This window comes from Hymenobacter sp. HSC-4F20 (assembly GCF_019599275.1).
In the GTDB taxonomy this organism is placed as follows: domain Bacteria; phylum Bacteroidota; class Bacteroidia; order Cytophagales; family Hymenobacteraceae; genus Hymenobacter.
This window is the reverse complement of sequence record NZ_JAHZTD010000001.1, coordinates 515,164-745,849: the sequence shown is the minus strand read 5'-3', so window position 1 is coordinate 745,849 and position 230,686 is coordinate 515,164. Positions and strand designations below refer to the sequence as shown.

Sequence of the window (230,686 nt, the reverse complement as noted above, 5' to 3'; positions counted from 1 at the left end):
ACCAGGTGCTGTACGGCAAGTATGCCGGCACTGAAATCACCGTGGATGGCCAGGACTACCTCATCATGAAGGAGTCGGACATCTTTGCCGTACTGTAAGCTTCTCCCCTTTCTCTGATTTACAACATCCGAACCCAAGATGGCTAAGAACATCCAATTCGATACCGATGGCCGCGACAAGCTGAAGCGCGGCGTTGACAAACTGGCAAACGCAGTGAAGGTAACCCTGGGCCCTAAAGGCCGCAACGTGGTTATCGACAAGAAATTCGGCGCTCCGAGCATCACCAAAGACGGGGTGACGGTAGCCAAAGAAATTGAGCTGGCCGACCCAATTGAAAACATGGGCGCTCAGCTGGTAAAAGAAGTTGCTTCCAAAACCGCCGACCAGGCTGGTGATGGCACTACTACTGCTACCGTACTAGCTCAGGCTATCTATGCCGCTGGCTCGAAGAACGTAGCAGCTGGTGCTAACCCCATGGACCTGAAGCGTGGCATCGACAAGGCTGTTATTGCCGTTGTTGCTAACCTGAAAGCGCAGTCCAAGAAAATTGAAAACTCGTCGGAAATTGCCCAGGTAGGCGCTATTTCGGCCAACAACGACATGGAAATCGGCAAAATGATTGCCGACGCCATGGATAAAGTAGGCAAAGAAGGCGTTATCACGGTAGAAGAAGCGCGCGGCACGGAAACCGAAGTAAAAACGGTGGAAGGCATGCAGTTTGATCGTGGTTACCTCTCCCCTTACTTCGTGACCAACCCGGAGAAAATGGAGGCTGAGTTCGACAACCCTTACATCCTCATCTATGACAAGAAGGTGAGCACCATGAAGGAGTTGCTGCCCGTGCTGGAGCAGGTTGTTCAGACGGGTAAGCCCCTGGTTATCATCTCGGAAGATGTAGACGGCGAAGCACTGGCTACCCTGGTAGTAAACAAGCTGCGTGGCTCGCTGAAAATTGCGGCTGTGAAAGCTCCTGGCTTCGGCGACCGTCGGAAGGCGATGCTGGAAGACATTGCTGTGCTGACCGGTGGTACCGTAATTTCGGAAGAGCGCGGCTACAAGCTGGACAGCGCTACCCTGGAGTACCTGGGTCAGGCTGAGAAAGTTATCATCGACAAAGACAACACGACCATCGTGAATGGCCGGGGCGACAAAGATGGTATCACCAGCCGCGTAAACGAAATCAAAGCTCAGATCGGTACTACTACTTCTGACTACGACAAAGAGAAGCTGCAGGAGCGTCTGGCCAAGCTGTCGGGCGGTGTGGCTATCCTCTATATCGGTGCCAGCACGGAGGTAGAAATGAAGGAGAAGAAGGACCGCGTTGACGATGCTCTGCACGCTACCCGCGCTGCCGTAGAAGAAGGCGTAGTTCCGGGTGGTGGTGTAGCCCTGGTGCGCGCCCTGGACGCTCTGGAAGGCGTTGATACCCTGAACGGTGACGAGCGTACTGGTGTAAACATCATCCGCACGGCTATCGAAGCTCCTTTGCGCACCATCGTAGCTAACGCCGGTGGCGAAGGCTCGGTAGTAGTACAGAAAGTACGCGAAGGCCAGGGCGACTACGGCTACAACGCCCGCGAAGACCGCTACGAAAACCTGATGGCCGCTGGTATCCTCGACCCGACCAAAGTTACCCGCCTGGCGCTGGAAAATGCCGCTTCAATTGCCGGCCTGCTCCTGACTACCGAGTGCGTAATTTCGGACGAGCCGGAAGATGAGAAGTCTGGCGCTGGTGCCGTATCGCCCGGCATGGGCGGCATGGGCGGCATGATGTAATATCACGGATTCCGTTCTAACCACAAAAAAGCCCCGTTGGCAATGCCAACGGGGCTTTTTTGTGGTTAGAACGTGTAGAAATCAGCAGAGGCAAGTATTGTACAGTCATTACTCATTAGGTACCCTTATGACAGATCGTGCGCATACGTGGCTCGTGGTAGCTGTTAGTTTGGCATTGGTATATGCTGGCATGAGCATATTAACGTCTAAGTCAGTATGAAATACGAGACTCATCATAGCCCGTGCTTTTCGGTTATAACTGGCCGCAATTTGTGTGAAGAGTATAAACAGGCAAAATGGATAACCGCAGGAATCAGCCTATTGCTGCTTAGCAGTAGTGGGTTTAGTAACCAGCTCATCCTAAAAAATAATTGTGCTACCCCTCCTTCACAAAAGAGCCCCGCTGGCGTTGCCAACGGGGCTCTTTTGTGAGCAGAACGAAATCCGCAGATTCGGATAATCCGTCTTTCTCCGCGAGTTAGCCGCGGCCGTGCATCATGTGGAACAACTTCTTGGCAATGGCAATGAGGATCAGACCAGCTAGGATTACAAAACCGGCAATCAGGCCAAACACTTTCAATGCGCCTAGTTCCTCCACGTAGGAAGCAATGTACCCGCCAGCAATTTGAGCCACGAAAGGTGCCAGGAACCACACCCCCATGAGCATGGAGGTTAAGGTAGGCGGCGAAAGGCGGGATACCATGGACAGCCCTACCGGCGAGAGACATAGCTCCCCAATGGTATGGAAGAAGTAGGTAGCCAACAGCCATAGGATGCTAGCCTTAATGGTCTGGTCGGCTACGTCGCCGCCGCGCTCCAGCACGGCGCCCACCATGAACAGGAAGCCTATCCCGAGCAGTACCATGCCCAGGCCCATCTTTACGGGAATGCTCAAATCTTTGCCCTTGCGGCTTAAGTTTACCCAGAGGGCCGCAACGGGCGCACCCAGTAGCACAATAAAGCCAGCATTTACGGACTGAAACCAGGAAGTAGGAATCAGGAAGCCTGCTACTTCCCGGTTAATGTACTTATCAGTGTAGAGTGTGAGGGAAGAACCGGCTTGCTCAAAGCCAGCCCAGAAGAACACCACAAAAAGCGTGATAATGAAGATAACGGCCATACGGTCCGTCTCCTCCTTGGTAAGGGGGGCCTTGGCAATGGTTTTGTCTTCATTCTGGCCTTCCGGGTACATGCCTACCTCGCCCAGATACTTCTTGCCCAGCAGATTGAAGGCCAGCTGCCCCAGCAGCATACCAATACCGGCTGCCAGGAAACCATAGCGGAAGCCGTAGCTGGCTACCTGCTCCACTCCGTTGACCACCGTTTTCGTGGCAAACATATCTTCGGCCAAGTATCCGCACACGAGAGGAGCAATAAAGGCTCCCGTGTTAATACCCATATAGAAAATAGTGAAAGCTGCATCGCGCCGGGGGTCGCCCTGCTGGTATAGCTTCCCTACAATAGTCGAGATATTGGGCTTGAAGAAGCCGTTGCCGAGAATCAGGAGCAATAGGCCAATAACCGTTGGCCAGGGAAGCCCGAAGAAAAAGGGCACGGACGACAGTGCCGGCTGCATAAACAGGAAAAACTGCCCCACTGCCATGGTCAGACCGCCAATTAAAATGGCACGGCGCTGCCCGATGTATTTATCAGCCAGCCACCCCCCAATAATAGGGGTCAGATAGACGAAGCCGGTGAAGTAGCCGTAGATAAGCGAAGCACTGGCGGCCTCAATGCCGAGCCCGCCTTCAATAGCGGTTTTCGACAGATAGAGCATGAGCAGGCCCCGCATACCGTAGTAGCTAAACCGCTCCCACATTTCAGTAAAGAAAAGTAGATAGAGCCCGGGGGGATGGCCCTGTTTCGCAATCGGCTGCTCCTGAACAGCGGAGGTTGTTTGCATGAACGTGAAGGAAGTAATGTGGTACGTGAGAAACCCCCAGTCTGACCGCGGGGCTAGTTGGTAAAGCTACAAAAGTTTCTCAACCCTGCCGTGCTAACGTTCGTTAGGCGGGAATCACCCACTATCAAAGCTACGCCAATAGCGAATATTCGCTATTTTTTCGGTTTACACCGTGCCTAGCTCCGCTTTTTGTCTATTTTTGTTCGCTAATTCCCCCAATTTCCCACCCACCCAACCCCCCGTTTTCGGCCCTATGATGGACTCTGCCGCCAACGCCCGCCTCGCCCCCCTGGGCATTTCCCGCGCCGCCCAGGTACACCTGAACCTCACCCCCGCCGAGCTGGTAGAAGAAGCCCTGCGCCGGGGCGAAGGAACCCTCACCGACACCGGTGCCCTGATGGCTGACACCGGTGCGTTTACCGGCCGCTCCCCCAAAGACCGGTTTGTCGTGAAAGACGCTAATACCCAGGACAGCGTATGGTGGGGTGACATCAACATCCCCTTCGATGCCGACAAGTTCGACCAGCTCCACCAGAAGATGGTGCAGTATCTGGAGGACAAGGAAATCTACGTGCGCGACGCCTACGCCGGCGCTAACCCCCACTACGAGCTGAAGTTACGGGTAGTAAACGAGCTAGCCTGGCACAACTTGTTCTGCTACAATATGTTCCTGCGCCCACAGGAAGGAGCTGACACCAGTTGGACGCCTGATTTCAGCATCATTTGCGCCCCCGGCTTCGAGGCTGATCCGGCCGTGGATGGTACCCGCCAGAAGAATTTCGCCATCCTGAACTTCACCAAGAAGATGATTCTGATTGGGGGTACGGGCTACGCCGGCGAGATGAAGAAGGGCATCTTTGGGGTGCTGAATTACCTGCTGCCTCACGAGCGGGAAACCCTGAGCATGCACTGCTCGGCTAATGTGGGCAAAGACGGCGACACCGCCATTTTCTTTGGCCTCTCGGGCACGGGTAAGACTACCCTCTCCGCCGACCCCAACCGTGGCTTAATCGGCGACGATGAGCATGGCTGGACCCCGGATGCCGGCATTTTCAACTTCGAAGGCGGCTGCTACGCTAAAGTAATCGACCTTTCGGCGGAGAAGGAACCTGAAATCTGGAACGCCATCAAGTTTGGCTCTATTGTGGAAAATACCCGCTTCAAGCCGGGCACCCACACCGTAGACTACGCTAATAAGTCGGTAACGGAAAACACCCGCACGGCCTACCCCATCCACTACATCCCGAACGCCATTGAGCCCTCGGTAGCTGATGCGCCGAAGAATATTTTCTTTCTGACGGCCGATGCGTTCGGGGTGCTGCCGCCCATCAGCAAGCTCGATAAAAGCCACGCCATGTACCACTTCATGTCGGGCTACACGGCCAAGGTAGCCGGTACCGAAATGGGCGTTACCGAGCCGCAAACCACTTTCTCGGCCTGCTTCGGGGCCGTGTTCCTACCCCTGCATCCGACCAAATACGCCGAGATGCTAGGACAGAAAATGGACGAAAACCCGGACGTAAACGTATGGCTGGTGAATACTGGCTGGACGGGCGGCTCCTACGGGGTAGGCTCGCGCACGAAGCTGGCCTACACTCGCGCCATGATTACGGCCGCCCTCAACGGCGAGCTAGATGATGTGGCCTTCCATAAGCATCCCATCTTCGGCGTGGAAATTCCGTCCGTGGTGCCTGGCGTGCCCTCCGACATCCTCGATCCGCGCGACACCTGGGCCGATAAGGAAGACTATGACCGCACCGCCACGGATCTGGCCCACAAATTCGTGTCGAACTTCAAGAAATACGCCGATTATGCCAGCGAAGAAATTCTGGCCGGTGCCCCAAAAGCCGAGGTAACAGCCAGCGTATAACAGGCGTACTAAGAGCTTGAATTCCTGGAAGGCCTGGTTAGCGGAAGTTAGCCAGGCCTTTTGGGGTACTATGCTACCGTGTCAATCTGGTGACCCAGGCGCTGAAACCATTCTTGTAGCGGCGTATACATCAAGTAGTCTGCTTCCACATTCTGCCCATTCTCCGTTTGCATCACATTGCAGCTAAAGCAGATATTCAGTACGCTCAGCAGCTCATGCCCGGCATTGTAAAAGGCTAGCGCATCCCGAAACACAGGAGCGCACATCGGGTACAGCAGTTCAGTACAAGGCGCTTGCAGGAGGCGACCCAACTCCGCCACTTCTGGCGTATCACGCTGGAGCTTGGCAACGGGGGTAGTTGTAATATTATACGCCCGGTTATTATCGGTAGTTAATCGAGTTTGCAAATCCAGCTGATGTTCCAGGCGGTGTAATTGAGCGCGGAGCTCTGGTAGCTGGGCAGGGGGTGCGGTTAGAAGCAACCGGCGGCTGGTTTCTCTTTCTTTCCGCCTGGCATCCTGTAGCTGCTGCCATTTGGAGCCGCGCAGCAAGGAATATGTTATTATGTAGTCGAACGATAGTCCGCGCCAGTAGTCCTGAGTACTCATAGGCTTGTTGCGTTTAAGCGCTGGCTTTCTGCTGCTAAGCAAGTTTACGCGGAATAGTACCAGATTCCTTTACAAAGGCGCTACTTTTGCGGCGGACATACTCTCTCTTTTTTACCTTTTGTATGCGTAAGCGCCTTCTTCCGCTGCTCTTGTGCTTGTTGTCGCCGCTAACCCTCTGGGCCTGGGGCGTCGATGGCCACCGGGCCGTGGGCAAAATTGCCGAAAACCACCTCAGCCGCAAGGCTCGCCGTGAGGTAGAGCGTCTGCTGGGTTCCGAAACCCTCACCTTGGTGAGCACCTGGCCCGATGAAATCCGCTACTACCCGGAGTTCAAGGAAACTGCGCCGTGGCATTACGTGAACACCCCCTCGGGCCTGCCCCGCGACCAGTATATTCAGCAGATAAAGTCCCAAACCACCGCTAATGCCTACAGCGCCCTGGAAGCGCAGCTGCGCATACTCGGCGATGCTACTAAAACCAAGGAAGAGCGGGCCGCAGCCCTTAAGTTCGTGGTGCACATCGTGGGTGATATTCACCAGCCTATGCACACGGGCCACGCCGAAGACAAAGGGGGTAACGACATCAAGCTGAAGTACCGCGGCCGCGACACAAACCTGCACAGCCTCTGGGACAGTGGCCTGATTGATTACCAGGGCCTTACCTACACAGAAATGGCGCAGCAGTACGACCAGAAACTGCGTCAGCGCCAAATCCGGGTGCTGCAGGCAGCCGCGCCCGAGCAGTGGCTGTGGGAGTCGTACCAGGCTTCGGAGAACCTGTACAAGGAAACACCCCCTGACACCGACGTAGATTACAAGTACTACCCCGCCCACGCCGATCTGATGCGCCAACGCATTGTGGAGGCCGGCGTGCGCCTGGCCGGAATGCTGAACAAAGTCCTAGGCTAGTCAGCTACTAGAACGCATAGTAAAAAAGCCCTGCTATACTTTAGGTAGCAGGGCTTTTTTCGTGAAACAGACTACTTCCTCACTTCAGCAAACATCTTTGAAATCAGTGCGGATGCCCTTTTGAGGACTTGTTGCCTGAGGTCGGGGTTGGTGAGTTTTTAGGGGTAGTACTGATTAATTGTCGTGGAACGCAATACCACTGATTTCTTCGGTCTCTTTGCTGGTGCTGCCGTTGCGGCTCTTGCCACCCAACCAAGCCGCCAAGGCTACCCCTGCTCCTACCAGCAAAGCCGTTCGCAGCGCGGGGCTGCCGGTGGTTACGGTTTCGGTATAGTAGCTGGTTTCGCGGGTGTGTCCGGGGTAGTTACCACGCTCTTCCAGGGCGCCCATGGGCCGATCGAGGGCATTCTGCTGCAAGGGACGAGGCGCATAATCGGCTTTTTCCTGCTTAGAAAAGGACTTCTCCATAAACTTGTCGAGCAGAGCGGGCGTCCAGCGCTCCATGCCAATCATGGCTTTGCCGCCGCCGCCCACCACTACCGAACGCTCGGGAGTCGCGGCGCAGTGCAGAATGGCGCGAGCCACGGTTTCGGGAGCGTAGGCGGGAGGTGCATGTTTTGCCTCGCGCTCCATATAGTTTTTGGAGTGAACCGGGTACGGTGTATCAATGGCGGCGGGCTGAATCAGGGTAACCGAAATTGGGGCGCCGTCCATTTCCAGCTCCATGCGGAGGCCATCGGTAAAGCCTTTCACAGCATGCTTGCTGGCGCTGTAGATAGACTGGAGAATGGCAGTAATATCCGACAGGATACTACCTACGTTGATGATAGCGCCCCCTTTCTCTTTCAGGTGCTTCGCCGCTTCCAACGAGCCATTCACCAAGCCCCAGAAGTTTACTTCGAACAGCTGGCGCATATCCTCCATCGGGATTTCTTCGAGTTTGCCATAGATGGAAACCCCGGCGTTATTAATCCAAGTGTCGAAGCCACCATAGGTGTAAGACGCCTCATAAGCCAGACGCTGTACATCGGCAGGCTTACTGACGTCGGCTACTACATAGGTAGCATGGCCCCCAGCCTGGTTAATTTCGTCGGTGAGTTGGCGCAGGGCACTTTCGCTGCGAGCCGCCAGCACCAGCTTTGCGCCGGCTTTGGCTGCCATCCGGGCCGTTACGAGACCAATACCCGACGAGGCACCGGTGATGACAATCGTCTGATCCTTGAGTTTTTTGAGTTTTACAGCCATGAGGTGGTTCGGTTAGGTGCACGAGAGAGAGCACTGACACGGTAGCAGGTACTTGTTTCCTGCCGTCGAGGTTGCGGCCAGAGCCGCCATTTCCCCGAAACCAGACAGCAGCTCAGCGCTACCCAGGGCTTTGGCCGCAACCGCTAAAGGCGCCAGCCACTTCCTGCGCCTCTGCCCGATTCACCGTAGCTTTGCCCTATGCCGCACACCTTTTTCGCCCCCGACCTGACCCTGCCCACCTACACACTCCCCGAAGACGAAAGCAAGCACGCCGTGCGCGTACTGCGGTTAACCGCCGATGACGAGGTAGTGCTCGTTAACGGCCGGGGCGGTGTATATCAGGCCCAGGTACACACGCCAGATGCCAAGCGCTGCCAGCTGCGGGTAGTACGGGAAGAGCAAGTACCCCGCCGGTCTTACCAAGTGCACGTAGCCGTGGCACCCACCAAAAACCTCGACCGTATGGAGTGGCTGGTCGAAAAAGCCGTGGAAATAGGCGTTGATAGCCTGAGTTTTCTGCGTTGTGCCCGCTCCGAGCGGCGGGAGCTGAAGCTGGACCGCCTGGAAAAAATTGCTATCAGCGCCCTAAAGCAGTCGGGGCAGGCGTGGCTGCCGCAGCTGACTGAACTGACGGATTTTGCTCGTTTCCTACCTACCGTTTCTCCCGAAACCACCTTTATTGCGCACTTGGAAGAGGGCGAGCGGACGCCTCTCTCCCGCGTGGCCGCTGCTGGGCCGGACTGCTGCATTCTGATTGGGCCGGAAGGCGACTTCACACCCCAGGAAATTGAGGCAGCTTTTGCTCGCGGCATCCGGCCGGTAACGCTCGGGGCCTCCCGCCTTCGCACAGAAACGGCCGCACTGGCTGCCCTGCACACCGTTCATATCGTGCGGGAATTGATGTAGCCGAAACTTTGTAGTTTAGGTACCGGGCCCGAACCTGGCCGACCATTCCGATTTGACCTTTCTTCCTGCTTATGCGCCCATTTCTGTGGCTTTTCGTGCTACCCCTAGTGCTGCTTACAGCCGCCGCGCCGGTAGCGCCTAGCTTCCGCATTGCCAAGCTGCACTACGGCGGTGGCGGCGACTGGTACGCCAACAAAACCAGCCTGCCCAACCTCATCCGCTACTGCAACCAGACGCTTAAAACCAACATCGACCCGGAAGAAGCTACCGTGGAGCTAGACTCGCCGGAACTGCTAACCTACCCATTCATTCATATGACGGGCCACGGCAACGTGTCGTTTACCGATGCCGAAGCCCGCAACCTACGCCGCTATCTTACCGGGGGCGGCTTTCTGCATATTGATGATAACTACGGGCTCGATAAGTTTATCCGGCCGGAAATGAAGAAGGTGTTTCCCGAGCTGGACTTCGTGGAGTTGCCCTTCTCCCATCCCGTCTACCACCAGAAGTTTCAGTTCCCTAAGGGCTTGCCCAAAGTACATGAGCACGACGGCAAGCGCCCCCAGGGCTTCGGCCTGCTCTATAAGGGACGCCTGGTGTGCTTCTACACGTATGAGTGCGACTTAGGCAACGGCTGGGAAGACCTGGGCACCTACCCCGAAGATACGCCCGCCACTCACGAGGCTGCCCTGAAAATGGGAGCCAATCTTGTGACCTACGCCCTAACTCAGGACTAGGAAACAACATTGCAACGCAAGGCGGGCCTTCCATTAGCTGTATCGGCGCTAACGGAAGGTCCGCCTTGTGCTGCTTACTAGCTTCTAAAACTTGCGCTGCAGAATCTCGCCTAGTACGAAAGCCATGCGCACATCAGCGGGGTTACGCAGGCGCTCGGTAAGCGTAGGAGCGGCTTCCGGGCGGGCCTGTTCCCGCTGCCAATAATCACTCTGGGTTTGTTGCCCAGCCCGGGGTAGCGTAGCAGCCCGGCGGGCTTCGCGCCCAGGAACTTCTAGCGAACGGGCTTGCGGTGCCTGCTCCAGCGAGCGGGCCGGGCGGTCTATTTTTTCCAGGCTACGAGCTACGGGGCTTGCTTCGCGAGGCAGGGGCCGCCCCGCTGGCGTTACTTCGCCAGTGTCAGCGGGGGTAGGCTGCTGCGCTTCCCGATTCTGAGTTTTCATCTGACGCAGCATCTCCTCGAAGGAAGTTGCGGGCAAGCCGGGCGCTACCGGGCGAGGGCGCCCACTGGCATCGGGTCGGGAAAAGCGCCGCTCGCGCTGCTCCCGGGCCGTAGTTTCGCGCGCCTTCTGCACCATTCGCCAGATAAACACAACCAAGCCGATAAGAATCCAGCCCAGGGTTTGCAGCTTTTCCATGTAGCACGGGTGAAGTTGTGAAGTACCTCTAGTTACACCAATTTTTACTACTTCTCTCCTTCCCGAATGCCCTTTTGCGCTACCGGATGCCCTGGTCGGGGAACCGGCCCTGCTTAGTACGGTAGAATGCTTTGATTTCTTCCAGGTCCTTCTCGTAGTCGCCGGTGGGCCAGAATGCGGGGCCTACTCCAGCTTCTTTGTTTTTGTAGTCGAGGTAGCCCAGCAGGATAGGGACGCCCGCGCCCATAGCGGCATGATAAAAGCCCTTGCGCCACTTGGGCTGGTACTTGCGGGTACCTTCGGGAGTAATCAGAATTACGAGTTCCTCCCGTTCCTTGAACAGCTGGACCATGCCATCCACGAGGCTGTTGTTTTTGCTGCGGTCTACGGCCAGGCCACCCAGGCTGCGCACGAGCGCGCCCAGCACCGGAATGGTCGTCCACTCTTTTTTGATGGTCAGTTTCACGTCCACGTCCATCAGAAAGAAGGCGGCGCGGGCGTACATGAAGTCCCAGTTGCTGGTGTGCGGGGCCGCAATCATCATGCTTTGCTTGATGTTGGGCGGTACCTGCGGGCCCAGGCGCCAGCCGGTTATTTTAAACCAGAACTTGGAAAAAAGATACCAGAAAGTAGAGGTTTTGCGAGCCATGTGGGAAATAAGAGGGTAGCGAAAACGTGCGGGCTACCAGCATTCAAAGCTAGAGAAATGATGCGGAAGCGCCGCTTTTCTTACGTGTCATGCAGCAGGGCTTCCAGCTCTGGGGCCTTGCTCATGGTGTAGCGGTAGCCGATGTCGAACAGCTCGGGGGCGCGCTTATATTGGGTCATGCGGTAAGTACCCAGCTCCGGCGGCTCAATCAGGAAACGGCACTGCTGCTTGCTTACCACCGTGTTAGCCCCAACGGCGAGGTTCAGCGTCCGCTCGATCAGGCCGCGCAGGGTAGTAATGCGCGCCTCGCGGTGGGGCGGATTACAATGCACGCCCACTACCTGCAAACCGGGCTTACCCAGCAGGGCTTCTACGGGCAAGTTGTTGAGCAAGCCTCCATCCACCAAATGGCGCCCCTGGTACACAACCGGCCGATACAGCACCGGCACGGCCGAGGAAGCCAGCAAGGGCGGAATGAGTGGCCCCGTAGAAAAGTGCACCGAGGTGCCTTCGGCAATATCGGTAGCCACCAGCGTGAGGGGAAGACGGAGCTGCTCAAACGTACAATCGGGCCCCAGGTGCTGTTCCATCAGCTTCCCTACCCCATCGATCCGCAGCAAGCCGTAGCGGCTCAGCGAAATACGCGTGAGCTGGGCCAGGCTAACCTCCTGAAACAGACGCAGAATCTCGCGCGGCGGCACGCCGGAAGCATAAAAAGCGCCGGCAATGGCGCCGGAGGATACTCCTGCCAGGTGACCAATGGGCAGCTGCAGCTCATCGAGAGCCGCCAGCACGCCCAAGTGGGCAATTCCGCGCGCGCCGCCACCCGATAAGGCCAGTCCTAGCATACAGAATGCAACATGAGGTAGTGAAAAGGTAAGTAGGGCGCTCTAACGGGTTTTGGGCGCAGAACGTTAGCCACCTACCCCTACAATTCCGACATTTTTAGCGTATCGGCCACGCGCACACCCTTTTCCGTGTGTTGCAGGGTAATGCATTCGGTTTGGGCGTCGTGCTCCAGAATGAGCACCCAGTTTTCGTCGGCCGCCCGGCGTAGCACCCGTTCCTTCTCATCAAGCGTAACAAGGGGGCGCATATCGTAGCTCATCACGTAGGGCAGCGGTACGTGGCCGGCGCTGGGCACCAAATCGGCCATAAAGGCCACGATACGGCGTTTATAGTGCAGCACCGGTAGCATCATCTTCTCCGTATGGCCATCGGCGAAGATAATCTCCCGGAAGCAGGAAAGCTCGGCGGGCACAGCACCAGCCACCGAATCCACGAAGCGCAGGTGGCCGCTTTCCTGAATGGGCAGAATGTTCTCCTTTAGAAAGCTGGCTTTTTCCCGCGGATTCGGGGTTACGGCCCAGTCCCAATGGTTTTGGTTGCTCCAGTAGGTAGCGTTGGGGAAGGCCAGCTCGAGTTTGCCATCCGGGGTGCGCACCACCGAGCCCCCGCAGTGGTCGAAGTGCAGGTGGGTCAGGAATACGTCGGTAATATCAGCGGAAGTGAAGCCCAGCTGCCGCAGCGACTTTTCCAGGGTATCATCGCCGTGCAGATAAAAATGGCCCCGGAACTTCTCGTCCTGCTTGTCGCCGATACCGTTGTCCACCAGCACCAGCCGGCCGCCGTCCTCAATCAGCAGGCAGCGCATGGCCCAGGTACACATGTTGTTTTCATCGGCGGGGTTGAGCTTTTGCCACATGCTTTTGGGCACTACGCCGAACATGGCGCCGCCATCCAGCTTAAACAGGCCAGTATCCAGGGTGTGAAGAGTCATCAGGAAGAGAGGTTGGGTGAGGAATAAGGGGTAGGAACGGGGCGAAGAAATAAAAAAAGAACGTCATGCTAGGCTTAGCATGACGTTCGTACACTTTCGGCAGCGGGCACTTATTCTACTACCACGCCCATGTTGGAAAACTTATCGATGCGCTGGCTGATGCGCTCTTCCTGGGGCAGGGCCTCCAGCTCATCCAGGGTTTGGATGATGGTTTGCTTCAGGGTGCTAATCATGGTAGCCGTATCGGTGTGGGCACCGCCCAGGGGCTCCTTTACAATGCCATCCACCAGGCCGGCCTTGAGCATGTCGGTAGCCGTGAGCTTGAGAGCTTCAGCGGCTTGCTCTTTGTAATCCCAGCTGCGCCACAGAATGCTGGAGCACGACTCGGGCGAAATAACAGAGTACCAGGTATTTTCCAGCATCAGCACCCGGTCGCCGATGGCAATGCCCAGGGCCCCGCCCGAGGCGCCTTCCCCAATGATGATGCAGATAACGGGCACCTTCAGCAGAAACATTTCCTTGAGGTTGCGGGCAATGGCCTCGCCCTGTCCCCGCTCCTCGGCTTCCAGACCGGGGAAGGCGCCGGGCGTATCAATCAGGGTTACGATGGGCTTGTTGAACTTCTCGGCCAGCTTCATCAGGCGCAGGGCCTTGCGGTAGCCTTCGGGATTGGGCATGCCGAAATTACGGAACTGCCGCTGCTTGGTGTTGCGGCCCTTTTGCTGCCCAATAAACATGACCGAACGCCCATCCAGCTCGGCAAAGCCACCTACCATGGCCTTATCATCCGCTACCGTGCGGTCACCGTGCAGCTCAATGAATTTTTCCGTCATGCCCTCAATATAATCGAGGGTATAGGGCCGGTCGGGGTGGCGCGAGAGCTGTACCCGCTGCCAACGGGTCAGGTTTTGGTAGGTTTCTTTCTTGAGAACTTGAATTTTGGCTTCGAGGGCCGTTACCGCTTCCGATACATCTACTTGGCTGTCGAGGGCCAGTTGTTGCATTTCACGGAGCTTGCCTTCGAGAGCGGCAATTGGTTGTTCGAAATCGAGGAGCATTGCCACGGCAGGGTGCGCGTTAAGGAGGTTGCGAGGGGGAATGAGAAGAAAGCAAAGGTAAGTGACGAGGCGGACACGACGCACGACCGGCCCGCGCTGATTTTTTCAAAAATTTTTCTCCCTGAGCAACAGCTCGAAACAATTCCCGCCGCTTCTTTTTTTATCTTTTTTTGCCTGGGGTGTTGCGCAGTCCAATTGGGCCCTCTACTTTTGCACCACTTCAACGCCACTCGGGTAGCGAAGTAGAACAACCTGGTTCGGTAGTTCAGTCGGTTAGAATGCCGCCCTGTCACGGCGGAGGTCGCGGGTTCGAGTCCCGTCCGGACCGCAAAGGCCCTTCAGAGCACTCTGAAGGGCCTTTTGCTTTTTATGCCCTGGGGCCTTGCTCGGTCTGGCCTAGATCAATCACTGCTTATCCGTAGCTGGCCCACAATACCCTGAGTCCGCACTACCCTATTCACCACACCTTGCTGGCTGCGTTTTCGGGCTTCTATACGAGGTGCCCCTTGCCTTCTTGGTCTGTGGTAATCGGAACCTGGAGTTGCACAACTTCTAGCAGGGCTGGGGAGCAAAGATGCTGTCAGAGGCAATCCTATAGCAGGCATTCAGAACAACTACTACCTCGTATTTTTAACTTAGTACAGCTGAGCCTCGAAAAAAATTTAGCTAGCTATCCTGTTTAGTAACAGAACACTACCTCCTGAAAAAGGCCTTCCTACGCTACTACAGCAACTTTTTTGTTTGCACAGTCCATATTAGCCTTCTATATTTGCATCACAATAACGGAAAGCACACGGCTTTCTGCTTAGTGTAAAACGGTTCGGTAGTTCAGTCGGTTAGAATGCCGCCCTGTCACGGCGGAGGTCGCGGGTTCGAGTCCCGTCCGGACCGCAAAGGCCCTTCAGAGCACTCTGAAGGGCCTTTTGCTTTTTATGCCCTGGGTTCCCTACCCGCCCCGTGCAGTGCCCTACATAGTGGCCCTGCTCCACGACGAGCTCCCTAGGCCAAGCCAGTTCCATCCCGGTAACCACGTCCTCCTGGCCAGCTGCTGGGGCCGCTGGCCCCAAGGAAACGCACAGGTGGAGGTAGCTTATTTGGTTGATTGTGGTGCCGGATAAGCTGGAGCAGTGGCTACAGCTAACTCCCGGCTGTCTGCTGCTTGCTCCGGCTGGGTGGAGGAAGACTGCGCGGCATTCCATTCACAAGCACTACAAGCCCCGCTGACCGCTTCAACGCGCGAAAGAAGACCCTGCCCGCAACTCTTTCACTGGACCTGGCTGCCTTGCTGGTACTCTCGCGAAACCTGCGCTGGGAGGTAGAGGCGGATTGCGATAAGTACATCCGGGCTTAGTAAGCAGCTGGCTTACAGCGCATCGCAGCCCGCGGCCAGGAGGGCACCCGCTTGGTGCAGGAGTTTACCAGCCAAGAAGCTCCTCCGCTGGTACTAAGCCACGAAGGCCACGGCACCTCCTTCTTAATTACGCTGCCTAGACTGGCGGAGTAACCAGTAACAACGGCCAGTCTCGCTCGGGAGTCCCTGGAACTGCTATCCGCAGCTGGCGTCTGCTTGCTGGGCTGTGGCCAAGCGGTAAGCCAGGTCTTCAATGTCGGCGCGGCGGGCCAATACGCTGAGCCAGTCGGCGGGTACGTCTGCCAAGCCATAGCACAAACCAGCCAGGCCCCCTGTCACCGCCCCGGTTGTGTCCGTATCGTCGCCGAGGTTAACAGCGGCCAACACCGTTTCCGCGTAGCTTTCGTAACGAAGCAGGCACCAGAGAGCCGCTTCCAGCGTGTGGAGTACGTAGCCACTACTGCTTATTTCTGCCCGTTGATACGTGCTTAACGGCCGAATATCATACGCCCCGTAAGGGTTTTCCAGAATCCGATGGAACCGATTCCTTTCTGCTTCGGAAACGATGCCCGTGGCCGACAGAAAGGTATTAACGGTCTGCTGCATATGCGCATAGGCCTCGTGCTTAGCGCGGCCGGCGGCCAGCTCCCGCGCCGTTTCCAGGTAAATAAAGCACGCCAGCACGGAGCGAGCATGAGCGTGCGTAATGCTGGATACTTCCCGCACCCGCTTGAACCGCTCCTCCACCGGCAAGTGCTGCACGGCAAAGAGCAAGGGTAGGATGCGCATGAGCGAGCCATTGCCGTTGTCGTACTCGGTGGTACCACCGGCCGCCTGTGGCGACGTGCCTTCTCGGAGCCGTCGGATGGCCTCGGCAGTCGCCACGCCCACATCAAACACGTGGCCGTGGGGCGTCCAATAGGCCTGATCGTACCACCAGATAAACCGCTGAGCTATGTCCTCCAGGTTATAGCCCCGGCACAGGCTTTCGGCCAGACAAAAGGTTAGCGAGGCATCATCGGACCACGTACCGGCGGGCTGGTTATGCGTGCCGAAGGCGCGCATGTGCACTACGGGGTCAAGGCGACGAGCCGCACGGCTCTGAAACTCGACGGGCACGCCCAGGGCGTCGCCCACGGCCAAGCCCAGCAATGCCGCACTTTGGGGAGAAGTATGAGAAGGTAGCGCAGACATTCAGTAGAAAAGTAGACGCAAGCAGATAGAGGGAAACGGCCTGGTAAAGGTAGCGAAGCGAAGAACATCACTATATGGGCCCAGCAACACTCAGGCGGGGCGTGGAACCACCTTGGGAAAGGCTTCCTTCCCGAATCACACACCGCCGGAAGGCACTCCTAGCTTGCAGGTGGTGTGCAAAGCGGCCGCCTGGGCGTGGAGTAGTGAGCCCGCGAAGCTGTGGCCATGCTTTAATACCTAGACGCTAAAGAGATACATTTACGGCACCACGGCTGGTATGGGGCAAGCAGCCCCTTGGTACGCTGACAAGCGAGGGGGAAGAAGCTGCCTGCCAGCGTGTACAGGAGCAGACCAGTGGGCTACTAAGTAAAAATGGCCTCGCAGTGCGTGATACTAGAGGGGAAACGAGTTTTAGCCAGCGGCCTCCCACACGCCTCGGTTTAACTTGAGAGGGGCAAGCAGCTTACTAATAGCACATAGTATAGTAATAGTATAATTTATACTAGCCACACCTACCAACTCAGCTTATTCTATAATCGACGGCCTATTTTTTTTGCGTGCAGTCCGTACTCTGGCCGAATAGTTGCCTCGCGGTGCTGTACTTTTGCCTCCCCTTCTGCGGCTTACCCTCTTTATTTATGCCTAGACTTTTTCTCTTACTCTGGCTGATGCTGATGGCATTGGTTGATGTTAGCCCTGCGCTGGGCCAGGCGGGCCCGGCGGCCCGGGCCAAAATGCGCGGCAAAACCTATGTGCACCGCCCTAATTACCGCACCTACAAGGGACGGAGCCGTAAATCCCGGCGGAAGCGGACGGCCCGTTACCGGCAGCGGTGGTACCAGATCTGGCGTCGCCGGAAGAAAACCACGACGCCCGCGCCCAAGCAGCCTTCGCGCAACCAGACCATTGGGGGAAGCTAGGCGCAGCCTCCTTTAAATCAAGCACTAACCGCTTGCCTACGCAATTCTGCCCGGGCAAGCAGTTTTGTGCCGCTACGGGGTCACTAATGCGTAGGTGCCCCCGTAGCGGCACAATTTTTTTTCTAGCCTGGAGTTATTACGCTGAACCTAACCTGTTTGGTATATGACCCGAATCGTGCTTTTGTTGGTTGCGCTGTTGATGATTGGCGTTGCCGAACCCGTAGATGCCGCCCGCCCGACCCGCTACGCGCGGGCCAAAATGCGCGGCAAAACCTATACCCATCGTCCCTTCTATAAACGCTACAAAGGGCGCAAAGCCAGCAAAAAACGCTTCTCTCTGTTTAAGCAGAAAGCTCGTAGCCAATCTACCTACAAAATAGGTCGTCACTCTACCCGGTAAGACAAGAAACAACAAGCAGCCGGCCGCAGGGCGCGGAACACCAGTGTTCTGCGCCCTGCGGCCGGCTGCTTGTTGGAGGTGCTACCACGGCTGTTGCCTAATGCCGCGGTATTTACTGAGTATGCGGCGCGTACCACGCCCGGCGCGTTTGGGCCAGCAACTGCTCGGCCGTGGCAATATCCGGGGCCTGGGGCAGCGCCGAAGTAGCAAAGGCAGCCGCTACGCGCTCCACCAATGCCTCGGCTTCGGCTACCAGGTAGTCGTACTCAAACTCGCCGCGGCGGATGCTGAGCAAAAATTCCCGGTCGGGGCGGCGCACGTGCAGCTGGCCACTGGTGGCAATTTCCTCGGCCATGCGCAGCAGCCGGAACACGTGCAGCATGTTCTTCGCGTCGTAGTTTTTGCCGTGCTGCACGGTATTTTGGTAGCGCTCCGGGTTGCGCTTCTGCTCCCACTCCTGGTACTCGCGGTACGCGCGGCAGTAGGTGCTGTAGCCGTTGCGGTTAAAGCTGAGGTAGGCCACCGGCACCTCTGCCTTCGGCACGGCCGAGAGCTGCACCTCCTGCGAGGTTTCGGGGTCGCGCACGAGGCCGCGGTAGCCGTGGCGCTGGTCGGGCGTTTCGTCCACGAACAGGGCGTAGAGGTCGTTGAGGTGGTTGACGTTGGCCAGGCCGCACTGGCTGGCCGCGTAGCCGCGGCGCTCCAGCCAGGTGGTTACCGGCTGCGCCCCCGCCCCTACCGTCACGTAGCAAAAATCCAGCACCGACTTGCGTTGGGGCGGCTCGGGGTGGTTGATTTTCTTGTTCAGCCCCCGCGCCTTCCGGATTTGGGCCACGGCGTACTCGGCGAAGCTCTGGCGGCACAGCTTCGAGAGGAAATCCTCGGCCCGGAACGCCCCGAACAACGGATGGCGGTACACTACGCAGTCCTCGGGCGTGCCCAGCAGCTCCAGCACCGTGGGGTTATTCTTTACTAGCAGCTCCACGAAGCGGCGTAGCTCGTAAAATACCTCATCGTTGGTCTCGTTGGCCACCTGAGGTACGTAGGTCAGGCCGTAGAACTCGGCTTCGGGCAGAATAAACACGCCCTTGAGGTCGGTGTCGGAGTGGGGCAGGTGGGTGCCGTAGGCGCGGCTGCCGCTGATGGCCTCGAAAAGGATCAGGCCGCGCTGGCGCAGGTCAGGAATAGTAAGCATATTTCAATGAGAATAAGAGCCGCAGCCGAATGCAGGATAGCCGAGTACACCTAAAACCCACCCAGGAAGCCGACTTAGAACAGTTGTTCCGCTTTCAGCTAAACGAGGAGGCGGGCTACTTGGCGGCCTTCATGCCCGCCAACCATACCGACCCAGTGGCCTACCGGGAAAAATACACCCGCTTTCTGCACGACCCAACCATTCACATGCAGACCATTCTGGTTGAGGAAACCATTGTGGGCAGCATCGCCAAGTTTGTGCAGCAGGGCGACGCCGAAATTACCTATTGGCTTGATAGAAGCTTCTGGGGCCACGGCATTGCCACGGCCGCGGCAAAGAAATTTCTGATCATTGAAAGGGCCAGGCCCCTGTTCGGGCGGGTGGCATTCGACAACGTAGGCTCGCAGAAGGTACTGGAAAACTGTGGGTTTGTGAAAGTCGGTACCGACAAAGGGTTTGCCAACGCCCGCCAGGCGGAAGTAGAAGAATATATATACCGGCTGGCGTAGGAACAGCTCCGAAAATGGGCGGCGCGTTGGGGGTGGGGGCTGGTGCTCGCAGCGGTACGCAGCAGGTTCAGGCGGCCGGGGAAAGCCACGCCCGGAACAGCGCGTCCAGCTCCGGGGTAGGGTCGGAACGGCGAAGAATAGGCAGGGTGTCGCGGGCGGCTACGGCGGCTTCGTACTCAGCGTGCAGAAACTCCGCCAGCGCGGCCGGGCGCGGTACGGTGGTTTTCTCATCGGCGGTGGCTTTCCGGGCCAGCAGCTCGTCCACGATGCCGCTTAACTCCGGCGGCAGCAGCGCCCGCAGTTGCTGAAATGCCATGGGAGGCACCTCGGCGGGGCGCTGCTGAATCCAGCGGGCGGCCAGCGTGGAGCGCAGGGCGTAGAACAGCCGTTTCAGGCGCACGGACCCACTGGTCAGGTCTTCCGTAACGCCGCGCCGCATCAGGCCGACGTAGTGGTTGAGGCCCGCCCGCGCGTTCCAGCAGGCCGGTAACAGCGGCGCCAGCGCTTCCCGAAACCCGGCCGCCTCCCGGTACACCACCGGCGACTGCAGCCACTCCAGCAAGGCCGCGTTGGCGCCGCGCAGCAGCTGCAGGGTTTTACGCAGTTCCCAGCCGGCCAGGTCCAGCTCCTCATCCACGGGAAACGTGAGCGTATCGGGACCGTCGTCCAGGGTCAGGTACCACTCGGCGGGGTGGGCGTAGAGGAAGCGCACGTCGTAGTCGGAGTCGGGCGAGGGGAAGCCCCAGGCCCGGCTGCCCGACTCGCAGGCGTACAGAATGCGGATGCTGTGCTGAGTTTCAAGCTGAAAAAGAGCCGCTTGAATGCGGGTGTTGAGCATAGCGCGGACAGGAATACGTTGGATAACCGGCTGCAAGGTAGCACCACGGCCACGTTGGGGCAGCAGGAGCCACCGTGGCACCGCCGCTGAACAATAGCGGCCCGTGTATATTTGGCCGGCTCGCGGAGCGCACCGTGTTCCAGCTGCATCCTGTCTTTTGAATAAAACCCTGCTTTTACTGCTTCTGGCGCTGGGCGTCGGGTCCTGCTCCGCGCCTGCTGAAAAACCTGTGGAGCAACCCGCTGCGGCCCCGCCTGAGCCCGTGGTTGAAGCTCCTCCAGCCCCCGTTGTGAGCACCGATACACTGGCTACCCTCACTTGGGAGAGTGAAATTTGCCTGCACACGGGCCGCTACAACCCCAAACGCTATACGGCGGCCCAGCTGCTGGGCACCTGGGAAGTGCTGGAGCACAGCGCCAGCCTGAACTATCATGCCCTCACGTTTACCCCAGCCGATATTGACAAGCTGAGTCTGGACTCACTCGAGGCCGATTACACCAAGCTGCACGAGCACTATCAGCAGCTACAGGTAGTGCCGCAGCCAGTGTGGCAGCAGCTCAAAATGGCCCGGTTGCGCGAGCTGGAAAACGAATACAAGGCAAAAAGGCTCCTGATTCAGGCCTACACAACCCCGGAGCTGCTGCTTACGGCTCCCTACCCAGACGCCTGCACGCAGTATATCCGTGGCCTGGCCGCCCGCAACGACAGCCTCATCCGCCGCGACTGGGAACGGCTGATTCGGCAGGAAGCCAAGCAAAACGGCGAGCCGGGAAGCCTGCTGGCCCGCTTTCACGACCAACTCAACAGCCCCGACTGGTACCGCTACGCCCAGGTGGAGCTGCTGAACGCGGGGTGGTGGAACTGCGTCAACCGGGCCCTACCCCAGGCGGAACTCACTCCGCGTATGCACCAGCAGTACGAGCACCTGTTCAGCCAGGTACGGACGGAGTGCGAGGAGGCAGATTAGGGGGTAGTGAAAAAGCTATACGCTTGTTTTGGAGAGGGTACGCCGAAAGCGGCGCGGGGCTTCCGCCTAACAGACAGTTTTGTTTACGCCAAACACCGTTTACCCGCAACTTCTGCTACCTTTTCCGCCCGATTCAACTGTTTGTTTCTATGCATCTCCCCCGCCTGCTTCCCACCAGCCTGCTGCTGGGCCTGACAACCCTGGCCGCCTGCCAGTCGCAAACGGCCACCACTACCACTTCTGCTCCTGCTACCCCGGCCGAAGCTGCTGCCGCTACTCCTACCGAAGCCATCAGCGCGGCCACTGTTGGGAAGTACCTGCAGGCGGTGTCATCGGATGAAATGTTGGGGCGCAAGCCGTTTACCGTGGGCGAGGAGCGCAGCACCCAGTACCTGGCCGATGAGTTTAAGCGGCTGGGTTTGCAGCCCGGTCCCGAGGGCTCGTACTTTCAGCCGGTGCCCCTGGTAGAAATTACCGGCACGCCCGCGCCTACCCTGCAAATCAAGGGCAAAGGCCAGCCCCTGAGCTTCCAGTATAAAACCGACTTCGTGAGCTTCACCCAGCGCGAGCAGCCGCAAGTAAGCGTCAGCAACTCCCCGCTGGTATTTGCCGGCTACGGCGTAGTAGCCCCCGAGTACGGTTGGGACGACTACCGGGGCCTCGACGTGAAGGGCAAAACGGTGGTGGTGCTGGTGAATGACCCCGGCAACGCCGGCCAGGACACCACCCTGTTCAAGGGCAAGGCCATGACCTACTACGGCCGCTGGACCTATAAATACGAGGAAGCGGCCCGCCACGGCGCGGCCGGCGTGCTCATCGTGCACGATACCAAACCGGCGGCCTACCCCTGGTCGGTGGTGCTAAGCGGGGCCATCAGCCCCAAGCTGCGCGCCCAAACCGCTAACAAAGGCGCCGACAAGTGCGCCCTGGAAGGCTGGCTGACCCTGGACGCGGCCAAAAAGCTGTTCCAGGCCGCCGGCCAGAACTACGAGCAGCTCTACGCCGCCGCGAATACCAAAGGCTTCCGGCCCCGACCTTTGGGCGGACTTACCCTCTCGGGCAGCATCCAGAACAAGCTCCGCCGCCAGACCTCGCGCAACGTGCTAGCCGTGCTGCCCGGCACCACCCGCCCCGATGAATACATTATCTACTCCGCCCACTGGGACCATTTTGGGGTAGGCAAAGCCATTGCCGGCGACTCTATCTACAACGGGGCCGTAGACGACGGCACCGGCCTGGCCGCCCTGCTCAGCATTGCCGAGGCCTTCCAGAAAGCGCCGCAGAAGCCGGAGCGCAGCATTGTGTTTCTGGCCGTTACAGCCGAGGAACAGGGTCTGCTGGGCTCGGCCTACTACGCCCAGCACCCGCCCTACCCCTTAAACAAAACCGTAGCCGACCTGAACATGGACATGCTCTGGCCCTACGGCCAGATGAAGGACCTCACGGTTATCGGCTACGGGCAGTCCGAGCTGGAAGACTACGCCCGCGCCGCGGCCCGGGAGCAGGACCGCTACATCCTCCCCGATCAGCAGCCCGAAACCGGCATGTTCTACCGCTCCGACCACTTCAACTTCGCCCACGTGGGCGTGCCCTCGCTCTACGCCAGCGGCGGCTTCGAGAGCCGCAGCCGCGGCAAGGATTACATTGCCCAGCAGCGCCAGAACTACACCGCCAATATGTACCACAAGCCCGCCGACCAGTTCGACCCCAGCTGGGACCTCTCGGGCATTGCTCAGGATGCCCAGCTCTACTTCCGCGTGGGCCAGCGCCTGGCCGCCGAAACCACTTTCCCCCAGTGGCGCGCCGGCTCGGAGTTCAAGGGCGCGCGGGATAAGAGCATGGGCGGAAATTAAATAACTACTTCAAGCAGTAATTATGAGTTACGACCTAATGGTTTTTGATAAAGAGGCAGCCCCTCAAAGCAAGGCTGACTTTATGCAATGGTATGAGAAGCAGACAGAATGGACAGAGGACCACGATTATGAAGACCCGGCGCATACCACGGTAGCATTACGCAACTGGTTTATGGATATGATATCCGTTTTTCCTCCATTAAACGGCCCCTATGCAACAGAGGACGTAGATGACCCAAAGACGACAGATTACGGTATTGGAAATAAGGTAATCTATGCTGCTTTTTCCTTTTCTGAAGCTAAAATGGCTTATCACACTGCAAACTCATTTGCGGTAAAGCACAATGTAGGACTGTTTGATCCACAAGAGTAGCACCAGCCACGAGTGGTCAGAAAGTCTTTCCTAAACAACCTTTCCTACGCCATCCGCATCTGGCCTGCATGAAGAAATCAGGATTACTCGTGTTGCTACTGGCGGCTACCCAGGCGGCTCACTGCCAAACAACCGCCACCCCCCTCCCCGATTCCGTTCAAACCTTTCTCGATAAGAGCCTGACGCTGCTGGAAACCTACTCGCTGGAGCGGGGCTCGGTGAACTGGCCCCAGCTGCGGCAGGCGGTGTACCAGAAAGTTCAGGGGGCGCAGTCGGTGCGGGAGCTGCTGCCGGTGTACCCCTATGTGTTTGAGCAGCTGCAGGATGACCACGGCTGGCTGACCTACAAGGGCAAAACCTACAAATGGCGCAATCCGGCCCGCACGCCCTATGCCAACGCGGCTGTGAAGGAAGCCCTGGCCAAGAAGCCGGGCGTACTGGTGAAAATGCTGCCCGGCCGCATCGGCTACGTGCAGTTGCCGGGCATTAACGCCGGCGGTAGCCTGCAGGCCATGCGCGACGCGGCCAACGTAGTGCAGGATTCGCTCTGCCGCATCAACCCCGACAAAGCCAAAGCCTGGATCATCGACTTGCGCCTGAACGACGGCGGCGCCATGGCCCCCATGCTGGCTGGCATTGCTCCCATCATCGGCGACGGGTACCTGGGTGGCTTTGTAGACAAGGACGGCAAGCCCGACCAGCAGTGGTATCTCAAGCAGGGCAACTTCTACCTGGATACCATGCGGATAACTACCCTGCAAAACCGCTGCCCCGTCAGGCGCACCAACCAACCCGTGGCCGTGCTGCTGAGTGGCCTAACGGCCAGCTCCGGCGAAATCGTGGCCATCAGCCTGAAGGGGCGCCCCAATACCCGTTTCTTCGGCGAGCCAACGTACGGCGCTACTACCGCCAACGAGAGCTACCAGATCAGCGGCACGGCCTACCTCACCATTGCCGGCACCCAGGAAACCGACCGCAACAAAGTTGTGTACCGCCCCAACGTCGCGCCCGACGTACTCATCCCCGGCGGCGACAATTTCACGGACTTCCGTCAGGATGCCAAGGTGGCGGCCGCGCTGAAATGGCTCAAGGCTGCCCGGAAGCAGAAGTAATGGCTTTATGCTAACGCGCTACCAACTATAATGAGTGGCTGAAAGCCTCGCCTATCCTCCCTCACTAAACCGAGCTATGATCGAAGAAGAACCAGAAGAAGACTACCTCGACGAGGAGGAACTCGATGCATTGGAATTCAAGCTGCTGGTTGAGTGGCTGGAATCAGTACCCACAACGGAGTGGCACGTACTGGCCCATGAGTGGAGCTACGATAATGCAAAGGACGTGCTCCGCTGGCTACTTGACAATCCGCGCACGGAGCGGGCTACGGCCCTGATGATCTACTGGATGGCCGGTGCCCGATACTACAAACAGTACGCTACCGCCGAAGAAGCCAGCCAGCACGCTAGGTACGAGGGTCGCACATGGGAATTTATTCACGACCTCGAAGCCAACTACCTGGCTGGCTTCTACACGGCCGGCCCCGTAGGCTTCGACCCGAAGCACGACGGTTTCCCCGGCCACAATGGCCACGACTGGACACGTACTTACCAGGAGCTCCCCTTGAAAGCCCCACTACCAGCGGAAATGGAACAAGCCGTGCCCGGCACTCAGCCGCACAGCGACGTCACCTACATCGAAGGCATTCCGGAACACATCTGGGAGCAGTTGGAAAAATACTTCTAGCCCTCCATAGTGTCAGAGCCCTACCCCACTCAAAGCTCCGAATACTCCGTCGGGTGCAAAAACAGGATGTCGATGTGGGAGACGTTGTTCTGGTACTCGGGCAGGCTGGACAGTTTCTTCCACTCCTGGTCGTTGCCGAAGGCTTTCCAGTGCGCTTCCCGGGCCTGCATATTGGCGAAAGAGGTCATGTATAGCAGGTTCGGCATTTTCGCGCCGAAGAGCACTTCCCCGTAGAAAATGGCATTGAAGCCCAGCCGGGCGAACAGCTTGATTTCTCCGCCGGCATTAAACATCTGCACTTTGTTGCGGAATATCTTCTCGCTGGCTCCTTCGTAGCTCCGTAGCTCATACACCCGCTCGGCCTTGGGCGCGCCGAGCGCCGGGGCGGTTAGGCTCGCCATTTGCTCAAAGGGCTTGATAAACACCGTCTCCAGGCGGCTATACGCCGGGGCCGTGTGGGCCGCATTCACGTAGGCGCCCCCAGCAGACAGCAGTTTCGTGGTGGTTTCCTGGCTCACTTTCTCCCACTGCTTCCAGGACTTGTACGGAGTCAGGACATAGATTCTTCTGTCGGCGGCCGTATCGTTCCCAATGGGTTTAAACACGCCAATGGTAGTAATTCCGGCGGCGCGCAGTACGGGCATGTACTGGTGCTGCAGGAAACTGTCTATCAGGGCCTCCTGCCGGCTGGTTTTGAGGTGGTATACTTTAAGCTCCAGGTAGGCGGGCCGCGCCGGCAGAGCAGTAGCCGCTGCATTTTCTCTACCTAGCCCAACGCTTAAGAGAATTGTAAAAATCAGAAAGTGAAGCTGTTTCATACACGAAAGAAGTAAAAGGGACTGGATAATCAGGTGGTAGTGACCCCATGGTGAATAAAGGGCAAGCTTACCCTGCATCACGCCACAGCCAAGCTACCGAAACAGGTGGTAATGCACATCGAATCGGCCCTTACGAACCGGCAGTGGCTTGGCTCGCGGGTTGGTGGTGCGCAGTTGCCCTTCGAACGTGCCGGAAAGAACCTGCGCGTCGGCATCCAACCGGGTGATGGTCACGCGGGCGACGTTGGGCACTTGGCTGAACTGGGCAGTGGGGCCCGCCCATTGCTCACTGTTGCCTAAGGCACTGGCTTGACTATACACGCTGTCGGTGACTTCATCGTACAGCTCCAGGTTGTAATCATTTCGTGCATCAGTGGGTGAGTTAGCCTCGTACACGCCCGGGCCCGTCACGTGGTTAAGCCAGATGGATAGCCGCTGGCGCCTGGCCGGGCCTGCGCGCAGCTCCGTCATGATTCGAAACGAGTAGCTCGGGTTGGCGGGGTCACCATTTTCAAGCACGCACGAGACCCGAGCGGGGCAATAGTCGGCACACACTTTTCCATCGAAGCAGTGGCCGAAATTGCGCCATACTTTACCGGCTAGCTCAAAGCCCAGGGTACCCACGCCGCGTTGGGTGGCAGCAGGCAGCTCAAGTCGTGGGGCGGGCCCGGCGGTGTTATCAAGGCGCTGCTGCTCCTGCCAGCAGCGCTGCTGTCCTGCTTTCAGAGCGTCGGCACGGTAGTACTGGGCCGAATCGGGGCCGAAATAAACCGCATTCTTATCAACCATCGTCCAGCCCGCAGGATGCTCCTCTTCGGCGGGCGTTATCCAGTTCATCAGGGGCGTGAGAGGCCGAATTCTGACGGTACGGCTGCGCTCGGCGTCTACTCCCTGTAAACTCCAGTATTGACAGCGCTGAAGCGCCACGACGGCCCCGCTGCGGCGGGCGTAGATGTATTCGGTTTTCCAGGTAGCATTGCTGTCGTTGGTGCCGAAGAAAAAGTGATATTGGTACGACAAGGGAATGATGCCGAAGCCATACGGCCATAGGCACAACAGCAGGCACAGCGGCAAGGACAGCAGCACACTACCCCAAAGCACCCGGGGCAGCCACTTCAGCTCGGGTCGCCGCTGCGCCACAAAGGGCGAAAGCAGCCAGATGCCGCAGTGCAGCCCACTGCTCATACCGCGGTTGCTGAAGGCCAGCGGTGTGAGCCATTCCAGCAAACTCAGCAGCAGGCACAGCAGCCACGCCCGCGCCAGAACGCCGCTCAGGTTACGAGGGCGCAGCAATCGGCGAGGTAAAGAAAACTCCTCTGCCATGGGCTGCACAGGTTCCAGCATGATGCTACAACCGCGGGTCCACGGCCTCACTTTCCAGGGCCAGCACGCCAAATACGCACTGGTGCACTTCCCGCAGCGGGGCCCCGGCCACGAAGCGCTCCAGGCCTTCCACGCCGAGGGCAAACTCGCGCAGGGCCAGGTTACGCTTGCTTTTCACGGCCCGCTCGCGCAGGCGCTCCAGGTTGCCGGGTAGCAGGTAGTCAGGGCCGTAGATGATGCGCAGATACTCGCGGCCACGGCACTTGAGGGCCGGTTGCACCACGTGCTGGCGGCCCCCGGGAATGAAGTCGTAGGGCTTGACGACCATTCCTTCACCACCGGCTGCGGTGAGGTCGGTCCACCACTGAGTGGCGGCTTCCACGTCGGCGGGGTCCTGGAGGTTTACCACGCGGTAGGGGGTAGCCCGGAGCAGGGCCTCGTCGGTGAGGCAGATGCTGCGCAGGGTTTCCATGTGCCAGGCGTGGTCCTTGTTGAAGTACGTGTGGCCTTCGGTGGCGAGCAAGTGGAAAGGTGCCAGACGCAGGTCGGCGAGTGTTTCCACGGGCCAGCAGTAGCGGCGGTAGGCTTCGGCGTAGTGCTCGGCGGCGCTTTGGCGGGCCGTAGTACGGGCCAGCAGGGCCTCTACCCCATCCAGGCCCCGGGAAGTGGCCTGGCTCAGCACGGCTACGGCTTCGGGCAGGGCGGCAGTGGCCGCCGCCGCAACGGCCGCGTACTGGCTCTTGATCAGCTCCTGGGCCTTGGCCGACCAGGGCAGCAGTTCCGCATCCAGGCAGAGCCAGTCGGTCTGGAACCGCTCCCAGAACCCGGCGGTGGTCAGGGCCTCCTGCAGGCGGGTGAGAAAGGCCGCTTCCAAAGAGGCATCGGTGAAAAAGTTGCGGCCCGTGCGGGTGTAGCACTTGCCCGGCCCCTCGCCTACCACCCCGAAGCGGCGGCGCGCCGCATCCTCACTGCGGGCCAGCACTACCACCACGCGGCTGCCCATGTGCTTTTCCTCGCACACCACCCGCTCCTGGCCCTGGCGGCGGAAGTAGTCGAAGGCTTCGGCCGGGTGCTCCAGCAAATCCGGTAGGGCGCTGGTTTCCGAGGGGCTCATGGTGGGCGGCAGGTAGAGCAGCCACTTGGGGTTAAGAGCAAACCGACTCATTACCTCCAGCGCGGCCGCGGCGTTTTCCTCCCGAATGGTTACCGAAGGCAGCAGGCGCGTTTTGATGAGTTGCTTGCCGGTCACGTCGCGAATGTCCAATAGGTCGTCGTGCTGCTGCTGGGCGCTAAGCTGGGCCGCGTCCTGGGCTGCTTGGGCCGGGCGCAGGGGGCGCACCGGCTCGCAGTATACCTGGGCGGCGGGCACGGCTACCAGCTCCCGCTCGGGGTAGCGCAAAGCCGTGAGGCGGCCCCCGAATACGCAGCCCGTATCAAGGTCGATGGTGTTATTGAGCCATTCGGGCTCGGGCACGGGCGTATGGCCGTACACCACCATGGCCCGGCCGCGGTATTCCGAGGCCCAGTTGTAGCGCACGGGCAAGCCAAACTCGTCGATTTCACCGGTGGTTTCGCCAAACAGCGCGAAGGCGCGCACGGCGCCCGAGCCCCTACCCTGCATTTCCTCGCGCATGCCGGCGTGGGCCACCACCAGCCTGCCCCCATCGAGCACGTAGTGGCTCACCAGCCCATCCAGAAACTGCCGCACCTGGCTCTTGAACGTATCCGACTCGGTCGCCAGCTGGGCTACCGTTTCGGCAAAGCCGTGCTGCTCGTTCACCTGCTTGCCATTCAGGTAGCGCAGCAGCTTGATGTCGTGGTTGCCGGGCACGCACAGGGCCTGGCCGCCCTGCACCATGCTCATCACCAGCCGCAGCACCTGGGGCGAGGCCGGGCCGCGGTCCACCAGGTCGCCGAGGAACAGGGCCCGGCGGCCGGCGGGGGCCGTTACGCGCACGCCCAGGTCGCGGGCATCCTGCGCGGGCTCGGTTTGCAGGGTGTAGCCCAGCTTGGTGAGGAGCTGCACCAGCTCCTGGTAGCAGCCGTGCACGTCGCCGATAATGTCGAAGGGCCCGGGGTCCTGCTTGCGGTTGCTGTAGAGCGGGTCGCGCACGATGGTTTGCACCGCGTCAATTTTCTCGGGGCCGTGCAAGTGGTAGAGGTGGCGGAAGCCTTCCTGCTTTAGCGTTTTGAGGCTGCGGCGCAGCTGCTGGCGCTGTTGGGGCACCACGTGGCGGCCCAGATGCCGGCGCTCAGCGCGAGCTTGGTTGCGGTCCTCGGCTACGCGGTCGGGCACGTCGAGGATGATGGCGGTGGGTAGCACGTGGTAGTCGCGGGCCAGCTGCACGAGGGTTTTGCGGGCCTCGGGCTGCACGTTGGTGGCATCTACCACCGTCAGGAGGCCGCGCTTCAGGCGCAGGCCTACCAGGTAGTGCAGCAAGGCAAAGGCCTCGGGCGTGGCTGACTGGTCATTTTCATCATCGGCCACCAAGGCTCGGCACTGGTCCGACGACACAATTTCGGTGGCCTGAAACAAGCGGCGGGCGAACGTACTCTTCCCCGCCCCCGAAGTGCCAATGAGCAGCACCAGGGAAAGTTCGGGGAGCTTGAGGGAGGTAACAGGCATAAAGAGTGTAAAAGCTAAATGCGGCTATATTTGACGAAGCCTGAAGTGATATATCTGCCCGTATTTATCAATGGACGCCCGAATAAAGCAACTATTAACGGCATACGAACTCGGAACCATTACTGAAGACGCGCTGCTGGCAAGCTGGCCGCCGGACGTTTACCTTACCAAAGAATACGTTGAGGACGAAATCAGCTCGGCTATTGCCAAATTAGCCCCCAATGAATTAGACAGGTCCATAAGGCTACTGTGGATATTTGACGACCACGCACAGCTGTTGGACCTCTTACACCAACTTGTACTGGTTCCGCACCACTATCAGCACCAGTATATCGTCCGCTCCTTGCAACTGCTCGGCAATCCGCGTAGCGTACCCGTTCTGCGCACCGCCCTGGAAACCAATTTCGATTACCTGGCTTACACCGGCTCCAAGCGACGCGTCATTGCCAAGTGGTTCAGCTGGGCGCTGCACGATATTGGCACCCCCGAGGCCATCCAGACCATGCGGCAGTTTGCCGAAATCGGCAAAAAAGGTATCCGGAAGGAAATGCGCTACCGCCTTGGTAAGCTGGAAGGCTAAACGAGTTTCTTAAATTCCCATCACCCGAAATTCTACGCGGCGGTTAAGCTGGCGGGTGGCTTCCCGCTCGTTGGAGGCCCGGGGCTCGGTGCCACCCAGGCCCAGGCCGGTAATGCGGGCTTGCGCTACGCCGTGGCGCACGAGGTAGGACTTCACGGTGGCCACGCGCCGCTCGCTGAGTTGCACGTTTTTCGCCGGGTCGCCCACGTTGTCGGTGTGGCCGCGTAGCTCGATGGTGAGACTGGGCGTTTCCAGCAGCAGCTTGAGCAGCTTGCGCAAGGCCGGATACGAGGAGGACAAAAGCCGGGCACTGCCCTGCTCAAAGCGCACCTTCTCCAGCTGCAACGTGGTGCCCACGGCCAGGGGGTGGAGCAAAATATCCTGCCCATAGGGACCGGGCAAGGTGCTGTAGACACTATCCAGCGGCAGGTAGCCGGCCAGTTGCACGTGCGCCGCGACGGAATGGCCAGGCTCTACCAGAAACGAGAAGGCTCCCTCCGCCGTGAGCGGCACCGTTGTTTCGGCGGCGGCGGGTCCGAGGCGCAGCCGGGCCTGGGGCAAAGGCTGTAGCGTAGCCGCATCCAGCACCCGCCCGCGCCAGGTGCCAGTGGCAGGCAGAGGCGACGGAGCCGCCGCCGGCACGGGCTTCGTCTTCGAAGGCGCCGACCGGAATAGGTTGCAGCCGGCTAGGTCGGTGTAAATGCCCCGGCGCACCATCTCTGCCTTACCCCGACTCATATCTACCCGGTACAGGGCTTTCGGGCCGGCCATATACAGCCAGCGCCGGCCCTGCTCATCGGTTTGCAATAGCAGGTCGCTGTAGCCGCCCCGCTCAGGCAGCCCGGTGAAGGTCGTCAGGACCGGCGCGGGTTGCTGAGTCGTCAGGTTAACGCGCATCAGGGAGCCATCAGTACTGTAGACCTGGTAGAGCGTACGGGCGTCATCCAGGCAGAAATTGCCGTGAGAACCGGCCCCTGCAAAGCCGATAGTAGCATAAAAAGGAGCCTTGCGCAGGGGGTCGGTAGCCCAGAGCGTGGTAGTAGTACCGTCGGCCGGGTTGAGGGCTACCAGCTTGCCCGCGTCAGAGGTCATGAAGTACAAGTGGCCCCGTTCGTCGGTGGCGGCCGAAATCCAGACATTTTCGGAGCCTTGCGGGGGAAGCTGCCAGGTAGTGTAGCTCCCCTGCCCCGTGGCCGGGTTGTAGCGGTACACCCGCTCCGGGGCGTTGGTGGGGGCCTTGGTTACCGAATACAGGCAATTATCAAAGCCCTTGGCCAGGGCATAGGACTGGAACGGCAGTACCCGCCAGTGCACCTTGGGGCGGGCGGCGGGGTCACGCACCGAGAACTCGTGGATAGTCCGGCAGTCGTCCTCCCAGGTATCGTTCGTGAAGCGCAGGGCAGCAATGCCGTACATTTTATTATCGCACTGCGGGAGGACAGCCGGGCGGAGGGTGCTATCGGTAAACTGAAAGGATTCCAGCAGTTTTTCCCCTTCCGGTAGGTAGCGGGCATCCTGATTGACAGGGGCGCGGTATTCTACTTGGAACACCATACCCCGATACCAGAGGCGGCGGCCCACTACCCGGCTGCGTACTGCCGGCGCGGGTGCGGGAGCATACGTGTACGCGTAGCGCACCTCCTCGTAGTTACCCGGCCGGTGCTGCCACACCCGCACCACCTGTACCTGGGGCAGGCGCAGCAGGGCCCGCCACACCGAATCCGCCTGCTCTTGGGTAAGTAGGCTACCCAGGTTTTTTTCTTTATCTGATAAGGAGCGCTGCGTAAGCGTTACCTCCGCCCGCCCCGGGTGTTGACCAGCAACGAATGTAATTTCTGCGGGGGGCCGGCCGGGCAGCAGCTGCCAGCCGCTAGGGTAGGCCAAGTGGTACTGCGCTGCGGTATCAGGGTAGGGCCGTAGGGCCGCGGAGCCCTGGGCGCAGAGCGTCAGCCAGCAGAATGCCAGTGCCAGCGTCAGCAGAACCTTCATAAGCAAGATAGTAAGCAGAGGAAACGGACTTTAAAAGTAAAAAAGCCGGGGCTGCCAACCTCTATCCTAACCGTATTCTACTAGCTAAAACCTGGCATTATCCTACTGATCTTACCGTTCGAATACTGCCAGCTGCGAAGGAGCGCCATGTTCTGCTACTTCGGGTCCTAAAGGCTCAATGCGCACGCGGTACCCATTCCGTTCGGCTACGCCCGCAGCCCACTCGGCAAACTGGGCCTGCGTCCACTCGAAACGGTGGTCTTCGTGGCGAAACTCTCCGGCTGATAAGGCTTCGTAGCGCTGGTTATACTCCGCATTGGGGGTAGTAACCAGCACGGCGCCGGGCCGGGCCCGGGCAAACACGACCTGCTCGAAGGCGGCCAACCGGCTTTCGTCCAAGTGCTCAATTACTTCGACTACGGCGGCCGCATCGTAGCCGGCTAGGCGCGGGTCGTGGTAGAGCAAGGAGCCTTGGGTAAGGGTTAGGCGCTCGCGCTGGCGCGGGGGCATTTCAGCGATATTCAGGCGTTGTTGAGCCCGCTCCAGCTCCCGCCACGATACATCCAGGGCCAGAATGTGCTCTACCTGCGGGAGCTTCAGCAGCCGCCGCACCAGCTTCCCTTCCCCGCAGCCTAAGTCCAGTACCCGCTGGGCCCCCAGCCGACGAAGTTCCTCGGCCACGCGGTCCAGGCGCAGATCGTGCAGATTCTGTTTTTCTGCTGCCGGCACCACGCTGCCGCCAGAAGTCAAGATAGCCGCAGTTTCAGCAAGGGCAATTTCTTCCCGCGCATCTGCTGCTACGTCATCCGTAGCGGCCTGCTCTGCGGCCAACAACCGCTCCAGGGTAGGGTTTACATACTCAGCAAACCGCAGATAGCGGCGGGTAATAAACTCCCGCTCGGGGTGCTGGGGCAACCAGGCAGCGCCACGGCGCAGTAACTTCTCTGCTTCCGCTTGGGCAACCCAATAGTGCTTGTCGCCGCGGTCTAGCACCGGAATAAGCACGTAGAGGTGACTCAGCAGCTCCTGCAGGCGTACAGCGGGGTGTTGCAGACGCAACGTGAAGTAGCGGCTGTTGCCCCACTCGGGCACCGTAGGATCCAGCGGATGTGCTTCAACTTCCACCTCGTAGCCCAAAGGCTCGAAGAGGCGCCGCAGTTGCTCGGCACTGGCGGCCGGCATTACGGCTACAGTAGCGGCAAGGGGTAGCCGCTGCTCAGGCAAGTCAGGCCGTTCCTTGCACGTGCCGTTCAGGGCCGTGTTAAAGGCTTTGCCGAGCGCGACGCTGAAGAAAGATGATGCTACGTAGGGGCGGTCGTTTACGTACTGCTCTAGCGCAAAACCCTCGCCGGCGGGGCCACGGTGGCTGCGTACCAGAGCTACTGGATCTATGTCGAGCAGCAAGGCCACGGTGCAGCGCTCCGCCGTAGCCTCGGGGTAGAAGATATGAGCCTGCCCGGCGGCCACCGCTACGGTTTGCAAGCGAGCCGGGTTCTTATGTAGCAAGTAGCCCAGGTCGGTCGCGGGCTGGTGGGTAGTAGAAATGGTAAGGAGCATACCGAATAGTGGGTAGCACGGATAGAACACGGCTCGCTACCGCAGACGAGCCAGCGCAAGGTACCGGTTTGTCGGTTCCCGTTGGCCCCAGGCGGCCCTTCCCGGCCCGGTCTTTTCTGCCCCTGGCCCACACTGACTGCTTTAGCTTAGCACTTCCTCCTGCCTGCACGTAGGAAGGTTTTTTCAATACAGATGGTAAGCTTGGCAAGCTATATCGCGCACTTCGTCCCTACTAGCAGCCTCACCTAGATTTCATCGGAAGAGAAAAGCGCACAGGCAAATACAACCCCACACGAGTACTTTACATTTGGGTAATAAGTTGTTTTAACATTTGTTTTAAACCAAGAGCATCAAGCGTTTGTCACCCTAGGCAGGGTCTTGGGCTAATACTTCATACGTTCCGGCTGCCGCTGCTTTTTGGCTGGGAGCACACCGCCTCGCGTTGGCAATAACTACGCTGCTCAGCTTTTCTCCCTGCGCAAGCTTCCTCTGCCAGCCGGGGCCTCCCTTGCTTAAACCAGCACACCGGCTGCAGGCTTCCTCCCCCTAAGCCCGGCATCTACCGGCAGTGCCGCTACGCTGGCCGAAACAATTCGTGGGGGCCCCGCCTGATTATCTATCTTTGCCTTGTCGAAATCCGGCCTCTCACCTTATCTGCTTTGCTCTGCTTATATGAAGAAATTTTTCCTCCTCTCCGCTTTGCTGCTCACGACGCTGGCTGCCTCGGCCCAGTACATGCCCGGCAAGCCCCGCAAGAAATATGCTTTCCCTAAAAAGGACGAAGAAAGCCCTTACGTACTTAACGTTACCAAGAACACGGACGAGGATGCGGAAGTAGATGCCTGCGTTACGCGCGTAGCTTACCGCCCCTACGCGGAACTGCTCACCGAAATTACTGAACTGAAGCGGATGAATAACTGGGCCGATACTACCTACCAGCGCCGCTTTCAGCAGTTGCCTGCTGGAGGGCTGCTTACAGTAACTATGTACCGGCGCGGGGCTCAAAACGCCGACCCGGCCTACCTCAGCCTGGTCGCCAAAACCAAGGAGGGTAAAGAAGTCCTGAGCCTGCCGGAGCTGCCGGCGGGCCAAGGCCGGTTCTGGAACCGTGACTTGTACATGAGCAAGCGAACTGTGCCATTCACCAAAACCGACGTCCCTCAGGATGTCTTCCTGACTATCAACGACGCTAAAACCAAGCAGAACTTCGAGTATATTATTAAAGTTCAGTAGGTTCCAGCACTCTTGACCAAATGGTAAAGCGCCGACTCTTCAACCAGAACCGGGGCTTTACCATTTGGTTACTCAACAGCTAGCGTCCTTGGCGCAATTGCGCCCACTGCACGGCTACCACTGTTTTAGCGTCTTCAAAGGCAGCCTGCGCTAACTCCTCCGGGCGGTAGAAGACCGGCTCGATTTTTTCATTTTCCTCAGCTAGGCCGCCACCCCGCCCCGTCTGACGACTTACTTCGGCGTAGAAAATGGTAATGGCCTCCGCGCTGGTACCCGGCGAGGGTAGCACCCGGGCAATCTGCTCCAGGTAATCAACCTCGTACCCTAGTTCTTCGAGAATCTCCCGGCGAATAGCAGCCGGGGGCTCCTCGTCCCCGTCAACCATGCCGGCGGCCAGCTCTACCAGCTCTTTTTCGGGCCCTATCCGGTACTGACGGGCAAGGATGTAGTGCCGTTCCTGGGTGTTGTATACGAGGGCGGCCACGGCAGTACCGGGCTCAAACCGCTCCCGCGTGAGCAAGTCAGCGCCATCTGCCACCTGCAGGACACTGAGTTTGTAGTGCCCGTCGTAGGCAATTTTCCGATTGGTGATGCGCATAAGAAAAGGAAAAGACTAGAGTATGTGGGAGGAAAGTAAACGGTTTTGCCCAGACTGAGTGTTATACAAAAATTACGGTATTCTTCTGCGCGCTTTTTCTGCAGTTACTACTGGCCGTCGCCATTTTACAGCCGGTGCGCGCATCCGCATAAAAACCCGACCTTTGCGGGCTCAGTATGTCCCGTGCCATTTCCGCTGCCGCTGTGCAGCCGCTTTTTTCCCTTTGATGTCGTTCGACGAACTAAACCTGATTGACCCCATCCTGCGCGCATTGCGCGAGGAAGGCTACACTACCCCCACCCCCATTCAGCAACAGGCCATTCCGCAGGTGCTAGAGGGCCACGATTTACTAGGTATCGCCCAGACCGGCACCGGCAAAACGGCCGCGTTTACCGTACCCATCCTGCAAATCTTGCACCAGACGGCGCAGGTAGAGCGTCATGCCCCAGGCCGGATCCGCTGCCTCGTGCTTACTCCTACCCGGGAACTAGCTATTCAGATCGGGGAAAGCTTTGCCGCATATGGCCGGCACCTGCCCAAGCTCCGCTCCACAGTTATTTTCGGCGGTGTGGGGCAGCACCCCCAGGTGCAGGCCCTGAAGCGCGGCGTGGAAGTACTCATTGCCACACCCGGTCGCCTGATCGACTTGATGAACCAGGGTTTTATTGACCTGCGCACCCTGGATATTTTCGTGCTGGATGAGGCCGACCGGATGCTGGACATGGGCTTTATCCACGATATCAAGCGTATTCTGCCTAAGCTCCCCGCTCGCCGCCAAACCTTATTTTTCTCGGCTACGATGCCCGGTCAGATTCAGGAACTGGCCAACAGCATTCTGCGCCCGAATCCGGTGAAGGTGGCCGTCACACCGGTGTCGAGCACTGCCGAAACGGTAACGCAAGCGGTGTACATGGTGGACAAAGCGCACAAGCCCGCTCTGCTGGAACACGTGTTGCAGGACCCCACTATTCGACGCGTGCTGGTGTTCACCCGCACCAAGCACGGAGCCGACAAAGTTGTGCGAACCTTGGCCAAGGCAGAAATCCCGGCCGAGGCCATCCACGGTAACAAGTCGCAGAACCACCGGCAACGAGCCCTCAGCAACTTCAAGGCCGGCACTACCCGCGTATTGGTGGCAACCGACATTGCCGCCCGCGGCATCGACGTCGATGAACTCACGCACGTTATCAACTACGAAATTCCGAACGAGCCGGAAACCTATGTGCACCGCATTGGCCGCACCGGACGGGCCGGCGCGGATGGGATGGCTCTTTCGTTCTGTGAGGATGAAGAGCGCGCCTATCTCCAGGATATTCAAAAGCTGATTCGCCGTCAGATTCCTGTTGTGCAAGACCACCCGTACTTCTCCGCCGAGGTGGCGCCTGTGCCGCTTTCCGGCGGGCCGGCCATCAAACGGCCCAAAGGACCGGCCGGTCGTCCTCCGCGGCCCGGCCGGGACCCGCAGGTAACCAGTCAAGCCCGCGCTGAAGGCAACAGCCGCCCCCACAGCCGCGGTGACCGATCCGCTGGTCAGAATGTCCGTGGCAACCACGCCCCAGCCAGTCCCCGCGCTGAGGGGAGCGGCGGCGGGCGAAGTGGGCAGCGTCGTCGGTCCCGCGGTGCCAGCGGGGGTAACCGGTAACTTCCCGCGCCACTGGCCTGGTTCACTCCACGTGGGTTAGGCATACGTTGCAGCCACTCTTCTACTCTCGCCGCTAAAGGCGGAGAAAGCAGAAGAGTGGTTTTTTACGTCTTTAATAAGCAAACAAAATCCTGAGCAGAACATTTACTTAGCTGGATGCTTCGCTGTTCTTGCCCAGACGTACTTTTTGCTTGCTTGCTATGGCTCATGCCCCCTTCCACATCATTCAGGCCCTGCGCGAGACAGCGCAACGCCTCGCAGCCCAGGCTCCTTATCAATGGGGGCACATGGGCAGCTGTAACTGCGGCCACCTAGCCCAAACCGTTACCAAGCTAACCAAAGGCGAAATTCACGCCCGGGCCATGCAACGGTACGGCGATTGGGAGCGGCAACTACAGGATTATTGTCCGACCAGTGGGCTGCCTATTGACGCTACCATTGATGAGATGCTGACCCTGGGCTTCACTCGCTCCGAGCTGGCCCACCTGGAGCGGCTTTCCGCCCCGGCTGTTCTGGCCGCTATTCCATTTGAAAGGCGCAATAGTATGCGACATAATCAACGGGATGACGTGGTTCTCTACCTGCGCACATGGGCCGCACTGCTGGAACATAAGGTGCTGGCCGAGATTCAGCTACCTACCTTGCTACCGACTGAGGCTGCTACAACTTCCGCCGTATAATCTCCTGGTATTTTTGGCACGCAGAAAGCCCCGCTGACATAGTCGACGGGGCTTCTTCTCTTATATAGCGACTCAGTACTACCGGAGCAGTTGGCATCCGGGCTCCACGCTCTGTATCTACCAGCTAAGGCTAGTAGTTAACGTTGCTGCGTTGCGCTTCCCGGTACTGCTCTGTGCGGTGACTACGCTTATAGGCAGCATCCGCATTCGGATCTTTTTCCGCATCAGGAGCTTGCGAGCAGGACGAGAGGAACAACGAGGCGCAGGCGGCGAACAGGAAAGGCAGACGGAATTTTTTCATACCCCAAAGGTAAGCACCGCCCCGAAGATGGCCAAGCAGGTTGTCATCTACCTCACTGCCTATTCTGGCTGCGGGGGTTTTCTAAGAACAGAGGCACGTTGTGAAGAGTAGACTAGCCGGTGACAGGATATGCACGTTCAGTTTGTATATGCCGAGTGGGCTTCCTGTGTGTGGTAGCTAGCATAAGGATTACAAATGTATTTACAACTGTAAAATATGCCGCGACTAGCTTTCTGCTGTTTGTACTCCTAACGAACGAGTCTGGTTTATTACTGCTCTGTCTGGTTTTCGTGGGAAGCTGAAGCAACCTACCTCTTGGACTATCTGTGTGGCCTCCACTTCACTAAATGAATTAGCCTGCTGGCAGGGCACATAAATTGAACTTTGCAGATCATATCAAGAGGCAAGAAATTTAGCATATCAACCCGCTTTTTATAGTTTAATCGGCAGCCAAACGCCCACAGAAGAATATATGATTATCTCCATAACTTCTGCACCGTAAGCCAAAATCACATACCTAACTTAATCATTTATATGATTCATCGTAAACTACTGATAAACAACATCATTTATATAATGTAAAACGTTTATAAGCAACTTAATTAGCACAGACAACCATAGTGTTTAACTCGGTTGAGGCCCTGGACAAACACGACAGTTATCAAGCACCTTTACTACTGCTTTTTAGCGGGCCGCAGCATTTCACTTACCTATGCTGACAAATTGCATCTACTGGGCATACACAGTATGCTGCTCCTGGCACGGCTGCACCTTCAGCAAAGAAAACAATAAGCTGAGTCTATTCAGGCTGAAAGTCGGAGAAGGTGCCGTCTTGGTAGAAAATAACGATACGCCGAATACGCTTGCCAGCGGTAGCAAAGGCAGCAGCTTGGGCTTCAGGTGGCGATGCCAGTAAAGGGGCACTAACCGGTAGCGCTTCTGTCGCAGTGGCATGAGCCGGAGGCTCCGGAACAGTAGAAAGAGCTTGAGTGGCTTGCACTGGCTCCGAAGAGGCGGGGGAAGGCGCAGCTTTAGGTGCCTCCAGAGCTTTCGCTGCTTTGGGAGTAGAGTTGCCCTCACGGTGACCCCGCAGTGGCCGTACAGTGGCTGTTTCTGACGCTTGTAGAGGCGGTAAGTCTAGCATCTGTCCGCTTCCGCTTAGTAACCAAGACAACGACAGCTCCGGAAAGGCCCCGATAATTTTCTGCACTACCTCCAAGCTTGGCTTATTGCGTCCGCTCAGTATGTGGCTCACAATGGGCCGCGAAACCCCTATCGTGTCCGCAAACTGCGTAGGGCTAAGCTGCCGCGCAGCCAGTAGCTCCCGAATACGTTGCTCAATCATTCCAAACCTTTTGTATGGTTACAAATGTAGCAGCTTCCCACAGCTCCTCCTACGAGCGAGCCTATTGTTTACATACTTAAACAACGAATACCCATTTGCCACCTTTGTTTACATAAATAACCTATGCCTAGGCAGTGATTACATATGTTATTACATTAGTAAACTCTTGCTTGCCCCTTTTGCTTCTCTATTGCAGCTGAAGTACTACCAGAAAGTTTCTCGGCTTTGCCATAGCCATCGTAGTAGATCCTGGAAAGCGGATACAGCCTGTCTGTAAGAATAGCCCGTTGCAGTAGCCTGCCCTTCCGCTTCGGGGGTAGGCCTACTACCAGAGCTTATATTTTGTAGCTACAGGTACTGGTTGGTCCCGGCTACAAGCTTATGCTCAATAGCTCAACATTCTCGAACCTATAGTCACAAAAAGCCAGTAGGGCAGCTCTCCATTGGAGGCTGCCCTACTGGCTTTTTCTGCGACGTACACTGCCTATATTCCCGGCGGCCGGGGTAGGACTTGGGCAAGCCCGCTATACGTAGTAAGCAAAATAAATGCGTTGCGATTACAGCCCTACATACACTGTCCGCTGCCTACGGCCAGGGCTCTAATCGAAGTACTCTTTGGCCAGGGCCTTGTCGTGCCCGTAGATATCGTCGCGGAAATGAACCTTGCCGGCCTCGTCTACCCACGTAGTAAAGTAAACCAAGTATACTGGTAGCTTTTCAGGTAGGGTTACATATTTCTCCCGCCGCCCTGCAATCGTGTCCATGATGGCAGTCCGGTCCCAGCCGGGCTTATTACGAAGCAGATATTCGGCCAGCTTGATGGGCTCTGCTACCCGCACGCACCCGTGGCTGAAGCCACGCTTGGTTTGGCTGAACAGTTCGTCGTGAGGGGTATCGTGGAGGTAAATATCTTGAGAGTTGGGAAAGATAAACTTTACGTCGCCCAGGTCATTCTTGGGTCCCGGCCGCCGGCGTAAGGTATACTTCCACGTCTTCTCCGTTAGGTTGCTCCAGTTAATGCTGGAAGGATCAACGGGGGTAGCTTTAGCGCCCCACCCTTTCACAACTTCCATGTCCAGCCGGTCAAGGGTACCGTGAGGGTCGGCGGCCAGCTTATTGCGAAGCTCTTTATCAATGATGCTGTAGGGTACGTTCCAGTAAGGGGCTAGTACGACGAACTCCATTTTGTCGCTGAAGACCGGCGTTGCGTTCAGAGTCTTGCCCACAATTACGGGCATGGTGAAGGCTTCTTTGCCTTCTTCTACTACGTGCAGCGTGTACTCAGGAATGTTTACGAGCAGGTAGCTGGGTTCAAACTTTTTAGGAATCCAGCGCCAGCGCTCCATGTTCAGCATGATTTGGTCGATGCGCTGATTAACCGGAATATTGAGCAGACGCAGGGTCTCGCCAGCCACGACGCCATCGGCCTTGAGACCGTTCTGCTGCTGAAACTCTTTCACGGCGGCTACCAGCTCGGGAGTGTAGGCAGGGGCTGATGCAGTAGTTGCGGGAACTGCCGAACCTGGCTTATTAGCCACGGCCACGGCGGGCGTAGCCGTAGCGGCCGTAGCCGCATTCTGCCCCAGCAGCCGGGCGCTCAGAGCTGTCACGGCCGGCGACGAGGTGCCCGGCACTAAGCGCGTGCCAGCGGGGATAGTAGGCCACCCCCCGTTGCGCTGAATTTCCCGGTACTCAGCTAAGGCCTTTTTCAGCCGGTCATACTCGGGGTGAAGCGGCTCGAAATCATAATAGCCGTAGATGCTCTCCCGCTCTTTGAGGATAGTCATCAGGGCTTTGTGCAGCTTGATCTTATTCCGCTTGACCTTCCAGTCAATAGCCTTCACGGCGCGCGGGTCTACCGTACCCCGATAAAAGTCGGAGGCATAGTTAAAGTAGGTACCCGACAAAGCCACATCAATTTCCTTTTCCAGCGCATTGCGCTTGGTAGAGTCCGACTGTGCTGCTTCTAAGCTCGCAAAAAGCTTATTGAAATCCTTGGTTTTGTAGTCATTAGGATCCAGCCCTTCGTCAGCCGCCTTGTTAATAACGGCCAGCAGGGTTTTGGCCTGGGGCACCACCTCATGGTTACGGAACCACCCCAGCCGGAAGCCTCGCTCCCGGTAGAATTTCTTGGCCCACTCAATCTGGTCCTTAAATTTTGGTTCCGCCGACATGTACTTTACAATGTATACACTGTCGAGCGTGGGCTGGGCGCCGCCCGCCTTGGTCAGGCCGCCGGGTAGGGCCTCCTTGAGCTGCGCCTTCTGGTCCTGGCTGCACGACACGGTAGACGTGAGCAGCAGCAGGCCCAGCAGCCAGCAGCAAACGGTATAGAAAAAGGGACGATGCGTTTCGTTCATGCCAGTAGTCAGGAGAAAAAGTAACAAAGCTGAATCAGATTTCGCGCCAACTTTAGCGGAATTTTGATTCACGACGTTGTACTGAATTCCGCAGGGCTGAGTTGTCAGCGCCGGGTTTTCTCCTGCGGCGGCAAGTTAGCGCATTTACACCGACTCCCGGCTCGACCAGCGCAGACAAATCAGGGCTGTTTACCGCTCGGCCGGCGGCCGGGGCGGGCGGCGGCCGGGGCGGGCGGCGGCGGCCTCCTGTTTTGGCTACCTTTGCCTTATCCTTGTTACTGCTCCGGCAGCCCTTCACCCCTACCATGTCGCACCATCCTTCCCTCGCCCCTGCCTTCACCCCGGACCCACACAGCTACGCCCGTCCCGCGGAAGTCAGCGTGCACCACCTCGACCTCGACCTGATCGTCGATTTCTCTTCCAGTACCCTCGCGGGAACGGCTACCTGGCAGCTTACCCATCATGCTCCGGCCGCTGAGCTAGTGCTGGACACCCGCGGATTGGCAATTGACGCTGTGCTGCTGGGTGGCCCCGACGGCACCCCTACTACCTATGAGTTTGGGCCCGATGATACAGTGCTGGGCCAGCCCCTGCACATTGTCCTCTCTCCCGATGCGGCTGCCGTTACCATTCGCTACCGTACCGCGCCGGGCGCCGCCGCCTTGCAGTGGCTACCCCCCGCGCAAACCGCCGGCCGCCAGCAGCCTTTCCTCTTCACCCAGTCGCAGGCCATCCTGGCCCGCACTTGGCTCCCCTGCCAGGACTCCCCCGGCGTGCGCTTCACCTACGAAGCGCGGGTGCAGGTTCCCGCCCACCTGCTCCCGCTAATGAGCGCCGAGAACCCGCAGGAGCGCACCCCCGACGGCTCGTATACTTTCCGTATGAGCCAGCCCATTCCAGCCTACCTTATGGCCCTGGCCGTGGGTGACCTGGAGTTCCGCCCTCTTAGCGCCCGCACCGGCGTGTACGCCGAACCTGCTACCCTGCCCCAAGCAGCCGAGGAGTTTGCCGATCTGGAAGACATGGTCACAGCCGCTGAGGACTTGTACGGCCCCTACCGATGGGAGCGGTACGACTTGCTGGTGCTGCCGCCCTCCTTCCCGTTTGGCGGTATGGAAAACCCGCGGCTTACGTTTGTTACCCCCACCATTCTGGCCGGCGACCGGAGCCTGACCAGCCTGGTGGCCCACGAGCTGGCGCATTCCTGGAGTGGTAACCTGGTGACCAACGCCACCTGGAACGACTTCTGGCTGAATGAAGGCTTCACAGTATACTTCGAGCGCCGCATTATGGAGAAGCTCTATGGCCGGCCCTACGCTGATATGCTCCAGGTGCTAGGGCATACTGCCCTACTCCATACCGTCGAGGAACTCGGGCCCACCAGTCCTGACACCCACCTGCACCTTAACCTAGCCGGCCGGGACCCCGACGAGGGATTAAATGAAATTGCCTACGAAAAAGGTGACTACCTGTTGCTCACCCTGGAGCACCTGGTTGGCCGGCCGGCCCTAGACACCTTTATCAAAGATTACTTTGCCCGGCACAGCTTCCGCAGCATGGACACGCTTTCCTTCGTAGAGTATCTGCGGCAGGAGTTGCTGGCCAAGCACCCGGGCCTGGAAGAGCACCTGCAGCTAGCCGCCTGGATTAATGGCCCGGGCATTCCGGCAGTAGCTCCACCTGTGGTGGCGGCCCGCTTTCAGGCGGTAGAGGCGGCACTGGCGCAGTGGCAAGCCGGCACGCCCGCCGCAAACCTCACAACCACAGGCTGGACCAGCCACGAGTGGGTACACTTCCTGCACGGGCTACCGCCGGGCCTAACCGCCGCCCGACTGACGGAGCTGGACGAGGCATTTGCCTTTACTCATTCGGGGAATGCTGAAATACTGGCCGCTTGGTTTCCCTTAACTATTGCGGCCGGGTACGCGCCCGCTGAAGAGCCGCTCCGGGAGTTTCTGACGTGGGTGGGGCGGCGCAAGTTTCTCGTGCCCCTCTACCGGGCGCTGCTGGCTACCCCCTCTGGCGCCGACCGGGCCCGGGCTATTTACGCCGCCGCGCGCGGCAACTATCACGCCGTGGCCACCAGCACGTTTGACGCGCTACTGGGTAACCCCACCGAGTAGCTGGCGCACTTCGACCAGAACGCCGCCCGAGCTGGGCGGCCAAGCCCTTATTTCGGGCGCTAAATGAGCTGGGGCCGGAACGCCGCAGCTGCCGTGCTTTGTTACGGCTGGTGGCCCGACAGAGGTGGCCTGAACCTTGCTTGCACAAGCGGGTTCTTTCTTAGTTGTGTGATTAAGCTGATTTCCGCATTGAAAAACTCTAGACCGCTCGGGAAGCTAATTGCCATTGGAGGCAATGAAGACAAGGGTACTTACCCTAACCCGCGCACCAAAAAGAAATACTACCTCAACTTTTTCGAGTTGGGTATCCTCAAGCGGGTAGTACTGGAATCCGGCAAGGAAGACCCACGCATTGAGGTTATCACTACCGCCTCCATGATTCCGGAGGAAGTAGCCCGCATCTATGTCTCCTCATTCACTATGCTCAACTGCAACAACGTGAGCATAATGGATATTCGGGTGCCCGAGGATGCCCTCCGCCCCGAGTACGTTGAGCGGCTAAAGCAGGCCGACGTTGTGATGTTCTCGGGGGGCAACCAGTCGCGCCTGACGGATATTTTCGGGGGTACAGAATTTCTGGCCACCCTGCAGGAGCGCTACTACAACCAGCCTAACTTCATTATTGCGGGTACCTCGGCCGGCGCCATGGCCATGTCTAAAACCATGATCAAAGGCGGCAGTGTGCCGGACGCCCTCATGAAGGGAGCCGTGAAGATGGGAACGGGACTGGGCTTTATCGACAACGTAGTTATCGACTCACACTTCGTGAAGCGGGGGCGCTTCGGCCGCCTGATTGAGGCCGTGGCCCTGCACCCCAAGCTGATTGGCATTGGCCTGGGTGAGGACACGGGCGTGCTTATCACGGAAGGCAGCCAGATTGAAACCATTGGCTCCAACCTGGTTATCATCATGGATGGCCACAAGCTGGAGCACAACAATGCCCCCGCCGCCAGGAAGGGGGAGGCCATTTCTATTGAAAGCATGCTGCTGCATGTGCTGGTGAAAGGAAACCTCTACGACATCGACCAGCGCGAATTCTACCCCGACCTGAAGCTGCGCCAGCAAGCTGCCGAGTCGGTACGCCTGACCGCAGGCCAGGACGCAAATGAGCCGGCTCCCGCCCTCTAGCGGTGTTCCGCAACTCTGCATACACGAACGGCTTCCCTGGGGAAGCCGTTCGTGTTTTTGCTACCCCTGTATGCTGGGTAACCATAGCTTGTTTTTCTGCCCGGCAGGAAAAAACTCCTTTAACCGGCTGCCAATTCCTTTTACACTGCTTATCAACATTTTACCTTGCAAACGCAAGCGTATTTGTCCCGAGGCCTACTCCTTATATATATAGGCGCAGGAAGTATGTCTAGCATCTACTGGTAGATAGCCACGAACGGCGCCGCGTTGGCGCTGGTCTGGTAGGCACGGTACATGCCTTCCGAGTTGAAAGGCAGAGCTACGTTACCTGCCGCGTCCACGGCCACTAAGCCCCCTTCACCGCCGATAGGCGCGAGCTTGTCGTGCACGACTACACGGCACGCCTCGGCCAGGCTCAGGCCGCGGTACTCTATCAGGCAGCTGATGTCGTAGGCCACCACGGCGCGCAGAAAAAACTCGCCGTGCCCGGTGCAGCTAATGGCACAGGTGCGGTTGTCGGCGAAAGTGCCCGCCCCAATGATGGGCGAGTCGCCGATGCGGGAGTGCTGCTTGTTGGTCATGCCGCCGGTGCTGGTGGCGGCGGCCAGGTTGCCGTGTAAGTCAAGAGCCACGGCGCCCACGGTGCCCATTTTCTTTTTAGGGTCTTCGTTGGGAAAGGCGGATGGCTCGGCCAGGGGCGCGTCCGTAGTCAGGGCCTCGCTGTGGTCGAGGCGCATGCGGCCCTCGGCCAGCGCCTCCTGCAACTGCTCGTAGCGGTGCTGGGTGAAGAAGTATTCAGCGGGCTGCGTGGGCAGGCCGTGTTGTCGGGCCAGCTCATCGGCGCCGGGGTAGCCCAGTAACACGTGCTCCGTTTTCTCCATCACCAGGCGCGCCGCCCGGATAGGGTTCTGCACGGTACGCACCCCCGTAACGGCCCCGGCCGCCCGAGTGCGGCCATCCATGAGGGCGGCATCCATTTCGTGGTGGCCTTCGTGGGTAAACACGGCCCCGCGGCCGGCATTAAACAAGGGACAGTCCTCAAGGCTACGCACGGCCAGTTCCACCGCGTCGAGGGCCGAGCCACCCCGCTGCAGTACGGCGTAGCCGATAGCTAAGGCCTCGCCGAGGGCTTCGCGGTAGGCCTGCTCCTTTTCCGGGGTCATGGACTGGGGCGAAATAGTACCGGCCCCGCCATGCAGGGCCAAGGCGAAGGAAGTTGTCATAAAGCGAAAAAAATTAGCGGGTAAGCAAAAACGCAAGACAAAGGTAGGCAAGCATCTGAGCCTAACGGGCCAGGATTGACCCGAACGAACCGCGTTTTTTTTCGTAGGTTTGGTTTACTGTTTTCAACTCCCCAAACATATTCTTCTTATGGCTTACGAAGCTACCGGCCGCCTGCACGAGATTTTCGACGAACAGCAGGTGAGCGAGAAATTCCGCAAGCGCGAGTTCGTGCTGGAGGTCGTAGACGGCCAGTATCCCGAGCATATCAAGTTCCAGCTGGTACAGGATAAGACTGCCCTCATCGACTCCTACAAAGTGGGTGACGAGGTGAAAATCTCCTTTAACCTGCGGGGCCGCGGGTTCAACAAAAACGGCCAGATGCTGTACTTCACCAACCTCGAAGCCTGGCGCATCGAGTCCGGTGCTGGTGGAGGCGCTTCGGCTCCTCAGGGTGGTAGCAACTACCAGCAGTCGGCTCCCCGGGCCGCGGCTCCGGCCCAGAACCAGAACCCGAATCTGCGCGCTTCGGCCGCCCCTATTGCCTCGGACGACGACAACGACCTGCCCTTCTAACCCAGGTCATCACCCTGGCCTACGCAGTGTACGCAAAGCCGCTTCCTTTCCGGGGAGCGGCTTTTTGCTGCGCTATGGCCAGAATTTTGTGAGCTCCCGGCGCACTTAAGCGCTACCAACCGGTAGTAGTGGCATACCCCCCGGCGCTTTTTCCGTACGTCATTCCGGCAGCGCGTTCTTCGTTCACTCAACGGGCAGTGGCGCGCACTACCACCGGCTAACTGCCAGGCTCGATTTTTCTCTGTATGATTACTTCTCTCCCGCTTTCTGGAAAAACGGCCCTGGTCACGGGCGCTACCAGCGGCATCGGGCTGGTGACGGCCCGGGAGCTGGCCCGGCAGGGGGCCCGCGTTCTGCTGGTGGGCCGCGACGCCGACAAGGCAGCCCGAGCACTGGCTTCCGTTCAGCTGGCCGTGGGTCCGGAGGCTCCGGTGCACCTGAAATGCTACGACCTCTCGCTGCTGCGGAATGTACGGGCGCTGGCAGAAGAGTTGCAACGCGAGCTAAGCCAGCTGGATATTCTGATAAACAATGCGGGTATTATGCCGGGCCGGTTTACCCTCACCGAGGAGGGACACGAGCTAAGCTGGGCTACCAACCACCTGGCCCCCTACGCCCTGACCAACCTGCTCCTGCCCCTGCTGGATGCCGCGGGCCAGGCCCGGGTTGTTACAGTTTCCTCAATGGCACACTGGGTAGGCGAGATTGAGCCCGACCGAACCGTGCGCAACTCGCCCGATAAGTACAGCTGGCTCACGGCCTACGCTGACTCCAAGCTAGCCAACATTCTGTTCACGAGTGAGCTGGCCCACCGCCTCGATCTGACCGGCATTACGGCCAACTGCCTGCACCCGGGCATGGTGGATACCGGCTTGATCCGCCCCGACACCTCTCCCGTCATGAAGGCGTTGTGGTGGACAGCCAAGCCCTTGATGATTTCGCCCGAACGGGGCGCGCAAACCAGCCTCTACCTGGCTACGTCCCCGGAGGTAGCACGGGTAAGCGGGCGCTACTTTTCCAACAGCCGCCCGGCCCGTACTTCGGAGCGCGCCCAAAGCCGGACTGAGGCCAGCCGCCTCTGGCGCATCTCAGCCGAGGAAACGGGTATTGAATAAGCAGCAGCGAGTTCTGCAGCCACCTTTTTTTAGTTTCCGCGTTACGCTACTATACTAGCTCTCCCTTCGGGGCGGCACTGACCGGTACGACATGACTGACTTACGGGAACTGATTCGGCAAGGGGAGGGTGAGCGGCTGGAGTTCAAGAAGCGCACCACCCACCCTACCCGCATTGCCCGCACGCTGGCTTCTCTGGCCAACACCCACGGCGGCCGGGTGCTGGTGGGCGTAGATGACGACGGCCGCATTGTGGGGGTGCGCGACGCGGAAGAGGAAATCTACCAGCTGCGTGAAGCCGCTGAGCACTACATCGATCCGCCGCTGGAGCTGCGTTTCAAGGAGATTGAGGAGGATGACCGGGTGGTACTGGTGGTAACGGTGGCCGAAAGCTCCCGCAAACCCCACCGGGCGCAGGTAGCCGAGGGCGACTGGCGTGCCTACGTGCGCGTGCGCGACGAAAGCGTGCAAACCAGCCAGCTCACGGAAAAAGCGCTGGGGCAAGCCGACCAAAGCCCCCGGTTTGAACGCATCCCGCTGAACAGAGAAGAACTAGCCGTACTGGACTACCTGCAGAAAAATCCGCGCATCACGCTGGCCCAGTACATGAAGCTGCTCAACATCGGGCAGCGCCGGGCCTACCGCACCTTAATTAAATTAACCCTGCACGGCTACATCAAGCACCACGACAAGCAGAAAGAAGTGTATTATACCCTGTAGAAATAATGCGCTGGCCTATTTATTCTGGCACCTTTCCACCCACCACCGCATAGCTTTTAGTTTCTTTTTTCTTCCTCCGGTAAATCCTTTTCCGCAATTCTTTGCAACGTGTCAGCCAGTATTTCCTGACCATAAGTAGGCGCTAGCCGAAACGGAAACTGCGCAATATTCTCATCCCAGGCAGCCAAATATCTTTTGAGTAATGATAGGAGGCACGTATTTAGTATTGGGGTATTTCCTCTGGTATTTTGCCGGCCACTTCCTGAGCCAGGAATCTGGTTCTCGGGCGGCTTGCAGAGCAAAAATTTACAAAATCCGTTCCCCTATATGCGCATGGGGTACCGCTCGTAGAACACGAATAACTTGACGGGTTTTAAATTGCCTTGGCTAGCAGCAATACCGTCAGACGCCCGCCATATTTCATCCCGCACGTATTCCGTGCTAAGTAGGAAGTGCATAGTTAATTCCGCTTTGTTAGCAGGCGCTCTATTTATCTATAGATATAAAATAAATTAAAAAAACAGCCTGAGCAGTAAACTACTCAGGCTGTGTGGCACTACTCTTGCTGACGCGCTTTCAGAGCTTTTTTCTCTTCCTTGGCGGCCTTTTTTTCCTTGGTGGTTTTAGCCGGCTCTTTCTTTTTTTCTTTGCGGGGTTCCTGGGCTTTAGCCATGATGGTAGGGATTTTTAAGAGGAAGTATTTAACTACTCTAACGAGCCAAACTGAGTGGGTGTTGTAGCCGGCTGAAAGTACGTACTACTCCAGCAGCGGGAGGTAGCGCTCCGTGAGCAGGCGCAGATGGTGCGCTTCGTGGCCGGGCACCATGTAGGCCAGGGCCCGCACGCTCACGGGGAAAGTACTGGCCGTGCCGGTTCGCTCATAGTCCTCGGGGCGCAGTGAGCTGAAGAAGCTTAAGGTAGCGGCGCGCACCGCATCGTACTCGCGTAAAATGTCGGCTAGGCTTCGCTCGTCGGCGCCGGAGGCGGGCACGTAATCATTTTGCTCGAATCCGGGCAACGGCGTGGTGTCGCCACGGGCGATGCGCAGGGCGCGGTAGGCAAAAATGCGCTCCGTATCGAGCACGTGCACCAGGCTTTCCTTGATGCTCCACTTGCCGGGGGCGTAGCGCAGTCGGGCCTGCTCGTCGGTCAGCCCCTGGAGCAGTTGCTTCAGAACCGTGGGCTGTTCTTGTAGCTGCTGCAGAGGATTGTGGCCTTCCGGGATAAGGCGAATGTAGGTATCGTAGTAGGGCGCGTACTCGGCGGCGCCGGGGCGCGTGGTCAGGTGGTTCATAGCACTAGGCGGGGCAGGAGATGTAGCAGGTGCCGCAGCTTGCGAAGGTAACAGCTTGCGGCGTCCGGCCCGCCGCAACCGGCTGGACCATGACCCCGCCGGGCTTGTTGCGGGCAGTTCATTCGGCGGCGGCCCCAGGGCAGTACCAGCCGCGCCGAAGGCCCAGCGCAGGAAATCCGGTAGCAGCCGCGCCCAGGTCAGCTGGTTATGGCGGCCCCCTACTACCTCAGCGTAGCGCACCGCTGCTTCGGGCAATCCTTGCCGCGCGAGCAGGGCCATCAGGTCGAGGGTGTCTTCAATGGAGTCGATGATGCCGTTCTGGTTTCGGTCGTTGGTTTCGTCGAGGGTACCGGTTTGGAGCCAGAACTGGTGCTGGGGGTGGGGCTGAGTGGCCCGGACCAGGCCATGCATAATCCGGTCGGCATCGGTGTAGCCGTCGTCGAGGGCCCGGCGCCGCCACCAGAAGGAGGGAGAAAATGCCCCCGCCCGCCGGGCCACCCCAGGGTTGTGCCATACAAAATCAAACGCCGCGAGGCCGCCCAGCGAGCAGCCTGCCCACACCACCTGCTCGGGGTCGGCGCTGACGTGGTAGTGCTGTTGGACGTGAGGCAGCAATTCCTCGCGAATGAAGTAGGCGTAGTGTCCGGCCCGGCTGCCGCGGCCCATATAGTCGGGCTGGCTGGCGGTGCCATATTCCTGAATTCGCTCGTGGGCGTGCACGGCCACGAGCACGAACGGCCGCAGCTCACCGCGGCGGTATAGCTCGCGCAGGGTGGCCGGCAGGCGCAGCCGCCACAGGTCCTGGCCATCATTAAGGCAGAGCACCGGGTAGGGCGCGGAAGCCGCGGCGTCATAGCCAGGGGGCAGTACTACCTCCAGCCGTACGGGGCGCTGCAGGTGCAGGGAAGTCAATGAATCGTCGCGCCGGACGGTGGGAACCATGGGGCGCGTTACAGGGGAAGCAGAACGGGGCATCGTCCGGGGGCAAGAAAACACAACGAGCCGACAAGGTACTGCCTTTCGGCTTGGCCACGTGCGGCTCAGCTTACGTACAGAGTTTCATAAGTTTCAACTTATTCTCATCTTATTGCCATTATTCACCGCATACCCCTCTCTGTTTTGCAGGAAGCCTACCGCCCTTTTTACTCTCCCACCCTCGGCCACGACGTGGAAATGCTGGTCTTTGGCGAGGTGGGCTACCCCGTCATCATCTTCCCTACCTCCCGGGGCCGCTACTACGAAGCCAAAGACTTTAAGCTAGTGGAAGCCGCGCAGTGGTTTGTGGAAAACCAGAAAATCAAGCTTTACTGCGTGGATGGCGTGGACGCGCACACGTGGTACGCCAAGCACCTGCCCCCGGCCCAGCGGGTACAAAACCATATCCGCTACGACCACATGATCAGCCACGAGTTGGTGCCCCTGCTGCAGGGCGAGTGCCACGTGGAGAAAGTAGCAGTGGCCGGATGTAGCTTTGGCGGCTACCACGCCCTCAACTTCGCCTTCCGCCACCCCGAGCAGGTAGGCTATCTTTTCTCCATGGGCGCGGCCTTCGATATGCGCCAGTTCATGGACGGGCACTACGATGAGAATTTCTATTTCAACAACCCGCCCGATTATATGCCTGATGCCCAGAACGAGCACTTCTACCAGATGAACATTGTGCTGGGCACGGCCGAAGACGATTTCTGCAAGGGCTCCAACTTCCAGATGTCGGACATCCTGCACCGCAAAGGCATCCGGCATTGGCTCGACGTGCGCCCCGGCACCCACGACTGGCCCGTGTGGCGGGCCATGTTTCCGCACTACTTGTCGTTTGTCTAGCCCTTTCCATGCCCTGGGCTACCCCCTTCAACCGCCCTACCCCTTCCTACTCCCCCAACCTGTACTCTCCTTCCACTTAAACTTTCCCCGGCCGCCGCAGCCGGGGCCCTGCTTATGAAAAAGATTGGCATTCTCTTCGGTCAGGAAAACACCTTCCCCCAGGCCTTCGTGGACCGCGTTAACCAGAAAACGAGCGGCACCAGCATTGCCGCCGAGTTCGTGCGCATTGAGCAGGTAGAGCAGGCCGTGCCCACCGACTACGCCGTCATCATCGACCGGATTTCGCAGGACGTGCCCTTCTACCGGGCCTACCTCAAGAACGCCGCCCTCACCGGCACGGCCGTGATTAACAACCCTTTTTGGTGGTCGGCCGACGAGAAATTCTTCAACAACGCCCTGGCCGTGCAGTTAGGCGTGCCCGTGCCCCGCACCCTGCTGCTCCCCTCCAAGGAGCGCCCTCACGACACGAACCACAACTCGTTCCGCAACCTGGAGTGGACCAACTGGGAAGCGGCCTTCGAGCGAATCGGCTTTCCGGCCTTTATGAAGCCGCATTCGGGCGGGGGCTGGAAAAACGTATACAAGCTCGACAACGCCGAGGAGTTTTTCCGCGCCTACGATGAAACGGGCCAGCTGGTGATGCTGCTCCAGGAGGCGGTGGACTTCACCGACTACTTCCGCTGCTACTGCATCGGGGGCAAGGAAGTGCTTATTATGCCCTACGAGCCCCGCAACGAGCCCCACCTGCGCTACGCCACCGAGATGAAAACCACCGGTGCAGCCAGTAAAAAGCTGCTGGCCACCATGAAAGACTACGTGCTCAAGCTCAACCAGGGACTGGGCTACGACTTCAACACCGTGGAGTTTGCCGTGCGCGACGGGATTCCGCTGGCCATTGACTTTGGCAACCCCGCCCCCGACGCCGACGTGCATTCCGTGGGCCAGCAGAACTTCGAGTGGGTAGTGGAAGCCGCCGCCAACCTGGCCATCAGCCGGGCCAAAGCCCAGAAGCCCGGCGCCGACAACCTGACCTGGGGCACGTTCGTGCGCCAATCGGCGGCCAGTGGCGCGGCGCCCGCCCCGAAGAAAGCCGCCGCGCCTAAACAGACGGACGGGGCGGTGGTAGCGCCGAAGTCCAGGACGCAAAAAACGGCTGAATAGCTCCACTTTATTGGTGTACCTTCCTACGCGAAGGGCAAGAACCGGAGGGCATCAGCACCCCGCTACGCTCCGGTGCTTGCCCTTCCCCCGGCAGAACAATTTCCGTACGTTTATTTCCTCCCGACCATGCCCGAATTCACGATTGGAATAGAAGAGGAGTTTCAGACCATTGACCCGGAAACCCGGGACCTTCGCTCCCACATGTCGGAGATTGTGGAGGGTGGTAAGGTAGTGTTACAGGAGCAGGTGAAGGCGGAAATGCACCAGTCGGTGGTGGAAGTCGGCACCATTATCTGCCGCAACATCCAGGAAGCGCGCGACCAGGTAACCTACCTGCGCCGCATGGTCATTGACCTGGCTGCGAAGGCCGGGTTGCAAATTGCGGCGGCCGGCACTCACCCCTTTTCGCGCTGGCAGGACCAGCCCATTACCCCCGATGCGCGCTACGACAAGATTGTGGAAGAGCTGCAGGAGGCGGCCCGCTCCAACCTCGTGTTCGGCATGCACGTGCACATTGGGCTCGAAAACCGGGAGCTGGGCGTATACGTGATGAACACGCTGCGCTATTTTCTGCCTCACATCTTTGCTCTGAGTACCAACTCGCCCTTCTGGGAGGGGCGCGAAACCGGATATAAATCCTTCAGAACTAAAGTGTTCGAGCGGTTCCCGCGCACGGGCATTCCGGATTATTTCACCAGCGCCAGTGAGTACGACGAGTACATTGCCCTGCTGGTGAAAACCGGCTGCATTGATAACGGCAAGAAGATTTGGTGGGACCTGCGCCTGCACCCCTTCTTCGACACCATTGAGTACCGTATCTGCGACATGCCCCTGCGCGTGGACGAAACCGTGGCCCTGGCGGCCGTAATGCAGGCAGTGGTAGCCAAAATCTACAAGCTCAAGTCGCAGAACCTCAACTTCCGCCTCTACCGCCGGGCGCTCATCAACGAAAACAAGTGGCGCGCCGCCCGCTACGGCCTCGATGGCAAGCTCATCGACTTCGGTAAGGAAGCCGAGGTGCCCACCCGGGAGCTGATTGCCGAGCTGCTGGAATTCGTGGATGACGTGCTGGATGAGCTGGGCAGCCGCAAAGAAGTGGAATACATTCAGCAGATGATGGACATGGGCACCGGCGCCGACCGGCAGCTGCGCGTGTTCCGGGAAACCAACGACCTCCGGCAGGTAGTCGATTTCATCGTGAACGAAACTTCATACGGGCTGTTTTAGTATTTTTGCAGGTACGCTCCGGCCGTAGCGCCGGGGCGTATTTGTTTTTCGCCTGCTCTGCTGCTCAGCACCCGGTGCTAAGTGGGGCGGGTTTTGCTTGAATTATGCCCGCTCCCCGGGGGTGGTCTATTGCCATGAAGCCTTTGCAAATTGCCATTCTGGATATGTACGACAACTTCCCTAATGAGGGAATGCGCTGCATCCGCCAGCTCGTACACCAAGCCCAACAAGCCAGCCCGGTTCCCCTTACCTACCAGGTATTTAACGTGCGCGCCAACGGTGAGCTGCCGGGCCTCGACTACGACATCTATATTTCCAGCGGCGGCCCCGGCAGTCCGCTACCCAGCACCGAGCCCTGGGAGCAGCCCTACTTTGCGCTGATGGATGCGCTGCTGGCTTGGAACCGGACTCAGGAGCGCAAGAAGTACGTGTTTCTTATCTGCCACTCCTTTCAGCTCGTGAGCCGCCACCTGGGCATCGGCACCCTGAGCAAGCGCAAATCCACGTCGTTTGGTATTTTTCCGATGCACATGACCGACGCCGGTCAAACTGATCCGCTGCTGCGCACCCTGCCCGACCCATTTTATGCCGTAGACTCGCGGGATTATCAGCTGACCCAGCCAAATGCGGAGCGCCTCGCCGAGTTGGGCGTGGAGGTGCTGGTGCTGGAGAAGGACCGGCCCCACGTGCCCCTGGAGCGCGCCCTCATGGCCCTACGCTTCACGGAGGAAATATTCGGCACCCAATTTCACCCCGAGGCCGACCGGGAAGGCATGCTGCGCCACTTCCGTACCGAAGAAAAGCGCCAGCAGGTAATCGAGGCTCACGGCGAGGCCAAGTACCACGACATGGTGCGCCTGCTGGAAGACCCCGAGGCCATTGCCCGCACCGAAGCCGCCATCCTTCCCCGCTTCCTGGCGCAGGCCGTAGCAGCCCTGGCCCCCGCGGTGGCACCGCTGGCCCCCACCCGATAACCAACAGGCGGCCCCAACGGGGCCGCCTGTTTTCGTTAGGTGGCGTAGATTCCGTATCCTGCGCGCGTTATTGCTTTATCCGCCTTACTTGCCGCCTCCCGCTATGATTCCCGAACTCCGCGCCCCGTACAACCAAGCCTTCAGCCCCGCGCGTTACCAGGCCCTACTCGCTACCGTGGAGCAGCAGTTGCCCGGTCAGCTCGATTTCCGCTTGGCCGAGACGCCCATCTTCGTGCCGGCCGCCCTGCGCGAGAAGCTGGTGCAGGCGGGAGAAAGCATCATCGACGTGCTGACGGCGCCCGATTTCAAGGCCCGCACCGCGCAGGCTGTGCCCCCCGCCCTGCGCGTGCCCCACGAAAACGCGCACACCACGTTTCTGGCCATCGACTACGCCGTGTGCCGCACGGCAGCCGGCGAGCTGGAGCCCCAGCTAATTGAGCTGCAGGGCTTTCCCTCACTGTACGCCTTCCAGGACTACCTGCCGGGGCTGTACCGCTCCCAGTTTTCCATTCCCGATACGGTTTCCCACCTGTTCACCGTGCCCGACTCGGCTTCCTACCAGGCGTTCTTGCGCGAGGTCATTGTGGGCGACGAGGACCCGGAGCAGGTGATTCTGCTGGAGCTGTTCCCGGAAAAGCAGAAAACCCGCGTCGATTTTGAGCTGACCCGGCGCAACCTGGGCGTGGCGCCGGTGTGCCTGACCAGTGTGCGGAAAGACGGCCGCCACCTGTACTACGAGCGGGACGGCCGCCGCATTCCCATCAAGCGCATCTACAACCGCGTCATCTTCGATGAGCTAGCCCGCTACCCCGACCTGCGCCCCGAGTTTCGCTTTACCGATGACGTGGACGTAACCTGGGCCGGCCACCCCAACTGGTTTTTCCGCATCAGCAAATACACCCTCCCCCTGCTTCATTCTCCCTACATTCCGCCCAGCTACTACCTCGATCAGCTGACCCAGTACCCCACCGACCTGGAAAATTACGTGCTCAAGCCCCTGTATTCTTTCGCCGGCAGCGGGGTAAAGCTCGACGTGACGGCCGCCGAGCTGGACGCCATTCCGGACAAAGCCAACTACCTGCTCCAGCGTAAGGTACAGTACGAACCCGTGGTGCAGGCTCCCGACGGGCTGGTGAAGTGCGAAATCCGGATGCTCTACGCCTGGCGTGACGCCGACCCGCGCCCTACCCTGCTCACCAACCTCGGCCGCCTCAGCCGCGGCGCCATGATTGGCGTTGACTTCAACAAGAACAAGGATTGGGTGGGCGGCACGGTGTGCCTGATGGAATAGTGCCCGGCCGGATGCCATTTTCCTACCTGACATTGCGCGCTTAAAACAAGTGAGAAAAAGTAGAGCTATTGGCCTGGGGCTGGCCTTGCTGGTCGGCAGCTGGGTGCTGCTGCATCTGCTACTTACTACCCTCGATGGCCTGACCGACGACGTGCGCCCCGCCGACTGCCTGGTGGTACTGGGCAACACCGTGCAGCCCAACGGCCGCCTATCGGAGCGGCTGCGGGCTCGGCTGGACAAGGCCCGGGAGCTGTACGGCCAGGAAGTCAGCCCGCTGATTTTTGTGAGCGGGGGCCTGGGCCGGGAAGGCCATTACGAAGGCACGGCCATGCAGCGCTACCTGGTGGCGCACGGGGTGCCGCCGGCGGCCATTGTGGTGGATAACGCCGGCGACAACACCCTGGCTACGGCCCGTAACTTCGGGCGGCTGGCGCGGGCCCGGCACCTACGCTCGGCGGTGGTTGTGTCGCAGTTCTTTCACCTGAGCCGCACCAAACTCATGCTGCGCCAGCAGGCCGTGCCCACGGTGTACGGGGCGCACGCGGCCTATTACGAGGGGCGCGATGCCTACGCCCTGGCCCGGGAGTTTGCCGCCTACTACGCCTACCTGCTTAGTACAGGCTGAGCTATCGGCGGCAACACCGGCCCCACCGGCCGCGTAGAGCAGGCACACGCTTCATTTCCCAACCCCTATGGCTTCTCTCGTAGAAAAAGGTATTTCGATTTCCAAAAACGCCCTCTTCAGTGTCTTCTTGAACCGCGCCGGCAAGCTGCTGGGGCGCCCCTTCAAGGTAGTGATGGTGCTGAACGAGGTAGCCAACAAGCTCTCCAGCAAGGAAAGCAAAGACAGTAAATTCAAGCAGCTTTTCGACGTAGGGTACACCGTAGTGCGACTGGTGCGCAACTACGTGAGCGGCAACTACCGCCAGATTGAAACGGGCACCATCGTGTCGGCGCTGGGCGTGCTGCTCTACACCCTCTCCCCGGTGGATCTGGTGCCGGACTTTGTGCCGGTAGTAGGCTTTCTGGACGACCTGGCGCTGCTGAGCTGGTTTGTGGAGAAATTCCAGGGTGAAATCACTCGGTTCCGGGAGTGGGAGCAGACCCACGCTTCGGAAGAAACCGACGACATTCCGGCCGCTGCGGCCAAGCCGGTGTACGCCGCCTCGAACACCAACGCCGAAAACGCTCCGGCCGTAGCCGAAATGGGGCACTCCTAGGCTTAGCGGTAATTTCTTCGGTCCATTCCCGGCCCTACCTCAGCTTCAGTGTTGAGGTAGGGCTTTTTCGTGAGTAGCGTTTTTGTGCAGGCTGTTTGAGCAGTCTACCGCAACCATCGGCCCGGGCCGCGCCCGGCAGCACATTCGGGCGCGGCCCGGGCTTTCTACAAGAACTTCCCCATACCTTGTTCGATTCTGCAAGCAGCTGGTTTGCTACTTTTACGTCATCTTTTCCGCTGCCCACCCTTCAGCAGCACAATCTCAGTTTTTATGCGCGTACGTTCCCGGCTAGCCTTGCTGGCCCTCACGCTCCTTTCCTGTCTGCCCCAAGCCCGCGCCGACGAAGGCATGTGGCTGCCCCTGCTGCTCAAGCAGCTCAACGAGGCCGACATGCAGAAAAAAGGCCTTAAGCTCACCGCCGAGCAGATTTACTCCGTCAACCAGGGCAGCCTGAAGGATGCCGTGGTACAGTTTGGGGGCGGCTGCACCGGCGAAATTATTTCCGACCAGGGCCTGCTGCTCACCAACCACCACTGCGGCTACGGCCAGATTCAGAGCCACTCTTCCGTCGAGAAAGACTACCTCACCAAGGGCTACTGGGCCATGAGCCGGGACCAGGAGCTGCCCAACCCCGGCCTGACGGCTACCTTCATTGTGCGCATGGAAGATGTGACCAGCCAGGTGCTGGCCGGCGTGCCTACCACCGGCATTGTGGAGGCTGAGCGCGAGAAGCTGGTGCAGGTGAATAGCCAGCGCGTGGCCCAGGCCGCCGTGCAGGGCACGCACTACCAGGCCTTTGTGCGCCCGATGTTTAATGGCAACGAGTACTATATGTTCGTGACGGAGGTGTTCCAAGACATCCGCCTGGTAGGCGCTCCGCCGAGCAGCATCGGCAAGTTCGGCGGCGACACCGACAACTGGGCCTGGCCCCGCCACACCGGCGACTTCAGCATCTTCCGCATCTACGCCGGCCCCGACAACAAGCCCGCCCCCTACTCACCCGATAACAAGCCCTTCAAGCCCCGCCACCACCTACCCATTTCCCTGAGCGGCATCCAGCCCGGCGACTTTACGCTGGTGTTCGGCTTTCCCGGCCGCACGAATGAGTACCTGACCTCCTGGGGTGTAGACGAAACGTATTCCCTCTCGAACCCCGCCAAGATCAAGGTGCGCGACGCCAAGCTGAAGGTGCTCGATGCCGATATGAAGGCCTCCGACAAAGTGCGCATTCAGTACGCAGCCAAGTACGCCAGCATTGCCAACTACTGGAAAAAGTGGATTGGGGAAACCCGCGGCCTCAAAAAGCTGGACGCCGTGCGCGTGAAGCAGCAGCAGGAAGCGCAATTCCAGAAGTGGGCCGAACGTGGTGACGCTGCCCGCCGCGCGGCCTTTGCCGGGCTGCTGCCGGAGCTGCAAAAGAGCTACGCCACCGTCCGGGACTACACCCTGGCCCGCGATTACGTGACGGAAGCCGCCCTGGGCGTGGAGCTGGTCAGCTATGCCAACAGCCTGCTACCCCTGCTGGAGCTGGCCGACAAAAAAGCCTCTGCCGAAGAGCTGGCCGCTGCCGCCGAGAAAGCCAAAAAGGGCTCCGTGGGCTTCTTCCGCAACTACAGCGCCCCCACCGACCAGAAGGTGGCTACCGCTCTCCTACCCCTCTACGCCAACGGAACCCCGGCCGCGCTGCTGCCCGCCTATGTTAAGAACCTGCAGAAGCAGTACGCTACCGCGGGTTGGTCGGCCTACGCGGCCCAGCTCTACGGTAAGTCGCGCCTGACCACGCAGGAATCGGCTTACACGGTGCTGGATGAGGTAGCGAAAGGCAATGTCACGAGCCTACGCCAGGATCCGGCCGTGCAACTGGCCCAGGCCATTGTAACTACCTACCGCCAGCAGGTGCTGCCTACCTACACCGCCGCCACCGACAACATTGCTCTGCTCCAGCGCACCTACGTAGCCGGCCTGCGCCTGCAGCAGCCGGAGCGCAAGTTCTACCCCGATGCCAACTCTACCCTGCGCGTGGCCTACGGCCAGGTAGCCGGTTACCAGCCCGCCGACGGTACCCAGTACGATTTCTATACTACCCTCGATGGCATTATGGAGAAGGCTGACCCCACCAACCCGGAGTTTGAAGTGCCTGCCCGCCTCGCGGAGCTGTATAAAAACAAGGATTTCGGACCCTATGCCTACAAAGGCAGCGTACCGGTTGCTTTCATTGCCACCAACCACACAACCGGCGGCAATTCCGGCTCGCCCGTCATCAACGGCCGTGGGGAACTCATCGGCACTAACTTCGACCGGAACTGGGAAGGCACCATGTCCGATATCATGTTCGACCCCGACCGGGTGCGCAACATCACCCTCGATGTCCGCTACATGCTGTTCGTAGTCGATAAGTACGCCGGCGCTGGCCACTTAGTAAAGGAAATGACCTTAGTAGGTGGCCCGAGCGATGCTGCTACCCCGGAGAATGGCAAGAAGCTGGAGAAAATCAAAGTGAAGCGCAAGCCCGCCAAGGAGAAGGCCTAGGTTGTTTTCCACAACTCATAGAAGCTACGCCCGCCGGAATTCATAACTTCCGGCGGGCGTAGCTTTTTATTTGCTTTTCTACCGCATCATTCTATGAAATATCCTTTTTTGGCCGTAGCTCTGCTGGGCCTCTGCGGATGGCAGCAAGCCTCCGCGCAAACTCCTAAAGCCCAGGCAATAGAACAAGAAATTCTAAAAGAGGGACTAGCTTTATACGAGTCGGAGCGAGCTTCCTGGGTAGCAACTGACTTGCTACTGGCCCGCAAGCCAGATATGAGCCAGCTTGGTGGCTACTTTTCCTATGCCGATGGCGACTCTGTGCGAACCGTTTTTGTGAAAAGAAGTACGGCTCCTAATCTCCTCACAGTAGCGTACAGCTTTAGCTTTCACCGTTCGGCTATTGAACCAGCCGCCGCGCGCCAGCAAGGAACTCGTGCAGGCTCGGCGCGAGAGCAAAAGTTATATGCCTTGCGTGAAACTGTTGAACAAGAGTTAGTTTCAGGGGAGGTAGCGCGGGCACCCTATCAGTTTCCCGAAAACACTCGTCCTAATATTATCCTACTCGACCAAGGGCCTACCCCAAGGGCGTATGTGCTGGTAGGGCCGCAGGAAGCAGGTGTACTTCCCATCGGCAACGATTTTCTGCTGCGCTTCACGGCGGCCGGTAAGCTACAAAAGGTAGAGCGCCTGCATAACAGCTACTTAGCTATGCGCCTACCCGAAGGCTCTCAGACCGTTCGTGCTGGCATGCATAGCCACTTACCAGCTCACCCGTACATTACTCCTACGGATATTTGCTCTCTGCTTCTCTATAAAGATTCGTTTCCTGCCCCTCAGCACATTGTTATGGGTAAGGACTACGTTTCGGTCTTCGATATTGAGAAACAGCAGTTAAGCTTTTTGAACCATAAAGAATTTGATAAAGTATACCGCAACAATAAATAGCATATGGGCTTGATAAATATTATACAAAAACACATGATCATAAAACGCATCCACAACAATAATCTACATAGAAAAACAAATGCCTTTCACAGACATATTAGCACTATAATTAATAGTACAACAATAATATTACTCGCAAATGTATTTTGCTCTTGCAGCCAGAATGATGCTCATATAGAGAACAAACAACCAGCAGCATCTGAAGATAGTTATTTAACTAACATATCAAATGACACAATAACATATAATTCTTCGTTTGTCATTAAGATTTTTAAAAGAAACAAGGATATAGCTAGCTTTATTCGAAAGAACCAACCAGCTAAGGATATCTACTTTGACTACTCATTCGACAACAATATTAATGGAGAAGTGCTAAGTGACAGCAAGGATGTATTAACCATTGAGTGCACACCAACTGCTACCCTCACTGATAGCATAACGAAAGTAAAGGGCTACTACCGCATAGGAATTGACAATAGTGACATAAGACCTGGCGTTGACACCTTCATGATTATTATTGATGCCTTTTACTTGAAAAAGCAGTTGCCGCCTTTATCTAACAGGTGATGGTTCGGTATTTTCGTCTTTCTATGCGCCTACCCCTCTTCGTCACCCTGTTTCTCCCGGGCCTGACCGCCCTAGCCCAACCCTCCGCGCCAACGCCTCCCCCCGCCCTGCTGCTCCACCCGGCTGCCGTCTTTGATGGCGAAACCCTACACCCCGGCTGGGCAGTGCTAGTAGAAGGTGAAAAAATTAAAGCTGTAGGTCCGGCCGCCCAGCTTACAGCTCCAGCTGGCGCGCGTACCCTGGAGTTGCCAGGCCTGACGTTGTTGCCCGGCCTCATTGAAGGCCACTCCCACCTACTGCTCCACCCTTACAACGAAACCAGCTGGAACGACCAGGTGCTACAGGAGTCGGAAGCCCTGCGCGTGGCCCGCGCCACGGCTCACGCCCGCCGCACCCTGGAAGCCGGCTTTACCACCGTCCGCGACTTGGGCAGTGAAGGCGCCGGCTACGCCGATGTGGGCCTGAAGCAAGCCATTGACCGGGGGCTGATTCCGGGTCCGCGCATGGTGGTAGCCACCCGGGCCTTGGTTGCTACGGGTAGTTATGGCCCCAAGCTAGCTGCCGGCTTCGACGTGCCACAGGGCGCGCAGGAAGCCGACGGTGTGGATGGCATCATCCGGGCCGTGCGGGAACAGATTGGTAAGGGCGCTGATGTAATTAAGGTATATGCCGATTACCGCTGGGGAGCCAATGAGCCCAGCCGCCCCACCTTCACCCAGGACGAGCTAAACCTGATTGTGCAGACGGCCCGCAGCGCCGGGCGCCCGGTAGTAGCCCACGCCAGCACGCCCGAAGGCATGCGCCGCGCTACCCTGGCCGGCGTCCAAACCATTGAGCACGGCGACGCCGGCACTCCGGAAGTATTCAAGCTCATGAAGCAGCGCGGGGTAGCCCTCTGCCCCACCGTCGCCGCCGGCGACGCTACCTCCCAGTACCGCGGCTGGCGCAAAGGCCAAGACCCCGAGCCGGAACGCATCCAGCAGAAAAAGCAGTCGGTGAAAGCGGCCCTGCAAAGCGGCGTGGATTTGGCCTACGGTGGCGACGTCGGCGTATTCGCCCACGGCGACAACCTGCGCGAGGCTGAGTTACTGGTGCAGGAGTACGGCTTTACTACCCTTCAAGCTTTGCGTGGCTTCACCAGCACCAATGCCCGCATTTTCCAGCTCCCCGACCGGGGCCGCATCCAGCCCGGCCTGCTCGCCGACCTCATCGCCGTACCCGGCGACCCAACCAAAGACGTCAAAGCGCTCCGGCAGGTGCGGTTGGTAGTGAAAGGCGGGGTAGTGGTAAAAGAGTAGCGAAACCCGTAAAACGGTGTCATGGCGAGTAGGCAAGCGAGAAATCTACGTTTCCTCTGGAAGTCAACCAGATGCCTTGCTTCCACTCGCCACGACGCTGTTTATGACAGAAGCTTACCCCGGCCGCTCAATACCGCGCTCCTTCAGCTGCGCGGCGTATTTATCGTAAATCACCTGTAAGTCTTGGCCATGCTTGTCGGCATCGACGCCGATGCTGACGTTGCTGGTGTGGAAGCGGTGCAAATGGCTGATGTGTGGGCAAATAACGGGCTCGTGGCCGGCCAGCAGAAACCGCACGTACAGGTCCAGGTCTTCGGCCATTTCAATCTGCTCATCGTAGCCGCCTACCTCATCGAAGAGGGCGCGGCTGTAGCACACATTGCCCTGGATAAAGTGCTCAGCCCGAAATATGGCGCGCAGCATGTCAGTTGGTGAGTCGAACTTCCAGGCGTAATAGTCCTCATGGGGGAGGTAGCGCCGGTCCTGGTCCACGCGCAGGAAATCGGCCACCAGCCACGGCCGGCCGGGGTGCTGCTGAATCTGGGTGGCGTAGTGAAACAGCGTGCGTTGGAGCAGCACGTCATCGTCGTCGAGCGGCACAATCCAACCGTCGGTGGGCGCATCTTTCCGAATCAGCAGGTTGCGGGCCGGACCGGGCAGCAGCTTTTCAGCCTGGGCACGTACTCGCAGTGGGATGCCTTCCTGCGAGGCAGCTTCCCGCAGCCAGGCCGCGGTGTTGTCGGTGCTGGCGTTTTCGCAAATCAGGTGTTCAAAGGAGAAATCCAGGGGTGCCGATACGGTTGCGCGTACGCTGGCTACGGCCTCGGGCAAAAAGTCCTGGCGGTTGTGGGTCGGAGTGATTACAGAAAAATGCATGCTCTCTATTCCGGCTCAGCTCAAAAAAAGTTACACCACCTGTCTCAAGGCCAACTTTCGTTGCGCGGGAGGCGTTACGGTTTTGTCCGCTGCTTGCTTCATGGCCAAATTCGTAGTCACGCTCCGTCTGCCCGATTTTTTTGATGAGGATTTCATTGCCCTCATTCCGCGCCATCGTGCCTTTATCAATCAGCTCATCGAAGAAAACATTGTGGAGTCCTACGCCATCAGCGCCGACCGCACCCGCGGCTGGGTAACCATCAATGGCTTGAATGCCGCTACGGTGCGGGCCGTGGTTGAGCAATTTCCGCTGTACCGGTTTTTGCGCGAAATAGAAATCGACGAGCTGTTTGTATTCGATAGCACGGCCAGCCGCTTTCCCCGCATTAGTCTTAACTAAAAAGAGGGTGTGCCCGGAGACAGGGCCATTAAACGCTGGCGTCACCAGAAACACCCGGCGCTCGGTGTCGCGGCCCGTGCAACGCTTCAGCTTCTGCCCTTCCGGCTCGATTTCTGCTAGCCCACTCGTCCTATTTTTAAGTAGTTACCTTCTTCGCTTTCTGCATGATTCGGTATTTCCGATTACTCTCTTTTCTCCTATTTGCGGCAGGCAGTGTAGCCGCCGCTCCAGCCGACCCCAAACCGACTACCGAACAGCTCATTGCTCGCCTTACGGCAGCCATTGAAAATCTGAAAACGCTGCGCTGCAACGTGCGCGCTCAGGAGCGGATTGAGGGTAGCTACCAGCAGGCGCGTACCAGCATGAAAATGGCGTTTAAGCCCTATAAAGTGTACCTGCGCAATCAGAAGGGCATTGAGGTGCTGTACGTGACGGGCCAAAACGACGGCGACGCCTGGGTGTACCCCAACAGCTTCCCCTACGTCACCGTCAGCCTTGATCCGCTGGGCAGCTTAATGCGCAAAACCCAGCACCACAGCGTGCTCGATGCGGGCTACGGCACCATTGCCGAGCTACTGCGCGGCTCCAGCCAGCGCCTGGACCGTAGCTTCGAGAAAAGCTTCCGTTACGCTGGCGACACCACCGTGCAGGGCCGCCCGGCTTACATTTTACGCGCCGACTACCCCCAGTTCCGCTACGTACCCTACAAAACCACTAAGGCCGAAACCGTTACTTCCATTGCCAACCGGTTTGGGTGTGGCGAGTATCGGATTCTGGAGCGCAACGGCCTCACGCCCGGCGCTACCGTGCCTGCGGGCCGCACCCTGCAAGTGCCCAATGCGTACGGCCGCCGCGTCATTATTGCCGTGGATCAAAAGCTGACCCTACCCCTCTCCATTCAGGTAAACGACGACAAAGGGCTGTTCGAAAAGTTTGAGTTCAGCGACATTATCGCCAACCAACCCATTCCCGCCCAAGAGTTCACGAAGGAGTTTAAGGGATACAAACTCTAATTACGGAGTTACTTCGGAGCCGTGTTAGCTGGTTGTTATCGACACTTTACTGCGCCTGCTCGCCAGACAGCAGAAGCACGCACCGCAATAAAAAAGCCTCGTGAGAACGAGGCTTTTTTATTGCCGGCCAATATCTGGCAAGTCCGACTGGTCCGTGCTTATTCGTTGTAAAACAAGTTTTTAGCGGCGCATGGTTTTTTCAATGTGGTCCCACATATCCGGGGTTAGAAGTTCGAGCTTGTTGAACTCCCCGGCTCCGTTAAGCCACTCGCCCCCATCGAGGGTTACTACCTCGCCGTTCATGTAGGCCGAGAAGTCAGAAACCATGTAGGCGGCCAGGTTGGCCAGTTCCTGATGATTGCCTACCCGCTTGAGTGGCACGGAAGCCGCCGGGTCGAGCTTGGAAGCCAGGGGCTCGGGAAACAGGCGGCTCCAAGCGCCTTCCGTTGGGAAGGGGCCGGGCGCAATGGCGTTGGAGCGGATACCATACTTGGCCCATTCTACGGCCAGGGAACGGGTAAGCGCCAGCACCCCCGCTTTGGCCGTAGCCGAAGGCACCACGAAGGCCGAGCCCACTGAGGCATAGGTAGTCACGATGTTAAGAATAGTGCCGGGCTTCTTTTCGGCAATCCAGCGCTTGCCAAAGGCCAGGGTGCAATTGTAGGAACCCTTCAGCACGATGTCCACAATCACATCAAAAGCCTTGTGACTGAGGCGCTCCGTGGGGCTGATAAAGTTACCGGCGGCATTGTTGAGCAGCACATCTACCCCGCCAAACGTGTCGATGGTTTTCTGGAGCAGCGCTTCTACTTCATCGTACTTGCGGACGTCGCATTGCACGGCCAGCACGCCCTGGTTGCCCGTCTGCTGGCGCAGCTCCTCGGCGGTTTTTTCGAGCACTTCCAGCTTGCGGGAGCTGATGACTACGTTGGCGCCAAGCTGCAGGAAATAGGTGGTCATGGCGCGGCCGAGGCCCGTGCCGCCGCCCGTTACCACAATGGTTTTGCCCTGCAGGGCGTTGTCGCGCAGCATAGGTTGGGCGTAGGGGTGAGTTGAGGACATAGGGTGAGAAAATTGAAGTGGGAAGATTCTGTTCAGTGATTTTACTTACGGCCGGAATGTACTCAAACTGGTCAGGCGGGTAACGGTACCCTCGGCGACTACCCGGCTACCCTCGCAGTAGTAAAAGCTGGTGCCGGGCCAAAGTTTCGGCTGGTGAAAGGGCCGGGCGGCGGCAAGAAAGATAGGAATCCGTGCGTGTAGCCATGCATCAACGGGCAAAGGCAGCCCATCCCGTAGGGAGTTGCCGGTTCCAGGGTCGAAGAAATCGGGGTACAGCCACATGTAGCGGAGCATGGGTTGGTCATGCGCATAGCAAAAATCCCAGCGGATACCGTTATAAGGAGGCAGCTGCCGCCCACCCTCCTCGGGCCGCAGCAGCCGCACCCGGGCCTCAAAGTCGTCGGCGTAGTCAGAGTAGAGGCGGTACGGAGCGGCCATAGGTAGTATGCTTGCCTACTAGTTGAGGCGCAAGGTAACAGTTTGGCAATTCCTCCCGGCCTTCTTGCCCAGCTCAGATTTTTTGCCACCTTTACCCCCACATGACCGACGCTACTTCTTCCGTCCTTCGCCCTACGGTGGCCGTTCTGGGCTGCGGCTGGCTGGGGTTACCCCTGGCACAGGCTCTGGTCGGGGCTGGCTACCCGGTGCACGGCTCCACCACTACCCCCGGCCAGTTGCTCACTCTGCGCGACGCCGGTATCCGGCCGTTTCTGCTGCGCCTGGCCCCTAGCCTGACTCCTACCGACGCAGATACTCTGCAAGCCTTGCTGCATGGGGTTGATGTGCTGGTGCTGAACGTGCCGCCTACCCGTGCGGCGGGCTCCCCGCAGGCCTACCCCGCGCTGTTACGACCGGTAGCCGAGGCGACCGTGCTGTCCGGCGTCCGGCACGTGCTGCTGGTTAGCTCTACCGGCGTCTATGCCGACGAGCCTCGCCTCATGCAGGAGTCGGACGCGCTGGCGGCCTTTACGGCAGAGGCACCATTACTTCAGGCCGAGGCCTTGTTTCAGCCGCCGTTTCATACGGTAGTGCGCCTAGCCGGACTGATTGGCCCGGGCCGGTCCCCAGGCCGTTTTCTGGCCGGCCGCGCCGGTGTACCACACGGGGAAGCTCCTGTCAACCTGATTCACCTGCAAGACTGCATCAGCCTGCTCACCTGCATTATTGAGCGGAATCTGTGGGGCCACACGTTCAATGCCAGCGCGGCTACCCATCCTACCCGCCGCGCGTTTTACACGGCCGCGGCCACGCGCCTGGGGCTGCAGCCGCCTACCTTTCTGGAAGAAACTACAGGGGGCAAGCAAATTGATTCTTCGCTGATTCGGGAGCTAACCGGCTACCAGTTCCGCCATGAGGATGTAGTGGCCGCGCTGGAGTATTGCTGATACCGATAAGCTACTACGCTTTCTATCAAGGGTGCCCGAAAAAGGCTTTTCCCATAGTGTGAGCTACTAGAAAGCTTCTTCCTTGTCTGATTTTCGTCCCTTAATATAACATACGTTATACACCCCGGCTCGGAATAATGGTGGTTTCTCCTCCCTGCGCGGCTTGGTGCCAGCGTGGTACTTTGACGAGGCGCTTAGTGCTGCGCAGCAGCTGGCCGTAAAAGGAAAGAAGCGTTCCAGCAGTCATTCCCTTATCGCCATGACTCCCACATACAAAGTCCTGATTTGCCAACGCGCCACGGGGCAAGTAATGAATACTGACGCCAAAACGGTGTACTCGCATCCAGCAGATGTAGAGGCAGTAATACCCTATCACTACTTTGATTCCTTGGCGGAGGCCGAGCAGTTTGCTTTGCGGTTGCATCAGCAGGATCCAAGTCTCGAAGTAACGCTGTACGTGGGCGATGACTACCTGAAGATGATTCCGCCTAACGAGTGGAAGGGCCCAATTGTGAGGGATCCAATCGTGCAGCTCCCTAAAAGACTAGGGTTTTGGGGGGTATTCAAACGGTCCAAATAGCAATAGGCCAGTTAAATGCTGCTGCCTACCTTTGCAACGGCCACGCCTCTGCCCTTATGCGCCCAAGATGGACATTGTTACTGCTGCTTGCGCTGGTCAGATGCCGGCCCAAAGACGTAGAAAATGCCTGCCTTGTTGGCACTGTGACGGACCGGCGAACCCAACAGCCGGTAAAGGGGGCCGTGCTATATCTGGAAACGGCCTATTACCGGGGCGGAGACTATGACAGTTACAACGGGTACCGGCACGATACGCTAACCACGGATGCGCAGGGACGTTTTACGACCAGATTCCCGCTGCTGTGTTACCTGGCCATTGAAGTAAAGCAAGCTCGCCAGGACACACTTGTTTACGCCCAGGAAATCAACTCTAAGAGCATCCGCGTGGACATTCGTTTGTAATTTCAAAGGGTGATTTAAGTAGGGCATAGCCTTTACATGCCTACTCCACCGCTGCGGCTGTGCTGCTGTCCAGCCTGGCGGATGCTCTGCTGGGCTACTTGGCGCTGCGGGTTGAGCTCCTTGACCAACCCGTAGAAGCGCTTCACTTTCTGATGCTGAGCCGGGCTGCCCTCCACCCCGCGCTGCAGCCCGAGCGGGGCTACCTTGGCCGCAAAGCTGGTTTGCATGTCGCGCATCTTCTGTCGGTCGTCTAGCATCGCCCGGCAATTGAGCTTGCGGCCGAGTCGATGGGCACGACCGTGGCGTGGATGTGCGGGGTCTGCTCATGGAGGTGCAACATGGCGTTGACCACGTCCTCGGGCGGGTAGGTCATCAGGCTGGACTTGCTGGAGTCACCTGGCTCTTTGCGAATGCCTAAAAATTCGGAACAGAACGCCCGGCGTTGCTGCGCGCTTAGCAACCGACTGCCTCAGCCTCAATCCAGACCTGACTCTTCACTCTCAGTCACCTATACCGTACCTTTGCACCGTGAATGTAGCGAAGAATACAGTGGCGGTGTTGGGAGGTGGCGCAGCCGGCTTTTTTGGGGCCATTGCCTGCGCCGAAGCTAACCCCAGCCTGCGGGTTGTGCTGATTGAGAAAACCTCCAAGCTGCTGAGCAAAGTCCGGATTTCGGGGGGCGGGCGCTGCAACGTTACCCACGCGGCCGAAACGGCTGCTCAACTGGTGCAACACTACCCCCGCGGAGCCAAGCAACTGAAGGAGCCCTTTAAGCAGTTTGGCGCATTAGACACCGTGCGGTGGTTTGAGCAGCGCGGCGTGCGCCTGAAAACGGAACCCGATGGCCGCATGTTTCCCACCACGGATTCGTCGGAAACCATTGCCCGCTGCCTGCTGGATGCCGCCCGGCTTGCCGGAGTAGAGATTCTGCAGCAAACTACCGCCGAGCTTATTGAGCCAGTTGCTACCGGTGGTTTTCAGCTGACGCTAACGGGGGCTCATGCCCAACAGCTGCAGGTAGCGCGTTTGCTGGTGGCTACCGGTGGGGCCCCGAAAGCCGAGCAATACGAGTGGCTGCGGCGACTGGGCCATGCGGTGCAGGAGCCGGTACCCAGCCTGTTCACTTTCAACGTTCCGGAATCACCGCTGCGGGAGTTACCGGGCGTGAGCGTACCCCGGGCCCGCGTACGCGTCAGCGGGGAAAAACTGGAGTATGAAGGACCGGTCCTGGTAACGCACTGGGGCGTGAGTGGCCCAGCTGTGCTCAAGCTTTCGGCCTGGGGTGCCCGCCGTCTGCACGAGTTGCACTATCAAAGCACGGCCCTTATCAATTGGATTCCCGATTACACCGAAGACACTCTGCGCCAATACCTGCTGGAGTTCCGAGAGGTGCACGGCAAAAAGGGGGTAGTCGGCAACCCCCTGTTCGGGCTACCCCAACGGCTCTGGCGTACCCTCGCGGAGCAGGCGGGTATTGGGGCCGAAACACGCTGGAACGAATTGCCCGCCAAACTGCAGAACCGCCTTATTGAAGGATTGCTCCGCACGGCGCTAGCGGTACGGGGCAAAACTACTTACAAGGACGAATTTGTGACCTGCGGGGGCATCGTGCTGGGCGAAGTCAACATGCAAACGATGGAAAGCCGCAAGGTTCCAGGACTGCATTTCGCCGGGGAAGTGCTGGACATTGACGGCATTACCGGCGGCTTCAACTTCCAGGCTGCCTGGACTACGGGCTATCTGGCCGGGAAGGCCATGGCTGAGCTGGTAAAGTAACCTGGCCTCCTAAAGCGCAAAAATTATCCGCTGGCTCCTACCCTTCCACAGAGCAAGGAAAGGGAGAACCGGCCGAAAGCACTGCCCTGAAGCTGGTGGCCCCTGCTCCATTTTGTTCTGGTGCGGGCAGCTCAGGAGGTATACGCAGGTACTAGTTTCGCGCCGGTTGCAACTTCGGGCAAGGTTTGGCAGTAAAGGAAACCATAATTCTTCTTTCCTAAACACCAAATCTACTCTCCTCATGGAAGCCAACGAAACCCAAGCCCTGCTCAAAGAAATTGTTCAAACCCTGAAAGACGGCGAAAAAGGCTACTCCGAAGCCCTCACCGATGTAGAAGATCAGGATCTGAAAGAAGTATTCAAGAAATACGCCGTGCAGCGCGACGGTTATCTTACGGAAATTGAAGACCAGCTGCACCAGCTCAATATCAAGGTGGAAGAGGAAAGCTCTGTAACGGGTACTCTCCACCGGGTCTTTATCAATTTGAAGTCGGCTATTACCAGCAAGAGCCGGGAGAGCATCCTCAACGAATGTGAGCGGGGCGAAGACTACGCCGTGAAAGCCTACCAGACCGCACTTGCGGCGGAAGGTCTGCCCGGCCAGCTAAAGTCCATTCTCGAAAAACAGTTTCAAGGCATTCAGCAAGGCCACGACGAAATCAAGGCCCTGCGCAACGCTTCCAAATAAGCGCATTACTGCTGCCGACTGAGAAATAAGGGTGTATTAGGCCCTCTGTATTCAGTAGGCTGCAACCAAAAAAAGGCCCCTCAGATGAGGGGCCTTTTTTTACTTGTACACTGAGGTAGATAACGCCACATCAGCGTCGGTTTACTTCTCTATTCGTCGAAGCCGCCGTTGTCGCGCTTGCCTTTGTAGCCACCACCGTAGCTGCCGCCACCGCGGTTACCACCGTAGGAGCCACCCTCCCGACGGTCGCCGCCGAAGGAGCCACCGCCCCGGTTGCCGCCGTAGCTGCTACCGCCGCGGTTGCCACCGAAGCCGCCTTCCCGACGCTCGCCGTAGCTGCCACCACCGCGGTTACCGCCGTAGCTACCGCCGCCACGGTTACCGCCGAAGCCGCCTTCGCGACGCTCGCCGCCACCGAAGCCACCTGGGCCGCGACGCGGACGGTCGCCACCGAAACCGCCGCGGTTACCACCCTCTTGCTGGGCATCACCTTCTTGGCGGGGGGTAGCAATGTTGAAGGCTACCGGCCGGCCCTGAATGGTGCTACGACCCAGCTGGTTGATCACCTCTTCAACAAACTCATTCGGCACTTCCACGAAGCTAAACTTATCGTAGAGGGCAATATCACCTACTTTTCCGGCCGTGAGGCTGGTGTTTTCGGCAATCAGGTCCACGATGTCGCGGGGGTGCAGACGGTCCTTTTTGCCCATGGTGACGAACAGGCGCGTGAAGCCGGGGCGGGCAGCACCTTGGGTGCGGCTGGCGTCGAGGCTTTCCTGCGCGCGCTTGTCTTCTTTCATGGTCATTTTCAGCAGGGCGGCGGCTACGTCGAGGGACGTAATACCATCTTCCTGATCCTGATCAATCAGACGCTGTACGCGGGCAATGTACTTGTCGAGGTTGCCCTTCTCAATAACCTCCTTGATGGAGTTGAGCATCACGGTCGTTTTCACTTCCGATACATCCTCGAACGACGGTACGCGCTCCTGCTTAATCGTGGCTTTGGTGAAGCGCATGATGTCGCGGAGCTTGTAGATGTCGCGGCCACTCACGAAGGTGAAGGCTTTGCCCTGACGGCCCGCGCGGCCTGTACGGCCAATACGGTGCACGTAGTATTCTTCGTCGGCGGGCAAGTCGTAGTTTACTACGGCTTCCACGTTATCTACGTCGATACCGCGAGCAGCTACGTCGGTAGCAACCAGAATTTCCAGGGTGCCCTTACGGAACTTGTCCAGGGTGTTCTGGCGCTGCTGCTGGCCCATGTCGCCGTGCAGACCATCGGCGAAATAGCCCTTGGCTTGCAGGTCCGACACGATTTCGTCTACCATGCGCTTCGTGTTAGCGAATACGATGGTCGACTTCAGGTTGTACATATCGAGCAAACGGGTCAGCACGTCCTTTTTCTGGGGGCCGCGTACCTCGTAGTAGCTTTGCTCGATGTTCGTAACGGTCATCTCCTGATGGTTGACCTTCACGATTTGCGGATCCTTCTGGTACTTCTTGGTCAGCTCCATGATCGGCTTGCTCATGGTAGCGGAGAAGAAGACCGTCTGACGCTCCTCGGGCATCTTGGTCAGCACCGTCTCGATATCGTCGCGGAAGCCCATGTCGAGCATTTCGTCGGCCTCATCAAGAATGATCATGCGGCAGTTATCCAGCTTCAGGGTACCGCGCTCCAGGTGGTCCATTACGCGGCCAGGGGTACCAATGACAATCTGCACGCCGCGCTCCAGAGCACGGAACTGGCGGTCGTAGCTGGAGCCGCCGTAAATCGGCACTACCGAGAGGCCCCGCTTGTACTTGCCCAGTTTCTGGATTTCGCCGGAAACCTGCACGGCCAGCTCGCGGGTAGGGCACAGCACCAGGGCCTGCACCTCACGCGAGTCGGTGTTGATTTTTTCGATAGCGGGAATGGAGAAGGCGGCGGTTTTGCCGGTACCCGTCTGGGCCTGGCCAATAACGTCTTTGCCTTCAAGAAGAACCGGAATGGCAGCCGTTTGAATAGGCGAGGCCTCTTCGTAGCCAACTTCCGTAATAGCGCGCTGCATTTCCTCGGAGAGGGGCAGCTCTTCAAATTTTACTTTTTCCATGTCTGTGTTGATGGAGTGGAGACAATAGCTCTGAAAACAGCGGATTCAGCGACGCTCTTCTCTCCCACTCAACAACGACGACAAGTGACGGAAGCAACGGACGGAAGACAAAGCCGGCCCAACAGGTTAACAAGGCAGCTCACAAGCTGCGCGGAACGTGGCCGTTCTCAAATGCGGGTGCAAAGATACGTAGAAATAATCAATATTGTATCACCTCGCGTGTCTTATATAAAGAAAAGAGCAAAGGCCGCCTGCTGACGACTTAAAACGCCCCGGCGAAACGTGCTGCCCCTGGGATAGGCATACGATAGAAGAATAAGGAAAGCTGCCTACCCCCTACTTCGCTGTGGTAGGCCACAAAAAAAGCAGGCTCGTCAGGAGCCTGCTTTTCTAAGCTATCCGGGAAAGGACGCTGGACTAGGCCAGCTTCACTTTCACGGCGTTCGGGCCTTTGCGGCCTTGAGCAATTTCAAATTCCACTTTGTCTTTGTCGCGGATTTCGTCGATGCACTCGGTTACGTGCACGAATACGTCTTCGCCGGTTTCGTCAACTTTGATAAAGCCGAAACCTTTGGTTTCGTTGAAGAATTTTACAGTTCCTGTCTGCATGGTACTGGTGATGATGGATGTTTTTTTAGGAAAGCGCACTCAACTCTGCTTTCCCTCCCTTGCGGAAGTACTCAACAGGACGGTGAAACCGCGTTTTCTTAATCTGCTCAAATATACACGGATATTTTAGATGTAAAATACCTTATGCAAGCTGACCAGCAGAATTCACAAGAATTAACAAAAGACTATATTTACAAATAAATAGCTGAATAACAAGCGTTTATGCAACCATATATAGCATTTATCCCACTCTGAATTAAACAAAACCTTGTACTCAGTTTCTGACGTTTTCCTGCTGGCCTAGTAGCTTTGCCCCTATGGAAACACGCTCTGGGCCTGCTTATCGATTCTCTCGTCTTATCACTGTTCAGCCCGAGGATATCGACGAGCTGGACCACGCCAACAACGTGCAGTACGTGCGCTGGGTGCAGGATACGGCCGGAGCACACTGGCTGACGGCCTACCCCCCGGGCGAGCGGGAACAGTATATCTGGGTGGTGCGGGAGCACCGGGTGCAGTACCGCCACCCTGCCCTGCTGGGCCAGGAGCTGCGCTGCACCACCTGGATTGGCGAAGTGCGTGGGGCCCAATGCCAGCGCTTCGTGCGGATTGAGCGGGCTGCCGATAATAAGCTGCTCTGTGAGGCCGAAACGCAATGGGTGCTGCTGGACCCCGCCACCAAGCGCCCCGTGCGGATTGAGGCGGACGTGGTAGCGCGGCTGTGGGGGCCGGTGTAGGGCAAGTTGCATAGCTCGTCTCTACCTTAGCTGTCACCGTCTACTTCCCGCGCTATTAACCAGCCACCATTATGCGTACGTTCTCTTTACTCCTACTGGCAAGTCTTCTAGCCGGCTGCAACTATGCTAAATCAAACCAACAAGTGCTGGTTTCAGATGATTGCGGTATGGCTTGGAGTAAAATTCCCGCAGGCGCTGCCGTACCCAAAGGCACTATGAATCCGTGCTATATGAAGGTGGTAATTCCTAATTTCCCTATGCAGGGAGACAGTAAATTTATCACTAATCTGAAGGACAGGGTACGCGCATCAGTACATATCGACTACGACTACTCTATTACTGATCCGCTAGCTTTTATTCGGCAAGCTAAGTACTTGGGCAAAGCCAATGCTCACGCAGACAGTAACGAGGCGCTTAGTCCAACCGCTTTTGAAGGAGCTGAGAACATGGTGATTGATAAGCGAATTCGTGACGTGAGTAAAGCGTTGTTCCTTACGGAAGACATTGTGGAGTTAGACCAAGCGGAAATTGAAAACAGCTTACTGGTTCAATCGAATAAAGTGTTGGAGCCACTAGGAGTACATCTCAACTTTATCACGCTCACCTTCGATCTTGATGAGCAAACCCGGCAGGCTATCGATATTTCTACTGCCATGAAGATTTACGAAAGCCGTAACCTGACAGATGTAGGAAAGCAAGTAATGGTTGAACGAGCCGGTGCCACCAAAATAGTGGTCGAAAACCAAGTTCCAGTATTGCCTCCTACTAAAGAGGAAGAATAGACCTCTACCCCGCCTATCTCCCCCAATGCCCGCCACCTTCCGCATTTACTCCTCTTCCGCCGGCTCCGGCAAAACGTATCAGCTTACGAAGGAATACCTGAAGCTGGCCCTGGGCACCGACGACGCCTCGTACTTCAAGCGTATTCTGGCCATTACGTTTACCAACGACGCGGCGGGCGAGATGAAGGAGCGCATCATCGGGGCGCTGCGGCGGTTTGCCCAGCTGCCGGAAGGTGAAACCGACGCACTACTGACGGAAATTGCCGCGGAGCTGGCCGCCGAAGGACAACTGGCCTACCTGCCTATCCTGGAGGAACAACAACGGGTGTTGCGGGAGCGGGCGGCGCGCACGTTCCGGCTGGTGCTCTACCACTACGCCGATTTTGCCGTCAGTACCATCGACTCTTTCGTGCAGCGCATCGTGACGGCGTTTACCCGGGAGCTGGGGTTGCCGGCTACGTTTGAGGTGGAGCTAGATAGCGCCACTGTACTACAAAGTGCTGTGGCCTTACTGCTGGACCGCGTGAACCGGGACCCGAACGCCAAGCTACTCTCCCGCACCATTTCCGACTTTGCCCTTACTAAAGCCGAGGAGGGCCGCAGTTGGAATAACTTGCCCGAGGAATTGGTCGATTTTGGGCAGTTTCTGCTCAGCGAGCCGGTACACGAGGCCGTAGATCAGCTGCAGAAGCTCAGCATGCAGGACTACCGCCGCCTGCACGAGGCCCTGCGCCAGCGCAAAGCCGAAATTGAAGACGCTTTCCGGCAGGTAGCGCAGGTAGCGCAGGAGGCCGTGGACACCGCCGGCGTGACCGACTCAGACCTCTACCAGGGCCGCAGCGGCCTGCTGGGCTACCTCACCAAATGGGAGGAACGCCTGCAGCCCGATAAGGAGGCCAACTCCTACGTGCGCGCCACCGTGGAGCAAGACAAGTGGTACAGCGGCAAGGTGAAAACGGCCGCCGATAAAGCCCGCGTAGATGCCGTGAAACCTGCTTTGCTGGCTGCCTACGAGTTGGTGGAAAAGCTGCGTGCTACCCTGCTGCCCGATTATTTGCTGGTGACGGGCATGCTCCCCTATCTGTTTCAAGTAAGCCTGCTGAGTGAGCTAAGCAAATCCGTGGACCAGTTGAGCCGCGACCGGGGGGTAGTGTTGATTGCCGAGTTTAACCGCCGCATTGCCCAGATTGTGCTGCGCGAGCCGGTGCCTTTCCTCTACGAGCGCATGGGCGAGCGGTACCAGCACTTGCTGATTGATGAGTTTCAGGACACGTCGGTACTGCAGTGGAACAACTTGCTGCCGCTGGTGGAAAACGCCGTGGCCGGTGGCAACCTCAGCCTGGCCGTGGGCGACGCCAAGCAGGCCATTTACCGCTGGCGCGGCGGCGAGATGGAGCAGATTCTGCGCCTTCACCAGAACCAAACCGAGCACCTGTATAATAAGGCCGCCGACGAGGAGCTGCGCGAGCTGCTGGCCGACCGCTACATCACGCTGGATCAAACGCTGGAGTCAGCCCACCTCAACACGAATTTCCGTTCGGCCCCGGCCATCATCGACTTCAATAACCGCTTCTTCAGCCAGATTAGCGCCACGCACGCCTCGTTGCCCCTGGTGCAGGGGATTTATGATGCCGACTTTGTGCAGCGGGAGCCTGGCGGCATCCACGTTCAGGCGGCCGCTGGCCACGTAGAGCTACTGTTCACCGAGGATGACGCCCCGGCTTGCCGCTACGATGCCGCTCTTGGCACTTACACCCCGGAAGTGCTGCCGGGCTACGTAACCGGCCAGACGCTGGACTACAACGAAAGCACGCTGTATCTGACGCTGCAACTGGTGGAAAAGGCGCTGGCCGATGGCTTCCGGTTGCAGGACGTGGCCGTGCTCTGCCGCCGCCGCGACCAAAGCCGCCGGGTAGCGAAATTTCTGAAAGAGCGAGGCTATGATATTATTTCCGCCGACTCATTGTCGCTGGAGTTTGCGGAGGTAGTAAACCTGCTGGTGGCGTTGTTCCGGGTGCTCAACCAGCCGGCCGATACGCTGGCCCGGGCCGAAGCCTTGCTGCTGATTGACCGGGTAGTGCGCCACCAGGACCCTACCCCGGAGCGGGCCCGGCGCTGGTCGGAGCTGGCGAATGATGAGTCGGCAGGGCCTTTCTTCGACGAGCTGCGGGAACTGGGCTACGATGTGCAGGAACAGCAAACCGGAAATCTGGGCCTCTACGAGCTAACGGAGCGCCTCATCGGCCTATTTGGGCTGCTGCACCGGGCCGCAGAGCAGGAATACTTGTTCCGGTTTCTGGACCTGACCCTGGACTACAGCCTGCGCTACGGCAACAACCTCAACAACTTCCTGACCTACTGGGACCAGAAGAAAAGCGCCCTGAGCATCAACGCCCCCGCCGGCCGCGACGCCATTACCATTACCACCGTGCACAAAGCCAAAGGGCTGGCCTACGGGATGGTAATCGTGCCGTTTGCCGATTGGTCGCTCAGGCCCTACATGGGCACGCTGCTATGGGGCCGCCTCCCTGATGCGGCGACCAAGCCCCTACCCCAGATGCCCGGCGTAGCCGTGCTGCCCCAAACGCAGGCCCTGTTGCACACGCCCCTGGCCGCCCAGTACACCGAGGAGCTGGAAAAGACTTTTCTGGAGGGGCTGAACATGCTCTACGTGGCTTTCACCCGCCCCCGGCACCGCCTGTATGCCATCAGCCGCAAGCCCAGGCCTACCAAAGCCCCCAAGGACGTCGATACTACTACCCCCTCTGAGCCAGCCAAAACCGTAGCGGAGCTCCTGCACCGCTACCTAGTGAGCACCACGCAATGGGACGACGAGCAGATGGCCTATGTGCTGGCCGATGCCCGGGGGTATGTGCCCCCGCTGCGCCGGACCGAAGCTACCACCGACCACAACCTGCCCCTGCACAACCTGGCCAGTACGCCCTGGGAAGAGCGGTTGCGCCTAAAGCGCCACGCCAATACCGTCTTCGACTTCGATGACCAGCAGGCCCAGCGCGAGTGGAACCGTAAGCTGCACTACGCCCTGCGCCGGGTAAAGCGCGCCACGGAGGTAGACCGGGTAGCGGCCCAGTTGGTGGCCGAAGGGCTGGTAAGCACCCGCGAGCGGCCCGAACTGCTGCGCCGCCTGCACGAGGTCACCGAACACCCGCTTATGGCCCACTACTTCAGTGCCCAGGTGGAAGCCGAGGCGGAGCGCGAAATTCTGGTGGGCGGTACCCGCAAGCAGGACTACAAACCCGACCGCATCGTGTTTGAAACGACTACCGGAGCCGGCCGCCGCGTTACGCTCATCGACTTTAAAGTTCCTCCGCCCGAGCCGCACCACCGCCAGCCTCTGCAGCGCTACGCCCAGCTATTCCGGCAACTTGGCTTCGAGGAGGTGCGTTGCGTGCTCTACTACTTTGATACGCAGGAAGTTCTCCTATTCTAGCCCGTAACCGCCCTGCTTGCTGTAGCGGCGACTGGTGGCCGTTCGGTTGCCTGGGGTAGCACAGAAGAAATAAGCCCAGGTTGCCCGAGTGGACGATGCCCCGTCTATCTTTACCCGGTATTGACGGGGGCATACGCGGGTGTAGAGCCCGGGCAGCCCACCTAATTCGCTTAACTCCGTGATTATGGCTGCACCACGTAAGGCCGCGCTGGGCTTTATTTTCCTGACACTGCTGCTCGATGTCACGGGCATTGGCATTATTGTGCCCGTAGTGCCCGCCTTGATTCGCCACCTTACGGGGGGTAGCGTCAGTGAGGCGGCACGGGTGGGCGGCTGGCTGGTGTTTGCTTTTGCCGTGATGCAGTTTCTGTTTTCACCGGTGTTGGGCAACCTCTCCGACCGGTTTGGCCGGCGCCCCGTGCTGCTGCTTTCTCTGCTGGGCTTTGGGCTAGACTACCTTCTGGTGGCCTTTGCTCCAAACATTGGGTGGCTGTTTGCCGGCCGGCTAATTGCCGGCGTAATGGGGGCCAGCTTCACAACCGCTTCGGCCTATATTGCCGACATTTCGGCGCCGGAAGAGCGGGCTCAGAACTTTGGTATGGTGGGGGCGGCCTTCGGGCTGGGGTTCATTCTGGGGCCGCTGGTAGGCGGCGTACTGGGCAAGTACGGCCACCAGGTTCCGTTTCTGGCCGCTGCCGGCCTTACGCTGCTTAATGTGCTCTACGGGTATTTTGTGCTGCCCGAGTCGCTACCCCTGGATAAGCGCCGGACGTTTGAGTGGTCCCGGGCGAATCCTATCGGCTCCTTGAAATTGCTGCGGCGCTACCCCGTCATTACCGGGCTGGTGGCTTCTTTGCTGCTTACTTACGTAGCGGCCCACGCCACGCAGTCTACGTGGTCGTACTACGTGATTGAGAAATTCAAGTGGGATGAAGCCTGGGTAGGCTACTCTTTGGCCGCGCTGGGCTTGCTGGTAGCCGTGGTACAGGGCCTGCTGATCCGGCGCATCAACCCGCTGCTGGGTCCTAAACGCTCGGTGTTTCTGGGCATGTTGCTGTACGCGGTGGGCTTCGTGCTGTTTGCCTTTGCTTCCAAGGGCTGGATGATGTTCGCCTTCCTGGTGCCCTACTGCCTGGGAGGTATTGCGGGCCCGGCCCTGCAAGGCATTATTTCCGGCCAGGTCCCGCCTAACGAGCAGGGCGAACTGCAAGGAGCCCTCACCAGCCTGATGAGCGTAACCTCCATTGTAGGCCCGCCCCTCATGACCAACCTATTTTCGTACTACACAGGCCCCAAGGCCCCCATTTACTTCCCGGGCGCCCCCTTTGTGCTGGGGGCAGTGCTGATTCTGGTAAGCTTGCTGCTGCTTACCCGCTCCCTAGCTTCCTACGTAGTACCGGCCCCGCAAGAAGCCCCGACCGAACCCCTGGTTGGCGCGGGTCATTAAGAGAAGGCTACCTGCGGCCAATACGAAAGAGGCCCGCGCTACAGTAGCGCGGGCCTCTTTCGTATTGAACTAAGTATGCCGTTACCGGCGAGCCAGCAGGGTTTTCACGCCTTTTATAGCTTCGGGCAGCGCCAGGGCCAGAGAGGCAAATGAAGCCACTGTAGCTACCTGGCAGTAAAAGCACAATGCCTTGTTTTCCTGCCACTCCTCCTGGCCCAGCTTCACGGTAGTCAGTGAGTCGAACAGCGTTTTAACGCCCATAGCTACCGGCAGCAGAGGTTGCTTGCTGGCACGGTGTAGCCCACCGGCGCCGGCCAGGCTGGCCGTGAGGCCATACGTCACAATCATGGGCAGGGCGTCGGGCGTGTCCAGGCGCTTGTAGGCGTAGTCCGAGGCATCTACCTTATCAGAATCGAACGGGCCCACGGGTGGGTCGGGCAGGTGCTTGATGATGCCGGTTTGGTAGAGGCTCACGATTTGGCCCGCGGCCACGCCAAGCATCGAAAGGCCAATAATCCAGCGGCGGCGCTTGAGGTCGGCGCTCTGGCCGTGCCGAAGTTCAAGGCTGAGTTGGGTAGGATCCATTAGAAAAGAATAGCAGGTGGTTGATTTCTGCTAAGGGGTACGTGTTTCGGAGGGGGTAGGGTTAAGGAGGAGCTTTCCACCCCTACCCTTCTAGTGGCAGCCGGCGGTAGCGAATCCGCTCCGGCCGGCTTTTATCCACATAGAATTCATACTGGCTGCCAGCAGTAAGCACAAAGCGTACCTCCGAAAGCTTGCGGGGCGAGCGAAACCGACTCATCTGCCGGAACTTTACTTCTCGGGTAGCCGTCGGATTTTTCTTGTCTATCAGCTGCAGGCCTCGCTCCTCATCCAAGAGGTAGTAGGTGTCGGTGGTAGGCACATAGGCGCGAGGTACGGTGTAGCCCAGGCCCTCAGAAAATCCTTGGTAGCGAAATTGCGCCAGCTTCATTCCCTCAAAGTTGAGCACAAAAGCATTGGGCTGATTCTGCATACGCGGGGGCACTTTCCACTCCATGCTTTCGGCGTGGCCGGCGCTGTCATAGGTCACGGCATACTCCCCGTACTGGTAGATGGTCAGTAACGTGCTGTCGGAAAGAAACCGGGCCAGGGCTAAATCGGCGTGGGGCTTCTGCAGCGGAAGTGGCGGCCGGCCAACCCGCAGCAGCCTGTCACAGGTAAGAAAGGCGGCGCCTCCCGGGGCCGGCAGCGGGGCGCAGTCGGCGCGGCCTTCTCCGAACTGGTTACCAAAGGATAGCTCTCGTACCTGCCCTCTCAGATCCAGCATGTAAAACACATAGGTGCCCACATCACTATCCGGAATACCTAGTAGCTGCCAGAAAGCTAAGCCCCCCATGTTGGGGTAGTAGCCCAGAAACTGCGGGGGAGCCGGCAGACTTACCACTACCTCATCCGGGGGAGCTACTGCATAGAAATCGGGCTTGTGAAACTCTTTCCGCAGCACGGTGCGCCCAGCAGCATCCTGTAACTGAATCAGATAGCGCCCGGCCGGACCTTGTACCACTTCAGGCTCCGGAGCGCTGCTGTCGGCTGCATATGCCTCGCCTGTTCGCCCACTTACCTTCACGCGCAGCATGTGCGCCGAGTCGGCCGTGGCGCTCAGGCGCAGGCGGTACAGCTTCCCATCAATTTGGAAGGTAGTATCCGTGGCAGCCTTTTCGGGAAGTCCCTTACCCATCCAGTCTACCGTATCGGGCGCCCGCGGAGCAGGAAGTACCACAGCTGGTTGCATCGAATCGGGCACCGGGGGCGGGGTAGTACCCTGTTCGGTAGGCGTTGAGGGTTGGCAGGAGGCAGCAAGTGCCAGGCTTATAAACAAAAAGCGCCACCAGGAGTGAGGCATAAAGATTTTACTGAATGATAGAAGAAGATAAGAAGGCATCTTCGATGCCTGCTACTTGAAACTGCATGACCGCCCCATCAGCATCCTGGCCGTTAAACAGACCGTGTTCGGCGTAATCCGCAGATAAGTAGAAGCCACCTACCTCTTCTAGTTTATGCAAACTTAGGGTAGCAAATTCCAGATAGACCAACCACGAGGTTCCGGCCGATGACTGATTGATAGTAGGCTCAAATAGTTGGAGGAATATACCGTCAGGCCATTCCCGACACAACGCCCCCACCAGCTGCCCGTGCAAGCCAGGAATTTCAGGAGTTGTAATCAGCCGGCTGATTCCTGGTGAGTAGGGCCCCAAAGCATCGAGATACCACTCCGAAAAGGCCTCTCCTACTTCCTCTTCTAAGTCTACATCCACGCTGCTCAGGGTGAGCTGCTCCTTACTAAATAAATCCTGCGGAGCTGGCTTTGTTGCCGAAGGTGAGGTAGTTGTTTCTGACAGGCCCAGCACCTTTTTCACCCCCTCTAGCAGCCACACAAACCCTCCAACCATCACGCTTACCGCTCCCACCACGAGAAGCACCGGTATTCCAAGGGCTACTGCCAAGACTATGTGTAGCACACGCTCCACCCTACTCTCTGCAGTTGCCGCAGGCAGAGTAGCGGGTAGAATGCTCGTTTTCTGAACGCTGAATTTCACGTGTATAACTGCCCGAAGGCCCTAGTACTTACCCGACGAAGGTAGCAACTGGCCGCTGCAAGGAAACGCTTTCTGCTCTGGTCAGCGTTACCTTTACACTGTATGATTACCGCCCCTGCTTCCCCTACCCTCGCCCCGCTCACCAACCGGCCCGATACTACCCCCTTCCTCACGCGCATGGCCCGGGAACTGGTGGCGAAGTACGGCCCCTCGGGCGACTTGTCGGATTTGGTGGTGGTGGTGCCCACGCGGCGGGCGGTAGTGTATTTGCAAAACGAGCTGAGCTTGGCCGCCGAGGCCGGGCAGGCCGTGTGGAGCCCGCGCATTGCGGCCATGGAAGACTACATGGTGGAGCTGGCCGGCGTGCAGGTAGAGGAGCCCATTGCCCTGCAGCTGCTGCTGTTCGAGATTCTGCGCGACATCGACCCCAAGCTGGATTTCGACCAGTTTGTGGGCTGGTCGGGGCTGCTGCTTCAGGACTTTTCCAGCCTCGACCAGAACCTGGCCTCGCCCAAAAAGGTGTTTGAGTACCTAAGCCAGGCCAAGGCCCTGGAGCGCTGGGAGCTGGGCGCCGAGCCTTCGCCCCAGAGCACCACGGCGGCCTACTTCCGCTTCTGGGACGACCTGGAGAAGGTGTACCGCCGCCTGCGCCGCCGCATGGAGCAAACCCACCTGGCCTACCCCGGCCTGGCCTACCGCTTGGCCGTGAACCGGGTGCAGGACCGCCTGGAGAAGGACGAAGTGCTACCTCAGCACATCTTTATTGGGTTAGGCTTGCTGTCGAAGGCAGAGGAGAAGCTGATCCGGCTGCTGCGCAAGGCGCGGCGGGCGGAGGTATTCTTCGATGCCGATGCCTTTTACCTGGAACGTGGCTCGCCCAACCGCGCCGGCCAGCACCTGCGCGAGTATCAGGAGCTGTTCGATTTGCCGTGGGAAAACTTTGGCGGTCCGGCCGAGCTGCTGCGCGGGCTGCCGCGGGAGGTGCGTTTCGTGGGCGTGGCCAACGCCTCCATGCAGGGCAAAGTGGCCGGGCAGCTGCTGGCCGAGTCCCGAAGGTTGAACCCCAGCGCCAAGGTAGCGGTGGTACTGCCCGACGAAACCCTGCTGCTGCCCGTGCTCCACGGCCTACCCCTGGGTGCCGTGCCGGAGTACAACGTCACGATGGGCCTCAATTTTCAGAGCACGCCCCTGTTTAACCTGGTGGATTTGCTGTTTGAGGTGCACCTGACTGGGGTGCGGGAAGGCTCGCCGGAAACCGGCTACGGGGTCCCGCGCTACCATCACCTGGCCGTGAGCAAGCTGCTGCAGCACCCCTTTTTGCGCCGCTACCAGCACTGGCTCGATAAGCAGGAAGACACCCGCCACCACGGCCTGCTCGACCACGTCTGCCGGGCCATTGTGAAGCGCCACGCCGTGCTGCTGCCGGCCGAAGAGCTGGTAGAGCTGGGCCGCGGCCACGAGCTGCTGCGGGCCCTGTTTGCTACCTGGAACAACTGCGACGACATCATTGCCGCTTGCTATACGCTTATCAACCTGCTTAAGCAGGCCTACCAAGACCAGCATTCGGCCATTGAGGCGGAATACCTCTACCTCTTCTTCACCCTGGTAAAGCGGCTCGATTCGGTGTTTGATTGCCGGGAGCAGCGGCTGTCGGTGCGCTCGTTCCGGCGGTTTCTCTATGAGCAGATGAAGGCCACCCGCCTACCCTTCAGTGGGGAGCCAATTGCCGATGTGCAGGTGATGGGTCTGCTGGAAACCCGCGCCCTCGACTTCGACCACATTATCATTCTGAGCTGCAACGAGAACGTGCTGCCGGCCCCCAAGCGCCACAGCTCCCTGTTCCCCTACGACGTGCTGACCACGTTCCAGCTCCCCACCTACGCCGACCATGAATCGGCCACGGCCCACCAGTTCTGGCGCCTGCTGCAACGGGCGCGGCAAATTGATTTGCTGCACATTCTGCCCGGGGCCGAGGGCACCCGCACCGGGGAGCGAAGCCGCTTTCTGCTCCAGATTGAAAACGATTTGGCCGTGCAGAACCCAGGCCTCGTGCTGCGTGACCTCACCGTGACCTCGCCCGAACCGGAGCAAGCCCTACCCCCCACGCACGCCGGAGCCTCCGCCCTGGAAGCCTCCGATGAAACCACCGACCTGGTGCTGGAGAAAGACACCGGCATGCTGCTGGCCCTGCGCGAGGTGCTGACCAAGGGCCTCTCGCCCACCGCCCTGAACCAGTACCTGAACTGTTCTTTACAGTTCTATTTTCAGCGTGTTGCCCGGTTTAGAGAAAACGATGAGGTAGAAGAAGCCCTCGGCCCCGATGGCTTCGGCACAGTCGTGCACGAGGCGCTGGAGGAGCTGCTAGGCCCATTTCAGCTGAACAAGCAGCCCGTTACGGCCCCGGATATTCCGGGCCTGGTGAAACTGGCGCCTATTATGGTAGCCAAGGCCTTACGCCGAGAGGAAGAGGGCCGCCATGCCCGCGCCGATGAGGGGCTCAACCACGTGTTGGGGCAAGTGGCCAGCCAGCTCGTACGCCGCTACCTCGAAAGCCTGCTCGAACAACCCGATGCGCTGCCCTTGCTCATCCAAAGCCAGGAAGAAGCCCTGCAAACCACCGTGTACGTGCCCTTGCCCACTGGCGAAAAGTTACCCGTAAGCCTAGTAGGCTTTGCCGACCGCGTGGACCAGCTGCCCGACGGCCGCCTGCGGGTAGTCGACTACAAAACCGGCATGGTGGAGAAGTACAATCTGCAGCTGCTCAAGCGCGGCGAAGGCCCCGCCGATGCCGTGCAGCGCCTGCTCCAGGATGCTACTCCCGCCGCCGACAAAGTGCGTCAGCTCTGGCTCTACCGCTTTCTGCTGGCCCAGGGCGGCCGCCCCGCCGCCGACGCCGCCATCATTTCCCTGCGCAACCTCGGGGCCGGCCCCATGTCGGCCGACATGAGCTTCCTCACCGCCGACGGACAGGATTTCGTGCAGCACAGCGAGCGGCTCCTGAGCCAGCTCGTTAACCGCATCCTCGACCCTCAGGAGCCCATCCGCAAAACCGACGACCTGGATAAGTGCCAGTACTGCCCCTACAAAGGCATTTGCGCCCGGTAATTATAAACTGAATTGCTGGTATCGCCGATGCCACTCTCGCCAAAATGCTACGTACCCGGCAGCATCGTTTGGGTCCGTGGGCAGTAGCTTAGGCTCACTACTTTGATAGAAGGCGTATACCTTATCGGCAAATTGTAGCACGGCTTCCTGATATTCTACAGTAGATACCACTACACTTTCTTCCCCGGGCGGAGTTAGCTGCACACCTTCCGGGATATGCTCTACCGTCCAATCAACTCCGTTGGGGCAGCCAAATACCAGTACGTCGTCTGATTCAGCAACGGGCCACATAGTAAAGCCGCAACAGGGCAGCAGTTGGTCACCGACGGAAGCAGCGACCGTGTGATTTTGGGTAATTGTGCGCAGCAAAAACAGCGCAGCAGCACTCACCGTCCACTTGCCCTTTTTAGAGTCTGATAAAATAGTAGAACCTATGCGTACCAGTACGTTACCATGCGCGCAGAGGTCTTCTTTTTCATCTGTATTTTCTAACCAATCAATTGTAAGTAACTCCAATTCAAACTGTTTTTTCATAACTGACCTGCTTTATACACCGGTAAAAATACCTTTGCTTTTTCTCTTACCTATTTCCATCCCAGACTATGGACAAATTCATGCAGGCCGCCATCGACGAGGCGCTTCAGGGACGCAAAGAAGGCGGCATTCCCATTGGCTCGGTGCTGCGCCGGGGCGACGAGATTGTAAGCCGCGGCCGCAACAAGCGGGTGCAGGAAGATAACCCCATTAAGCACGGCGAAATGGATGCTCTGTTCAACGCCGGCCGCCAACGCTCCTACCGCGACACCGTGCTCTATACCACCCTGATGCCGTGCTACATGTGCGCCGGGACCATCGTGCAGTTCAAAATCCCGAAAGTGGTGGTAGGAGAAGATCAAACCTTCGGGGAGTCGCGGGCCTTTCTGGAGTCGCATGGCGTGGAAGTGGAAGTTCTGAACCTGCCGGAGTGTGTGCAGATGATGCAGGACTTTATCCAGGCCGAGCCCACGCTCTGGAACGAGGACATCATGGAGCTGTAAGCAGGCGACAGCATGAAGGCCACCAAAAAATGCCCGCACTGCGGCCATTGGACGGAGTGGAGCCAGCAGCCCACCGACCTGTGCCAGCACTGTGGGCAGGTGCTGGAGCCCTACCGCGTGGCCAGCGAGCAGGCCCGGCAGCGGCTGTCCGAACAGCCGGTTTCCTCGTTTATGCTTATTGAGATTAAGCCCGAGGATGGGCCGGTGATGCGCTTTTTCAAGTACATTATCCGGGGCGGACAGTTGGCTTTTGCGGCGCTCATGGCCTTCATGGTGTGGCTGGTAACGGCCCTGGCCGGATGAAACTGCCTGCGGAATTGCGCCACCCGCTGTTTGTGCTCGGGACGTGTTTGTATGTCTTTGCCTCCGTTAACCGCCACTGGCCCCTCTGGCCCCTCCCTACCTTCATCAACTCGCACCTGGCTGATCTGGTGGATTTGCCTCTGCAGCTCACGGTGCTGCTCTGGATCTTGCGGCGGTATTACTTTCGACAGCCTTCTTTTGTATTGCCGGTGTCCTGGATAGTAGCCAGCTGGGTGGTCATTGCCGTGTGGTTCGAGCTGATCATGCCGTTTTTCAACTCGCGCATGACGGCCGACCCCCTGGATGTAGTTGCCTACAGCATCGGAGGGGTAGTGTTCTGGCGCTGGATGAACCGGCCCGCCCTAGCCTAGGATAAGGCTCCTGGGCTAACCCCGCTTCCGCCTTCTTCCGTATAAACCCCTATTCTGGCCCCGCTGGCACCTGCTCGCGGGGCTTTGCTTTAACCTGAAGCTTTCACTAATTCTCCCCGTATGATTCAGGATCTGCACCGCGTACTGTCCACGTATTGGCAACAGTTTTTGTACGTGCTACCCAAGCTGCTGATTGCCATTGTGCTGCTGGTAACGGCCATTTTCATAGCCAACCGCGTCAGCACCTTACTGGGCGGACGGCTCCGCAGCCGCTCCCACGACCCGCTCCTACCCGATTTTCTGGCCCGGCTCAGCAAGTGGGCCATGGTGCTGCTGGGCCTGATGGTGGCGCTGAACGTGCTCGGTTTTTCCGGAATTGTGGGCAGCTTAGTAGGGGCCGCGGGCGTGTCGGCGTTTATCGTGGGCTTTGCCTTTAAAGACATTGCCGAGAACTTCCTGGCCGGCGTGATTCTGGCCTTCAACCGTCCATTCCACATCAACGATACCGTCCAGATTAAGGATCTGATAGGACACGTTGAGGCCCTGAATCTGCGCACCACCCTCATGCGCACCTTTGATGGCAAGCACATTTTCCTGCCCAACTCTCTGGTGCTCAAGGAGCCCCTCATCAATTACACCCGCGACGGCAACCTCCGTCAGGAGTTCCTCGTGACCGTGGAGCTAGGCTCCGACGCGACACCGGACCAGGCTAGCACCATCATTCTGAACTATTTGCGCACAATCCCGGATATTCAGCAAGCCCCTCGGGCTCCGTACATCAACCTGGAAAAGGCCAGTGGTACTACCGCCGATTTGCGGGTATACTTCTGGGCCGACTCCGAAGACTACCGCCGTGGCGTGCTTCAGCTGAAAAGCCGCATCATGCAGGAAGTAAAGCAGGAGTTGCTGGGTGCTGGCCTGGGCGTGCCGGCTCTGGGACAGTAAGGGCCCGTGGGATGGTGAAAGGGTGAGTCAGACGCGCTGGCAGGTTTATCCGGGCAAGCAAAACATCAAAGGCCCATTTTACCATCTCACAATTTCACCATCTTTGCCTATGCCCAAAAACACCATTCACCGGTTGTTGCGCCCCCTGCTGCTGTGGCGACTGCGTCACATCAGCGACCGGGTGTATCTTATCCTGGTAAGTATGGTGGTGGGGCTGCTGGCAGGCTTGGCGGCGGTGCTGCTCAAAACCCTGGTCCACGACTCGCAAGGCATGCTGAAGGCGTGGGTGCCCGGGCAGTATCAGGTATTTACCAGCTCCTTCTACCCCATCATCGGCATTGCCCTCACGGTACTGTTTACCCGGTACTTCCTCGACGGCAATCTGGGCCGCGGCATCGGCCCGATTATCTACAACATTGCCCGCCAAGGAAGTGTGGTGCCGCGCAGCAAAATGTACTCCCAGCTGGTTTCTTCCTTCCTGACCGTGACATTTGGCGGCTCGGCGGGCCTGGAAGCACCTATTTCTGTTACTGGCTCGGCCATTGGCTCCAATACGTCGCGCATTCTGCGCATCGGGCGGCGCGAGCGGCGCCTGCTGACAGGCTGCGGGGCGGCGGCGGGGGTAGCCGCCATCTTTAACTCGCCCATTGCGGGGGTACTGTTTGCGGTAGAGGTTATTCTTTCGGAGCTTTCTGCGGCGTATTTCGTGCCCTTGCTGATTTCCTCCGCTACAGCTACGGTAGTATCCAAGGCTCTATACGCGGGCCAGCCGTTCGTGCTGATTACTACCTCCTGGCCCGTAGATGCCGTGCCCCTGTACCTAATGCTGGCCGTATTTACCGCCTTGCTGTCGGTGTACATGATCCGGGTGTATTTCTGGGCCGATAAGTATTTTGAGCAGCTGCCGGGCACCTTTCGCAAGGTGCTGCTGGGCGGGCTGGCCCTGGGCGGCCTCGTATTTCTGTTTCCACCGCTCTACGGGGAGGGCTACAACATTGTGCAGCTCCTGCTGGGCGGGCACGCCGACCAACTGGTTAATGGGTCACTGTTCGATGTGTTTCAGGACCAAAGCGTGTGGCTGGTTTTGCTGGTAGCGGCGGGTAGTATGCTGCTGAAGGTGGTGGCCACAACCATTACCATTGGCTCGGGCGGCAACGGCGGCATGTTCGGCTCGTCGCTGTTTGCAGGGGCCTTATGCGGATTCGTTTTTGCTCGCCTCATCAACATGAGCGGGCTCTACCCTATTTCCGAGGTCCATTTCATTGTGCTGGGCATGGCCGGTACGCTGGCCGGCGTGGTGCACGCCCCCCTGACCGGCATCTTCCTGATTGCGGAAATTACCGGCGGCTACGCCCTGTTTGTACCTCTAATGGTCGTTACCTCGGGCTCCTACCTGATTACGCGCTACTTCGAGCCGTACTCGGTCTACACGCGCAAGCTGGTGCAAAAGGGCGTGTACGTCAACCAGGACCGGGACCGGGGCCTGCTGGCACAGCTGGACGTAGCCTCCCTGATTCAGACCGATTTCCTACCCGTGCACCCCGACGATACCCTGGGCGAGCTGGTGCAAGCCTTCCGCCACGCTACCCGCAACCTTTTTCCGGTGGTCGATTCGGAGGGGCACCTGCACGGAATAGTGAGCCTGGATACCGTGCGCGACGCCCTTTTCGACGATGAGCACTACAACACCACGCGCGTACGCGACCTGATGAGCGACCCGCCGGCCATTGTCCGCCCCGACGACACGCTACTGGACACGCTTCGCTGCATGGAACAGCTCGATGTCTGGGCCCTGCCCGTTCTTAGTCTCGATGACCGCTACCTTGGTTTCCTGCTCAAATCCACCATCTTGGCTAATTACCGCCGTCAGCTCATCAAGGAAAGCGAGCTGTAAAGGGTGACAGGTAAGGAGTGATAAAGTAAGAGAATGCTGCCCTTTCTCCTGCCGCATCACCTTCCTTAATATTCCCCTAAATCCGGCTCCTGCCGCGACAGAAGCAGCCCGATCATCATGAGCACCCCCGTGAGCAGAATTACCACGAAAAGGATGTTTTCACTGACTTCCCCGATCAGGTGCCTGGCCGGAATACTATAGAACAGCAACACCGTAATCAGGCCCTTCGGGGCGATAAACAGCTCCGGTATCAGGTCGGTACGGGCAATATAGCGGAGGTAGCAGTAGCGGATGCCCGTAAGAGCCGCCACGATAAGTACGCCTTGCAGCAGCAGCTGGGGGCTTAGCAAGCTGCCCAGCGTAATGCTGAAACCAAAAAGCAGGAAGAAAAACGTGCGAATCAGAAATGCCGACTCGGCCGTGATACTGCGCAACTGGTGCACTTCCTCACTGAGCCGCTCCGGCCGAAACCAGCGCCGCAGGCGGCCCTTCAGAAACTGCTCGGCATTGTTGACGGCCAGCCCAAACACGAGTACCAGCACCAGGGAAGACAAGTGCAGCTTCTTGGCAATGCTATAAAGCAGGATCAGGAAGGCCAGGATCAGGAAGAACTTCACATGCAGCCGAATCCGGTCGAGGAGGAAGGCCAGGGCGGCGGTACTCAGCACGGCCACTACCAGCACGGCTACTACGTCGCGCCCGAAGGTGAACACCGAGGTTCCCTGCGCAAAATTGTCCTGGAGGGCAAAGTTGAAGAACATGATGCCCAGAATATCGGAGAAGGTGCTCTCGTAGATGATAAACTCCTGCTTTTCGCCCCACAGCCCCGCCACGCTGGGAATGGCAATGGCCGAGCTGATGACGGCCAGCGGAATGGCATTCACAAGGCAGCTCTGGAAGTTCACGTGCAACCAAAGGTGGAGCAGAAAGGCAATAACCAGGGCCTGCACCACCAGCATCAGGGCCGCCGCCAGAAAGGAACGTCGGATTAATGGAGCTTTGTCGCGGCTGATTTTTAGGTCGAGCGCACCCTCCAATACAATCATAATTAGCCCGATGATGCCGAATATTTCCAGCACCACCTTCGGAATCTGCAAAGCGAAGTCGAAGTAGTCGGCGGCTTGGCGCAGCGCAATGCCCGTGAGCAGCAGCATAAGCACGGAGGGCACTTTCGTAGCCCGGGCGGCCAGATCGAAGAGGTAGGAAAGAATGACGGCCAGACTCAGCCCGATGAGGATGGAATACGAACCCATGCAGTAGAAATAAGCCCCACACTAGCTTCGCTATACGCGCGCTAGCCCATACCAGCCGAAAACTACCGGGTAAGGTTGGTATTGCTTCCAGTATCGGGCCGGCGCCACATCGGCCTCTGACCGGGGCGCTTTACCTTTGTGGCATGGAGAGTAGTTCTGACGCGCAAACGACGGGGGTGGCAGTAATAGGAGGCGGACCGGCCGGCTTACTGGCCGCCCAGCGCCTGGCCGAAGCCGGCTGCCGCGTCACGGTTTATGAGGCGCAGGCTACAGTGGGGCGCAAATTTCTGGTGGCGGGTCATGGAGGCTTCAACCTAACCAACAGCGAGCCGCCCGCCGCCTTTGCGGCGCGGTATGCTACCCGCCAGTCGGAGTTTGCGCGTTTTCTAGAACACTTTTCACCGGCTGACCTCCGCGCCTGGGCCCGGCAACTGGGCATCGACACGTTTGTGGGCACCAGCGGCCGGATTTTTCCGCTGGAGGAGCACAAACCGGCTCATGTGCTGCGCGCCTGGCTAGAGCACCTGCAGGCTTTGGGGGTAGAACTTAAAACCCGCCACCGCTGGCTGGGCTTCACCGAGGGCTCTGGCCTGCGCATAGCCGTGGAGGCCACCGGACAGGAAATGACCCTGCATCCTGCGGCCACTCTGCTCACCCTGGGCGGGGCTAGCTGGGCCAAAACCGGTTCGGATGGCCGCTGGACTACCCTCTTGCAGGACGCAGGCATTCAGACCGTGCCTTTTGCCCCGAGCAACTGTGGGGCTGAAGTAGCGTGGTCAGCGTTTTTTCGGGAGAAGGTAGGGCGCCAGCCGCTCAAAAACATTGCGCTGCGCTGCGGCGCGGCGGTAGTACGCGGCGAGCTGCTATTTACCGACTACGGCCTAGAGGGCACTCCCGTGTACGCCCTCACTCCCGCCGTGCGCGAGGCCCTGACGACGGGAGCCGCTACCCTCTGGCTTAACCTAAAGCCCGACCTTACGGAGGCCCAACTGATTCATAAGCTGGAAGGCCGCCGGCCAGGTAAGTCCTGGACCTCGTTTCTGAGTGAGGCCCTGCGCCTGAAGGCGCCGGTTCCTACCCTGCTGCGCGAAGTAGGACCACCTCAACTACCCGCCTCTGCCCCGGAGCTGGCCCGGTTGCTGACCCACCTACCCCTCCCGGTTACGGGCCTGCGCCCTCTCGATGAAGCTATTAGCACTGCTGGGGGCATTGCCTGGCCCGAAGTAAACGACGACCTGATGCTGCGCCGCCGGCCGGGCACTTTTGTGGCCGGCGAAATGCTGGACTGGGAAGCCCCTACGGGGGGGTACTTGCTGCAAGGGTGCTTTAGCACCGGGGCTTGGGCGGCCCAGGGCATGCTCCGCTGGCTTGGGCAAGTAAAACCCGAAGCAACCAACGCGTAGTACAAATAAGAGAAGCCTACGCTACAAAGGCCTACCCCCCAACACGCAACAAGCCCCACCTGATAGTGCTATCGGCTGGGACTTGTTGCGTGTTGGGGGTAGGCGGCAAGACAAGCGGCGCGCTTTACGGCGACGCTATAGCAGCAGCTGCCTACTCGCGGGGCACACGGTCGGCTTCTTCAGCCTCGGCCAAAATGGCTTTGGCTTCTGTCAGCAGACGCTGGCCATGGTCGAGCTGCTGCCGCAGGATAAGAGCAAACAAGATGAAATAGGAAACAATGGGCAGGAAAATACCCAGGGCAAACCACAGCCAAAAGGACCGGCCATAGCTGTAGGCACAGTACCCCGTGGTAATTGGTAGCAGCGACATGGCGAAGATGGCGCCGAGCAGTAGATCTACGAACATAACACGACGGGGCAAAGGCGTGAGACTTTCAGGAAGATACGCCGCTTTCCAGTAGTAGGCAAGCCCCATCCGTACTGCGGCAGCTTAGTAAACCAGTAACTGGCTTGAAGGTTGGCAAAAAATGCTGGGATTTGGCTGCCCCACCTATCCTTCGCCTGATTTATCCCGTACTTTCAGTTTTGCGCTTCTTTACGCCCACACGTCGCCCTCCCTATGTGGGAAAACCAAAGTCTGTTCCGCGTTTCGGCTCAATTATCGGCCGATGGTATTTTTCATCTTCTCGACCGAAGCCTCAAGCCGGAAGTGTTTCTGCTGGGGCTGGCCTCTGCCAGAGAAGCATCTGAGCCCGAGGCCATTGTGGTGGAGCCCTCCTCGCACCGGTACCAGCCTCACGATTTCCGCGCCATCAAAGCGCAAGCCGCTGCTCTGGAGCCCGATGGCCCCCGGGAGGTAGTATATCACCTTCACCCTCTCGACCACGACCGGTTTGAAAAGCACCGCTGGTACGAACTGCTGCGCCGGGCCGCTGAACATTCGCTTAATGATTTGGTGGGGCTGCGTGCCGAAGACCGGGTAAATTTCTGCTCGCTACCCGTAAGCGTGGGCGGCTACCTCGTGATTGTGGTATTGCAGCTATCTGCGGAAGTGTACACCAGCTACTACGCGCTGCCCGGGGCCGCAGGGCCAGCCCGGCCGGCCTCGCTGCTGGCCGCCACGGTGCAGGAGTTTCTGCAGGATGCCTCCCGGGCCCTGCGCGAGTCGGACACGGACGATGACCGGCCCGTGCTGGACCGCGACTACAACGAGGTGCTGCGGGCGGCCGGAAGGCGTTTTATGCTGCGCGCCGCCGCTGGCTCCCACGGCCTCTACGACGCCTGCAACGGCATTGCGGCCCTACGCCACGAGGGCGACGAGGGTGTGGGTACTATGCTGATTTCACGCCGCAACCACCCCGCCGTCGTGCCCATCATGACCTTGGAGTCGCCCATTCCTTTGCGCGACTACCGCCGCATCCGCAAGCTGCTGGAGCTGAGCGAGGACCGTAATGCCCTTATCACCGATGCCTCCGATGTATTTGGGCTGGGCTACTTGGTGGAACCCACTGATCCGCAGTACGAGCCCCTGTTTACGGTGCACTTCACCAAACACTACAGCTGGGAGCTAAGCCACGCCGACCACGTGATGATGAAGGTTGTCTCGAACACGCCGCGCCTGCCCCAGGGCACCGTAGACGAGCTGAACTTTGCCGCCGCCATCCGGCGGGTGTTTCCGGGCGTGGATGCTGCCGGCGTGGCCTACCTCTGGGAGCTGACCCTGAAGGCCACGGCTCAGGCCAACGGCACCATTCTGGTTATTTCAGAGGGGGCCGCCCAGGAAGCGGCCCGGCTTACCAGGCAGTGTTTCCGGGTTGCCCCACGCCTGATGACGCCTTCCGTTCTACGTCTGGTCACCAATATTGATGGGGCGGTGCTCATTGACCCGGCCGGCACCTGTTACGCCATCGGCGTCATTCTCGACGGCCTGGCTACGGAAAAGGGCGACTCCTCGCGCGGCTCCCGCTACAACTCCGCTTTGCGGTATGTGGAAAGCAGCCGCTATCCGGTGCTGGTGGTGGTGGTCAGCGAAGACGGGTGGATTGATCTGCTGCCGCCGATGCGCCGCTAGCACCCATGGGGCCACCGGGCGAACCGTAGCATAGCCATCAGCGCAACAGGTGCGCGGCGGCTCACAGCAGCCCCTGGGTTACGGCATACTTAATGAGGGCTGCCGTGTTGCGCACCTGCGTTTTCTCGATGATGTTCTGGCGGTGGGTTTCAATGGTGCGCTTGCTGGTGAACAGCTTTTCGGCTATTTCACTGGTAGTAAGCCCCTCCCCGATGAGCTTGAGCACCTCCGTTTCCCGCCGCGACAGGGCTGGCACTTTTTTATCCTCTTCACTGGGAGTGGGTTGGTCCCCCTCGCTGCTGAGCTTGTACAGCATATCTACTCCCAGCTCCGTGCACAGAAACTGCCGCCCGGCGGCCACGGAGCGAATGGCAAACAGGATTTCGGCCTTGCCCACGTTTTTCAGCACGTAACCCGAAGCTCCGGCCTGCAGCATCTTGTTTACATATTCCTGGTGATTGAGCATGGACAAAATCAGTACCCGCACTTGGGGGTACAGTCGCTGGAGCTGCTGGAGCGTGCCATAGCCATCTAACTCAGGCATATTAATATCCAGCAGCACCACATCTACGGCTACGTCAGGGAGCAGGGCCAGCAACTGGTGCCCGTTGCTGGCCTCGCCTACTACGGCCATATCTTCTTCTTCCTGCAGCAACGCCCGTATTCCATCTCGAATGATGGCGTGGTCGTCGGCCAGAGCAATACGAATCATTCTTTTGCTTCTAGGTAGTACATGCTCAGGCAACGCCCGGGTATCTCGTCCCACGGCGCTGCCTGAGTGAATGCAAGATAGCCAGGCCCGGGCACGCTGCTATCGTTCAGCTCGCCCTGCTTGCAGCTACCTACTTACTAATCAGGATAACTGAGAGTTATCCGTTTACCGTTTTCATCATTTGCTCGGGGTAGCGCTGGCCGGCAGCTACGTGCTGGGGGGCCAGTTGATTGATGCGGGCCAGGTCTTCGAGGGAAAGCAGAATGTCGGCGGCGCCCACGTTCTCTTCCAGATATGGTACGCGCTTCGTGCCGGGGATAGGAACAATGTCTTCACCCTGGGCCAGCACCCAAGCCAAGGCCAACTGCCCGGGCGTACATTCCTTTTCCGTCGCCATTTCCTTGATCCGCGCCACTAAGTCCAGGTTTTTCTGAAAATTCTCACCCTGGAAGCGGGGCGTAAATCGGCGGTAGTCATCCTCGGCCAGATCCTCAAAGCGCTGAATCTGCCCGGTTAGAAAGCCGCGGCCCAGGGGCGAATACGGCACGAAGCCCACGCCCAGCTCCCGGCAGGTCGGCAGAATGTCATCTTCCGGCTCACGGCTCCAGAGCGAATACTCGGTTTGCAATGCGGTAATAGGGTGCACCGCGTGGGCGCGCCGTAGCGTATCGGGAGCAGCCTCCGAGAGGCCCAGGTAGCGCACTTTGCCTTCCTTTACCAGCTCTGCCATAGCCCCCACGGTTTCCTCAATGGGCGTGCTCGGGTCGACGCGGTGCTGGTAGTAGAGGTCGATATGGTCGGTGCCCAGGCGCTTGAGGCTGGCCTCGCAGGCAGCCTTTACGTACTCGGGGCGGCCGTTGATGCCGCGCTTGGTGGGGTCGTGCGGGTCGCGCTGAATCCCAAATTTAGTGGCTACTACTGCCTCCTGCCGGCGGCCCTGCAAGGCTCGGCCCAGTAGCTCTTCGTTGAGGAAGGGACCGTACATATCGGCCGTGTCAAAGAACGTAACGCCCAGGTCCAGAGCCCGGTGAATCGTGCGCTGGCTTTCGGCGTCGTTGCGCTGACCATAGAAGTCGGACATGCCCATGCAGCCAAGGCCGAGAATGGAAACGGACAGATTGGAGGTGCCCAGTGTGCGGGTTTTCATGAGGGGAGACAAAACGAGGTGAATAAGACAACAAGCCGCGTATACGTCGCTAACCGGCTAGTATGCCCCGATGTTCAGGTAGTATTACGCCTTGTTCCTACCCGGCCCGTATCAAGCAAAAAACATCCCTTTCTTTCCCTATACCAGCTATGTCTACCCCTGCCTCCTTTGACCAAGATGACCGCCTGCGCTGGGTGGAGCGCATTTCTCACTTGCTCGACAGCCAATTTCGGGTGCCTGGCACTACCTGGCGCTTTGGCCTCGACCCTATCATGGGCTTGATTCCGGTAGTTGGGGGCCTGCCCTCGCTGGCCGTTTCCGGCGTTCTGATTCTGACCATGCTGCGCCACGGGGCCAGCGGCAACCTGGTAGTGCGCATGGTCGTGAACGTTCTGCTCGATACCATCATCGGAGCTATTCCGGTAATCGGCAACGTTTTCGACTTCGCCTATAAAGCCAACGACCGGAATGTGCGCCTGCTGCGCCGCCACTATGCCGAGGGCAAGTACCAGGGCAGCGGCAAGGGGCTGGCGGCCGGGGTAGTGCTGATATTGCTGATGCTGACCGGAGCCGTGTTGTGGGGCGCCTGGGTAGCCGGAGCGGCCCTCTACCACTACCTTCAACACGCCTTTTGAGCCTGGCAGGTCTGCGTCGCTCTGCGTATGGGGCCCGAGGCCCATTGCTGTTTACCGTCAGTTCACTACCCTTCGCCTGCCGTCAGCCGCCATTCAGATGGAACCCACCCCGCCAAGTTGCTACTCCAAGGCAGATGTGCGATTTTTAGGGATGCACTTTCTGTTCCTTTTGTGGCTAAGCCAAAACCCTTCGCTGGTTGATACGGAGGAAGGGAACCAACAAATTATAGCCGCCGCCCTGGCCCTTACCCACGATACCAGCCGGGTTCTGGCCCCTTATGAGCGGAGCCTGCTGAACATGGTAGCCCACCAGGAACTGACCCTGAGCCACCTGCTGGCCTATCTGCGCGAGCATGAGCAGGGATAACCAGCCACCTGCCTGGCTTAGCATAGGGTACCGCGCCTAGCGTCGCCGCGTAGGCTGCCCCGCCGTTGGGAGCAGGAGCGTAGCTGGGTGGGCTGGCCGGCGCAGGTTCGGGGGCTTGCGAGCCGGCTCCCGAATCTGGTTGTACCTTTGCGGCGTGAAAATGCTCCGATTTGCTCCTTTGCTGGTGCTGCTGTCGGCCTGTTTATCGTTGCAAAGTGATGAGCAGAAAGCCGAAGATGCCGAAAAGGCGGTGCTGGCCCGCCACGATGAGCTGATGGCCCAGATGGACCAGCTCTATGAATTACGCCAGCAACTCCAGAAAGCGCCGGTGCCGGATACCGCCACGGTGGGCCGCCAGGTGCGGGCGCTGCGGGCGGCTGAAGCCGGCATGCTATTTTGGATGCACCACTACCGCCGCCCCCACGATACGGTAGCCGTGGAACGCCGCCTGGCCTATTTCTCGTTGCAACAGCAACGCATGGATTCGGTGGGCCGCCTGTTTCACGCCAGCCAGGATTCGGCGCGGCGGCTGCTCACCCGAGCCTCCGCGGCCCGTTAATGCTGTTCTTTCTGCTTTCTTTCTTACCATGATGCGTTTGTCTGCCTTACGCCACGCTACACTGGCTGCCCTGCTCGGTGCAGGTAGCTTCCTGCCTTTCGCCTGCACTTCCGACGCAACGGACCAGCCGGACCGCCTGCCCGTACTCGGGGTCAAGCTGACGGCCCCGCGCACGCCGGCTGATACCCTCCCCGACCCCGTGCCCGCATTCCACCTCACCAACCAGGACGGACAGGTAGTTACCAACCAAACGTTTGCCGGCAAGGTCTACGTCACGGACTTCTTCTTCGCTACCTGCCCCAGCATCTGCCCGAAAATGCAAAGCGAGATGTTGCGCGTGTACAAGCACTTCGAGGACAACCCCAAGGTGCTGTTTCTGAGCCATACCATTGACCCGGCCCACGACTCCATTCCGGTGCTGCGGGATTACGCCGAGCGCCTGGGCATCCCGAATGCCTCGCGCTGGCATTTCGCCACCGCTCCCCAGGACACCATCTTTGCGTTGGCCAAAGCCTACATGTCCGGGGCCCAGGTAGACAAAAAGGCGGCGGGTGGATACTCCCACGACGGGGCTTTTGCCCTGATCGACTCGCAGCGCCGCGTGCGGGGGGTGTATGATGGCATGAACAAAGAGCAGGTCGACCAACTCATCCACGACCTACCTATTCTGCTACAGGAAGAAGCCGAAAACCAGCCGACGGCCGCTAAATGACCTGCCGCATGCCTCATCTGACGAGCAAGGGGGTGCTGGCCCTGGCCGGCGGGGGGCTCGCGCTGCTGAGCCTGGGAGGCTGCTTCACAGAGCGCCAGAACGAAGGAGCCAAGCTGTACGCGAATCATTGCGCCAGTTGCCACGGCGACCAGGGCCAGGGCCTGCAACGCCTGATTCCGCCCGTAGCGGCTACCGATTACGTAGCGCGCCACCGGGCCGAGCTGCCCTGCATTATTCGTAAGGGGATGAAGGGCCCGCTGACGGTGAACGGCGTGACGTACAACCAGGTAATGCCCGGTCACGAAGACCTGACCGACTCCCAGATTACCAACCTGCTTAACTTTCTGCAAACCAACTGGGGGAACTCCAACCAGCCTTACACCATTCGGGAGGCCTCCGAGCTGCTGGGCCGCTGCAACGGCTCCGACGGTCAGTAAGGCCGCTCCAGGTTTCGCCACGCTTTCGCCGGTGGCCTTCTGCTTGCCCACCGGCCCGCGGCGGGCGGCTCCGCAGTACGTGCGCCCGGCCCAAATTATTTTAGGCCGGGCCGCCACCCGGGCGCCGGCGGGGTGTGCATCTTCCCCTAAACCTGCTTAGCTTGCAGCTTCATCTGCATATTTTGTTATGGGTCTGTTTGACTTCCTGAAAAAGAAACCCGAGGACACCCCGGCGCCCGCCCCCGCTTCTTCTCCCGCCGCCCCCACGACGGAAAATTCCTCTGCGCCTACCCCCACTGAAGCGGCCAAACCCAGCGGCCCGCGCTATAAAGGCTCTAACTACCAGATGCCCGACGCCCCGGCGCCGGTACCCGTCCCCCAGATTCCTCCGGCTCCTCCCATTCCGCTGCCCGAGCCTTTCGGCCAGCAGGCTCCCCAGCTCCCCGACTTTCAGCCCCTCAACATTCTGGAGCAGCTGCTGATGCAGGCCGCCGTGGAGCCTCAGTTCCGCAGCCCCTTCTACCAAGCTCTGCTGGGCGAGGAGGTAGTAGTGGTAATGGCTGGCAAGGAAGACCAGGAGCCCGGGGAGATAACTCCCACTGAGGGCATGGAAATTCAGCTGCAAGCCCTGCACGACGGCAAAATTGCGGTTTTCACGGCTGTAGAGCGCATTTTCGATAACGGGGCCGTGCCCGAAGGCAGCGTGGCCTACATGCGCCTGCGCGGCCACGACTTCTTTACCATGGTCCAAGGGGCCGACTGCGCCCTGAACCCCTTCTCGGCTGTAGGCAAGCTGCTGGCCGCCGACGAGATTCAGGCCCTGCTCAGCGGGCAGCTCTTCGAGATGCCCGACCCCCAGGATATGCAGGTATCCTTGCACCAGCCCGAGCCCGAGCCCACGGAGTTGCTGGCGGGACTGCGCGAGTACAGCGCCACCCAGCCCCACATTCGCGCCGTGTACCTCACCGAGATGCGGATGCAGCATAACCCCCAGGAAGCCCGTCTGCTGCTGGCCTTCGACACGGAAGAGAAAGACCCGGCTTTCCTGCAAGAGCTAGGCCCCATCATTCAGGGCAAGATTGGCGAAGCACAGTTCGTGGACCTCATGCTGATTGATCCTACCTCAGAGGAGCCTCTGGTTCAGTACCTGCTCCAGACAACTCCGGTGTACCAGCGCGCATAGTCCGCCGGCCTACTTACTTCCAGCAGCCCCCGCGGTGCGTAGCCCTAGGCTACCCCGCGGGGGCTGCTGCATAGGTACGGGCGCAAAAGCCAGCGTAGCATAGTTACTCTGCAGAGCGAGGCGTGATGGTGCGGCGCAGAATTGGGCGCAGGGCGAAGTAAAGCAGCGGCGCTACCACCAGACAGGCGGCAGCCCACAGCGCCAGCCCGCCGAGCATGGCGTGCCAGAGCAGTTGCAGGGCCCCCACCCAGTCGTGCGCAAACAGGTACCGGAGCTTGTCCAGGGTGAGAGCAGGCCCTGTGCTTCCCCAGAGGCGGGCACCCTGGCTCATAAACGGAATAATGAGCAGCAGCTGCACCGGGCTCCAGAGGTGGGCGATGAGCAGGGCAGCGGCTACGTTCAGGCGCAGGCGCACGGCTGCAAACGTGGTGAGCAGGGTCGTGATGCCCAGCACCGGCACCAGTCCGAACGCGGTACCCAGAGCCACCGTGAGGGCCAGCTGATGGGGGGTCAGGCCCTGGCGCAACAGGCCCACCAGGGGCTGCACCACCCGGCGGCGAAACCACCCCGCCGGGGGCGGTCCGGGGGGTGGGCTGGGTGCAGACGTTTCGGAAACCTGGGGCATGGGCAGCTAGTAAGGGAAAAGGGCGGCGGGCTGGGGGATGCGCGGACGGAGCGTTACCTTCGCCGGTAGCTGGCCGCCGGCCATCCGCCCGCGACTACCTACGCACTTGTGATGACAAAAGTACACCCGCCCGGCCACGCCCGGCGCAACCCCTGGACGGATTTCCTGATTCTGCTGCGCCGGGCCGGCCGGGAGTTTGGGGCCAACGATCCGCTGCGGCTGGGCGCGGCCACCGCCTTCTTCACCACTTTCGCCCTGCCCCCCATCCTGATTATTCTGATTCAGGTGTTGGGCTCCCTCTACTCTACCTCCCGGGTTCGGGTGCTGCTGCTCACCAAGCTCTCCCACCTGCTGGGCTACTCGGCGGCGAGCCTGGTGGAGCAGATTTTGCAGAACGTGACCAACATCGAGCGGAGCCGGCTGGTGACGTGGCTGGGCTTCGGTTTTCTGCTCTTTATTGCCACTACCCTGTTCGGCGTCATCCAAAGCTCCCTGAACCAGCTCTGGCAGATTCGGCCCAGCCGCCACACTGGCCGGTTTCACAAGGTGCTCAAGGAGCGGGCCCGCTCCCTGGGGCTGCTGCTGGCCACGGGGCTGCTGTCCATGCTGGCCTTCCTCTTCGACGCGGCCCTGGCCTTTCTCTCCGACTACGTCCGGGACTTCGACGCTACGGTTGGCTACGTGCTGTTTCAGATCGGCAACCAGCTGGCCTCCCTTCTGATTCTGGCGGCCTGGTTTGCCGTCACGTTCCGCAACCTGAGCAGCGCGAAAGTACCCCGGCGGGCCGTGCTGCGCGGGGCCCTGCTGACGGCCGTGCTCATCGACCTGGGCGAAAACTTGCTGGGCTACCTGCTGGTGCCGCGCAACCTGGGGCCCATTTACGGCCCGGCCTCCAGCATCGTGCTAGTGCTGCTGTTCGTGTTTTACTCAGCCATGATTTTTTACTTCGGCGCCTGCTTCACGAAAGCCTACGCCCATTACGTGGGCATGGACATCCGGCCTAAGAAAGCCGCCGTGCGCTACCGGCTGGTTGATATCATTGAGCCGGAGCAACCCGGCTAGCCCTACCCCCCGGCTAGCCGGGGCTACTTTGCCAGTTACCAGGTATATTCCCGCGCCTGCTTTCCGTGCATCCTTTCTTTTTTTGTCATATGCCTACTACCTACCGGCGTCTGCGGCTCAGCGCATTTTTGCTGCTGCAAGGTACCCTGCCCAGCTTGGCCCAGCAGTTTACACCTGCCGTGCAGGAGTTTATCAAAGTCAGCAGCCCGTCCGTAGCCCTGACCGACGCCAAGGTGATAGACGGCACCGGCCGGCCGGCCCAGCTTCACCAGACGGTGCTGCTGCGGCAGGGCCGGATTGTGCAGGTAGGCCCCACGAAAAAGGTGAGGGTGCCGGCCGATGCCCAGGTGATACACTGCGCGGGTAAAACCCTTATTCCGGGGCTGGTGATGCTCCACGAGCACCTCTACTATACCATGCCCACCGGCGGCTTCTTTAATATTGCCCAGATGCCCTACTCCTTCCCGCGCCTGTACCTGGCCGGGGGGGCCACTACCATTCGCACGGCGGGTAGCATTGAGCCCCAAACCGATTTGGCCATTCAGCGCCTGATCCGGGAGGGCAAGCTCATTGGACCGGAAATGGACGTAACGGCCCCCTACATGGAAGAGCCTGCCCTGGATATTCCAGCCCTGAACACCATCAGAGGGCCTGAGGAAGCCGCTGCCGCTACCACGTTCTGGGCTAACAAAGGGTGTACTTCCTTTAAAATGTACATGCACGCCACCCGCGCCGACCTGGCCGCCGTGGTGCGGGAAGCTCACGCGCGGCACCTGAAGGTAACGGGGCATCTGTGTTCTATTACTTACCGCGAAGCTGCTGAGCTTGGCATCGACAACCTGGAACACGGTTTCATGGCCAGCTCCGACTTCGTGCCCGGCAAAGCCCCGGACGTGGCCGACTACCCTGCCAGCCGCCAGGCCCTGCTCCGCCTGCCGGTTAACAGCCCGCAGATGAGCAGCCTGATTACCTTTCTGGTCAGTAAGAAGGTAGCCCTTACGTCTACCTTGCCGGTGTTCGAGCCCTATACAGGCCGGGAGGTGGTGCTGGGTGGGGGCCTGAGCGCCCTGATTCCGCAGCTGCAGGAACGGGAAACGGTTACCTGGCAGCAGAACCAGCAGAAAGACACGGCCAGCGTGCGGCTGTTTAAGAAGGAAATGGCCTGGGAAAAACAGTTTTACGAGGCCGGGGGCCTGCTGGTAGCTGGCACCGACCCGACCGGCGCCGGCCGCACCATTGCCGGCTATGCCAACCGCCGGCAGCTGGAGTTGCTGGTGGAAGCGGGTTTCACGCCCGTGCAGGCCATTAAAATAAGCACTCTGAACGGGGCCGTGTACCTGGGCCGCGACCAGGAAATCGGAACGATTGAGGCTGGCAAGCAGGCCGATCTGGTGCTTATTGACGGGGACCCGGAGCGTAACATGCAGGAAGTGCGCCGCATGGAGCTGGTGTTCAAGCAAGGCATTGGGTTCGACTCCGGCAAGCTGTTCAACTCCCTACAGGGGAAGGTAGGACTGAACTGACGTATTCTACCCCGGCGGTACCAGCCTTGCCTTCCGCTACCGGCCGGGTCAGACAGGGGTAGGCGGCCGGCGGGCCAGCACCTGCGCCGTCACCCCTACCCCCACCGCCACGACGCCCGCTACGGCGCCCCCCGGTAAGCCTGGCAGGTAATGTCAAAAGAATGCAGATTAGAGCAGGCGTATTCTCAAACAGCTGGTACAAGGATTCGCGTTGGGGCGAGGGTAGCGGCGGGGTGGGCGCTGGCTTGGCAGCGGCCGGGGCCCGCTCCGCCCGGTGCAGCACGTACGATACTACCCCCGCCGAAGTCAGCACCGGCGTATTCAGAATATCCCTGTATTGCTCCTCGTAGCGCTGCAGTGGCAGGCGGTGAGGCCGGCCCGTATGCAGCACCTGCTGCAACGAAGCCAGTAGCATCTCCTTGCCCGTGGCGCCCGGAAAAGGATAGTCGGGAAAGGCCTCGAACAGGGGGCGCCCCTGCAAGGCCGGCAGGTGGTACCAGTGCTACGCAAATAGGCATCGGTAGCCGTCAGGATGGGGAAGGTGGGGCCAGGGGCCAGTACCAGGTACGCGTCCGGAATGCTTTCCAGCGTGCACAACACCTCAGCCGACAGAACGGGAGGAACAACCATACCCAACGGAATAGAACGGTGAAATGCCAGAATTGCCTCTTAGGTGCCTTGGGCAAAAGGGGTACGACCATATACCGGAAAACAGCTACAGCTCCTCAGTAAGAAGTACCAGCGCCGCCGTCTACTATTACGAAGTATGCGGCTGTATCTGGCAGCATTTCAGGGTCTTTTCGCGAGCTGAGTCGTAACTTTTCGTTGCTGACCGGGAATCTGCCCCGCGTAAGCTACCTCTTCATATAAGTCAATACTGGCGCCTACCCTCTCAAGCTACGGGGCGTTGTGTGCTACGAGTTCCCGGCCTAAGAGAGCCAAGCCGCGGGTACGCTGCTGGCCTGCCCAGCAAGGCTGGCGGCCAGGAACGCTGGCGGCTACCAAGCAGTACAGCCGGCACGAGGTAAAAATATTTGCCCGTCCCTTGTAACCTTCAGCAAAAGCCGAAGTTTCCACCGCCGAATTCGCTTCCACCTTCTTACCGACCTTAGGCTTGAACTCGCTTACTGACAATTCGCTCATGCTGCAGGTGAAGGCCGGCCAGATCGAGAAGATGGGCCTGCTGTTCGAGCGCTACCACCGGGCCCTGTTCGCGTTTTTCTACCACGCCAACGGACACTCGGCAGCCAGTGAGGACCTGGTGCAGAACGTGTTCTACCGGATGCTGAAGTACCGGCACACCTTCACGGGCGAAGGCGAGTTTCGGACCTGGATGTACCACTTGGCGCGCAACGTGCTAGCCGATGCCGCTAAGAAACATAAAGCCTCGCGCTACCACCAAGACGTGGCCGACTGGACCGAAAAAATTGCCGGGGCCTCTACCGCCGACGGTAGCCTGCAGCAGGCCCAGGACGTGGCCCTGCTTCACCGGGCGCTGGCCCGCCTCAGCCCCGACCAACGGGAGGTGCTGGTACTCAGTCGGTTCCAGGAGCTGAAATACGAGCAGATAGCGCAGCTGCTCGATACCACGGTGGGGGCCGTGAAGGTGCGCGCGCACCGGGCCCTGTGCCAACTCAAGGAGATTTATCTGAAACTGGAAAATGGAAGCAAAGTTCGTGAACTGTGAACAGGTGCAGGAGGGGCTGATGGACTGGCTGGCTGGTACCCTACCCTCTACTGAACACCAGACCCTGGAAGCCCACCTTCGCCAGTGCCCCGGTTGCCAGCAGGAGCTAACCGCCGTGCGGGCCCTCTGGACCAGCCTGGGCCAGCTGCCCACGCCGGAACCCAGCGAAGAGCTGCGCCCGCGCTTCTACACCATGCTGGCCGAGTTCCAAGCTACGGAGCAGCGCCGGCAACGCTGGTCTCTGGCCACCCTGCTAGCCCGGCTGCGGGCGTGGTGGCAACCGGCCTACGCACTCCGGCTGGCGTACAGCCTGGCCCTGCTCCTGGTTGGGCTGGCGGTGGGCCACGGGCTAAAGCAAAGCCCGGCGCTACCCGCGCCGGTAGCCGCTCTGCCACCGACTGCTACCGGCCAGCAAGCCCAGGTGCTGGAGCTGCTGGCCAATCCTTCGGCGGTACAACGGCTGCGGGCCGTGAGCTACGCCGAGGAAGTAGCGCCCACCAACGAACGGGTAGTGGCGGCCTTGCTCAGCACCCTCAACCAGGACCCGAACGTGAACGTGCGGCTGGCCTCCCTGGAAGTGCTGACCGGCCTCAGCCAGGACCCCGTGGTGCGCCAGGGGCTGGTCCGGTCCCTGCAGCGCCAGGATTCGCCCCTGGTACAGTCGGCGCTGGCCGACGTGATGGTGCAGCTGCAGGAGCGCCGCTCGGTGCGCCCCCTGCGCCAGCTGCTGCGGCAGGAAAACCTGAACCAACAGGTAAAAGACAAAATCGAGCAAAGCATTGAGTCGCTGTCGACCGACCGGGCTCCCCAACCTTCTACCTCTTCCACTGACCATGAAATTCACCCTGCTACTACGGCTGACCGTCCTATTGCTGTGGCTGCCTAGCTGCTCGCTGTACGCTCAGGACCGCCAGGCTACCGAAACAATTAACCGCGAGTTTGCCCTGCCCGCCAACGCCGGCCGCGGCACGCTGGCCCTCTACAACATCTTCGGCTCCGTGACGGTGCAAGGCTACCGTGGCAACACGGTGGTCGTGGAAATCACCAAAACCGTGACGGCTCCCACGGCCGAGCTGCTGGCTCAGGGCCAGAAAGAAGCCCAGCCCGGCTTCGAGCAACGCGCCGACAGCGTGCTGCTGTATGTGGCTGGCCCCCAGGACTCGCGCCCCAACCGCGGCAACTGGCACAGCCAGGAGCGGCGGCGCTACTCCTATCAGTTTGACTACACGGTGAAGGTACCGGCCGGCATGGGGGTGCGCGTCTCGACGGTAAACGGGGGTAAGGTGCTGGTAGAGGACGTGACGGGGCCCCTGCAGGCGCGCAACGTGAACGGGCCGGTTACCATCCTCAACGCCCACCAGGCAACGCTGGCGCACACCGTGAACGGCGACGTAACTGTGAGCTACGCCGCTGCCCCTACCCTGGCCTCATCCTACCATACCATCAACGGCAACATTGTAGTCAGCTACCCAGCCACCGTGTCGGCTGACCTCTACTTCAAACGCATGCAGGGGGAGATATACACCGATTTTCCCCAGGCCGAGGTGCTGCCGGCGCGCGTGACGCAGAACCAGCAGCGCGATGGCCAGAGTACCAAGTATAAACTCAGCAAAGAGACGGCCGTGCGGCTAGGCAAGGGCGGCACCGATTTCCGCTTTGAAACCCTCAACGGCAACGTCACCATCAAACAACAGCCTCGATGAACCAGCTCCTTTTTCGCACTCTCCTGACCCTCTTGGTCGTCCTGGCCGGGGCCCGGCCCCTGGCGGCCCAGCAAGCCAGCAAAGAACAACTCACCGTGGCGCTCAGTGCGCCCGGCAAGCCCGGGGTGCTGCACCTCAAACTGGTGGGCGGCTCCATTCGGGTGGAAGGTACCAGCGGCAAAGATGTGGTAGTTGACGTAGCCAACCGCGCCGGTCGCCGCGAAACCAGCCCCGACGAGCCGGCTCCCAGCGGGATGCGGCGCCTCTCCAGAGTGCAGGGCCTGGACGTGACGGCTCAGGAAAAAGACAACCACGTGTACCTGAAAACGCAGTCCTGGCAGAACCCCGTCGACTTTGTGATTCGGGTGCCGCGGCAGTTCTCACTGCAGCTGGCCACCGTCAACGACGGTAACATTGCGGTGCAGAACGTAGCGGGCGAGCTGGAGATTTCCAATGTCAATGGCTCCATCCGCCTCGAGGACGTAGCCGGCTCGGCAGTGCTCACCACCGTAAACGGCGACATTGTAACCACCTTCCGCGACATCACCAGCGGGGTGCCCATGGCCTTTTCCAGCGTTAACGGCAAGATTGACGTGAGCCTGCCGGCCAAAGCCAAGGCCTACCTGAAGCTGAAATCGGACCGGGGCGAGATTTACAGCGACTTCGACCTGAGCCTGGACAACAGCACGCCTAAGGTTATGCGCACGGCTAAGGACGGCACTTACCGCGTCAGCCAGGACAGCTTTACCAGCGGTAAAATCAACGGCGGCGGCCCCGAGTTCATGATGAAAACGCTCAACGGCAACATTTACATCCGCAAGGCGAAGTAAGGAATCCGCTCCTCAGGCGGAGGCTGGAGCCTCCCGGCTTCCGCGTCCGCCTGGGGAGCACCCCTTTCCCGAGAATGTTCTGGCTGTTTACCAGCCCCGCAGCCGCTGATTCTGCAACACCAGAAACTCGGGTAGGGTAAACTCCCCCATCACGTAGCGCTGCAGCAGCTGCATAGTAGCACTGGTAACCAAGGGGGTTCCTTCCTGACTAATACCAGAAATGTACTCGGCCTGGAGCAGGCGCTTGGCCCAGGCGTGCTGGTCCGGCAGTGGCATTGAGAAAGGCGGGGCCTTGAAATGCATACGCAAACTGGGATGGTCCTCAGCTACCTACGGCAGCAAGTAGGCAACCAGATTTGCCAGCCGGTGTTCTACAAGCAAATTTCCACTGTGTTACCCCCGAAAAGGGCAGCAGACACCCGCTGGAACAAGGCCCTCCGGGTGGTTAGCATTGCACAAGTGGCGTGGCTCCTTGGCGGACGCTTTCCGGCCCCTGGTAGCTAGTGGCCGGCAGGCAGCGCAACAGCAGATACAGGCCCGTGGCCGAAAGCTCCTGGACCAGGTGCACCGATAAGCCGCACCAGTAGATAATGAGCTGGGCGGCGCGGGCCAGCTGCTCCACCTGAAATATGGCCTGCTGCCCCACATACGAGACGTCCCGCAACTGCTGGCAGTCCACCCAGAGCGTATCGCTTCCTCTTGTAATGGCTTCCTCAAATATTCCGCGCAAGCAGCGGGCTTCGTCTACGGTAGTGCACACCCCCCGAATGCTCATGCCCTGATTAGCGGCTCCGCCGCCGACGTAAATGCGTAAGTCCTGCACCTGCACGTACACTATCTTTAATTAAACTATTCAAAGATGATACTGCAAAACTACAGGTATAGAATACGCCAATTCCCCGTAAAAACCCGGATTTAGTCTCCGGATTTTTACGGGGAATTCCTGAATCTGCCTTATCGGAGCAGTAATGAGGTAGGCTATTTGCCCATGGGCAAGTGCCCGTTTTTTAACCCGCGCGAAGCCACGCCTGGGCGGCGGGCATCTCGTCAAAATCAAAAAGCCGTACGCTAGGCTGCTCGGTGTGCAACAGCATCGCCTGCAGGCAGAGGCGGGCGGGCCAATCCATGGCATTGAGAATAGCTAGTTGCGTTACTCCTTCCTGGGCCAGCAGGGGGAGGAAACTCCGGCCCAGCCACTGCGCCAGCTCACCCCACCCGTCCAGAATCTCGCTGGCGTCGTCGAGAATCTTGCGACACTTGGTGTCGCGCACGGCTTGCAGCAGCGCGCCACAATAGTGCTCTACGGACTGCTGCGTGTGAGGACCACGCCATTCCAGATGCAGCCACTCATTCTCCTGGTCGTGGTAAAGCGTAAACGAAGGCGAATCTAATAGTACTGCCGGCATAGTTCAGGTATCATTTCTGGAATACAGCGGCCTACACCGGCCCCACCCCCGTATCGGATTCCGGGCAAGGAGCCGCCGAGCAGACTGTTACTGTCCAGCTTGTATTCTTTTCTGCAAAAATACCCTTTTTTAGTCGTAAATAAACTTTATAATAGTACTTTCTCTACATGGGACATTTCTACGCAACTGCTGTTGCTACCTAGTTCCCGCATGTAGCACACCCGCTCGTAGCCGGCAGCGGCAGTTGTGCGCCCGCTACAGCGACTTGGTAAAGCCAACCTTAATCTTAACCTGGAAGTCGCTGATGACTTTGAATATTTCCTTGAGCGTGACCTGCTCTACCTGGGTTAGCGTACTAGGGTCGAGGTAATTGGTGGGAGTGGTGCGGTCGTTGATGATCTGGCGGGCCTGCTTTTGCAGGCGCATGCCCATGAGGTAGTAGTACGCCTGCAGCAGCTCCTGGTACTCCTTTTCCTTGAACACGCCCTGTTCGCGCAGCCGGGCCAGCCGCTCACCGGTATTGGTCAGGAAAATCTGGTTCTTGAGGGCGTACACCCGCACCAGGTCCACAATGGGCGTCATGGTCCGCTTCAAGTCGAACACCTGCTGGCCCTCCTGCACGAAGGTGCGGATGTTGCGGAAGAAGGTGAGTGGGGGCTCGTACTGCAAGGCATTTTTGGCCATAAAGAACAGAAACCGTTCCAGGGGCTGCGACAACTCCTGGTGCAGAAATGCCTGCAGGTCCTGCATCAGGCTGACTTCGCCGTAGAGGTAGCGGCAGTCGAAAAAGGTGGCGAACTGCATGACTGTTTCGGCGTTCGACTCGCTCATCCACTGGTGGTAGTTGCGCTTCCAGTGCGAGAGGGAGTGGGTCCACTTCGAGTTCTTGGCCATAAAGCCGCCCGTGCAGAAGTGCAGCCCAATATGGTTGAGCTGGTCCGACACGGCCGTGGCAAAGCGCAGGAAGTACTCGCGCACCAGTTCACGCTGTTCGTTGGCCTTGTCTTCGTAAATAATGGCATTATCCTGGTCCGTGAGCAGGGTTTGCTCCTTGCGGCCTTCACTACCCAGCACCATGAACACGAACTTGGCCGGGGCGGGCCCGTGCTCGGCCAGCACGTTTTCAATTACCTTGAGGGCAATGGTATCGGCCACGGTACTGATTACCTGGTTGACGATGTCGGCCTTCACCCCGCGGCTGAGCAGTTGGTTGACGATGTCGGGCACCATTTCCCAGCGGCGCTTCAGCTCCGGCGTCCCCTGGGCCAGCTTCACGGCCTGTATAAACATGAAAGGCGACTGCGCTAAATCACTCAGCAGCTTGTTGCGACTCAGGAAGCCCACGTACTGGCCTTCCCGCTCCACCAGCAGGTAGCGGGTTTTGGTCTGGAACATGAGCAGAATGGCTTCGTACACGAAGGCTTCACTGGAGATAGACACCAGTGGCGTAGCCGTTACGGCTGCCACTGGCCCGCGGGCATCGAGGCAGCGGGCAATAACCGAGTCGCGCAGGGTAATGTCGGTGCAGTAGCCCTGGATGGCGCCCGTGGCCGCGTCCGTCACGAATAAGCAGCTCACTTTGGCGGCAGCCATGCGGCGGGCCGCCTCGAAGATGGGCTCCGTACCAGGGCAGGTTACCAGCTCGCGCACTTCCAGGGTGCTGATGCGGCGCGAAAACAGCTGGTCGGCCACCAGGAAGTTCTGCTCGGGTGGGTTTACCGGCTTCACAAAGTGGGCAAATTCCTCGTTGAGCATCCGTTCCCCATAACGGGCCGTGAAGTAGTGAAAAAACGGCTCGTAGGCCTGGCACAGAGCCCGGAAGTCGCGGCGGGGTAGCTGGAGTACCCGGGTACCCTTGTGCACCACAACGGTGCGCAGGGAGCGTTTCTTGTTAAGCAGAATGGACATCCCCCCGTAGCAGGTGCCGGGTCCGTACACCTCGGGCAGGCGCTTGTGCTGCTCACTGTCGTAGAAAAACGTTTCGTACTCGCCCTCCACAATGATGTCGAGGCTACGCACTTTGGACGTGTCCTGCCGGTAGAGCAGGGTTTCGCGCGGGTGATGCACTTCCTGGAGCAGGCTTACAACACCCTCCAGCACGTCGTCGGGCAGGAGATTGAACGGGGCAACGGTCCGGAGAAAAACGAGGCGGTTATCCATAGGCTAGCCAAAGTAGAAGAAACAGCAGACCGACCGCCGCCACCAGTAGCCCTACCCAGCGCAGCACCGCCGAAGGGGTGCGGGCGCTCGGCTCAACGAGGGGTGTTTGCCGGGTGAGCAGCTCGTCGGGAAGCAGGCCCCGGCGACGCAGCTCAAAAAAACAGCGCGCCGTGGCCGTGGCGTCAAGATAAGCATCGTGCAGACGTGGCATGGGTTCCTGGAACAGCAGTTCGTGCAACTCGTGCAGGCGCAGATGGCGGCCGTGCGGAGCACCCGGCAAAGGCGGATAGGTGGCCGTCATGGTGCAGAACTGGGGTAGCGCGGGCAGCGGGTTGGGTAAGCCAGCCCGGCCGAAGGCGGCACCAAGCACGTGAAAATCCAGCTGCAAAAAATGCCCGATAACCTGTGGCCGGTACGTTTCCAGGTCGTGCAGCAGGCGGCGCAGCACTGGCTCCGGCGCCCGCCCTTGCGCCCGCAGAAACTCCGGTGTGAGGCCGTGAATAGCTATGGCCGCGGCCGGCATGCGGCCGGCCGGAATCTGGAGGTAGTCCTGGTCGGCTTTGACAAGCTGGCCGTCCGCCGTGTATAGCACCCAGGCCAGTTGAGCCACGCAGGGCCATTCCTTTTCCTCGGCATAGGGCCGGTCCCACCGCCGGGGAAGGCCGGTAGTTTCCGTATCCACGAAAAGGTAGTACTCCTGCACCATGCGGCGAGCTAAGAAAAGAAACTACGACTCTCAGCAAGAGCCGCCATAGAAAAGCTGCTCCCGTGGGGCGGTTGCACCCGCGACGGAACAAGCACCGTTAGTACGTATTCAACGAAGAGGTGCTCCGTGGCCCGCTGCGGCGTGGGGCACCTCTAGCTAGAACCAGAGAACAGCCGTTGTGTTACGTCCCGCTCCCGGTTCAGACGCCCCTACCTAGTGCGCGGCAACTCCTACATACTTTGCGGCCGGGTTCCGGACAGCGCCGACGGAAGCCTCTTCAGCGCGGGCTGTGGAATTGCGCACCAGCAGCTCGGGCCGGAGGGCTACCTGCCGGGGCGCAAAGGGCCGGCCGTCGGCTTCGATTAACTCCAGCAGCAGACGCACGGCGGCCTGGCCCATTTCTTCGCAGCGCTGGTCGATGGTGGTAATAGGAGGCTGGGTGATGACGGTAAAGGTCTCGTTGCTGAAGCCGGAAATGGCCACGTCCTCGGGTACGCGCAAGCCCTGGCGGGCAGCCTCCTGCATGGCCCCCAGGGCCGAGTAGTCGCCGGCGGCAAATACTCCGTCGGGCGGGTTAGCCGTGGCTAGCAGTTGGCGCATGCCTTCGGCGCCCTGCTCCTGGGCCATGTCGGAGTAGATAATAAGGCTTTCGTCGGCGGGCAGGCCGGCTTCACGCAGAGCATCGAGGTAGCCCTGGCGGCGGTTTTTGTAGATATTCAGGTGCTGAGGACCGGCCAGGTGCGCAATGCGGCGGCAGCCCTGCTGCAGCAAGTGGCGGGTAGACACGTAGCCGCCCTCCTGGTCGTCGAGCACCACGGCATTCACGTTGTCGCCCTCCACAATCCGGTCGAAAAACACTAGGGGCAAGCCGCGGCTGCGCACCTTCTCGAAGTGGCGGAAATCATGCGTAGTCCGCGACAACGAAACCAGAATACCCGCTACCTGGGCGCTGAGCAGGATGTCAAGGTTGCGCCGCTCCTGAGCCACGTCCTCGTTCGACTGGCAGATGATGACATTGTAGCCGGCCTTGCTGGCCGCCGTTTCAATACCGTGGACCACCGAGGGAAAGAAGCGCCCTTCAATGTACGGCACCACAATACCCAGCAGCTGACTTTTGCCTTTGCGCAGGGCCGAGGCCAGGCGGTTAGGCTGGTAATTGTACTTCTTAGCCAGCTTAAGCACCTTTTGCTTCATAGCCGGCCCAATGCTATGATGGTCGCTCAGAGCCCGCGAAATCGTGGTCATGGACACGCCTAACTCCCGGGCCAGGTCGGCCATGGAAACAGGGCTGGTATTATTTACCTCCGGGGCTTGTTTTTTTCGAGGGGCCATACTATAAAGGCACTACACAATGCTTTGTGTAAAGATATAACTATTTATACTCTTCCGGGTAGCCTGCCAGCAATAACCGCGTAGCAGCATAGCTAGATGAATAGTTTCGGAGAAAGTAAATAGAACTCTCCAAGGGGAGTTTATGCGGTTGCAGGCCGAGTTTCAAAATAAATTACTCATGTGTTGAGTTTTTCTTATTACTTTACACAATCGATTGTGTCAGTTGATTGACTGCTCACTTACTTCCCATTGGTGCAGCTGGCTTCTTTACGCCAAGGCCGCTCTGCCGATGCCCCTGGTTGGTCAATAGCCTGCTCGCATCTTGCTCATTTCACCTCTTTCTATGCCCACTTCTTTTCCCACCCGATTTGCGCACGCAGCCACTGGCCTGGCGTTGTGTACCCTCGGCCTCACTCCTGGCCTGGCCCAAACGAAACCTACGGCAGCCAACACCCTCACGGTGCAGGTAAACAAGCCCGGCGCCCCCGTGTCACCGATTATGTATGGCCTGTTCTTCGAAGACATCAACTTTGCGGCCGACGGCGGCTTGTACCCCGAGCTGGTCAAGAACAAGTCGTTTGAAATTCAGGGCCAGCACTTTATTGGCTGGAACGCCATTCGTGGGGGCGCCGGCCTGCAAACCTACACGGTAGTCTCTGACAAGCCCATCAGCGCTACCAACAACCACTTCGCCCGCCTGACCGCGGCTCAGGCCAGCCCCGATGCCGGCTTCATTAACGAAGGCTTCCGGGGCATGGGCGTGAAAGAAGGGGGCGAATACACCTTCTCCGTGTACCTGCGGCGCGGCCCGGGTAGCGTGGGCGGCCTGAACGTAACGCTGGAAGAAGAAGGACGCCGGGGCGCGGGTCCCGAGGCCGCCGCTTCCGGGCGGGTACTGGCGCAAACCAAGATTACGGGCCTGACCGGCGAGTGGAAAAAGTATACGGCGGTGCTCAAATCAGCGGGTACGGCCAGCCACGCCCGCCTGAAGCTGACCCTGGACGGGGCCGGTACGCTGGATATCGACGTGGTGTCATTGTTCCCGAAGGACACGTACAAGAACCGCGAAAACGGCCTGCGCACCGACCTGGTGCAGCTGCTCAAAGACATGCAGCCCGGCTTCCTGCGTTTCCCTGGTGGTTGCATTGTGGAAGGCCGCACTTTATCGGAGCGCTACCAGTGGAAGGAAACCATTGGCGACGTAGCCGCCCGCGTGCCCCTGGTAAACCGCTGGAACATGGAGTTCAAGCACCGCTCTACTCCCGACTACTACCAGTCCTTCGGCCTGGGCTTCTACGAGTACTTCCAGCTTTCCGAGGACATTGGCGCCGAACCCGTTCCGATTCTGAACGTGGGCATGGCCTGCCAGTTCAACTCCTCCGAACTGGCCCCGGTTACCAGCAGCACCGCTACCGGTGGCCCCAGTGCTAACGAGCAGCACAACCACGCCGACGACCCGACGCTGGACACGTTCATTCAGGACGCTCTCGACCTGATTGAGTTTGCCAACGGCCCCGCCAGCTCCCCCTGGGGTGCCAAGCGCGTAGCCATGGGCCACCCGGCTCCGTTCAACCTGAAGTACATTGGCATCGGCAACGAGCAGTGGGGCCCGCAATACCTGGAGCGCTACGAGCCTTTCATGAAGGCGGTAAAGGCCAAATACCCGAAGATGAACATCGTGTCAAGTGCCGGCCCGAGCCCCGACGGAGAGCTGTTCGATAAAGCCAGCAAGCGCCTACGCGAGTTGAAGGCAGAGGTGATTGACGAACACTACTATGCCAAGCCCGAGTGGTTCCGCGAGAATGTGGGCCGCTATGACAACTACCCCACCACGGGCACCAAGATCTTCGCTGGCGAGTACGCTGCCCAAACCGTAGCCATCGGCAGCCCCGACAACAAGAACAGCTGGGACGCGGCCATTTCCGAGGCGGCCTTCATGACCGGCCTGGAGCGCAACGCCGACAAGGTGGTGATGGCTTCCTACGCCCCCCTGTTCGCCCACGTAGATGCCTGGCAGTGGACGCCCGACATGATCTGGTTCGACAACCTGAAGTCGTACGGCACACCCAACTACTACGTGCAGAAGCTGTACGCCGTGAATAAGGGCACTACCATGCTACCCGTGCAACGGGCCGGTAACGCCAAAAACGGCCAGGACAACCTGTTTAGCAGCGCTGTAGCCGACGACAAAACCGGCGAAATCATTGTGAAGCTGGTGAACTACTCGCCCGAGGCACGTCCGGTTACCATCAATCTGCAGGGCGTGAAAAAGCTGGGTAAAGCCGGCCGTGCTACCGTACTGGCCAGCTCGGACCTGAACGCCGTGAACACCCTGGACCAGCCCATGAACGTGGCACCTAAGGATGAGCCGTTCAAGGTTTCTTCCTCGAACGTAACCTACACGCTGGCCCCGAACTCGTTCACGGTGCTGCGCATTCCCGGCAAGCGCTAAGCAGTGGCTGACATGACACAGAAACGCGCCCTGTTGCCGGCTACCCGCTCGTTATTGACCGGATTGCTGCTGGCGGCGGCAGCCCCTACCCTGGCGCCCACTGCGGCGCTGGGGCAGGCGGCGCCCGAGCCCGTGGCCGGCAACCCCATCATCAAAGACAAGTACACCGCCGACCCCGCCGCCCTCGTCTACAAGGGCACCGTGTACCTTTACACCGGCCACGACGAGGCTCCCGCCCCGCGCGAGGGCTACGTGATGCACGACTGGCTGTGCTACTCCTCCCAGGACATGGTAAACTGGAAGGAGCATCCTTCGCCCCTGAACGTGAAAGCCTTTGCCTGGGCCAAAGACGACGCCTGGGCCTCGCAGGTGATTGAGCGCAACGGCAAGTTTTATTGGTACGCGGCCGTGGAGCACGGTTCCATCCCGGGCAAAAGCATCGGCGTGGCGGTATCAGACAGCCCCACCGGCCCGTTCAAGGATGCCCGCGGCTCGGCCCTGATTACCAACAACATGACCGACAGCCCCATCAGCTGGGACGACATCGACCCCACCGTGTTCGTGGATAAAAAGGGCCAGGCCTACCTCTACTGGGGCAATACGAACTGCTACTGGGCGAAACTCAAGCCCAACATGACGGAGCTCGACGGCCCCATCAACAAGGTGACCACCCTGCCCAAGTTCACGGAAGCACCCTGGATACACGAGCACAACGGCTGGTACTACCTCAGCTACGCCTACCAATTCCCCGAGAAGATTGCCTACGCCATGAGCCGCAGCATTGAGGGCCCCTGGGAGTTCAAGGGCATACTCAACGAAGTGGCTGGCAATTCTAACACCAACCATCAGTCCATCATCGACTTCAAGGGGCAGTCGTACTTCATTTACCACAACGGCAGCATTCCTACCGCCGGCGGCTCCTTCCGCCGCTCAGTCTGCATTGATCAGCTGTACTACAACAAGGATGGCACCCTGAAGCGGGTAGTGATGACCACGGAAGGCGTGAAAGCGGCCAAGTAGCGCCTACCCCCTGGTTTCCTCAGAACCGTCATGCTGAGTGGAGCCGGAGCAGCTTGCGCGGATGGTTGGGGTAGCGCCTCTGACATCAGCCCGCGAGCTGCTTCGGCTCCGCTCAGCTTGACTTTTTTAATGGTGCTCCAGCTTTCAGGATAACGCTTCGACAAGCGCCGCAGAACGTTTACTTTTTGGTATCACTTGCTGCGGTCGGTTTGCCCTTGTTCCTTGCCCCGCCTCCTACTTCCTACCCCCTGCCCATGCTGAAATCCGTACTTAGCTGTTGCCTGCTGCTCCTTGGCGGCGTGGCCTCTGTTATGGCTCAGCCTACCCCTCCCATTGTCGTTGAAACCCAGCATACGAGTCTGGTGCTGGCGGTGGGCCCTGACCAGAAGCTGTACCACACCTACCTTGGTGCCAGGCTCACGAATGCGGCCGACTACGCCGCCCTACCCCACCAACACGAAGCCTACGTACCCGCCGGCACCGACAACCTCTTCGAGCCCGCCATCCGTCTGACGCATACCGACGGGAACCCCTCGCTGAGCCTGGCTTTCGCTTCGGTGGAGACTATTCAGGTTAAGGGCAACGTAGATTCACCAGCTAATGATAATAAGGAAACTGTTATCCGGCTGCGCGACCCGCAGTATCCGGTGGACGTGGTGCTGCACTTCGCGGCCTACTACCAAGAGGATGTCATCAAGACCTGGACCGAAATCCGGCACCGGGAGCGGAAGCCGGTGGTGCTGACCAACTACGCCTCGGCTATGCTCCACTTCAATGCCCATCAGTACTGGCTCACCCAGTTTCATGGCGACTGGGCCAAGGAAGCTGGCCAGCAGGAAAGCCAGCTCACCAGCGGCGTTAAAGTCATTGATACTAAGCTTGGTACCCGACCCCACTGGTACCAGACACCCGCCTTTTTCCTGGGCCTTGATCAGGCCGCAACCGAAACTACGGGGCAAGTACTGGCGGGCACCCTGGCCTGGACGGGCAATTTTCGCTTGGCGTTCGAGGTAGATAACCTGAATGCGTTGCGCGTATCGGCGGGCATCAACCCCTACGCCTCCGAGTACACCCTGCCCGCCAACCAGACGTTTACTACTCCCGAGTTTATCTTCACGTATAGCACGCAAGGCAAGGGCCAGGCCTCGCGCAACCTGCACCGCTGGGCCCGCCGCTTCGGCGTGCTCGATGGCACCGAGCCCCGCCTGACCCTACTCAACAACTGGGAGGCAACCTTCTTCGATTTCAACGAGCCCAAGCTCGACGGCTTGATTGCCGACGCCGGCAAGCTCGGCGTAGATTTGTTTCTGCTGGATGACGGCTGGTTTGGCAACAACCCGCCCCGCAACGACGACCGCACCAGCCTCGGCGACTGGCAGCCGGCTAAAACCAAGCTGCCCCACGGCGTAGGCCACCTGGTGCAGACTGCTGACAAGAACGGCGTGAAGTTCGGCATCTGGATTGAGCCCGAAATGGTGAACCCCCAGAGCGACCTGTACCGCCAGCATCCCGAGTGGGTATTAAAACTGCCAAACCGCCCCGAGCACTACTACCGCAACCAGCTGGTGCTGGACCTGACGAACCCCAAGGTGCAGGACTTCGTGTTTAACGTGGTAGATGAGCAGTTGCGGCAGAATGTGGCGTACGTCAAGTGGGACTGCAACCGCATGATTACCAACGGCTACTCTCAATACCTGAAGCAAAACCAGTCCCACCTCTACATCGACTACGTGCGCGGCCTGTACAAAGTGCTGGACCGGGTGCGCCAGAAGTACCCGCACGTGCCCATGATGCTGTGCTCCGGTGGCGGCGCCCGCTCCGACTACGGTGGCCTGAAGTACTTCACCGAGTTCTGGCCCTCCGATAATACCGATGCCGTGGAGCGCGTGTTTATTCAGTGGGGCTTCTCGAATTTCTTCCCTTCCAACACGCTCTGCAGCCACGTAACGAACTGGAACCGTCAGCACACCCTCAAATTCCGCACCGATGTAGCCATGATGGGCAAGTTGGGCTATGATATTGAGGTAGAGAAGATGACGCCCGCGGAGCTGCAGTTCAGTCAGCAGGCCGTGAAGGACTACAAGCGCCTGAGCCCCGTTATCTGGCAGGGCGACCAGTACCGTCTTCGCTCTCCCTACGAGGGTAACCAGGCCGCCGTGCTGTACGTGGAAGAACGCCAGACCAAAGCCGTGCTCTTCGGCTACAACCTGCACACCCGCACCAACGAAACGGTGCTGCCCGTGCGCCTCCAGGGCCTCGACCCGGCCCGCCGCTACCGCGTCGCGGAAATTAACCTGATGCCGGGGACCAAGTCTGAGCTGCCCGCTCACACCCAAACCTACTCCGGCGACTACCTTATGCAAGTTGGCATAACCGTATCTCCACTTAATGCCCCCGCCCTCACCAGCCACGTGTTGGAGCTGACGGCGGAGTAAATAGCAGCTCGGCCCGCCTGGCCATTCCGTTTTTGCAAGGCGGCCCGAGTTACAACGTTTTTCACTTTTGTTCACACAATCGTTTATGTATTCTGCCTTGCTTAAGCGCCTCCTACCCCTGGCTTTCCTGCTAAGCCACTGGGATGCTCCGGCCCAGACCACCCCTCCGCTCATTCCGGCTCACGACCCCGTGATGGCCCAGCAGAACGGTACCTATTATATGTTTTGCACCGGGCCAGGCATTGCGGTGTGGTCGTCGAAGGACCGGAAGAACTGGAAGCCGGAAAAGCCCATTTTTCCGGCAGCGCCGACGTGGGCAGTGCAGGCCGTACCCGGCTTTAAAAACCACATTTGGGCGCCGGATATTTCTTTTCACAACGGCACATACTACCTCTTCTACTCGGTTTCGGCCTTCGGGAAAAACACGTCCTGCATTGGCTTAGCTACGAATAAGACCCTGGATCCAGGCTCGAAGGACTTCAAGTGGACCGACCACGGCCGGGTGATTCAGTCGGTGCCGGGGCGCGACATGTGGAACGCCATCGACCCCAACCTAATTCGGGATGAAGCGGGTGCGCCCTGGCTGACGTTCGGCTCGTTCTGGGAGGGAATTAAGCTGGTGAAGCTGCGGCCCGACCTCACGGCTGCTGCCCAGCCCGAGCAGTGGCGCACCATTGCCAAGCGCCCGCGCAGCCCTCAGCTCAACGACTCCTTGCCGGGCGACGGTGCCATCGAAGCGCCTTTCATTTTCCGCAAAAACGGTTATTACTACCTCTTCACGTCCTTCGACTACTGCTGCCGCGGCCCCCAGAGTACCTATAAAATTATGGTAGGCCGCTCGAAAACCGTTACGGGCCCCTACCTGGACAAGGCCGGGGTAGCACTGGATCAGGGCGGGGGTACGCAGGTACTGGCTGGCGACAAAAACTGGTTTGGCTTGGGGCACAACTCAGTCTATACATTTGATAACGCCGATTACCTCGTGTTTCACGGGTACGACGCTACCGACAAAGGCCACCCCAAGCTGCGAATTGAGAAGCTGGCCTGGGACCCGACTGGCTGGCCGGTAGTGCAGCCTTAGTTGCTTTCCCCGGTTGATTTTCACACAATCGTTTGTGTAAAAGAATAAATCTTCCGTATTTCCCCACCGTAAACGCAGGTGCTAGCTACCGGCACCGGTTTCGGTATCGATACCGGTCCTTTTTCTTGCGCGCTGCCGCTGCCCAGACTTCTCCGGCTTCTGCTCCCGGCCGTACTTAGCGTTATTTCCCACCATTTTTTGTCGTTCCGTGACTAAGCCGACTACCTCTCCCGCCGAACTAAGTGTCAATACTATCCGCCTGCTGTCGGTGGATATGGTGCAGGCCGCCAACTCGGGCCACCCGGGCCTGCCGCTGGGTGCGGCACCCATGGCCTACGTGCTGTTCTCGCGTTTCCTTCGCTTCAATCCGCAGGACCCCAAATGGCCTAACCGCGACCGGTTTGTGCTGTCGGCGGGCCACGGCTCGGCGCTGCTCTATAGCCTGCTGCACCTGTACGGCTACGATTTGACGCTGGACGACCTGAAAGCCTTCCGGCAAATGCACTCCAAAACCCCGGGCCACCCCGAGTCGAACCTGACGCCGGGCGTGGAAGTAACCACGGGGCCGCTGGGGCAGGGCTTCGCCAACGGGGTAGGCATGGCCATGGCCGAAGCGCACCTGGCCGCCGTGTACAACAAGCCCGGCCACACCCTTCAGGATCACTACACCTACGCTATTGTCAGCGACGGGGACCTGATGGAAGGTATTGCGGCGGAGGCCGCTTCGCTGGCCGGCCACCTCAAGCTGGGCAAGCTTATCTACCTCTACGACGACAACGATATTTGCCTAGATGGCCCTACCAACCTCTCCTACACCGAGGATGCGCTGGCACGCTTTGAGGCCTACGGCTGGCACACCCAGCGCGTAACCGATGGCAACGACCTGGACGCCATTGAGGCGGCCATCAAGGCGGCCCAGCAGGAAACCGAGCGACCCTCCATTATTTCCGTCAAGACCATTATCGGGTATGGCAGCCCGCAGGAAGGCACCAGCAAAGTGCACGGCTCGCCCCTAGGCGCCGAGAACCTGAAAAAGGCCAAGGAATTTTTCGGCTTCGACCCCGAAGCTACGTTCGTGGTGCCCGACGAAGTGCGCGCCCACCTGGCCGAAGCGGGCCAGCGCGGCGCCGAGCTTCAGGCCCAATGGCAGCAGCAAACAGAGGCGTACCAGCAGGAGCACCCAACAGAGTGGGAACTGTTCCGGGCTTCGTTCGCGGGAGAACTACCCGCGGGCTGGGACGCCTCGCTGCCCGTTTTCACCGCCGCCGATGGGGCCCTGGCTACCCGTCAGGCTTCGGGCAAAGCCCTGAACGCACTGAAGCAATCAGTACCCTTCCTGTTCGGGGGCTCCGCCGACCTGGCCAGCTCCAACGAAATGCCCACCAGCGGCGCTATCAGCTTCCAGCCCGGCAGCTACGAGAACAACAACATCTGGTTTGGAGTGCGCGAGCACGCCATGGGCGGCGCCATGAACGGCATGGCCCACCACGGCGGCGTGCGCACCTACGGCGGCACCTTCCTTACCTTCTCTGATTATATGCGCGGGGCCATTCGCCTCACGGCCCTGGCCGAGTCGGCTGCTACCTTCGTCTTCACCCACGACAGCATTGGCCTGGGCGAAGATGGCCCCACTCACCAGCCCGTGGAGCAGGTAGCCGCCCTGCGCACCATCCCGAATATTGTAGTGCTGCGCCCCGCCGACGCCAATGAAACCGTGGAATCCTGGCGCGTAGCCATGACTACGCCCAAGTCGCCGGTGGTACTGATTCTTTCGCGCCAAAAGCTGCCAGTGCTCGACCAAGGCCAGTTCGGTTCGGCCCGGGAGGGTGTGGCGAAAGGTGCCTACGTCCTGCGCGAAGCCGAAGGCGGTCAGCCCCAATTGCTCCTGCTAGCCACGGGCTCCGAAGTGTCGTTGGCGTTGCAAGCCCAGGAAACGCTACAGCAACAAGGTGTGCCGACGCGCGTAGTAAGCATGCCGTCGTGGGAGTTGTTTGAGAAGCAGGACAAGGCCTACCAGCAGCAAGTGCTACCCTCCTCGGTGCGCAAGCGCGTGGCCATTGAGGCCGGCTCGCCCCTGGGCTGGCACAAGTACGTCACCGACGAGGGCACCGTCATTGCCATGAACCGCTTCGGCGAGTCGGGCCCGGGTGAGGCCGTAATGGAATACTTCGGCTTCTCGGTGGAGAATGTGGTAAAGCAAGCCCAGCAAGTGCTGCAAGGCCAGCCTTCTGAAATCGAGAAAAAGGAAGTGCTATCGTAGTTTCTCTTTCGCTTTACCCTGTTTACCAACAGCTTTCCTCGCCTGTTATCCGGAGCGAAGAACCTCTGTCGAAGGCGCACTTTCATAAGGTAGTCAGCAATAGAGGCCCTGCGCTCCGGATAACAGGTCAGGGTAGTACTAAAGACAAATGGAGAGGATTGCGGTCCTTCTCATTTGGTACTTCTTTCTTTTCCTTCCAACTCTGAAACACCCGCATTATATGAACCCTTTAGTTGCTATTCACGATTTCGGCCAGAGCATTTGGCTGGACTATATCCGCCGCAACATCCTGCACAACGGGGAGCTACAGCGCCTCATTACTGAAGATGGCCTGCGCGGAGTGACGTCGAACCCGGCCATCTTTGAGAAGGCTATTGCGGGTAGCGACGACTACGCCGATGACATCCGCCGCTTTGCCCAAGAAGGTCTTTCCGCCGATGAAATCTATGCCAAGCTGGCCGTGGCCGATGTGCAGCACGCCTGCGACCTGCTCCGCCCCCTCTACGACCACCCCGAAAACGGCGGCGACGGCTACGTGAGCTTAGAAGTATCGCCTAACCTCATCAATGACACCGAGGGTACTGTAGCCGAAGGCCTGCACTTCTGGAAAGAAGTAAACCGGCCCAACGTGATGATTAAAGTACCCGCCACGCTGGAAGGGCTACCCGCCATCCGGCAGCTGATTGCGGCTGGTGTGAACGTGAACGTGACTTTGATTTTCAGTGTGGAGCGCTACCGCCTGGTTGCGGAAGCCTACCTCGCCGGCCTGGAAGACCGGGTGAAAGCCGGCCAGCCGGTGAAGCGGCTGGATTCGGTGGCCAGCTTCTTTCTCTCGCGCATCGACGTGCTGATTGACCCCAAGCTGGAAAAACTAGCGGCCGAGGGCGGCGAAAAAGGGCAGCTGGCCCAGAGCCTGGTAGGCGAAGTAGCCATTGCCAGCGCCAAACGAGCCTACGAGGTGTTTGAGGAAATCTTTGCCGGTCCGCGTTGGGAAGCCCTGAAGGCTCAGGGAGCCCAGCCCCAGCGTCTGCTGTGGGCCAGCACCGGCAACAAAAACCCCAAGTACGACGACCTGAAGTACGTGGAAGCCCTCATTGGCCCCAACACGGTGAATACCATTCCGGTTGAAACCCTCGACTTCTATCGTGCCAAAGGCAAGCCCGCCAACCGCCTCGCCGACAAGCAGGAAGTAGCCGTCCTGGACCGTCTGCCCGAACTCGGCCTTGACCTGGAAGCCCTAACCAACCAGTTGGAGCAGGAAGGCGCCCAGAAGTTTACCGAGCCCTTCGGCAAGCTGATGAACGTGCTGGAGCAGAAGCGCCAGGAAGCTCTGGCCGGCGCTACGGCGTAGCCTGAATTGGGACGCTCCATTGAGTTGAGGTGCTGAAGCATCCCGAGTGCTGACGTTGTACTAGTGTAATAGTATTGTCACACTGAGCTTGTCGAAGCATCTCTACCTCTGGCTAATCACCTGGCCTGGCAACGATTCAACAAAGCGGTAGAGATGCTTCGACAAGCTCAGCACGACGATCAGGTGGGGAAGCTCTGCTTCCTGTCCCATGCTGAGCTACCAACCCAGATTCCTCGCTTTTGCTTGGAATGACACTTACCAACGGGGAGCTACTCAGGTGGCTCCCCGTTGTTTTTACCTACTTTTTCTATGGCTGAAATCAGGCCGGCCCAGCGCCGCGTAGCGGTCAGCGTGTTGTTTTTCGTGGCGGGGCTGTGTTTTGCTTCCTGGGCCTCCCGGATTCCGGATATTGGGTTGAAGCTGGGGTTGAGTGAAGGAGAATTGGGCAAGCTGCTGCTAGCCTTGCCGGTGGGCTCCATGCTGGCGCTGCCAGTGGCAGGGTGGCTGGTGCACACCTACGGTAGCCGGGTGGTAGTGCTGGTGGCTACCTGTCTGTACGCGGGGTTTCTGCCGTTGCTGGGCTGGGCGCCGGGCTTCTGGAGCCTGGCCGGGAGCTTGGTGCTGTTTGGCTTCGCCGGTAACCTGCTCAACATCTCCGTCAACACCCAGGCTATTGGGGTGCAAGCAGCGTACGGCAAGCCCATCATGGCCAGCTTCCACGGCCTTTGGAGCTTGGCGGGCTTTCTGGGCGGGGCCCTTGGCACCCTCCTTATTCGCTGGCACCAGACGCCGCTTTGGCACTTTCTGCTGGTATTGGGGGTAGGCCTGGTGCTTACGGTGCTGGCCCATCGGCGCACCCTGCCCCAGGATGCCGGCGCTGAGGCCGGCGGCCCCAGCCTGCGCCGCCCGGAGCCCTACCTGCTCCGCATTGGCCTGATTGCCTTCTGCGGTATGCTTTGCGAAGGCTGCATGTTCGATTGGAGCGGGGTGTATTTCCAGCGGGTGGTGCGCCCCGATGCTACTCTGGTGACGGCAGGCTACGTAGCCTGCATGAGCACCATGGCTCTGGGCCGCTTTATCTCCGACCTCTTTACTCATCGGTACGGCACCAACCGTATGCTCCAGCTCAGCAGCTTGTTGATTACGGCGGGGCTGTTGCTGGCCGTAGCGTGGCCCGCTTTTATTCCCGCCGTGTTGGGTTTCCTGCTAGTGGGCTTTGGCATTGCTTCCGTAACGCCCCTGGCTTACAGCGCGGCTGGCCAAGCTACTACGGTGTCGCCGGGGGTAGCGCTGGCCATGGTTTCCACCATCGGCTACCTGGGGTTTCTGCTGGGGCCGCCTTTAATTGGGTTAGTGGCTGAAGTTTCCAGCCTGCGGGTGTCGTTTGCGCTAGTGGCAGGGCTCGGGGCTGCTATCGGCATACTTGCCGCGTTACCAGCGCCGGCCCGGCAAGCAAAACAGGTAGCGTAATCTTGCCCCTGGCTTCTCTATAACATCCGTACGGTTAGGAGGCTGCTTTCCTTAGTAAGACGTTAAAAGGAGCCTCAGTTGTTACCCCAACACCGAATACGTCGCCCACACAAGGGGGTAGCACAATGGATCAGTGTTTGGTAAGGTAGCCCACTGAGGCCCTCCTATACATCTGGTAGGTATATTCAGCATACTCCGATTTTGCGTGAGCGGTGAAGTATATACCCCTCTGCTATTCAACTTCAGGTACCTAAACCTAGGCTAGCGGCCGTATCCCTGGTAGGATACAGAGCCTGTACTTCGGCGCCTGAAAACAGAGATGCACCGCCCGGGAGGCACCCTTACCACTAAGTAAGTAGTCACTCTAAAAAAAAGAGCTGTAATAATTTGTTGGTAATTTGTTACGATTTCGCTAATCTTACTCACTCAATTCACCAGTTCAGGCCAGTAGCGTTTTCGTGCCTAGCCTCTGGTGACCTTCCCCAGGTCCGTATTTCTCCTCGAACCTTTTTTTGTACCTCTATACACAAACGATTGTGAAGACTGAATAACACAAACGATTGTGTTAGCATTGCTTAATTCCCACACCCCTTGTTCATGAAAAAGCCTGTACCCAAACTGCGCCGGGTTGCTGTTCCAGCCCTGCTCTGCTGCCTCCCACTGCAGCCTGTGCTAGCTGCCACGGCTACCGCTGCTACTTCTCCCATGCCCTCGGTTACGACAGTCCAGGCTGACATTACCGTTACCGGGCGGATTGTTGATGAAAAAGGCGCCGGGCTGCCGGGCGTAAACGTCATTGTCAAAGGCACCACCACCGGCACCCAGACTGACGCCGATGGCCGCTTCAGCCTCACGGCCCCTGACAACGGCACCCTCCAGATTTCCTTTGTCGGCTATACCTCGCAGGAGGTACCCGTGAACGGGCAGACCAACATCAGCATCTCGCTGGCCCCCGATAGCCGCGCCCTTTCCGAAGTGGTAGTGGTAGGCTACCTGGCCCAGGACCGGCAGAACCTCACCAGCTCCGTAAGCAGCCTCGACGTCAAGGAATCGGCTAAAACTCCGGTTCCTACGCTGGCGCAGGCCATTCAGGGCCGCACGCCGGGGGTGCAGGTAGAGGGCTCGGGCGCGCCCGGAGCCGTACCAAACATCGTCATCCGCGGCATCGGCAGCTTTTCCAATGGTAGCAACCCGCTCTACGTGGTGGATGGCCTCTGGACCGACAACATCCGCGACGTGAGCCCCAACGACATCGAGTCGGTGACCGTGCTCAAGGATGCTTCCTCGACGGCCGTGTACGGCTCCCGCGGGGCCAACGGGGTGATTGTGGTAACCACGAAGCGGGGCGCTTCCGGGGCGCCCAAGGTGAGCTTCAACGGCTACATGGGCGCCGAGAGCATCTACAAAACCTACGACCTGACCAACCACAGCGAGTGGGCCGACCGTAGCGCGGTGGCCTACCGCAACGCCGGCGTAGCTCCCCTGCCCGGGGCTGATAAGGCCGGTGGCACCTTCACCAACGCCATTGACACGGACTGGCAGAAGGAGTTCTTCCAGACTGGCCGGATTCAGGACTACAACCTGACGTTTTCGGGGGGTAGCCAGTCGGATAAAAACGCCACCAACTTCCTTATTTCCGGGGGGTACTTCAACCAGGAGGGGGTAGTAAAAGGGCCGAAGTTTGAGCGCTACAGTGTGCGCCTGAACTCGGGGCTGACCCGGGGCCGGCTCAAGTTGGGGCAGAGCGCCCTGCTGACGCACATCAACACCACCCTGCTCAACAACGTGGCCTTCGTGGATGTGCTGACTATGCTGCCGGGCATTCCGGTGCGCGACCCCGCCACCACCAGCGGCTTCGGCTACGGCAACGCGGCCCTGTTCAACTACTCCGTGAACCCCGTGGGGGCCCAGTTGATCCGCAATAACACCCAGACCAACGACCGACTGCAGGGCAGCGCCAACGCCGAATTCTCGTTTTTCGACTTCCTCTCCTACCGGCTGAACCTGGGCCTGGAGATGCACCTGTTTGCTGACAAGGACGCCCGCCGGGAAGGCCGCATCCGCCTCGGTGACCCCGACGAGGGCCAGACCTACCTGTTTGAAAACCGGGGCACCCAGCGGACGCTGCTGGTGGAAAACACCCTGAACTTCAATAAGCGCTTCGGCGACCACAGCGTAAACGCCATTGTCGGGTACTCGGAGCAGAAGTACGATTTCGACAACACGTCGGGCCGCACCACGGGCTTCCAGTCGGTGCCCCAGTACTACTTCGTGCTCAACGCCGGTACGCTGGCCTCCAGCGCCACGGTGGGCGGCGGCCTCGATGCCTGGGCCAAGCGCTCCTACTTCACGCAGGCTACCTACGACTTCAAGAACCGCTACCTGCTCACGGCCAGCTTCCGCCGCGACGGCTCGTCCCGCTTCGACCGCACCCGCCAGTTCGGCAACTTCGGGGCGGCTTCCGTGGGCTGGCGCCTGAGCGAGGAGCAATTCTTCAAGGATGCCCTCCCGATGGTAAGCAACCTGAAGCTGCGGGCCAGCTACGGCGTAAACGGCAACGACAACCTGCCTGGCTCCTACCTCTACCAAGCCACCGTAAACCAGAACGTGAACTACGTGCTCGGCACGGGCCAGGTCATCACCAACGGCGCCATTCAGATTGGATTGGAAAGCCGGAACATCCGCTGGGAAGAGCGCTACACCAAGGACGTAGGCTTTGACCTGGGCCTGCTGGATGACCGCATCACGCTGGCCGCCGACTACTACATTTCCAACACCAAGAACGCCTTGGTAAACCCGCCCCTGCCTACCTATCTGGGCAGCTACAACGCGGCACCTTACACCAACCTGGGCGAAATCGAGAACAAGGGCTTCGAGCTGGCCTTGGGCTACCACGAAAACCGCAGCGCCTTCACCTACGGCGCCGATTTGTCCCTGACCACCATCAAGAACAAGGTACTGGCCCTCTCGGAGCTGCAGCCCAACATCCCGGGCGCTTTGAACCTGACCCGCACCACGGTGGGCCAGCCTATCAGCCGGCTGTTCCTGATTCCGATGGCGGGCATCTTCCAGAGCCAGGAGGAAATTGATAACTACAAGAATGCGGAGGGCAAGGTGATTCAGCCCATGGCCAAGCCCGGTGACGTGAAGTACGAAGACGTGGACGGCGACGGCACCATTAACACCGACAAGGACCGCCGCTTTGTAGGCAACCCCTTCCCCAAGCTGCAGTTTGGTCTGAACCTAAACGCGGCCTACAAGGGCGTGGATGTTAGCCTATTCTTCCAGGGCGTTACCGGCAACGACGTGTTCAACTCCACCCGTGCCTCCCTCGACCAGCTGGATGGCCAGACCAACTTCCGCCGCGACGTGGAGCCCTGGACCGAAGAAAACCGCTCTACCACCACGCCCCGGCTGGTGCAAGGGGGTAGCAACGGCATGAACACTCTGCGCCAGACCACCCGCTGGGTGGAGGATGGCAGCTACCTGCGCCTGCGCAACATCCAGATTGGCTACACCCTACCCAAAGCAGTGACCAACTACGTGCCGGGCCTGGGCAGCGTGCGCTTCTACGTGACGGGCCGCAACGTGTTTACCGTGACCAAATACACCGGCTTCGACCCGGAAACGCCCGGCATCGGGGTGTTTGGCCGCGGTGTTGACGACGGCAGCTACCCCAACATCCGCTCGTACACGGGCGGCCTGCAGGTGAACTTCTAACCCCCTGCCCCCTACCCCCACTTCCTTGCTTTACACTTATGAAAATCAATAAACTTTCCACGCTACTGCTGGCCGGTGGGCTGCTGCTCGGTACGGGCGGCTGCAAAGACGACCTGCTGGACAAAGTAAACCCGAACGAGCCCAACACGGAGCAGTTCTGGAAAACCGAAAGCGACGCCGTGCGCTCGGTAACGGCCATGTACTCCGGCCTGCAATACATTGGCACCTACAGCCAGCGGTGGCACTTTGCTACCGTGCCGCGCTCCGACGAAGGCTTCAGCCAGAGCCCCTACGTGGAGCTGGCCCAGTACACCCGCTTTATTCAGGCCAATACCACCTTCGAGTACTCGTACTTCATGTGGATTGACTTCTACCGGACCATTTTCCGCTGCAACCAGATTATTCTGCGGGTGCCGGAAATTCAGATGGACGAGGCCCTGAAGAAGCGCCTGATTGCGGAAGCCCGCTTTGTGCGCGCCCTCTGCTACTTCGATATGTCGATGACCTTCGGCAACGTGCCCCTGAACTTGGTGGTAGCCGATGCCACCACCCGGGTACCCCAGGGCACGGTAGAATCGGTGCAGGCTCAGGTAATTGCCGATCTGCTGGCTGCCAAGCCCGACCTGCCCCTGACCTACGGCGCCAACGACAAGGGCCGCGCCACGCGGGGCGCCGCCACCGGCCTGCTGGGCCGCGTGTACCTGCTGCAGCGCAAGTGGTCCGAGGCCTCGGCGCAGCTGGCGGAGGTAATCAGCTCGGGGCAGTACTCACTGGTACCCAACTATGTAGACAACTTCACGATGGCCAACGAGAACAACAGCGAGTCGCTGTTTGAAGTCCAGTTCTCGGATGCCTCTATCACCGGCGGCCAGGACTTTGCCGGGGCAGGTGAGGGCAACGAGCGGGCCCAGTTCTTTGCGCCTCCCGGCATTGGCTACACCGACGTGGAAGCCCGGCCCTGGATTTTCAATGAATTCACGGATAAGACGGCCACCGGCGGGGTAGATCCGCGCCGCGACGCCACGCTGTTCAGCGCGGTGGGCACGCCCACCGTGTACGGCCGCCCCTTCGGCACCGGTCCCAACGGTCTGAACCTGAACCCTTCGCGCTACTTCTGGCGCAAGTACCAGAACGACCGGACCAAGGCCACAGAAAACTTCTTCTCCGGCATCAACATCCGCCTGCTCCGCTACGCCGACGTGCTGCTAATGCAAGCGGAAGCCCTAAACGAGTTGAACCAGCCCGCGGCTGCCGCTCCGCTCGTAAACCAGGTCCGCACCCGGGCGGGCGTTACGCCCATTGCTACCTCGCTTTCCCAGGCCCAGATGCGCACCCAAATCCGCCACGAGCGGGTAACGGAGCTTTCCGGAGAGGGCATGCGCTGGTATGACATCAACCGCTACGGTCTGCTCGACAACCAAGCCGGCATTGATGAGCTGAAAACCCGCGACGTGGACTTCAACAACTTCGTGCTCGGCAAGTCCAAGCTGCTGCCCATCCCGCAGACCGACATTGACATTGACCGCAGCATCAAGCAAAACCCTGGCTACTAAGCCGGGTAGGATACCCTAAACAGCCGCTCCGGGCTCTTGCTGGAGCGGCTGTTACGTTTCTGTTCGGTTTAACCTTCTCCGCTGTTGCGCTTCCTACCCATGAGCTACATCTCCCGGCAACTATACGGTTCGCTCGTCTGCCTGGCGCTGGCGGCTACGGCCTGTCAGAAAACCAAGCCGGCCCCGTTTGTGCCGCCGGTTACGCCCCCGCCCGCTACTAGCACTACCTTCCAGAACCCGCTGCTGCCCTCGGGCCCCGATCCGTGGGTGTACCAGAAAGATGGGTTTTACTACTACATGCACACGCTGAACAACCGGCTGGCTATCTGGAAAACGGCCAAGATGTCGGAGTTACGCACGGCTCCCAGCAAAGTCGTCTGGACACCGCCCGGCTCGGGCAACGCCTCGGGTAACCTCTGGGCCCCGGAGCTATACTTTCTGGACGGCAAGTGGTACATCTACTACTCGGCGGGCCCTGCTGGCACCGACCTGGGCCGGCAGCGCACCTGGGTGCTGGAAAACGACGCGGCCGACCCCACTACCGGCACCTGGGTAGACAAGGGCCGCCTGTTCAGCTCGCCAGAAGACCACTGGGCCATTGATGGTACGGTGCTGGAGCAGAATGGCAAGCGCTACTTTATTTGGTCGGGGCACAACGGCACCGACGCCGTTCAGCGCCTCTACATTTCCCAGATGAGCAACCCCTGGACCCTGGTGGGCCCGCGGGTGGAGCTTTCCCATCCCGAGTATGCCTGGGAAGCCAATGGGTTCGGGGTTAATGAAGGACCGGAAATCCTGAAGCACGCCGACAAAACCTTCCTGGTGTACTCGGCCAGCTTCTGCGGCACCGATCAATACGCCCTGGGAATGCTTACGGCCTCCGCCACCGCCGACCCCATGCTGGCCGCGTCCTGGACCAAATCTGCCGCGCCGGTTTTCGTTCAGAACCCCGCCAGCTGGGCTTACGCCACGGGCCACAACTCTTTCTTCAAATCGAAGGACGGGCAGGAAGATTGGCTTCTCTACCACGCCAACTCGAACCCGAACGAAGGCTGCGTGGAGAAGCGCAATCCGCGTATGCAGAAGTTTACCTGGAATGCCGATGGTACTCCCAACTTCGGGGCAGCCGTGTCCATTACTACCCTTCTTGCCAAGCCTAGCGGGGAATAAGGCCAGCTGGGCAGTCACTTTTTAATTCCCACTTCCATGAGCACTACTACTTTCTTTCCGCGGAGCGGCCGGCTGGCTGCTCGGCTGCGCCTGCTGGCGCTGCTTTTTCTGATAAGCCTGTCGGCTCCCCGCGCATTTGCCTTGCAGGGCCTTACCGGCGTCCATGACCCCTCCACCATTGTGAAGGAGGGCAACAGGTACTGGATTTTTGCCACCGGCCAGGGCATCTACAGCATGTACTCCACGGACCTGGTGAACTGGACGCCCGGACCACGGCCAGTATTTGCCAATAATGCCATTCCCAGCTGGATTGCCGCCAAAGTTCCTGGCTTCACGGGCAACTTCTGGGCGCCTGAGTGCATTTACATGAACGGCAAGTACTACCTCTACTACTCCTGTTCTAGCTTTGGCTCCAAGGTCTCAGCAATTGGCTTGGCTACCAACGTTACCCTCGACCCCACCAGCCCCAATTACCGGTGGGAAGACCAAGGCGAAGTTGTCTCCTCTAACGCCGGTAGCAGCGCCAACGCCATCGACCCCGCCGTTTTCCGCGATTCCAACAATGAGGTGTGGTTTAGCTACGGTTCATTTTTTGGTGGCCTTCGGATTCTGCAGCTTAATGCTACTAGCGGCAAACCACTCAACGGCACTTCCACCCAGCAATTCGCCGTTGCCAATGGCAATGTGGAGGCGGCCTACTTAACCAAACACGCCGGCTACTACTACCTCTTTATTAACCGAGGAGCCTGCTGCCAAGGCGTTAACAGCACGTACCACATTCTGGCCGGGCGCTCTACCTCCCCTACCGGGCCCTTCCTAGACCAGGATGGCAACGACCTCAACAGTGGGGGCGGCACCCTGATTCTGAACGTATCCGGCCGCTACGTCGGGCCAGGACACGCGGGCATTTTCGAGGAAAACGGGGTGAGCTACTTCTCGCACCATTACTACGATGGCGACGACAACGGCACCCCCAAGCTAGGGCTAGCCAAGCTCACCTGGACGGCCGCCGGCTGGCCCAGTGTGACCCGCGACTGGGTAACGACGGGTCGCTACGAAATCAAGAACCAGAACAGCAACCTGATTTGGGATGCCTGGGGCTGCACTGGCGTATCGGGGCAGATGATTGCGCAGGGCACCCCGGCCGGTCTGGACTGCCAGCGCTGGGACATTACGGCCCTGGGCGACGGGGAGTACAAGATTACCAACACCCTGGGTGGGCTGGCCGCCGATGTGACGGGCTGCTCCCCGGATGCCGGCGCCAAGCTGCAGCTCTTTGCCTACAGCGGCGCACCTTGCCAGCGCTTCCGCATCGACCGGGCCAATGATGGCTCGCTGGTGCTGGCCTCGGCGAATGGCAACCGGGTAGTGGAAGTGCCGAATGCTTCCACGGTAGTAGGGCAGCAACTGGGCTTGTGGGACTACAACGGCTGCGCGTGCCAACGCTGGTCACTCACCCCAGTAGGCACTCCCCTGGCGGCTGGCGCGGGCCAGAAGCTGGCTGGCGTACGCGTGTACCCGGTGCCGGCTACCCGCGCTGGGCTCACTATTGATCTGGGCCAGCAGCCAGTGTCGGAGGCCACGCTGGTGGAAGTGTACGATATGCGTGGCCAGCTGGTGCAGCGCCTCGCTTTCCCCCGCCAGGAAGTAGTACTTGCCGTGGGTGCCGGTCTGCGCCCCGGCCTCTACGTGGTGCAGGTGCAGCGCGCCAGCGGCAGCTTTACACAAAAGGTATCGGTTCAGTAAACGTTGCCTACCCCTACGTCAGCGGCCTTTTGGTCTCGGCGTGGGGGTAGGCAAAATAAAATATACACAAACGATTGTGTAAGAACCAGCGGATTCCCTACTTTACACAGCAATTCTGCTGCACAAGCAACCACTCACTCACGCTGATCAAGCCAAAGTACTTTTTATCCTCCTGATCAGCAACAGCTTGCGTTTACAATACTGGCACACAAACCATTGTTTAAGCACCCTGTCCTCCGGCTTGTGTAAGTTGTAGTGCCCATTACTAGGGGCTTGTCTTTCTTTTCCTCTCCCTCCTTGCTCTCCCCCATGATGAAATTTACTTCCGCAGGCTTACTGACGACGAAAGCAGCCGGGTTAGTTGGTCTGCTGGCCCTGGCCGGCTGCAACCAAACGGCTCCTTCCACGCAGCAAGCTTCCGGCTCCGCTCATACCATGACCGACTCCACCCAAACCGCCGCGGCTAGTACAGCCGCGCCTACCGCAGCCTCCTTCGGCAAAACCCAGGATGGTACTGAGGTACAGCTTTACACCCTCACCAACACCCACGGCCTGAAGGTGAGCATCACTAACTACGGAGGCACCATAACCAGCCTGCTCGTACCCGACAAAGCCGGCAAACTGGGGGATGTGGTGCTGGGCTTCGACCAGGTGAGCGGCTACCAGAGCCCCGAGTTTCTGAAGTCGGGCCCGTACTTTGGGGCCCTGATTGGGCGTTACGGCAACCGCATCAAAGGAGGCAAGTTTACGCTCGATGGCAAGGAGTACACGCTGGCGAAAAACAACGGCCCCAACACCCTGCACGGTGGCAAGCAAGGCTTCGACAAGGTGCTATGGCAGGCCCAGCCCGGCACCTCGGCCGAGGGACAGACGCTGACGCTCACCTACCTGAGCAAAGACGGGGAGGAAGGTTACCCCGGCAACCTCAACGTAACGGTGGTGTACACCCTTACCAACGACAATGCGCTGAAGATTGATTACTCAGCCACGACCGACAAGGCTACCCCCGTCAACCTCACCAACCACGCTTATTTTAACCTGGGCCTGGGCCAGACCAAAGACGTTCTGGGCCACGAGGTAACCATTGCCGCCGACCGCTACAACGTGGTGGATGCCGGCCTTATCCCGACGGGCGAGTTGCGCCCCGTGAAAGGCACGCCCTTCGACTTTACTACCCCTCACTCCATTGGGGAACGAATCGGACAGGTACCCGGCGGCTACGACCACAACTGGATTCTGAACCAGACCAGCGGCCTGCACACCGCCGCTACGGTGTATGAGCCTACCACGGGGCGCACCATGGAAGTGCGCACCACCGAGCCCGGCCTGCAATTCTACACCGGCAACTTCCTCGATGGTACCCTGAAAGGCAAAGGCGGCACTGTCTACGGCAAGCACGCGGGCTTCTGCATGGAAACCCAGCACTTCCCCGACTCGCCCAACCAGCCCAAGTTCCCGACTACCATTCTCAAGCCGGGCCAAACGCTGCAATCCACCACTATCTACACGTTTGGCGTGCGCCAATAAGCGCAGGGGTGAAAGGATGAGTTAAGGCACTGCTTGCGCAGATAAACACCGGCCTACTCCTTTCACCCCTCGCAAATTCACAACTACTCAACTTCACTATCCTGTGGAAACCACCCATTCAGCACCTTCCCCGGCAGAAGCCTACGTTATTGGCATCGACTACGGCTCCGATTCGGTGCGGGCCGTGCTGGTGAATGCCCATACCGGCCAGGAAATAGCCCAGGCCGTGCACCCCTACGCCCGCTGGAAAGAGCAGCGCTACTGCAACGCCACTAAAAACCAGTTCCGCCAGCACCCTCTCGACCATATTGAGGGGCTGGAGGCTACCGTGCGACGCGTGGCTCAGCACGTACCCGCCGCGCAAATCGTGGGCTTGGCCATTGACACTACCGGCTCCACGCCGGGCCCGGTGGACGAGCACGGGGTAGCCCTGGCCCTCAAGCCCGGCTTCGAGGACAACCCGAACGCCATGTTCGTGCTCTGGAAAGACCACACGGCCCTGCCCGAAGCCGCCGAAATCAACCACAAAGCCCGCACCTGGGGCGGCCCCGACTACACCCAGTTTGAGGGCGGCATCTACTCCTCGGAGTGGTTCTGGGCCAAGATTGCCCACGTCGTGCGCGAGGACGAAGCCGTAGCCAAAGCCGCCTACTCCTGGATGGAGCACTGCGACTGGCTAACCCTGCTGCTTACCGGCGGCGAGCTGAACACCTTTAAGCGCAGCCGCTGCGCCGCTGGCCACAAAGCCATGTGGCACGAAAGCTGGGGCGGCCTACCCTCCGAAGACTTCCTGACTCTGCTCGAACCCAAGCTGGGTGGCCTGCGCGAGCGGCTGTTCGAGGAAACCTACACCGCCGACGAAGTAGCCGGTCACCTCTCTCAGGAGTGGGCCCAGCGCCTGGGTCTGACCACCAACACGGTGGTAGCGGTAGGTTCGTTTGACGCCCACGCCGGCGCCGTAGCGGGTGAAATAGAGGCCTATTCGATGGTGAAGGTAATGGGCACTTCTACCTGCGACATTGTGGTAGCGCCCATGGACGAGGTCGGCGACAAGCTGGTGCCCGGCATTTGTGGGCAGGTAGATGGCTCGGTGATTCCGGGCATGCTGGGCCTGGAAGCCGGCCAATCGGCTGTGGGCGACCTGCTGGCCTGGTTCCGCCAGGTGATTGAGTGGCCGTTGCGCGCCCTCCTACCCCAGTCCTCCGTCCTAACCCCGGACCAGCAAGCCGCCCTGCGCGAGGAGCTGAGCGACAAGATGATGGCTGAGCTGAACAAGGCTGCTGCCGCCGTAAACCCCGACGAGTCGCAGGTATTGGCCCTCGACTGGGTGAACGGCCGCCGTACGCCCGACGCCAACCAAGCCCTGAAAGGCGCCATCATGAACCTGACCATGGGCACTTCAGCCCCCCAGATTTTCCGGGCCCTGGTCGAGTCCATCTGCTACGGCTCCAAGCAAATCGTGGAGCGCTTCGAGCAGGAAGGAATTCCGATTAAGCAGGTGATTGGCCTGGGCGGGGTAGCGAAGAAGTCGGGCTTTATGATGCAGACTCTGGCCGACGTGCTCAACCGCCCCATCAAGGTAGCCGAATCAGATCAGGCGCCGGCCCTGGGCTCGGCCATGTACGCGGCCGTGGCCGCCGGCATCCACCCCGATGTGGTTTCGGCCCAGAAAGCCATGGGCAATGGTTTCGCTGAAACCTACACGCCCAACCCCGCCCGCGTGGCCGATTACCAGCGGCGCTACGAGCAGTACCAGGCCTTCGGGCAGTATGTAGAACAAGCTACCCAGCTGCAGGCCGGCGAAGTGGCCGAAACTGAGTTGGTTGACCAAGCATGAGCCAGTATCAAGAGTTAAAGCAGGCCTGCTACGAGGCCAATATGCAGCTACCCCAACTGGGGCTGGTGCTGTTCACCTTCGGCAATGCCAGCGTGGTAGACCGCGAAAACCGCGTGTTTGCCATCAAGCCCAGCGGCGTGCCCTACGCTACCCTCCGGCCCGAAGACATTGTCATCGTCAGCTTTGCCAATGAGATTGTAGAAGGCACGAAGCGCCCGTCGTCGGATACCAAGACGCACGCGGTGCTCTACAGCCACTGGGAGCACATCGGGGGCATTGTGCACACGCACTCCACCTACGCCACGGCCTGGGCCCAGGCCCAGCTCGACATCCCAATTCTGGGCACGACCCACGCCGACCACCTCACCGCCGACATTCCCTGCGCCCCGCCCATGAGCGACGACATGATTGCCGGCGACTACGAGCACCAGACCGGCTGGCAGATCATCAACGAGTTTCAGCGCCGCGGCCTCTCGCCCGAGGAAGTGGAAATGGTGCTCCTGAGCAACCATGCGCCCTTCACCTGGGGCAAAACGGTGGAAAAGGCCGTCTACCACAGTGCCGTGCTGGAAGAAGTAGCCCGCATGGCCTACCTCAGCTGCACCCTCCGCCCCGACGTGCCCCGCCTGAAAGACTCCCTCATCAAAAAACACTACGAGCGCAAGCACGGCGTGCATTCCTACTACGGGCAGAACTAGAGTCTAACAACCAGCTTCCTCCTCATCTGAAGAAGGGAGCCTAGCTCTCTACCCTCATTCAACTGCTTAACTAGACCCGCCTGCGGTTTACTCTCTTCTTTCCTATGCTTGACATTTCGCAATACGAAGCCTGGTTTATCACCGGCAGCCAGCACCTCTACGGCCCCGAAACCCTGGAGCAGGTAGCCCAGCACTCCCAGCAGATTGCCGAAGCCCTTGGCACCGCCCTACCCATCAAAATCGTGTATAAGCCCGTGCTGACGGGCCCCGATGAGATTTACCAGCTGGTGCAGGAAGCTAATACTACCAAAAACTGCGTGGGCCTGATTGCCTGGATGCACACCTTCTCGCCGGCCAAAATGTGGATCAACGGCCTGAAGATTCTGCAGAAGCCCCTGGCCCACCTGCACACCCAGTTCAACCGCGACATTCCGTGGGGCGATATTGACATGGACTTCATGAATACCAACCAATCGGCGCACGGCGACCGGGAGTTTGGCTTCATTGGGGCCCGGTTGAAGCTGAAGCGCAAGGTGGTAGTGGGCCACTGGCAGAGCGCCGAGGTGCACGAGCGCCTCAGCATCTGGGCCCGCGCCGCCTCGGCCTGGGCCGACTGGCAGGGCGCCCGCATCATCCGCTTCGGCGACAACATGCGCTACGTGGCCGTAACCGAGGGCGATAAGGTAGAAGCCGAGCTGAAGTTTGGTTACTCGGTGAACACCTACGGTATCGGCGACCTGGTAGCGGTTATCAACCAGGTAAGCGACGAGCAGGTAAACGAGCTGCTGGCAACCTACGAGCAGGAATATGAGCTGGGTGCGTCCTTACAGGAAGGTGGCGAGCAGCGGGAGAGCCTGCGTGAGGCCGCCAAAATTGAAGTAGGCATGCGCAAATTCCTGCAGGACACCAAGGCCATCGGCTTCACCGATACCTTCGAGGACTTGCACGGCATGGCCCAGCTGCCCGGCATTGCTACCCAGCGCCTGATGGCCGAAGGCTACGGCTTCGGCGGCGAGGGCGACTGGAAAACCTCGGCCCTGGTGCGCGCCATGAAGGTGATGGGTGCCGGCCTGCCCGGCGGCAACTCCTTTATGGAAGACTATACCTACCACTTCCAGCCCGGCAACGAGCAGGTGCTCGGCTCCCACATGCTGGAAATCTGCCCCACCATTGCTGAAGGCAAACCCAAAGTAGAAGTACACCCGCTCGGCATTGGCGGCAAGGCTGATCCGGCCCGTCTGGTGTTCAACTGCCCCGCCGGCCCGGCCCTGAATGCTACCATTGTAGACCTCGGCCACCGCTTCCGCCTGGTAGTAAACGAAGTGGAAGCCGTAGCCCCGGAGCAAGACCTGCCCAAGCTGCCCGTGGCCCGCGTGCTCTGGCAAGTGAAGCCTAGCCTAAGCGTAGGGGCAGCCGCCTGGATTTACGCTGGCGGCGCCCACCACACCGGCTACAGCCAGAACCTAACCGCTGAGTATCTGGAAGATTTCGCCGAAATGGCCGGCATCGAGTACGTCATCATCGACGAGGAAACGAAGCTGCGCACCTTCAAAAATGAGCTGCGCTACAACGACGTGGCTTTCAGCCAGCGCTAGAAAAAAGCAAGTTCCGGCTCAGCGGTTCGGCCGTTGTCTCGGGCACGGGGGTCTTTCTTCGGCAAATACGGAGAGAAACCTGGCAAGCCCGGGGCAACGGCCAGGCCCCGCAACGAGGGAGCAGTACACTCCATTTGATTTGCGCTGCTTCCGGGCGCTTTTTGCACATGGCAGCATGGCGGTTTTATCAAATTAAAGTCAGTACTTCCCACTTTCGTATTCCCAACACTTACTTTTTCGCTTCCCACCAGCTGCATGCAAAACGCTTTTAATACGCTAGACTTAGCGGTTTTTCTCGTGTATATCGTGGGCGTTTCGGCCTACGGTTTCTACGTCTATAAGCGCAAGCAAAAGGCGCAGATGGACACCAAAGATTACTTTCTGGCCGAAGGCTCCCTGACGTGGTGGGCCATTGGGGCCTCCATGATTGCCTCCAACATCTCGGCCGAGCAGTTCATCGGCATGTCGGGCAACGGCTTTCAGGTGGGCGTGGCTGTGGCGGCCTACGAATGGGTGGCGGCCATTGTGCTCATCATCGTAGCCGTGTTCTTCATGCCCATCTACCTCAAGCAGAAGATCTACACCATGCCCCAGTTTCTGGAGCAGCGCTACAACGCAGCCCTGAGCCTGATCATGAGTATCTTCTGGCTGTTCCTGTATGTGCTCGTCAATCTGACGTCCATCCTCTACCTGGGGGCGCTGGCTATCAGCAACCTGGTGGGTGGCGGGGAAAGCTTCCACCTGATTATGGTGGCTCTGGCCGTATTTGCCGTGGTAATTACGCTGGGCGGCATGAAGGTAGTGGGCTACACCGACGTGATTCAGGTAGTGGTACTGATCATCGGCGGTTTGGCCACTACGTACCTGGCTCTCACGCTGGTAAGCGAGAAGTTTGGCCTGGGCCACAATGCCCTGGCTGGCTTTAACATGATGATGAAAGATGCCGGTGACCACTTCCACATGATGTTCGACAAGCCCACGGCCAACACGCCGCAGGTGGAAATCAACAAGTACCTGATGGTGCCGGGCCTGGCCATGTACGCTGCCGGCCAGTGGATTGTAAACCTCAACTACTGGGGCTGCAACCAGTACATTACGCAGCGCGCCCTCGGGGCCGATCTGCACACGGCCCGCACCGGCATCCTGTTCGCGGGTATGCTCAAGCTCCTGATGCCGGTGATTGTGATGCTGCCCGGCATTGCCGCCTACGTGCTGCACAAGAACGGTAGCCTGCAGGCCGAAATGGCATCCACGGGCTCTTTCAACGCCGACAACGCCTACTCCGCTATTCTTACCTTCCTACCCAATGGGCTGAAAGGCCTGTCCTTGGCGGCCCTCACGGCGGCCATTGTGGCCTCGCTGGCCGGTAAAGCCAATTCTATTTCCACCATCTTCACCCTCGACATCTACAAGCGCTACCTCAAGCCGGAGTCGGATGAAAAGCAGCTGGTGTGGATTGGCCGACTGACGGTGCTGGCGGCTATGGTACTGGCTATTGCCCTGACGTGGAAAGACTTGCTGGGGATTGGTGGCGAAGGCGGCTTCACGTACATTCAGAAGTATACGGGCTTTATCTCGCCCGGCATTGTGGCCGTGTTCATTCTGGGGTTGTTCTGGAAACGCACCACGGCGCAGGCCGCCATTGCCGGCATCCTGTCGGGCTTTATTTTGTCGGTGTTCTTCAACAACTACGCAACTGCCATCTTCGGCCCCGAAACCTGGTTCTACAGCGCCTTCCCCAATGGCAAAGGCGGCTACGAGATTCCCTTCCTGATCTGCATGGGCCTCTCGTTTGCCTTTACGTTCGTGCTGATGGTAGCCATGAGCTTGGCCGGACCGGTGGTGAACCCCCGCGCCATTCCCGTGGATTCGCGCATGTTCCGCGTGAGTCCGCAGACTCTGTCGCTGATTGTCGTGACGCTGCTCATGATTACGGCGCTCTACGTGAAATTCTGGTAGGCCAGGCAGCATAGAAGGCGACCGGTCCGCTTCCGGGCCTTAGGTGCTCTACTTCCATCCTACGCGGGAAACTCCGCTACTTACTGCTACTACCACAACGGGGGCGTGAATACAATTCGCGCCCCCGTTGTGCTTCCTGTTGCCCTGTCCCGTGCTTTTCCAACCCAAATCCCACCACCATGAACACGTTTACTTCTGCACTGCACCAGGAGGGCCCACCGGCTCGGGTAGCGCCAAGCCGCCTGGGGCGGCCGCTGCGCCTGCTGGCCCTCCTACTGAGTTTTACTGCTGGGCTTAGCTTTCGTGCCGCGGCCCTGCAGGGCAACGACAACTGCCACGACCCTTCCAGCATTATCAAGGATGGAAATAAGTACTGGGTGTTCACCACGGGCAAGGATATTTATGCCATGTACTCCTACGACCTGGTGAAGTGGGAGTCGGGGCCCAAAACGGTATTCAACGGCTTCCGTCCGGCCTGGATTGCCGCCAAAGCTCCCAGCTTTGCCGGCGACTACTGGGCCCCGGAGTGCATTTACCGCAACGGCAAGTACTACCTCTACTACTCGCTCACCAATGCCTTCGGCTCCAACACCTCGGCCATTGGCCTGGCCACCAACGTCACCCTGGACCCGGCTAACCCCAACTACCAGTGGGTAGACCAGGGTGAAGTAATTTCCAGCAACAGCAGCAGCGCTTTCAATGCCATTGACCCCGCCATCGTTACTGATGCCAGCGGTGGCCTCTGGATGAGCTTTGGCTCGTTTTTCAAGGGCATCGGCCTGATTAAGCTGGATGGCACCACCGGCAAGCGCTCCGGCACGAGCTTTACCTGGCTGGCCGGCAACGTGGCCGCCGATGGCGTGACGCGCAACACCAGCGGCAGCGAGGCGCCCTACATTGTGCGCAACGGCAGCTACTACTACCTCTTTCTCAACAAAGGCGCCTGCTGCAACGGCGCCAGCAGTACCTATTATATTCAGGTGGGTCGCGCCACCAGCATTACCGGGCCCTACCTCGATAAAAACGGCGTGGACCTGAACAGGAACGGCGGCACCACCCTTCTCGCTACCAAGGGCAACTACGTGGGGCCCGGCCACGTGGGCCTGTTTCAGGAAAACGGGGCCAACTACCTCACCCATCACTACTACGACAGCAACCTGAACGGCCGCGCCCGCCTGAGCGTGGGCAATATGGGGTGGGATGGCGCCGCCTGGCCCTTCATCACCCGCGACTGGCTGGCGGCGGGCCGCTACACCCTCACCAACCAGCACAGCGGCTTGCGCTGGGATGCCTGGGGCTGCACCGGGGCCCAGGGCCAGGCCATTGCGCAGGGCACGCCCGCGGCCCTTACCTGCCAGCAGTGGAACCTCACGCCCGACGGCAACGGCGAGTACAAAATTACGTCGGCCGTGGGGGCCGGGCTGGCCGCCGATGTGGTCAACAACAGCCCGGCGAACGGGGCCAAGCTGAACTTGTACCCGTACAGCGGCATTGCCGGCCAGCGCTTCAAAATTGAGCGCACCAGCACTGGCGCCTACGTTGTGTCGTCGGTGAACGGGGGGCGCGTGGTGGAAGTGCCGGCCTGCTCCAGCACCGCCGGGGTGCAGCTGGCCCTCTACGACTACCTCGGCAACAGCTGCCAGCAGTGGGCGGTGGCCCCGGCCACCAGCGCCCGGCCGTTGGCCGCGCAGCCCGCCCTGGCCACCCAGTTCAGCGTGTACCCCAACCCCACGGCGCACGGACGCTTTATCGTGGCCCTGGGTCCGGAGCTGGCGGGCAGCCCCGTTAGCCTAACCCTGACCGATGCGCAGGGCCGCCAGGTGTACGGGCGCACAAGCACTGGCGTAGCGGCCTTGCCTGTGGAAGCCAACGTACCAGCCGGCTGGTATCTGCTGCAGGTGAGCAGCGCCCAGGGGGTGTATTCGCAGAAAATTATAGTACCCTAGCAGCTGCCGCTTCACCTTTTATCAGGGGCCAAGCCCAGGGGCACTTTCCAACTCGTAATGCAATGACCTTTCCCCTCCATGTCCGGCTGACTGCCACCCTGCTGCTGAGCAGTACCGCTACCGTGGGTCCGGCCGCGGCCCAGAAATCCCCTGCCCCCCCCGACTTCCACCAGTGGGCTCCTACCCCACCTATGGGCTGGAACAGTTGGGACTGCTACGGCCCGACCGTCACGGAGGCGGAGGTGAAAGCCAACGCCGACTACATGGCTCGCTACCTGAAAAGCAGCGGCTGGGAATACGTGGTAGTGGATATTCGCTGGTACGTGGGCAACGATACGGCCCACGGCTACAACGAGAAAAACCCCGCCTGGAACATCGACCAGTACGGCCGCTTCGTGCCCGCGCCGAACCGGTTTCCCTCGGCGGCCGGCGGCAAGAGGTTTAAGCCTCTGGCCGACTATATGCACGCCAGAGGGCTGAAGTTTGGTATTCACATCATGCGCGGCGTGCCGGTGGTGGCCGTGCAGCGCAAGCTGCCCATCCTCGGCAGTAAGGCCACGGCCGCCGACATTTATTCCAAGGAAGGCCAGGCCAGCTGGCTCCACGATATGTACACGGTGGTAGCCGGGCGGCCCGGGGCTCAGGAGTACTACAACTCCCTGTTCAAGCTCTACGCCAGCTGGGGCGTCGATTTTGTGAAGGTGGATGACTTGTCTTCGCCCTATCACAAGCCGGAGGTAGAAATGATCCGGCGCGCCATTGACCTGTCGGGCCGCAAAATTGTGCTCAGCACCTCGCCCGGCGAAACTCCTATTACGGAAGCCAAGCACGTGCAAGAGCACGCCAATATGTGGCGTACCGTCGGAGACTTCTGGGACAGTTGGGAGCAACTCAAGGAGCATTTCGACGTGTGCAACCGCTGGGCACCGTACATCCGGCCGGGCGCCTACCCCGATGCCGACATGCTACCCCTGGGCCGCATCGGCATCCGGGCGGAGCGCGGCGACGACCGGATGAGCCGCTTTACCCGCGACGAGCAATACACGCTCATGAGCCTGTGGAGCATCTTCCGTTCTCCCCTCATGTTTGGCGGCGACCTACCCAGCACCGATGCGTTTACGCTCTCGTTGCTAACCAATAAGGACGTGCTGGCCATGCACCATACCAGCATCAATAACCGCCAGCTATTTCGAAAAGACAACCTGATTGCCTGGACGGCGGACGACCCCAACACCGGCGACAAGTATCTGGCCCTCTTCAATGCCCAGGACCAGGAACTGGCACCGCCTAGTGAAGCGGCCTGGGCCAGTTCCATCATCACCCGCCAAACGCCCGGCCACAGCCAGACCGCCGAAGTAGATATTAGCGGCGCGACAAGCCTCTACCTCAACGTGCGCGACGGGGGCGACGACATCGGCTGGGACCATGCCGACTGGCTGAACCCGGTGCTCAGCAACGGCACCAAAACCGTTTCGCTGAGTGCTACCCCCTGGAAGATGGCCACCGCCGGGTGGGGAAAGGTAACCGCTAACAAAAGCGTATCGGGGGCGGAATTACTGGTTAAGGGCCAGAAATATGACCACGGCATCGGCACCCACTCCAACTCCATGATTGCCTACGACCTACCGCCTGGGTTCACCCGCTTCCGGGCTACTGTTGGCCTCGATAATGCCGGCGCCTCGCAGAATACCGGCGGCACGGTGCAGTTCCTGGTGTTTACCAAGAATCCTTTCCTACCCATGCCCGCCGACTCTGCCCGCATCTCCGTGACGCTTGCTCAACTGGGGCTGGCAGGCCCCTGCACGGTCCGGGAGTTATGGACGGGCAAAACGGCCACGGTTGCGGGCGAGGTTGCGCCCTACGTGCGCCGCCACGGCGCCCGGCTTTATCGGATTTCCAACCTTCAGCAGTAGTGTTAGAACACTAGTCCGTGTGCTTTTTCCCTGAGAGGGAACTAGCTTCCAACAGTGCCTGTAGCCTCTACTCTACATCCCACCTTCCATATGAAATGCATCTTTCCTTCCCTGGCCCTGGCCGGACTGCTGACCACGCCGGCGCTTGCACAATCGATTAAGCGGTCTGACTACCCCATTCAGGCGGTGTCGTTCACCAAAGTAAAGCTGGCCGATAACTTCTGGCTTCCCCGCCTCAAGACCAACACCGACGTGACCATTCCGGCGTCGTTTCAGCGGTGCGAGGCCACCAACCGGGTGAAGAACTTTGAGATGGCCGCCGCCCGGCAGGGCAAGTTTGCCACGATCTTTCCCTTCGACGACACGGACATTTACAAAACCATTGAGGGCGCTTCGTACTCGCTGAAGCTCTACCCTGATGAGAAGTTGGATGAGTACATGGACGCGCTGATTCAGAAGGTAGCCGCGGCCCAGGAGCCCGACGGCTACCTCTACACGGCCCGCACCATCGATCCGGCGCACCCCCATGAGTGGGCCGGACCGGAGCGCTGGGTGAAGGAGCGGGAGCTAAGTCACGAGCTCTATAACTCGGGGCACCTGTACGAAGCCGCCGTAGCGCATTATGAAGCCACCGGAAAGAAAAACCTGCTGAGCATCGCCCTGAAAAACGCCGACCTGGTGTGCTCCGTGTTCGGCCCCGGCAAGCGGGGCGTGGCACCGGGCCACGAGATTGTGGAAATGGGCCTGGTGAAGCTTTACCGCGTAACGGGCAAGCCCGAGTACCTGAGCACGGCCAAGTTCTTTCTGGAGGAACGCGGCAAGTACAAAGGCTATGACCCTAAGAGCCCCGATGCGTGGAAAAACGGCTCCTACTGGCAGGACCACAAGCCCGTGGTAGAACAGCGCGAAGCCGAAGGCCACGCCGTGCGGGCCGAATACCTCTACTCCGCCATGGCCGACGTGGCCGCCCTCACCGGCGACCAGAAGCTGCTGGCCGCCGTGGACAGCATCTGGCAGAATATGGTCAGCAAGAAGCTCTACGTGACGGGCGGCACCGGCGCCGTACCCGGCGGGGAGCGGTTCGGGGGCAACTACGAACTGCCCAACACCACGGCCTACAACGAAACCTGCGCCTCCGTGGCCAACGTGTACTGGAACCAGCGCATGTTCCAGCTCCACGGCGACTCGAAGTACGTAGACGTGATGGAGAAAGTGCTCTATAACGGGCTGATTTCGGGGGTAGGGCTCGATGGTAAGTCGTTCTTCTACTCCAACGCCATGCAGATCAAGAACAGCACGAGCTTCCCCCAGACCGAGCCCCAGCGCGCCGGCTGGTTCGACTGCTCGTGCTGCCCCACCAACATGGCCCGCCTGATGCCCTCGTTGCCCGGCTACGTGTACGCCCAGAAGGGCAACGACGTGTACGCCAACCTGTTTATCAGCGGCACTACCGACCTGAAAGTGGGCACCAAGGCCGTGCGCATCACCCAGCAAAACAACTACCCCTGGCAGGGCGACCTGAAGTTCACCGTCAGCCCCGCCGCTACCACCGATTTCAACCTGCTGGTGCGCCTGCCCGGCTGGGCCCAGGGCGAGGCCATCCCCTCCGATTTGTACCGCTTTGCTACCCCTGCTACTGAGAAAATCAGCATCACAGTGAATGGCAAGCCCGTGCAGTACACCACCCGCCAGGGCTACGCCGTGCTACCCCGCAAGTGGCGCCGCGGCGACGTGGTGGAGGTAAAGCTGCCCATGGACGTGCGCCAGGTAGTGGCCAACCCCAAAGTGCAGGACAACCTGGGCCGGGTGGCCCTGCAGCGCGGCCCCGTGGTGTACTGCGCCGAGTGGAAGGACAACAACGGCAAGGCCAGCAACCTCATTGTGCCGGCCGCTACCTCCTTCACTACCCGCTACCAACCCGCGGAACTCAACGGCATTATGCAGCTGCAGGCCACCGTGCCCGCCGTGCAGGTGGATGCCGCCAACAACTCCATCAGCACCACCCGCCAGACCCTGACGGCCATCCCGTACTACGCCTGGGCCAACCGTGGCAAGGGCGAAATGGTGGTCTGGTTTCCGCAGCAAATTACCGACGTAGACCTGGTTTCGCGCCAGCCGAAGGAGGTAACGGTGGGTAAGTAATCATTCGTTGTCATGCCGAGCGAAGCGAGGAAGCCGAGCTAGCCTCTGGTAAGTAACCCAGATTCCTCGCTTCGCTCGGCATCACAACAACCGGAATACCGCGGGATTTCAAGAAAAAGCGGAGGTAGGAACAACGTGTTCTTCCCCCCGCTTTTTTGCTGGAAACTGCCGCATAAGGCCAACCACTTGGCATCCGTCGCAACCAGTTCTGCGTTACCCTGTCCGTTCCCTACCCCCTGTTTCATCATGAACCCTCCCGCGCCCTGCCACTGGATGCAGCAAAGTGAGCTACTGCGAAGTTTCCACGACCACGAGTGGGGCGAGCCGGTTGCGGACCCGGATATTCTGTTTGAGTACCTGGTGCTGCACACCTTCCAGCTAGGCTTCGACTTTCCGGTGGTGCTGCGGCGGCGCGAGGCGTTTCGGGAGCTGCTGGCTGGTTTTGACCCGGACCGGCTGGCTCAGTTTGGCGAAGCCGAGGTGGAGGAATTGATGCTCAACCCGCGCATTATCCGCAACCGCCGCAAGCTGGAAGCTACCATCCAGAACGCCCGCGCCTGGTTGCAGCTCCGCCAAGAGGTAGGTGGCCCAGGCCAGCTCCTACCCTTCTTCTACGCCTTTGTCGGGGGCCGGCCGCTCGACACCCAACGCAGCCCCGATGCCCCACCGCCAGCCTCCACCCCAGCCAGCCTGGCCCTAAGCCAGGAACTAAAGCGGCGCGGGTTCGTCATGACGGGCCCGGTAGCGTGTTACAACATTATGCAAACGGCTGGTTTGGTTAACGACCACCTGACAACCTGCCCCCGCCATGCCGAGTGCCGGCAGCTGGCGCAGGGGTAGCGGCAGTGCTTAGCGCGCTACCTGCAGCCAGCCTGTGTAGCGGGTTGTAGTGCCCGCCTGCTGCAACACGTAATAGTACAGGCCCGCTGCCGCCCCAGGGCCCCAGTTGTTTTTGTAGTGCGTAGTCTGATACACTCTCTTACCCCACCGGGTATAAAGCTCCAGTTGCCACTGCTCCGAACCTAGTCCTCGAATGAAGAAGTGCTCATTGGCTAGGTCTCCATTGGGCGTAATGATATTGGGAATAACAAGGCAAGGCTCGAAACGCACCATTCGGGTGAGGGTGCGGCTTTCACAGGCTGAGCGTATTTCCAGGGAATACGCCCCGGGTTGCTGCACCAGCAGCGTTGCGGCAGCAGCGCCATCCGACCAGCGGTAGGAAAGACCCGGAGCCGGTGGCGGCATCCGTAGCAGCACGCTGCCACCGGCGCACACGGTAGTATCGGGTCCCAGGCTGAAGGTAGGCAGCGCCACGCTGGGCATACTCCTAACCGGATGCTGCGCCGTGCTGCTCAGGCCCCCGCTGTACGTTGTTACAACCGAATACGTACCTACCTGGCTGACGGTAATGCTGGGGGTGGTAGCTCCGGTACTCCAGCGGTAGGACGCCGGTGCCGGGCTGGCCTGTGCCGTTAGCGTAAGCGCCCGACCAGGACACAGCACTGAGTCGCCCCTGATGGTTACTGGTGGAGCCGTAGGCAGCGAGGCAGGCCCCAGCTTAATAATCCAGAAATCGGCGTCACCTTGGTTGGGCTGGGTTTTGTCGGCGGAGACGCCGGAGCCAGATGCACCGCCCAGCAGATAGCCGCCGTCGGGCGTCTGCTCCAAGCTTTTCAGGTGGTCGTCGCCCACGCCCCCAAACGTCAGGTCCCACTGCTTCGCGCCGGTGGCCGTCAGCTTCAGCAGCCAGTAATCGAACTCGTAGCCGTTGTCGTTGCCCTTGTGCGGCTGGGTTTTATCTCCGCTGGCCCCGGAGGTAGATACCCCACCCACCACGTAGCCTCCATCGGTGGTCTGCCGTACCACATTCGCATCTTCCACGGCCAGGGCCCCGTAGGTTTTTTCCCACTGCAAGGTGCCGGTCGGGTCGGTTTTTACAATCCAGAAGTCATAGTTATAGCCGCTGTTAGTGCCGTAGTGATTTTGCGTTTTATCCCCGGAGATGTTCGAGTCGGAATAGCCCGCCAGCACGTAGCCCCCATCCCGGGTCTGCTGCAAGCTGCGCAGAATGTCGTTGTCGCTCCCCCCATAGGCCCGGTCCCACTGCTTATTGCCTTGATTATCGAGCTTCACCACCCAAAAGTCGTTGCCTCCTTTGCTGGGCTGGGTTCGGTCGCCAGAAACTCCAGAGCCGGAGGAGCCGCCCAGCACGTACCCGCCGTCAGTGGTTTGTTGCAGACTGAGCAACGTTTCATCTGCGCTGCCTCCGTAGGCCCGGTCCCATTGTTTCTGCCCCTGCGCATCGAGCTTAATTACCCAGTAATCGGGGCCTCCCCGGCTCGGCTGGGTCCGGTCGCCGGACAAACCAGAATAGGATTTGCCCCCGAGAATGTAGCCCCCATCGGTCGTCTGTTGCAGGCTGGCAAAAAACTCGGTATCCGTACCGCCAAAGGCCCGGTCCCACTGCTTATTGCCCTGAGCATCAAGCTTCACCACCCAGAAGTCACTGGAAGGTAGCCCAATAATGCCAATGTGGCCGGGGGCGGTCCGGTCGCCGGAAACGCGCGACTCGGAATAGCCCCCGAGAATGTAGCCCCCGTCGGCCGTTTGCTGCAGGCTCACCAGCCAGTCCCAGTTGTCGCCGCCAAACGTTCGGTCCCATTGCTTTACTCCAGCGGCGTTAATTTTCACCACCCAGAAGTCTTCCCGCCCGCGGCAGGCGTCGCTTTTGCTTCCCGAAATCCCGGAGCGGGAAGTGCCCCCCAGGAGGTAGCCTCCATCCGTTGTTCGCTGCAAACTGGTAAGCCCGTCATACTCGTCGCCGCCTATCACCTGATTCCATTGCACGACCGGGACTTGACCGGCCGCGCTGCAAAGGGTGCCCAGCGCCAGAAGCACAGTCAGCAGCCAGCGGCTGCCAAGCCCCGAAGGCAGGTCAAACATAACGTTGCGGGTAGAAGTAGACAATAAGCACAAGAAAACCGGCTACAAAAGTAACAGCTAAACTTCAGGTTTTAATTGCACTATACTTATACTAATGAAGTAAATACAAAGGGTTTTTTTAGTACTAAGTGAGTGATTTGGCGGGACGTATGCCGCCACGCCGAGGCCTACAGCAGCTCGGCAGTTCCTATCCGCCCCAGGCACCACATGGGCTTATTTTATGGATTTACAGGATAAAATTTCTACGCTTATTCCTAACTTAACCTAACTGGGGCTGTTACTGACCCACATCAGTCGCAACTGCGGCAGCGTTGCTACGTCTTTGCTTCCTTGGGGATTCTTTCCGCCTCTTCACTTTTATGGCTATGACTTCTGAACACGATACACCCGACAACGGCCACGACGAGGCCCGCCGGAGCTTCCTGAAACAATCGTCGGTGCTCACGGCCATGGCCCTGGTGCCCGGGCCACTGGTACAGGCCGCTTCCGCGGAACTGGACGAGAAAGTGGCCGCCGTTTTCGAAAAAATTCCGCTCAAGCTGGAAGTAAACGGCGTCAAGCACAAGGTATCCGTAGAACCCCGCACTACGCTGCTGGACTTCCTGCGCGAAGACCTCCACCTCACGGGCACCAAAAAAGGCTGCGACTACGGTCAGTGCGGGGCCTGCACCGTGCACGTAGATGGGCAGCGGGTGAACAGCTGCCTGAGCTTTGCCGTGATGCACGAGGGCAAAAAAATCACGACCATCGAAGGCCTGGCCGACGGCGACAAGCTGCATCCTATGCAGGAAGCCTTCGTGAAGCACGACGGTTTTCAGTGCGGTTACTGCACCCCCGGCCAGATTATGTCGGCGGTAGCCTGCATCCGGGAAGGCAAAGCTGATTCGGAGGGCGAAATCCGGGAGTACATGAGCGGCAACATCTGCCGTTGCGGCGCTTACTCCAACATTGTGGCCGCCATTCAGGAGGTCAAAGGCGGCGGACAGAAAGTTTAATTAGTAATGAAGAATTAGTAATTACTAATTGATGCCACGGCGTCAGGGCTTGTTATCGGACCGATACCCGGAAACCGTAAAGCCAACAGAGCTGTCGGAGTCAATTAGTAATTCTTCATTATTAATTACTAATTATCAAGCACATGAATCAGTTCCAATACGTCCGCCCCACCAAGCAGCAGGCCGCCATTGACGCCGTAGCGAAAGATGCCACGGCCACCTTCATTGCCGGCGGCACCAACCTCGTCGACCTGATGAAGCGCGGGGTCATGACCCCGCAGAAGCTGGTCGATATAAACCGGCTACCCCTGACCCGCATTGACGCCGACCCCGGCAAGCTGCGCATCGGGGCGCTGGCCCTGAACTCGACGGTAGCCGACGACAAGCAGGTGCGCGCGCGGCAACCGCTCTTGGCCCTGGCCCTGAACGCCGGCGCTTCGGCTCAGTTGCGCAACATGGCCACCGTGGGCGGCAACATGCTCCAGCGCACCCGCTGCTCTTACTTCTACGACACGACTATGCCCTGCAACAAGCGCGAGCCAGGCACTGGCTGCGGGGCTCTGGAGGGCATCAACCGCATGCACGCCATCTTTGGCTTCTCGGATAAGTGCATTGCCGTGCACCCCTCCGACATGAGCGTGGCCCTGGTGGCGCTGGATGCCATCGTGCAAGTCAGCGGCCCGAAAGGCAACCGCAGCATTCCTTTTGCCGAGCTACACCGCCTACCCGGTGACATGCCCCAGAAGGACACGACTCTGGAACCCGGCGAGCTGATTACGGCCGTGGACGTGCCCGACGGACCCTTCACGAAGCATGTGCACTACCAGAAGGTGCGCGAGCGGGCTTCCTACGCCTTTGCCCTGCTTTCGGTAGCGGCGGCGCTGGACCTCGATAGCAACAACAATATCAAAGCTGCTCGCCTTGCTATGGGCGGGGTAGCCCACAAGCCCTGGCGCCTCACGGCCGCCGAGCAGGCCCTGGTAGGCAAGCCCGCCACCGAAGAAAGCTTCCGTCAGGCCGCAGCTATTGCTATGCAGGGCGCTAAAGCCTTCAAGCACAACGCCTACAAGCTCAAGCTCGGCCCTAATACCATCATTCAGGCGCTAAAAACCGCCGCCAGCGTAGCCTAAGCCCCGAACTCATGAACGAACAACCCAAGCCGAAAAAGCAAATCGGGGCGCCGATGAACCGGGTGGACGGCCACCAGAAAGTAACGGGCGCGGCTACCTACTCGGCCGAGTACCAACTGCCCAACATCACCTACGCCGTGCTGGTGGGTAGCACCGTCACGAAAGGTCGCCTCACTGGCCTCGATACCAAAGCGGCCGAGCGCGCCCCGGGTGTGCTGGCGGTCATCAGCCACCTGAACGCCCCGAAGCCTCCGGGCCCTAAGCCCGAGGGGAAAGACCCCTCGCAGCCCCAAACCCAGGGTAACCCCCTGCAGGTGTTCAACGACGATAAAATCCGCTTCAACGACCAGCCCATTGCCATAGTGGTGGCCGACAGTTGGGAGCGGGCCCGCTACGCCGCTGGCCTGGTGAAGGCGCAGTATGCCAAAGAGGCGCACCAAACCAACCTGGAGGAGAACAAGTCGAACGCCTTCCTGCCCACCGCTGCCAAGAAGAACCCCAAGAACCCGATGAACGACTACCAGCGCGGCCAGGTAGATGCTTACAAAACGGGCGCTGTGAAGCTGGAAGCGGAGTACGTGATTCCTACCGAAGTGCACCACCCCATGGAGCTGCAAGCCATTACGGCACACTGGGAAGCGCCCGACCGGCTCACGCTCTACGACAAGACCCAGGGCACTATGGCTACCCGCCGCGACTTTGCCAAGCAGTGGGGCCTGCCTGAAGAAAACGTAAAAGTTATTGCTACCTACGTGGGCGGTGCTTTCGGCAACGCCCTGCACAGCTGGCCCCACGAAGCGGCGGCCGTGTTGGCGGCCAAAGTGGTCAACCGGCCCGTGAAGCTGATGCTGACCCGGGAGCAGATGTTTACCATGGTGGGCTACCGGCCCTACACTTGGCAGAAGCTGGGCATGAGCGCCACCCCCGACGGTAAAATCACGGCCATCACCCACGAGTCTGTTGGCCAGACTTCTACCTACGAGGAGTTTACCGAATCGACCCTGGCCCAGACGCGCATGATGTATCAGTCGCCGAACGTGACGACGCGCTACCGGCTGGCGGCTTTGGATATCGGCTCGCCCATCTGGATGCGCGGCCCCGGCGAGGCCACCGGCGCATTTGCCCTGGAGTCGGCCATGGATGAAATGGCCTACCTGCTGAACATCGACCCGCTGGAATTCCGCCTACGCAACTACACTGACGAGGATCCGGAGAAGAAGAAACCCTGGAGTACCAAGTTTCTGAAGGAGTGCTACCAGCTGGGTGCCGACCGCATCGGCTGGAGCAAGCGCCAGCTCAAGCCCGGCTCCCTCCGCGACGGGGACTGGCTGATTGGCTACGGCATGGGGGTAGGAACCTTCGGGGCGCACCGCGGTGCAGCAACGGTAGGCGCCCAGCTGCTGGCCAATGGCACTGTGCTGCTGCAATGCGCTACCACCGACATCGGCCCCGGCACCGGCACGGTTATGACCCAGATTGCGGCCGAAACCCTGGGCATTTCGCCTGATAAAATTCGGTTTGAGCTGGGCAACTCGTCCTTCCCGAAAGCGGGCACCCAGGGCGGCTCCTCCACCGTGAACAGCGTAGGTCCGGCTACCCAGGAAGCCTGCCTGGCCCTGAAAGACAAACTGCGTACGCTAGCCGCTGCCAGCAACCCAGCCTTTACCTCCGCTCGGAAAGAGGATGTAACCATGCAGGACGGCTACCTCACCGTGAGCGGCAACAAAGACACCCGCGTATCCTACGCCGACTTGCTTAAGCAAGCCGGCGGCACGGCCGTGATGGTAGAAGCCAAGCCCGGCGGCGAAGGCCAGAAGTACTCCATGTACTCCTTCTCGGTGCATTTTGCGGAAGTGCGCGTGCATCAGCTTACCGGCGAGGTGCGGGTGAGCAAGCTGGTTTCCTGCGCCGATGCCGGCACCATTGTAAACGAGAAAACCGCTGGCAATCAGATGAAAGGCGGCGCCGTGGGCGGCATTGGTATGGCCCTGATGGAGCACGCCCGCATCGACGACCGATTCGGGCGCTACGTCACCAAGGACTTCGCCGACTACCACGTACCGGTGCACGCCGATTCGCCGGCTGTGGAAGTAGCTTTTGTGAACCAGCCCGACCCGTATGTGAATGCACTGGGTACCAAAGGCATCGGAGAAATTGCCATTATCGGCGTCGCGCCGGCCATTGCCAACGCTGTATTCAACGCCACCGGCAAACGCATCCGGGAGTTGCCTATCACACCCGATAAGCTGATTTAAACAAGAATAAGCGGCATTCTACATAGGATGCCGCTTATTTTTTGGATGTCGGTCTGAGCTGTCTTTACAGCGTGGTAGCAGCGGCCGGATGCGACGTAACGCACAGAGAAATACCCGGATGATAGCAGAAAAACAGGAAAAAATAAAAGTAGGTTAACGAACTGCATTTAGTAACCGTAAAGGCAGCAACAGTTTCACCCTTTTCTTTCTCCTGCATGGACCAGCCACAAACAAACTCCGCTTCTTCCTCCAATTCCGATAACTCGCTCCTCGGCCAGGCGCAGCAACTGCTAGGCAAAGACAATGTAGCCAGCTTGCTCGGACAAGTGGGCAAAAGCTTTTCCAAGCTCAGCACTACCCAAAAAATTGTGGGCGGCGCCTTGCTCGCCGCCGGGGCCGTGTACTTCACGACCCGCAACAAGCAAAGCTCGGACAGCCAGCCCGATGAGGCTTCTACGCTGAACGAGCTGCTGTACTTTGTTAATGACCGGATTGAAGGCTACCAGCGCGCCGTAGATGAAAGCCAGGACCCGCAGCAGCGTGGCTACTACAAGCAGTTGGTTAGCCAGAGCCAGCGCTTTGCCAACGAGCTGAACACGTACCTGCGCGAGCTAGGCGGCGGCCGTCAGACCAGCACTACCGTGAAAGGCAAGCTCTACCGTCGCTGGATGGACGCTAAAGCCGCCATTACCGGCTCCGACGAAAAAGCTATCCTCGGCGCTAACATCTACGGCGAAGAGTGGGCCCTCAAAGCCTACGAAGATGCGTTGAGCAGCCAGAGCCTAACTGGCCAGTTGCGCCAGGAGGTAGAGCGCCAATATGCTCAGTCGCAGAAAACCTATGATGAGTTGAAGAAGCGCCAAGCGCAGCAGTAACCTACTTAGTTACCAGAGCACACGAAGCCCCTCAGCGGGTGGCATATTGCCATTCGCTGAGGGGCTTCGTGTGTGGCTCTCCCACACAGCCGTACCTCTGTAGTTCAAACTGGCCTGTCTACCTCCCACAGTTCTTGCCACATCTCTTGGCCGTAGAGCAGTGAGTAAGCTTTCACTTACATCCGGAATGCTTGCCTCTTGGGTGAGTACATGAGTGAAATTGTTCATAGAAAGACACGCTGCCTGGTTGATATTATACGTGTTTTTTAAAACACAACCTTAGGCTCAGTGCAAGGCCAATGAAGGGCAGCAGGGCCGTAAAGGCAGATTTGGCGTGTGCAGTAAGTGTATAAACCGGCTTTATTCATCAATAGAGAAGGAATATTGCGTCCTAAGGCAACTTGGATTCTCGACGGAAGGCATGATACATTGGCGGTAGCTAGCTGCCTGGGAAGCGAAGTTCATTACCGTTCTCAACCAGTTTATGGGCGGTTTCCGTGCTTGTTGGCAACGCCCTGCTTCTTCCTGTTTCTTTTCTGTTCGTTCTCTGTATGCTTACATCTCGTCGTGCCTTTTTAAAGTCCGCTAGCCTGCTTTCGGCAGGCGCTGTGGTAGCTCCTTCTCTGCTCACGGCAGCCGCTGCACCCAAATCCTATATAGGCCTGCAACTTTATACGGTGCGCGACGCCATGCAAAAAGACCCGGTAGGCACCTTAGCCCGGATAGCTAAGCTGGGATACACTTCCGTGGAAGGCGCTACCTATACGGGCAGCCAGAAGTTCTACGGCATGGAGCCAGCAGCCTTCGCTAAGCAGCTCAAGCAGGCCGGCCTGATTATGCCCAGCAGCCATTACCGCCTTGGCGAGGAGCAGGAGAAAGGCCAGCCCGTGCAGGGCACTATGCTGCACGGCTGGGATAAAGCCGTGGACGATGCAGCCCAGGCCGGTGTGAAGTACATGGTGTGCGCCTACCTCTCGGAAGCGGAGCGCGGCAACCTCGACCACTACAAGCTGCTGGCCGACCGCCTCAATAAAGCCGGTGAGCGGTGCAAGAAAGCGGGCATTCAGCTCTGCTACCACAACCACGACTTTGAGTTCATGGCCCTAGAAGGTCAACTACCTTTTGATGTGCTGCTGAGCGCCACCGACAAAGACCTGCTGAAAATGGAGCTGGACCTGTACTGGGCTACGAAAGCTGGCCAGGATCCTGTGGCCCTGTTCAAAAAGCACCCGGGCCGCTTCCCCCTCTGGCACGTGAAGGACATGGATAACACGCCCAAGCACGACTTCACGGAAGTAGGCAGTGGCGTCATCGACTTCAAGCGCATCTTCGCCCAGGCGGGCACGGCGGGTATGAAGTACTTCTTCGTGGAGCAGGACCAAACGCCCGGCTCCCCCTTCGACAGCATTCAGAAAAGCATTGCGCACATTAAGCGCACGCTGGTATAACCCTCCCGGGCCGGCAAACCGGCCCATCTGCGCTTTCCTTATCCCACCTGTTTTATGGAAAAAAATACCTACGATGCCATTGTCATCGGGTCCGGCATTTCGGGCGGCCTGGCTGCTAAGGAGCTGACGGAGAAAGGCCTCAAGACGATTATGCTGGAGCGGGGCCGCAACGTGGAGCACATCAAGGACTACGTGAATGCCAACAAGGCCCCCTGGGAGCTGCCCCACCGCGGCGGCAAAACCCAGCAGATGATTGCCGACTACCCCGTGCTGGGCCGGGACTACACCCTGAACGAGAGCAACCTCGATTTCTGGGTAAACGAGAAGGAAAGCCCCTACGTAGAGGTGAAGCCCTTCGATTGGTTCCGGGGCTACCAGGTAGGCGGCCGCTCCCTGATGTGGGGCCGGCAGTCGTACCGCTGGAGCGACTACGACTTCGAGGCCAACGCCAAAGACGGCATCGCCGTCGACTGGCCCATCCGCTACCAGGACCTGGCACCCTGGTACAGCCGGGTGGAGAAATTTGCCGGCATCAGCGGCAACCGCGACGGGCTACCCCAACTGCCCGACGGCGACTTTATGCCGCCCATGGAAATGAACTGCGTGGAAAAAGACGTAGCCGCCCGCATCAAAAAGAACTTCAAAGACCGCCACATGGTGATTGGGCGCACGGCCAACATCACCAAGCCGCATAACAACCGCACCAACTGTCAGTACCGCAACAAGTGCTGGCTGGGCTGCCCGTTCGGGGCCTACTTCAGCACCCAATCGGCCAGCTTGCCGGCGGCAGTGGCCACCGGCAACCTCACGCTCCGGCCCCACTCCATCGTTACGCGCATCCTCTACGACAAGGATACCAAGCGGGCCAAGGGCGTGGAAGTGCTGGATGCGGAAACCAACCAGACCTACGAGTACTACGCCAAAATCATCTTCCTGAATGCCTCGGCGCTGAACTCGGCCTGGGTGCTCATGAACTCGGCTACCGACGTATGGCCCGACGGCCTGGGTAGCAGCAGCGGCGAGCTGGGCCACAACGTGATGGACCACCACTTCCGGGTGGGAGCCCACGGCGAAATGCCTGGCTACGAGGACAAATACGTGTATGGGCGCCGGGCCAACGGCATTTATGTGCCGCGCTTCCGCAATCTGTTCGGCGACAAGCGCGACTACATCCGGGGCTTTGGCTACCAGGGCGGCGCCGGCCGCGAGGGTTGGAGCCGGGAAATTGCCGAAATGAGCTTCGGCGGTGATTTCAAGGACGCCCTGACCGAGCCGGGCCAGTGGACCATGGGCCTGGGGGCCTTCGGCGAAACCCTACCCTATCACGACAACCGCATCTTCCTCGATAAAACGAAGAAGGACAAGTGGGGCCTACCCGTGCTGGCCATGGACGCTACCATCCGCGAGAACGAGCAGAAAATGCGCATCGATATGATGCAGGATGCGCAGGAAATGCTGGAAAAAGCCGGCCTCAAAAACGTGAAGACCTACAACAACGGCTACAACATGGGCGGTGGCATTCACGAAATGGGTACCGCCCGCATGGGCCGTGACCCCAAGACTTCGGTGCTTAACAAGCACAACCAGGTGTGGGACGCCCCCAATGTGTACGTAACCGATGGCGCGGCCATGACCTCCGCGGCCTGCCAAAACCCCTCCCTGACCTACATGGCCCTCACGGCTCGCGCCGTAGACCACGCCGTGGGTGAGCTGAAAAAGCAAAACGTGTAACTGCTACTCCTATGAACAGAAGAGATGCGCTAACCCGCGTGGCCCTCATCATGGGCGGCACCATCATCGGCGGCGACTATTTCCTGACCAGCTGCTCCTCGCCTGAGTCAAAAGAGGAGAAAAAAACCACGGCTAAAAAGCAGGAGAAGCCCTTCCTCAGCCAAGACCAGGTAGCCTACCTCAACGAAGTAGGCGAAACCATCCTGCCTACCACCAAAACGCCCGGCGCCAAAGCCGCCGACGTGGGCTCCTTCATGGCCGTAATGGTGAAGGACTGCTACAAGCCTGCCGATCAGCAGATTTTCCTGAAAGGCCTGACCCAGCTGGAGCAAGCCAGCCAGAAGAAAAACGGCAAGGGCTTCCTGGAGCTAGACCCGGCCCAGCGCACGGCCCTGCTCACGGCCCTCGATGCCGAGCAGAAGCAGTACAGTCAAACCAAGACCCTGGAAGCGCCCAACCACTACTTCCGCATGATTAAGGAGCTAACCCTGCTGGGCTACTTCACTTCTGAGGTAGGTAGCACCAAGGCCCTGCGCTACCTGCCCGTACCCGGCAAGTACGACGGCTGCGTGCCCTACAAAAAAGGCGACCGGGCCTGGGCTACTACCTAACCTAGCATGGCGAGGCTCAACCTGGCCTTGCTAGCACTCCTGCGAAAAACAGGATAATCTGCGTACTTGGACGGCATGAAACTTCGCTTAGGAATGATTGGCGGCGGGCAGGGAGCCTTTATTGGGGCGGTGCACCGCCACGCCGCCGCCCTTGATGGGCTGTATGAACTGGTAGCCGGCGCGTTTAGCAGCAACCCCGAAACTTCCCGCGCCAGCGGGCAACTGCTGGGCCTACCCCCCGAGCGGGTGTATGGCTCCTACGAAGAGCTGATTCAGCGGGAGCTAGCGCGGCCCGAGGTGGAGCGGGTGCAGGTACTGTCCATCGTGACGCCCAACCACCTGCACTTCGCCCCGGCCAAGCTGGCGCTGGAAAACGGCTTCCACGTCATTCTCGACAAGCCCATGACGTTTTCGCTGGCCGAAGCCAAGGAGCTGGAGCACATAGCGGCGGCCAGCAACTGCCGCTTCTGCCTGACGCATACCTACACCGGCTACCCCATGGTAAAAGAGGCCCGGCAGCTGGTAGCGTCCGGCGAGCTGGGCACCATTCGGAAGGCTTACGTGGAGTACCCCCAGGGGTGGCTCAGCACCTTCGAGGAGGGCGGCGCCAACAAGCAGGCCTCCTGGCGCACCGACCCCGCCCGCAGCGGCGTGGCCGGCGCCATGGGCGACATCGGCACCCACGCCTTCAATCTGCTGGAGTACGTAACGGGCCTGACCGTCACCCAGCTCTGCGCCGACATCAACACGGTAGTACCCGGCCGTCAGCTCGATGATGATGGGGCCGTGCTGCTCCGCCTCTCGGGTGGAGCCAGCGGGGTGCTGGTAGCTACCCAGGTGGCGGCTGGCGAGGAAAACAACGTGCGCCTGCGGGTGTACGGCGAGAAAGGCGGGCTGGAATGGCAGCAGGCCGACGCCAACACCCTGCAAGTGAAGTGGCTGGACCGCCCCACGGAAATTCGCCGGACCGGTGCGGGCTACGTGAGCTCCTACGCCCGCCACAACACCCGCACCCCGGCCGGCCACCCCGAGGGCTACCTCGAAGCCTTTGCCAACCTTTACCGCAACTTCGCTCTGAGCCTGCAAGCTGACCTGAGCGGCACCACCGCCCCACCCGAAGCGCTGGACTACCCCGGTATTGCGGAAGGAGTGCGCGGCATGGCCTTTATTGAAAACGTTATTGCCTCGGGCCGCTCCACTCAGAAGTGGACCGAGTTTACCGTATAGCTGCGCATGAAAACCATCAAGGGACCCGCCATTTTCCTGGCGCAGTTCATTTCCGACGAGCCGCCGTTCAATAGCCTGGAGTCTATCTGCCAGTGGGCCAGCTCTCTGGGCTTCAAGGGTGTGCAGTTGCCTACCCTCGATAAGCGCTTTATTGACCTGCAGCTGGCCGCCGAAAGCAAAACCTACGCCGACGAACTGAAAGGCAAAGTGCAGGCCGCCGGCCTCGAAATCACGGAGCTTTCTACCCACCTGCAGGGCCAGTTGGTTGCGGTAAATCCTGCTTACGACCAGCTCTTCGATGGCTTCGCGCCGGAAGGCCTGCGCGGCAACCCCACCGCCCGCCAGGAGTGGGCCGTGCAACAGCTCAAATACGCCGCCAAAGCCTCGCAGAACCTGGGGCTAACGGCCCACGCCACGTTTAGCGGGGCGCTGCTGTGGCCCATGGTGTACCCCTGGCCCCAGCGCCCGGCGGGCATCGTGGAAACCGGCTTCACCGAGCTGGCCCGGCGCTGGCTGCCCATCCTGAACACGTTTGATGAGTGCGGGGTGGATGTGTGCTACGAGGTACACGCCGGCGAGGACCTGCACGACGGCATCAGCTACGAAATGTTCCTGGAGAAAGTGCAGCAGCACCCCCGCGCCTGCCTGCTCTACGACCCCTCCCACTTCGTGCTCCAGTGCCTTGACTACCTGGAGTACCTTGACATCTACCACGAGCGGATTCGGGCCTGCCATATGAAGGATGCGGAGTTCAACCCCACCGGCCGCCAGGGCGTGTACGGGGGCTACCAGAACTGGGTAGACCGCGCCGGCCGCTTCCGCTCGCTCGGCGACGGGCAGGTTGATTTCAAAGCCATTTTTAGCAAGCTGGCGCAGTACGATTTCCCCGGCTGGGCCGTGCTGGAGTGGGAATGCGCCCTCAAGCACCCCGAGGACGGCGCCCGCGAAGGCGCAGCTTTCATCCAAAACCACATTATCCGCGTCACCGACAAGGCTTTCGACGACTTCGCGGCCGCCGGCACCGACGACGCCCGCAACCGCCAACTGCTGGGCCTGTAACTTTCTCTTCCTTCTACTATGAAAAACGCTTTTCTGCTCCTGAGTTTCTGCGCTGCCCTGGCTTCCTGTGGTTCCGAATCGGATAAAACGGCTGGTAAATCCAAGGAGGAATACACCCTGGCCGACTCCGAAGAAACCCTGAATACCGATAGCACCACGGGCTCCAATGTAACGGCCGTGGCCCACCAGCCCCAGATAGATACCAGTGCTACCAAAATCGGCACGGGGCCTACCGGCGGGGCTGTAGCCAAAGGCGCCAAGCTGATTGAAAGCGCCGACTGCACCGGCTGCCACCGCGAAAACGACAAGCTGCTCGGCCCGGCCTACAAAGCCGTGGCGGAAAAATATCCGAATACGCCCGATAACGTGAAGATGCTGGCAACCAAAGTTATAACCGGTGGCAAAGGCAACTGGGGCGACATTGCCATGACCCCGCACCCCGGTCTCTCCGAAGCCGACGCTCAGGAAATGGTCCGCTACATCTTGAGCCTAAAGTAGAAGCGTCTGCTACCCCGCGTCTGTTATCCGGAGTACTGCGAAGAATTTTCTCATACTAGCATAAGTCATTTTATGCTGGTTGTTTGCATCCGACAGGAACTTCGCTGCACTCCGGATGATAGGGCTCCTTTCCAAGTCCGATAGTATAGCTACCCTGCTAGAGAACCGGCCTCTTCCCTACCCCCATTTCCTCTCCAAACCCCACCACGTATGAATGCCACGACCCGGATTAAGCTGTCCATCATGATGTTTCTGGAGTTTTTCATCTGGGGCGCGTGGTTCGTGACGCTGGGCACTTACCTACTGCGCAACCTTAGCGCGTCGGGCACCCAGGTGGGGGTAGCGTTTCTGACTCAGTCCATTGGCGCCATTGTGGCCCCGTTCATCATTGGCCTCATTGCCGACCGTTTTTTCTCGGCTCAGAAGATCCTGGGGGTGCTGCACCTGGCCGGGGCGCTGCTGTTGTGGCGGGCTTCCACGGCTGCTGACTTTAGCTCTTTCTACCCCAACATCCTCACCTACATGGTGTTGTACATGCCCACGTTGGCCTTGGTGAACTCCATTGCCTTCCGGCAGATGCAAAACCCGCAGAAGGAGTTTGCCCCCATCCGGGTACTGGGCACGCTGGGCTGGATTGTGGCCGGCCTTACCATCGGCTGGCTGAACTGGGAGCAAAGCGGCAGCCTGCGCTCCACCTTTCTGATGGCGGCCGGGGCCTCGGCCCTGCTGGGCTTGTTTAGCTTCACGCTTCCTGCTACCCCGCCCGTAAAGCGCGGCCAGTCCACCTCCCTCGGCGACATGCTGGGCCTCGATGCCATTGGCCTGCTCAAGAACCGCTCCTACCTCATTTTCTTTCTGGCTTCCATTGCCATCTGCATTCCGCTGGCCTTTTACTACGGCTTCACCAACCCCTTCCTTAACGAGGTGGGCATGAAAAAAGCGGCCGGTGTGCAGAGCCTCGGGCAGGTGTCGGAACTGCTGTTCATGCTCCTGATTCCGGTATTCTTCAGCCGCCTGGGCGTCAAGAAGATGCTGGCCATTGGCATGGTGGCCTGGGTGCTGCGCTACGTGTTCTTCGCCTACGGCAATGGAGAAAGCAGCTACTGGATGCTGATTGCCGGCATTGTGCTGCACGGCATCTGCTACGACTTCTTCTTCGTGACGGGCCAGATTTACACCGACAACCTGGCGGGTGAGCGGTTCAAAAGCTCGGCCCAGGGCTTTATCACGCTGGCTACCTACGGGGTGGGCATGCTCATCGGCACCCTACTTTCAGGCCGCATCTTTGACGCCTACCAGCTGTCGGCCACCTCCCACGACTGGCGCATGATCTGGCTGATTCCGGCCGGCATTGCGGGGGTAGTGGTGGTGCTGTTCCTCCTCCTGTTCCGGGACCGTCCCCAGCCCCGCGCGACGGAAGCTGCGCCGTATGATGCGGCCCCTACCCTAGCTTCCGCCGCCAACTAACTGCACCGCGTATGCCAACCTGGAACCGGCGCGCCGCCCTGCAGGGCCTGCTTACCAGTGCCGCCACGGTGGGGGCGCTGGGCCTGGCCAATGCCTGCAGCCCCACGGCCGAGGAAAAACAGAGCGCAACCACCACGGCCTTGAAGGGAAAGCTAAAACAATCGGTGTGCCGCTGGTGCTTCCAGGATTTACCCCTGGATCAGCTCTGCACGGCGGCCAAGGAAATGGGCCTGCGGGGCATCGACCTGGTGGGCCCCAAGGATTGGCCTACTCTAAAAAAATACGGGTTGGAGTCCTCGATGTGCAACGGGGCCGAAATCAACCTGACCGATGGCTTCAACGACCCGCGGTTTCATGCCCAGTTGCAGAAGCAGTACGCCGAGATGATTCCGCAAGTGGCCCAGGCCGGCTACCACAACCTGATTTGCTTTAGCGGCAGCCGCCGCGGCCTTTCGGATGCGGCGGGGCTGGAAAACTGCGCCCGCGGCCTGCAGCCCCTGCTCAAGCTGGCCGCTCAGCACAACGTGGTGCTGGTAATGGAGCTGCTCAACAGCAAAATCGACCACAAAGACTACCAGTGCGACCGGACCAGCTGGGGCGTGGCGCTGGCCCGGAAGATGGGCTCCGAGAACTTCAAGTTGCTCTACGACATCTACCACATGCAAATCAACGAGGGCGACGTCATCCGCACCCTCACCGAGCATCACCCCTACATTGCCCACTACCACACGGCCGGCGTACCCGGCCGCCACGAAATAGGGGACAGCCAGGAACTGAACTACCCGGCCATCATGCGCGCCATCCAAGCCACGGGCTTTCAGGGTTACGTGGCCCAGGAGTTCATGCCCCAGCAAGCCGATAAGCTGGCCTCCCTGCGCCAGGCCGTGCAACTCTGCGACGCGTAAAGCGGTGCCTAGTTAGTATCCTCTGTCATTCCGAGCGGAGCGAGGAATCTGGATTGAACACAAGAGGCTAACCCAGCTTCCTTGCTTGGCTCGGAATGACAACTTTCTTTTGTTTTCCCTACCCCTCTGCCCACCATGAAGGTCGCCGTACTTGTTTCCGCATCACTTCTCAGCTTTTCCTTGATGGCGCAGGCCCAGCAGACCGGCAAACCCGAAGACACGGAAGTGTGGCAGCCCGTCCCGAAAACGGTAACGGCCAGTCCCAACCTGGCCCCGCCGCCCTCCGATGCCGTGGTGCTCTTCAACGGCCAGGACCTAAGCCAGTGGGTGAGTACCGACAACCGTACCGCGCCGGCCAAGTGGAAGGTAGCGGGTGGCGTGCTGACCGTGGACAAAAAGGCCGGCAACATTGAAACCAAGCAGGCTTTCACCAACTACCAGCTGCACCTGGAGTGGCGCATCCCGCCGGGCATCACCGAAACGGGGCAGTCCCGCGGCAACAGCGGCGTGTTTCTGGCCTCCATCGGCAAGGGCGACCTGGGCTATGAGTTGCAGATTCTGGACTCCTACCAAAACAAAACCTACGTCAATGGCATGGCGGGCAGCATTTATAAGCAGCACATCCCGCTGGCTAACCCCACCCGCAAGCCCGGGGAGTGGCAGAGCTACGACGTGCTCTGGACTGCGCCCGTGTTCAAGGCCGATGGCTCCCTGCAGGCGCCAGCCCGCGTGACGGTGTGGTTTAATGGGGTAGTGGTGCAGAACAACACGGTGCTGGCCGGCCCCACCCAGTACATCGGTAAGCCCAGCTACCAGCAGGCCCACGGCCCCTCACCTATCAAGCTCCAGGCCCACGGCGACCCTAGCCCCCCTATCAGCTTCCGCAACATCTGGGTGCGAGAGTTGTAAGGAACCCGCGTGAGCTGCCGCGCCTACCCCCTTCGCCTGCTTGAAGTTCCTGAAATAGGCAGCGCTGAAGAGGGTGAAGGCAGTAGATAAACCGCGTAGATATTGAACCTTGCTAGGGCTGATTATCACTTGCCCGACCTGAGGAAAGCTGATGGCACAGCTTTCCTCAGGTCGGGCAAACGCTATAAAAAACCCGTGCCGGGCATCGGCTCTTGCCATTGCGCTTCTATATTTAGCACCGAAGAAAGCTACAGAGGCAGCAAGCACGGGGCAACCAGTCCGGTTTGTTTCCCTGTAACTCCGCCCTGGGCTCTTCTCCTGCCTGACTTCCGACGACCTCTCTCGCCGACTGGTTGCTGGTTGTTGGGTCTCGCCTAACGCCCTGCTCAATGGCCGCTAAAAAGCCGCAGATTTCCCTTCGTGACTTAGCTAAGCAGCTGAATCTGTCTACTTCCACCGTGTCGCGGGCCCTGGCCGACCACCGGGATATTGGCGAAGCCACCAAGGAGCGGGTCCGGCAACTGGCCCAGGAACTCAACTACCGCCCCAATCTGCTGGCCGCCGCCCTGCGCAAAGGTCACAGCAAAACGTTGGGCGTCATCGTGCCCCACATCAAGGGCTACTTTTTCCCGGCCGTGATGAACGGCATCGAGAAAGTGGCTACCCGCGAAGGCTTTAATGTGCTGCTCTGCCAGTCGAACGAAGACGTGCAGCGGGAGCAGCGCAACATCGAAACGCTGCTGGCCGCGCAGGTAGAGGGCATTCTGGTATCGGTGTCGGCCACTACCTACGACCAGCTGCAGCACTTCGAGCAGGTGCGCCAGCAGGGTACGCCCCTCGTGTTCTTCGACCGCGCCCCCGATCTGCCCCGCAGCATGGCCGTGGTGCTCGATGATTTTCAGGGCGCCTACCAGGCCGTGCGCCACCTCATTGAGCAGGGTTGCCGCCAGATTGCCCACCTGGCCGGCCCCCAGCACCTGAACACCAGCCGCAACCGGTTTTTGGGCTACAAGGCGGCCCTCGAAGACCACGGCCTGCCCTTCGAGGAGCAGTACGTGTACGCACTTCCGGCCCTAACCCACGACGCCGGCCGCCTGGCCATGCAGCACCTGCTGGCCCTGGCTCCTGGTCTGGATGCGGTGTTTGCCTCCTATGCCATTCCGTCGGTGGGGGCCCTGGAAGTACTCCACGAGAAGCCCGTGCGCGTGCCCCAGGATATTGCCCTGGCGTGCTTCAGCAATGAGCCCTTCACCAGCATGACTCAGCCCCACCTGACGGTGGTAGACCAGCGCGCCGAGCAGATGGGCGAAACGGCCGTGCGCCTGTTTCTGCAGCTGCTCAAGCGCGGCCCGGCCTATGAGCCCCCGCACCTCGTGCTAAAGCCGGAACTGATTATCCGGGATTCGTCGCTGCACGGCTCGCAGCAGCTCCGCAGCAACCGGTAAGGTTATTTTTCTGTGCCTTTCTCCTTCTTCAAGACATTATGAGCTCTGAACTTTCCAAAGCAGAAATATTCCAACAAGTTGAGCAGCAGCTTCAGCAGCAGGGCTTCGGTATTGAGCGCCAGGACCAAACGCGCCCCTGGGGTGGCTTCTTCGTGATTGACGAAAACCAGGCCCAGCAGTTTGCTGATGCGTATTTCGATGGCCTCTCAGTGGACAGTCTGCGCATTTCGGGTAAACTGAGCCCCAAGGTGCTGCTGGTAGCACCGCACCAACGCCTCTCGTGGCAGTACCATCACCGTCGCGCCGAAATCTGGCGCGTAGTGAGCGGTACCGTTGGCATCATCACCAGCCACACCGACGAGGAAGGCGAGCTGAAATCCTACGGCCCCGGCGAGCAGATTACCCTACAGCAGGGGGAGCGGCACCGCCTCATTGGCCTGGAGGGCTGGGGCACCATTGCCGAAATCTGGCAGCACACCGACGTCAACCAGCCTTCCGACGAAGACGACATCGTGCGCGTGCAGGACGACTTCGGCCGCTAATCGGCTTCTTTAAAAAACGCAGCCCAAAAAAGCCGCCTACCCAGCAGATGAGTAGGCGGCTTTTTTTGGGCTGCGTTTTGTGTTGCAGAACCTGTGATTTGTATAACTCCTACCCCTGATGGCGGCCAGACCTTTGTGCAGTAATCTATTCACCTACTCACTTCACAAACTCAACATGAGCACCATCAAACAAGTAGCCTTGGGCAGCCAGGGCCTGAGCGTATCGGTAGAGGGCCTGGGCTGCATGGGCATGACGGCCGGCGTAAATGGCATGAGCGTGTACGGGGAGGCCGACGAAGCCGAAAGCCTGGCGACCATCGACCGGGCCCTGGAACTGGGCGTGACCATGCTGGACACCGCCGACCTATATGGGCCCATGCTCAACGAGCGGCTGGTGGGCCGGGCCATTGCCGGCCGGCGCCAGCAGTTTACCCTCGCCACCAAGTTTGGCTTCGAAGTAGACGACCAGGAAAACTGGACCGGCGGCTACAACGGCCAGCCTGCCTACGTGCGCAAATCCATTGAACGCTCCCTGCGCAACCTGGGCACCGACTACGTGGACCTCTACTACCTCCACCGCGTAGACCCCAACGTACCCATTGAGGAAACCGTGGGGGCCATGAGCCGGCTGGTGGAAGAGGGCAAGGTGCGCTACCTGGGCCTCTCGGAGGTATCGGTGGAGGTGCTGCGCCGGGGCCACGCCGTGCACCCCATTACGGCCCTGCAAACCGAGTACTCCCTCTTCGACCGCCACGTAGAGGAAGAAGGCATCCTGCAGGCAACCCAGGAAATGGGTATTGGTTTCGTGGCCTACTCACCGCTGGGCCGGGGCTTTCTGTCGGGCGAAATCAAGACCCCGGACGACTTCGAGCCGAATGATTCGCGCCGCATTTTTCCGCGCTACCAGGGCGAGAACTTCTATAAAAACATTGCCCTGGTAGAAAAGCTGCAGGCTCTGGCCCAAACCAAAGGCGTAACGGCCGCCCAGTTGGCCCTGGCTTGGGTGCTCACGCAGGGGGTAGTAGCCATTCCGGGCACCAAGCGCCGCAAGTACCTGGAGCAAAACGTAGCAGCGGCCAGCCTACCCTTGTCGGTGCAGGAGCTAGCTGAACTAGATGCCATTATGCCGGTTGGTAGTGCAGTTGGCGCTGCCTACCCCGAAGGTCTATAGTTTTCCAGGTGCCCATTTTGCCCGCCGCAGGAGCCATTACCCAGCGTGACGGCTCCTGCGGCGGACAGTCGGCCTGACTTTTTGCCCTATGCCCATGAAACATGCAGCCAAAGAATTTCGGGTCCTAAACACCGTAACGGACTACGCCCGCTTCTATGGGCTACCGGCACCGGCCCACCCCTTGCTTACCGTCATCGACCTGGAGTATGCCCGCTGCCTGCCGCGGGTAACTACGCCCGTAGTGCAGCAACTCTACACCGTGGCGCTGAAGCGCGGCCTGAAGGGTGGCACCATCTACTACGGCCGGCAGTCGTACGACTTCAGTGAGGGTGTGCTTTTCTTTTTGGGGCCGGGGCAGGTGTTTGCGGCCGACGAAACGCTGGACGTTTCGCAGATAGAGGGGTTGATGCTGGTCTTTCACCCCGACTTGCTGCTGAAATACCCGCTGGGTAAGAAAATTGGTGGCTTCGGCTTTTTCTCCTACCAGGCCAACGAGGCCCTGCACCTCTCAGCCAAAGAAGAAAGGCTGCTGGAGAACTTGCTGCAAGGTATCCACGCCGAATACGAGCTGCCGATTGATGCCTTTAGCCAAGATGTGTTGGTTGCTCAGCTCGAGGTGTTGCTGAGCTACGCCAACCGCTTCTACCACCGGCAGTTCCTGACGCGCCGCACGGCCGAGCACGACTTGCTCACCCGCTTCGAGGTGCTGCTGACAGGGTACTTTGCGCAGGAAACCGAGCGGAGCCTGCCGTCGGTGCAGTACTTCGCCGATGCGCTAAATGTCTCGCCGGCCTACCTCAGCGACATGCTCCGCACCCTCACCGGCCAGAACACTCAGCAGCACATTCATCATCACCTGATTGAGAAAGCCAAGCGCCTGCTGCTCACTACCTCCCTCTCCATCAACGAAACCGCCTTTCAGCTGGGCTTCGAGTACCCGCAGTACTTCACGCGCCTGTTCAAAAGCAAAACCGGCCAAACGCCGGCCGCTTTCCGGTTTTCGGCGCAGTAATCTGGCTTCGGGCTGCACCTTACCAGAGGGGCCTCTTTACCAAGAACACAGGAGGCTTTGGCTTCTCGGGTGGGGTAGGCGCTGGCCCCGTAAGCCGGAATTTGCTACCCTCCTGTTCCCAGCCTAAATCCGGCTACCTTTGCGGGACGAACAACCCGCTTATGACTTCGACTACCCCGTCCTTCGCCGACCTGGGCCTGGCCCCTGAACTGCTGCAAGCCCTGGAAGAACTTCAATTTCAGGCCCCTACCCCCGTGCAGGAGCAGGTAGTGCCCATGGCCCTAGCCGGCCAGGACGTAGCCGGACAGGCCCCCACGGGCTCGGGCAAAACGGCCGCTTATGGCCTCTCGGTGCTGCAACTGCTTGATCTGAAGCTGGATGCCGTGCAGGTGATTGTGCTGGTGCCCGCCCGCGAACTGGCCCTGCAGGTGCGCGACGCCCTCAAAAAACTGGGCAAGTTTCTGCCCAATCTGCGGGTAGCGGCCTTCTACGGGGGCCATGCTTTCCGTGAAGAAACGGCCTCCCTAACCCAGGCTCCGCACGTGGTGGTTGCCACCCCCGGCCGCCTGCTCGACCACTTTGAGCGCCGCAGCATCATCCCCAACCAGCTCAAAACCCTGATTCTGGACGAGGCCGACAAGCTGCTGGAATTGGGCTTTCAGGATGAGCTGGTGGAAATTGTGAAGCGCCTCCCGCGCCGCCGCCAGACCCTGCTGTTTTCGGCCACCATGTCGGAGAAAGTAGTAGAGCTAATTCGGAAAAACCTGACCCGCCCCCGCGTGGTAAACGCCGGCGAGGACACCGATGAGCTGCCCGAGAACCTGACGCTGGTGGGCCACGTGGGCACGGTAGAGAAGAAACCCGCCGCGCTGCTGCATCTGCTACACCAGCCTGAGACGGGCCGCGCCCTCATCTTCTGCAATACCCGCGAGCGGTGCATGGAGCTCACACGCTTCTTGGTGGGCCGGGGGGTAGCGGCTGAGGTGCTGCACGGCAAAATGCCCCAGCCCGAGCGGGACAAAGCCCTGCTGAAGCTGCGCAACGGTTCCAGCCAGGTGCTGGTAGCTACCGACGTGGCCGCCCGCGGCATCGACGTTACCCAGCTCGATACCGTGGTGCAGTACGATGCCCCCGATAAGGCCGATGCGTTCCAGCACCGGGCCGGCCGCACGGCCCGCGCCGGCGCTGAGGGCACGGCGCACATTCTGGTAACAGACAAGGAGCAGGCCCATGTGAAAAAGTGGCCGGTAGCGGCTTCCATTCAGTGGAAAGCCATGCACGCACCCAAGCTACCCCCGGCCGCGCCCAAAGCCCCCCGTCCCGAAAACGTAACCCTGCACGTTTCGGCTGGCAAGAAAGACAAGGTAAGTGCCCACGACTTGGTAGGTGCCTTCGTGAATGTGGGCGGCATACCGCGCGAAGAAGTCGGCCGCATTGAGGTGTTTGACTACTACAGCTACGTGGCCGTACCCCGCCAGCAGGCGCAGGAAATAGTAGAGCGGCTGGCCGGCGCGAAAGTAAAAGGCAAGAAAGTGCGGGTATCGGTAGTGGCCTAGCCCGCTGGCAGTGGCCTGGCTAATAGAGCCGGGCTGCTGCTTTCCGCACGGTAAGGCAAACTTTTACGCTTCTTATTTCCTTGTTGAGGTAAGTCCGGCGGCGTTACCTTACATTCGCTGTCTTACCCTGGTTCAGGTCACGCAACATGGCTGGCAGATGCGCGTCCTTGAGAAACTTCTCGGCCGGATAAGCCTGTAGTATGCGGTAATTTTCAAACACGTTTCCTCGTTGGAAGTGGATCACCCAGATTCGGAATTGGCTTGGTTGCGGCGGCTGCGGCACGACGACCAACGGGCCTTCGACGCGCTGTTTCGGCAGTACAGCGCCCGGGTGTATCGCTTCGCCTACAGCTACCTGAAGGCCCGCCCCGCCGCCGAGGAAATTGTACAGGAGTGTTTTCTTAAAATCTGGGAGCGGCGCCACGAGCTGCGCGACGATGTTCCCCTGAAAGGCTACCTGTTTACGGTAGCCCATCATGCCATCCTGAACCAGCTGCGCCACAACCGCTACCACCTCGCCTACCAGGATTACACCTTGCTGACCGGTTACGCGACTACCCCCGGCACCGATACCGATGTGGCCTTTGCGGAGCTGGAAACCGTTTACCTGGCGGCCCTGGAAAAGCTGCCCCCCAAGCGCCGGCACATCTTCAAGCTCAGCCGCCAGCAAGGATTATCCTACGCTGAAATAGCGCAGGAGCTAGGTATTTCGGTGAAGACGGTAGAAACCCAGATGGCCCAGGCGCTGCACTTTCTGCGGCAATATTTTCAGGCCCACGGCACCATGCTCGTTATCGTGCCTCTGCTACTCGCCTTGTGTTAGCGTGCGTCTGCTGGTTTATTGCTAGGGCACTGCCATTCCAAGCAAAACCGGGAAGCTAAGCAGCTCCACAAGGACACGTTTTCTACTTTCTTACTCTACTCAAAAGAGCAGGCGAAGCCTCACGCCTTATTCGGGCTTTCCAAGCTATCAAGGGGCAGTAACCAGGCGCCTGAAAGTTCTTATCAGCTGGGTATAGCGAGGACTTACTCGCCAGTTTTACGATTTTTTTCCTTGCATAACTAGCAGAATATCAGCGTATATTGAAAAAGGTTACCAAATCTTTAAAAAAAAATCATGATCTGAATCAGGGTAGTAAGCAGTTGGTGTGTATTACTCACCAGAATCCCCGCCTACTTCGCCCTGCATGCCTTCCCACCCCGACAAAAGCGCCTTTCTTCGGTATATCAATGGTACTGCTTCCGCTGTGGAAGCGGCCGCCGTGCGCGCTTGGCTCACCGAGCCCACCAATCAGTTTTTGGCTCGTCACTGGATGGAAGAGCACTGGCATTCCTTTGATGCCACCTCAGTAGCTTCTGCTGCCGAGCCCGACTACGAAGTTCTGCTCCAAACGCTGCACCAGCGCCTGCAGTTTACGCCCGAAGCAGCGGCCGACCAGGAAGATGACACGACTAGCCTGCGCCCCCGTAGCCAGTGGCGCTACTGGGCAGCCGCAGCCGCAACCGCTGCGTTGGTAACAGCGGGCGGCGCCCTGTGGTGGCAGCAGCAAAACCCCGCGGGGCCACTGACTTACGCTACCACCTACGGCCAGACGCGCACGCTGCACCTACCCGATGGCTCGGCCGTAACGCTTAATGGCAACTCTACCCTGCGCTACGCCCCCGCCCCCGCAAGCGGGCAACCTCGCGAAGTGTGGCTAGATGGCGAAGCGTTCTTTGCCGTGCGCCATACCCCCAGTAACCAGCGGTTTATTGTGCATACTACTGCGGGCTTCAATGTTGAAGTGCTGGGCACGCAGTTTACCGTATTCCGGCGCCGCCAGGAGGCCCGGGTGGTGCTGCTGTCGGGCAAAGTGCGCGTCGACTTCGAAGACAGCACCCGCGCCGACCTGCTCATGAAGCCCGGGGAGCTGGTGCAAACCCAGGACGACCAACCCCGCGCCCTGGTCCATAAACCTGTGCACACCGCCGCCTACGCCAGCTGGAAAGACGAAAAGCTGGTGCTGGATAATACATCGATTACCGAGCTGACTACGCGCCTGCACGATACCTACGGCCTGGAGGTAGAGGTGGCCACCCCGGCGCTGCGCACCCGCCGCATGACGGGCACCGTGCCCGTGCAGGACCTGGATCTGCTGCTCAAAGCCCTGGAAGAGACCTTCCACCTTAAGGCCGAGCGCCAGCAGAACCGCCTGATTCTTTCTGACTCAACTGCCCCGTAGCCGGACTCCCCTACTAGCGTCCGGAACTGCGGCTCTTTTCTTTTCATTTCCCACCGTTCCCACTATGAACCACACCCCTACCCGTTTGGGTGGTAGCTTGGCATCCACGGCTTTTTCGGCCTGTGCGCTGCTGCTACCCGCCCCGGGGGCCACGGCCTCCGCTCAACTTCTCGCCTCCAACCACCTGCCCACGCAGCGCACGGAGGCTCCGGCCGAAACGGTGCTGCTCCAGGACCTGCTAGGCCGCTGGGAAGCGCAGTACGGCGTCACCATCTTCTACGAAAGCAACTTGGTGCGCAACAAGCGGGTAGTAGCTCAGCCCGAAGTGGCAGCCCCGCTGGAATCCAAGCTGTCAGAAGTACTGCCCCAGGCCGAGCTGACATTCAAGAAGCTGCGCTCCGATTACTATGTTGTAGTAGCCCCGGCCGCCGGTCCAGTTTCTTCGGTAGTCGGCAAAACGCTGCAGGCCGACGTACCGGTTTCCGGCCGCGTAACGCAGGCCAACGGCGAAGGGCTGCCGGGCGTAACGGTAGTGGCAAAGGGTACTAGCATCGGCACCTCTACCAGCGCCGACGGTAGCTTCTCGCTCAGCGTACCGGAAGGCAGTACCCTCGTATTCAGCTCCATTGGCTTCCTCAGCCGCGAAGTACCCGTCACGGGGGCCAATTCCTCCCTGGCTATTACTTTACAGACCGATGCCAAGGCTCTGGATGAGGTAGTAGTGGTAGGCTACGGCACCCAGAGCCGCCAGGAACTGACCACGTCCGTTACCTCGGTAAGCTCCGAGGAGCTGACCCGCCAACCAGTAGCCGGCTTCGACCAGGCCCTGCAGGGCAAGGCGCCCGGGGTGCAGGTTACTACCCCTTCCGGTGCGCCCGGCGCGGGCATCAACGTGCGGATCCGCGGCAACAGCTCCATCAGCCTGACGGGCTCTCCGCTGTACGTCATCGACGGGGTGCCGATTCTGCCCACCTACGAGCAGGAGCTGGCCGTGGGCGGCCAGCGCCCGAACCCCCTGAACGCCCTGAACCCCCAGGATATTGAGAGCATCGACGTGCTCAAGGATGGCGCGGCGGCGGCTATTTACGGCCTGCGCGCTTCCAACGGGGTAGTGGTAATTACCACCAAAAAGGGTAAGCTGGGCAAGCCCCAGGTAGGCCTGAGCGTGTACTACGGGCAGCAGCAGCTGCGCAAAAAGCTGGACGTACTCAACTCACGCCAGTTTGCCGAGTACTACAACGAAGCCCTGGTCAACGCCAACCCCAATGCCGCCCCGGCCTTCCCCGACCTCAACAACCTACCCGCTACCACCGACTGGCAGGATGAGATTTACCGCACGGCTGGCATTCAAAGCTACCAGCTCAACATCAGTGGGGCCACGGAGCAGACGCGCTACTACGTGTCGGGCGGCTATTTCAAGCAGGACGGCATCAGCCTGAACTCGGGCTTCGACCGCTACAACTTCAAGATCAACGTGGATCAGAAGCTGGGGCAGCGGTTCCGGATGGGCACCAACCTGAACCTGAGCCGCACCTTCACCAACGGCTCGGTGCGCTCCGAGCTGGGCATCGGCAACTCCGGCACGGTGCTGGGCGCGCTGGCCCAAATTCCGACCATTCCGGTACGCACCGCCGACGGCCGCTACGGGATTAACCCGTTCCAAGCCTTCGACAACCCGGTGGGCAACCTACTGGAAACCAACAACAAGGCCATTATTTACCAGGCCATCGGTAACGTGTATGGCGAGCTGGACATTCTCAAGAACCTGACCCTGCGCAGCTCCTTGGGCCTGGATTTCCGCACCCAGAACGAAAACCAGTTCATTACCCGCGACTACCCCGGCACCTCCAACGCCGACCCGGCCACGCGCGGCAGCGGGGCTACCTCGCTCAACCAGCAGGTCATCTGGCTGCTGGAAAACACCCTGACCTACAACCCCAACCTCGGCGACCGGCACAACCTAACCTTGCTGGCGGGCCAGTCGGTGCAGGAATCGGACCGCTTTACTTCCTCGGCCTCCGGCAAGGGCTACCCTTCCAATGCCGTGCCCTACCTCTCGGCCGTATCGCAGTTTAACATGCCCAACAGCTACCAGGACCAGTGGGGCCTGATGAGCTTCTTCGGCCGCGCCATTTATAACTATGATGAGCGTTACCTGGCTACCCTGAGCATGCGCGCCGACGGCAGCAGCAAGTTCCGCGAGGGCAACAAGTTCGGCTACTTCCCGGCCCTGGGCCTGGGCTGGCGCATCTCGAAGGAAGGCTTCTTCCCGCAGAACACCGCCCTTTCCAACCTGAAGCTGCGCGGCAGCATTGGCGCCACCGGCAACCAGGAATTCTATACCTACCAGCGCTTCTCGCGCTACGGGGTCAACTTCAACTACCAGAACGGGGGTAGCATTCTCGGCGGCATTGCTCCCACCAACATCGGCAACAACGACGTGAAGTGGGAAAGCACTACCCAGTACGACGCCGGCCTTGATGTGGGCCTGTTCAGCGACCGTCTGACCCTGACCCTGGATGGCTACCTGAAGAAAACCCGCGACCTGCTTACGCTAGTGAGCATTCCGCTCAGCACCGGTGCCCAGGATCTGAGCATTATCCAGAACGTAGGAAGTGTTCGGAACAAGGGCGTTGAGTTTGGTTTGAACTCGACCAACCTGCAGGGCGCCGACGGGGGCTTCTCCTGGTCGACCAACCTGAACTTCACCATGAACCGCAATAAAGTACTCGCTACGAACACGATCCGTAACGAGCAGGGCCAGCTGGAGGATCAGCGTTTGCCGAGCGGCAACGGCTTCACGCTGGTGGGTCAGCCCCTGGGGGTATTTTACGGCTGGCAGGTTCAAGGCATTTTCCAGAGTCAGGACGAGATTAACTCGGCCGCTAAGCAGGACAATGCCGCCCCCGGCGACATCCGGTTCCGCGACCTGAACAACGACGGCATCATCAACGACAAGGACCGCACGGTTATCGGCAACCCCAACCCCAAGGCCATTGCGGGCGTCACCAACAACTTTGGCTACAAAGGGCTGGAGCTGAGCGTATTCTTCCAGGGTAGCTTCGGCAACGACATTTACAACCAGAACCGCGAAACGCTGGAGGGCATGGCCGATCCGCTCAACCAGAGCACCCGCATTCTGAACCGCTGGACGCCCACCAACACCAACACCGACGTGCCCCGGGCCGTGCGCAACGACCCGAACAACAACCGCCGCATGTCGGACCGCTTTATTGAGGATGGCTCCTACGTGCGTCTGAAGAACCTGACGCTGGCCTACAACCTGCCCACTACGCTTACCCGCAAGGCCGCCATCAGCAACCTGCGCGTGTACGTGACCGGCCAGAACCTGATTACCTGGACCGACTACTCCGGCTACGACCCCGAGGTAAGCTCCGACCCGCAGTCGAACACAGGCTTCGGCCGCGACTTCGGCGTGTACCCGCAGTCGCGCACCTACACCGTGGGTCTAAACGCCACCTTCTAACCGCTTGCGGGCCGTCAGTTGCCCTTGTGGCGGCCGGCGGCCCCGCGGCCGGGCGTACCCGGTTTTCTTCCAGCTTCTCCTGCAATTCCCCATGAAAAAGATACTCATTCCCGTTTTCGCCCTCACGTTGCTCTCTACGGCTTGCGACGTATTGGATAAAGACCCCCTGCCGAGCATTACGCCGGAAAACTTCTTTACGTCGGCCGATGATGCCGAGGCCAGCCTGACGGCCGCGTACGACGCCTTACAGGGCGCGGGCCTCTACGGACAGGACATAATTGTGGTGGGCGAAATGCCCTCCGACAACTGCACCAGCGCCAACGGCGACGTAGCTGCTCTGGAAAACATTACCTGGAACTCTACCACAGGCCAGGTCAGAAGCATTTACCGTGACTCCTACATCGGTATCAACCGGGCTAATTCTATCCTGAAATACGTACCGGCCATTGACATGCCGGCCGCCCGCAAAAACCAGATTCTGGGGGAAGCCCGCTTTCTACGCGCCCTGCACTTCTTCAACCTGGTGAAGTTGTACGGAGGAGTGCCCCTGCGCCTGGAGCCCACGGAAACCGGCACTTCGGAAGTACTGAACCTACCCCGCGCTACGGCCGATGCCGTGTATGCCCAGGTAATTCAGGACCTGACTACGGCCGAGCCTCTGGTAGCAACCTCTAACTTAACGCGGGTAACGCAAAACGCTGTAAACGCGCTTCTGGCTCGCGTGTATCTCACTCAGCGCCAGTGGGCCCCGGCCCAGGCCGCGGCCGGCAAAGTACTAAGCAGCGGTTCGCTGGCCCCCAGCTTCAAGTCACTATTTCCGGCCGATAACAAGTCGGAGTCCATCTTTGAGGTGCAGTTTGCGGGTAGCGCCGACGGGGGCAACATTCTGCCCGACCTGCTGCTGCCGAGCCCACCTGCTACGTACTCCTTCCCCAAATTCAGCATCCCGACGCTGTACCGTTCTCAGGCCAGCGCCCAACCCACCGACCTCACGTTTGTGGTGGATACGCTCACTGACAAGCGCTGGAGCTTCCAGGGCGTAACCAACGCCGGCCGCGACCACGCCAGCTACGTGGATGGCGGCCGTGGCACCGGCAACGACGACGGCCCCTTCGTGTACAAATGGTCGGGCAACCCCAACGGCTTCAACTCCCCCGACAACACCTACGTGCTGCGCTACGCCGACGTGGTGCTGATGTACGCCGAGGCCGCCAACGAGCTGTCGGGCCCCACGGCCGATGCCCTGGCCAAGCTCAACCTGATCCGGCAGCGCGCCGGGCTGACCGAGCTGACCAGCACCTCACCGCAGGCCGCCAGCAAGCAGGCCCTGCGTACGGAAATTGACCGGCAGCGCCGCCTAGAGCTGGCCTTCGAGGGGGAGCGGTGGTTTGACCTGCTGCGCTACGCCCGCCACGAGCAGGCCGACCCCGCGGCCGACCACGCTGTAACGGCCCTGGACGTCATCCGAGCCCAGCGCAAAACGCCCACGGCCGACCCCAATTACCTGTTGTTTCCTATTCCGCTGGACGAGTTGAATACCAACCCGAACGTGCAGCAGAACCCCGGCTACTAATCTGCTAGGAAGGCCAGTTCAGCGAAGCCAAACGGCTGAGCTGGCCTTCCCAGGATTAGGTGGATACCGCCCCCCTTTTTTCGTTGTTTCTTATCTGTAGTCGCTTGTAAAGAGCTAACTCGTCATAAGCAACAACGCCCCGAAAAAGCTGCCTGGCACGTGTGCAGTAGGTGTATAAAGCCGAAAAAAGCAGCAGAAACAAGGTTTTTCGCGTTTGCTTTCTCTGCTCAGAGGCCAATATATTTGGTTTGTTGCCCCTCCTGCTGCCGGCTGCTTTTTCCTCTCTGAGGCCCGGACCTTTTCGCCTCACCAAGCGTTGCGTTCCGTCTCACCTTCGTTCTTTCCCGCACCTGATCTTTGCCCCGCGCTGCCGACCCGCAGCCGCCGGGGCTACCCTACCCCGGCGGGTTCGCTAGACTGCCGGGCTACCTGGGGCCGGTTTGCTAAAGGGGAGCGAACCGGCCCTCCCAGGCCTTCTGCCACAGCAACCTTACCGCCAGAATCGGCTACTTTGCTGCCAGAAGCCGCTGTCGGGCTTTGCTTTCTATCTTCAACCTCCCTTTCCCCTTACTTCCCACCATGGCTGCCCCCATTTCTGCCTCACCCCTTTCCCCTACCACCGATACCCCGGCCGGCTCCGAAGCGCCCCGCTACACCTCGGCCCTGGCTTCGCTGACGGTGCTGTTCTTTATGATGGGCTTTATCACCTGTCTGAATGACATCCTGATTCCCTACCTGAAGGCCATCTTCCAGCTCAGCTACACCCAGGCCAACCTGATCAACCTGTGCTTTTTCGGGGCCTACTTCGTGATGGGTATCCCGGCCGGCAAGCTGGTGCAGCGCATCGGCTATAAAGGCGGGATGCTGGCGGGCTTCCTGATTGCGGCTCTAGGAGCGTTTCTCTTCTACCCCGCCGCCGACAGCCGTAGCTACGGCCTGTTTCTGGGAGCGTTATTTGTGCTGGCGACAGGCGTCGTGTTGCTGCAGGTAGCGGGCAACCCCTACGTAGCCATTCTGGGGCCGGCCAAATCGGCCCCGGCCCGCCTGACGCTCACCCAGGCCTTCAACTCGCTGGGCACCACGGTGGCCCCGCTGCTAGGCTCGGCCCTGATTCTCTCGAACCTGCCGGATCTGGAGTCGGCGGCCTCCGCGGCGGCTATCGACGTGAAAGCCGTGCAGATTCCCTACCTCTGCATTGGGGCCGTGCTTATTGTTATTAGCGTGCTGCTGGGCATGTTGAAGCTACCCGTTATTACCCACGCTCAAACCCAGGAGGACTCCAGCCGCCGGGCCTACCACTACCGCCACCTCATTTTCGGGGTCCTTGGCATCTTTGCCTACGTGGGCGGGGAGGTAGCCATTGGCTCGCATATCGTTTCCTACCTGCACCTGCCCGACGTGATGAACCTCACGCCCAAAGTAGCCGGCGACAAAGTAGCCTACTACTGGGGTGGGGCCATGGTAGGCCGCTTCCTGGGTGCCTACCTGCTCAACAAATTCAACCCTGGTCGGCTGCTGGCCTTCAACTCGTTAGGTGCCGTACTGCTGGTGCTGATTTCAGTGCTGACCACCGGTGAACTTGCTATGTGGAGTTTGCTGGCCGTGGGCTTGATGAACTCCATCATGTTCGCCACCATCTTCACCCTGGCTATGGCGGGCCTGGGCCGCCATACGGAGGAAGCCTCGGGCCTGCTGAATGTGGGCATTGTGGGCGGGGCCATTATCCCGCTGGTTTTCGGCTTGGTAGCCGATGCTAGCACCCTGCGGTGGGCCTTTGTGCTGCCCGTGCTCTGCTACCTCTACATTATGTGGTATGGCCTGAAGGGACACAAGCCTGCGGAAGCCTAAGCTTCGGCCGCCTACCCCCTTTTCTTTCCTGAACCTCTTCATACCTAGGGCTTTGCCGGCAACAAGTTGTTGCCGGCCAGCTATGGCCTTGCCCTCTCTTTCCTGTTGCTCTGCATGTCTTCTCTTTCCAACACCACTCGTGCACTCGCCATTCTGCTAGCGCTGGGCCTTGGCACCAGCTGCCAGCGGATGCCACAAGCCGGTTCAGCGCCGGCCAAAGGCACGGCCGCTTTCTGGCTGACGAACCCCGATAAATCGGTGCTGTTTCAGCCTCAGACGGCTCCGGGCTGGACCAAGACCGCACCGGCCGCCGGAACACCGGTTATAGAAATTGATGATAAGCAGACCTTCCAGACGATTGATGGCTTTGGGTATTGCCTGACGGGCGGCAGCGCCCAGTTGCTGCACGCCATGAGCCCCGAGGCCCGGCAGGCAATTCTGAAAGAGCTGTTTGCTACCGATGGAAACAACATTGGCGTAAGCTACCTGCGGCTGAGCATTGGAGCCTCCGACCTGGACGCTACCGTGTTCAGCTACGACGACCTACCGGAGGGGCAGACCGACCCCACCCTGGCCAAGTTCAGCCTGGCCCCCGACCAGCAGCACCTGATTCCGGTGCTCAAGGAAATTCTGGCCATTACCCCCCGCATCAAAATTCTGGGCTCGCCCTGGTCGCCCCCGACCTGGATGAAGACCAACAACAACTCCAAGGGCGGCTCCCTGAAACCGGAGTTTTACGACGCCTACGCCCGCTACTTCGTGAAGTACATCCAGGGTATGAAGGCCGCCGGTGTCCGGATTGATGCCATTACGGTCCAGAACGAGCCCCTGCACCCCGGCAACAACCCCAGCCTGCTCATGCTCCCCGAGCAGCAGGCCGAGTTCGTGAAAAAACACCTGGGCCCCACCTTCCAGAAAGAAAAGATTGACACCAAGATTGTGGTGTACGACCACAACGCCGACCGCCCCGACTACCCCCTGACTATCCTCAATGACCCCGAGGCCAAAAAGTATGTCGACGGCTCGGCTTTCCACCTCTACGCCGGCCCCATTGAGGCCCTGGGCAAAGTGCACGACGCCCACCCGGACAAGAACGTGTACTTCACGGAGCAGTGGGTAGGCTCCAAAAGCAAGTTTGAGGAAAATTTCCCCTGGCACGTGCGCACCCTCATGATTGGGGCTACCCGCAACTGGGCCCGCACGGTGCTGGAGTGGAACCTGGCCGCCGACCCCCAGCAGAACCCGCACACGCCGGGCGGCTGTACGGAGTGCCGCGGCGCCATCACCATCGACGGCAACAACGTGACGCGCGAAGACGCTTACTACATCATTGCCCATGCTGCCAAGTTTGCGCGGCCCGGTTCCGTGCGCATCGCCTCCACTACCTCCGAAGACCTGCCGAATGTGGCTTTCAAGACGCCTAACGGCCAGAAGGTAGTGCTGGTGCAGAACAACACGAAAGCGGCTCAGACCTTTAACCTCCGCTACCAAGGCCAAACCCTGACCTCTACCCTCAACCCTGGCGCTGCGGGCACCTACGTGTGGTAAGAATACTCTACTGAGTAGAAATATTTCAACCAGCTCAGCATGACAAGTGCTTTTTAGCATCAGCACCAAAGTGCTACCCTTCGTTGACTCTTGAGCTGCCGCCGCTGGGTAGCCCATCCTGATCAACGCTTTCCGGTGCGAAGTCCCCAGCTCCGCCGGCTGCCTGTCCCGACTTTCCGGCCTCCCCAAGGCCTGTTTGTTTCTTTTCCACAACCCAATCCCACCACCATGAAAAACCTTTTCCCCCACCGGCCGGGTCCTATCAGGGCTAGTTTGGCCGTCCTGTCACTGCTGGCCTTGCACTCGGGTGCCGTGCAGGCGCAGTCCGTGAGCCTGTGGATGACCACCGGCGACCAAACCAAGCTGCTCCAGCCTCAGGCCAACGTCAGCTTCGGGGCGAATACCGGTACGGCCAGCACCACTATCACCGTAAACGAGGGGACTACCTACCAGACCATTGATGGCTTTGGGGCGTCGATGACGGGTTCCTCAGCCTACGTGCTAAACCAGAAGATGTCGGCCACCCAGCGCGATGCGCTGCTGAACGACTTGTTTACCGGTAGCGGCATTCGGCTGAGCTTCCTGCGCCACACCATGGGCGCTTCCGACTTCTCGGCCCAGGGCGACTTCACCTACGATGATAAGCCCCAGGGCCAGACCGATCCGAACCTGACCAGCTTCAGCATCCAGCCCGACCGCCAGGACGTGATTCCGATGCTGAAGGCGGCGCGGGCGAAGAATGGCAACCTGAAGCTGATGGGCTCTCCGTGGTCGGCGCCGGCCTGGATGAAGGAAACCTACAAGCTGCGCGGGGGCTGGCTTAGCACCACCTGGTACCAGGCCTACGCCAACTACTTTGTGAAGTACGTGCAGGCGTATGCCGCCGAAGGGCTACCGATTTATGCCGTAACGCTGCAAAACGAGCCCCTCTACGAAGCGCCGTACATGGCCATGCGCATGGACCCCGGTAACCAGGCCGCCTTCCTGAAAAACAACATCGGTCCGGCTTTCCGCAATGCGGGCATCACCACCAAGCTCATTGTGTACGACCACAACTGGGACCGGCCCGATTATCCTAACGCGGTGTTTGCCGATGCCGCTGCGGCCCAGTACGCGGCCGGCTCGGCCTTCCATGGCTACGGCGGCAACGTAAGTCAGCAAAGCACCACCCACGACGCCTACCCGGGCAAGGACATCTGGTTTACGGAAGTAAGTGGTACGGCCGGCTCCAGCTTCGCCGGCGACCTGAAGTGGCACCTTTCCAACATCATCATCGGCACTACCCGCAACTGGGCCAAAAGCGCCCTGGAGTGGAACCTGGCCCTTGACCAGAACAACGGCCCGACCAATGGGGGGTGCACCACCTGCCGGGGGGTAGTGACTGTCAACAACACCACTGGCAGCGTTACGCGCAACGTGGAGTACTACGCCCTGGGCCACGCCAGCAAGTTCGTAGACCCGGGCGCGGTGCGCATTGCTTCCAACTCGGTAGCTGGGGGCATTGAAAACGTAGCCTTCCGCAACCCCGATGGCTCCAAAGTGCTGATTGCCCTCAACAACGGCTCGGCTGCCAGCACGTTCAAGGTAGTCTGGAACAACCAGGCCTTTACGTACACCTTGCCCGCCGGCGCGGTTGCTACCTACAAGTGGACGGGCGGCACCAGCACAGCCAGCGGTCCGCAGATCGGGCGCACCTACGAAATCAGCTCCAAAAATGGCGGCAAGGCCCTCGACATCGACGGTAACTCGACAACCAACGGTGGTCGTTTGCAGCAGTGGACCTGGGGCGGCACGGCCAACCAGAAGTGGAAGTTGGTAGATGCAGGGGGCGGTTACGTGCGCATCGTGAACCAGAACAGCAATAAGTCCCTCGACATTGTTGGGCCGTCTACCACCAACGGGGCCCTGATCCACCAGTGGGACTGGGCCAGCGCCGACAACCAGTACTGGCAGATTGTGGCCAACGGTGACGGCACCTACCGCATTATCAATAAGTACAGCGGCAAGGTGCTGGACGTGCAGAACAACTCTACCGCCGATGGGGCCAGCATTCAGCAATGGGACTGGAGCAACAGCGACAATCAGAAGTGGTGGTTCTCGGACCAGGGAGCCGCAGCCCGCGTGGCCCTGGCTACGGCCGGTTCGGCCGCCGATGCTCGCCTGCAAGTGTACCCCACCGTAGTTAATACCGAGCTAAGCCTGCACTACACCGCGGCGGCGCGGCAGCAGCTTACCCTGCGCCTGCTGGATCTGACGGGCCGCGTAGCCATCAGCCAGACGGAGCGAGCCGTGACGGCGGGTGAGAATGAACTGACGGTACCCGTAGCCAGTCTGACGGCCGGGGTGTATCTGCTGCAAGTGGATACGCCCGATGGGCAGTTGCTGCGCCGGGTGGTTATTGCGCATTAAGAGTAAACCTGCCGGCTCCGGATGTACCGGGGCCGGCTTTTTCGCTTTTTCTATCGACTTCAACTCTACTAATCACTTGCTCCCCCCTCCACCCCGTGCGCTACCGCTCCTGTTTTACCCGTAAGCTACCTCAACGGGCTTTGCGCGGCGGGTAGGAGCACCCGCTTCCCCGCGTTGCACTAATCCAAGCTCCTCGGTGTCTTACGTTTTCAGTTGCTTCTTCCTACATGCCGTTGCCTTCCTCCTTTCGCCTAACTGCCCTGCTGCTGTTGCCTATCATGCCCGCCGCCCAGGCCATGGTGCGCCTGCCCCGGCTGGTTAGCTCTCATATGGTGCTGCAGCGCAACGTTCCGCTACCGCTCTGGGGCTGGGCCACGCCGGGCGAGGCCGTGCGGGTTTCTTTCCGCGGCACTACGGTCCAGGCCAACGCCGGGCCCGACGGGCGCTGGCAGCTCACCCTCCCGGCCCGGCCGGCGGGCGGCCCGTTCGAGTTGGAAGTGAAAGGCCAGAACGTCATTAAGCTCACCGATGTGCTGGTTGGGGATGTCTGGCTGGCTTCGGGGCAGTCGAACATGGAGTGGCCTCTGCGCGAGGCGGCTGGCGGGCCTGCCGCCGCCGCTGCCGCCCACTACCCCCGTATCCGGCTGTTCAACGTGCCTAATCGTGCGGAGCCGCGGCCCCAGGCCGAGCTGGCCGGCGGCGAGTGGCGGGTGTGCACCCCCCAGTCGGCGGCTGATTTTTCGGCCGTAGCTTATTTCTTCGGCCTCGACTTGCAGCGACAATACAACGTACCGGTGGGCCTGATTGCCGCCGAGTGGGGCGGCACCGTGGCTGAAGCCTGGACCAGCGCTCCAACCCTGCAGAAACTCCCCGACTTTCAGGCGTCCGTGGCCGCGCTGCAGCGCCAGCCGGGCTCCTTCACCGAGCAAGAAGCGGCCTACGCGGCGCGCCTGCAAGCCTGGCAGCAAAGTCCGGCCGGACAGGACCAGGGCCTGCTGCCGGGCCAGCCTTCCTGGGCCGACCCCAACCTGGCGACGCCCAGCTGGAACACGCTGCAGCTGCCCGGCCTCTGGGAAAGCCAGACGCCCGAGCTGCGCGACTTCGACGGCGTGGTGTGGCTGCGGCGTGAGCTGACCCTGCCCGCCAGCGCCGCCAATCAGCCGCTTACTCTGAGCCTGGCCCAGGTTGACGACCAAGACAGCACCTTCTTCAACGGGGTAGCCATTGGGGGCACCCGCGGCTACGATAAGCTCCGGCGCTACACCGTGCCCGCCAGCCTCGTGCGCGCCGGTCGCAACGTAGTAGCCGTGCGGGTAACCGATACGGGCAGCGGGGGCGGCCTCTGGGGCAAGCCCGAAAATCTGACAGCTACGGTCGGCAGCCTCACCGTGCCTCTGGCCGGCAGCTGGCAGTACCGCCCGGCCTTCGACCCGAGCACCCGGCCCCGAAGCCCATTTCCGGGCGGGCCCCAGAACGAGCCAACCTCCCTATTTAACGGCATGATTGCTCCCCTGGCTCCTTACGCCCTGAAAGGCGTGATCTGGTACCAGGGGGAAAGCAACGCCGGCCGCGACGCGCAGTACCGCGTCCTCTTTCCAGCTCTGGTTCAGGACTGGCGCACTCACTGGCAGCAGGCCGCCCTCCCCTTCCTGTTCGTGCAGCTGGCCGGCTACATGCCCGATGCACCCGAGCCGACTGATACAGACTGGGCCCGCCTACGGGAAGCTCAGCGCCTGACCAGCCTGAGGGTGCCCCGTACGGGCATGGCCGTAGCCCTCGACCTGGGCAACCCCGACGATATTCACCCCCGCAACAAACAGGACGTAGGCCACCGCCTGGCCCTTCAGGCCCGCCGGGTGGCGTACGGCGAAACCAGCGTGGTAGCTTCCGGCCCTACCTTCGAGAAGCTCAGCGCCAGCGGCAACCGCCTCACGCTCAGCTTTGGCAACGTGGGCGGCGGCCTGCTGCTCCGGCCCGGAGGCATGGGCACCCTCAGCAGCTTTGCCGTGGCTGGCCCGGATGGCCGCTTCGTGTGGGCCCAGGCCGAGGTAGAGGGTACTACCCTAGTGCTGCACGCCGATGGGGTAGCAAACCCGGTGGCCGTGCGCTACGCCTGGGGGAACAACCGGCCTGCTACCCTTTACAACAAAGAAGGCCTGCCCGCCTCCCCCTTCCGCTCCGACGACTGGCCCCGACAGCCTGCGCCCTAACCTGCCTTCCTCGCATTACCTTCTTCGTCTATATGAAATTTCCCCTGCACATTCCGCTTGGGCTGGCTGGCTCCCTGCTGGCTGGTACCCTGCTCCTAGGCTGCGGCGGCAAGGAGTCCGGCTCCGACCCGACGCCTCAGCCGCCCGTTACGCCCCCCACACCAAGTACTCCCTCTCAGGTAGCCCTCTGGCTGACCACATCTGATAAGTCGGCCTTATTTTATAAGAGCACGGTGAGCCTCAACTTTAAGGCCGCCGGCACCTCGAACCAGGCCATTACCGTAGACACCACCCAGACCTACCAGACCATTGACGGTTTCGGGTACACGCTGACGGGGGGTAGCGCCATGCTCATCAAGCAGATGAGCGCCCCTGAACGCGCCAAGCTCCTGAAGGAGCTGTTTGCTACCGATGAAAACAACATTGGCACCAGCTACCTGCGCATCAGCATCGGCGCTTCTGACCTAGATGCTGCCGTGTTTACCTACGACGACTCCGCCCAGCCCGACCCCACCCTGGCGCAGTTCAGCATCGCCCCGGATAAAGTCAACCTGATTCCGGTGCTCAAGGAAATCTTGGCCATTAACCCGAACATCAAGATTCTGGGCTCACCCTGGACGGCACCGATCTGGATGAAGACCAACAACAGCTACATCGGTGGCTCGCTGAAGGCGGAATACTACAGTACCTACGCCCAGTATTTCGTAAAATACCTACAAGCCATGCAGGCTGAAGGTATTCGGGTAGATGCCGTGACGCTGCAAAATGAGCCCCTGCACGACGGCAACAACCCCAGCATGCTCATGAGCGCCGCCGAGCAGGCCGCCTTCGTCCGCGACTTTGTAGGGCCAGCTTTCCGGGCAGCGGGTCTGACTACGAAAATCATCCTCTACGACCACAACCTCGACAAACCCGACTACCCGATTTCCATCCTGCGCGACCCTGGGGCCAGCCAGTATGTAGATGGCTCGGCCTTCCACTTATACGAAGGCAAAATAGACGCCATGACTACTGTGCACAATGCCTTTCCCAGCAAAAATGTGTACTTCACGGAGCAGTGGACCGAAGCAACCGGTAAGTTCGCCGGCGACCTGCAATGGCACATGGAGAACCTCATGATTGGGGCTACCCGCAACTGGAGCCGCAACGTACTGGAGTGGAACCTGGCTTCCGACCAGAACAACGGCCCGCATACGTCGGGGGGGTGCAGCACTTGCCTGGGCGCCGTGACTATCAATGGCAATAGCGTAACTCGCAACACGGCCTACTACACCGTGGCGCACGCCGCTAAATTTGTGCGGCCCGGCTCGGTACGCATTGCCACCAACGTGCCCGGCAGCTTGCCAAACGTGGCCTTCAAAAACCCCGATGGCAAGAAAGTGCTCATCGTGCTTAATACTGGCTCCTCGCCTCAAACGTTCGACATCCAGTACCGGGGAAAAGTAGCCACTACCCTACTCGACGGGGGCGCCGTCGGGACGTACGTGTGGTAACCGCTTGCGCCGGTTTGCCCCAGCCTGCTACCTCTACTCGACTTACCAATCGGCTTGCCTCATGAAAGGCAGCCATTCCTTTTAATTATGCAGAAAACCCTTATTGCCGCGCTGGTAGCCTCGTGTATTGGCACAACGGCTTCCGCTCAAAAATCAACCCCTGCGCCTAAGTCGTACTCGGCGGCGGGCAAGCAGGTGCAGGTGTACACCACCGCCGACAACTCCCAGCTGCGCCTGGCTGCTACCGACAAGCTCAGCTTCAAGGAAGTGGGCCAGCCCCTGGAAACGCAGCCCACGGTATTCGTTGACCCCACCCACACCTTCCAGACCCTGGTAGGCATTGGGGGCGCCCTCACCGATGCCTCGGCCGAAACGTTTGCCAAGCTGCCCAAGGCCCAGCAGCAGGAATTTATGCAGGCGTACTTTAGTCCTACCCAGGGAATTGGCTATACGCTGGGCCGTACCAACATCAACAGCTGCGACTTTTCCAGCGACACGTACACCTACGTGCAGGACGGCGACAAAGAGCTGAAAACCTTCGACATCAAGCACGACGAGAAGTACAAAATCCCCTTTATCAAGCAGGCTACGGCCGCGGCGGGCGGCAAGCTCACGCTGTACGTGAGCCCCTGGAGCCCGCCGGCCTGGATGAAGGACACCAAGAACATGCTGCAGGGTGGCAAGCTGCTGCCCGAGTTCCGCCAAAGCTGGGCCGACTACTACGTGAAGTTTATCAAGGCCTACGAAAAGGCCGGCATTCCGGTGTGGGGCCTCACGGTGCAGAACGAGCCCATGGCCAAGCAAAAGTGGGAGTCGTGCATTTTCACGGCCGAAGAGGAGCGCGACTTCGTGAAAGGCTACCTCGGACCCACGCTCAAGAAAGGCGGCCTCTCTGACAAGAAGCTCATCGGCTGGGACCATAACCGCGACCTGATGTTCCAGCGCGCCGCTACCCTCTTCGATGACCCCGAAGCCAGCAAATACTACTGGGGCCTGGGCTACCACTGGTATGAAACCTGGACCGGCTCGGGCATGCAGTTCGACAACCTGCGCCGCGTGCACGAAACCTACCCCGACAAAAACCTGGTGTTTACGGAAGGCTGCGTAGAGAACTTCAAGTTCGACAATGTGAACGACTGGAAGCTGGGTGAGCGGTACGGCAACTCCCTCATCAACGACTTTAACGCCGGCACCGTGGCCTGGACCGACTGGAACATTCTGCTCGATGAAACGGGCGGCCCCAACCACGTCGGCAACTTTTGCTACGCCCCCATCATCGGCGACACGAAGAGCGGCAAGCTCATCTATACCAACATTTACTACTACATCGGCCACTTCTCGAAGTTTGTGCGGCCCGGTGCCAAGCGCATTGCTACCGCCTCCAGCCGCGACGTGCTGCAAACTACCGCCTTCCTCAACCCCGATGGCAAAGTAGCTGTGGTGGTCATGAACCAGACCGACAAGGAGCAGCCCTTCCAGCTTTGGATGAAAGGCCAGGCCGCCCAGGCCACCAGCCGGCCCCACTCCATCATGACGATGGTGGTGAACTAGCCTCCACTACCCCCGCAATCGGGCCGCTACTACCCCAGTAGCGGCCCGATTTCACTTTCAGCCTACTCCTACCTCTGGCCATTTTCTATCGAATGAAAGCACTCCTGCTGACCATCCTAACCACTGGCGCCGTTATGTCTGCTTCTGCCCAATCCTTCACCTCGTTGCGCTGGCTGCACGCGCCCAAGCAGGCCACCGTTTCAGACAATAAGCTTCAGGTGCAGGTAGAAGGCGGCACCGATTTCTGGCGCGTGACGCACTACGGCTTTATCCGCGACAATGGGCACTTCTACTACCAGGAGCAGGCCGGCGACTTTCTAGCCAAAGTAAAGGTAGTGGGCCACTACCGCGAGCTGTACGACCAAGCCGGCCTGATGATTCGGCTGGATGAGAAGAACTGGATTAAGACGGGGATTGAATACGTACATGGCGTCCAGAACGTGAGTGCTGTCGTTACGCGCGAGGTATCGGACTGGTCGGTGGTGCCCCGCCAGGACAGCCCGCCGGCCGTGTGGCTCACCCTGCTGCGCAAGGGCGACTACGTGGAAATTCAATATTCCTTTGACAATAAGGAGTTCAAGATGCTGCGCCTAGCCTACTTCCCACCCACCCCGGGCAAGAAAGTGCAGATTGGCCTGATGTGCGCCGCCCCCGATGGTAAAGGCTTTCCCGTGGAGTTCGAGGACTTTTCGGTTACGCCTGTAGCGAAGGCCAAATAAGTGCGGCTCATGTGCTACCCTTCGCTTCTTCTCTCTATGCCAACTTTGTTTCCCTCCTTTCCAGCCCATTCCCTCCGGCGGTATCTGGGGCTGCTATCTGTTCTGCTGCTGGGCATCTCGGCTAGCGCCATGGCGCAGGCGCCTGCTAAAGGCCGCGTGGTGGTTACCTACCTCGACTCCGAGCTACTGAAAGGCAACCCTGGCGGGGAAAACCCACAGCGACGAGTAAGTGTGTACCTGCCCGCCGGCTACGAGGCTAACGCCGCCAAACGCTACCCCGTGCTCTACTACCTGCACGGCTTCACTTGGAGCGACAGTCTGCTCTTCCACGCCGACGGCTTGGGTGAACTGCTAGACCAGGCCATTGCCGATGGGAAGATTCGCCCGGTCATTGTGGTAGCCCCCAACGAGCAGACCTTGTTCCAGGGCAGCTTCTACACCAACTCCGCCACCAACGGCCCCTGGGCCGATTTCACCGCCAAAGAGCTGGTAAGCTTCATTGATAAGAACTACCGCACCCTAGCCAAACCGGCCAGCCGGGGGCTGGCGGGGCACTCTATGGGTGGTAATGGTACGTTGCGCCTGGCCATGCTCTACCCCGGTACGTATGCTGCAGCCTACGCCCTGAGCCCAGGCTTCGCGGCCCCGCACCCCGAGTGGATGTCGGCCCGGCCCAGCCAGGACGCGGCCAGCCGGGCCAAGAGCCGGGCAGCTATTCAGTCTGACTTCAACGCTATCCGGCTGGTAGCATGCGCCCGCGCCTTCTCCCCTACTCCAGGCAAAGGCGCCTTCGGCGCGGCCCTACCCCGCTCCTTTGGCCCCGACAGCCTCGCCCACCGCGACGCGGTGCTGGCCCAATGGGGCGCGGCCTCGCCCGTAGCGCTGCTGCCCAAGCACCTAGCCAGCCTGCGCCAGCTGCGGGGTCTGGCTTTCGATTGGGGGGAGCAGGACCAGTTTCAGCACATTCCGCCCGCCTGCCGCACGCTGGATATGCAGCTGTCAGCCTACGGCATTCCGCACGCCGCCGAAAGCTACGAGGGCAACCACGGCAACCGCATCATGGGCCGCGACGGCCGCCTATACCAGAAGCTCCTGCCGTTCTTCAACCAGCGGTTGCAGTTTGATTAAATTGACAATTAGGAAGTTGCCAAGAACGTGTCATATTGAACAGAGTCGAAGCATCTCTACCGCTTCGTTGCAGGTTTCGTTGATTAGCCAGAGGTAGGGATGCTTCGACTCCGCGGACGCAAGATCAAGCATGACAAACAGTTGGTGACTATATCACTTATCATCTACAGCTCAAATCAAAAATCCCCGGCAAGAATCAACTTGATTCCTGCCGGGGATTTTTCTTAACTAAGACTAGCCGCCGCGGACTATTTGACTTCCATCACGCTGATGGCGTAGCCGCCACCGGGCGCGCAGTACTGGCTCAGCTTGGTTTTGCTGGTCACGTTCTGCTTGCGGATCTGGTAGGCTTGCGGGTTTTTCTCGTAGTGGGCTTCCTTCTTGTCGGCGTAGATGGTGGCCACATACTTTTTGCCGGGCTCCAGGAAGCTCAGGTCGATTTTGGAGGTGCGGCCCCGCTCGTCGCAGGTGCTGCCGATAAACCAGTTGGGGCTGCCTTTGGCTTTGCGGGCGTAGGTGATGTAGTCGCCGGGCTCGGCTTCCAGCACCTTGGTGTCGTCCCAGTCCACGGCTACGTCCTTGATGAACTGGAAGGCATCGAGGTGCTTGTTGTAGGTTTCAGGCAGGTCGGCGGCCATTTGCAGGGGGCTGTACATGGTCACGTACAGGGCCAGTTGCCGGGCCAGGGTGCTGTGCACGAAGGAGTTGTTCTGCGGGTTGTAGGCGCTAACGCGGGTCTGGAAGATGCCCGGCGTGTAGTCCATGGGGCCGCCGATAAGGCGGGTGAAGGGCAGAATGGTGGTATGGTCGGCGTTGTTGCCCCCAAATGATTCGTACTCGGTGCCGCGGGCGGCCTCGTTGCCGATCAGGTTGGGGTAGGTGCGCGAGAGGCCGGTGGGGCGCACGGCTTCGTGGCCGTTCACCATGATTTTATACTTGGCCGCCTTTTCCAGCACGTAGTTGTAGTGGTTGATCATCCACTGGTCGTAGTGCTTGTGGCCCAGGGGGACGATGTCGCCCACGTAGCCGGTTTTCACGGCGTTGTAGCCGTACTTGTTCATGAACTGAAAGGCCGAGTCGAGGTGGCGCTCGTAGTTGCGCACCGAGCCCGAGGTTTCGTGGTGCATGATGATCTTCACGTTCTTGCTCTGGGCGTAGCGGCTCAACTCCTGCACGTCGAAGTCGGGGTAGGGCGTCACGAAGTCAAACACGTAGTCTTTGTGCTTGCCGAACCAGTCTTCCCAGCCGGTGTTCCAGCCTTCTACCAGCACGCCATCCAGCCCGTGCTTGGCCGCAAAGTCAATATACTCTTTCACGTGGGCCGTGTTGGCGCCGTGGGTGCCGTTGGGCTTCACCTTGCGGTAGTCCACTGAGTCGAGCTTGATGTTCTCCAGGTTGGTGTACGACCACGTGCTTTTGCCCGTAATCATCTCCCACCACACGCCTACGTACTTCACCGGCTTAATCCAGGATACGTCCTTGAACTTGGTGGGCTCGTTGAGGTTCAGCACCAGCTTGGAGAGCAGAATGTCGCCGGCTTTGTCGCTCACAATCACCGTGCGCCAGGGCGAGTTGGCCGGGGTCTGAAGCAGGCCCTTGTCCCCTACCGCGTCGGGCGTGAGGTGGCTTTCCAGCACCATGTTCTTGTCGTCCAGCTCCAGGTGCATGGCCGAATAGTCGATGAGGGCCGCTTCATGGATGTTGATGTAGAGCCCGTCCTGGCTCTTGAGCATCAGGGGCGTTTGCACGCCGGTGGCCGAGAAGGGGGTTTGGGAGGCGTTGGGGGTAGTAGCCGCCTTCATCAGCCCGCGCACTTCCGAGAGTTTAGAGGTAACAGTGCTGTACTCCTGGGTGTCGTAGTCGCCGGGCAGCCAGAAGGCATTGTGGTCGCCGGCCAGGGCAAACTGCGTGCGCTCCTCCTTCACGGTGAAGTAGTCGAGGCCCTTCTGCTGGGGAAACTCGTAGCGGAAGCCCAGGCCATCATCGAACAGGCGGAAGCGCACCCGCATCACACGGTTGGTTTGGGCCTGCGTTAGGGTCACCGCCAACTCATTGTAGTGGTTGCGGATGTTCTTGCTTTCACCCCACACCGGCTGCCAGGTTTCGTCGAAGGTGCGACGCTCGGCGCTGGTTTGGGTGAAGCCGCTGGTCAGCGAGGTCGTGTTTTTCAGATCCAGGCCCAGGCGGCTGGTTTTCAGCACGGGCCGACCTTTGTAGGTGAGGCTGTAGGTAGGCACGCCACCTTCCTGCACGTTTACACTGAGCGTAAACTGCTTGTTCGGCGACTGAATGTCTTCGGCCTCGGCTGCACTGCACAACAATAGGCCGCAGAGCAGTAGCACGCCGCGGCTGAAACGGCGAAGAGGTTGCGGCAAGGCGGAAGGTAGAACTTGAGCGCCGGTCTGCTTCCTGAAGGAAGCAGACCAGCTTATGCGGTCAATAAGCATGGTGGGGAGGAAAAGAGAAGGTTCGACGCAGCTTGCCCCGCAAAGGAAGCACGGGAAGATACGCAGCAGCAAGTTGAAGCTCTTCCGGGCGGCCTGCTACGTCCGGGTTGTCTGCTTTCCGTGCGCTATTGACTAAACGCACGGTTTGCCCTCACCCGACGCCGGAGACACCCAACCAGTTGGCTTCGGGCGGACGTTTGCGGCCGTTGCAGGGGGTAGGCCGAGACGCTCCAACGGCGCAGACGGGTATCAAGTCGAACGCCTTCGGGGTTGGGCTGAGGCGAGCGAGCTAGAGTGGGCAGGGCGTATAAAAACAGAAGCGCGAAGCTTCCTTCGAAGAAACTTCGCGCTTCTGTTAGAATCGGCTTCCGGAGCACCAACCCGCTCCCCTATTAGCAAAGTGGCTTCCGGAAGCCCCCGCGCGCTCGTCCCACAACAAGGCGCAGGTAGTGCCTACCCTTTACTGAGCGGCCAGCTTGAAGGCGGCCGTCTGCACGTCGCGGGAGTTGCCACCCACGAATACCTGGAAGTCGCCGGGCTCGGCCACAAACTGCAGGTTGGCATTATAGAACTTCAGGTCCTCGGGGGTCAGGCGGAAGGTGAGCGTGCGGCTCTCGCCTTTTTTGAGCAGCACTTTCTGGAAGCCTTTCAGCTCTTTCACCGGGCGCGAGATGGAGCCTACCATGTCGCGGATGTAGAGCTGGGCTACTTCTTCGCCATCGTAGTTGCCGGTATTTTTCAGGGTTACCTTCACCTCCAGCGTGCCGTTCATGGGGAGCGTGGTGGTGCTCAGCTCGGGCTTGCCGTACTCGAAGGTGGTGTAGCTCAGGCCGTAGCCGAAGGGGTAGAGCGGGTCGTTGCTCACGTCCATGTAGCGCGACTTGTACTTGTCCAGCGCCACGCCCTGGTAGGGCCGGCCAGTCATTTTGTGGTTGTAGTAGAGCGGAATCTGGCCTACGTGCTGGGGGAAGGTGGCCGTGAGCTTGCCCGAGGGGTTGTAGGCTCCAAATAGCACATCGGCAATGGCGTTGCCGGCCTGGGTACCCGCAAACCAGGTTTCCAGGATGGCGTCGGCGTTTTTATCTTCCCAGGGCAGCGTCATCGGCCGGCCGCTCATCAGCACGATGACCAGCGGCTTGCCGGTTTTCTTGAGAGCTTTGAGCAGTTCCAACTGCTGGCCGGGCAGACCAATGTCGGCGCGGCTGGCGGCTTCGCCCGTCATGCCTTGGCTCTCCCCTACGGCGGCCACAATCACGTCGGCACCCTGGGCTACCTGCACGGCTTCGCGGATCATTTCCTCGGAGCTGCGCTTGTCTACGTTCAGTTCGCCGCCGTGAGCATTCAGGCGGTCAATCATCTGCTGGTCGTCGGTGAAGTTGGCGCCCTGGGCCGTTACAATCTTCACGCCGTTGCCGGCCACATTCCGGATGCCTTGTTCCAAAGACACGGCCTGTTTCCAGTCGCCGGCCCCGCTCCAGCTACCAATCATGTCGCGCTGGCGGGTAGCCAAGGGACCCACCAATGCTATGGTTCCCTGCTTTTTGAGGGGTAGGGCGTTGTTGCTGTTTTTGAGCAGCACCATGCTCTTACGGGCAATGTCGCGGGCATCGGCAATGAACTCCTTTTTCATCATCGTGGCCTTGGCGCGCTTCTCGTTGGTGTAGAGGTAGGGGTCTTTAAACAGGCCCAGCTTCCACTTGGCTTCCAGAATGCGGCGGCAGGCTTGGTCAATCTGCTCCTGCTTCACGGTGCCGTCCTTGAGGTTCTGGGCCAGGTTGCGCAGGAAAATCTCCCCTACCATGTCCTGGTCGATGCCGGCGTTCAGAGCCAGCGCCGATACCTGGGCGTCGTCGCCCATGCCGTGGGCGGTCATTTCGTTGATGGCGGTGTAGTCGGTAGCCACGAAGCCTTTGAAGCCCCACTGGTTGCGCAACAGGTCCGTCATCAGCCACTTGTTGCCGGTGGCAGGCACGCCGTTGATGTCATTGAACGACGACATGACGGAACCCGCACCCGCGTCGAGGGCGGCTTTGTAGGGCGGCAGGTACTCGTTGTACATGCGCACCAGGCTCATGTCGGTGGTATTGTAGTCGCGGCCGGCTTCGGCGGCACCGTACAGGGCAAAGTGCTTCAGGCAGGCCATGACGGTGTTGTTCTTCGAGAGGTCGTCGCCCTGGTAGCCGTGCACCATCACGCGGGCAATCTGGGAGCCCAGATAGGGGTCCTCGCCCGAGCCCTCGCTGATGCGGCCCCAGCGCGGGTCGCGGGCAATGTCCACCATGGGCGAGTACACCCAGTTCAGGCCGTCAGCAGACGCTTCTTCGGCGGCAATGCGGGCACTGCGCTCAATGGCGGTCAAATCCCAGCTCGAAGCCAGGCCCAGGGCAATGGGGAAGATGGTGCGGTGGCCGTGGATGACGTCGTAGCCGAAAATGAGCGGAATGTGCAGGCGCGACTCTTTCACGGCCATTTCCTGGAGCTTGCGGGCCGCCGTGGGCGTAAAGGTGTTGAGCACGGCTCCCACGTTGCCCTTGCGGATGTTGGCGTCCACGTCCTTGCTTACTACCGGACCGGTCACGTCGAAGCCCACGGTAATGAGGTTCAGCTGACCGATTTTCTCTTCCAGGGTCATCTTCTGCATCAGGTCCGAGATGAACTTGTTCATCTTGTCCTCATCGGCGGCCGTTGCGCGGGTAGTCGTGGTGGTAGCTGGTTTCTGGGCTTGCAGTTGTGGCGCGAGCAGCCCCAGCGACATGAGCAAAGCGGTACGAAAAACTCGTTTCATGTGGGAATGGAAAGGAAATATGGAATAGGCGAAATTCAGGTAGGCAGTGAGCGAGGAAACACTTCCTGTCATCCTGAGGCGGTAGCCGAAGGACCTCTACCGCTACGTTGTAATGCCATTTAATTACTCACGGTAGAGGTCCTTCGGCTACCGCCTCAGGATGACAGTTTCTTACTTTGATGCTTTCCTGCTACGTATCTAGCGTGCCGGGCACCATCACAAACGCTACTTCACTTCCGCGACGGGAGTGCGCGCGGAAACGCCGTTTTCGTTGAGGGCCTCGATGGTAAAGTAGTACGGCAGGTCTTTGTCCATGCCTTTGAAGTAGTATTCAGCGGCTCCGTGCACCATGATGCAGCTGTAGAGCTTGTCAGGCGCCATGCCAACGTGAATGTTGTAGGCGTACGCATCGTCGGAAGGAGCCCATTTTAGCCACGCACTGCGCTTGTCCTTCTCGGTGCGCAATACTACAAAACCTTTGACTTGGTTGGGTAATGAACCGTTGCCCTTGCCAAAAATTCGTAAGCCGCTCAGCGCAAACTTCCCCGTGGGCATGTGGATATTTTCAAGTTTCAGAAAGCGGGTCTGCACGGGCTTTTCCAGCTCGATATAGTCGTGGGGCACATCAGTTTTGTTCTGACTTTTATCGACCAGTAGCTTCCACTTCTTGCCGTCTTTCGACTCCCAGAGCCGGTACTGATGGTAAGTTTTCTGCTGCTTCCCGAGGAACTCGGCGTCCTGGTCGGCGTAGTTGATCTGGATGGCGTGTACAGTGCTTACGGCGCCTAGATCGGTCTGCAAATACTCGCCTTTATTGCCTGTTTGGGCGCTCCAGTACGTTTTTATGCTTTCATCGACGGCGTAGTTGGACAGGTAGCCGCCCAGCGTACTGGAGGCCTGCACCGGCTTCTGGTAGTTCAGCAGCATCCAGCCCGTAAAGCGGCTTTGGAGGTGGTCTTCGGGGCCTTGGGGCAGGTAGTGGGGGTAGTCGCCGAAATCGGTATTCGAGTATAGCACGCCATCCTTATCGAAGCCGGCGGGCCACAACCCCAGGCGCCGCTCAAAATTGTTTTTTACCGAGACAACCATCGTCGACAAATGCCACCAGTTGCCCCAGCTGTCCTGAAACGTGTTGCCGTGGCCGGCTCCGCGGGCGAAACCGCCGGGCTTGTAGGCAAAAGGGTTGTGTTTTTGGGGCGTGAAGGGGCCCAGCGGCTTGTCACTTATCTGCACGCCATCGGCGTAGCCGCTGAATTCGGTGCCGGGCGCTCCGTATTGTAAGTAGTACTTGCCCTGATACTTAGTCATCCAGGCACCCTCCATGAAGGGGTCGAGGAACGTGTTATCTAAGTATTCGCCGAAGCGCTGCCAGCCAAACTTCTCATCATTGAGTTTGAACAGCTCTTTGCGCTGCCCGATGGGTTGGAAGGTCTTGCGGCTGATTTCCTGCCCATAAAGCGGGTACACGTTGGAGCTGCCCCAGTAGAGGTAGAGCTTGCCGTCATCGTCGAGGAAAAAGGCCGGGTCCCAGGCTCCTACCTGAAAAGGATCCACGGCTTCCTTCCACTCCCCTGCCTTGGGGTTGGTGCTCATCCAGATGGGAAAGTTCTTCTCCTGGGTGGAGCCGTACACCAGCAGCGTATCGCCCAGCACGAACACGGCCGGGGCGCACAAATCGTCATACACCTTGTGCTCGGGCTTGAGGAAATGGCGCGGCACAAACGTCCAGCTGTACAGGTCCGGGCTCCACCAGTAGCCCCATTGGTTGGTGCTGAATAGGTAGTAGTCGCCTTTGTAGAGGGTGATAACCGGGTCGGCGGTAGCGCGGTGCTTTCCCGCTTCGGCAAAATTCGGGATGGGCGTGTAGCCGTAGTCCAGGTTGAGCGGGTTGCAGTAGGTGCGCTGTCCGCCGGGGCTGGCCGTGGGCTGGGCCCGGGCGGACAGGCTCAGCAGCACGGCCACGTACAGAAGTAGGGTTTGGCGCATGGGTGGGGGTAGGAAATCGGGGACATTCTTTACCAGACCACTCCCGCCTGTCATCCTGCACGCAGCGAAGGACCTTTACCGAGGGTGATTAGTCAGCGGTAGAAGCCCTTCATTGTGCGCAGGATGACAGAAGAAATAAGGTCTAGGCTTCTTTATGGCTTACTTCTTCACCGGCGCGCCTTCGAAGCCCAGCTTCCCGAGGCCGCGCTGCACGTCGGGGCTGCTCATGAACAGGCGCCAGAGCAGACCGGTGCGGTGGTTTTCAATCATGCCCACAATGGGGCCCTGGTCGATGGCCAGGTGCGACTTGGCGTACCAGTTGTGGTGCTCACTGAAGCCATCCACGAAGCCATACTCACTCCAGATGTTATCCCCCAAGTCGTAATAGAAGTGCTTGAGCGCGGCCATCGACTCTTTGGGCGCGTAGGGCATGGCCGACAAAGCGGCCGTGGGCGAAATCACGCCCAGATCCTCAGTCGGCGAATGGGCGGCGTAGCCCTGGTAGCTGTCAGAGGCGGTGAGGCCCCAGCTGTTCGGGCCGTAGCCCTTGTACTTCTTGGGGTTATCGAGGCAGTAGGCGTAGTTGATGCGGGTGTGGGCCTGGTTTTGCTGCCAGTAATCAGCGTACTGGTCCTTGAGGCCGCGCGGATCGAGGCCCAGGAAGCTGTAGTGCGAGAAAAACAACGGCCCACCGTAGTCGAAGCCCAGAGGCAGCTTGGTTTGGTAGAACTCCTTGCCGTTTTTGAAGTAGTCGCCGGTAGCCCAGCCCTGGTCGTACACCTTCTTATCGATGGCGTATTTGGGCGAGGAAGCCGCCAGCACGTAGGTAATCAGGCACTCGTTCCAGCCGTGAATCTGGTGGTTCATGCTCCAGCCGTTGTTGGGGCTCCAGTGCCAGTACAGCACGTTCTGCCCGCCCTGGGTGTGCCAGTTCCACTCTACCCCTTCCCACAGCCATAAGATGTGGTTGCGCAAATCCCGCTCGGTCTGGCTTTCGCCGGTAAAATACTGGCGGGCGCAAATCAGGCCCTCAAACAGAAAAGACGTTTCCACTAAGTCGCCGCCGTCGTCCTTCTGGCTGAAGCGAATGACTTTGCCCGTGGCCCCGTTCAGCCAGTGCGGAAACACCCCGTGAAAGGAATCCGACTTTTCCAGAAACCGCACGATTTTGTAGATGCGCGCCGCCGCTTCTTCCCTTGGTATCCACTGGCGCTCAGCCGCCACAAGAATGGCCATGATGCCGAAGCCCGTGCCGCCGGTGGTTACTACCTCACTGCCGTAGTCGTAGGCCACATTGCTCCGCTCCCGCGCCATGCCCGAGACGGGGTGGCCAAAGTCCCAGAAGTAGCGGAAGGTCTGGCGCTGCACCAGGTCCAGGAGCTGTTCGTCCGTAAGGTTTTTGGGGCGTTGCTTGGGGTTGAAAGTAGAGGGAGCGGCCGGGGCTTTTTTGGCGGCCGGCTTCTGCTGAGCCCACAGCAGGCCCGGCAAAAGCAGGTAAAGGAAACCAAGGAAGACTGTTTTCATGGGTGGGAGGTTAGCCGTGCGAGGCGGGAAAAAGAGCGTCCTGCAGAGAAACTATGCTGCCCCTACTGCGCCGACGCCAGATAAAACGGGACAAGTGCCGTGGTTCACGCGGGCAACAGCAGGCCAGATGCTCCGCGTTCAGCAGAACGTTCTTTCTACCAGCAGGGCGGCCTAGTAGCCAGGGTTCTGAACGAGCTGGCCGCCGCTGAGGTCTATCTGGGGCTGCGGAATGGGGAACAGCTCGTTTTTGCCTTTCGTGAACGTTTTGCCCTGGGCCGCAAACAGCGGCACAATGCGGCCGGGCTGCACGCTTTCCTGCCTAACCAGGTCGAAGAACCGGTCGTGCTCCAGGGCCAGCTCTACCCGGCGCTCCTGCCAGATGTTTTCCAGGGTTACGGCCGGGCGGGCAGGTAGGCCGGCGCGGGCCCGCACCAGGTTTACATTGGTGGCGGCCACCCCCGTGTTGCCAAGCTGGAAGGCCGCCTCGGCATTAATCAGCAGTACTTCGGCGTAGCGCATTACCCGGATGTTTTTGGGCAGGTAGTCGTTGTTGCCGCAGTTGCGCTCCTGGGTGCGGCTGTGGTAGGCCTTGTAGCTGTAGCGAAAGTTTTCTACCGAATCCTTACTCGGAATCCGGAAGCCGTCCCAGAGCACCGTGCCAGTGCGGGCCGTGGTAATAAAGATAATGCTGCCCGCTCGGCGCTTATCGGTGGGCTCATACGCATCGGCCAGCTGCTGGGTGGGCGAGTTGAAGCCAAAGCCCAGATCGGCCCAGCCGCCCCGGCCGCCGGAGCGCGGCCCCTGACTGACGGTGTACAGGTTCACGGCCGAGTTGTTGCAGGCGGCATTGACACCGGTTTGCACCTCGAAGATAGATTCCTGGCTGTTCGCGCCGGCCTCACGCCAGATCTGCTCGTAGTTGGGAAGCAGGCCGTAGGCACCCGACCTACCCGTAATAATTTCGTTGGTCAGGTCGTAGGCCTGCTGGTAGTTTTTCTGGTAGAGGTACACCTTAGCCAGCATGGCCTGGGCCGCGCCTTTGGTAGCGCGCCCGGTTTCGGTGGCGCCTTTCAGCGGCAGATTATTGGCCGCGAACTGCAGGTCGTCGATGATTAACTGGTAGATTTCCTGGGCCGTAGCCCGCTTTTGCAGGTTGGGGTCATTAATTTCCGAAGCAGCAGGCACCCGGTCCAGCTTCGGCACGCCGCCAAACAACCGAACCAAGTTGAAATAGAAGTACCCGCGCAGGAACCGCACTTCCCCGATCAGGCGGTTGCGGGTAGCTTCGGGGGCCGGGCTCAGCGGAATCTTATCCAGGGCCTGGTTAGCGCGGTTGATGCCCTGGAAATAGCCCTTCCAGGCGTTGTTTACTACGCTGTTGGTGGAGTTCAAGGTGAAGTTGTCCACTTCGGCCGCCGCGGAGTAATCCTGGGGGGTGCTTCCCTTATCGGAGTCATCGGAGGCAATATCCGTCAGGATAACGAACTGCAGGCCGTGAATATCCGCGTCGAAACCGCCCAGGTACATGGTGTTGTACACGCCATCCACCAGCCGCTGGGCGGCGGCGGGGTCGGTGCGGATCTGGTCTTCGGTGAGTTGGCCCTGCGGGGCTACCTCCAAAAAATCTTTGCAGCCTACGGCACCTGCCGTAAGAGCCAGCCCAAGCGCCGCCAGGTACACGCGCCGGGAAATGATAGTTGCTATGGCTTTCATGGGGCGACGAGCTTAGAAATTGACATTGAGTCCCAGCGCAAGGGTGCGGCTGGTGGGGTACGTAGTGGCTTCAATGCCCGCATCCAGGGGGCCGCCGGGCAGCTCCGGCGTGAAGCCCGAGTAGTTGGTGACGGTGAACAGGTTCTGGCCCGTGGCAAACACCCGCAATGAGGAAATATGGACCCGCTTGGTAAGGTCGGCGGGGATGGTGTAGCCCAGCACTAGGTTGTTCAGGCGGAGGTAGGAGCCCGACTCAATGAAATACGTGGAGTTCGGCGTGTTCGTCCGGATAGCGTACGGGTTGGTCTGCGACGGATTGGAAGGCGTCCAGCGGTTATTGGCAAAGTCGGCCTCCACATTGTCCGTCACGGCGCCGCTGGCCTGCCGCTTATAGTTATACACGTCGTTGTTGACGTTGCCGGAAAACACGAACGAGAAGTCCAGCCCCCGGAAGTTCAGCCCCCCGTTGATACCGAAGTACATAGGCGGCTGGTAGGAGCCGGCGTACACCCGGTCGTTAGGGTCAATTACCCCGTCGCCGTTGGTGTCGGCATACTTCAGGTCGCCGGGCTGGGGCGTCAGGAAGGTGTACTTGGGGTAGGCGTCAATTTCGCTCTGGTTCTGAAACACGCCCACGGCCCGCAGCACGTAGAAGGAGCCCGCCGCTACCCCATTGTCGGAGCGCGTTACGTTGTTGGCTCCCCCGAACAGAGCCTGCCCGCCGTTCAGGTTTTCGATGCGGTTTTTGTTGAAGGTGGCATTCACCCCAAAGTTGTAAGAGAAGTTCTCCCCGATATCGGCGCGCCAGTTCAGGGCCGCTTCTACGCCGCGGTTGCTGATGTCGGCGGCGTTGGTGATGTACTGGTTGTCGGGGTCGCCAAACAGGGCCGGAATGTTTACCGGAATCAGAGCGTCGGTGGTTTTCTTGCGGTAGTAGGTTACCTCGCCGCTCAAGTGGTTACTCAGGGTAGCAAATTCCAGCGCCACGTCATACTCCGTCGTTACTTCCCAGCGCACGTCGCGGTCCTTAATCTGGCTGATGACGGCGCCCAGCACCGGCTGGTTGTTGAACACGTAGGGAATGTTCACGTCGGCCGTGGTGATGTAGGCGTTGGCGTCAATCTGGTCGTTGCCGAGCTGGCCGTAGCTGGCCCGCAGCTTCAGGAAGTCCACCAGGCTTTGGTCCTTCAGGAAACCTTCCTCGCTGAGCACCCATCCTACCCCCAGAGAAGGGAACAGCCCCCAGCGCTGACTGGAGTTGAATTTGGAGGTTCCATCATAGCGCAGGTTGGTCGTCAGCAGGTACTTATCGGCGAAGGCGTAGTTAATGCGTCCTAGCGCCGACAAGCGACGGTCTTTGCCTAGCTCGGGGGCGCCGTTCACGCTCGTGTTCGGGTCGCCGGTGGTCAGGTACCACTGGTTGGGGTCCTCGGGCACGTTGCGGCGGCTGCCGGAAATAGAGTTGGCATTTCCTTCCTCCAGCACCGTACCCACCAGCAACGTCAGGTTGTGCTTTTCGGCAAAGACCCGTTGGTAGGTAGCCGTGTTTTCCCAGAGGTAGCGCGAGCGGGTGCGCTGCTCCACGTTAAGCGTGCTCTGGGGGTTGCGCTGGTTACCGCCCGAGGTAAGGAAAGTAGCCTCGTCGTTGAGGTACTGGTAGTCGTAGATGCGGCGGTTGGTGAAGTTCAGGTCCACGTTAATGGCCGAGCGCAGCGTCAGGCCCTCCACGGGCAGGAAGTTCAGGCCTACGTTGCCTTGGAGGCGGTTTTCGTAGGAACGGTTGTTGTTTTTCTCGATGTCGAGCACCGGGTTGCCCACGTTACCGAAGGCCGAGGTGTTGCCGTAGCGCCCCCCTTCTTTGGCCGTAATGATGGGCGCCGCACGGTAGGAGTTCTGAAAGGCCGTGCCGAAGTTGACATCCCGCGTATTGGCCCGACTAAACGAGGCCTGCGAGTTAATGTTGAACTTGGGCGAGATGGTGAAATCGGTGTTGGAGCGTACCGTCAGGCGGGAGAACTTGTTCTGGATGGCAATGCCATCATCCTGCAGCAGGTTGCCGCTGAAGTAGTAGCGCACACTCTCATTGGCCCCCGACACGGCCAGGTTGTGGTTTTGGTACATGGCCCGCCGCAGAATCTGGTCGTACCAGTCGGTGTCGGCCGTATTCGTCGGGATAGTGACGTCGGGCGAAGTGCTGCGCAGGTAGTCGATGTACTGCCCGGCATCGGCCATTTCCACCCGGCGCGCCGCCTGCTTAAAGCCCACGGTGGTATTGTAGCTGAGCACCGGCTTGCCCTGCTTGCCCTTCTTGGTAGTTACGATGATGACGCCATTGGCCCCGCGCACCCCGTAAATAGCCGCCGCCGACGCATCTTTCAGCACGTCAATCGTTTCAATATCGGCGTTGCTCAAGTTGCGGATGTCGGTGGTTTGCACCCCATCCACCACGTAGAGAGGGTTGGCGCCGGCCAGCAGCGTGCCCGTACCCCGGATGCGCACCACGGGTTGGGCGTTGGGGGTGCCGTCGGTGGTAATCTGCACGCCCGCCGTTTTGCCCTGCAAAGCCTGGGTAGGCGTCTGCACCGGCTGATTCACAATTTCCTTGCCCTCAATCCGGGCTACGGCACCGGTTACATCCTGCTTGCGCTGGGTGCCATAGCCTACCACTACTACCTCGCTCAACGTCTCAGAGTCGGGCGCCAGATTGACATCCAGCGTGGTGCGCCCGCTCACGGGCACTTCCTGCGAGGTATAGCCCACAAAGGAGAACACCAAGGTGCCGTTGTCGGGAGCGGTAAGCGTATAGCGGCCCTCCATATCCGTCTGGGTGCCATTGGAAGTGCCTTTTACTACCACGTTCACACCCGGCAACCCGGCGCCTTTCTCATCCAGCACGCGGCCCGTCACGGTAATATCGGCCAGGGCCGGGGCGGGCCGGAGCACAATGCCGCTTGGCAGCGGCTCGTAGGCGATACGCAATGGGTCGAACAGCAGGTGCAGCACCTCGCCCAGGGGTTGGCCGGTAGCCTGAATGGACACGCGCCGGCCGGCCCCAATCAGCTGGCGGCTGTACTGGAAACGAATGTTGGTTTGGTTCTCAATTTTGGTGAGCACCGCGTGCATGGTCTCGTCTTGGGCCCGGAGCGTAACGGGCTGCTCCAAATACTGCTGCGAGTAAGAAGGCAGCGCCGCGGCCGTGGCAATACCGCTGCTAAGCAAGGTGATACACAAGGGCTGCAGCAAGGCGGCCCGTTTCAGCAGCGGCGGGGAAAGGTGTAGGGGATTTTTCATGCGGAAGGTGGGAATTGGATGGGAAACTCACGAGGATGGAGGATTTCGCGAGGGCGGGGCAGCGGGTCTCACGAGGAGCACCGGGTGATGTTTGCCGCACCGGCCGAGAACTGGTGCATGAGGGAAACGACTATAGCATAGGCAGCCGGAGAAGTAAGGTGGAGGGGAAGAGGGAAGAAGGCCTAGCGGGCCGCACAGCCCGGACTTCGGAAGACGATATGCGTTTCGGAGGTAGTGTAAGACGCCCCCAGGGTTTTGCAGAGCACATCCAGCTTACTGTAGAGCGACTCGTCGGGCAGGTTCAGCGTAACGGTGCAGCCGGCCAGGGCGCTGGCGTCGTAGTCAATGTCTACACCGTACGCTTTTTCCAGGGTTGCCAGCACTTCCGTCACGGGCCGGTCGTCGAAGGCAAACGACTGCGCGGCCAGCTGCAGCGGCTCGGCCACCAGCTCGCGCTGCAGCTTCCGGCGTAGCGGCGAGTACACGGCCTGCTGATTGGGCAGCACCACTACCCCGCTGGGCACGGCAGCCACACCAGCCGCTGAGCCCAGCGGGTTTACCTGCACCCGGCCTGTGCGCACCTTTACCACCACCGGTTGCGGACCTTCGGGGGCGCGCACCAGAAAGCTGGTGCCCAGCACCGTAGTAACCACCTCGTGGGTATACACCCGGAACGGATGCGCCTTATCAGGGGCAATCTGGAAGAAGGCTTCTCCTTTCAGGTACACGGTGCGGTGGCGGGCAGCAAACCGGGCCGGGTATTTCAGCTGCGCCCCGGCCGATACCTGTACGGTGCTCCCATCGGAGAGGCGCACCGTCTGGGTTTGGACGCTCGTATTGTGGTAGCTATGCCAGCCTGAGGCCTGCTGGGTTGTAGCCGGAGCCGCCGGAGCTGTTACCAGAGCGGCCACCGATGGCGCTAGCAGATGCTGCGCCCCGGCTCCTACCCCCAGCACAACCGCAGCCGCGGCCACCCACCGCCACGCCCCAGCCCGCCAGGAGCGGGCCGGTGGGCTAACATCTTCGCCGTCCAGGGTTTGGGCCTCGATGCGCTGCCAGAGTTCCGCTCGGAGTTGCTGGCGCTCGGCCGCCGTTAGGGTAAGGGGGGGCTGCTCGTGACCCAGTAAGCTGTACCAGTGTTCTACCAGCCGTTGCTCTTCGGGCGTGCATTCGCCTTGCTGGTACCGCTGCAGGAGGTGGTGTAAGTCGGGGTGTTTCATGGGCCTTTCAGCGTGCGTACAGGAGGCGAATCAGTAGTAGAGTCGATTAACTTGACCTCTACCCTAGCCTCCTTTCAAAAAAATTTCATAAAAAAGCCGGCTACCATCCTGGCGCCGGCGTATCGGGCTGTTAATGTGCGCTGCATCAAGCGGCAGTGCTTACCATACCCAAAGCAGAGCCAGGGTTAGAAAGTCGCGCAGGCTGATGCGCAACGCCTTCAGGGCGCGGGTGAGGTGGTACTCTACTGTTTTGCGCGAGAGGTTCAGGCGCACCGCAATTTCGGGCACCGACTGGTGCTCCAGCCGACTCAGCCGAAACACTTCCCGGGTATGCTCCGGCAGGCGCATCAGGCTGGCCAGCAAAGCCAGAGAAAGGTCGTCGGCGGCTACGGTTTCCTCGGTGCTGTGGTCTTCGCCGCTGATGCGCAGGCGGGTACGCTCCAGGTAGGTAGTTTGGGTCAGGCGGGCCTTCAGCACGTCAATAACGCGGTATTTCACCGCTTGGAGCAGGTAGGGCTTCAGCCTCTGGATTTCCTGGGTGTGGCGCTTAAGCCACAGGGCGGCAAACAAATCCTGCACTACTTCTTCGGCTACCTCGCGCGAGTGAAGCTTCCGGTAGGCTACCCCCAACAGCAGCTCCCAATACCGCTCGTACACTTCGGCAAAGGCCAGCTTATCGTCGTTGCGCAGGGCCCGCACCAGGTCGTCGTCGGACCAGGCGGCGTACAGCTGGTGGTGCTTGGGCGAGGGGGAAGACAACGAAGACATGGGCCGGGCAGAAAGACTAACTTATCAATCTTCGCCGCAACCTCCAAGCCAGCGCCGGCCGCAACGCTCGGCTGGCGGCAGGTTAGCGGGCCGTACGGGGGTAGGCCGGGTGCCGGCAGTGCCGTATCTTGTCGCGTTCTGGCACTTCTGCTTTTTTCCGCTGTGGCGTACTCAGCTCCCGACACTTCCCCGCGCAAACTTCTCTTCATCTGTAGCCAGAACCGCTGGCGCAGCCTTAGTGCCGAGCGCCTGTTCGACGGCCACCCGCACTACGAAGCCCGCTCGGCTGGTACCGAGCCCGGCGCCCGGGTGCGCGTTGCGGCGGGCCACCTGGGCTGGGCCGATGTGGTGCTGGTGATGGAGCGCCGGCACACCGAGATTCTGCAGCAGAAGTTTCGGGAAGAGCTGGCGGGCAAGCGCATCATTAATCTGCGCATTCCCGACAAATTTCAGTTCATGGACCACATCCTGCTGGACTTGCTCCGGGAGCGGCTGCGCGAACATCTGGGGCCTGCCGTGCTCTAGGGTTGGCCCGTTCAGGCAGGTAGCACAACCCGCCGGCGGGCTGCGCGTTTAGCGCCTCATGCAGTATCTACTTTTCGCCGCCCTGGTAGCGGTAGTGGCCTTTTTCTTTTACCGATACGTCACGCGCGAGGCGCGCCTGAAGCAGGCAGCGGCCAGCGCCGAGTTTCCGCCCGAGTGGCGGCAGATTCTCACCGAGCGCGTAGCCTTTTACCTCTCCCTCACGGCCAACGACCGGCTGCGCTTCGAGAAGAAAGTGCAGGTATTCCTGGCCCAAACACGCGTTACGGGCATCCAAACCGACGTTGACGACACAACCCGCGTGCTGGTGGCTGCCTCGGCCATCATTCCGGTGTTCGGCTTTCCGGATTGGGAGTACGCCAACCTAAGCGAAGTGCTGGTGGTGCCCGACGCCTGGACGCAGCAGCGCGACCCGAACAAGGAGTTTGTAGGGCTGGAGGGCACGCTGCTGGGAAGCGTACAGGGCTTCCAGACCTCCCACTACATGCGCCTCTCCAAGGCGTCGCTGGAGCAAGGCTTTCAGGATGCTCTGGACAAGCAAAACGTGGGCATTCATGAGTTTGCGCACCTACTCGACGAGGCTGATGGCGTTATTGACGGAGTGCCGGGCGTGGCCCTGCCCACCGAGCTGCGGCCGGAGTGGGAAGCAGTGATGCAGCGTGAAATTGCCGCCATCCGGGCCGGCGACTCCGAAATAAACTCTTACGCTGGCACCAATGAGGCGGAGTTTTTTGCCGTGGTTACGGAGTACTTTTTCGAAAAGCCCGAGAAGCTGCAGGAACACCATCCTGAGCTGTACCAGCTGCTGAGCCGGGCCCTGCGCCAAAACCCCAAGAAACGTTTTCTGCGCCGGGCCGTGGATCCGCGCGAGTGGATCCGGAGTTTGCGCACCCGGCGCAAGTTCGGCCGCAATTCTCCCTGCCCCTGCGGTAGCGGCAAAAAGTACAAAGACTGCCACTTGAAAATGCAAGAGGAGAAGGTTGCCTGAGTCCTGTTATTCCTTTCTCCTGATGGCAAGCTTAGCGAAGTCATCCTTTCCTGAACCCACGACCCGATACATCACCAGGCCCTCATTTTCAGCGCGGAAATGAGGGTTTGGCACGTTTGGAGGGGTAGGCGGCTGGTGTGGAAAAATGGCTTTGCTTCTCGCCTTGCCAGCGGGCCACCATGTGGGGCGGCGGCTTAAACCAATACGCTATGTACCTTCGCCTACCCTGATCTTTTTTCGAAGCCTTCCGCTTTCCAATGAAAAAGTACTTCCTTCCCAGCCTCACGGCCGCCGTGCTGACGGCCTGTGCTCCGACGGCCAAGACGCCTACGGCTTCTACTCCCCCCGCTGCTACCACTGAACCCACTACCCAGCCCGCTGTCCCCAACTGGCAGGAGCAGGCCGAGGCCTTCTTAAAAGACTATTCAGCCCAATATCAGCGCCTGTACACCCAGTCGTCAGAGGCGGAATGGCGCTCCAATACGCACATTGTAGCCGGCGACACCAGCAACGCCGGCGCTACGGCCCGGGCCAACGAGCGAATGGCGGCTTTCACGGGCTCCACCCAGAACATTCAGCGCCTGCGCGAATTGCTGGAGCACAAGCAAGACCTCACGGAGCTGCAAGTAAAGCAGCTGCAAACCGCGCTGTACAACGCTGCCAACTCGCCCCAAACCATTGCCGACGTAGTGAAGCGCCGCATCAAGGCCGAAACCCAGCAAACCGAAAAGCTCTACGGCTTCGACTACAAGTACCAGGGCAAATCCGTGACGACCAACGACCTGGACGAGCTGCTGCGCAAAGAGAAGAACCCGCTGAAGCGCCAGCAAATCTGGGAGGCCAGCAAGGCCATCGGGCCTACCCTGAAGGAAGGCTTGCTAAACCTGCGCGACCTGCGCAACCAAACGGTGCAGGCCCTGGGCTACCCCGACTACTTCACTTACCAGGCCTCCGACTACGGCATGAGCCGGGAGGAAATGATGGCCTTGGTGCGCCGCATCAACGACGAGCTGCGCCCCCTCTACCGGGAGCTGCACACCTACGCCCGCTACGAACTGGCCAAGCAGTACGGTGTCAAGCAAGTGCCCGACTACCTGCCTGCTTCCTGGCTACCTAACCGCTGGGGCCAGGACTGGAGCGCCATGGTGGAAGTAAAAGGATTGAATATTGACCCCGTACTGGCCAAAAAAGGCGCCGAGTGGCAGGTAAAGCAGGCCGAGCGGTTCTACCAAAGCCTGGGCTTCCAAGCCCTGCCGCCCGTGTTCTGGGAGAAAAGCAGCCTCTACCCCCTGCCCAAGGGCGCAACCTACAAGAAGAACAACCACGCCTCGGCCTGGCATATGGACCTGAACCAGGACGTGCGCAGCCTGATGAGCGTGGAAGGCAACACCGAGTGGTACGAAACCACCCACCACGAGCTGGGTCACATCTACTACTACCTCACCTACACCAACCCCGACGTACCCCCGCTGCTCCGCCAGGGCGCTAACCGCGGCTACCACGAAGCCATGGGTTCTTTGATGGGCCTGGCCGCTACCCAGAAGCCTTTCCTGGCCGGCCTGGGCCTGATAGACCCCAAAACCCAGACCGACCAGACCCAGACGCTGCTGAAAGAGGCCCTGAACTACGCCGTCTTCATTCCGTTTGCCTCGGGCGTCATGAGCGAGTGGGAAAACAGCTTCTACGCCGATAAGCTGCCCGCCGACCAGCTCAACGCCCGCTGGTGGGCGCTGGCCAAGCAGTACCAGGGCATTGTACCGCCTACCACGCGCGGCGAGCAGTACCTGGATCCGGCCACCAAAACGCACATCAACGACGACCCAGCCCAGTACTACGACTATGCTCTGTCGTACGTCATTCTGTTTCAGCTGCACGACCACATCGCCAAGAAAATCCTGAAGCAGGACCCGCACGCTACCAACTACTACGGCAGCAAGGAGGTAGGCCAGTTCCTGGCCGACATCATGCGCCCCGGCTCGAGCAAAGATTGGCGCGCCGTACTAAAAGAGAAAACCGGCGAGGACCTCTCGGCCCGCGCCATGGTGGAGTACTTCCAGCCCCTGATGACCTACCTCAAGCAACAGAACAAGGGCCGCAAATACACGATGTAACCACATGGGCCGAGAATACAGGTTATCCTGTTTCAGCCTTGATACTGAGGCTATTATAACGTTTCTAAAGCAGCATTTCGCCATAAGTGAAGCGAACAACTCGCTTTGGTCAGTAGTGTTAACGGGTAATACAACTGATACTCAAGATACCTGGCCGGCCGTTTTTGTAGCATTTGAGTATGATGGTATCTATTTCTGTGATAACCTCACCTCATCTGATGCATCCAGTATCATCCTTCGCCACCTCCTTGACTTTCTACTCCAGACCAACGTAAAAATTCAACTAGAGGAACTGTAGGAGCCAGCCCATACCAACAACGCCCGCACCACATATGTGGTGCGGGCGTTGTTGGTATGGGCTGGCTCTGTTATTACGCTGCAGAGGAAACCTCTCGCAGGCGTCGCTCCAGCACCTTCTCTACATCAGCCAGGCGGCGCAACACCACATCCTGCACTTCAGGGTCATCAAGGTTGATGCCGTGGTTGCGGGTAGTAAGGTAGCGAGTGAGGGTTGCGTTGTCGTCGAGGGCTTCCGACAGCTCTTGCTGGGCGGCTTCCCAATCGTCAGGCAGCTGAGCCTGCAGGTACTGAAAGCGCAGCTCTACCGTTTGGCTTACCAGGTTGGCGAGGCGGGCCAAGGTATCCTCTTCGGCCGCCGAAAGCGTACGGTGCTCCCGGCCAATCACGGCTAACATGCCAATGCGAGACCCGTCGGGCATGCGCAGAGCAGAGCCAGCGTAGAAATTCAGGCCGAATGCCTGGGCTACGTCGGGGCTGATGAGGCGGCAGCTTTCCGCCGAGTAATCCGAGGTGACTATCAACGCATCGGGCAGAATGGCGGCCGAGCACATGCTTTCTGTTCGTGGCAAGCCCGGCACCCCCTCGGCTCCTGTTATGGCCTTGAAGTGCACATACTCATCATCTACGAACGAAATCAGGGAGATAGGCGTGCTGAAAAGTTGGGCAGCCCACGTCACGTACTCGTCGAAAACCTTCTCCGGGGTAGTGTTTACGATTTGATACAGATGCAGCGTGCGGAGGCGCGTGGCTTCGTTTTCAGGTACCAGGTCGTCGGGGAAAATGTTCGTCATAGGGGCAATAACAAAGCGGCGGGCCGGCAGTTAGTACTTAACTACCAGCCCGCCGGAAGGTTCTTCGAAGCGAGGCCTTAGTAGTTGGCTTCGCTACCAGGCAGGTCAATCAGGATGAACTGGGCATCCTTAGAGGCCCGGATTTCTAGTACGTGCTCGTCAGTGGAGCGCACTTGGTCGTTCGGCCCAATGTCAACGCCGTTGATATATAGGCTACCTTCCTTAACGTAGATAAACGTGTTTCGAATAGGAAAGGTCTTGAACGTGACTGTCTTATCGGTGGCTAGGTTACACCAGTACACAGTGGTGTTGGAGTTCATGTATACAACGTCCTCCAGCACCTTCTGCCCCGAAACGAGCGGTATCAGTTCGTTTTTCGAGTCAAGGAAATCAACGTCCTTTTGCTCGTAGCTGGGGGGTAGGCCTTTTTGATTAGGCTGGAACCACAGCTGATAGATGTGGGCCGGCTTATCCGTATCGTTCTGCTCGGAGTGGGCCAGGCCCGTACCGGCCGTCATGCGCTGCACCTCCCCTTTCTTGATAGTCGCCCGGTTGCCCATGGTATCTACGTGGGTCAGCTCCCCGTCCAGTACCAGCGTCACAATTTCCATTTCGGAGTGCGGATGCTGAGGAAAGCCCGCATTACCCTGGATAGAGTCATCGTTGAACACGCGCAGGGGCCCGAACTGCACATTTTGCGGGTCGTAGTAGTCGGCGAAGCTGAACAGGAAGTAGCTGCTGAGCCAGTTGACGGGAGCGGCGTGATGACGGTCGGTAGCAGGAATAATTTTAAGCATCGGGGAGTAGTCGTTGATGGTTGAGTGTGCTTACGCGGCATGGCGCGGTTAGTTAAACGGGAAAGCGCCCCGAATAGATGTTTTCACACTTAAGCGTACCACCAGCCTCCTCTTCTGCTACCCTCTCAGATAAGCAAAACGCCCGTCTGACTCGGGTCCAAACGGGCGTTTCGCAAACTGTGAGGTAGCTTCCTTATACCTTCTTCATGGTGCTCACCTGCTGCTGCAGATCCAACACAATGCTGGCGAGGCGGTTGAGCGAGAGGTCGGCGATGGGGAAGGTGCTGCTGATGTAGGCTTTGGCTTCCCAGATTTCTACCACGTCCTCCACATCAATCTGGTAGGGCGAGTAAAGCGGGTTATCGGAGTGCAGGGCCAGCATGGCGGCATCCTTGAGGCGGTTGAACACGCGCTTGAACACAATGCCCTCCTTGGAGCTAACCACGATGCACGGCGTGCCGTCCTTAATGCTCATCCAATCGTCCACGTAGCGGCCTACGATAACCGTGCCGCTGGCAATGGGAAGCATGGAGTCGCCGGCAATTTCGAAGGCGCGGTAGGTGCCGGTGTTGCCCAGCATGGGCAGGCGGAACTTGGGCAGCTCTTCGAGGTACTCGGGGTCGGCGTAGCCATTGAGGTAGCCGGCGGCGGCTTTCTGGGGCACCAGCTCAATGTTTTCGTTCTGCTCCTTGTCTACGGTCAGGGCCAGAATGCGCAGGCTGTTACCACTGCGGGTAGCATTGGCTTCGGGGGTAGCCGCCGTTTGGGCCTGCAGCTGCAGAGCCGCTTTAGCATTCTTTTTCTTGCTAAAGTCGGTGGTTACCAGCTGGTCCAGCGAGATGCCAAACAGCCGGGCCATATTAACGAGGGTAGCCAGCTTGGGCTCGGCACGACCCTCTTCGTAAGCGCCCACCAAGGAGCGTTTGATGCCTAGTTTTTCGGCCATCTGCGCCTGCGTGAGGCTCAGTTCGCGCCGCCAGAATTTGAGATTGGTGTTAATCATAACGCAGAAAGAGCCGGGAGAAATGGCTGCATCGGCAAAGCAAGTACCGGCTCACGAAGGTACAAACCGTAGTACGCGAATACTAATTCAATTAGCTGAAATTTTTACTAAAAAAATTTGGCAGGCTTTTACCGGGTGCATTGCCAGAGAGATGGTTCTTTCAGCTACTACCCCAGTCTCGCCTTCCTCCGGGCCTTTCAGTGTGTATGCAGGGGCAGGCTAACGTAACAGACGGCTTCTGTGGGCTTGTGCCGTAGCTGATTCTATTGCTACGGTAAAAAGCTGTAGGCAAGTATTTTGCGCATTAAAACATATTAACTAGCCAGCATCTTCTCGTAGGATAAGTGTACCCAAGGCAGAGTAAGCATTGCGCTGATTCAGTTCCTTATCCTACTCTCTCAGGCCGTCGTCCGCATTCTTAGCTGCGGCTACCGGAGACTGTTTAGCCACTTGAGTAATCACAATATCCCCCTTCGAAAGGCATGACGGACAATTAGCGGATGAGTAGACATGAAAGCCCTTCCGGGTAGGAAAGCAAGATAGCAGCACTGCCGCGTAGAAGACAGCCCATAGCCCGCGCTTTAGGGCAGGCGATGGGCTGTCTTCAATTAGGAGTTCGATTCTGCTTATTCTCCGCGCAGCTTCTTGAAGTACATGAGGGCCAGACGGAGCTTGAAGTAGTCGTACTTTTCGCGCAAGTGGTCAAACAGGTCGCGGAGCATGGGACTACCCCCCAACTGGGCCTGAGCCGTCTGGATTTCGGCCAACTCCTGGGGCTTCAGAAACTCCTCAATGCGCAGGTCGAGACCTTTGGCGTAGCAGTTGGTCAGATGGGTTTGCACCGTAGATAAGGCTAAGTCGCGGCGCTCGGCAATGGCTTCTACACTCAGCCCCATGCGGTGGAGCTGAAACGTAGCTTCCATGGAGCCGTTTACTTCCGTGCCCGTGGCTTCCCGGGTTGGCTTGGCTTCGCGCTTGCGGGCCGGCCGAGGGGTAGCGCTGAAATCGTCGGGGTCGAGGCTCAAAGGCAGTTCGTCCTCGTCGAGCTCGGCCTGGGCGGCGGGGTTGCCCCCGTGGGCCAGCACTTCCCGGATGAAAGCCTCGCCGTAGGTTTCAAACTTCTTCATGCCTACCCCCGAAATAGCGAGCATAGCCGTGCGGTTCACCGGCCGCTCGGCTGCCATTTCCTGGAGAGTCGAGTCGGTGAAGATAACGTACGGCGGTACCCCCTGCTCATCGGCGATGCGCTTGCGCAGGGTGCGCAGGGCCTCGAACAGCTGCGCTTCGCGGCTGGCGGGCGCCGCCTTGGTCGCAGCAGCTGCTTTCCGGCCCTTCGGTACCTTTTCCGCCTTTTCCGCCGGCTGAAATTTCTTCATGGGCACGGGGCGCTGGCCTTGCAGCACCTCTCGGCCCAAATCGGTGATTTTCAGCGCGTATCCTTCCTCATAGGCAATGTACACCAGCCCGTCATTGAGCATCTGGTGGATGTAGCTGTACCAGTCGAGGTAGGGAAGGTCGCGGCCGGCTCCGTAGGTTTTAATCTGGTCGAGGCCCTGGCTGAGCACGGCCTGGTTGCGCATGCCGCGCAGCACATCAATCAGCAGGTTAACGCTGAGCCGCTCCCGCCCCCGCACTACCGCCGACAGAGCCTTCTGGGCCAGCTCGGTGCCATCGAAGGTGGTGGGCGGGTTGCGGCAGATGTCGCAGTTACCGCAGTCGGTAGCCAGGGTTTCGCCGAAGTAGTTGAGCAGGATTTTGCGGCGGCAGCTCGCGGCTTCGGCAAACTGCTGCATGCGCTCCAGCTTGGTCAGGTTGAGCTGGGTCAGGTTGGGGTTTTCCTTGGTGAGCATGTCGCGCAGACTCATCACGTCGCCGAAGGAATAGAACAGCACGGCCGTGGCCGGGGCCCCGTCGCGGCCCGCGCGCCCGATTTCCTGGTAGTACCCCTCGATATTCTTGGGCAGGTTGTAGTGAATCACCCAGCGCACATTGCTCTTATCGATGCCCATGCCGAAGGCAATGGTGGCCACAATCACCTGCAAGTCGTCTTTCAAAAACGCTTCCTGCACAGCCCCGCGCTGGTTGGGCGTCATGCCGGCATGGTAGTAGCCCGCCTTGATGCCCTTGGCCTGAATCTTCTGGGTCAGGGTTTCGCACTGCTTGCGCGAGAGGCAGTAGATGATGCCGGCCTCGCCCTGGTGGCGCTCCAGAAACTCCAGAATGCCGCCCACGCGGTCCTGCCCCGGCCGCACAATCAGGTTAAGGTTAGGGCGGTCGAAGGAGGAAAGGAACACCCGCGGCTCGTTTAGCCGAAGCTGCTGCTGAATGTCGCGCTGGGTAAGGCGGTCGGCCGTGGCGGTAAGGGCAATGATGGGCACCTGCGGAAACTGCTCGCGCAGCACCCGCAGCTGGGTGTACTCGGGCCGGAAGTCATGCCCCCAGGAGCTGATGCAGTGGGCCTCGTCAATGGCGAACATGCTGATGCGCATGCGCTTGAGAAAGGTCATGAATCCTTCCGACAGCAGCTTCTCCGGTGATACGTACAGCAGCTTGAGGTAGCCGTTGAGGCAGTCGGCGGCGATGTTGTTCTGCTCGCTCTGGCCCACGCTGCTGTTGATGTAGGCGGCCGAAATACCGTTGGCTTTCAGGGCTTCCACCTGGTCCTTCATCAAGGCAATCAGCGGGGACACTACCACGCACACGCCCTCCTGCACCACGGCCGGCACCTGGAAACAGATGCTTTTGCCACCGCCCGTAGGCATGAGCACCACCGTATCCTGACCACCCAGAATATGACCGATAATGTCTTCCTGCATCGGCCGGAACGAGTCGTAGCCGTAGTATTTCTTCAGGACGCGACGGGCAGAATCGAGGGTAGGAGCGAGTTGTTCGGCAGCAAATAACATGGGGTAAAGATACGGCGAAACGCGACGGGGAGAAAGAGTGAATATAACCAGCCGGCAGGGTAAATCGTGCACTCCATAACCAGAATACGTGGGCGGCCACGCTTGTTCAATCAGGCGGCTGCATTCCTCTTTCCCTTGCTACCCGCCTGACTTTTGCTACCCCCGTGAGCACCTCTGACCCAAGCAGCTCCAGCCGCGCTCAACCGGAGTAGGTGCACTGCCAAGGCGAGGCTTCAGCAACGGATACAATGGGTTTCTTCCGGGGCTACCGCGGCTCGTAAGTTTCTACCCCACTAAGCTGCAGTGCTAAATCCAGGGCATAGGCGTGGATGCTTTCTTGTTTGCCTAGGTGGCGCAGCTCGGCGGCGGCTTGCCAGCGCTGCACTTTCCCACCGGTTGGCGTTACGGCCTGCTGCAGCTTTCCCGTGTTGTATTTGATGTGTGTGCGCACGCAGTGCGCGGCATCAAAGTCGCCTACCCAGCTAGTGTAGTTGTAGTCGTAGTACGTATTGAACACCTGGTACGGTACGGGGCCCGAGCGCTCTACGGGAAACTGGTAGAACAAGGGAGATAGATCGGGGAAGGCCAGGCCCACGGTAAACGCCCCGGGCCGGTGGGGCCCCAGAATACTGGACCCGAATGATTCGCTTTGAGTTATCTGTAGCAGGCCGTTATCATCCGTGCGGAACTCTAGCGGCGTGCTACCCCGGTGCCAGACCTGCACCCGCTGCCGGGGTAGCAGGTTGCCGGCAGCATCGCGCAGCGTAAGCCGCAGCTCGTAACTGGCCGAGCGTTGCCCTAGCGTGAACACAAAGAAAATGCTGCTGATAACCGCTACGGCTACCCCTCCTGCTATGTACAATACTTTCACCATCGGCAGAGTGACGCCTGATGTGGGCGCCGACGAAAGATAGGAATCTGCCCCCACCTGCCGTCTTTCCGGCTGAGGTCGTAAGAAGGCTCCATTAAGAACATGCTCTGCAAGCCCAAAATACCTGTCATTCTGAGCGCAGCGCAGGGCTTCTATCGTGGATAACCAGTACGTCCTTCGTTGCGCTCAGAGTGACAGGTAGCTAAATGAGAGGTGTTTTTTTCAAGCTCCTCTCTACCCCCTCAGTGGGTAGCAGACGCGTGGTTTCCTACCCCTGCTCAGGCCGCGAGACCTTGCGGGTGCCTTGGTAGAGCTCGTACTTGAGCAGGCGGCAGTCGATGGGGCCGTTGTAGAGCGGAATGCGGCGGGAGGTTTTCAGCCCGATGCGCTTGGCCGCCTCCAGGTTACCGGTGAAAACGTAGGCATCGTAGCCCTGGAAGCCCGATTTGAGCGTGTCACCGATGGTTTTGTAGAGGGTGTCCATTTCCGCCTCTTCCCCAATCCGCTCCCCATAGGGCGGGTTCATGATGACAATGCCAAGCTCTTCTTTGGCGGGTGCTTTGGCATCTTTCACATCGCGCACGCCCAAGCGGATAAAGTCCTCCAGGTCGGCGGCGGCTACGTTCTGGCGGGCCAGTTCGATGTACTCCCGGGATAAGTCGGAGCCGGCAATGTAGGCCTGGGGCTCCTCCAGGCGGGCCTGCCGGGCATCCAGCTGCACCGACTCCCAGAGGGCCGCGTCGAAATCAGCCCAGTTTTCGAACCCAAACTTGCCCTGGTGGTAAAGGCCGGGGGCGATGCGCTGGGCCAGCATAGCGGCCTCGGTGAGCAGGGTGCCCGAGCCGCACATGGGGTCGATGAGCGTCTTTTTGCCATCCCAGCCGGCCAGCAACAGCAGGCCGGCGGCCAGGGCCTCGTTGAGCGGGGCTACGTTGGTTTGCTGGCGGTAGCCGCGCTTGTGCAACGACTCGCCCGAGGCGTCGAGGCTCAGGGTTACCTCGTTTTCAATCATGTGCAGGTGCAGCCGGATATCGGGGTTCTTCACGTCCACGCTGGGGCGCGAGCCGGTGCGGTTGCGGAACTGATCCACAATGGCGTCCTTGGTGAGCTGGGCCACGAACAAAGAGTGCTCGAACGTGGACTTATTCACGACGGCGGTAATGGCGAAGGTCTGGTCGGGGTGGATGAAGCGCTGCCAGTCAATGCGGCTCACCTCGCGGTACAGGGCTTTTTCGTCGCGGGCGTAGAAGCCAGCAAAGGGGCGCAGAATGCGCATGGCCGTGCGGCACCACAGGCAGGCCTCGTAGAGCAGTTGCGTATCGCCCACAAACTCCACGGCCCGCTGGCCCACCTTTTCAATCTTGGCTCCCAACTGCCGCAGTTCCTCGGCCAGCACTTCTTCCAGCCCAAACTGGGTAGTGGCAGTCATGTAAAACGGGGCGGAGCGGCGGTTAGCGGGCATACGTGGGGTAGTGAAATCGGAAAGATGCGCAAGGTACAACGCCTGGGTTGCACCAGCTTCTATCTTTACCTGCTCAGGCCTACCCCGAGGGCTGTTTTTCTATTTTCTTATGAAGCAATTACTACGTCGGCTGCACCTGATTACGCCATTTACGCTGGAACTACCCGTTGCCCCGGACGAGCTGCTTCCCCGTCTGCGCCAGCACGTGGCGCCACCAGGTATGAACCCGTTTGGCCGGCGAGGTCGCCTATTTTCCCTACCATGGCACCCCACACGGGGGTAGTACAGTCTGATTTTTTCCGTAGGTAATGGCCCGCCCCATGCAGCAAGCCGCGTACGAGCTGGAACGGAACCTGTTCTAGTTCGTGCAGCGCCCGGAGCGCGTGTAGGCGCGCGGCTGCCACCAACCTATCACTCCAGCGCTACCCCCAGACCGTGGCGGTAGGGTAGCTACTACCTACTGCACCGGTAGCCGAGCTGCCCAGGTGCTTTCATTAACCAACGACTCAGCCCTTCCACCTGGTCCGGCGCGGTTCATTTTCCAGATCAGCTCCGGCAGAGGCCTGCCTCTTTACATCATGCGTCCTTCCTTTCTGTTCGACCCCAGCAAAAGCTCCTTATTCTACCTTATCCTGTTTCTGGCCCTGGCTGTTATTGGCCTCACGGCCTATGATGCCATGAACGGCCACTACTCTATTGTGGGCAGTGTGGCTTCCTTTCTGGGTTTGTTTGTAGCGTTTCAGAGCTGGAAAGCTGCCGATGATGCCTCGCGCAAAACCGATGAAGCCCTGGCCCAGATGCAGGCGCTAGCGCACGAAACCCGCCAGTTGGTGATTAGCAGTAACACGGTAGAGGAGCAAATCAAGAATGCCGTGGTAACCATTAGCGACGCCACGCGCGAGCTGTACAAAGGCTTCCAGCCGATTATGCAGGAAATAGCCGGGTTTCTGGCCGAAGCGGAGGGTAGCGAGTACCTGGCCGTCATGACCGACTCGGCGGCTATTGGCACGTTCTACGCCCGTCATCATCACCCGGCCCTTAACCAGCGGGAAACGCGCGCCCTCACCGACGGCATTCATGACCTGCTGCTGGAACGAGCCCGCGACGCCCGGGAATTTTACCTGGCTACCCTTGCCGCCGACGAAACGCCCGAGGCTTTCCCGCCGGCCCGCGACCAGCACGGGCTGCTTCATCATTTTGTGCAGGGGGTATGGCAGCAGTATCACCCGGAAGCGCCGATAGCCGAGGAACACTGGCAGGAGCACCGGGAGCAGCACCTGGCTACCCTCCGCCAGATTCACGAAACTTTTACTACCCTCTCCACGCACTCGGAGCAGCAGGCCGCCGGCCTAGGGCCACACCACTTTCTGCCGGTGCTGCCCTTTCAGCTGTTTCTACGCTTCAATGCCGAAGCCAAAGAGCCGTTCCGGGCCCTGGTGGTATTCCTGGGCCAGTACAATCTGGATAGAGTAGCCGAAACCCGTGCCATGCAGTCGGCCGATCCGGAGCTGGTGCGCACTTTTATTAGTATGTTCGAGAGCCTTACCAGCCTCGACGACCACCCCGGCTACCAGCAGCTGCGGCGGCAGTTTCCGCTCTAGCCACTAGCGCCGCTGTTCTGCCAGGTCTTTCTATATTTAAGGCCCTTCTGTTTTCTACCTTCTGCCGTTGCATGGCCCTCCCCCCTACTTCTGCCACATCAACCGCCACCGCCCCAGCCCGCTCTTACGCCCTACCCATGGCGGCCATGACGAGCCTGTTCTTCCTGTTCGGGGCCGTCACGAACTTCAACGACGTGCTCATGCCCTACCTCAAGGACGTGTGCCAACTCACTGATTTGCAGTCGTCACTGGTGCAGTCGGCCTTTTTCGGGGCGTACTTCCTGATGTCGTTGCCAGCGGGCTACGTGCTGAAGCGCTTGGGCTACCAGCGTGGCATTGTACTGGGGCTGCTGGTAATGGCGGCCGGGGCGTTGCTGTTTATTCCGGCCGCTAACTCGCGCACGTTTGGGGTATTTCTGCTGGGGTTAAGTGTATTAGGGGCTGGGGTTACGCTGCTGCAGGTGGCGGCCAACCCGTACGTGTCTATTCTGGGGCCAGCTAGTCGCGCGGCAAGTCGGGTGAGTATTGTGGGGGTAGCCAACAACTTCGGAGGCACTTTATCGCCGCTGCTAGGTGGCATGCTGCTATTTGGTGGCTCTGCTGCGTTGAAAGCCCAATTAGCAGAACTACCCACTGCCCAGCGCTTAGCGCAAGAAGCTACACTGGTGAAAGGTCCTTATATAGGATTAGCCATCTTCCTGGCCATTCTGGCTGGAGCATTTGCTCTGCTGCGGCTACCAAACCTTGAGGGAATGGAGTCAACCAAGCAAACGGAGTCGGAGAGTGATGCGCCGGCTATTCGTCGGAGCCCGCTTGAGTTTCCCCACCTGGTCATGGGCATCGTGGCTATTTTCGTGTACGTGGGCGTTGAGGTGGGCCTAGGCTCGTTTCTGATTCGCTATGGAGAGGCTCAGAATATCACTCAGCTTAGTGGCTTCACCCAGACGTTGGTAAGCGGCCTCAACGTGGCTGTAAACTTTGTTGCGGTACTGGTAGGCCAGGCCCCCGCTCCCATTGATACCACGGCAGGCTTTACAAAAGCGGTAGGAGCAGTTCTGGTGTCCTCGTATTGGTTTGGCTCCTTGGTGGGCCGAGTGGTTGGCATTCCGCTGTTGAGCCGCATCAACTCCCGGCTGGCGTTGGTAGCGGTATGTGCCACTGCGGTGCTGCTGGTATTTGCCTCTATCAGCACTCAGGGAGAAACTGCCTTATGGTTCATTGTGCTCTGTGGCCTCATGAACTCTATTATGTGGCCAGTTATTTTCCCGCTGGCTATCTACGGGCTGGGGTCGCTAACTAAGCAAGGCTCTTCTTACCTTATTATGGCTATCGTAGGCGGGGCCATCATTCCGCTGATTATAGGCTGGGTAGCGACTAACGGTGGGGGGCTACGCGTGGCCTTCATTATTCCGGCCCTGTGCTACGCCTACCTGCTGTTCTACTCTCTGCGCGGCTACCGGGTGCGGTAGTGGTTTGCTAAACTTAGCCTATAACGCCCGTCGTCTTTTGCCCAGACGACGGGCGTTTGTTTTACCTGCTTCAGGCCATAGCAGCAACGGCCAAACGGCTACCTTTGCCCCGACATCATCTTTACCGCTTCCTGTATGGCTTCGGCTCCCGTTCTCGAACACCACGTTTCCCTTCGCCCTTACAACACGTTCGGCCTGGACGTAAAAGCGCGGCTTTTCGCCCGGTTTACGTCGGTGGAAGAGCTACGAACCTTGCTGGCCCTGCCCGAGGTGCAGGCGGCGACCAAGCTGGTGCTGGGGGGCGGCTCCAACTTGCTCTTCACCCAGGATTTCGATGGCGTAGTGCTGAAAAACGAAATTCGGGGCCTCGACATCATCAGCCAAGACGAGGACACGGCCCTAGTACGGGCGGGCGCCGGCGAGTCGTGGCACGGGCTGGTGCAGTACACCCTGGACCAGGAGCTAAGTGGTATTGAAAACCTTTCGCTGATTCCGGGCACGGTCGGCGCGGCTCCGCTGCAGAACATTGGGGCGTACGGCTCGGAGCTGAAAGACACCTTTGAGCAGCTGGAAGCCCTGGAAATCAGCACCGGGCAGGTGCGCACGTTTTCGGCTAGTGAGTGTGGCTTTGGCTACCGGGAAAGCGTGTTCAAAGGCCCCCTGAAAAACCAGTACATCGTGACGGGCGTGGTATTGCGCCTGCACCGCCAGGCCCGGCCCAACGTGAGTTACGGGGCCATCAAAACCACCCTCGAAGACATGGGCATCGGAGGCGAGCCTACCCCCCGCCAGGTGAGCGAAGCCGTGATGCACATCCGGCGCAGCAAGCTCCCCGACCCTACCCAGATCGGCAATGCCGGCTCCTTCTTTAAAAACCCCGAAATATCCCAGCTCAAGTACGACGAACTGAAAGCCCACTACCCCGAGCTACCCGGCTACCCTGTACCAGGCGGGGTAAAGGTGCCCGCCGCTTGGCTTATTGAGCAGTGCGGCTGGAAAGGCCAGCGCCGCGGCGCCCACGGCGTGCACGACAAGCAGGCGCTGGTGCTAGTAAACCACGGCGGCGCCCAGGGCCAAGACATCCGGGAGCTGGCGCACGATATTATTGCCTCCGTGCGGGAGAAATTCGGCATTGAGCTGCACCCCGAGGTCAATATCTTCTAGCTTTTCCTGACCGCCCCAGTTACCAGCCTGGTACGTGGGGCGTTCTTTTTTAGCGGGAATTTTTCTGGTAGCTGAACGCTACCTGCGCATTTTGGGTCCGGAATGCCGTAGTTTTACCTCGTCTGCGCGGGGTACTGCTCAGCTTGCTTGGCGCAGGCAGTTTCTTTTCGACTCTGCTTCCCTCACAACCTGTTCGTTTGATGAAACGACTTCTACTACCCTCTCTTCTTTTCTCCACTTCCCTCCTAGCTCAGGCTCAACGCCCTGCCCGCTCCGCCAAGCCCGCGGCGAAACCTGCGGCGGCCGTACAGGCCCCGGCTCAACCCCAAACCACTATTGCTGCCGCCCGGCAGGCGGGGCCCGGCGCTACCGTTACCGTGCGGGGCATTATTGAAAACGGCCCGGAATTGGGCCAGCTGCGCTTCGTGCAAGACCACACCCACGGGCTGGCCCTGTTCTCCACTACGAACTCCGACTTGTACGCCCTGGTACCCGGCGACAGTGTGCTGGTAACGGGTACGCTGAAAAACTACAACGGCTTGCTGGAAATGGATCCTGTAACCAGCGTGCAGAAGCTGGCCGCCGGCCGCCCAGTAGTAGCTGTAACCGTGCCGGCTGCTGAGGTAAGCAAGGTATTCGAGGAGGCGTACGAGGGGCGCCTGCTGCGCATCACGGGTGTAAGCAGCCTCACTACCCCGGCTGGTACCCCAGCCGAGGCCCTGAAGGGCAATACCAACTACTATATCAACGGGCAGCGTAGCACTCCCCTCCGGGTGAACGTGGCCTCTACGGGAGCAGGAGGCATTGTGGACAAAACCCCGCCCGCCGGCCCCTTTGATTTAGTAGGAACGTTAAGCCAGTTTGCCCAGAGCGGCACGGGCGGCTACCAGTTGCTGCCGCGCCAGTTCAGCGACTTTTCGGTGGCCGGGGGCTTGCCCGTTATTCAGGGCGAGCCAGTTCCCACCGCCATTCACCGCAATGGCTTCACGGTCACGTTCCAGACGCTCAACCCCGGCACGACGAAAGTGGAGTACGGGAAAACGGCGGCCCTGGGCACGGTCGTCAGTCTGCCCGCCGCTACTATCACCCACACGGTGGAACTGGCTAACCTGGAGCCAGGTACGGTGTACTACGTGCGCGTATCATCCACCAACGCCGTGGGTACGTCCAGCTCGGCTGCTGTTCCTATGATTACCGACACAAAAAAGCGCCTAGCCGGGCGGCCCTAGCCCGGGCTTCTGTTCTTCCCCTTGTATGCTGGCCGCAGCGAGTACGGAGCCATGTGCCTACCCCGGGCAGCTGGCTTCCTGTACCCGCTGCGGCCAGCGTGCTTTGGGGGCTGAGAGCAGACGGATGATTAGTTTTAAATATATGAAGGATAGATATTTATCTTAAATATTACCATACTTATAAATTCTCAAAATCTTCTTATTCAGGCGCTGATTGTTCGGGGCAAGATGAAGATATTTGTGGCAGTCTTCGCTTACCATTTCATTCCCATTTCTTTCATTCCTTCCAATTTGATGAAGAAAATTACTCTGTTGGCGCTGTTGGCTAGTGGCACGACGTTGCGTCCGGCAATGGCCCAGACAGTGCAAACCGTAGCAGCAGCTCGCGCCGCTGGTGTAGGCGCTACCGTAACGGTGCGCGGCGTGGTAACCAACGGCTCCGAACTAGGTATTATCCGCTACCTGCAAGATGGTACGGCAGGCTTGGCGGCATACTCTTCCTCGGCGGCCGGCTTCTCGGCGCTGGTGCCGGGCGACAGTATCGAAATCAGTGGCACGCTGAAAAACTACAGCGGCCTGCTGGAAATGGACCCCGTCACGAGTGTGACCGTGCTGGCCCAGAACCGCGTTATCCGCCCGGCCGCCACCGTAGATGCGTCGGCCCTTACCTCGGTTTTCGCCGAGCAGTACGAGTCGCGGGTGGTGCGCATCAACAAGAATACCTCCATCACCACCAGCGCCGGCGCGGCGGTGGGCACTTTTGGGGGTACCACCAACTACCTGCTCAACGGCCAGACAGGAGCCACGCTGCGCACAGCTGCGGCCGGCAACGCTGGCAACGACATTGTGGGCAAGCCGGCTCCCAGCGGGCAGTTCGACGTGCTTGGCATCATGAGTCAGTTTAGCAACTCCGGCACCGGCGGCTATCAGTTGCTACCCCGCCGCTACCAGGATTTCATCCTGGGCGGCACGCCTAACTTGCTTAGCGCGCCTACCCCCTCGGGCATCAGCACGTCCGGCTTCACGGTAAACTTCAGCACCGAAAACCTGGGCACTGCGAAGGTGGAATACGCTACCTCCCTGGCCGGTCCGTTTACTACCGTAACTGGCTCGACTACCGCTAGCCGCGAGCATAGTATTGCCCTGACAGGCTTACAGCCCGGTATCATTTACTACGTAAAGGCCTCGGCGACGAACAGCGTCGGCACTTCGGAGTCGCGGGCGGTGCCCATGGTGACGGCTTCGCTCTCGTCGGGCAAGATGCGCTCTTACTTTACCAACTCGGTGAATGCGGCGCTGGCCCTGCCCGGTAATGCGGCTACCTATCTGGCCAATGGCGCCATTGCCGACACGGTAGCCCGCTACATCAGCAAGGCCACCAAAACCCTGGATATTGCTATTTATAACTGGAACAGCCCCGTTATTCTGGACGCTGTGAATGCAGCCCACGCCCGCAACGTGGTAGTGCGCGTCCTTTACGAAAACGACAATACCAACGCCAGTATTCAGGGCCTGAATGCGGCCATCCCGCGCATCGGCCGCCAGACCCAGCAGAACATCATGCACAACAAGTTTGTGGTGATTGACGCCGAAGACTCGAACCCGAACGTACCGTGGGTCTGGACCGGGTCCACGAACTGGACCCCGGCTCAGCTTTCCACTGACCGTAACAATGCTATTGCCGTGCAGGACCAGGCTCTGGCCCGCACTTACACCCTGGAGTTCAATGAAATGTGGGGTAGCGGCACCCAAGCTACAGCCCGTTTCGGCTCGGCCAAAACCGACAACACGCCCCACTACTTTGTCATTGGCGGCAAGCAGGTAGAGTCTTGGTTTTCGCCCACCGACCAGGTAAACGGCCGCTTGATTCAGGCCATTCAGTCGGCCGACAACGACCTGCACATTGCCACCATGCTCATTACCCGCACGGAGTTGGGCCGCGCCATCGTGGACCAGGTACGGGCCCGCAACATTGCGGCCTGCTCCGAGGTACTCGTGAATGACACCAGCAACACGGGCACAGGCGCCATTCTGCGCACCATCCGCACGGCCCTGGGCGAGCGGGCCCTGGTGAAGAACACGAATGGCATCATGCACCACAAGTACGCCATCGTGGATGCCGGCGCCTCGCAGTCGGACCCGCAGGTGTTCGTGGGCTCGCATAACTGGTCGCTCTCGGCCGATACGGAGAATGACGAAAACACGCTCATCGTGCACGATGCCCGCATCGTAAACCAGTATTACCAGGAATTCGCGGCCCGCATTGCCGAGCAGAACCGCGGCGTGCAGGTGTGCAGCCTGGTGCTGAGCAATAAGAAAACTGTGCAGCAAAGCGCCGTGCAGGTGTACCCCAACCCCACCAGCGGCAAGTTTCAGCTGCGCGTGCAACAGAGCACGGCCCGCACTGCCCGCGTAGTGCTGCGCGACGCGACCGGCCGCGTGGTGCTCGAACAGACCAAACCCCTGAACGGCCAGGAAGTAAGCGTGGATGCCTCGGCCCTGCGCGCCGGCCTCTACCTGGTACAAATTGAAACAGCTGAATCTACCCAGGTTAGCCGGGTGGTAGTAGAGTAGTTTTTCTTCGCGCACGATAAACTAAAAAGCCGTTCCCGGGTGGGAACGGCCTTTTTTATTCTATCTTATCAGGGCTGAACACAGGGCTGCCAGTAAGGAAGCCTAGCATTCTCCGGCCTTGATGGATTTCTACCTCAATACTTATGCGCGCTGTTTGGCTATCAACAGTGGGATACTAACCATCCTGCTTATCCTTGGCTACATGCACAATGATACCGCAGGCACTTCCTTGTTCACCCTGTCGGATAAGACTGCGCTGCGGGCTGGTTGTAGCATTTACCTTTTGGGTGGGGCAGCAAACCTACTGCTGATGGTTAAGCTGTACCTCAACAAACACTTCGGCGCAGCTATAGCCTACGGGGTGGCCGTTGCCGTGTACCTGTTCGCGCCATTTGTAGCGCTGCTCTTATTTTTCGGCAGCGATGCGGGGCCGCATGCTAGGTAAGTTGCCTTAGGCGGAAAGTTGACAGTTTCCGCAAAACCGAAGCGAATACCTCCTGTCCACGGATTACTTCCAGCGCCGCTCGGCCCAGGCCTGGCGCTGGGCCTCCTCCTGGAAGGTCCAGGCTACTACCCGGCTTACTTTCTGACCTTGCGTCATGTCGAGCACTTTTACTTCCGCGGCCCCCACTTGGCCCAGAAAATAGTGGGCGCTGCGTAGAGTTTCCTTTTTGGAGATAAGCGAGGAAAACCAGAGTACCCGGGAGGCCAGTGGTACGCTTTGCGTCACCATCCGCTTTAGGAAGCCTTCTTCCCCGCCTTCGCACCACAGCTCCGTGTTCTGCCCCCCAAAGTTGAGCAGTGGCTCTGCCGACTTAGTTTTGGCGTAGCCGAGGTTGCGGCCCTTCTTGCGGCTGCCCGCCGCGGCATCGGCGGCCGAGGTGTGGAAGGGCGGGTTGCACAGTACCAGGTCAAACTCTTCCCGGGGCTTCACAATGCCCTCAAAGATATAGGCCGCGTGGGTTTGCAGGCGCAGGTCAACGCGCCCCCCCAGGCCGGGGTTGGCCGCCACCATGCTTCTGGCCGACTTAAGCGCCACCGCATCCACTTCTGAGCCCACAAAGCGCCACCCGTACGCCTGCGTGCCGATGATGGGATACACGCAGTTGGCCCCTACCCCCACGTCCAGCACGTGCACCGACTTATCCCGCGGAATTACCCCGCCAAAGTCAGCGGCCAGCAGGTCGGCCGCGTTGTGAATGTAGTCGGCGCGGCCGGGAATAGGCGGGCAGAGGTAGCCAGCAGGTACGTCCCAGTGCGCTACGCCGTAGAATTGCTTGAGCAGCGCCCGGTTCAGGGCCTTCACGGCGGCGGGATTAGCAAAATCGATGCTGTCGTCGCCGGTCGGATTTGGAATGACGAAAGCAGCCAGCTCGGGGCTAGCGCCGATAAGCTGGGCGAAATTATACCGGGCGGCATGGGGGTTACGAGGGTGCATACTGGGGTTGGGGTTACGGGAAGAAAGAGCCCGTTACGCGGAACGCAACGGGCTCTGTAGGGGCCTTAAAAGGCAAAGGTACGTGGAAACTGCGGCCGCCTACTTCAGCACGGCCACCGTGGCCCCGTCGCCGCCGCGGTCGGCGTGCTCGTCCGCGACGCTGGCAACCTGGCGGGTGCGGTGCAGGTAGTCGCGCACTACCTGGCGGAGCACGCCGTTGCCGCGGCCGTGCAGAATCTTGATTTCGGGAATGCCCAGCATCACGGCATCATCCACATAGGCCATGATTTTGTTGAGGGCATCCTCGGCCCGCTCCCCGCGCAAGTCGAGGGTGGTGTTGAAGCCCGACATACGGCCGGTAATGTCAAGGGTAGCGTGCTGGGCCGGAGCCTTGCGGGCCGCCTCCTTTTCCCGCTCCCGAATCTCGGAGCGCGTGAGCTTTTCTAGCTGATTCACCTTCACAATGGTTTTCAGCCCCCCGAAAGACACCTCCGCCGTCTTGCCTTTCACGGCCATAATCTCGCCGTGGCCTTCCTGCCCGAGCAGGGCTACTTTGTCGCCGGGCTTGAGGGTAGTGGGGTCGGCCAGCTCACGGGAGGCCCGGGGCTTGGGCGGCTCAATCTGCAGCTTTTCGCGCACGAAGGTATCCAGCTTGCCGCGGGCTTCCTTGGTGCGCTCCTTCTCGGCCTGCCCGATGCGGATTTCCTGGATGGTGGCCTCAATCTGCTGATTAGCGTCTTTCAGCAAGAGCTTGGCCTTGGACTTGGCGTCGCGCAGCACGTCCAGGGTGGTTTCGTCGAGGTACTTCTTGAGGTCCTGGTATTCCTGGGCGGCTTTTTTCATGCGCCGCTCCTGCTTGGCGGCTTCGGCGGTGCGCTGCTCCAGCTCGGTTTTCTCTTTTTCTAAGCCCTCCAGCAGCTGGTCGTAGCGGATTTTGTCCTTGCCCACCAGCTGGGTTGCCCGCTCCACAATCTGCTTGGGCAGGCCAATCTTGCGGGCAATTTCAATGGCGAAGGAAGAACCCGGCTTGCCGGTTTCGAGGCGGTAGAGGGGCTGCAGCCGCTCGGGGTCGTAGCGCATGGCCCCGTTGATGATGCCGGGGGTGCGCTCGGCGTAGTTTTTCAGGTTGGTGTAGTGGGTGGT

187 protein-coding genes and 2 tRNA genes (2 of these 189 running past the window's edge) are annotated in these 230,686 nt (G+C 59.6%); 126 read left to right on the top strand and 63 right to left on the bottom strand.

Annotated features, from left to right (window positions below; translation table 11 throughout):
* Together groES and groL are read left to right on the top strand one after the other, a co-directional pair.
* Nucleotides 1-98: the final stretch of a co-chaperone GroES gene (gene groES / locus K3G63_RS03140; RefSeq protein ID WP_045687497.1), read on the top strand. 193 nt of this gene lie to the left of the window's left edge; the window shows 98 of its 291 coding nt (coding positions 194-291); its start codon lies off the left edge, out of view; its stop codon occupies nt 96-98.
* A gap of 40 nt (nt 99-138) precedes the next feature.
* On the top strand, nt 139-1,776 hold the full coding sequence (gene groL / locus K3G63_RS03135; RefSeq protein WP_220612628.1) for a chaperonin GroEL: 1,638 nt from the start codon (nt 139-141) through the stop codon (nt 1,774-1,776).
* A 478-nt stretch (nt 1,777-2,254) separates the two neighbouring features.
* On the opposite strand, the gene K3G63_RS03130 is transcribed toward groL, so the two are convergent.
* Nucleotides 2,255-3,679 carry a peptide MFS transporter gene (locus tag K3G63_RS03130; RefSeq protein ID WP_220612627.1) on the bottom strand — a complete coding sequence of 475 codons (1,425 nt, stop codon included), beginning with the start codon at nt 3,677-3,679 and terminating at the stop codon, nt 2,255-2,257.
* Between the two features lie 253 nt (nt 3,680-3,932).
* Here K3G63_RS03130 and pckA point away from each other — a divergent pair, with 253 nt between their 5' ends.
* The gene (gene pckA, locus K3G63_RS03125; protein WP_220612626.1) at nt 3,933-5,549 is read left to right on the top strand and encodes a phosphoenolpyruvate carboxykinase (ATP); all 1,617 of its coding nucleotides are present in this window, start codon (nt 3,933-3,935) and stop codon (nt 5,547-5,549) included.
* 68 nt (nt 5,550-5,617) lie between these two features.
* Here the strand turns inward: pckA and K3G63_RS03120 are convergent, their stop codons facing one another.
* Nucleotides 5,618-6,157: a hypothetical protein gene (locus K3G63_RS03120; protein ID WP_220612625.1), complete on the bottom strand. Its 540-nt coding sequence runs from the start codon at nt 6,155-6,157 to the stop codon at nt 5,618-5,620.
* A 122-nt stretch (nt 6,158-6,279) separates the two neighbouring features.
* Between K3G63_RS03120 and K3G63_RS03115 the strand changes: the two genes are divergently transcribed.
* Nucleotides 6,280-7,065, top strand: a complete 786-nt coding sequence (locus K3G63_RS03115; protein ID WP_220612624.1) for a S1/P1 nuclease — start codon at nt 6,280-6,282, stop codon at nt 7,063-7,065.
* Nucleotides 7,066-7,239: 174 nt separating this feature from the next.
* Here the strand turns inward: K3G63_RS03115 and K3G63_RS03110 are convergent, their stop codons facing one another.
* Nucleotides 7,240-8,310, bottom strand: coding sequence for an SDR family oxidoreductase (locus K3G63_RS03110; protein WP_220612623.1), 1,071 nt, complete (start codon nt 8,308-8,310; stop codon nt 7,240-7,242).
* Between the two features lie 198 nt (nt 8,311-8,508).
* Here K3G63_RS03110 and K3G63_RS03105 point away from each other — a divergent pair, with 198 nt between their 5' ends.
* Together K3G63_RS03105 and K3G63_RS03100 are read left to right on the top strand one after the other, a co-directional pair.
* The gene (locus tag K3G63_RS03105; protein ID WP_220612622.1) at nt 8,509-9,216 is read left to right on the top strand and encodes a 16S rRNA (uracil(1498)-N(3))-methyltransferase; all 708 of its coding nucleotides are present in this window, start codon (nt 8,509-8,511) and stop codon (nt 9,214-9,216) included.
* A gap of 71 nt (nt 9,217-9,287) precedes the next feature.
* On the top strand, nt 9,288-9,953 hold the full coding sequence (locus tag K3G63_RS03100) for a DUF4159 domain-containing protein (protein ID WP_220612621.1): 666 nt from the start codon (nt 9,288-9,290) through the stop codon (nt 9,951-9,953).
* Nucleotides 9,954-10,037: 84 nt separating this feature from the next.
* On the opposite strand, the gene K3G63_RS03095 is transcribed toward K3G63_RS03100, so the two are convergent.
* From K3G63_RS03095 to K3G63_RS03075, 5 genes are all read right to left on the bottom strand, one after another.
* Complete coding sequence (locus tag K3G63_RS03095) at nt 10,038-10,589, bottom strand: hypothetical protein (RefSeq protein WP_220612620.1); 552 nt, start codon at nt 10,587-10,589, stop codon at nt 10,038-10,040.
* Nucleotides 10,590-10,668: 79 nt separating this feature from the next.
* A complete protein-coding gene (locus tag K3G63_RS03090) occupies nt 10,669-11,238 on the bottom strand; it encodes a 1-acyl-sn-glycerol-3-phosphate acyltransferase (RefSeq protein ID WP_220612619.1) in 570 nt (189 codons plus the stop codon).
* 80 nt (nt 11,239-11,318) lie between these two features.
* Nucleotides 11,319-12,086 (bottom strand): patatin-like phospholipase family protein, encoded by a 768-nt coding sequence (locus K3G63_RS03085; protein WP_220612618.1) that lies wholly within the window; start codon nt 12,084-12,086, stop codon nt 11,319-11,321.
* Nucleotides 12,087-12,166: 80 nt separating this feature from the next.
* Nucleotides 12,167-13,018, bottom strand: a complete 852-nt coding sequence (locus K3G63_RS03080) for an MBL fold metallo-hydrolase (RefSeq protein WP_220612617.1) — start codon at nt 13,016-13,018, stop codon at nt 12,167-12,169.
* A 110-nt stretch (nt 13,019-13,128) separates the two neighbouring features.
* Nucleotides 13,129-14,076 (bottom strand): acetyl-CoA carboxylase carboxyltransferase subunit alpha, encoded by a 948-nt coding sequence (locus K3G63_RS03075; protein WP_220612616.1) that lies wholly within the window; start codon nt 14,074-14,076, stop codon nt 13,129-13,131.
* A 254-nt stretch (nt 14,077-14,330) separates the two neighbouring features.
* Here K3G63_RS03075 and K3G63_RS03070 point away from each other — a divergent pair.
* Both K3G63_RS03070 and K3G63_RS03065 read left to right on the top strand, forming a co-directional pair.
* A tRNA-Asp gene (locus tag K3G63_RS03070) sits at nt 14,331-14,404 on the top strand.
* A 489-nt stretch (nt 14,405-14,893) separates the two neighbouring features.
* Nucleotides 14,894-14,967, top strand: a tRNA-Asp gene (locus K3G63_RS03065).
* A gap of 655 nt (nt 14,968-15,622) precedes the next feature.
* Here the strand turns inward: K3G63_RS03065 and K3G63_RS03060 are convergent.
* A complete protein-coding gene (locus K3G63_RS03060) occupies nt 15,623-16,621 on the bottom strand; it encodes an ADP-ribosylglycohydrolase family protein (RefSeq protein WP_220612615.1) in 999 nt (332 codons plus the stop codon).
* 638 nt (nt 16,622-17,259) lie between these two features.
* On the opposite strand from K3G63_RS03060, the gene K3G63_RS03055 reads away from it, so the two are divergent.
* Nucleotides 17,260-17,541: a hypothetical protein gene (locus K3G63_RS03055; RefSeq protein ID WP_220612614.1), complete on the top strand. Its 282-nt coding sequence runs from the start codon at nt 17,260-17,262 to the stop codon at nt 17,539-17,541.
* 163 nt (nt 17,542-17,704) lie between these two features.
* Entirely contained in the window at nt 17,705-17,941 is a 237-nt protein-coding gene (locus K3G63_RS03050; protein WP_220612613.1) for a hypothetical protein, read from the top strand.
* Nucleotides 17,942-18,053: 112 nt separating this feature from the next.
* On the opposite strand, the gene K3G63_RS03045 is transcribed toward K3G63_RS03050, so the two are convergent.
* Nucleotides 18,054-19,136, bottom strand: a complete 1,083-nt coding sequence (locus K3G63_RS03045) for a DNA polymerase beta superfamily protein (protein ID WP_220612612.1) — start codon at nt 19,134-19,136, stop codon at nt 18,054-18,056.
* Nucleotides 19,137-19,165: 29 nt separating this feature from the next.
* Here K3G63_RS03045 and K3G63_RS03040 point away from each other — a divergent pair, with 29 nt between their 5' ends.
* Nucleotides 19,166-19,645, top strand: coding sequence for a GNAT family N-acetyltransferase (locus K3G63_RS03040; protein WP_220612611.1), 480 nt, complete (start codon nt 19,166-19,168; stop codon nt 19,643-19,645).
* A gap of 67 nt (nt 19,646-19,712) precedes the next feature.
* Here the strand turns inward: K3G63_RS03040 and K3G63_RS03035 are convergent, their stop codons facing one another.
* The gene (locus K3G63_RS03035; protein WP_220612610.1) at nt 19,713-20,483 is read right to left on the bottom strand and encodes a nucleotidyltransferase domain-containing protein; all 771 of its coding nucleotides are present in this window, start codon (nt 20,481-20,483) and stop codon (nt 19,713-19,715) included.
* A 229-nt stretch (nt 20,484-20,712) separates the two neighbouring features.
* On the opposite strand from K3G63_RS03035, the gene K3G63_RS03030 reads away from it, so the two are divergent.
* From K3G63_RS03030 to K3G63_RS03010, 5 genes are all read left to right on the top strand, one after another.
* On the top strand, nt 20,713-21,450 hold the full coding sequence (locus K3G63_RS03030) for a hypothetical protein (RefSeq protein ID WP_220612609.1): 738 nt from the start codon (nt 20,713-20,715) through the stop codon (nt 21,448-21,450).
* Between the two features lie 149 nt (nt 21,451-21,599).
* Nucleotides 21,600-23,303: a M28 family metallopeptidase gene (locus K3G63_RS03025; protein ID WP_220612608.1), complete on the top strand. Its 1,704-nt coding sequence runs from the start codon at nt 21,600-21,602 to the stop codon at nt 23,301-23,303.
* 22 nt (nt 23,304-23,325) lie between these two features.
* A complete protein-coding gene (locus K3G63_RS03020) occupies nt 23,326-23,676 on the top strand; it encodes a hypothetical protein (RefSeq protein ID WP_220612607.1) in 351 nt (116 codons plus the stop codon).
* Between the two features lie 68 nt (nt 23,677-23,744).
* Nucleotides 23,745-24,788, top strand: a complete 1,044-nt coding sequence (locus K3G63_RS03015) for a S41 family peptidase (RefSeq protein ID WP_220612606.1) — start codon at nt 23,745-23,747, stop codon at nt 24,786-24,788.
* A gap of 76 nt (nt 24,789-24,864) precedes the next feature.
* The gene (locus K3G63_RS03010; RefSeq protein ID WP_220612605.1) at nt 24,865-25,416 is read left to right on the top strand and encodes a DUF4274 domain-containing protein; all 552 of its coding nucleotides are present in this window, start codon (nt 24,865-24,867) and stop codon (nt 25,414-25,416) included.
* Nucleotides 25,417-25,445: 29 nt separating this feature from the next.
* On the opposite strand, the gene K3G63_RS03005 is transcribed toward K3G63_RS03010, so the two are convergent.
* The 3 genes from K3G63_RS03005 to K3G63_RS02995 form a co-directional block, all read right to left on the bottom strand.
* Nucleotides 25,446-26,234, bottom strand: a complete 789-nt coding sequence (locus K3G63_RS03005) for an NIPSNAP family protein (protein ID WP_220612604.1) — start codon at nt 26,232-26,234, stop codon at nt 25,446-25,448.
* Between the two features lie 93 nt (nt 26,235-26,327).
* Entirely contained in the window at nt 26,328-27,527 is a 1,200-nt protein-coding gene (locus K3G63_RS03000; protein WP_220612603.1) for a hypothetical protein, read from the bottom strand.
* Nucleotides 27,528-27,582: 55 nt separating this feature from the next.
* Nucleotides 27,583-30,183, bottom strand: a complete 2,601-nt coding sequence (locus tag K3G63_RS02995) for a polynucleotide kinase-phosphatase (RefSeq protein WP_220612602.1) — start codon at nt 30,181-30,183, stop codon at nt 27,583-27,585.
* Nucleotides 30,184-30,460: 277 nt separating this feature from the next.
* On the opposite strand from K3G63_RS02995, the gene K3G63_RS02990 reads away from it, so the two are divergent.
* Complete coding sequence (locus K3G63_RS02990) at nt 30,461-30,763, top strand: hypothetical protein (protein ID WP_220612601.1); 303 nt, start codon at nt 30,461-30,463, stop codon at nt 30,761-30,763.
* Between the two features lie 9 nt (nt 30,764-30,772).
* Here the strand turns inward: K3G63_RS02990 and K3G63_RS02985 are convergent, their stop codons facing one another.
* Together K3G63_RS02985 and K3G63_RS02980 are read right to left on the bottom strand one after the other, a co-directional pair.
* The gene (locus K3G63_RS02985; protein WP_220612600.1) at nt 30,773-32,752 is read right to left on the bottom strand and encodes an OmpA family protein; all 1,980 of its coding nucleotides are present in this window, start codon (nt 32,750-32,752) and stop codon (nt 30,773-30,775) included.
* 111 nt (nt 32,753-32,863) lie between these two features.
* Nucleotides 32,864-34,309, bottom strand: a complete 1,446-nt coding sequence (locus K3G63_RS02980) for a 3' terminal RNA ribose 2'-O-methyltransferase Hen1 (protein WP_220612599.1) — start codon at nt 34,307-34,309, stop codon at nt 32,864-32,866.
* A gap of 672 nt (nt 34,310-34,981) precedes the next feature.
* On the opposite strand from K3G63_RS02980, the gene K3G63_RS02975 reads away from it, so the two are divergent.
* Nucleotides 34,982-35,542 carry a hypothetical protein gene (locus K3G63_RS02975; protein WP_220612598.1) on the top strand — a complete coding sequence of 187 codons (561 nt, stop codon included), beginning with the start codon at nt 34,982-34,984 and terminating at the stop codon, nt 35,540-35,542.
* Nucleotides 35,543-35,621: 79 nt separating this feature from the next.
* Here K3G63_RS02975 and K3G63_RS02970 read toward each other — a convergent pair whose 3' ends face one another.
* On the bottom strand, nt 35,622-36,140 hold the full coding sequence (locus tag K3G63_RS02970; RefSeq protein WP_220612597.1) for an NUDIX hydrolase: 519 nt from the start codon (nt 36,138-36,140) through the stop codon (nt 35,622-35,624).
* Between the two features lie 226 nt (nt 36,141-36,366).
* On the opposite strand from K3G63_RS02970, the gene K3G63_RS02965 reads away from it, so the two are divergent.
* Entirely contained in the window at nt 36,367-37,782 is a 1,416-nt protein-coding gene (locus tag K3G63_RS02965; protein WP_220612596.1) for a DEAD/DEAH box helicase, read from the top strand.
* Between the two features lie 200 nt (nt 37,783-37,982).
* The gene (locus tag K3G63_RS02960) at nt 37,983-38,462 is read left to right on the top strand and encodes a hypothetical protein (RefSeq protein ID WP_220612595.1); all 480 of its coding nucleotides are present in this window, start codon (nt 37,983-37,985) and stop codon (nt 38,460-38,462) included.
* 130 nt (nt 38,463-38,592) lie between these two features.
* Here K3G63_RS02960 and K3G63_RS02955 read toward each other — a convergent pair whose 3' ends face one another.
* The 3 genes from K3G63_RS02955 to K3G63_RS02945 form a co-directional block, all read right to left on the bottom strand.
* On the bottom strand, nt 38,593-38,763 hold the full coding sequence (locus K3G63_RS02955) for a hypothetical protein (RefSeq protein WP_220612594.1): 171 nt from the start codon (nt 38,761-38,763) through the stop codon (nt 38,593-38,595).
* Between the two features lie 799 nt (nt 38,764-39,562).
* Nucleotides 39,563-40,108: a helix-turn-helix transcriptional regulator gene (locus K3G63_RS23140; protein ID WP_220612593.1), complete on the bottom strand. Its 546-nt coding sequence runs from the start codon at nt 40,106-40,108 to the stop codon at nt 39,563-39,565.
* A gap of 599 nt (nt 40,109-40,707) precedes the next feature.
* On the bottom strand, nt 40,708-42,468 hold the full coding sequence (locus K3G63_RS02945) for a murein L,D-transpeptidase (protein WP_220612592.1): 1,761 nt from the start codon (nt 42,466-42,468) through the stop codon (nt 40,708-40,710).
* A gap of 305 nt (nt 42,469-42,773) precedes the next feature.
* Here K3G63_RS02945 and K3G63_RS02940 point away from each other — a divergent pair, with 305 nt between their 5' ends.
* The gene (locus K3G63_RS02940) at nt 42,774-44,591 is read left to right on the top strand and encodes a M1 family metallopeptidase (RefSeq protein WP_220612591.1); all 1,818 of its coding nucleotides are present in this window, start codon (nt 42,774-42,776) and stop codon (nt 44,589-44,591) included.
* Between the two features lie 189 nt (nt 44,592-44,780).
* On the top strand, nt 44,781-45,719 hold the full coding sequence (locus tag K3G63_RS02935; RefSeq protein WP_220612590.1) for a cyanophycinase: 939 nt from the start codon (nt 44,781-44,783) through the stop codon (nt 45,717-45,719).
* Nucleotides 45,720-45,955: 236 nt separating this feature from the next.
* Here K3G63_RS02935 and K3G63_RS02930 read toward each other — a convergent pair whose 3' ends face one another.
* Nucleotides 45,956-46,942 carry an isoaspartyl peptidase/L-asparaginase family protein gene (locus K3G63_RS02930; RefSeq protein WP_220612589.1) on the bottom strand — a complete coding sequence of 329 codons (987 nt, stop codon included), beginning with the start codon at nt 46,940-46,942 and terminating at the stop codon, nt 45,956-45,958.
* 148 nt (nt 46,943-47,090) lie between these two features.
* On the opposite strand from K3G63_RS02930, the gene K3G63_RS02925 reads away from it, so the two are divergent.
* From K3G63_RS02925 to K3G63_RS02915, 3 genes are all read left to right on the top strand, one after another.
* Complete coding sequence (locus K3G63_RS02925; RefSeq protein WP_220612588.1) at nt 47,091-47,516, top strand: DUF3127 domain-containing protein; 426 nt, start codon at nt 47,091-47,093, stop codon at nt 47,514-47,516.
* 245 nt (nt 47,517-47,761) lie between these two features.
* Entirely contained in the window at nt 47,762-48,631 is an 870-nt protein-coding gene (locus K3G63_RS02920) for an SDR family oxidoreductase (protein ID WP_220612587.1), read from the top strand.
* A 91-nt stretch (nt 48,632-48,722) separates the two neighbouring features.
* Nucleotides 48,723-49,349 carry a helix-turn-helix domain-containing protein gene (locus K3G63_RS02915; RefSeq protein WP_220612586.1) on the top strand — a complete coding sequence of 209 codons (627 nt, stop codon included), beginning with the start codon at nt 48,723-48,725 and terminating at the stop codon, nt 49,347-49,349.
* Between the two features lie 757 nt (nt 49,350-50,106).
* Here the strand turns inward: K3G63_RS02915 and K3G63_RS22690 are convergent.
* Entirely contained in the window at nt 50,107-51,585 is a 1,479-nt protein-coding gene (locus K3G63_RS22690) for an alpha/beta hydrolase-fold protein (protein ID WP_259404242.1), read from the bottom strand.
* A 177-nt stretch (nt 51,586-51,762) separates the two neighbouring features.
* Between K3G63_RS22690 and K3G63_RS02900 the strand changes: the two genes are divergently transcribed.
* The 11 genes from K3G63_RS02900 to K3G63_RS02850 all read left to right on the top strand — a co-directional run bounded on the left by K3G63_RS02900 (nt 51,763) and on the right by K3G63_RS02850 (nt 63,676).
* On the top strand, nt 51,763-52,464 hold the full coding sequence (locus K3G63_RS02900) for an alpha/beta hydrolase-fold protein (RefSeq protein WP_220612585.1): 702 nt from the start codon (nt 51,763-51,765) through the stop codon (nt 52,462-52,464).
* A gap of 114 nt (nt 52,465-52,578) precedes the next feature.
* Nucleotides 52,579-53,625 carry a RimK family alpha-L-glutamate ligase gene (locus tag K3G63_RS02895; RefSeq protein ID WP_220612584.1) on the top strand — a complete coding sequence of 349 codons (1,047 nt, stop codon included), beginning with the start codon at nt 52,579-52,581 and terminating at the stop codon, nt 53,623-53,625.
* 126 nt (nt 53,626-53,751) lie between these two features.
* Entirely contained in the window at nt 53,752-54,852 is a 1,101-nt protein-coding gene (locus K3G63_RS02890) for a carboxylate-amine ligase (RefSeq protein WP_220612583.1), read from the top strand.
* Nucleotides 54,853-54,986: 134 nt separating this feature from the next.
* Nucleotides 54,987-55,826 (top strand): type 1 glutamine amidotransferase, encoded by an 840-nt coding sequence (locus K3G63_RS02885; RefSeq protein ID WP_220612582.1) that lies wholly within the window; start codon nt 54,987-54,989, stop codon nt 55,824-55,826.
* Nucleotides 55,827-55,929: 103 nt separating this feature from the next.
* Entirely contained in the window at nt 55,930-57,117 is a 1,188-nt protein-coding gene (locus tag K3G63_RS02880) for a hypothetical protein (RefSeq protein ID WP_220612581.1), read from the top strand.
* A gap of 49 nt (nt 57,118-57,166) precedes the next feature.
* On the top strand, nt 57,167-57,742 hold the full coding sequence (locus K3G63_RS02875) for a YdcF family protein (RefSeq protein ID WP_220612580.1): 576 nt from the start codon (nt 57,167-57,169) through the stop codon (nt 57,740-57,742).
* A gap of 67 nt (nt 57,743-57,809) precedes the next feature.
* Nucleotides 57,810-58,337 carry a YkvA family protein gene (locus K3G63_RS02870; protein ID WP_220612579.1) on the top strand — a complete coding sequence of 176 codons (528 nt, stop codon included), beginning with the start codon at nt 57,810-57,812 and terminating at the stop codon, nt 58,335-58,337.
* A 270-nt stretch (nt 58,338-58,607) separates the two neighbouring features.
* Nucleotides 58,608-60,866 (top strand): S46 family peptidase, encoded by a 2,259-nt coding sequence (locus tag K3G63_RS02865; RefSeq protein WP_220612578.1) that lies wholly within the window; start codon nt 58,608-58,610, stop codon nt 60,864-60,866.
* 93 nt (nt 60,867-60,959) lie between these two features.
* Nucleotides 60,960-61,811: a hypothetical protein gene (locus K3G63_RS02860; RefSeq protein ID WP_220612577.1), complete on the top strand. Its 852-nt coding sequence runs from the start codon at nt 60,960-60,962 to the stop codon at nt 61,809-61,811.
* 33 nt (nt 61,812-61,844) lie between these two features.
* The gene (locus K3G63_RS02855) at nt 61,845-62,378 is read left to right on the top strand and encodes a hypothetical protein (RefSeq protein WP_220612576.1); all 534 of its coding nucleotides are present in this window, start codon (nt 61,845-61,847) and stop codon (nt 62,376-62,378) included.
* Nucleotides 62,379-62,401: 23 nt separating this feature from the next.
* The gene (locus K3G63_RS02850; protein ID WP_220612575.1) at nt 62,402-63,676 is read left to right on the top strand and encodes an amidohydrolase family protein; all 1,275 of its coding nucleotides are present in this window, start codon (nt 62,402-62,404) and stop codon (nt 63,674-63,676) included.
* 114 nt (nt 63,677-63,790) lie between these two features.
* On the opposite strand, the gene K3G63_RS02845 is transcribed toward K3G63_RS02850, so the two are convergent.
* Nucleotides 63,791-64,552, bottom strand: coding sequence for a glycosyltransferase family 2 protein (locus tag K3G63_RS02845; RefSeq protein ID WP_220612574.1), 762 nt, complete (start codon nt 64,550-64,552; stop codon nt 63,791-63,793).
* 100 nt (nt 64,553-64,652) lie between these two features.
* Between K3G63_RS02845 and K3G63_RS02840 the strand changes: the two genes are divergently transcribed.
* Both K3G63_RS02840 and K3G63_RS02835 read left to right on the top strand, forming a co-directional pair.
* Nucleotides 64,653-64,952, top strand: a complete 300-nt coding sequence (locus K3G63_RS02840; RefSeq protein ID WP_220612573.1) for a hypothetical protein — start codon at nt 64,653-64,655, stop codon at nt 64,950-64,952.
* Nucleotides 64,953-65,116: 164 nt separating this feature from the next.
* The gene (locus K3G63_RS02835) at nt 65,117-65,965 is read left to right on the top strand and encodes a DUF1571 domain-containing protein (protein WP_220612572.1); all 849 of its coding nucleotides are present in this window, start codon (nt 65,117-65,119) and stop codon (nt 65,963-65,965) included.
* 180 nt (nt 65,966-66,145) lie between these two features.
* Here K3G63_RS02835 and K3G63_RS02830 read toward each other — a convergent pair whose 3' ends face one another.
* Both K3G63_RS02830 and K3G63_RS02825 read right to left on the bottom strand, forming a co-directional pair.
* Complete coding sequence (locus K3G63_RS02830; protein WP_220612571.1) at nt 66,146-67,027, bottom strand: SDR family oxidoreductase; 882 nt, start codon at nt 67,025-67,027, stop codon at nt 66,146-66,148.
* Between the two features lie 45 nt (nt 67,028-67,072).
* Nucleotides 67,073-67,465, bottom strand: coding sequence for a hypothetical protein (locus K3G63_RS02825; protein WP_220612570.1), 393 nt, complete (start codon nt 67,463-67,465; stop codon nt 67,073-67,075).
* 101 nt (nt 67,466-67,566) lie between these two features.
* On the opposite strand from K3G63_RS02825, the gene K3G63_RS02820 reads away from it, so the two are divergent.
* Nucleotides 67,567-68,412, top strand: a complete 846-nt coding sequence (locus tag K3G63_RS02820) for an SDR family NAD(P)-dependent oxidoreductase (protein ID WP_220612569.1) — start codon at nt 67,567-67,569, stop codon at nt 68,410-68,412.
* A gap of 115 nt (nt 68,413-68,527) precedes the next feature.
* Here the strand turns inward: K3G63_RS02820 and K3G63_RS22685 are convergent, their stop codons facing one another.
* Nucleotides 68,528-68,659 carry a hypothetical protein gene (locus tag K3G63_RS22685; RefSeq protein WP_259404241.1) on the bottom strand — a complete coding sequence of 44 codons (132 nt, stop codon included), beginning with the start codon at nt 68,657-68,659 and terminating at the stop codon, nt 68,528-68,530.
* A gap of 476 nt (nt 68,660-69,135) precedes the next feature.
* Between K3G63_RS22685 and K3G63_RS02815 the strand changes: the two genes are divergently transcribed.
* Nucleotides 69,136-69,393 carry a hypothetical protein gene (locus K3G63_RS02815; protein ID WP_220612568.1) on the top strand — a complete coding sequence of 86 codons (258 nt, stop codon included), beginning with the start codon at nt 69,136-69,138 and terminating at the stop codon, nt 69,391-69,393.
* A 32-nt stretch (nt 69,394-69,425) separates the two neighbouring features.
* On the opposite strand, the gene K3G63_RS02810 is transcribed toward K3G63_RS02815, so the two are convergent.
* A complete protein-coding gene (locus K3G63_RS02810; protein ID WP_220612567.1) occupies nt 69,426-69,650 on the bottom strand; it encodes a plasmid recombination protein in 225 nt (74 codons plus the stop codon).
* Nucleotides 69,644-69,766 carry a plasmid recombination protein gene (locus K3G63_RS23135; protein WP_220612566.1) on the bottom strand — a complete coding sequence of 41 codons (123 nt, stop codon included), beginning with the start codon at nt 69,764-69,766 and terminating at the stop codon, nt 69,644-69,646. Before K3G63_RS23135 ends, K3G63_RS02810 begins: the two co-directional genes overlap by 7 nt.
* A gap of 155 nt (nt 69,767-69,921) precedes the next feature.
* On the opposite strand from K3G63_RS23135, the gene K3G63_RS02800 reads away from it, so the two are divergent.
* Both K3G63_RS02800 and K3G63_RS02795 read left to right on the top strand, forming a co-directional pair.
* Nucleotides 69,922-71,169 carry an NAD(P)/FAD-dependent oxidoreductase gene (locus tag K3G63_RS02800; protein WP_310794552.1) on the top strand — a complete coding sequence of 416 codons (1,248 nt, stop codon included), beginning with the start codon at nt 69,922-69,924 and terminating at the stop codon, nt 71,167-71,169.
* Nucleotides 71,170-71,410: 241 nt separating this feature from the next.
* Nucleotides 71,411-71,857: a PA2169 family four-helix-bundle protein gene (locus K3G63_RS02795; protein WP_220612565.1), complete on the top strand. Its 447-nt coding sequence runs from the start codon at nt 71,411-71,413 to the stop codon at nt 71,855-71,857.
* A 149-nt stretch (nt 71,858-72,006) separates the two neighbouring features.
* On the opposite strand, the gene K3G63_RS02790 is transcribed toward K3G63_RS02795, so the two are convergent.
* Nucleotides 72,007-73,947, bottom strand: coding sequence for a DEAD/DEAH box helicase (locus K3G63_RS02790; protein ID WP_220612564.1), 1,941 nt, complete (start codon nt 73,945-73,947; stop codon nt 72,007-72,009).
* A gap of 417 nt (nt 73,948-74,364) precedes the next feature.
* Nucleotides 74,365-74,556 (bottom strand): cold-shock protein, encoded by a 192-nt coding sequence (locus K3G63_RS02785; protein ID WP_110980085.1) that lies wholly within the window; start codon nt 74,554-74,556, stop codon nt 74,365-74,367.
* A 317-nt stretch (nt 74,557-74,873) separates the two neighbouring features.
* Between K3G63_RS02785 and K3G63_RS02780 the strand changes: the two genes are divergently transcribed.
* The 4 genes from K3G63_RS02780 (at nt 74,874) to K3G63_RS02765 (ending at nt 80,973) form a co-directional block, all read left to right on the top strand.
* Entirely contained in the window at nt 74,874-75,293 is a 420-nt protein-coding gene (locus K3G63_RS02780) for a thioesterase family protein (protein ID WP_220612563.1), read from the top strand.
* Between the two features lie 71 nt (nt 75,294-75,364).
* The gene (locus tag K3G63_RS02775) at nt 75,365-76,075 is read left to right on the top strand and encodes a hypothetical protein (protein WP_220612562.1); all 711 of its coding nucleotides are present in this window, start codon (nt 75,365-75,367) and stop codon (nt 76,073-76,075) included.
* Nucleotides 76,076-76,100: 25 nt separating this feature from the next.
* Nucleotides 76,101-79,526: an exodeoxyribonuclease V subunit beta gene (locus tag K3G63_RS02770; protein ID WP_220612561.1), complete on the top strand. Its 3,426-nt coding sequence runs from the start codon at nt 76,101-76,103 to the stop codon at nt 79,524-79,526.
* Nucleotides 79,527-79,710: 184 nt separating this feature from the next.
* On the top strand, nt 79,711-80,973 hold the full coding sequence (locus K3G63_RS02765; protein ID WP_220612560.1) for a TCR/Tet family MFS transporter: 1,263 nt from the start codon (nt 79,711-79,713) through the stop codon (nt 80,971-80,973).
* 81 nt (nt 80,974-81,054) lie between these two features.
* Here the strand turns inward: K3G63_RS02765 and K3G63_RS02760 are convergent, their stop codons facing one another.
* The 3 genes from K3G63_RS02760 to K3G63_RS02750 all read right to left on the bottom strand — a co-directional run bounded on the left by K3G63_RS02760 (nt 81,055) and on the right by K3G63_RS02750 (nt 83,459).
* Complete coding sequence (locus tag K3G63_RS02760; RefSeq protein ID WP_220612559.1) at nt 81,055-81,558, bottom strand: vitamin K epoxide reductase family protein; 504 nt, start codon at nt 81,556-81,558, stop codon at nt 81,055-81,057.
* Between the two features lie 82 nt (nt 81,559-81,640).
* Entirely contained in the window at nt 81,641-82,858 is a 1,218-nt protein-coding gene (locus K3G63_RS02755) for a hypothetical protein (protein WP_220612558.1), read from the bottom strand.
* Nucleotides 82,859-82,865: 7 nt separating this feature from the next.
* Nucleotides 82,866-83,459, bottom strand: coding sequence for a hypothetical protein (locus K3G63_RS02750; protein WP_220612557.1), 594 nt, complete (start codon nt 83,457-83,459; stop codon nt 82,866-82,868).
* A gap of 195 nt (nt 83,460-83,654) precedes the next feature.
* Here K3G63_RS02750 and K3G63_RS02745 point away from each other — a divergent pair, with 195 nt between their 5' ends.
* A complete protein-coding gene (locus K3G63_RS02745; protein ID WP_259404240.1) occupies nt 83,655-86,657 on the top strand; it encodes a PD-(D/E)XK nuclease family protein in 3,003 nt (1,000 codons plus the stop codon).
* Here K3G63_RS02745 and K3G63_RS02740 read toward each other — a convergent pair whose 3' ends face one another.
* The gene (locus K3G63_RS02740) at nt 86,658-87,191 is read right to left on the bottom strand and encodes a hypothetical protein (protein WP_220612556.1); all 534 of its coding nucleotides are present in this window, start codon (nt 87,189-87,191) and stop codon (nt 86,658-86,660) included.
* Nucleotides 87,192-87,259: 68 nt separating this feature from the next.
* Between K3G63_RS02740 and K3G63_RS02735 the strand changes: the two genes are divergently transcribed.
* From K3G63_RS02735 to K3G63_RS02715, 5 genes are all read left to right on the top strand, one after another.
* A complete protein-coding gene (locus tag K3G63_RS02735) occupies nt 87,260-87,694 on the top strand; it encodes a nucleoside deaminase (protein WP_220612555.1) in 435 nt (144 codons plus the stop codon).
* 12 nt (nt 87,695-87,706) lie between these two features.
* Nucleotides 87,707-87,997, top strand: coding sequence for a phage terminase large subunit family protein (locus tag K3G63_RS02730; RefSeq protein ID WP_220612554.1), 291 nt, complete (start codon nt 87,707-87,709; stop codon nt 87,995-87,997).
* On the top strand, nt 87,994-88,368 hold the full coding sequence (locus tag K3G63_RS02725) for a hypothetical protein (RefSeq protein WP_220612553.1): 375 nt from the start codon (nt 87,994-87,996) through the stop codon (nt 88,366-88,368). Before K3G63_RS02730 ends, K3G63_RS02725 begins: the two co-directional genes overlap by 4 nt.
* A gap of 120 nt (nt 88,369-88,488) precedes the next feature.
* Entirely contained in the window at nt 88,489-89,313 is an 825-nt protein-coding gene (locus K3G63_RS02720; RefSeq protein WP_220612552.1) for a mechanosensitive ion channel family protein, read from the top strand.
* 109 nt (nt 89,314-89,422) lie between these two features.
* Nucleotides 89,423-91,207 carry a chloride channel protein gene (locus K3G63_RS02715; protein WP_220612551.1) on the top strand — a complete coding sequence of 595 codons (1,785 nt, stop codon included), beginning with the start codon at nt 89,423-89,425 and terminating at the stop codon, nt 91,205-91,207.
* 65 nt (nt 91,208-91,272) lie between these two features.
* On the opposite strand, the gene K3G63_RS02710 is transcribed toward K3G63_RS02715, so the two are convergent.
* Nucleotides 91,273-92,460: a hypothetical protein gene (locus tag K3G63_RS02710; protein ID WP_220612550.1), complete on the bottom strand. Its 1,188-nt coding sequence runs from the start codon at nt 92,458-92,460 to the stop codon at nt 91,273-91,275.
* Between the two features lie 143 nt (nt 92,461-92,603).
* On the opposite strand from K3G63_RS02710, the gene K3G63_RS02705 reads away from it, so the two are divergent.
* Nucleotides 92,604-93,863, top strand: a complete 1,260-nt coding sequence (locus tag K3G63_RS02705; protein ID WP_220612549.1) for a TIGR03862 family flavoprotein — start codon at nt 92,604-92,606, stop codon at nt 93,861-93,863.
* A gap of 151 nt (nt 93,864-94,014) precedes the next feature.
* Here K3G63_RS02705 and K3G63_RS02700 read toward each other — a convergent pair whose 3' ends face one another.
* Nucleotides 94,015-94,269, bottom strand: coding sequence for a hypothetical protein (locus K3G63_RS02700; RefSeq protein ID WP_220612548.1), 255 nt, complete (start codon nt 94,267-94,269; stop codon nt 94,015-94,017).
* Nucleotides 94,270-94,482: 213 nt separating this feature from the next.
* Here K3G63_RS02700 and K3G63_RS02695 point away from each other — a divergent pair, with 213 nt between their 5' ends.
* Entirely contained in the window at nt 94,483-95,934 is a 1,452-nt protein-coding gene (locus K3G63_RS02695) for a DNA integrity scanning protein DisA nucleotide-binding domain protein (protein ID WP_220612547.1), read from the top strand.
* Between the two features lie 61 nt (nt 95,935-95,995).
* Here K3G63_RS02695 and K3G63_RS02690 read toward each other — a convergent pair whose 3' ends face one another.
* Together K3G63_RS02690 and K3G63_RS02685 are read right to left on the bottom strand one after the other, a co-directional pair.
* Nucleotides 95,996-96,646, bottom strand: coding sequence for a response regulator transcription factor (locus K3G63_RS02690; protein WP_220612546.1), 651 nt, complete (start codon nt 96,644-96,646; stop codon nt 95,996-95,998).
* A gap of 157 nt (nt 96,647-96,803) precedes the next feature.
* A complete protein-coding gene (locus K3G63_RS02685; RefSeq protein ID WP_259404238.1) occupies nt 96,804-97,793 on the bottom strand; it encodes an aldo/keto reductase in 990 nt (329 codons plus the stop codon).
* Between the two features lie 149 nt (nt 97,794-97,942).
* Here K3G63_RS02685 and K3G63_RS02680 point away from each other — a divergent pair, with 149 nt between their 5' ends.
* The 6 genes from K3G63_RS02680 (at nt 97,943) to K3G63_RS02655 (ending at nt 101,686) form a co-directional block, all read left to right on the top strand.
* Nucleotides 97,943-98,428, top strand: a complete 486-nt coding sequence (locus K3G63_RS02680; RefSeq protein ID WP_220612545.1) for a DUF4112 domain-containing protein — start codon at nt 97,943-97,945, stop codon at nt 98,426-98,428.
* Between the two features lie 151 nt (nt 98,429-98,579).
* Complete coding sequence (locus tag K3G63_RS02675; RefSeq protein WP_220612544.1) at nt 98,580-98,795, top strand: hypothetical protein; 216 nt, start codon at nt 98,580-98,582, stop codon at nt 98,793-98,795.
* A gap of 160 nt (nt 98,796-98,955) precedes the next feature.
* Nucleotides 98,956-99,354, top strand: a complete 399-nt coding sequence (locus tag K3G63_RS02670) for a hypothetical protein (protein ID WP_220612543.1) — start codon at nt 98,956-98,958, stop codon at nt 99,352-99,354.
* A 28-nt stretch (nt 99,355-99,382) separates the two neighbouring features.
* Entirely contained in the window at nt 99,383-100,066 is a 684-nt protein-coding gene (locus K3G63_RS02665) for an SCO family protein (protein WP_220612542.1), read from the top strand.
* Nucleotides 100,067-100,074: 8 nt separating this feature from the next.
* Entirely contained in the window at nt 100,075-100,503 is a 429-nt protein-coding gene (locus K3G63_RS02660) for a cytochrome c (protein WP_220612541.1), read from the top strand.
* 187 nt (nt 100,504-100,690) lie between these two features.
* Nucleotides 100,691-101,686 (top strand): enhanced serine sensitivity protein SseB, encoded by a 996-nt coding sequence (locus K3G63_RS02655; RefSeq protein ID WP_220612540.1) that lies wholly within the window; start codon nt 100,691-100,693, stop codon nt 101,684-101,686.
* 103 nt (nt 101,687-101,789) lie between these two features.
* Here K3G63_RS02655 and K3G63_RS02650 read toward each other — a convergent pair whose 3' ends face one another.
* Nucleotides 101,790-102,311 (bottom strand): DUF2062 domain-containing protein, encoded by a 522-nt coding sequence (locus K3G63_RS02650; protein ID WP_220612539.1) that lies wholly within the window; start codon nt 102,309-102,311, stop codon nt 101,790-101,792.
* A gap of 111 nt (nt 102,312-102,422) precedes the next feature.
* On the opposite strand from K3G63_RS02650, the gene K3G63_RS02645 reads away from it, so the two are divergent.
* Nucleotides 102,423-103,373, top strand: coding sequence for a YihY/virulence factor BrkB family protein (locus tag K3G63_RS02645; RefSeq protein ID WP_220612538.1), 951 nt, complete (start codon nt 102,423-102,425; stop codon nt 103,371-103,373).
* A gap of 89 nt (nt 103,374-103,462) precedes the next feature.
* On the top strand, nt 103,463-104,896 hold the full coding sequence (locus tag K3G63_RS02640; protein ID WP_220612537.1) for an amidohydrolase family protein: 1,434 nt from the start codon (nt 103,463-103,465) through the stop codon (nt 104,894-104,896).
* Here the strand turns inward: K3G63_RS02640 and K3G63_RS02635 are convergent.
* Nucleotides 104,862-105,377 carry a hypothetical protein gene (locus K3G63_RS02635; protein WP_220612536.1) on the bottom strand — a complete coding sequence of 172 codons (516 nt, stop codon included), beginning with the start codon at nt 105,375-105,377 and terminating at the stop codon, nt 104,862-104,864. The two genes, K3G63_RS02640 and K3G63_RS02635, sit on opposite strands and share 35 nt — an antisense overlap.
* Nucleotides 105,378-106,010: 633 nt before the next feature.
* On the opposite strand from K3G63_RS02635, the gene K3G63_RS02630 reads away from it, so the two are divergent.
* From K3G63_RS02630 to K3G63_RS02615, 4 genes are read left to right on the top strand one after another with little or no spacing between them, the layout of a single operon-like run.
* The gene (locus K3G63_RS02630) at nt 106,011-106,583 is read left to right on the top strand and encodes an RNA polymerase sigma factor (protein WP_310794550.1); all 573 of its coding nucleotides are present in this window, start codon (nt 106,011-106,013) and stop codon (nt 106,581-106,583) included.
* The gene (locus K3G63_RS02625; RefSeq protein ID WP_220612535.1) at nt 106,558-107,469 is read left to right on the top strand and encodes a HEAT repeat domain-containing protein; all 912 of its coding nucleotides are present in this window, start codon (nt 106,558-106,560) and stop codon (nt 107,467-107,469) included. Before K3G63_RS02630 ends, K3G63_RS02625 begins: the two co-directional genes overlap by 26 nt.
* Entirely contained in the window at nt 107,417-108,286 is an 870-nt protein-coding gene (locus K3G63_RS02620) for a hypothetical protein (protein WP_220612534.1), read from the top strand. The genes K3G63_RS02625 and K3G63_RS02620 overlap by 53 nt, the downstream gene beginning before the upstream one ends.
* Entirely contained in the window at nt 108,283-109,116 is an 834-nt protein-coding gene (locus tag K3G63_RS02615; protein ID WP_220612533.1) for a DUF4097 family beta strand repeat-containing protein, read from the top strand. Before K3G63_RS02620 ends, K3G63_RS02615 begins: the two co-directional genes overlap by 4 nt.
* Before the next feature lie 87 nt (nt 109,117-109,203).
* On the opposite strand, the gene K3G63_RS02610 is transcribed toward K3G63_RS02615, so the two are convergent.
* The 6 genes from K3G63_RS02610 to K3G63_RS02585 form a co-directional block, all read right to left on the bottom strand.
* Complete coding sequence (locus K3G63_RS02610; protein WP_220612532.1) at nt 109,204-109,392, bottom strand: hypothetical protein; 189 nt, start codon at nt 109,390-109,392, stop codon at nt 109,204-109,206.
* A gap of 169 nt (nt 109,393-109,561) precedes the next feature.
* Complete coding sequence (locus K3G63_RS02605; RefSeq protein ID WP_220612531.1) at nt 109,562-109,939, bottom strand: hypothetical protein; 378 nt, start codon at nt 109,937-109,939, stop codon at nt 109,562-109,564.
* A 184-nt stretch (nt 109,940-110,123) separates the two neighbouring features.
* Complete coding sequence (locus K3G63_RS02600; protein WP_220612530.1) at nt 110,124-110,522, bottom strand: STAS/SEC14 domain-containing protein; 399 nt, start codon at nt 110,520-110,522, stop codon at nt 110,124-110,126.
* Nucleotides 110,523-110,777: 255 nt separating this feature from the next.
* Nucleotides 110,778-112,682 (bottom strand): DUF294 nucleotidyltransferase-like domain-containing protein, encoded by a 1,905-nt coding sequence (locus K3G63_RS02595; RefSeq protein WP_220612529.1) that lies wholly within the window; start codon nt 112,680-112,682, stop codon nt 110,778-110,780.
* Nucleotides 112,675-113,388, bottom strand: coding sequence for a 3'-5' exonuclease (locus K3G63_RS02590; protein WP_220612528.1), 714 nt, complete (start codon nt 113,386-113,388; stop codon nt 112,675-112,677). The genes K3G63_RS02595 and K3G63_RS02590 overlap by 8 nt, the downstream gene beginning before the upstream one ends.
* A 213-nt stretch (nt 113,389-113,601) precedes the next feature.
* Nucleotides 113,602-114,720: a LacI family DNA-binding transcriptional regulator gene (locus K3G63_RS02585; RefSeq protein WP_220612527.1), complete on the bottom strand. Its 1,119-nt coding sequence runs from the start codon at nt 114,718-114,720 to the stop codon at nt 113,602-113,604.
* Nucleotides 114,721-115,063: 343 nt separating this feature from the next.
* On the opposite strand from K3G63_RS02585, the gene K3G63_RS02580 reads away from it, so the two are divergent.
* The 20 genes from K3G63_RS02580 to K3G63_RS02485 all read left to right on the top strand — a co-directional run bounded on the left by K3G63_RS02580 (nt 115,064) and on the right by K3G63_RS02485 (nt 149,435).
* Nucleotides 115,064-117,172, top strand: a complete 2,109-nt coding sequence (locus K3G63_RS02580) for an alpha-L-arabinofuranosidase C-terminal domain-containing protein (RefSeq protein ID WP_220612526.1) — start codon at nt 115,064-115,066, stop codon at nt 117,170-117,172.
* A 12-nt stretch (nt 117,173-117,184) separates the two neighbouring features.
* Nucleotides 117,185-118,192: a glycoside hydrolase family 43 protein gene (locus K3G63_RS02575; protein WP_220612525.1), complete on the top strand. Its 1,008-nt coding sequence runs from the start codon at nt 117,185-117,187 to the stop codon at nt 118,190-118,192.
* A 254-nt stretch (nt 118,193-118,446) separates the two neighbouring features.
* Nucleotides 118,447-120,627 carry an alpha-galactosidase gene (locus K3G63_RS02570; RefSeq protein WP_220612524.1) on the top strand — a complete coding sequence of 727 codons (2,181 nt, stop codon included), beginning with the start codon at nt 118,447-118,449 and terminating at the stop codon, nt 120,625-120,627.
* A 67-nt stretch (nt 120,628-120,694) separates the two neighbouring features.
* Nucleotides 120,695-121,708 carry an arabinan endo-1,5-alpha-L-arabinosidase gene (locus K3G63_RS02565; protein ID WP_259404237.1) on the top strand — a complete coding sequence of 338 codons (1,014 nt, stop codon included), beginning with the start codon at nt 120,695-120,697 and terminating at the stop codon, nt 121,706-121,708.
* Between the two features lie 208 nt (nt 121,709-121,916).
* The gene (gene tkt / locus K3G63_RS02560) at nt 121,917-123,968 is read left to right on the top strand and encodes a transketolase (RefSeq protein WP_310794549.1); all 2,052 of its coding nucleotides are present in this window, start codon (nt 121,917-121,919) and stop codon (nt 123,966-123,968) included.
* 220 nt (nt 123,969-124,188) lie between these two features.
* Nucleotides 124,189-125,319 carry a transaldolase gene (gene tal / locus K3G63_RS02555; RefSeq protein ID WP_220612523.1) on the top strand — a complete coding sequence of 377 codons (1,131 nt, stop codon included), beginning with the start codon at nt 124,189-124,191 and terminating at the stop codon, nt 125,317-125,319.
* 309 nt (nt 125,320-125,628) lie between these two features.
* Nucleotides 125,629-126,789, top strand: coding sequence for an MFS transporter (locus K3G63_RS02550; RefSeq protein WP_220612522.1), 1,161 nt, complete (start codon nt 125,629-125,631; stop codon nt 126,787-126,789).
* 597 nt (nt 126,790-127,386) lie between these two features.
* Complete coding sequence (locus tag K3G63_RS02545) at nt 127,387-130,509, top strand: TonB-dependent receptor (RefSeq protein WP_220612521.1); 3,123 nt, start codon at nt 127,387-127,389, stop codon at nt 130,507-130,509.
* 38 nt (nt 130,510-130,547) lie between these two features.
* The gene (locus K3G63_RS02540) at nt 130,548-132,062 is read left to right on the top strand and encodes a RagB/SusD family nutrient uptake outer membrane protein (protein ID WP_220612520.1); all 1,515 of its coding nucleotides are present in this window, start codon (nt 130,548-130,550) and stop codon (nt 132,060-132,062) included.
* A gap of 99 nt (nt 132,063-132,161) precedes the next feature.
* Complete coding sequence (locus K3G63_RS02535; RefSeq protein WP_220612519.1) at nt 132,162-133,232, top strand: family 43 glycosylhydrolase; 1,071 nt, start codon at nt 132,162-132,164, stop codon at nt 133,230-133,232.
* A 36-nt stretch (nt 133,233-133,268) separates the two neighbouring features.
* Entirely contained in the window at nt 133,269-134,978 is a 1,710-nt protein-coding gene (locus K3G63_RS02530; protein ID WP_220612518.1) for a family 43 glycosylhydrolase, read from the top strand.
* A gap of 309 nt (nt 134,979-135,287) precedes the next feature.
* Complete coding sequence (locus K3G63_RS02525) at nt 135,288-136,505, top strand: aldose epimerase family protein (protein WP_409070859.1); 1,218 nt, start codon at nt 135,288-135,290, stop codon at nt 136,503-136,505.
* Between the two features lie 103 nt (nt 136,506-136,608).
* A complete protein-coding gene (locus tag K3G63_RS02520) occupies nt 136,609-138,342 on the top strand; it encodes a ribulokinase (RefSeq protein ID WP_220612517.1) in 1,734 nt (577 codons plus the stop codon).
* Complete coding sequence (locus tag K3G63_RS02515; protein WP_220612516.1) at nt 138,339-139,040, top strand: L-ribulose-5-phosphate 4-epimerase; 702 nt, start codon at nt 138,339-138,341, stop codon at nt 139,038-139,040. The genes K3G63_RS02520 and K3G63_RS02515 overlap by 4 nt, the downstream gene beginning before the upstream one ends.
* Before the next feature lie 104 nt (nt 139,041-139,144).
* A complete protein-coding gene (gene araA, locus K3G63_RS02510) occupies nt 139,145-140,635 on the top strand; it encodes an L-arabinose isomerase (protein WP_220612515.1) in 1,491 nt (496 codons plus the stop codon).
* 255 nt (nt 140,636-140,890) lie between these two features.
* The gene (locus tag K3G63_RS02505) at nt 140,891-142,594 is read left to right on the top strand and encodes a sodium:solute symporter family transporter (protein WP_220612514.1); all 1,704 of its coding nucleotides are present in this window, start codon (nt 140,891-140,893) and stop codon (nt 142,592-142,594) included.
* Nucleotides 142,595-142,773: 179 nt separating this feature from the next.
* On the top strand, nt 142,774-144,540 hold the full coding sequence (locus K3G63_RS02500) for a family 43 glycosylhydrolase (RefSeq protein WP_220612513.1): 1,767 nt from the start codon (nt 142,774-142,776) through the stop codon (nt 144,538-144,540).
* A gap of 62 nt (nt 144,541-144,602) precedes the next feature.
* Nucleotides 144,603-146,453 carry an NPCBM/NEW2 domain-containing protein gene (locus K3G63_RS02495; protein WP_220612512.1) on the top strand — a complete coding sequence of 617 codons (1,851 nt, stop codon included), beginning with the start codon at nt 144,603-144,605 and terminating at the stop codon, nt 146,451-146,453.
* Nucleotides 146,454-146,543: 90 nt separating this feature from the next.
* Nucleotides 146,544-148,595 (top strand): glycoside hydrolase family 127 protein, encoded by a 2,052-nt coding sequence (locus K3G63_RS02490; RefSeq protein WP_220612511.1) that lies wholly within the window; start codon nt 146,544-146,546, stop codon nt 148,593-148,595.
* A 246-nt stretch (nt 148,596-148,841) separates the two neighbouring features.
* Nucleotides 148,842-149,435 (top strand): DNA-3-methyladenine glycosylase I, encoded by a 594-nt coding sequence (locus tag K3G63_RS02485; protein ID WP_220612510.1) that lies wholly within the window; start codon nt 148,842-148,844, stop codon nt 149,433-149,435.
* A gap of 9 nt (nt 149,436-149,444) precedes the next feature.
* On the opposite strand, the gene K3G63_RS02480 is transcribed toward K3G63_RS02485, so the two are convergent.
* Nucleotides 149,445-151,538, bottom strand: a complete 2,094-nt coding sequence (locus K3G63_RS02480) for a gliding motility-associated C-terminal domain-containing protein (protein ID WP_220612509.1) — start codon at nt 151,536-151,538, stop codon at nt 149,445-149,447.
* A 365-nt stretch (nt 151,539-151,903) separates the two neighbouring features.
* Between K3G63_RS02480 and K3G63_RS02475 the strand changes: the two genes are divergently transcribed.
* From K3G63_RS02475 to K3G63_RS02330, 30 genes are all read left to right on the top strand, one after another.
* On the top strand, nt 151,904-152,533 hold the full coding sequence (locus K3G63_RS02475; protein ID WP_220612508.1) for a (2Fe-2S)-binding protein: 630 nt from the start codon (nt 151,904-151,906) through the stop codon (nt 152,531-152,533).
* 143 nt (nt 152,534-152,676) lie between these two features.
* A complete protein-coding gene (locus tag K3G63_RS02470; RefSeq protein ID WP_220612507.1) occupies nt 152,677-153,663 on the top strand; it encodes a xanthine dehydrogenase family protein subunit M in 987 nt (328 codons plus the stop codon).
* Nucleotides 153,664-153,674: 11 nt separating this feature from the next.
* The gene (locus tag K3G63_RS02465) at nt 153,675-155,918 is read left to right on the top strand and encodes a xanthine dehydrogenase family protein molybdopterin-binding subunit (RefSeq protein WP_220612506.1); all 2,244 of its coding nucleotides are present in this window, start codon (nt 153,675-153,677) and stop codon (nt 155,916-155,918) included.
* A gap of 215 nt (nt 155,919-156,133) precedes the next feature.
* Nucleotides 156,134-156,793 (top strand): PA2169 family four-helix-bundle protein, encoded by a 660-nt coding sequence (locus K3G63_RS02460; RefSeq protein WP_220612505.1) that lies wholly within the window; start codon nt 156,134-156,136, stop codon nt 156,791-156,793.
* A gap of 551 nt (nt 156,794-157,344) precedes the next feature.
* Nucleotides 157,345-158,241, top strand: coding sequence for a sugar phosphate isomerase/epimerase (locus K3G63_RS02455; RefSeq protein ID WP_220612504.1), 897 nt, complete (start codon nt 157,345-157,347; stop codon nt 158,239-158,241).
* Between the two features lie 54 nt (nt 158,242-158,295).
* Nucleotides 158,296-159,972, top strand: coding sequence for a GMC oxidoreductase (locus K3G63_RS02450; RefSeq protein WP_220612503.1), 1,677 nt, complete (start codon nt 158,296-158,298; stop codon nt 159,970-159,972).
* An 11-nt stretch (nt 159,973-159,983) separates the two neighbouring features.
* The gene (locus K3G63_RS02445) at nt 159,984-160,583 is read left to right on the top strand and encodes a gluconate 2-dehydrogenase subunit 3 family protein (RefSeq protein WP_220612502.1); all 600 of its coding nucleotides are present in this window, start codon (nt 159,984-159,986) and stop codon (nt 160,581-160,583) included.
* Nucleotides 160,584-160,658: 75 nt separating this feature from the next.
* Complete coding sequence (locus tag K3G63_RS02440; RefSeq protein ID WP_220612501.1) at nt 160,659-161,810, top strand: Gfo/Idh/MocA family protein; 1,152 nt, start codon at nt 160,659-160,661, stop codon at nt 161,808-161,810.
* A gap of 6 nt (nt 161,811-161,816) precedes the next feature.
* On the top strand, nt 161,817-162,869 hold the full coding sequence (locus tag K3G63_RS02435) for a sugar phosphate isomerase/epimerase (protein ID WP_220612500.1): 1,053 nt from the start codon (nt 161,817-161,819) through the stop codon (nt 162,867-162,869).
* Between the two features lie 18 nt (nt 162,870-162,887).
* Entirely contained in the window at nt 162,888-163,367 is a 480-nt protein-coding gene (locus K3G63_RS02430; protein WP_220612499.1) for a c-type cytochrome, read from the top strand.
* Nucleotides 163,368-163,577: 210 nt separating this feature from the next.
* On the top strand, nt 163,578-164,834 hold the full coding sequence (locus K3G63_RS02425) for a nucleoside permease (protein ID WP_220612498.1): 1,257 nt from the start codon (nt 163,578-163,580) through the stop codon (nt 164,832-164,834).
* Between the two features lie 11 nt (nt 164,835-164,845).
* Nucleotides 164,846-165,739, top strand: a complete 894-nt coding sequence (locus K3G63_RS02420; protein ID WP_220612497.1) for a hydroxypyruvate isomerase family protein — start codon at nt 164,846-164,848, stop codon at nt 165,737-165,739.
* A 135-nt stretch (nt 165,740-165,874) separates the two neighbouring features.
* Complete coding sequence (locus K3G63_RS02415) at nt 165,875-166,648, top strand: DUF1080 domain-containing protein (protein WP_220612496.1); 774 nt, start codon at nt 165,875-165,877, stop codon at nt 166,646-166,648.
* Between the two features lie 389 nt (nt 166,649-167,037).
* Nucleotides 167,038-168,093, top strand: a complete 1,056-nt coding sequence (locus tag K3G63_RS02410; protein WP_220612495.1) for a LacI family DNA-binding transcriptional regulator — start codon at nt 167,038-167,040, stop codon at nt 168,091-168,093.
* 38 nt (nt 168,094-168,131) lie between these two features.
* Complete coding sequence (locus K3G63_RS02405) at nt 168,132-168,635, top strand: phosphoheptose isomerase (RefSeq protein WP_220612494.1); 504 nt, start codon at nt 168,132-168,134, stop codon at nt 168,633-168,635.
* A gap of 175 nt (nt 168,636-168,810) precedes the next feature.
* Nucleotides 168,811-169,806, top strand: a complete 996-nt coding sequence (locus tag K3G63_RS02400) for an aldo/keto reductase (RefSeq protein WP_220612493.1) — start codon at nt 168,811-168,813, stop codon at nt 169,804-169,806.
* Between the two features lie 88 nt (nt 169,807-169,894).
* Entirely contained in the window at nt 169,895-170,818 is a 924-nt protein-coding gene (locus tag K3G63_RS02395) for an AraC family transcriptional regulator (RefSeq protein WP_259404236.1), read from the top strand.
* A 161-nt stretch (nt 170,819-170,979) separates the two neighbouring features.
* A complete protein-coding gene (locus tag K3G63_RS02390) occupies nt 170,980-172,374 on the top strand; it encodes a DEAD/DEAH box helicase (RefSeq protein ID WP_220612492.1) in 1,395 nt (464 codons plus the stop codon).
* Between the two features lie 235 nt (nt 172,375-172,609).
* Nucleotides 172,610-173,197: an RNA polymerase sigma-70 factor gene (locus K3G63_RS02385; protein WP_220612491.1), complete on the top strand. Its 588-nt coding sequence runs from the start codon at nt 172,610-172,612 to the stop codon at nt 173,195-173,197.
* A 364-nt stretch (nt 173,198-173,561) separates the two neighbouring features.
* Nucleotides 173,562-174,596 (top strand): FecR family protein, encoded by a 1,035-nt coding sequence (locus K3G63_RS02380; protein ID WP_220612490.1) that lies wholly within the window; start codon nt 173,562-173,564, stop codon nt 174,594-174,596.
* 64 nt (nt 174,597-174,660) lie between these two features.
* Nucleotides 174,661-178,083: a TonB-dependent receptor gene (locus K3G63_RS02375; RefSeq protein WP_220612489.1), complete on the top strand. Its 3,423-nt coding sequence runs from the start codon at nt 174,661-174,663 to the stop codon at nt 178,081-178,083.
* 91 nt (nt 178,084-178,174) lie between these two features.
* Nucleotides 178,175-179,656, top strand: coding sequence for a RagB/SusD family nutrient uptake outer membrane protein (locus K3G63_RS02370; protein ID WP_220612488.1), 1,482 nt, complete (start codon nt 178,175-178,177; stop codon nt 179,654-179,656).
* Nucleotides 179,657-180,235: 579 nt separating this feature from the next.
* Nucleotides 180,236-181,504, top strand: a complete 1,269-nt coding sequence (locus K3G63_RS02365) for a sugar MFS transporter (protein ID WP_220612487.1) — start codon at nt 180,236-180,238, stop codon at nt 181,502-181,504.
* Between the two features lie 114 nt (nt 181,505-181,618).
* Complete coding sequence (locus K3G63_RS02360; RefSeq protein ID WP_220612486.1) at nt 181,619-183,052, top strand: glycoside hydrolase family 30 beta sandwich domain-containing protein; 1,434 nt, start codon at nt 181,619-181,621, stop codon at nt 183,050-183,052.
* A gap of 228 nt (nt 183,053-183,280) precedes the next feature.
* A complete protein-coding gene (locus tag K3G63_RS02355; RefSeq protein WP_220612485.1) occupies nt 183,281-185,461 on the top strand; it encodes an RICIN domain-containing protein in 2,181 nt (726 codons plus the stop codon).
* A 227-nt stretch (nt 185,462-185,688) separates the two neighbouring features.
* Complete coding sequence (locus K3G63_RS02350) at nt 185,689-187,671, top strand: sialate O-acetylesterase (RefSeq protein WP_220612484.1); 1,983 nt, start codon at nt 185,689-185,691, stop codon at nt 187,669-187,671.
* A 32-nt stretch (nt 187,672-187,703) separates the two neighbouring features.
* Entirely contained in the window at nt 187,704-189,164 is a 1,461-nt protein-coding gene (locus K3G63_RS02345; protein ID WP_220612483.1) for a glycoside hydrolase family 30 beta sandwich domain-containing protein, read from the top strand.
* Between the two features lie 87 nt (nt 189,165-189,251).
* Nucleotides 189,252-190,715, top strand: a complete 1,464-nt coding sequence (locus tag K3G63_RS02340) for a glycoside hydrolase family 30 beta sandwich domain-containing protein (RefSeq protein WP_220612482.1) — start codon at nt 189,252-189,254, stop codon at nt 190,713-190,715.
* Nucleotides 190,716-190,807: 92 nt separating this feature from the next.
* Nucleotides 190,808-191,434, top strand: coding sequence for a DUF1349 domain-containing protein (locus K3G63_RS02335; protein ID WP_259404235.1), 627 nt, complete (start codon nt 190,808-190,810; stop codon nt 191,432-191,434).
* Between the two features lie 36 nt (nt 191,435-191,470).
* Nucleotides 191,471-192,562 (top strand): alpha/beta hydrolase family protein, encoded by a 1,092-nt coding sequence (locus tag K3G63_RS02330; protein ID WP_220612481.1) that lies wholly within the window; start codon nt 191,471-191,473, stop codon nt 192,560-192,562.
* A 248-nt stretch (nt 192,563-192,810) separates the two neighbouring features.
* Here K3G63_RS02330 and K3G63_RS02325 read toward each other — a convergent pair whose 3' ends face one another.
* From K3G63_RS02325 to K3G63_RS02290, 8 genes are all read right to left on the bottom strand, one after another.
* On the bottom strand, nt 192,811-194,937 hold the full coding sequence (locus K3G63_RS02325; RefSeq protein WP_409070858.1) for a glycoside hydrolase family 97 protein: 2,127 nt from the start codon (nt 194,935-194,937) through the stop codon (nt 192,811-192,813).
* A 532-nt stretch (nt 194,938-195,469) separates the two neighbouring features.
* A complete protein-coding gene (gene bglX, locus K3G63_RS02320; protein WP_220612479.1) occupies nt 195,470-197,794 on the bottom strand; it encodes a beta-glucosidase BglX in 2,325 nt (774 codons plus the stop codon).
* Nucleotides 197,795-198,019: 225 nt separating this feature from the next.
* Nucleotides 198,020-199,780 carry a family 43 glycosylhydrolase gene (locus K3G63_RS02315; RefSeq protein WP_220612478.1) on the bottom strand — a complete coding sequence of 587 codons (1,761 nt, stop codon included), beginning with the start codon at nt 199,778-199,780 and terminating at the stop codon, nt 198,020-198,022.
* A gap of 159 nt (nt 199,781-199,939) precedes the next feature.
* Nucleotides 199,940-201,304 (bottom strand): glucoamylase family protein, encoded by a 1,365-nt coding sequence (locus K3G63_RS02310; protein WP_220612477.1) that lies wholly within the window; start codon nt 201,302-201,304, stop codon nt 199,940-199,942.
* A 171-nt stretch (nt 201,305-201,475) separates the two neighbouring features.
* Entirely contained in the window at nt 201,476-203,017 is a 1,542-nt protein-coding gene (locus K3G63_RS02305) for a RagB/SusD family nutrient uptake outer membrane protein (RefSeq protein ID WP_220612476.1), read from the bottom strand.
* A 12-nt stretch (nt 203,018-203,029) separates the two neighbouring features.
* Nucleotides 203,030-206,308 (bottom strand): TonB-dependent receptor, encoded by a 3,279-nt coding sequence (locus tag K3G63_RS02300; RefSeq protein ID WP_220612475.1) that lies wholly within the window; start codon nt 206,306-206,308, stop codon nt 203,030-203,032.
* Nucleotides 206,309-206,490: 182 nt separating this feature from the next.
* Nucleotides 206,491-207,528 (bottom strand): FecR family protein, encoded by a 1,038-nt coding sequence (locus K3G63_RS02295; RefSeq protein ID WP_220612474.1) that lies wholly within the window; start codon nt 207,526-207,528, stop codon nt 206,491-206,493.
* A gap of 159 nt (nt 207,529-207,687) precedes the next feature.
* Nucleotides 207,688-208,296 carry an RNA polymerase sigma factor gene (locus K3G63_RS02290; protein ID WP_220612473.1) on the bottom strand — a complete coding sequence of 203 codons (609 nt, stop codon included), beginning with the start codon at nt 208,294-208,296 and terminating at the stop codon, nt 207,688-207,690.
* 162 nt (nt 208,297-208,458) lie between these two features.
* Here K3G63_RS02290 and K3G63_RS02285 point away from each other — a divergent pair, with 162 nt between their 5' ends.
* From K3G63_RS02285 to K3G63_RS02275, 3 genes are all read left to right on the top strand, one after another.
* Nucleotides 208,459-208,821 (top strand): low molecular weight protein tyrosine phosphatase family protein, encoded by a 363-nt coding sequence (locus tag K3G63_RS02285; RefSeq protein ID WP_220612472.1) that lies wholly within the window; start codon nt 208,459-208,461, stop codon nt 208,819-208,821.
* A gap of 58 nt (nt 208,822-208,879) precedes the next feature.
* The gene (locus K3G63_RS02280; RefSeq protein WP_220612471.1) at nt 208,880-209,827 is read left to right on the top strand and encodes a zinc-dependent peptidase; all 948 of its coding nucleotides are present in this window, start codon (nt 208,880-208,882) and stop codon (nt 209,825-209,827) included.
* A 257-nt stretch (nt 209,828-210,084) separates the two neighbouring features.
* Nucleotides 210,085-211,938 carry a M2 family metallopeptidase gene (locus K3G63_RS02275; protein WP_220612470.1) on the top strand — a complete coding sequence of 618 codons (1,854 nt, stop codon included), beginning with the start codon at nt 210,085-210,087 and terminating at the stop codon, nt 211,936-211,938.
* A gap of 371 nt (nt 211,939-212,309) precedes the next feature.
* Here the strand turns inward: K3G63_RS02275 and K3G63_RS02270 are convergent, their stop codons facing one another.
* From K3G63_RS02270 to K3G63_RS02245, 6 genes are all read right to left on the bottom strand, one after another.
* Nucleotides 212,310-213,029, bottom strand: a complete 720-nt coding sequence (locus K3G63_RS02270; RefSeq protein ID WP_220612469.1) for a GAF domain-containing protein — start codon at nt 213,027-213,029, stop codon at nt 212,310-212,312.
* Nucleotides 213,030-213,106: 77 nt separating this feature from the next.
* Nucleotides 213,107-213,826, bottom strand: a complete 720-nt coding sequence (locus tag K3G63_RS02265) for a pirin-like bicupin family protein (RefSeq protein ID WP_220612468.1) — start codon at nt 213,824-213,826, stop codon at nt 213,107-213,109.
* A 193-nt stretch (nt 213,827-214,019) separates the two neighbouring features.
* Nucleotides 214,020-214,829 (bottom strand): XRE family transcriptional regulator, encoded by an 810-nt coding sequence (locus tag K3G63_RS02260; RefSeq protein ID WP_220612467.1) that lies wholly within the window; start codon nt 214,827-214,829, stop codon nt 214,020-214,022.
* Nucleotides 214,830-215,455: 626 nt separating this feature from the next.
* The gene (recQ, locus tag K3G63_RS02255) at nt 215,456-217,735 is read right to left on the bottom strand and encodes a DNA helicase RecQ (protein ID WP_220612466.1); all 2,280 of its coding nucleotides are present in this window, start codon (nt 217,733-217,735) and stop codon (nt 215,456-215,458) included.
* A 265-nt stretch (nt 217,736-218,000) separates the two neighbouring features.
* On the bottom strand, nt 218,001-218,609 hold the full coding sequence (locus K3G63_RS02250; protein ID WP_220612465.1) for a hypothetical protein: 609 nt from the start codon (nt 218,607-218,609) through the stop codon (nt 218,001-218,003).
* Nucleotides 218,610-218,874: 265 nt separating this feature from the next.
* The gene (locus K3G63_RS02245; RefSeq protein WP_220612464.1) at nt 218,875-220,068 is read right to left on the bottom strand and encodes a class I SAM-dependent RNA methyltransferase; all 1,194 of its coding nucleotides are present in this window, start codon (nt 220,066-220,068) and stop codon (nt 218,875-218,877) included.
* Nucleotides 220,069-220,177: 109 nt separating this feature from the next.
* Between K3G63_RS02245 and K3G63_RS02240 the strand changes: the two genes are divergently transcribed.
* The 7 genes from K3G63_RS02240 to K3G63_RS02210 all read left to right on the top strand — a co-directional run bounded on the left by K3G63_RS02240 (nt 220,178) and on the right by K3G63_RS02210 (nt 228,550).
* Nucleotides 220,178-220,351: a hypothetical protein gene (locus tag K3G63_RS02240; RefSeq protein WP_220612463.1), complete on the top strand. Its 174-nt coding sequence runs from the start codon at nt 220,178-220,180 to the stop codon at nt 220,349-220,351.
* Nucleotides 220,352-220,646: 295 nt separating this feature from the next.
* Nucleotides 220,647-221,669, top strand: a complete 1,023-nt coding sequence (locus K3G63_RS02235) for a hypothetical protein (protein ID WP_220612462.1) — start codon at nt 220,647-220,649, stop codon at nt 221,667-221,669.
* A gap of 71 nt (nt 221,670-221,740) precedes the next feature.
* A complete protein-coding gene (locus K3G63_RS02230) occupies nt 221,741-223,138 on the top strand; it encodes a sugar MFS transporter (RefSeq protein ID WP_220612461.1) in 1,398 nt (465 codons plus the stop codon).
* A 135-nt stretch (nt 223,139-223,273) separates the two neighbouring features.
* Nucleotides 223,274-224,302: a UDP-N-acetylmuramate dehydrogenase gene (murB, locus tag K3G63_RS02225; protein ID WP_220612460.1), complete on the top strand. Its 1,029-nt coding sequence runs from the start codon at nt 223,274-223,276 to the stop codon at nt 224,300-224,302.
* Between the two features lie 200 nt (nt 224,303-224,502).
* On the top strand, nt 224,503-225,531 hold the full coding sequence (locus K3G63_RS02220) for a hypothetical protein (RefSeq protein ID WP_220612459.1): 1,029 nt from the start codon (nt 224,503-224,505) through the stop codon (nt 225,529-225,531).
* Nucleotides 225,532-225,825: 294 nt separating this feature from the next.
* Nucleotides 225,826-228,105: a phospholipase D-like domain-containing protein gene (locus K3G63_RS02215; protein WP_220612458.1), complete on the top strand. Its 2,280-nt coding sequence runs from the start codon at nt 225,826-225,828 to the stop codon at nt 228,103-228,105.
* Between the two features lie 121 nt (nt 228,106-228,226).
* A complete protein-coding gene (locus K3G63_RS02210; protein ID WP_220612457.1) occupies nt 228,227-228,550 on the top strand; it encodes a hypothetical protein in 324 nt (107 codons plus the stop codon).
* Between the two features lie 63 nt (nt 228,551-228,613).
* Here K3G63_RS02210 and rlmF read toward each other — a convergent pair whose 3' ends face one another.
* Both rlmF and K3G63_RS02200 read right to left on the bottom strand, forming a co-directional pair.
* The gene (gene rlmF, locus K3G63_RS02205) at nt 228,614-229,543 is read right to left on the bottom strand and encodes a 23S rRNA (adenine(1618)-N(6))-methyltransferase RlmF (RefSeq protein WP_220612456.1); all 930 of its coding nucleotides are present in this window, start codon (nt 229,541-229,543) and stop codon (nt 228,614-228,616) included.
* Nucleotides 229,544-229,642: 99 nt separating this feature from the next.
* A protein-coding gene (locus tag K3G63_RS02200; RefSeq protein WP_220612455.1) for an endonuclease MutS2 crosses the window boundary here: on the bottom strand, nt 229,643-230,686 show its 3' portion. 1,374 nt of this gene lie beyond the right edge of the window; only the last 1,044 of its 2,418 coding nucleotides appear in the window; its start codon lies beyond the right edge, outside the window — the gene reads right to left on this strand; it ends in the stop codon at nt 229,643-229,645.

What these genes read in the sequence shown, in the direction of transcription:
- groL (WP_220612628.1), top strand. Translation starts at nt 139, where the DNA reads ATGGCTAAGAACATCCAATTCGATACCGATGGCCGCGACAAGCTGAAG.
- K3G63_RS03130 (WP_220612627.1), bottom strand. Translation starts at nt 3,679, where the DNA reads ATGCAAACAACCTCCGCTGTTCAGGAGCAGCCGATTGCGAAACAGGGC.
- pckA (WP_220612626.1), top strand. Translation starts at nt 3,933, where the DNA reads ATGATGGACTCTGCCGCCAACGCCCGCCTCGCCCCCCTGGGCATTTCC.
- K3G63_RS03120 (WP_220612625.1), bottom strand. Translation starts at nt 6,157, where the DNA reads ATGAGTACTCAGGACTACTGGCGCGGACTATCGTTCGACTACATAATA.
- K3G63_RS03115 (WP_220612624.1), top strand. Translation starts at nt 6,280, where the DNA reads ATGCGTAAGCGCCTTCTTCCGCTGCTCTTGTGCTTGTTGTCGCCGCTA.
- K3G63_RS03110 (WP_220612623.1), bottom strand. Translation starts at nt 8,310, where the DNA reads ATGGCTGTAAAACTCAAAAAACTCAAGGATCAGACGATTGTCATCACC.
- K3G63_RS03105 (WP_220612622.1), top strand. Translation starts at nt 8,509, where the DNA reads ATGCCGCACACCTTTTTCGCCCCCGACCTGACCCTGCCCACCTACACA.
- K3G63_RS03100 (WP_220612621.1), top strand. Translation starts at nt 9,288, where the DNA reads ATGCGCCCATTTCTGTGGCTTTTCGTGCTACCCCTAGTGCTGCTTACA.
- K3G63_RS03095 (WP_220612620.1), bottom strand. Translation starts at nt 10,589, where the DNA reads ATGGAAAAGCTGCAAACCCTGGGCTGGATTCTTATCGGCTTGGTTGTG.
- K3G63_RS03090 (WP_220612619.1), bottom strand. Translation starts at nt 11,238, where the DNA reads ATGGCTCGCAAAACCTCTACTTTCTGGTATCTTTTTTCCAAGTTCTGG.
- K3G63_RS03085 (WP_220612618.1), bottom strand. Translation starts at nt 12,086, where the DNA reads ATGCTAGGACTGGCCTTATCGGGTGGCGGCGCGCGCGGAATTGCCCAC.
- K3G63_RS03080 (WP_220612617.1), bottom strand. Translation starts at nt 13,018, where the DNA reads ATGACTCTTCACACCCTGGATACTGGCCTGTTTAAGCTGGATGGCGGC.
- K3G63_RS03075 (WP_220612616.1), bottom strand. Translation starts at nt 14,076, where the DNA reads ATGCTCCTCGATTTCGAACAACCAATTGCCGCTCTCGAAGGCAAGCTC.
- K3G63_RS03060 (WP_220612615.1), bottom strand. Translation starts at nt 16,621, where the DNA reads ATGTCTGCGCTACCTTCTCATACTTCTCCCCAAAGTGCGGCATTGCTG.
- K3G63_RS03055 (WP_220612614.1), top strand. Translation starts at nt 17,260, where the DNA reads ATGCCTAGACTTTTTCTCTTACTCTGGCTGATGCTGATGGCATTGGTT.
- K3G63_RS03050 (WP_220612613.1), top strand. Translation starts at nt 17,705, where the DNA reads ATGACCCGAATCGTGCTTTTGTTGGTTGCGCTGTTGATGATTGGCGTT.
- K3G63_RS03045 (WP_220612612.1), bottom strand. Translation starts at nt 19,136, where the DNA reads ATGCTTACTATTCCTGACCTGCGCCAGCGCGGCCTGATCCTTTTCGAG.
- K3G63_RS03040 (WP_220612611.1), top strand. Translation starts at nt 19,166, where the DNA reads ATGCAGGATAGCCGAGTACACCTAAAACCCACCCAGGAAGCCGACTTA.
- K3G63_RS03035 (WP_220612610.1), bottom strand. Translation starts at nt 20,483, where the DNA reads ATGCTCAACACCCGCATTCAAGCGGCTCTTTTTCAGCTTGAAACTCAG.
- K3G63_RS03025 (WP_220612608.1), top strand. Translation starts at nt 21,600, where the DNA reads ATGCATCTCCCCCGCCTGCTTCCCACCAGCCTGCTGCTGGGCCTGACA.
- K3G63_RS03020 (WP_220612607.1), top strand. Translation starts at nt 23,326, where the DNA reads ATGAGTTACGACCTAATGGTTTTTGATAAAGAGGCAGCCCCTCAAAGC.
- K3G63_RS03015 (WP_220612606.1), top strand. Translation starts at nt 23,745, where the DNA reads ATGAAGAAATCAGGATTACTCGTGTTGCTACTGGCGGCTACCCAGGCG.
- K3G63_RS03010 (WP_220612605.1), top strand. Translation starts at nt 24,865, where the DNA reads ATGATCGAAGAAGAACCAGAAGAAGACTACCTCGACGAGGAGGAACTC.
- K3G63_RS03005 (WP_220612604.1), bottom strand. Translation starts at nt 26,234, where the DNA reads ATGAAACAGCTTCACTTTCTGATTTTTACAATTCTCTTAAGCGTTGGG.
- K3G63_RS02995 (WP_220612602.1), bottom strand. Translation starts at nt 30,183, where the DNA reads ATGCCTGTTACCTCCCTCAAGCTCCCCGAACTTTCCCTGGTGCTGCTC.
- K3G63_RS02985 (WP_220612600.1), bottom strand. Translation starts at nt 32,752, where the DNA reads ATGAAGGTTCTGCTGACGCTGGCACTGGCATTCTGCTGGCTGACGCTC.
- K3G63_RS02980 (WP_220612599.1), bottom strand. Translation starts at nt 34,309, where the DNA reads ATGCTCCTTACCATTTCTACTACCCACCAGCCCGCGACCGACCTGGGC.
- K3G63_RS02975 (WP_220612598.1), top strand. Translation starts at nt 34,982, where the DNA reads ATGAAGAAATTTTTCCTCCTCTCCGCTTTGCTGCTCACGACGCTGGCT.
- K3G63_RS02970 (WP_220612597.1), bottom strand. Translation starts at nt 36,140, where the DNA reads ATGCGCATCACCAATCGGAAAATTGCCTACGACGGGCACTACAAACTC.
- K3G63_RS02965 (WP_220612596.1), top strand. Translation starts at nt 36,367, where the DNA reads ATGTCGTTCGACGAACTAAACCTGATTGACCCCATCCTGCGCGCATTG.
- K3G63_RS02960 (WP_220612595.1), top strand. Translation starts at nt 37,983, where the DNA reads ATGGCTCATGCCCCCTTCCACATCATTCAGGCCCTGCGCGAGACAGCG.
- K3G63_RS02955 (WP_220612594.1), bottom strand. Translation starts at nt 38,763, where the DNA reads ATGAAAAAATTCCGTCTGCCTTTCCTGTTCGCCGCCTGCGCCTCGTTG.
- K3G63_RS23140 (WP_220612593.1), bottom strand. Translation starts at nt 40,108, where the DNA reads ATGATTGAGCAACGTATTCGGGAGCTACTGGCTGCGCGGCAGCTTAGC.
- K3G63_RS02945 (WP_220612592.1), bottom strand. Translation starts at nt 42,468, where the DNA reads ATGAACGAAACGCATCGTCCCTTTTTCTATACCGTTTGCTGCTGGCTG.
- K3G63_RS02940 (WP_220612591.1), top strand. Translation starts at nt 42,774, where the DNA reads ATGTCGCACCATCCTTCCCTCGCCCCTGCCTTCACCCCGGACCCACAC.
- K3G63_RS02930 (WP_220612589.1), bottom strand. Translation starts at nt 46,942, where the DNA reads ATGACAACTTCCTTCGCCTTGGCCCTGCATGGCGGGGCCGGTACTATT.
- K3G63_RS02925 (WP_220612588.1), top strand. Translation starts at nt 47,091, where the DNA reads ATGGCTTACGAAGCTACCGGCCGCCTGCACGAGATTTTCGACGAACAG.
- K3G63_RS02920 (WP_220612587.1), top strand. Translation starts at nt 47,762, where the DNA reads ATGATTACTTCTCTCCCGCTTTCTGGAAAAACGGCCCTGGTCACGGGC.
- K3G63_RS02915 (WP_220612586.1), top strand. Translation starts at nt 48,723, where the DNA reads ATGACTGACTTACGGGAACTGATTCGGCAAGGGGAGGGTGAGCGGCTG.
- K3G63_RS22690 (WP_259404242.1), bottom strand. Translation starts at nt 51,585, where the DNA reads ATGGTTCCCACCGTCCGGCGCGACGATTCATTGACTTCCCTGCACCTG.
- K3G63_RS02895 (WP_220612584.1), top strand. Translation starts at nt 52,579, where the DNA reads ATGAAAAAGATTGGCATTCTCTTCGGTCAGGAAAACACCTTCCCCCAG.
- K3G63_RS02890 (WP_220612583.1), top strand. Translation starts at nt 53,752, where the DNA reads ATGCCCGAATTCACGATTGGAATAGAAGAGGAGTTTCAGACCATTGAC.
- K3G63_RS02885 (WP_220612582.1), top strand. Translation starts at nt 54,987, where the DNA reads ATGAAGCCTTTGCAAATTGCCATTCTGGATATGTACGACAACTTCCCT.
- K3G63_RS02880 (WP_220612581.1), top strand. Translation starts at nt 55,930, where the DNA reads ATGATTCCCGAACTCCGCGCCCCGTACAACCAAGCCTTCAGCCCCGCG.
- K3G63_RS02870 (WP_220612579.1), top strand. Translation starts at nt 57,810, where the DNA reads ATGGCTTCTCTCGTAGAAAAAGGTATTTCGATTTCCAAAAACGCCCTC.
- K3G63_RS02865 (WP_220612578.1), top strand. Translation starts at nt 58,608, where the DNA reads ATGCGCGTACGTTCCCGGCTAGCCTTGCTGGCCCTCACGCTCCTTTCC.
- K3G63_RS02860 (WP_220612577.1), top strand. Translation starts at nt 60,960, where the DNA reads ATGAAATATCCTTTTTTGGCCGTAGCTCTGCTGGGCCTCTGCGGATGG.
- K3G63_RS02855 (WP_220612576.1), top strand. Translation starts at nt 61,845, where the DNA reads ATGATCATAAAACGCATCCACAACAATAATCTACATAGAAAAACAAAT.
- K3G63_RS02850 (WP_220612575.1), top strand. Translation starts at nt 62,402, where the DNA reads ATGCGCCTACCCCTCTTCGTCACCCTGTTTCTCCCGGGCCTGACCGCC.
- K3G63_RS02845 (WP_220612574.1), bottom strand. Translation starts at nt 64,552, where the DNA reads ATGCATTTTTCTGTAATCACTCCGACCCACAACCGCCAGGACTTTTTG.
- K3G63_RS02840 (WP_220612573.1), top strand. Translation starts at nt 64,653, where the DNA reads ATGGCCAAATTCGTAGTCACGCTCCGTCTGCCCGATTTTTTTGATGAG.
- K3G63_RS02835 (WP_220612572.1), top strand. Translation starts at nt 65,117, where the DNA reads ATGATTCGGTATTTCCGATTACTCTCTTTTCTCCTATTTGCGGCAGGC.
- K3G63_RS02830 (WP_220612571.1), bottom strand. Translation starts at nt 67,027, where the DNA reads ATGTCCTCAACTCACCCCTACGCCCAACCTATGCTGCGCGACAACGCC.
- K3G63_RS02825 (WP_220612570.1), bottom strand. Translation starts at nt 67,465, where the DNA reads ATGGCCGCTCCGTACCGCCTCTACTCTGACTACGCCGACGACTTTGAG.
- K3G63_RS02820 (WP_220612569.1), top strand. Translation starts at nt 67,567, where the DNA reads ATGACCGACGCTACTTCTTCCGTCCTTCGCCCTACGGTGGCCGTTCTG.
- K3G63_RS22685 (WP_259404241.1), bottom strand. Translation starts at nt 68,659, where the DNA reads ATGACTGCTGGAACGCTTCTTTCCTTTTACGGCCAGCTGCTGCGCAGC.
- K3G63_RS02810 (WP_220612567.1), bottom strand. Translation starts at nt 69,650, where the DNA reads ATGCTAGACGACCGACAGAAGATGCGCGACATGCAAACCAGCTTTGCG.
- K3G63_RS23135 (WP_220612566.1), bottom strand. Translation starts at nt 69,766, where the DNA reads ATGACCTACCCGCCCGAGGACGTGGTCAACGCCATGTTGCACCTCCAT.
- K3G63_RS02795 (WP_220612565.1), top strand. Translation starts at nt 71,411, where the DNA reads ATGGAAGCCAACGAAACCCAAGCCCTGCTCAAAGAAATTGTTCAAACC.
- K3G63_RS02790 (WP_220612564.1), bottom strand. Translation starts at nt 73,947, where the DNA reads ATGGAAAAAGTAAAATTTGAAGAGCTGCCCCTCTCCGAGGAAATGCAG.
- K3G63_RS02785 (WP_110980085.1), bottom strand. Translation starts at nt 74,556, where the DNA reads ATGCAGACAGGAACTGTAAAATTCTTCAACGAAACCAAAGGTTTCGGC.
- K3G63_RS02780 (WP_220612563.1), top strand. Translation starts at nt 74,874, where the DNA reads ATGGAAACACGCTCTGGGCCTGCTTATCGATTCTCTCGTCTTATCACT.
- K3G63_RS02775 (WP_220612562.1), top strand. Translation starts at nt 75,365, where the DNA reads ATGCGTACGTTCTCTTTACTCCTACTGGCAAGTCTTCTAGCCGGCTGC.
- K3G63_RS02770 (WP_220612561.1), top strand. Translation starts at nt 76,101, where the DNA reads ATGCCCGCCACCTTCCGCATTTACTCCTCTTCCGCCGGCTCCGGCAAA.
- K3G63_RS02765 (WP_220612560.1), top strand. Translation starts at nt 79,711, where the DNA reads ATGGCTGCACCACGTAAGGCCGCGCTGGGCTTTATTTTCCTGACACTG.
- K3G63_RS02760 (WP_220612559.1), bottom strand. Translation starts at nt 81,558, where the DNA reads ATGGATCCTACCCAACTCAGCCTTGAACTTCGGCACGGCCAGAGCGCC.
- K3G63_RS02755 (WP_220612558.1), bottom strand. Translation starts at nt 82,858, where the DNA reads ATGCCTCACTCCTGGTGGCGCTTTTTGTTTATAAGCCTGGCACTTGCT.
- K3G63_RS02745 (WP_259404240.1), top strand. Translation starts at nt 83,655, where the DNA reads ATGATTACCGCCCCTGCTTCCCCTACCCTCGCCCCGCTCACCAACCGG.
- K3G63_RS02740 (WP_220612556.1), bottom strand. Translation starts at nt 87,191, where the DNA reads ATGAAAAAACAGTTTGAATTGGAGTTACTTACAATTGATTGGTTAGAA.
- K3G63_RS02735 (WP_220612555.1), top strand. Translation starts at nt 87,260, where the DNA reads ATGGACAAATTCATGCAGGCCGCCATCGACGAGGCGCTTCAGGGACGC.
- K3G63_RS02730 (WP_220612554.1), top strand. Translation starts at nt 87,707, where the DNA reads ATGAAGGCCACCAAAAAATGCCCGCACTGCGGCCATTGGACGGAGTGG.
- K3G63_RS02725 (WP_220612553.1), top strand. Translation starts at nt 87,994, where the DNA reads ATGAAACTGCCTGCGGAATTGCGCCACCCGCTGTTTGTGCTCGGGACG.
- K3G63_RS02720 (WP_220612552.1), top strand. Translation starts at nt 88,489, where the DNA reads ATGATTCAGGATCTGCACCGCGTACTGTCCACGTATTGGCAACAGTTT.
- K3G63_RS02715 (WP_220612551.1), top strand. Translation starts at nt 89,423, where the DNA reads ATGCCCAAAAACACCATTCACCGGTTGTTGCGCCCCCTGCTGCTGTGG.
- K3G63_RS02710 (WP_220612550.1), bottom strand. Translation starts at nt 92,460, where the DNA reads ATGGGTTCGTATTCCATCCTCATCGGGCTGAGTCTGGCCGTCATTCTT.
- K3G63_RS02705 (WP_220612549.1), top strand. Translation starts at nt 92,604, where the DNA reads ATGGAGAGTAGTTCTGACGCGCAAACGACGGGGGTGGCAGTAATAGGA.
- K3G63_RS02700 (WP_220612548.1), bottom strand. Translation starts at nt 94,269, where the DNA reads ATGTTCGTAGATCTACTGCTCGGCGCCATCTTCGCCATGTCGCTGCTA.
- K3G63_RS02695 (WP_220612547.1), top strand. Translation starts at nt 94,483, where the DNA reads ATGTGGGAAAACCAAAGTCTGTTCCGCGTTTCGGCTCAATTATCGGCC.
- K3G63_RS02690 (WP_220612546.1), bottom strand. Translation starts at nt 96,646, where the DNA reads ATGATTCGTATTGCTCTGGCCGACGACCACGCCATCATTCGAGATGGA.
- K3G63_RS02685 (WP_259404238.1), bottom strand. Translation starts at nt 97,793, where the DNA reads ATGAAAACCCGCACACTGGGCACCTCCAATCTGTCCGTTTCCATTCTC.
- K3G63_RS02680 (WP_220612545.1), top strand. Translation starts at nt 97,943, where the DNA reads ATGTCTACCCCTGCCTCCTTTGACCAAGATGACCGCCTGCGCTGGGTG.
- K3G63_RS02675 (WP_220612544.1), top strand. Translation starts at nt 98,580, where the DNA reads ATGCACTTTCTGTTCCTTTTGTGGCTAAGCCAAAACCCTTCGCTGGTT.
- K3G63_RS02670 (WP_220612543.1), top strand. Translation starts at nt 98,956, where the DNA reads ATGCTCCGATTTGCTCCTTTGCTGGTGCTGCTGTCGGCCTGTTTATCG.
- K3G63_RS02665 (WP_220612542.1), top strand. Translation starts at nt 99,383, where the DNA reads ATGATGCGTTTGTCTGCCTTACGCCACGCTACACTGGCTGCCCTGCTC.
- K3G63_RS02660 (WP_220612541.1), top strand. Translation starts at nt 100,075, where the DNA reads ATGCCTCATCTGACGAGCAAGGGGGTGCTGGCCCTGGCCGGCGGGGGG.
- K3G63_RS02655 (WP_220612540.1), top strand. Translation starts at nt 100,691, where the DNA reads ATGGGTCTGTTTGACTTCCTGAAAAAGAAACCCGAGGACACCCCGGCG.
- K3G63_RS02650 (WP_220612539.1), bottom strand. Translation starts at nt 102,311, where the DNA reads ATGCCCCAGGTTTCCGAAACGTCTGCACCCAGCCCACCCCCCGGACCG.
- K3G63_RS02645 (WP_220612538.1), top strand. Translation starts at nt 102,423, where the DNA reads ATGACAAAAGTACACCCGCCCGGCCACGCCCGGCGCAACCCCTGGACG.
- K3G63_RS02640 (WP_220612537.1), top strand. Translation starts at nt 103,463, where the DNA reads ATGCCTACTACCTACCGGCGTCTGCGGCTCAGCGCATTTTTGCTGCTG.
- K3G63_RS02625 (WP_220612535.1), top strand. Translation starts at nt 106,558, where the DNA reads ATGGAAGCAAAGTTCGTGAACTGTGAACAGGTGCAGGAGGGGCTGATG.
- K3G63_RS02620 (WP_220612534.1), top strand. Translation starts at nt 107,417, where the DNA reads ATGAAATTCACCCTGCTACTACGGCTGACCGTCCTATTGCTGTGGCTG.
- K3G63_RS02615 (WP_220612533.1), top strand. Translation starts at nt 108,283, where the DNA reads ATGAACCAGCTCCTTTTTCGCACTCTCCTGACCCTCTTGGTCGTCCTG.
- K3G63_RS02610 (WP_220612532.1), bottom strand. Translation starts at nt 109,392, where the DNA reads ATGCCACTGCCGGACCAGCACGCCTGGGCCAAGCGCCTGCTCCAGGCC.
- K3G63_RS02600 (WP_220612530.1), bottom strand. Translation starts at nt 110,522, where the DNA reads ATGCCGGCAGTACTATTAGATTCGCCTTCGTTTACGCTTTACCACGAC.
- K3G63_RS02595 (WP_220612529.1), bottom strand. Translation starts at nt 112,682, where the DNA reads ATGGATAACCGCCTCGTTTTTCTCCGGACCGTTGCCCCGTTCAATCTC.
- K3G63_RS02590 (WP_220612528.1), bottom strand. Translation starts at nt 113,388, where the DNA reads ATGGTGCAGGAGTACTACCTTTTCGTGGATACGGAAACTACCGGCCTT.
- K3G63_RS02585 (WP_220612527.1), bottom strand. Translation starts at nt 114,720, where the DNA reads ATGGCCCCTCGAAAAAAACAAGCCCCGGAGGTAAATAATACCAGCCCT.
- K3G63_RS02580 (WP_220612526.1), top strand. Translation starts at nt 115,064, where the DNA reads ATGCCCACTTCTTTTCCCACCCGATTTGCGCACGCAGCCACTGGCCTG.
- K3G63_RS02575 (WP_220612525.1), top strand. Translation starts at nt 117,185, where the DNA reads ATGACACAGAAACGCGCCCTGTTGCCGGCTACCCGCTCGTTATTGACC.
- K3G63_RS02570 (WP_220612524.1), top strand. Translation starts at nt 118,447, where the DNA reads ATGCTGAAATCCGTACTTAGCTGTTGCCTGCTGCTCCTTGGCGGCGTG.
- tal (WP_220612523.1), top strand. Translation starts at nt 124,189, where the DNA reads ATGAACCCTTTAGTTGCTATTCACGATTTCGGCCAGAGCATTTGGCTG.
- K3G63_RS02550 (WP_220612522.1), top strand. Translation starts at nt 125,629, where the DNA reads ATGGCTGAAATCAGGCCGGCCCAGCGCCGCGTAGCGGTCAGCGTGTTG.
- K3G63_RS02545 (WP_220612521.1), top strand. Translation starts at nt 127,387, where the DNA reads ATGAAAAAGCCTGTACCCAAACTGCGCCGGGTTGCTGTTCCAGCCCTG.
- K3G63_RS02540 (WP_220612520.1), top strand. Translation starts at nt 130,548, where the DNA reads ATGAAAATCAATAAACTTTCCACGCTACTGCTGGCCGGTGGGCTGCTG.
- K3G63_RS02535 (WP_220612519.1), top strand. Translation starts at nt 132,162, where the DNA reads ATGAGCTACATCTCCCGGCAACTATACGGTTCGCTCGTCTGCCTGGCG.
- K3G63_RS02530 (WP_220612518.1), top strand. Translation starts at nt 133,269, where the DNA reads ATGAGCACTACTACTTTCTTTCCGCGGAGCGGCCGGCTGGCTGCTCGG.
- K3G63_RS02525 (WP_409070859.1), top strand. Translation starts at nt 135,288, where the DNA reads ATGATGAAATTTACTTCCGCAGGCTTACTGACGACGAAAGCAGCCGGG.
- K3G63_RS02515 (WP_220612516.1), top strand. Translation starts at nt 138,339, where the DNA reads ATGAGCCAGTATCAAGAGTTAAAGCAGGCCTGCTACGAGGCCAATATG.
- araA (WP_220612515.1), top strand. Translation starts at nt 139,145, where the DNA reads ATGCTTGACATTTCGCAATACGAAGCCTGGTTTATCACCGGCAGCCAG.
- K3G63_RS02505 (WP_220612514.1), top strand. Translation starts at nt 140,891, where the DNA reads ATGCAAAACGCTTTTAATACGCTAGACTTAGCGGTTTTTCTCGTGTAT.
- K3G63_RS02500 (WP_220612513.1), top strand. Translation starts at nt 142,774, where the DNA reads ATGAACACGTTTACTTCTGCACTGCACCAGGAGGGCCCACCGGCTCGG.
- K3G63_RS02495 (WP_220612512.1), top strand. Translation starts at nt 144,603, where the DNA reads ATGACCTTTCCCCTCCATGTCCGGCTGACTGCCACCCTGCTGCTGAGC.
- K3G63_RS02490 (WP_220612511.1), top strand. Translation starts at nt 146,544, where the DNA reads ATGAAATGCATCTTTCCTTCCCTGGCCCTGGCCGGACTGCTGACCACG.
- K3G63_RS02485 (WP_220612510.1), top strand. Translation starts at nt 148,842, where the DNA reads ATGAACCCTCCCGCGCCCTGCCACTGGATGCAGCAAAGTGAGCTACTG.
- K3G63_RS02480 (WP_220612509.1), bottom strand. Translation starts at nt 151,538, where the DNA reads ATGTTTGACCTGCCTTCGGGGCTTGGCAGCCGCTGGCTGCTGACTGTG.
- K3G63_RS02475 (WP_220612508.1), top strand. Translation starts at nt 151,904, where the DNA reads ATGACTTCTGAACACGATACACCCGACAACGGCCACGACGAGGCCCGC.
- K3G63_RS02470 (WP_220612507.1), top strand. Translation starts at nt 152,677, where the DNA reads ATGAATCAGTTCCAATACGTCCGCCCCACCAAGCAGCAGGCCGCCATT.
- K3G63_RS02465 (WP_220612506.1), top strand. Translation starts at nt 153,675, where the DNA reads ATGAACGAACAACCCAAGCCGAAAAAGCAAATCGGGGCGCCGATGAAC.
- K3G63_RS02460 (WP_220612505.1), top strand. Translation starts at nt 156,134, where the DNA reads ATGGACCAGCCACAAACAAACTCCGCTTCTTCCTCCAATTCCGATAAC.
- K3G63_RS02455 (WP_220612504.1), top strand. Translation starts at nt 157,345, where the DNA reads ATGCTTACATCTCGTCGTGCCTTTTTAAAGTCCGCTAGCCTGCTTTCG.
- K3G63_RS02450 (WP_220612503.1), top strand. Translation starts at nt 158,296, where the DNA reads ATGGAAAAAAATACCTACGATGCCATTGTCATCGGGTCCGGCATTTCG.
- K3G63_RS02445 (WP_220612502.1), top strand. Translation starts at nt 159,984, where the DNA reads ATGAACAGAAGAGATGCGCTAACCCGCGTGGCCCTCATCATGGGCGGC.
- K3G63_RS02440 (WP_220612501.1), top strand. Translation starts at nt 160,659, where the DNA reads ATGAAACTTCGCTTAGGAATGATTGGCGGCGGGCAGGGAGCCTTTATT.
- K3G63_RS02435 (WP_220612500.1), top strand. Translation starts at nt 161,817, where the DNA reads ATGAAAACCATCAAGGGACCCGCCATTTTCCTGGCGCAGTTCATTTCC.
- K3G63_RS02430 (WP_220612499.1), top strand. Translation starts at nt 162,888, where the DNA reads ATGAAAAACGCTTTTCTGCTCCTGAGTTTCTGCGCTGCCCTGGCTTCC.
- K3G63_RS02425 (WP_220612498.1), top strand. Translation starts at nt 163,578, where the DNA reads ATGAATGCCACGACCCGGATTAAGCTGTCCATCATGATGTTTCTGGAG.
- K3G63_RS02420 (WP_220612497.1), top strand. Translation starts at nt 164,846, where the DNA reads ATGCCAACCTGGAACCGGCGCGCCGCCCTGCAGGGCCTGCTTACCAGT.
- K3G63_RS02415 (WP_220612496.1), top strand. Translation starts at nt 165,875, where the DNA reads ATGAAGGTCGCCGTACTTGTTTCCGCATCACTTCTCAGCTTTTCCTTG.
- K3G63_RS02410 (WP_220612495.1), top strand. Translation starts at nt 167,038, where the DNA reads ATGGCCGCTAAAAAGCCGCAGATTTCCCTTCGTGACTTAGCTAAGCAG.
- K3G63_RS02405 (WP_220612494.1), top strand. Translation starts at nt 168,132, where the DNA reads ATGAGCTCTGAACTTTCCAAAGCAGAAATATTCCAACAAGTTGAGCAG.
- K3G63_RS02400 (WP_220612493.1), top strand. Translation starts at nt 168,811, where the DNA reads ATGAGCACCATCAAACAAGTAGCCTTGGGCAGCCAGGGCCTGAGCGTA.
- K3G63_RS02395 (WP_259404236.1), top strand. Translation starts at nt 169,895, where the DNA reads ATGCCCATGAAACATGCAGCCAAAGAATTTCGGGTCCTAAACACCGTA.
- K3G63_RS02390 (WP_220612492.1), top strand. Translation starts at nt 170,980, where the DNA reads ATGACTTCGACTACCCCGTCCTTCGCCGACCTGGGCCTGGCCCCTGAA.
- K3G63_RS02380 (WP_220612490.1), top strand. Translation starts at nt 173,562, where the DNA reads ATGCCTTCCCACCCCGACAAAAGCGCCTTTCTTCGGTATATCAATGGT.
- K3G63_RS02375 (WP_220612489.1), top strand. Translation starts at nt 174,661, where the DNA reads ATGAACCACACCCCTACCCGTTTGGGTGGTAGCTTGGCATCCACGGCT.
- K3G63_RS02370 (WP_220612488.1), top strand. Translation starts at nt 178,175, where the DNA reads ATGAAAAAGATACTCATTCCCGTTTTCGCCCTCACGTTGCTCTCTACG.
- K3G63_RS02365 (WP_220612487.1), top strand. Translation starts at nt 180,236, where the DNA reads ATGGCTGCCCCCATTTCTGCCTCACCCCTTTCCCCTACCACCGATACC.
- K3G63_RS02360 (WP_220612486.1), top strand. Translation starts at nt 181,619, where the DNA reads ATGTCTTCTCTTTCCAACACCACTCGTGCACTCGCCATTCTGCTAGCG.
- K3G63_RS02355 (WP_220612485.1), top strand. Translation starts at nt 183,281, where the DNA reads ATGAAAAACCTTTTCCCCCACCGGCCGGGTCCTATCAGGGCTAGTTTG.
- K3G63_RS02350 (WP_220612484.1), top strand. Translation starts at nt 185,689, where the DNA reads ATGCCGTTGCCTTCCTCCTTTCGCCTAACTGCCCTGCTGCTGTTGCCT.
- K3G63_RS02345 (WP_220612483.1), top strand. Translation starts at nt 187,704, where the DNA reads ATGAAATTTCCCCTGCACATTCCGCTTGGGCTGGCTGGCTCCCTGCTG.
- K3G63_RS02340 (WP_220612482.1), top strand. Translation starts at nt 189,252, where the DNA reads ATGCAGAAAACCCTTATTGCCGCGCTGGTAGCCTCGTGTATTGGCACA.
- K3G63_RS02335 (WP_259404235.1), top strand. Translation starts at nt 190,808, where the DNA reads ATGAAAGCACTCCTGCTGACCATCCTAACCACTGGCGCCGTTATGTCT.
- K3G63_RS02330 (WP_220612481.1), top strand. Translation starts at nt 191,471, where the DNA reads ATGCCAACTTTGTTTCCCTCCTTTCCAGCCCATTCCCTCCGGCGGTAT.
- bglX (WP_220612479.1), bottom strand. Translation starts at nt 197,794, where the DNA reads ATGAAACGAGTTTTTCGTACCGCTTTGCTCATGTCGCTGGGGCTGCTC.
- K3G63_RS02315 (WP_220612478.1), bottom strand. Translation starts at nt 199,780, where the DNA reads ATGCGCCAAACCCTACTTCTGTACGTGGCCGTGCTGCTGAGCCTGTCC.
- K3G63_RS02310 (WP_220612477.1), bottom strand. Translation starts at nt 201,304, where the DNA reads ATGAAAACAGTCTTCCTTGGTTTCCTTTACCTGCTTTTGCCGGGCCTG.
- K3G63_RS02305 (WP_220612476.1), bottom strand. Translation starts at nt 203,017, where the DNA reads ATGAAAGCCATAGCAACTATCATTTCCCGGCGCGTGTACCTGGCGGCG.
- K3G63_RS02300 (WP_220612475.1), bottom strand. Translation starts at nt 206,308, where the DNA reads ATGAAAAATCCCCTACACCTTTCCCCGCCGCTGCTGAAACGGGCCGCC.
- K3G63_RS02295 (WP_220612474.1), bottom strand. Translation starts at nt 207,528, where the DNA reads ATGAAACACCCCGACTTACACCACCTCCTGCAGCGGTACCAGCAAGGC.
- K3G63_RS02290 (WP_220612473.1), bottom strand. Translation starts at nt 208,296, where the DNA reads ATGTCTTCGTTGTCTTCCCCCTCGCCCAAGCACCACCAGCTGTACGCC.
- K3G63_RS02280 (WP_220612471.1), top strand. Translation starts at nt 208,880, where the DNA reads ATGCAGTATCTACTTTTCGCCGCCCTGGTAGCGGTAGTGGCCTTTTTC.
- K3G63_RS02275 (WP_220612470.1), top strand. Translation starts at nt 210,085, where the DNA reads ATGAAAAAGTACTTCCTTCCCAGCCTCACGGCCGCCGTGCTGACGGCC.
- K3G63_RS02270 (WP_220612469.1), bottom strand. Translation starts at nt 213,029, where the DNA reads ATGACGAACATTTTCCCCGACGACCTGGTACCTGAAAACGAAGCCACG.
- K3G63_RS02265 (WP_220612468.1), bottom strand. Translation starts at nt 213,826, where the DNA reads ATGCTTAAAATTATTCCTGCTACCGACCGTCATCACGCCGCTCCCGTC.
- K3G63_RS02260 (WP_220612467.1), bottom strand. Translation starts at nt 214,829, where the DNA reads ATGATTAACACCAATCTCAAATTCTGGCGGCGCGAACTGAGCCTCACG.
- recQ (WP_220612466.1), bottom strand. Translation starts at nt 217,735, where the DNA reads ATGTTATTTGCTGCCGAACAACTCGCTCCTACCCTCGATTCTGCCCGT.
- K3G63_RS02250 (WP_220612465.1), bottom strand. Translation starts at nt 218,609, where the DNA reads ATGGTGAAAGTATTGTACATAGCAGGAGGGGTAGCCGTAGCGGTTATC.
- K3G63_RS02245 (WP_220612464.1), bottom strand. Translation starts at nt 220,068, where the DNA reads ATGCCCGCTAACCGCCGCTCCGCCCCGTTTTACATGACTGCCACTACC.
- K3G63_RS02240 (WP_220612463.1), top strand. Translation starts at nt 220,178, where the DNA reads ATGAAGCAATTACTACGTCGGCTGCACCTGATTACGCCATTTACGCTG.
- K3G63_RS02235 (WP_220612462.1), top strand. Translation starts at nt 220,647, where the DNA reads ATGCGTCCTTCCTTTCTGTTCGACCCCAGCAAAAGCTCCTTATTCTAC.
- K3G63_RS02230 (WP_220612461.1), top strand. Translation starts at nt 221,741, where the DNA reads ATGGCCCTCCCCCCTACTTCTGCCACATCAACCGCCACCGCCCCAGCC.
- murB (WP_220612460.1), top strand. Translation starts at nt 223,274, where the DNA reads ATGGCTTCGGCTCCCGTTCTCGAACACCACGTTTCCCTTCGCCCTTAC.
- K3G63_RS02220 (WP_220612459.1), top strand. Translation starts at nt 224,503, where the DNA reads ATGAAACGACTTCTACTACCCTCTCTTCTTTTCTCCACTTCCCTCCTA.
- K3G63_RS02215 (WP_220612458.1), top strand. Translation starts at nt 225,826, where the DNA reads ATGAAGAAAATTACTCTGTTGGCGCTGTTGGCTAGTGGCACGACGTTG.
- K3G63_RS02210 (WP_220612457.1), top strand. Translation starts at nt 228,227, where the DNA reads ATGGATTTCTACCTCAATACTTATGCGCGCTGTTTGGCTATCAACAGT.
- rlmF (WP_220612456.1), bottom strand. Translation starts at nt 229,543, where the DNA reads ATGCACCCTCGTAACCCCCATGCCGCCCGGTATAATTTCGCCCAGCTT.